The following is a 230,686-nucleotide window of genomic DNA, read 5'->3' as shown; positions in this document are numbered from 1 at the left end:
AGATGCAGTTCTTTTTACCGTACCCGGTGGTCGTATATTGGCTGCGAATCCTTCGGCCTGTAAGATGTTCCAAAGAACATCTGAGGAATTGTCTGGAATAGGGCTTCGGGGAATTATTGAAGAAGAGAATGCCATTTTGAAAGAACTTCTGGAACCCAAAAGTTCAGAAGCCGGTTTTGTGGGGGAAATGATCCTGAAAAGAAAAGATGGCTCTACATTTCCTGCAGATATTTTTTCCGCAGTATCATTTCACGAAATTGAAAATGCCAGGACTTCAATAGTAATTATTCGCGATGTTTCGAGAAGAAAGACAGCAGAGGAAGAGTTACTGCTGTCAAAGAAGAATTATGAACATTTGTTTGAATTCAATCCGCTTCCAAACTGGATATTTGATCTTGAAACTTTAGAGGTTCTTGCTGTTAACGAGGCAGCAGTAAAGCATTATGGTTACTCTAAAGAAGAGTTTTTGCATTTTCATCTCAGTGACCTCAGGCCTGAAGGTGAACTCCCAAGCTTAATAGCCAATTTGAAGAAAATAAAGGATGAACAGGGAGGTATAGATGTAGATAAATTTATCCATAAAAAGAAGGATGGGGATTTAATGACGGTAGAAGTCCATGGATACAGCATCCTGTTCAATGGAAGGCACTGCAGGCTAGTCACTTGTATAGATATTACCGAAAAAGAGAGGATCATTAAAAAGCTTGAAGATAAAAGCAAAAAACTTCTTTGGGCAGAAGAACTGGCTAAATTCGGTTATTGGCAGGTAGGGGTGCAGGGGAATAATTTTTTCTGGAGTGATGAAGTTTACAGGATTTGGGGGTGGAAAAAAGAGGATTACAACTTAGATTTTGAAGGTTTCCTAAAAACCATTCATCCCGATGACTTAGAGACTTTTCTACAGGAGCGTAGCGCCGCACTCTCCGGAAGTAAGGATATGGATTTTGAACACCGAATTATCCTGCCCAACGGTAGTATAAAATGGGTGCATGAGAAAGGGAAACTGGTTAAGGATAGTAGTGGGAAACCTATAAGATTAGAAGGTTCTATACAGGATGTGACAGACTATAAGAATGCGATGCTCAAATTGAAGCAAAGTGAAAGCAGGCAACGCGCTATTCTTAAATCGCAGACGAACTACCTTACCAGGATAGATCTTCAAGGGAAGTACTCTTACGTGAACGACAAATTTATACTTGATTTTAACTGGATCTCTCCCAATAAAATTTTAGTGGGTAGAGAAGCTATTGAGACTGTGATGGAGTATGACCGTCTCAAAGTAAGCAGTACCTTTAAAACATGTTTAGCTAATCCCAATGCAGTTTACCAGGTAGAAATTGATAAGTTACAGGAAGGCGGAAGAGTAAAACCTACCCTGTGGGATTTTATATGCCTCACAGATGCCGAAGGAAAGCCTGTTGAACTGCAGGGAGTGGGAATTGATATAACCGACAGGGTAGAGGCAGAGCGCTCTTTAAAGGAAACCAATGCCCGTTATGAATTGGTGTCTAAAGCGACTTCAGATGCTATTTACGATTGGGATATACAAATTGATCATCTCTTTTGGGGAGAAGCATTCTATGTTTTATTTGGTTATACTCAGCAAGATTTTTCTCTCTCAATTGATTCGTGGGCAAAAAACATACATCCCGACGAAAGGCCATTAATAAATGAAAGCCTTTCTCGCACCTTAGAAGGCAGTGAGAATCATTGGGAAGCAGAATACAGGTTCCAAAATGCAGATGGAAAGTACTCTTTTGTAGTAGAAAGAGGTTTCATTCTTAGAGATGAAAATGGAAAAGCCCTGCGTATGGTTGGTGCTATTCAGGACGTGACAGAAAGAAAGAAACTGGAAGAACTTTTAGATGAAGCTTCCAAGCTTTCGCGTATAGGGAGTTTTGAATTCGATTTTATTCAGGATACCGTGTACTGGTCACCCGTTACCAAAGAGATCCATGAAGTGGAGCCCGATTATAAGCCCGATTACCAGAAGGGAATACTCTTTTGTAAAGAAGGAGAAAGCAGAAACCGGATGGTCAAGGCACTTAAAGATGCGGTTGATTATAACATACCATACGACATTGAAGAGCAAATAGTGACGGCAAAAGGGAATGAATGCTGGGTGCGAAAAATTGGGCGCCCCACCTTTGTTGATGGTAAGTTTGTGAGGATCAACGGTAGCATGCAGGATATTTCCAATATCAAGAATTCAGAATTAAAAGCCTTAAAAGCATCCGAAGAAAAGCAAACCATACTCGAGAGTATTGGAGATGCATTTTTTACGGTTGATAACGACTGGACGGTCACTTACTGGAACCAGCATGCAGAGAAGTTACTTGAAAGTAAAAAAGAGCGTGTGCTGGGAGAGAATTTTTGGAAGGTCTTCCCCGATGCTGTAGGCACTAAGTTCCATACCTGCTATCATAAAGCCTCCAGGGAGCAAATGATAGTAGATTTTGAAGAATATTTTGAGAGGGTAAATAAATGGTTTGATGTTACCGCATACCCTTCTAAAGGAGGATTATCTGTCTATTTCAGGGATGTGACCGAAAGAAAAGAATCAGAGTTAAAAATTGTTGAATTAAACAAGAACCTCAAGGCCTATACCGAAGAACTTGTTTCGGCTAATAAGGGGCTTGAACAGTTTTCGTATATCATTTCTCACAATTTACGCGCTCCGGTGGCAAACATTATGGGATTGGGAGAACTGCTCAAAGAGGATTATCCTTTAGAAGTAAAAACCCAGTTTCAGGATGAGTTGCTTTCTAACGTCGAAAGATTGGACAGTATCATAAAAGACCTGAATAATATCCTTCAGGTTAAGGTAGACATGAGTGAAAAGAAGGAGCCTATTGTACTCAGTGAACTGGTTGAAAGTGTGCAATCGGGTATCGGGCAGGTTATTCAGAAGGAAAATGTTCAAATTATCACGAACTTTTCCGAAGTGCCATATATTAATTCTATCAAGACCTATCTCCATAGCATTTTCTATAACCTGATCTTTAATAGTATCAAGTACCGCCGACCCGAAGTTTCTCCTGTAATTGAAATTACTTCTGAAGAAAAGTTGGGTAATGTATGTATTACTTTTAAGGATAACGGGATGGGGATTGACCTTTCGAAAAAAGGGAATCAAATATTTGGCCTGTATAAACGCTTTCATCATCACGTAGAAGGAAAAGGTATGGGGCTTTTTATGGTGAAGACGCAGGTTGAGCTTTTAGGAGGTGAAATTCAGGTGACCAGTGAAGAAAATAAAGGAACACAATTCACTATTGAATTTAAGCCTGAAAACAGTGTAAACAAGTTAGAAGATGAAGAAGCCGGGGCAGTATATAATAGTTGATGACGACCGCACAAATAACCTAATTTGTGAGTACGCCGTTAAAGGTTATGATCCCGGTGCTAAGGTAATGAGCTTTACTAATCCTGAAGCTGCCCTCATTCATATTAAAAAAGAACTTGAATTAGAAACTCAGATTTCCACAGTGTTGTTTGTTGATGTAAATATGCCTGCTATGTCGGGCTGGGAATTCCTGGAAGAGCTGGAAAAGTTAGATCACGGAATAAAACAAAAATTTACCATCTACATTTTGTCGTCATCAACTGAAGACTTCAATGAGGAGAGAAAACAATTTCCATACGTTGCCGACTTTCTGTCCAAACCCCTTTCTAAAAGCAGCCTTGAACAAATTCAGCTGTAGATACTCAAAAATGACATTTTTGAGAGGCTTTTTTGTTGAGATTAATTACTCTTCTTCAGGTAATCTCCTTACAAAGCTGTCAAAAATAGCTTCTGAAGCTCATATTTTTCTTTATCGAAGAAAACTACTAGACAATAATAGCGGCACCCCCGCCATTCTTTTTTCCTGAAGAATCGAAGTAGAAGTCTATCCTACCAAGGTTGACACCTGCCCATCCCACCTGGTTTATCAATACCTTTTCGCCTATTGCATTGAGTGCTACTGTAGGTTTGGGAAGAAAAGTATGGGTATGTCCTCCTATGATCAAATCGATATCTTTAGTAGCTGCTGCAAGTTTTTGATCACTTACTTTATCGTCCCGGTATTCGTAGCCCAGGTGGGAAAGGCAAATAACCAGTTCGCATTTTTCCTCTTCCCTAAGTTGTTTGACAATAGTTCTTGCAGTGTCAATAGGATCATGATATTCGGTTTCTTTATAGTGCTTTTTTGCGACCAGGCCTTTAAGCTCTATACCTAAACCAAAAACCCCAATTTTTATCCCGTCACGTACAAAAACCTGGTAAGGCTTAATTCGACCTTCCAAAACCGTGTTGTCAAAGTTGTAGTTGGCATTTATAAAAGGAAATTCGGCATGTGGCAGTTGTGCCAGTAAACCATCAATTCCGTTATCAAAATCGTGGTTACCAATGGTTGCTGCATCATACCCCATTTTACTCATCAACTTAAATTCCAGTTCACCGCCGTAGAAGTTAAAGTAGGGGGTACCCTGAAAGATATCTCCGGCATCGAGCAATAGGGTATGTGGATTCTCCTGCCTAATTTGGTTTATAAGAGTGTACCTGCGGGCAGCTCCGCCCATACTTGGGTATTGTGCATGGCCCATATCAAAAGGTTCAATGTGGCTATGCACATCATTGGTGTGTAAAATGGTAATGTGCTTTGGCTTTTTAGCGGCCGTAAACGATAAAAGGCCTAAGCTGCCTATTCCGGCGAAGGCACCTGCAGCAGCTGTGCTTTGTATAAACTTCCGTCTTTCCATTACTCTACTTTGATAAAACGTTGATCTCTCACCGGGTTAAGGGTATCCTTTGCTTTAAAATAATCAATTAGCAAATTCCTGATCTTATAATCCAGGTAGGTTGCTTCTTCAGCCTTTAAAAAGAAGTTCATATTGTCACCTCCTTCAAGGAGATAATCATTTGTGGCAACATAATAGGTGGCCGAATCCTCTAAAGGTTTCCCCTGAATCAAAACTTTCTTTATGCTGTTGTCTTTATCAAGTTGCAATTCAATGCCTGCTACAGGATGAGCAGTACCCGAATCTATAAGGTAGTGGATCATTTCTCTCACGGCTTCTCCTTTTAATGCTGCAACTACCACTTCATTTTCAAAAGGCATTACCTGGAAGGCACTTCTTGTGGTCACATCACCTTTGGCAATAGATGATCTTATTCCGCCATAATTCAGCAGTACAACATCAATGTTCTCTCCTGTACGTTTATTAAAAATGGGATTTGAGAGCTCCATTAAAGCATCTGCCATAAGGTTGCCTATAGCTGTATTGTACCTCCCCTCAGACTTGCTGAGGTTATAGGGGACGTAGGCTAATACTTCTTCCATCTCCTTATTAATATGCTCTTTATATGGAGCAATAAAATTTTCGAGAGAATCGTTAGCCGGTATGTTAGGCGTTATTTCAAGCTGTTTTCCTTCAATGCGGGCCGGGGTGTAATTGTCGTTGAACTTACATGCCCCGGCTGTCAACAGCAAAAAGAGTAGGTATCGCTTCATTTATGTTATGTGAAAAGACAAAAATAAAAGTTTTAGTAAGAGAAAGGTAAATTAAGAGTGTTTTTTGAAAAGAAGTCTTCTGTGCATTTTTTACAAATTGTTTATTTCTTAAACAAAAATGTTCTATTTTTCTGCTCAATTAGCTGAACTGCTAAACATTGGAACTGCAAAGAGTGAAAACAAGTCAAAAAGTATTTTTCTTATTCCTGTTGGTGGGTGTGCTTTTTGTTGTTGGCTCTATTCTTAGGCTTGAAATCCTTACTGTTCCCACAACCTTTCTTTTAATTCCGGTGCTCATACTATTTTACAGGGTTAAGGTGAAGAAATGGTTCCTGCCCATGGTCATTGCATTGCTTTTATTTTACGCTCGGGATTTATTGATGCTCGATGGACTCTCTGAGAACTTAATTCCTATTCTTTGGTGCTTTGGCACTGCCCTGGTCATTCTCTATGTTTTTGCTTTGACGGGTTTTAGATGGGGCAGGATTCATGTGGTGGAATTTATTTCTCTCTTGATCATGTTTGTTTTCCTCGGATTCCTTTATTATACCATAAACCAGCTTTTGCCCCAGGTGCTTCCTTCTCACCGGGTGGAAGCCTCTCTTTTTATTCTGCTGCTCATCACTCTCCTGGCAATATCTTTTACACAGTATATTCTCAAGTCTCATTATGCCTCTTTGTGGCTTATGCTGGCTTCGGCCTGCCTGGTCTTATCTGAGCTGTCCCTGTTCTTTAAATTATTTATTATCTCAGATATTAGCGTGACGATATTCTACCCTTTATTTCATGTTATTGCCTTCTATGCAATGGTGCAACATGCAGTTCATCGGAGAAAAAGCACCTTTCTTCCAGGTTTTTGATGAAGTATTCTCTTCAGAAGGTATTTTTTAATCCGTTTTTCTTAAAATTTATGACAATAAAATTTATTCTTAGCAAAATTCCTATATTGCACACAATTTTCCTGATGAATGAAAAAAAAGGTTATTCTTTCTCTCCTGGCAGTCTCTGCTATTTGCGTTAACCTTACGGGTATTTTTAATGATGACTTTTTTCTCAGAAAGCTGGGAGAAACCCTGTTTTTCTTTCCTTTGATCCTGTACTACCTGCGAAAGATCCCTTTTAAGAATTCTAATTTTCTCGTATTTCTGGGCATGGCAATGGGTGCAACTGTCTTGTCATGGAGAGGTAGCCTGTGGTACTTTGAACATTTAAGGCTGGGAATGTGGTTAATAGGCTATATTTTTCTTGCCCGGGAGGCCATTAAACATACCGAGTACGAACGGGGGAGTAAATTTACAACCCTTTATTTCATTGGGGTAATTGCCATTTATGTGTACCTGCTCTGGGTTCATGTTATTGAGATAGAACGCAATTTGGGTCATGAGCTTGCCTTTTGGATCTATGTGCTCTATTATCTCAATATTCTCTTTATTGCCATCACCGCTCTTGTATATTATTTAAATTCTTTTTCAAAAAAGTCCGTTTTCTTTATCTGTTTTGCTCTCTCCTTTATTTTTTCAGATATTTTGCGCGACATGGAAGTATTTTACTTTCGGGACTTAAGTGTAGAGATAGTAGCATCGCTCATAAAATTTGCGGCGCTCAAGCTGGTTTTTCTCTTTTTTATTACCCCCGAAAAAAAACTTCGGCTTTTGCATCTGGTGTAGCTAAAATGGGTGTTTACTCTTGTGTTTGGTAATAAGATAATCCCTAATTTTGCCCGGTGAAATTCAGTGAAATGAGGCTCGCCCTGGCGCGAAAAAAAATTACGGTCACCGGTAGAAAATACTGTTGCTGAAGCAAGAAATTGCAGACTCGGATTAATTCTTGATGCTGAAGATGAAAAAGCTTTTTTGCCTTTTTTGAAGCTGAAGCAGGATTTGTCCCTGCAGCAGCATGAGGTATGCTTTGTGTTTGGTCGCAAAAAGGGTGTCAAAAATGGCATTTTTGAATACCCTGTGATCTCTAATGCCGACTTTAGCTGGAATGGCAGGATTTCTGAAGGTGCTTCAGCATTTTTGAACACTCAGTATGATGTTTTGATTTCTTTTACTGCTGAAGAAAATAAACTGGCAGATTTTCTCGTTTCGGTTAGCCGGGCACAGTTAAAAGTAGGAAGGAAAAGGAATGATGAAAATGCCATTTTTGACCTGAATATTTCCGCAGAAATTTCAGAAGCTGAAGTATTCATACATGAACTAAAAAAATATCTGAAAATATTAAATACAACAACCTAAATGAATAAATTTATTGGTACGGGTGTTGCCTTAATCACCCCATTTAAAGATGATCTTTCCGTAGATGAGGAAGCGCTAAGAAAGCTGGTGAATTTCCAAATTGATAACGGGATAGATTATATGGTAGTTTTAGGAACTACCGGCGAAAGCGCAACCCTTACCGCCCAGGAAAAACAACTCGTTATTGATACGGTAGTTTCAGAAAACAATGGTCGTATTCCTTTAGTACTGGGAATTGGCGGGAATAATACTGCCAAAGTTTGCGAAGAGGTATCCAGCACCAATCTTTCTGCTTTTGATGCAGTATTATCGGTTTCTCCTTATTACAACAAACCTTCTCAGGAAGGCATTTTTCAGCATTATAAAGCTGTGGCAGCGGCATCGCCAAAACCCATAATCATGTATAATGTGCCGGGTAGAACAAGTTCTAATATGCTGCCCGAGACGATAAAGCGACTGTCGCAGGTTGAGAATATTATTGGGATCAAAGAAGCCGCGGGAGATATTGTGCAGGCTATGAGGATTATTGATGCGGTACCCGACAGTTTCCTGGTGATCTCGGGAGATGATATGGTAACATTGCCTATGGTTCTTGCCGGTGGTCACGGGGTGATCTCGGTCATTGGTCAGGGTCTTCCGGCCGAGTTCTCTAAAATGGTGCGCCTGGGTCTTGAAAGAAAAGTAAATGAAGCTTACCAGTTACATTATAAAGTGGCACCTTCTATCGATCTTATTTTTGCTGAAGGAAATCCTGTGGGGATAAAGGCACTGTTGCAAATGAAAGGAATTGGAAAGAACAAGCTAAGGCTACCTTTGGTTTCTTCAACCGACAATCTGAACGAAAAAATCGAAACCTTTTTAGGTAATTTCTAATTCATAAACCGGCAGAAATCCTTTGGTTTAAGGCGAATTTATGCTGGAACTAAAGTTTTTATAATAAAGCAGAAAAGAGTATTTTTGCCAGATGTTAAAATTCAGGATGAAAAAAGTAATCTTATTATTAAGTGTAATTTTCCTCTTTACCTCTTGTGGTGAGTACCAAAAGGTTTTAAAGAGTAAAGATACCGGTCTAAAATATTCAACTGCAGAGAAACTGTACAACGAAGCCAAGGCAGGCGAGGGAAACTCCCGAAGAAAATACAGGAAAGCACTCAGGCTGTTTGAGCAATTGGTGCCCGAGTTCAGAGGTAAGCCACAGGGTCAGAAAGTGACCTTTATGTTTGCTGATACTTATTACGAACTTAATGATTACTTCCTGGCAGGCTATCAGTTTGAGCGTTTTGTGGAAAGTTATCCTGAAAGTGAAAAGCTGGAAGAAGCTGCTTTTAAAGGAGCAAAAAGTTATTACTTCCTTTCACCGGCATACTATCTTGATCAAACTGAAACCATAAAGGGGATTAGCAAAATGCAGGAGTTCATTAACCGTTTCCCAGAAAGCGAAAGAATGGATGAAGCTAATAAGCTGGCCACAGAGCTTAGGGTAAAACTGGAGCGAAAAGCATATGAGATTGCCAAACAGTATCACCATACAGAAAATTACGTTGCGGCCATGACTGCATTTGATAATTTTATTTCTCAATATCCGGGTTCTCCCTTTAGAGAGAAGGCACTGTATTACAAGTTTGAGTCGGCTTATCTTTACGCTATCAACAGCTACGCTTATGCCATGCCCGAAAGGCTTGCAAAAGCACGGGGATTTTATGAAGACTACCAGAGATATTATCCCGAAGGAGAATATATTGAGATGGCCAATACTGCTTTAAAAGACATTGAAACAAAAGAACAACAATTATAAATCTGAGACGAGAATATGATAGATCTAAAGAGAACGGATGCTCCACTAAACACTACGACGCTTGATAAGAACAAGATCGACTCTACTACTAACAATATTTATGAGGCGATTTCAATTATTTCTAAAAGAGCTACGCAAATAAACGGTGAGATCAAGAAAGAACTTCTTGAAAAGCTTGATGAATTTGCTACTTACAACGACAGCCTTGATGAGATCTTTGAAAACAAGGAGCAAATCGAAGTTTCTAAATTCTATGAAAAACTACCTAAGCCACATGCACTTGCGGTTCAGGAGTGGCTGGAAGAGAAAATCTACTATCGCAACACAAAGAGCGAAGAATAAAAAGCTATGTCTGTAATAAGCGGCAAAAAAATACTTCTCGGCGTTACCGCGGGTATAGCCGCTTATAAAACAGCATTTCTGGTGCGGCTGTTTGTTAAGGCCGGGGCGCAGGTGAAGGTGATCATGACCCCTGCAGCCAAAGAATTTGTTACCCCTCTTACCTTATCCACCCTTTCCAAAAATGGAGTTATCTCTTCTTTCACCAAAGAGGAAGACGATAATGATGAATGGAACAATCACGTGGAAATGGGCCTTTGGGCCGATCTTATGCTTATTGCACCTGCTACTGCCAATACTCTTTCAAAAATGGCACAGGGGCACAGCGATAATTTTTTACTTGCTACTTATCTTTCTGCCCGGTGCCCGGTTTATTTCGCCCCGGCTATGGATCTTGATATGTACAAGCACCCTTCTACTTTAGAAAACTTTGAAAGTCTCAGCTCATTTGGAGATATTATGATTCCGGCTACTTCCGGGGAGCTTGCTAGTGGCTTAACCGGCGAAGGCCGAATGGCCGAGCCCGAAGATATCGTGAAGTTCATTACAAATCATCTTGCTGAAAATCTTCCGCTTTACAACAAAAAAGTGCTAATTACTGCGGGGCCAACATACGAAGCTATTGATCCTGTACGTTTTATAGGAAATCATTCCAGCGGGAAAATGGGCTTTGAACTCGCTGCGGCTGCACATGCTGCCGGAGCTCAAGTCACCTTGATTTCTGGGCCTACACATTTAGAGAACCCTAATGAAGATATAAGGCTGATTAGAGTACAAAGCGCTGTGGAGATGTACAAAGCTGCTACAGATCATTTTTCTGAAGTAGATATTGCTATTGCATCGGCTGCTGTGTCTGACTATCGCCCGAAGATTTCGGCGTCTCAAAAGATCAAGAAATCGGCAGAGACTATGGAGCTTCAGCTGGTAAAGAATCCTGATATATTAGCCTCTCTTGGAGAGGTGAAAAAGCATCAGCTACTGGTTGGGTTTGCTTTGGAAACTGAAAATGAAGAGGAGAATGCAAGTGGGAAGTTAAAGAGAAAGAACCTCGATTTTATTGTTCTCAATTCCCTGAATGATTCGGGTGCAGGCTTTAAGTCTGAAACCAATAAAGTAAAGATCCTGTTCAAGGATGAGAAAGTAAAAGCTTTTCAGCTGAAGTCAAAAAGAGAAGTGGCTCAGGATATCCTGAATGAAATAATCCTGTTATTAGATGAATAGAATAATTCTTTTCTTGTGTGTCTTTTGTTTCAGTCTTGCCGTAGAGGCGCAGGAGCTAAATTGCCAGGTTGTGGTGAATTCTGAACAAACAGGCCAGGCAAATGCATCGGTATTTAAGACCCTGGAAAACGCCATTAGTGAGTTTGTGAATCAAACACGCTGGACAGACAGGGAATTTCTTCCGCAGGAGCGTATCAACTGCAGCATGTTTATCAACATCAGCAGCTATGACGGCAATAAATTTTCAGGAAGCATTCAGGTGCAGTCGTCCCGTCCTGTTTTTGGCTCTACAATGATCACGCCTGTATTGAACTTTAACGATGAACAGCTGGCTTTTAATTATTCCGAATATGAGCCGCTTGAGTTTAGTCCCAATCAATTTGATTCAAACCTGGTTTCGGTAATTGGTTTCTATGTGTATACCATTCTGGGCCTCGATGCCGATACCTTCAGTGAACAGGGTGGAACGCCTTATTTTCAAGTTGCCAATCAGGTTGTAGGTACTGCACAGCAGAGTTCTTACAGTGGCTGGAAAGGAACAGACGGCAATAGGTCTCGTTACCAGCTCAATGCGAATTTGCTGTCAAATACATATTCCGGTTATCGCGAAGCGCTTTACGCCTATCACCGCAATGGATTAGATGTAATGCACATGTCTCCACAAAAGGGTAAGGAAGCCGTGGCCGGGGCAATAATGGATTTGCAGCGAATGAATAGCCGTCGTCCCAACTCACTTTTACTCCGTACCTTTTTTGATGCCAAGGCCGACGAAGTGGAACAAATCTTTAGTGGTGGTCCTCAGGTAAACACCCGGGAGGTGGTAGAAGCCCTCAACAATCTCGCCCCTACTTTTTCTGAAAGATGGTCGAATATTGTGTATTAGAGGGTAAGGCTGACTTAAAATCTACATCGATGTTCAGGTCGAGCCGAGTCGAGGCCTCTATTTTGGATTAAAGGTTCGGCTCGGATTAAAAATCCGCGCCAACATAGCTGCAAAAATTGTCATTTTTGAGAGGATCTTTAAAGTTTAAGCTATAAGCAGAAGTTAGAGTTTTTAAACTGTAGCTTTCGCTATTCGAGTCGTTAGCAATAATCTGTAAAAGAGTGGTTTATCATAACTTTAAAACCAAAATGGATATAATATCGTATTTTTGTATAAATTTAGATTACACCAGTAACAATGTATTTATCAATTGATATAGAACAAATGGCTCGTCCTGTAGTTAAAAACGCAGGTAGAACCTCTCTTATATCAAGATTTTTGCACTTTTTTTTAAACAGAAGTTTAAAGAGCTTTTGTCAGGAATTAGATTCCTTTATTCTCTCTTTAGAAGGTTCTTTAAAACATATAGAGAACCTTGATGAAGATGGAGCTATGAAACTCTTACAATCTACAAAAAAGACGATTTCAAAAATGGATAAAATTGGGGAAGAGCTTCAGAAGGTTAGCTATTTCGAAAATCAGAATGTAAAGGAAAAATATATCTACATGCAAAATATCCTTTACAAAATTGAAGGTCGTTTACATCGGATTACTTTTCAAAACAAGAAAAAATTTTCTTCGGAAGATTCTTTAAAGAGGGGAGTGATTAAAATGAATTCGAAATACACCGAAACACTTCTCGCAAAATAAATGGCATTTTTTAAACGAGGAGACATCATAGAAGTTTTTTTTGATCTTCCTTACAGTAAAGAAACAAAAACCCACCCCGCAATTATTATTTCCAACGAAGATGTATACGACGCTGATGAAATTTATATATGCGTTATGATGACGTCATCATCCGAAGAGGATCTTTTTACTTTTGAAATTAAACAGGAGATGTTGCAACGGCAAAACAATAAAATCTACAGTCAGGCAAGGTGTCATTTAATTACGTATGTTATGGAAAAGCATATCGTGGGTAATTATGCGAAGAACTCATTAAAGCCTGCTGCTGTGAACAGGCTTATTGCCCGGATTAATGAAGTCTCATTAGAAGATTTTTCATGAGGCCAGGTGCAATAATGGCTATCCTAAAATGGCTTTTTTGAGAACTATTTTTTTTTAGTGTTCATTTCTATAAAGAAACAGCCAGTTATACTGATAGTGCATTTTTTAAACGCCACTTTTACTTGATCGCAGATGAGAAAAATATTCATCTTTCTTTTAAGGTATTTTTTTCACAAAGCTTCAGGAGTTTTTTCTCATTAAAATTGCCATTTTTGAGAGGATTGGATTCTTTCAGAAGAAATTCCTTCTGAGTCGGGATGATTTTTTTCTTCGGAAATTAATCTACCAAATTTGGTGCCTGCCATTTGATTCTTTTAAATTTGCTCCCTGTTAATTGCTTACTGCCCATAGAATTTTGCCTTATCTTTAACCAAAATTTTCATTCTCTTGCTTACAAGCCTTTCTATAAAAAATTACGCTCTAATTGAAGACATCCAAATGGATCTTCAAAGTGGTTTTACGATAATTACAGGAGAAACCGGGGCGGGTAAATCTATTATGCTCGGGGCTCTTTCCCTTCTTTTGGGTAAGCGTGCCGACTACAGTGCAATAAGGGACAAAGAAAAGAAATGTGTTATTGAAGGAAGCTTCAACATTTCTTCTTATGATCTAAAAGCCCTTTTTACCGAAGAAGACCTCGATTTCGAAACACAAACTATTATAAGGAGGGAGATTCTTCCTTCCGGCAAGAGCCGGGCATTTATAAACGATACGCCTGCAAATCTTTCTTCTCTCCAGGTGCTTGGGGAAAGACTGCTTGATATTCACAGTCAGCACGAGACTTTGAGCCTGGGTGATAACGATTACCAGTTCCTGGTCATCGATTCCCTGGCGGCAAATGCTTCCAGGCTCAAGCAGTATCAGGCCGAAATGCAGCAGCTCAAGGTGCTTCAAAAGCAGCTACAGCAGTTGCGGGAAGAACAGGTGCAGGCTACCAAAGAATACGATTACAACCTTTTTCTGCTCACCGAACTGCAGCAGGCAAAGTTGGTAACCGGCATGCAAGAAGAACTTGAAGAGCGCTACGAGGAACTCAGCAATGTAGAGCAGCTTACAGATCAACTTGGTAGTGCTGTAAATCACATTCAGCAGGAAGAGATTGGTGCCGCCGCTGCTTTAAGGGAAGCAAAGAACAATCTGCAGCGCATTTCGGGCATTTCAGGTAATTATCAGCAGCTTTTTGAGCGGCTGCAAAGCCTGAATATTGAATTAGATGATATAGCTGCCGAACTCGAATCGGCTTTAGATAAAGTAGAGGCCAATCCGGCAGAGCTGGAGCAGGTGAACGCAAGGCTTCAGGTGTTGTATAACCTTCAGAAGAAGCACGCAGTTGCAACTGTAGATGAACTAAAACAGATCGAGGAAGAACTCGTAAAGAAAGTAGCAGTTTCAGAAAATGCCGAAGAAGAAATAGCACATTCAGAAAAAGCCATTTCAGAAAAGAAAGAAGATCTGCATAAAATAGCAACAGATCTGCACGCTGCCCGAAAAAGTGTGATCCCGAAATTTGTGAAGGAAATCGAGACCATACTTGCCGATCTTGGAATGCCCAACGCTACACTAAAAATTGAGCTGGAGCAGCAAAAGGACTTTTTTCATAACGGGCAGGATAAACTTATCTGGTTGCTGGCAGCCAACAAAGGCGGGAGCTATAATGATATTAAAAAGGCTGCTTCGGGCGGGGAATTGTCGCGAATCATGCTGGCAGTGAAAAGTATACTCGCCACTTACAGCAAGTTGCCTACCATTATATTTGATGAGATAGATACAGGGGTTTCGGGCGATATTGCTCAAAAGATGGCCGGTATCCTTCAAAAAATGGGGAAAAACATGCAGGTTATTGCTATTACACACCTTCCGCAAATTGCCGGAAAAGGGGACAGGCACTTCAAAATTTATAAAGAAGATGCCGTTAACAGCACCATTACCAACATTAAGGAACTCAGGGGAGAAGAGCGGGTTGAGGAGCTGGCCATGATGCTTGGAGGCAAAAACATTAGCGATTCTGCCGTCGCCCATGCGAAAGCGCTTCTGAATTAAAAGATGTTTATTATATTTACCCGCTTAATAAAAACTATAAAACCAAACCATGTCATATAATCTACTTAAAGGAAAGAAAGGGATCATCTTTGGAGCCTTAGACGAAAACTCTATTGCCTGGAAAACCGCTTTGCGTGTACATGAAGAAGGAGGAGAATTTGTACTTACCAACGCGCCTATTGCCATGCGAATGGGGAATATTAAAGATCTTGCCGACAAGACAAATTCGCAAATCATCCCTGCAGATGCTACCAGTGTAGAAGACCTGGACAATCTTGTAGATAAAGCCATGGAAATTCTTGGTGGGAAACTCGACTTTGTACTGCATTCAATTGGAATGTCGGTCAATGTTCGAAAAGGGAACCATTACACCGATATGAATTACGATTTCACCACCAAAGGTTGGGACGTATCGGCTGTATCTTTCCATAAAACCATGCAGAGCCTTTATAAAAAGGACGCCATGAACGAGTGGGGAAGCATTATGGCGCTTTCTTATATCGCTGCTCAAAAAGTATTCCCAGATTATAACGATATGGCCGATAACAAGGCATATCTTGAATCTATAGCCCGTAGTTTTGGATATTTCTTTGGAAAAGAGAAAAAAGTAAGGGTGAACACTATTTCCCAGTCGCCCACGCCTACTACTGCAGGTACCGGCGTGAAAGGTTTTGACGGATTTATCGCTTATGCCGATGAAATGTCGCCGCTTGGAAACGCAACAGGAATGGATTGTGCAAATTATATTGTGACCCTGTTTTCAGACCTTACAAAAAGAGTTACCCTGCAAAATCTTTTCAACGACGGTGGTTTCTCCAATATGGGAGTGAGCCAGCAGGTGATGGAAGCTTTTGTAAAGGGAAAAGGAGAGTAAGCTAGTTCAAATATCGATAGTAAGAGGTCTTAAAAATGTCATTTTTGAGGCCTCTTATTTTTTGGTGCCTGTCCCACTTTCTTTAATACATTTGTGCTATGAAGCTGTCCTTCTCCTTTATTGTTCCCGTTTACAATCGCCCGGCCGAGATCAGGGAGCTGCTGCAAAGCATGTGTGAACTCGACTACGGCAAAGCCTTTGAAGTGGTGATCGTGGAAGACGGTTCTTCAATTTCTTCGGAAGAAGTGGTGCAGGAATATGCAGAATTACTGAAGATCAGCTACTTTAAAAAGCCGAATTCAGGTCCCGGTGATTCCCGGAACTACGGAATGGCCCGTGCTGCCGGAAATTACTTTTTGATCCTGGATTCTGATGTGCTTTTACCGCCTCATTATCTTACTAAAGTTGAAAAAGAGCTGCAGCAGGATTTTGTTCATTGTTTTGGCGGTCCCGACGCTGCCCATGAAGGCTTTAGTGACCTGCAGAAGGCAATAAACTATACCATGACATCTTTTTTGACTACCGGCGGAATTAGAGGGGGAAAGAAGATGCTGGGAAAATTTGAACCCCGCAGCTTTAATATGGGATTGTCAAAAGAAGCGTTTCTTGCCAGTGGTGGCTTCGGAAGGATTCACCCCGGCGAAGATCCCGACCTGGCACTTAGGCTTCAAAAAGGGAATTTTTCAAGCCGATTATTCCCCGAAGCTTTTGTGTACCACAAGCGGCGTATAGACTGGGAGAAGTTTTACCGGCAGGTGAATAAATTTGGAATGGTAAGGCCAATTTTGAATAAGTGGCACCCGGAGTCGGCTAAGATCACGTACTGGTTTCCGACTTTATTTAGTTTTGGGCTTGTGGCAGCTGTGATTTTTGCTTTTTTTGGATGGTTTTTGCCTTTGTGGGTATATGTGGTGTATTTGCTGATTCTGTTTTTCCATTCTTTGGTGCGTAACGCCAGTATTAAAATTGCAGGTTTTTCTATTGTAGCTGCTCTCGTACAATTTCTGGGTTATGGGTTTGGTTTCTGCAAGTCAACCTGCTATCTTAGGATGTTTAACATGGATCCGGAAGAGAGGTTTCCAAAGCTATTTTTTAAACATGCTCAATAGGTTCAAAACGGTTACAAAGGCGCGGTTTAAAAAAACCGACTTCAATTCATTTTTGTTCTTTCTGTTCTTTGCGATCGTGATCTGGATCTTTGTGCAGTTTTCAAAGCAGTACAGTGAAGTGATAGAAATTCCTGTGGAGTATGTGAACGTGCCGCCAGATAAATTGCTGCTCAACAATCCTGAAAGCCTTCAGTTAAGAGTGCAGGAGAACGGTTTTACTGTTGCCTGGTTCTCACTTTTTGCACCCACCATAACTATAGACCTTGCACAGGCCCATGTAGATGACGGTAACCTGGTGTACGACCTTATTGAAAACAGGGCTAACCTTCAGTCTCAACTGGAACTCGATATGGATGATAATGAATTCCTGAAAGAGGTGCTCACCGTGAATTTTGAACAGAAACAGGAAAAAAGGCTGCCGGTGATCTTCCGAAGTAATATAGAGTATGCCGCCGGATATTCGGCTGTAAGTGATCTTCAGTTTACACCCGACTCCATTATGGTGAGCGGCCCAGATAACGTTTTAGACACCCTTTCGAGGCTTCTTACCGAGCCGCTTACACTTTCAAAAGTAAAGAACGATAGAGAAGGTACAGTGTATCTTGATACCACTGCACTACCTAATGTCACTTTTTACAGCAATAACGTGGAGTATAGCCTGGATGTTGAAAAGTTTACTGAAGGAAAGGTGCAGGTACCTATTGAAATTATGAATGTGCCGCGAGGGCTTAATGTGGTGATTTTTCCGAAGGAAGTGGTTTTGTTCTACCAGGTCAACCTGAAGGAGTTTAATAAAGTAACAGCTTCAGATTTTAGGGTGGTGGTAGATTTCAACGAGGTAAGGGGCGAGCAGGATTTTCTTATTCCCCAGGTGATCAAAAAACCCGACTTCACCTCAAACCTTCGGCTTAATGAGAAGAGAATTCAGTTTATTATCAAAAAATGAAAGTAGTAGGACTTACGGGAGGAATTGGAAGTGGAAAAACTACTGTTGCGGGTTTCTTTAAAGAACTTGGTATTCCGGTTTTTATCGCCGATGATGAAGCCAAACAATTAATGGTAATCAACCCTGAGGTAAAATCGGCCGTACAAGCACTTTTTGGAGAACACAGCTATAAAAATGGGCTGCCCGAAAGAAAATATATTGCTTCAAAAGTCTTTGGAGACCGCGAGAAACTTGAGCAATTAAATGCTATTATACACCCTGCTGTGGCCCGGCATTTTGAATCGTGGAAAAAAGAGCAGGTGGCGCCCTATGTGATTTATGAAGCAGCCATTCTGTTTGAATCCGGGGGATATAAAAAGTGCGATTTCAATCTCCTTATCACGGCCCCACTAGATCGAAGGATTGAAAGGCTTAAAAAACGCGACAAATCTACCCTCGAAGAAATCGAAGCCAGAATGAACAACCAGTGGAGTGATGAAGAAAAGGCGAAATTAGCCGACTTTATCATCGAAAATAAGGAGCTCTCCAGCACCCGTAAAGCAGTGCATGAACTACATGAAACCCTCGTCTAGAGCGCGTAAATACTGGATTTCTTTTGTTAACTTTTGGTTAAAGGGTATTTTGGCTAAATGTTAAAATCATACTTTTGAAGATATGAACAAAAAGATATTTTTTCTTTTGGTGGTTCTCATGAGCCTCTCTCTTATAGGAATTATATTTGTTCAGGGATTTTGGATAAAAAATACAGTTGAGAGCAAAGAAGAGCAGTTCTCTTTTAATGCTAAACAGATACTGCGAAGAGTAGCTAATGAAGTAGAGAATAACGAGCTGGAGAACTACTATTTCGCGATGCAGGAATTGGTAGACAGTTTGGGCGCGCAGGCAGACAGCGCTATTATAAACGAAATATTTGAAGAACAGCAAGAATTCTCAGATGATGTTTACCTATCTTCACAGGGAAGTTTAGAGGAAGATTTTAAGCTTTCTACCGCTTTTCTGGATGCATCTGTTGATACCGTTCAGTTTAAAAAATTGATTAACCGGAAGGTGTCAAAGCTGGTGGAGAACGACAGTATGAATGAGAATATGCTTTCTACCACTGGCAGGATCAACCGCATCTTTAGGATGAAAGATGTAGAGAAGGAATTTATCCGTTCCACTGTGAGCGAATATACGAGCAGGAAACCTCTGCATGAGCGGGTTTCCAGGTCATACCTTGAAGATTTGATCCAGACGGAACTAAGCAACAGGGGGATGAATACCTCCTTTGAATACGGAATTTACGGTAATGGTCTGGCTACCAAGGTACAGTCAGATAATTTTGAACTTGATGCCAGGTCCACTTACAGGGTGCCTATTTTTACTTCGGGGAATAGCAGTAACAATTACCAATTGTTCGTAAATTTCACTGAAAAGAAACAGGTTGTATTGTCTTCCATTACTTTGATGGCGGCTTTATCAATTATTTTTACGCTTATTATTGTGATAGCTTATTCCAGTGCGCTCTCTCAGTTGATAAAGCAAAGACAGATATCCGAGATAAAAACGGATTTTATTAATAACATGACGCACGAGTTCAAAACCCCTATTGCGACAATAAATTTGGCGCTTGATGCTATTAAGAATCCGAAGGTGATGAACAATCCCGAAAAGGTGGCGCATTATCACCGCATGATAAGGGATGAGAATAAAAGAATGCATGCCCAGGTAGAGAACGTATTGCGAATTTCCCGGCTCGAAAAGAACGAACTGGACCTTAAAAAAGAAAGACTTGATTTACATGAGTTGATTGAAGAAGCTATAACCCATGTAGAGCTAATTGTAGAAGACAAACAGGGGTATGTGCAAACCCATTTTGGAGCTTTAAGGGCTTCCATTCTGGCAAACCCAACCCATTTTACCAATGTAATAGTGAACCTGCTGGACAATGCAGTAAAATATTCTCCAGATACACCAAAGATTGATATCTATACCGAGAATGTAAAGAACTACATTGTAATGAAGGTACGTGACCAGGGGAGCGGAATGACGAAACCTGTGCAGAAAAAAATATTTGAGAAGTTTTATCGTGAGCATACGGGAGATATCCATAATGTGAAAGGCCACGGCCTGGGTCTTGCCTATGCAAAGCGTATCCTTGATGATCACCACGGACAAATTAGCGTGGAAAGTGAAAAAGGAAAAGGAAGTACATTTATAATTAAACTACCACTAATATCTTAATTTATGGAAACTGAAAATAAGAAGATTTTACTAGTTGAAGACGATCCAAACTTTGGAACGGTATTAAAAGATTACCTGGCCATGAACGATTATGAGGTCACTCATGCCAAAAATGGAATGGAAGGATTTGAAAAGTTTAAAAAAGATGATTTTGATCTTTGCATTCTTGATGTAATGATGCCTTATAAAGATGGTTTCACCCTGGCCAAAGAAATTCGGGAAAAGAACGAAGAAGTGCCAATTATCTTTTTAACTGCGAAAGCAATGAAAGAAGATGTGTTGAAAGGTTACAAAGTAGGGGCAGATGACTACCTCAACAAGCCTTTTGACAGTGAAGTACTGCTTATGAAGATCAAAGCCATTATGCAGCGTAAAGCTACAGATAGTGTGGCCGATAGCAAGCAGTTTGAATTCCAGATTGGAGATTTCCACCTCAATTCAAAGCTCCGCTTCCTTACCTTTAGGGATGAAGAGCCTTCAAAACTTTCTCCAAAAGAAAATGAATTGCTGCGCCTGCTCGCTTTACATGAGAACGATCTTATGCCAAGAGAGCTTGCACTAACAAAGATTTGGAGAGACGACAACTATTTTACATCCCGAAGTATGGATGTTTATATTGCCAAGCTACGTAAATACCTTAAAAAGGATGAGAACGTTGAGATCCTTAACATTCATGGGGAAGGATTCAGGCTTGTTATAAGAAATAAAGAAGAAGCACAGAGTTAACATATTAGATTTCAGTTTCTAAGTATTTGGGCCTTGCTGCAGTAAAGCTGCAGCAACGTCCTTATATTTACATGTTAACATTTTCCTGCCCGGGGGTCTTCGTTTACTTACTTATATTTGCGTGTAACCTGCACTAAATGAGGAGACTTCATGCCATCCAAAAATGTCATTCTACTGCCGTACTCCTGCGGCATTTTTTTGGTTGTGGCCGAAATACAAGAGGGCTAAAAAATGCCGTTTTTGAGAGGTTATTTCTTCTATTTTTTCTTCTGAATTGTGGGACTTTATTACATGCACAGAATGGAGTTGATATTTCCAGTTCTGAAGAACCGGGGCCTACGAGTACCAATCCAATTCCTATTGACATAAAGTTTGAAGGCCCTGTAAATCGTGATTTAGTAGAGGCGGATTTGGAGGTGACTAATGGAGGTATACAAAATATTACGAGAGTAGATCCTAAGTTTCCTTATCAGGGATCTGGGGTGAATTTAGAAAATTTCCAGGTTAAAACAACAGAGGCAGAATTAATTGGCGCATTCTTTTCAAATAACATTGAAAGCTATTTGGCAGAAAAATTGAAGGAAACTGTTGTTAGTGTTGATTTTAATGAAAATAACGAACTTTTTTATTTAACGCTATACGATGGAGTGTTCAAAATAAATCAAAGTGGCATTGGTGTTAATGTTATACCAGGAAATAAATTTAGTACTCCCTTAGATTTAGCAATAAATAGAGACAACGGAAATATTTACATCGCAGATTCAGAGAAAGGGCAGGTTTTGGTGTTTGATTCCAGTTATTCTGCCTTAACACCAATTGGGACAGGAAGTAATGCAAATAGTGATAATCCCAGAGGAGCTACTGGTTTAGCTTTAGACCAGGATGGTAATATATATGTTGCAGATAACTTTACTGGAAATACTCCCGATCAGGACGCCATCAAAATATATTCTCCAAATGGAATTTTGCTAAAAAAAATTCCTACTTATAACGGACAGCAAATACAAGATCCTTATCGTATAGCAGTTGATAAACATAAAAATATTTACGTCAGTGAGTCAGGAGGAAGTCAACGAAATCCCAGGATTATAATTTTTGATAAAGATTACAAACCTGTTGAAGTTATACAGGGAGGTGTACAAGGAAACCCAGGAAGTCTTGTTGTAGATGAATACGGATATTTATATGTCATAGATTACCGAAATGATTTTAATTTAACAGACTTATTTAATGATCCCTTAGAAGTTTTAAGCAACTACGAGACCATTCGAGACAGTAGATATACGGTGAATGTTTTCAATACTAATGAGGAATTTAAGTTTGTAAAACAATTTGATTCATCCAACTTGAATTTGCCTATCGATTTGGCGTTAGATAATTGTGGAGAAATCGCACTTAATAATTTACGATTACAAGGTGCTCCACCCCAGGATTTTTTTAGTTATCCAGCATTAATGGATATCAATTTCGACTTTACTTTAAAATATTTTCAACGCCAGGACAATTTCATAGCCGAAGTTGTACCCGTGGCACCGGGAGAGGTAAAGGTGGTTATAGAAGAATCTGATCTTTTTAAATGTGACCCACAACCTGAAGACGAGTTTTCAATTGAATATGAAGAAGAAGATGAAGTGATCCTCACCCCTCCTGTTTTCTTCGATTGTGAGGATTTAACTGTTTCAACTGATCTGGGACAACCTGGAGCAGTAGTTTATTTTAATCCTACAGCGTCCGATAAAAATGGAGCAGTAGAGGTGAATTTGATTAGTACATTCGGTTCAGGGGATGAATTTCCAATTGGTACTACCACTGTTAGATATGAAGCTGTAAATACAGCGGGAACAAGTACCTGCGAATTTACAGTTACCGTCATGGATGATGAAGATCCCGTCATTACCTGCCCTGGCGACATACCGGTGTTGGTCGACCCAGGAGAATGTGAGGTAAGGGTTACTTTTCCTGATCCTAAAGTCACAGATAATTCAGGAAACTGGAGCTTATCCCATGATGGTCCTGATTCAGGAAGCTTTTTCCCAGTAGGAAAAACTGAAATTGAATTCAAGGCTACAGATCCTTCCGGTAATTTTGCAACTTGTATTTTAACCATTATTGTTGATGATGAGGAAGCCCCTGTTTTCAATGCCTGCCCACCAGATTCCCTTAAAATTGAAGCTGTCGACGATAGGTTTTTTGTTCCTAATCTTTTGAGTCAAGTAAATGCAGTCGATAATTGTGACGACGCGATTATAACATACTCTCAAGTCCCGGAAGCGGGAGAGGAAATATTCTCGAATACAACTCTTAGAATCTATGCTTACGATAATGATGCTTCCGGTGAAGATAACCAGTCTACTCCGTGCCAAGTCGAACTAATTATAGAGAACCTGGACCCATTGGAGATCACCTGCTCCGGGGATCAAACGGAGGATCTCCAGGGAAGTTGCGATTTTAGTATTCCTGATTATACACATTTGGCTTCTTTCAATCCCGGTGCTACCATTACTCAATCCCCTGCAGAGGGAACGGTTGTAGATGACAATATTACCATTCGTTTAACGGCTTCATTAGATGGAGCTACAGAATTTTGTGAATTTGAAGTAAACCTGATAAATCAGGCGGAGTTGATTATTTCCTGTCCGGGAGATCAAACAGAAGATGCCGATTCAGCAGGTCGTTTTTCGCTTCCTGATTATAGGGGTCTTGCTAATGTCACAGGCGACTGTGAGCAATTCTCGTTAACTCAAAATCCTGGAGAAGGGATAGTCATTGAAGAAGATACCACCATCACTCTTACAGTAATAGATGTCGATGGAAAAGAAGATAGTTGTGAGTTTGAAGTTCAGCTTGTATTGCCCGGAGATCCAGATCCTTTAGAGATCACCTGTCCCGGGGATCAAACGGAGGATATCCAGGGAAGCTGCGATTTCAGTATTCCTGATTATACACCTTTGGCTTCTGCCAATCCCGGTGCTACCATTACTCAATCCCCTGCAGAGGGAACGGTTGTGAATGGCAATACTACCATTCGTTTAACGGTTTCATTAGATGGAGCTACAGAATTTTGTGAATTTGAAGTAAACCTGATAAATCAGGCGGAGTTGATTATTTCCTGTCCGGGAGATCAAACAGAAGATGCCGATTCAGCAGGTCGTTTTTCGCTTCCTGATTATAGGGGTCTTGCTAATGTCACAGGCGACTGTGAGCAATTCTCAGTAACTCAAAATCCTGGAGAAGGGATAGTCATTGAAGAAGATACCACGATCACTCTTACAGTAACAGATGTCGATGGAAAAGAAGATAGTTGTGAGTTTGAAGTTCAGCTTGTATTGCCTGGAGATCCAGATCCTTTAGAGATTACCTGTCCCGGAAACCTTACTCCTTCCTTTGAAGAGAATTGTTCTTTTAAATTACCAGATTATAAAAATTTAGCGACTGCGAACTCATCCACAGCCCAAATTACTCAGGATCCTCCTGAAGGTACACTGATTTATGGCAGTACAGAAATCACTTTAACTGCGACTGAAGGAAACCAGATTGCCGATTGTTCCTTTACAGTTGATCCGGTTGATGACGTCAAACCAATCATTAATTGCCGAGATGACCTGGAAATTCACCTGAACGAAGATGGCTTCGGGGTAATTCCGCCCGAAATATTGTTATCCACTATAGAAGACAATTGCGGAATAGACAATATTAGCCTGAGCAAAAGCCGCTTTGAGACTTCAGATGTGGGAGAGAATGATATTTTGGTAACCGTCGAAGACGTGAATGGGAATATAGAAACCTGTGAGGCTACCGTGAACGTGGTGCCTTATGATCCTCTTAAAGATATCCGTTGTACAGAATCAGGTGAATTAGAACTTGATCAGGATGGATATGCAGAACTTACTCTCACCTATACCGGGGAAGAGGAAGACATTCAGCTCGAATTGAGTAAAAAGGATTTTACCTGTGATGATATAGGTCTGCCTCAAATGATCACTGCTACGTATAACGGCCAATACACTGGAAGCTGCGAAGTAGAAGTGACCGTTGTTGATAAATTGGCGCCAAGGGTAAATTGTATTTCCAAAATTGACCTTGTACTGGATGAAAATGGTGAAGGGCAATTATCTGTTGAGGATGTGGACCTCAATTCTACCGATAATTGCAGGATCGAAGATATGTCTTTGAGCAAAAACAATTTTACCACCGAAGATGTGGGTACCCAGACAGTGCGGTTTACAGTAACCGATGCTTCGGGAAACTCCGATTTCTGTGAGGTTGTCGTAAATGTGAGGCCTTTTATGGGCACGGGCGGTGATCTCAATTGTGTAGAGGAAATCGTTCTTCAATTAAACAACGACGGAAATGCCATTTTAAAGGCCGAAGATTTGTTTGACGGTGATCCTTCGGGTATTGATTTCTATGGGGAAACCACTTATACCTGTGAAGATTTGGGTACCAATTATATTACATTTTCCAAAATAGATGACCCCTCTCAAACTTGCAAAATAAGGGTAGAGGTAGAGGATAATATAGATCCTGTTGCCCATTGTAAGGCAGACTATGTGTTGACCCTGGGTGCAAATGGGACTGCAACCCTTTCTCCCGAAGACTTTGGTGCTGGCTCTACAGATAACTGTGGAATTGCCTCCATGAGCCTTAACCGCACCTCCTTTACCACCGCCGATTTAGGGCAGCAGCAGCTGGTGCTTACGGTGACAGATAATTCCGGAAATGTGGATATCTGCGAGACACCTATTCTGGTGCAGCCATATGAAGAAAATCCTTCGGGTATTGAGTGCAAAGCCCTTTTTGTACTTGCGTTAAATGCAAATGGAAGTGCCCAGCTACAGCCGCAAGATCTGTTTACAGGAGGTATGAGTGGCACTTATAATGTGAGCCAATCTATTTTCACCTGTGAAGACCTGGGAGAAAACGAAGTAATACTTTCCTATTCTACAGTGAATGGAAGTGGTACCTGTACAGTAAAGGTGATGGTTGAAGATCCGCAGATTGTTTGTGATTCGTCTCCGGCACCAGAGCGCGATTCTTTGATCATGTATCCCAATCCCGGAGATGGCTTGATAAGCTTTGAACTTTCTCCAGGGCTGCAAATAAACAGGATTGAAATATTCGATTTTAGAGGCCGGTTCCTTCGCGAGCAGCAATATGACAATAGTCAGCCCATTCCAGAGTATCAGCTTGATTTAAGCGCTTACCAGGCAGGAGTATATCCGCTTGTGATCTACACCAATGGCAGAGAGTACTTAAAAAGGGCAATTATAAAGTAATTTTTTTCTGAATAGCAGTGATGATCTCTTTGACCGGGGTTTCGGCATCAAACCAGTTGATCGCTTCATTTTTCCTAAACCAGGTGAGTTGTCGTTTCGCAAACCTTCTGGTGTTCTTTTTTATTTCACTTACCGCAGTGTCAAGATCCCACTGTGCATCGAGGTATTTAAAAATTTCCTTATATCCCACCGTATTCAGGGCGTTGCACTCACGCTTGTCGTTTAGGCCTTTTACCTCTTCCAAAAGACCCTGTTGCATCATGATATCAACCCTGCGGTTAATACGGTCATAAATAAATTCGCGTTCCGCTGAAATTCCCACATATAAGGTGTCAAAAAAGCGATTTTTAGAACTCTTTTTTCTGAAGTCTGAATAAGGTTTCCCGGTGCCCCTGCAAATTTCCAACGCCCTGATCACCCGCTGCGGATTCTGTAGATCTACTTCGGAATAATACTCCGGATCAAGGGTTTTGAGTTCCTCCTGAAGGGTTTCCAGTCCTTTTTGCTCCAATTCCTCCTTCAAATTGAGCCTAATTTGCGGATCTACTTCCGGAAATTCATCAAGACCTTTTACTACCGCATCAATATAAAGTCCGCTGCCGCCAACCATCACCACCACATCGTGCTTCAAAAATAACTCCTGAAGACGTTGAATAGCATCACGTTCAAAATCTCCTACAGAATAATCTTCTTCCACAGAAATATGCTGAATAAAATGATGCCGTGCAGCTTTCAGTTCTGTTTCAGAAGGTACCGCAGTACCTATTTGCATCTCTTTGTAGAACTGCCTTGAATCGGCCGAGATAATTTCAGTATTAAAATGCCGGGCAAGCTCAATACCCAGCGCTGTTTTTCCAATGGCAGTAGGGCCTACAACGGCAATGAGATATTTCTTATTCATTTAGGGGATTTCCGCAGTTATGACAGTATTCTGCCTTATCGAGGTGTTTGGTTTCATTACAATATGGGCAAACCTGCGTGTTTACAGGAATTTCCCTTGCCGAGGCACGGCTGAATTCCGAAGTCACAATTCCGGTGGGAACAGCAATGATACCATAACCGGTAATCATGATCACAGAGGCTATGAACTGCCCCAGGGGAGTCACGGGGTGAATATCGCCAAAGCCCACCGTGGTAAGGGTCACTATACACCAGTAAATGCCTGTAGGGATGCTGGTGTAACCATTTTCGGGCCCTTCTACCAGGTACATCACCGTACCCATAATGACACATAAAATAACCACTGCATACAGAAAAACCAGGATCTTTGCGCGGCTGTTACGCAATGCAAGTAAGAGCCGGTTTGACTCTCCAATATACCTCGTGATTTTTAAAATTCTGAAGATTCGTAACAATCGCAAAGCTCGCACGGCGAATAACAGGTTATGCCCGCCTCCCAGGATCGCCAGATAGGTTGGCAGGGTAGAGAGGAGGTCTACAATGCCGTAAAAGCTAAAAATATAGCGGGTTGGCCGGTTAATTACAATAATCCGCAGCATGTATTCTATAGAAAATATGATGGTGATGATCCATTCGGCCGTATAAAACTGCCAGTAGTATTTGTCACTCATCCCGGGAATGCTCTCCAGCATAACCAATACAATACTCAAGACAATTACCAGGAGCAAACCAATATCAAAAGCTTTTCCCGCAGGGGTATCGGCTTCATAAATAATTTCATGAAGTTTACTTTTCCAGGAAGGTATCTTTGTTTGGGCCACGCAAATTGAATTACAGCCTAAAAATAGAATTTTTCAGGAGAATTTTCGTTTATGTAGGGAGAATGTTTTCTTCGGAAATTACAATATAGAGGTCTCAAAAAGGCCATTTTTGAGAATCTTTTTACTGGCTAAATACGAATAATTCTGAAAAATATGGAGGCTCTAAAAAGCAGAAATTTATGTCTTAATCGAGGTGAATCACTTTTAAACGCCCATTTTTCCTCAAATAATTCTGAATGATTTGCTGGGCATCCCGGTCATTTTTCATGGGTGTAATAATAGATTTGATGATCTCCAGGTTGTTCAACTGATAGTTTAGGTTGAAGTACCCAATCCCTTTAAATTCACCTTCTTCCACCAGCAATGCACTTTTTTCGTCAATATCCCTTCCACGGTCAATTACCAGCATATTTTTCTTTTCATAGCTGTAGGCCTCAAGCACCTTTATTACCCGCTCATTATATTCTGAAGCGCCTTCTTCTCCCGCACAGGCTCCACGGCATTCTTTCATGTTGTAGTTAAAGCAGCTGCCCGTGCCTTCGTAAAGGCCGGTAAAGCTTTGGCACAATTCATACTCCTGAAGGATCTTTTCTAAAGTAGATTTTGCCTGTTGCAGGTTGGTAAAAGCCGTAATATATTTTTTGCGCCCGTCAATTTTACCAATCCTTAAATGAATATAACCTTCATTGTCTTTGGCCTGGTAAAGGGCATGAGAAAAAAGGGAGCGTTTTGTAGATCTATTGTATTTGGGTTTGTTGCGCTTTACTTCTTCATTTTCTTTGAGCAAAGCATTTAATTCATTTCCTGTGGCTTCATAGCTCACAGAAGCAACTTCTTTCTGAATTTCCCGTGATTTCTTGTTATCACTTGTGAAGTGCTGGTTTACCCTTTTCTTGATATTCTTGCTTTTTCCAATAAAGATGATGTCTCCATCTTCATTGTGCAGGTAGTAAACCCCGGTAATTGAAGGTAGTTCGTCCAGCAGCTGTACCAGTTTGGTGTTCATCTTCAGCTTTGGCGCATTGCGAACCGAACTCTTTAAAATCTCTTTTTCTGAATCTTTGGCAAGCAGCATCTTGAAGAGCTTGACCGTGGCCTGGGCATCGCCGGTAGCCCGATGTCTGTCACTTAAGGGAATACCCAACGATCTCACCAGTTTTCCGAGGCTGTATGACGGTAAGCCGGGGATAAGTTTTTGGGAAAGTTCTACAGTACAAAGACTTTGCCTCTCATAATCGAAACCCAACCTGCGGAACTCGGTGCGCAGAATTCGATAATCGAACTTGGCGTTGTGTGCCACCAAAATAGCCCCCTCTGTGATCTCTACAATGCGCTTTGCAACTTCAAAAAATTTAGGAGCATTCCTGAGCATGTCATTATTAATGCCGGTAAGGCCAACAACGAATGGCTGAATGGGTATTTCAGGATTAACTAAGCTAATGAATTGATCAACGATTTGATGACCGTCAAATTTATAGACAGCAATTTCTGTTATTCCCTCTTCATTGTATTTCCCACCGGTAGTCTCTATGTCTAAAACTGCGTACAAATGCTATTTCCTCTTAATTGTAATTTCTTTCGCCAAAAATGGCGCTTCCAACCCTTATCATGCTGCTCCCACAGTCAATGGCGATCTTATAATCGCCGCTCATTCCCATTGATAAAGTATGCAGGAAGTTATACCTTGATTTAAAGGTATCAAAAGTAGTCTTTAAAAAACTAAATTCCTTTTTAATCTTCTCTTCTTTTTCAGTGAGAGTAGCCATTCCCATTAATCCAACCACCTTAACGTGAGTCATATCGCGGTAGGCTTGTGACTGCAGTATTCGGTCTGCTTCATCAACATCTATTCCATATTTGGTGTCTTCTTCGGCAATTTTTATTTGCAGAAGACATTCTATGGTTCGATCGTATTTTTTTGCCTGCTTCTCAATTTCCTTCAGCAATTTCAGGGAATCTACGGCGTGAATAAGGTTCACATATTCTGCCATATATTTTACCTTGTTGCGCTGCACGTGGCCCAGCATGTGCCATTTGATATCTTTAGGCAGGTTTTCCCATTTTTCGGTCATTTCCTGGATCTTGTTTTCACCAAAGATCCTTTGTCCGGCGTTATAGGCTTCTAAAATGTCACTTTCGGGTTTGGTTTTGGAAACAGCAACAAGAGTGACTTCTTCAGGAATTTCTGCTTTAAATGATTTGATGTTCTCTGCAATGTTCATAGCTCTAAAATTCATACACGGTAAGACCGCTTCTTAGTTTTGGCTCAATACAGGTGCTTTTTGGGGGCATGGTTAACCCGGCATCTGCAATTTGCTTTATTTCTTCAATGGTTAATGGCAACATCCCAAAGCCAACGGCAAATTCACCTTCATCTACAGCCTTTTTCACGTCAAAAGTTTCATTTCTTCCGGGAAGATATGATATTCTATTGTCGTTTTTAAGGTCTGTAATATTCAAAATAGGTCTAAGCACCTTTATAAACAGGATGTAAGGATCAAGGCTGCTTAAAGAATCTGTAAACTCATAGTTTGTTCTTCGCAGGTAAAGCGAGTAATATTCTCCATCCAAATACATCGAAAAATGATGTTTTTTGGAAGGTTTATAAAATTGGGTACCCCTGTTTTCTATGCGAAACCACTCGTCTAGCTCAATTAAGAATTCCTCTTTCCCAAGTCCGTTAAGGTCGCGTACCAGTCTGTTGAACTCGTATAGCTGCAGATTGCTTTCGGCTATCATATAGCTCAAAAAGAAATTATAAGGTTCGTCGCCGGTATGATTGGGATTCTTTTCTCGCGACTCTTTTGCCAAAAGCCATGACGAGGCACTGCGGTGGTGGCCATCGGCGATATAAACTGCTTCCATGCGCTCAAATTCCTTTCTAATTTGTTCCGTTTTATCAGGATCATCTACAATCCACATGTAATGTACATCACGGTTCAAAGAAGAAAACTCATATTCGGGCCGCTCCTGCATTACCTGTGAAGTAATTTCGGTTATCACAGGGCTGTCGGGATAGGTGAGCAGTACTGGTTCAGTATTGAAGCCTACCGTCTTCAGGTAATCTTTAAAAAGTTGTTCCCGCTGAGAAATAGTATCCTCGTGCTTTTTGATCACATTATTTTCATAATCCAGCGCACTTGTGGCCGCGATAATTCCGCAGTAAGCCTGGTGCCGGGAAATAGTTTTATAAATATAATATGCAGGCTTTTCATCCTGAATAAAAACTTCTTCTTCTTTAAATTCAAGGTAGCGGTTCTTTACAAGCTGAAACCGCTCACTTCCCGATATTTCCTTCTGAAATTTATATCCCGGATTAATAATATGCAGAAAAGAAAATGGATTGTGCTCCAGCTGAAACCTCACTTCTTCCACCGAATATTCCTGATATGGTCTCGAGGCCACAAGGCCCACCTTATCCCGGGAAGGCCGTACAGCCCTGAAAGGAATTATTTTTGCCAAATGCTGCTGATTAAATAGGTTCTAAAAATGCCATTTTTAAGAGGTAAACTGGCCAGAGACTTTTTCGGCTTTCCTGCTTTCAGAATAGTCATAAAAACCTTCTCCCGATTTCACGCCAAGTTTTCCTGCCTGCACCATATTTACCAGGAGAGGGCAGGGAGCGTATTTTGGATTCTTAAAGCCGCTGTACATCACCTCGAGAATAGAGAGACAAACATCAAGCCCAATAAAATCGGCAAGTTGTAGCGGACCCATAGGATGCGCCATGCCCAGTTTCATCACCGTATCAATTTCCTGAACCCCCGCAACCCCGTTGTAAAGGGTTTCAATAGATTCATTGATCATTGGCATAAGAATGCGATTGGCCACAAACCCCGGATAATCATTTACTTCAACAGGTTCTTTTTTCAGCTTTTTTGAAAGCTCCATGATGTTTGAAGTTACCTCGTCACTGGTGTTGTAGCCACGAATGATCTCCACCAACTTCATCACCGGCACCGGATTCATAAAATGCATTCCAATTACCCTTTCAGGATTTGAAACTACCGACGCAATTTTGGTGATAGAAATTGAAGAAGTGTTTGAAGCAAGTACAGTTTCTGCAGAGCAGGTTTCATCCAGCTGTTTGAATATTTTCAGTTTGAGATCTACATTTTCTGTTGCGGCCTCTACAACAAGATCTACATTTTTCACACCTTCTGAAATTTGGGTAAAAGTGGTGATGTTGTTGAGGGTATTGGTTTTATCTTCTTCAGAGATCTTTTCTTTAGAAACCATGCGGTCAAGATTGCCCGAAATGGTTTTCATCCCTTTCTCCAGGCTTTCTTCTGAAATATCTATAAGATTTGTTTTATAACCAAATTGGGCAAAAGTATGGGCAATTCCGTTCCCCATTGTTCCTGCACCAATAACTGCAATATTTTTCATAAAAGATATTAGTTAAATGAGTTAATAATCTGTTTTGCCACACGCAGTGCCTGTGTTCCCTGTTCAAGGCTCACTATTGGCGTGGTGTTGTTCTCAATGGCGGCGGCAAACGAATTTAGTTCTTCTAAAATGGCATTATTCGGGTTCACTTCCGGATTGTCAAAATAGATCTGTTTTTTTAGACCTTCGGCATTTTGAAGAATCATATCAAAATCTCCGGGAACTTCAGGAGCATCTTTCATTTTCACGACCTCGCATTTCTTCTCGAGAAAATCGACCGAGATGTAAGCGTCACGTTGAAAGAAGCGGGATTTGCGCATGCTTTTCAGGGAGATCCTGCTGGCTGTTAAGTTTGCAACACAACCGTTCTCAAAAAGAATCCGCGCATTGGCAATATCGGGAGTGTCACTAATAACTGAAACTCCACTGGCCTGTATCTCCTTAACTTCAGATTTTACCACGCTTAAAATGGCATCTATGTCATGGATCATAAGGTCGAGTACCACCGGCACATCTGTTCCCCGCGGATTAAATTCCGCCAGGCGATGGGCCTCGATGAACATAGGGTTCTCAAACTTATCTGCAACCGCCTGGAAAGCGGGATTAAATCTTTCTACATGACCTACCTGGCCTTTAACATTGTATTCTTTAGCCAGTTTAACCAGCTGTTCAGCCTCTTCAATCGTGTTGGTAATAGGCTTTTCTATGAATAAATGTTTTCCTGCTTTAATGGTCTTTTGGCCCACTTCAAAGTGAGAAAGGGTAGGAGTGACCACATCAACCACGTCTACGGCGGCTATGAGATCGTCTAAATTGTTGAAATATTTATATCCAAACTCTTCCTGAACCTTGCGGCCACTGTTCTCATCTATGTCGTAAAAGCCCACAAGATCATATTTTTTAGATTCCTGGAGCAAACGCAGATGGATTTTTCCTAAGTGTCCTGCACCCAGGACGCCGGCTTTGAGCATAATAAATGGTTTTCAACAAAAATAACATTTCTTGGACTAAAGCCAATGCCAATTAGGAGTGAATAAAAGCGGCAAATCCCAAATTTTCTTTAACCTGAGGTAATCTTTATGTAATTTTGGCCATCAAAACTTAAAAGGTGCGAAAGGATACGCTCAAACATCAGGGAAAGAGGTTACAATTGGCAAAAGTCGTGGAAGATAAAGGGATCAGGGATGAGAAGGTTCTTGATGCCATTAAAAAAATTCCCCGGCATTTGTTCATGGATAGCAGCTTCGAAGATCATGCGTACCAGGATAAGGCTTTTCCCATTGCTGCCGATCAAACTATTTCCCAGCCTTATACTGTTGCTTTTCAAACTGAAGTACTGCAGGTAAAAAAAGGGGATATGGTGTTGGAAATTGGTACAGGGAGTGGTTACCAAACCGCCGTTCTCTGTGAGTTGGGTGCAAAAGTTTACAGCATTGAGCGACAACTTGAATTGTTTAAGCGCACCAAGCTCTTTCTTTCAAAAATAGGATACCGCCCAAGATACCTGGCCTTTGGTGACGGTTATAAAGGGCTGCCCGATTATGCCCCTTTTGACAGGATCATTGTAACAGCTGGTGCACCTTTTGTACCGAATCCTTTACTGAGTCAGTTAAAAATTGGTGGCCGAATGGTCATTCCCGTGGGGAAAGACACTCAAATAATGACACTTTTGGAAAGAAAATCTGAAACAGAATTTGAAAAAACCGAATTCGGAAATTTCAGGTTTGTACCGTTGCTGGAAGACAGGAATTAGTATTCAGTATTTAGTGATCAGTTGGCAGTATTCAGTTCTTCAGTATGCAGTGTTCGGTTTTAAATTGTGCAGTAACAGGTTTAAAAAATAATTATCATCTTGTATAATTGTAACTTTTAAGTTACCTTTGGTTGTATGCGAAAGGTTAGGGAGGTAATTCAATATAAAAATTATTTTGAGGAATTCTTGCTTTCGCAACCAGAAAGGGTTCAGGACAAGATTTTTAAAGTCCTTGAAATTATCGAAACATATGAAAGAGTTCCTTCAACGTATCTTAGATCAATAAAGGGTGCCAAAGGTCTTTATGAAGCCCGAATAAAATTAGGAACAAATATTTGGAGGGTTTTTTGCTTTTTCGATGAGGGGAAACTTGTAATCCTGCTCAACGGATTCACTAAAAAAACACAGAAAACGCCTCAAAAGGAAATTGACAAGGCTGTTAATTTAATGCAGTCCTATTACGCAGATAAAAACCAGAACAATGGAAACTAAAAGTTGGAAAGATATAAAGGATACCGTCTACGGAGAGAAAGGAACTGAACGTAGAGATGAGCTGGAAAGGGATTTTGAGTCATTTAAAATAGGCCTTTTATTGAGAAAGGCAAGAGAAGAAAAAAACCTAACCCAAGAACAACTCGCAGATTTAGTTGATAAAAAAAGAACATATATTTCCCGGGTTGAGAATAACGGAAGTAATCTCACCTTAAAAACTTTATACGATATAGTTGAAAAAGGACTGGGTGGAAAGGTTAAAATATCAATAGAGATTTGATACTAGTGTTCAGAAAGGAGTGTTCAGTATTAAGTTCTTCAGTATTCAGTAAAAAAAAGTTGAACAATTACGAGTAGGGAGAATTAGTATTGAACAAGAAGCTGTTACCTGTAACAGAACCCGCAACCCGCAACTCGCAACTATTTCAACCCGCAACCCGTAAGAAAACCTACCTGTACTCTTTCTGAATTCTATCCAGTTTACGTTTGCTTTCCCTGTCTTTGATGGTTTCGCGCTTATCGTAAAGTTTTTTACCCTTGGCAAGTGCAATCTGCATTTTTGCGAGTCCGCGGTCATTGATGAAGAGGCGGAGGGGAACAATCGTCAATCCGGAATTTTTCACTTCTTTTTCCAGCTTTCTTAACTCCTTGCGGTTAAGCAGAAGTTTACGGGCGTGTTTGGGATCGTGGTTGAAGTAGGTGGCGTGAGAATACTCCTGCACCGTCATATTAATGACAAATAATTCACTGTTGGAGAACTCACAAAAACTCTCGGCTATAGAGGCTTTTCCCTCTCTTATAGCTTTAATCTCGGTACCTGCCAGTTTTATTCCTGCAATATATTTGTCAAGAATTTCGTATTCAAACTTGGCTTTTCGGTTCTTAATGTTGATGTCGTTCTTCATATCAACAAAAATAACAAGCTTTGGCGAATTACCCGTGTTTTTAGGGAAATCTTAAAAGGCGGAGTTTTAATTTCAGTTTGAGCCCCAGATTCGGTATTTTTGTTTCTTTACAATCCCCCGTCATGAAAAAATATTTGGTATTCCTATTTGTTCTGTCCCTGGCTTCCTGTAATGAACAAGCTCCTCAATCTAAAGCCGATAAGATCATAGCAAAAGCTGTTGAAAACGCCGGAGGGGAGAAGTATGAAAAAGCAAATATTGAATTCCGGTTCCGGAAAAATATCTACACCAGTACCCGCAATAACGGAAAGTTCGAACTCACCCGAAGAATTACCGATTCTACGAACACTACCTATAATGACATCTTGAATAACCAAGGTTTTAGGCGCTTTCAGGGAGAGGAACAGCTCAGTTTATCTGATTCTCTTTCCGAAGCTTATGCCGAAAGTGTCAATGCGGTGCATTATTTCGTACAACTGCCTTTTCGCCTGAATGACGATGCGGTAATTAAAGAACTTGTGGGGCAGGATACCATCAACGGCAAAGTCTACCACGAGATCAAAGTCACTTTTGAGCAGCAGGGTGGAGGAGTAGACCACGAGGATATTTACATGTACTGGATCGAAAAAGATGATTTTACCATAGATTACCTGGCCTATCGCTTCTTTGTGAATGACGGCGGAATTAGATTTAGAAAAGCAGTAAACCCACGAATGGTAAATGGAATCCGGTTTGTGGATTACGAAAATTATAAAACCGATAAGCTATCTACTCCCTTAGAAGAGCTTGATGATATGTTCGAAAAAGGGGAATTAATCAGGGTTTCTAAGATTGAAAATGAAATTCTGAAGGTTGAAATTCAGGATTAATTTTAGATTTTTAGAGATTGTCCCTGAATTTTTTGCAATAATCTTTTGTAGCGGGGCCTGTTGTAACGCTGCACGATAATAGGGTAAAGATTCAGCAGCACATTGAGCACGATGAGCCATAGCGCTTCCCTCCAGGTATTTGCTACTATAAATGTTACCAGCATTACGATAAGAAATATTATCGCGTGTCCGGCTTCAGAACTGCGGGACCCCTGTTCAGCACGCTTTAAAGCTTCTTCCTTTTTTGATGATCTTGAGGTCTTTGCGGCTTATCTTTTCCCAACCCGTCCAGACGAGTAGTTTTCTGTACAGATGTACTCCGAAGAACCTGTAGATGCGTCCTTTTTTCTCAAATTGCAGGGTATTGAAATAAACCGAATCATATTTCCATTTAAAAACAGAATCCAGATAGGTGTACCAGGCCATCAGGACGAAATTTAGCACCCATGCAAAAGTGAAATCCGTAAAACTGGTTAAAATACCTGTGAGGTAACAGAATCCAATAGAGACTGAAGTTGCTAAAAATGCTTTAATTCCGTTTAGCATTCAGAAACAACTTTTAAAAATGCCATTTTTGATACCTTAGTTGATAAAAAGTACCTGGGAAGTCTTTTCGCCACCCGGCGAGACGGTAACAATAAATAAGCTGCCGTATTCTGATTCATCAAGATCCTGATATTTATTTTCTCCCAGCAGCAGGTTTACAAATGCAGGATTGGTATTGCTGTGCCCCACGACGAGTACCATTTTTCCTGTTGTCTTCTTCTGAAATTCGGGATCGTTTAATTTTTTGGGATCGTAAATGTCTACCTGCTTCTGCTGCTTATCGGCCACCGCCCTGGCGGTATTCATAGTGCGATGGTAATTGCTGGAATAGATAAGGTCAAATTCAACTTCTTCAAATACTTCAGCCCATTTAGCTGTCCGTTTTCTCCCGGCTTCAGAGAGCTGCGGATTCCGGTCTTGCGGATCTGTCATTTCCTTTTCGGCATGACGAATGAAATAATATTGCGTGGTAGCTTCCTGCACCGGTGGTGCTATAGGATTTTCAGAAGTTTCTCCTAAAGATAGAATAGAAATCAAAAAGATGAAAAAAGCACGCATAGATTAGCTTTTTGGAACAAATTCCATGAGAATGACCTGGTTGAGTTGCTGCCCCATAGAGTTGAAGTTATTATCAGAAATAAGGATAAGACTTTGATTGCCGTTAGGCAGGGTAGGGCCAAAGGTGATGCCCTCAATGTTATCAATGATCTCCTGGCTCAGGTAATTTTTTGCCCATTTAAAATCGTAAAGCAGGGTTTTCTTTGCAGGGTTATTAAAGGAAACCCTAAGATTATTAATGTCTAAAGTATTTGTAGCCAGGCTGGCATCTACATCAAATATTCGCACGGTATTGCCATTTTGACCATGACCGGCTGCAAAACCTCTTTCCAGGATAAGAAATTTGTTGGGGGCGTACTCTAAAAGGTCGGTAACGCCATTTACTGCAAAATAGAGCCAGGGTATTTTTGCTATTCTTTCTAAACGGTAAGGGAATTGCTTTACAGGTTCTCCGGTTTTTTTGTCGAAATAGGTGATACGCACCGGTGATTTTGTGGGATAAAGCTTAGGTTTTGGTCCATCAGTGACCAAAGGAAGTTCCATGGCCGCCCATATTCCTTTTTGATCAAAGGAAGCGGCAAGTCCTTCAAGCGTTCCGTTATTTCTGGGCTTCTTGATACTTTCAGCTAAAAGATTTTCGGGTACAGCAAAAGAGTCGACATAATTTCCCTTTTTTGACACCCTAAAGAGCATAGGGTCTTTTTTATTATTGATATTTCCTTCGCTGGAAAGCACAAAATTGTCTTCTTCAGCCTGGAAGAGAATACTTTCTAGATCCAGATGTTGCTCCTTAAGGCTTTCATGTTCTTTATTCAGAAGAATTACATCAGAAATAACTATCGTATCGATCTTTTCTTCGGAAATAGCCATGTTAGCCACATAAATCCTCGGCATAGAAGGCTGGTCGCTTACCATATAAAATTTCCCTTCCTGGTAATCGATGCCCGAAAGACCGCCAACCTCTGTACCTTTTACAGTGAGGTTGTCGGTAATATTATAATCGTCTAAAAACTTTACCTGTACGTTTGAAGTACTACCTATTCGGGAACTTTTACAGCTTAGGAAGGCTGTGGCTATAAGAACTAAGAAGAATGCTTTTTTCATGCCGATAAAAATAACAAATTCTTAAGAGCAAAATAGGACTTTTTTAGCGGCAGGGCAGCCCTTGTTTAGCTACTTTCGATAAAACCATTAAAACTTAAGTTATGAATGATGACCAAATTGAAGGAAAGTGGAAACAGATCAAAGGACAGTTTAAGCAAAAGTACGGAGATCTTACCGATGATGATGTAACCTATCATGAAGGTAGATTTGATGAAATGCTTGGACGCCTACAGGAAAAGACCGGCCGTAGCAAGGAAGAATTGAAGAAGGAAATTGACAGGTGGTAGGATTTTCCTGGAATAAAAAAATGGCCCCGATTAATTGGGGCCATTTCTATTATTGGGCGATTTCTTCCTGGTTTCTAAAGACCAGTTCGTCGTCAAAGCAATCGAGCAGCACAATACTATCGGTATGTATTTTACCGCTTAAGATCTCTTTGGAGAGTTTATTAAGGACTTCTTTTTGCAGCGTCCTTTTTACCGGTCTTGCCCCGTATTGAGGATCAAAACCTTTGGTTGCAAGGTTTGCAATGGCTTCTTCGGTTGCATCAAGAGTAATGCCTTGTTTCGCAAGCATTTTGGTTACGCCTTTCATTTGGAGGCCTACAATTTGCTTGATATCCTTCCTGGTAAGCGGTGCAAACATCACTATATCATCAATCCTGTTTATAAATTCTGGCCGCACACTCTGTTTTAGCAGGGCCAGCACTTCAACTTTAGCGCTTTCCATCGCAGTTTCAGTATCTTTTACCGTGTCAAATTTTTCCTGGATAATGTGAGAACCCATATTTGATGTCATAATAATTATGGTGTTCTTAAAATCGGCCAGGCGTCCTTTGTTATCAGTCAGCCTTCCTTCATCAAGCACCTGCAAGAGGATATTAAAAGTATCGGGATGGGCTTTTTCTATCTCATCAAGCAGGATCACCGAATAAGGTTTTCTTCTTACAGCCTCGGTAAGCTGCCCACCTTCATCGTAACCTACATATCCCGGAGGCGCACCAACAAGCCTGCTCACAGCGTGGCGCTCCTGATACTCACTCATATCAATACGGGTCATCGCACTCTCGTCGTTAAAGAGATAATCGGCAAGAGCTTTGGCCAATTCGGTTTTACCAACTCCGGTAGTACCTAAAAACAGGAAGGAGCCTATAGGTTTCTTTTGGTCCTGTAATCCTGCCCGGCTCCTGCGCACGGCATCACTCACGGCCTCTATGGCCTCGTCTTGACCTACCACTCTTTTATGAAGTTCGTCTTCCAGTTTGAGAAGTTTCTCCCGTTCGGTCTGTAACATTTTGGTAACCGGAATGCCTGTCCATTTAGCTACAACTTCAGCAATATCTTCGTTGGTGACTTCTTCTTTGATCAATGATTTTCCCTGCTGATTCTCTTCCAGTTGCTTCTGAAGCTCGGCCAGCCTTTCCTGTTCTTCCTTGATCTTACCATAGCGCAGTTCGGCTACTTTTCCGTAGTTGCCTTCTCTTTCGGCACGCTCGGCTTCAAGCTTATAATTTTCTATGCTCGATTTTGCCGTCTGGATATTGTCTACAACGTCTTTTTCATTCTTCCACTGGGCATGGAGTTCATTGCGTTCATCTTTGTAATTGGCAAGATCGGCTCTCAAAGCTTTAAGCTTATTCTCATCATTCTCCCGTTTAATGGCTTCCATTTCTATCTCAAGCTGCATGATCTTTCTGTCGAGCACATCGAGTTCTTCAGGTTTGGAGTTGATCTCCATTCTTAACCTGGAGGCTGCTTCGTCCATTAGGTCTATGGCCTTATCAGGTAAGAACCTGTTGGTAATGTAACGTTGCGACAACTCAACAGCCGAGATAATTGCCTCATCTTTGATACGTACTTTATGGTGAGTTTCATACTTTTCTTTGATTCCGCGTAAGATAGATATGGCGCTCTCGGTATCTGGCTCATCTACCATTACCTTTTGAAAACGTCTTTCAAGGGCTTTGTCCTTCTCAAAATACTTTTGATACTCATCTAAAGTGGTTGCTCCAATAGCGCGCAATTCCCCTCTTGCCAGGGCAGGTTTTAGAATGTTGGCTGCATCCATGGCACCCTGGCCGCCACCGGCACCCACAAGGGTGTGAATCTCGTCAATGAACAGCACGATGTTCCCTTCGCTGGAAGTTACTTCTTTAATGACGGCCTTTAGTCTTTCTTCAAATTCCCCTTTATATTTTGCACCGGCAATCAAAGCTCCCATATCAAGGGAATAGATTTGTTTATCCTTGAGGTTTTCGGGAATATCACCTGCAACTATACGATGGGCAAGACCTTCGGCAATGGCGGTTTTACCCACACCGGGTTCTCCCACTAACATTGGGTTGTTCTTGGTTCTTCGCGACAGGATTTGCAATACCCTGCGTATTTCTTCATCGCGTCCAATTACAGGATCAAGCTTACCTTCTTCGGCCAGTTTATTAAGGTTGTTGGCGTATTTATTCAGGGAGTTATAGGTTTCTTCGGCACTTTGGGAAGTGACTTTTTCTCCTTTTCTAAGTTCTTCAATTGCAGCTTTTAAACCTTTTTCGGTTGCGCCCTGGTCTTTCATGATCTGGGCCACTTTACTGGAGGATCCAAAAATGGCTAAAATTAAATGCTCTACTGAAACGTATTCATCTCCCATTTTCTTTGCTACGGAAGATGCATCGGTAAGTGTTTTGGATGCTTCACGCGAGAACATAATATCTCCGCCGCTCACCTTCGGAAAATTCTGAAGTGTCTTGTCCAGGATCTGCTGAAAGAGACTCACATTAATATTGAGCTTCTTCAGAAGAAAAGGCGTTACATTCTCATCTACTAAAGTAATTGCTTTGAATATATGTTCGTTCTCTATTTGCTGATGCCCTAACTCCTGCGCCAGTTGCTGGGCCTGCTGAATGGCCTCCTGACTTTTTATTGTAAAATTATTTAAGTTCATAGTTGATCTTTTTATTTAGGTTTAGCAAAGCATGTACCAGTACAATAATGCCGACAAAATGGCTGATATTCTGCAGAATAAAATGACTTTTTGTCTCTTATAGAGATGCTAAAGTTCAGGCCCTGTAACCGAATTATCAGATGATTTTACTATTTTACAGAGTTCAATAAACGTGTAACTAAAGCCTTCAAAAATGGGATTATTTGATAAAGTTTTTAAAAGTGAAAGAGATATTGTGAAGAAAGAGATTGTGGAGGTGCCGTGGCACGCTCTTACTGAAGAGAAGCAACTTGAGGAGATCGAAAAAGAATCTGATTCACAACCTGTAGTGATTTTTAAACATTCTACCCGCTGCGGAATCAGCCGAATGGTATTAAACAATTTTGAGCGAAGTTATGATCTGCCAAAAGATGAAGAAGTGAAACTTTACTTTCTTGATCTCTTAGCAAACCGCGACATTTCTAACGCAGTGGCCAGCCGCTTCAGCGTGAGACATGAAAGTCCGCAGATGATCATCCTTAAGAATAGGGAAGTAGTTCATCATTCTTCACATCAATCTATTGAAGTTCAGAATATAAAAGATCAACTGTAGGTTAATTTTTTCTCAATTATGATCAACACTAAAATCCGGTTAAATATTTTATAATCAATGTTTTAAGAGGTGGTTTCTAAGTATATTTAAAGGTGTTAATATAAGAACCTTAAAAATTGTAATTATGGAAGAGAGAAGAGAAGATCGCAATCGCGATCAAAATGAAGAGCAAAGACGTCACCAACAGGAAGAAGAAAGAAGGAATCCGGCGCAACAGGCCGCAGGTGACCGTGACAAGCAAAAGCAGGAAGATGCCGAGAGAGAAAGAGACATGAACCGCGATAAAAACCGAGAAGATCGCAATAGTAGAGAAGAGCTTATTTAGCATCCTTTTAAAATAAAAAAGAGCCGTAAAATATCAAATTTTACGGCTCTTTTTTATTGGTTGTTCTAGACTTACTTCTTCTTAGGCTCAAAAACAGGAAGCAGCTTGGTGCTTACCTCCCCAAATCCTATCCTGTAGTTATCTTTTTGGCAAAAACCACGCATAATAACAGTATCGTTGTCTTCAATAAAAGTACGGGTACTGCCGTCAGAAAGTTTTACGGGTTTTTCACCTTTCCATGAAAGTTCAAGCATAGATCCGTATGAGTCGGGCGTGGGGCCTGAAATTGTTCCCGATCCCATCATGTCTCCAGAAAGTACAGGGCAACCGTTTACGGTGTGGTGAGCGAGCTGCTGGCTCATATTCCAGTACATGTGTCTAAAATTGGATTTAGAGACGCGGGTTTCTTCAGCATTCTCGGGCTGTATGAATACTTCAAGTTCTATATCAAAACTCTTTTTACCTGTAGATTGAAGGTAAGGCAATAGTTTCTTTTCAGGTTTTGGGCTTTTCACCCTAAAAGGTTCAAGCGCATCTAAAGTAACGATCCACGGTGAAATGGAAGAAGCAAAGTTCTTGGCAAGAAAAGGCCCTAAAGGCACATATTCCCAGGTTTGAATATCACGTGCACTCCAGTCATTAAAAAGTACAAGTCCAAAAATGTAATCTTCGGCTTCGTCTATAGGAATGGGTTCCCCCAGGTGGTTGGCATCGGTAGTGATAAAAGCCATTTCCAGTTCAAAATCTACTCTTTTTGAAGGCCCAAAAACAGGCTCATCTGCATCTTTTGGTTTGGTTTGTCCCTGTGGGCGGTGAATAGGAATGCCACTGGGAACTATAGAAGAACTTCTTCCGTGGTAACCTACCGGAATGTGAAGCCAGTTGGGCAGCAATGCATTATCTGGATCGCGAAACATGGTTCCCACATTGGTAGCATGCTCTTTACTGGAATAAAAATCGGTATAATCGCCTACCTGTACAGGCATTTGCATCTCAATCTCATCCAGGGTAAAGAGAACAACCTGCCGGTGATCTTCATTATCTCGAAGGGTTTCATTGCTGGTATCAAAAATTTCAGCAATACGATTCCTTACAAGTCTCCAGGTTTTTTTTCCGTCAGAAATGAAATCGTTTAGGGTATCCTGTAGAAAAATATCGTCAGTAAGGGGAATACCTTCAAAATAACCCAGCTGGTGCAGGGCACCCAGGTCTATTGCGGTATCTCCTATACGAGTTCCAATGGTGATGATATCATCTCTTGTAAGAAAAACTCCAAAGGGGATGTTTTGTATGGGAAAATCAGAGTTTTCGGGTACTTCCAGCCAGGTTTTTCGTGTAGGGTCGTTAGCTGTAATGGACATAGTAAATGTTGGTATTTTGTTAAAATCAATTCGAACCAAATATATTATTTTCTTACTAAGAACCGAATGTATTTGCTATTTTTGAGTATTATTTAACGTAAAAAATGCATATGCAACGGGATAACGAATTATTTGATTTAATTGACGCAGAAAAGGAGAGGCAACTTAATGGTTTAGAGTTAATTGCTAGTGAAAATTTTGTAAGTGAACAGGTACTCGAAGCTGCCGGTTCTGTACTTACCAATAAATACGCCGAAGGTTACCCAGGTAAAAGATATTACGGTGGGTGTGATGTGGTAGATGAGGTTGAAAATTTGGCGATCGATAGATTAAAAGAACTCTTTAATGCCGAATATGCGAACGTGCAACCGCATTCTGGATCTCAGGCCAATACTGCTGTTTTTCACGCCTGTATGAAACCCGGTGATAAATTCCTTGGTTTCGACCTTTCCCACGGTGGACATTTAACTCACGGTTCTCCCGTAAATTTCTCCGGAAGACTTTATAATCCTGTTTTTTATGGTGTAGATAAAGAAACCGGACTTATAGATTATGACGAAGTTCAAAAAATAGCTGAAAAAGAGAAACCCAAAATGATCATTGCCGGTGCCTCGGCATATTCAAGGGAAATCGACTACAAGCGTTTTAGAGAGATTGCCGACAGTGTGGGCGCCATACTTTTTGCAGATATCGCACACCCGGCAGGTCTTATAGCTAAAGGTTTGCTCAGTGATCCTATTCCTCATTGCCACATCGTTTCCTCAACCACTCATAAGACTTTGCGCGGGCCTCGCGGCGGAATTATTATGATGGGAAAAGATTTTGATAATCCTTTTGGCGAAACTCTTAAGAACGGAAGTCCTAAAAAGATGTCTATGCTGCTTAACAGCGGTGTATTCCCCGGAAATCAGGGTGGGCCTTTAGAGCATATTATTGCAGCCAAGGCTGTGGCTTTTGGTGAAGCCCTTACAGATGAGTTCCTTCATTATACGGTACAGGTGAAGAAAAATGCCAAACGTATGGCCGAAGCTTTCATGAAAAAAGATTACCAGGTAATCTCGGGTGGGACAGACAATCACATGATGTTGATTGACCTGCGCAACAAGAACATCTCTGGTAAAGAGGCCGAAGAAGCTCTTGGAAAATCCGATATTACTGTGAACAAGAACATGGTGCCTTTTGACGATAAATCTCCTTTTGTAACTTCAGGAATACGTATTGGGACGCCGGCGGTCACCACCCGCGGACTCAAAGAAGACGATATGGATACAATTGTTGATCTTATTGATCGGGTGATCACAAATTATCAGGATGAAGATAAACTCAAAGCAGTGAGAGAAGACGTAATTGCCCTGATGCAGGGGAGACCTCTCTTTCAAATGTAAGAGTAAGTTATCAAATTTAATATAACGCTGCCTTAGGTCTCAAAAATGGGATTTTCAGGCAGCGTTTTTTTTCTGAATTATTGTTGTCTTATTAAATAATACACAGAAGCTAAGGCCACGAATACACTAATAAAATTGCCAATTTAAAGGTGTGGAAGGGTGATTTTCAGTTTCTGAATAAATAGTGAACTTAATTTATGAACCAGAATTGAAAATTGCTTTTAATTAATTGGTGGGCAAAGTCCTGGCTCTAGATTCTTGAAGACTGCCTGCCATTAGACGAAGCGGTCCTGACTCTTCCCCCAGACAAAGATGTTTCTGAAGCTATAATATTTCCACGGAATTCCAGTTGGGAATAGTGAAAATCATCTCCTCATTTCCTTCCGAAGTAGTCGTGAAAAGCTGAAATTTGAGTTTTTATTCTCTTTTATGGAAAACGTTACGCAGCTCTTCAGTGATCTTTGTCGGTTTTTTAGAATCGGCGTCCAGCAGGCACCACATAGATTTTGCTGCAACTAAAACGTCACCGTTCTTAGCACTTTTGATGTTGACAAACCTTTCAGAAGTGACAAAAGTGGTCTCTCCCACATAGGTTTCTATAATAAGGTCGTCTCCCAAAAATGCCTGTTTTTTGTAGTCTATTTCGTGGCGAATCACTACCCAAATAAAGTCTTCTTTAAGCTCATCGGTAGCTCTAACTTCCCAGTGCTCTTTTGCGATATCCTGTATCCACTGCACATAACGTACATTGTTTACGTGGTTGAGGTCATCCAAATCTTCTTCGGAAACCGTTCTTTTATGTGTGTATGTTTCTGCAGGTACTACCATTAGTTCTCTATTATTTTTACTTCAAAAAGTGTATCCCAGTCTTTTCCGGTAACGTAAAGTTTCTTGCTCCCGGGGTCGTATGCAATGCCGTTGAGCACATCATTTACCGGGTCAAGATCGGCAGTGTTGCCCAGTTGGTCGCGTAAACCGGAAAAATTAATAACTCCTTCTATAGCGCCATTCTGCGGATTAATAATCGCAACTCCGTCTTTTTGATAGGTGTTGGCATAGATCTTTCCTTCTACCCATTCCAGCTCATTGAGCTGCGTGGCAATGGTGCGATTTGTTACCGTTTGAATATAATCTGTCTCTGGTAGGGAAGGAGAAGTGGGGTCTAAAAACCATATTTTCTCGGTACCATCGCTTTTATACAGCATGCTGCCATCATTTGCCAGCCCCCAGCCTTCTTTACTTTTTTCATATTTAAACTCTCCGGACTTTTCGAAAGTCTCTACGTCATAAATAAAACCGACTCCTTCCTTCCATGTGAGTTGATAGATCTTATTATTAAGTATGGTAATGCCTTCAGCAAAATATTGAGAAGGAATGTCAATTTTTCTTTGAACTTCACCCGTTGTAAGATCTACCAACCTTAGAGAAGAACTCCCATAGTGGCCGGTACTTTCATAGAGTTTATTTTCAAAGAATTCCAGTCCCTGGGTGTAAGCATCGGCCTGGTGCGGATATTTATTGATGATCTCGTAAGTATAGGTAACAGGGGCAGCGTCATTAAAAAGGGTAATTTCCTGTTGTTTTTCAACCACTTCACCATTATTATATATACGAGCGTTAAGCTGCCACTTGCCCAGTTTTTCATCATTAAAAGTATGGCTAAGGGATTCTCCCCCTACAGTTTTTGCTAATCTTTGTTCTCCCAGAAAGTAAATCACAGAATCTTTTTCTCCGTTTACCTGCGCCTGCAGACTTTCGCCAAGCTTAAATTCCTTCTTATTTTCTTCTATTTTTAAAGAATAATTGTTTTCTGATTCATTGGAGTCACTTCCGCAGGAATGCAAAATTACGCCCAATGCCATCAAAAAGAGAGGATTATATACCTTCATGTTTCACAGTAATTTTTATGGAAGCTAATTTAAAGAATTCAGCTTAAAAATTACTTGCAAAAAACATGAAAGGTTGTATATTTGCCCCGGCAAGTCCCACACAACCAGCTCCTGCTGAATCCCCCAGGGCGGGAACGCAGCAAGGGTAAGTGGTCGTAGCGGTGTGATGTGGGTAGCTTGCCATTTTTTGTTTCCAATAGTCTCGATTTATTGCATCTTTGCAACATGACAGAAACAGCTTCAAAAGTGGTGCTCGTAACAGGAGCATCTTCAGGAATTGGTAAAGCCATAGCCAATTTTCTTCAATCAAAGAATTTTATCGTTTTTGGAACCAGCCGTAATCCGTCGGGGCAGGATTCTCCTTTTCCGTTGGTGGCGCTCGATGTTACCAAACCCGAAACCATCACCGCTGCCGTGGCTGAAGTTATTGCTTCCGCAGGAAAAATTGATGTGCTTATCAATAATGCGGGGGTTGGTATTACCGGCCCAATTGAAGAAACGCCCGATGAGGAAATAAAAAAGGCTTTTGATACCAATTATTTTGGGCCCATAAATGTCATTAAGGCCGTACTGCCTCAAATGCGAAAAAATAACAGTGGTCTTATTATAAACGTAACTTCCATCGCCGGATATATGGGATTGCCTTACCGCGGAATTTATTCGGCTTCAAAAGGGGCGCTGGAGATCACTACCGAAGCTTTTAGAATGGAGCTGAAGGATTCAAACATCAAAATGACCAATATTGCCCCGGGAGATTTCGCTACTAACATTGCGGCGGGCAGGTATCACGCGCCGGTAATAGCAGGTTCTCCTTATGAAAAGCCTTACGGGAACACCCTTAAGATCATGAATGAGCATGTTGACCAGGGTAAAGATCCAAATATGATGGCCAAAGTGATCTACAGCATACTTCAGGAAAAAGACCCAAAAATACATTACAAGGTAGGGGAGCCGCTGCAAAAGTTCTCTATTGCTTTAAAGCGCATTCTACCCGATAAATTGTATGAGCGCCTACTCTTAAAACATTATAAGTTGTAGTTTTGCAGAAGGTTGAAAAATGGCATTTTTCAGCAGTATTTAATCATTTATAACAACACACTATGAAATTTTTTATCGACACCGCAAACCTTGACCAAATAAGAGAAGCCCAGGATCTTGGGGTTCTTGACGGGGTGACTACCAACCCTTCTCTTATGGCTAAAGAAGGTATCACCGGGAAAGACAACATCATTGCCCATTACAAGAAAATTTGTGAGATCACTACCGGAGATGTTAGTGCCGAAGTGATTGCGACCGATTTTGAGAATATTGTAAAAGAAGGAGAGGAACTTGCCGCTTTGCACGAACAAATTATCGTGAAAGTGCCTATGATCAAAGACGGTATTAAAGCCATCAAATACTTTAGCGATAAAGGAATAAAAACAAATTGTACTTTGGTATTTTCTGCAGGTCAGGCACTTTTGGCAGCCAAAGCCGGTGCAACTTATGTTTCGCCTTTTATTGGGAGACTTGATGATATCTCAACAGATGGTTTGAACCTTATTATGGAAATCCGCCAAATCTATGATAACTACGGGTTTGAAACTGAAATTCTTGCAGCTTCGGTGAGGCACACCATGCACGTAATTGACTGCGCTAAAATAGGTGCCGATGTAATGACCGGGCCACTTTCGGCAATCACTGGTTTACTAAACCACCCACTTACAGATATTGGTCTTGAGAAATTCCTTGCCGATCATAAGAAGGGGAACTAAGGTTCCAAAAATGACATTTTTTAAAGCCTTTTTTCTTCGGAAGAAAGGCTTTTTAGTTGGAAGAATTTGTGAAGCGACAGGATCAAAATTCTGAACAAGAGAGAGTTCTGTTTTATACTTCTACTTCTGAAGAATCATCTGAAAAGATGCTTTAATGCCTGATTTCTGAAGGATCTTGAGAAATACTGGCTTGTGCGAAAACTTAGTTGTCAAAAATGGCATTTTTGACAACTTTTTCTTCGGAAGTTTTTTAGTTGAGAAACGCCAGAAGCCTCGATTCAAATTCAGGGGATGAGAGGTAAACATCACCTACTTCTACAACCGAAGCATCGTTCACAAATAACATTTTACTCAGGAAAAACTGAAAAACTTCCTTGTGGATCCTGGCCGGCGCCAGCTGAAACTCGGTTGCCGGATCGTAGCCGTTTTGCCGTAAAGCAACTCTCCAGGCAGGTTCTTCTGAAAGATCGAGATTGATGCCTATAAAATCTACTTCGGGATATTTTTTTCGGTAAAGATCTATTACCTGGTGTTCATTCTGGTAACTTTCATCATAAACAGACCAAAGAAATATAACTGTGGGCCTTCTAATGATATCATTTGTAGTGACGAGCTCTCCGTCCATATTGAGCAGGGGGACTTCTGCCAGGGAGGTGCCGGGAAGGTAGGCTAGTTGTACTGTGGCCAGGTTTTTCAGTTTTTCAAGATTTTTATCGGAAAATTTAAGGGCTTCCAATTCGTCGAGAATCGAAGCTATATTCTCCTTGTTTTCGGCAGTAATGATCCCTCTTACGGCAATTTTTTCCAGTAACTGTTCCCTGATCTTTGGCACCCTAATAAGTTCACCGGCTTTGCGAAGGCGGGCATTAACATTGGCAACATCGGTAAGGCTGTAACAATCGGCCCCGTCTAAATCACTGTCGGCACACCAGGCCAGGGAGTAGTTAATAAGATAGTTCTCTAGTAGCCTTTTATATCCCGGGCTGCACTGAATGTCTACGCAGTTAAAATCGATTTCTTCCCTGTAATCGTGAAAATTGGCAGGGAATTGCCGCGAGTAGTCTTTATAATATTTGTTGACCAGGTAGGTATAGCGTTCCCGAAGGTCATAATTTTCATAGTTGATGATCTCCCCTGCAAGGTGGTTAAATTCGTCAGAAAATTTTTTCTTTTTGGAAATTGTAGACAGGTAATTAATTCTGTCCTGCCTAATGGAGTCGGCTTTTTCGAGAAAAACCTGAGGTGTGTATTCGTGAAAGTTGAGCAGGAGTTGAGAATTGTCCTCATCTTTCAGGAACATTTCAGCCAAAAAATTATTCTTCGACTTTCCTTTTCCACTAAAGTGGAGCGATTCATCAAAGGCTAAAGTATTGGCTCTTAGCAGCAGGCTGTCGCCCGGAGTGATATAAATATTCTGAGTTTCGGGTTTGTGCTGAATGATGTATAAGCCTTCTTCTGCATTCTCGATTTTGTAGTTAAATCTATTGTTTTCATCGAGCGTTATAGTATCAAGAATTTGTCCCTGATGTTTAACCACTACATATTCTAAGGTAGGGTTAATAATCTCGCCGCCAATATAAGCATATGAAGGACTGGTAGTTGAATTATTACAGCTGGAAATAAGAAAGCTGAAGCCTAGCAAAACCAGTGCTGGTAAGGCATCATGTAAAATATGTAAACTATTGCTTTTCAAAATTTTTGGGGGACAAATAGCGGATAGCAAATGTAGACCCAGAGCAACAACAGGGATGTTAACTCCTCGTTAAATAGAGAATTATAAAAGTTAATGTTTTAAGGGATAAGGTTAAATGGCTACTTTTGCAAAAATTTAGAAAAGACTATATGTTATCAGTTTCAAATTTATCTGTTCAGTTTGGGAAAAGAGTGTTGTTCGATGAAGTGAACACCACCTTTACCCAGGGTAACTGTTATGGAATTATTGGTGCCAATGGTGCCGGAAAATCTACTTTCTTAAATATCCTTAGCGGGAAGTCAGAACCTACTTCGGGACACGTACACCTGGAGCCGGGAAAAAGAATGTCTGTTCTCGAGCAAAACCATAACCTTTATGACGAATATCCTGTACTGGAAACCGTCATTATGGGGAATAAGCCTCTCTACAATATCAAAAAAGAGATGGACGAGATCTATGCCAAAGAAGATTTTGGCGATGCCGATGGGGAAAGAGTAGGAGTGCTACAGGTTGAATTTGAGGAAATGAATGGCTGGAATGCCGATAGTGAGGCTGCTGCCCTGCTTTCTAACCTTGGTATAAAAGAAGATAGCCACTACACGCTTATGGGCGATCTTGATAACAAGCTTAAGGTTAGGGTGCTTTTGGCACAGGCACTTTTTGGTAACCCTGATGTGTTGATCATGGATGAGCCAACAAACGACCTGGATTATGAAACCATAAACTGGCTTGAAAACTTTCTTGCCAACTATGAAAATACAGTGATAGTGGTATCTCACGACCGTCACTTCCTGGATTCTGTTTGTACTCATGTTTCTGATATTGACTTCGGAAAGATCAACCATTACAGTGGTAACTATACTTTTTGGTATGAATCTTCACAGTTGGCAGCACGCCAGCGGTCTCAGCAGAACAAAAAAGCTGAGGAAAAGAAAAAGGAACTTGAGGAATTTATTCGTCGCTTTAGTGCCAACGTGGCAAAATCTAAGCAGGCTACTTCCAGAAAGAAGATGATCGCAAAACTTAATATTGATGATATTAAGCCTTCAAGCCGAAGGTATCCTGCAATTATTTTTGAAAGGGAAAGAGAAGCCGGGGATCAAATTCTAAATGTAGAAGGCCTTGAGGCATCTATTGAAGGGGAAACTCTTTTTAAAGATGTGAATATCAATCTTGCGAAAGGAGATAAAGTAGTGGTGTATTCAAAAGATTCACGAGCCACTACAGCTTTTTACGAGATACTTAATGAAAAGGAAAAAGCCGTATCGGGTAAATTCAGTTGGGGAATTACTACCAACCAGTCTTACCTGCCCTTAGATAACTCCGAATATTTTGACAATGACCTTACTCTTGTTGACTGGTTGCGCCAATGGGCTAAAACCGAAGAAGAGAGGGAAGAAGTTCATATCCGCGGATTCCTTGGCAAGATGATCTTTAGCGGTGAAGAAGCTTTAAAAACAGCCCGGGTGCTCTCTGGAGGTGAAAAAGTGCGTTGTATGTTAAGCAGAATGATGATGATGAGGGCGAACGTACTTATGCTCGATGAGCCTACCAACCACCTAGACCTGGAATCTATTACGGCATTCAACAACTCCCTTAAGAACTTTAAGGGGACTGTGATGTTTACCACTCACGATCATGAATTTGCACAGACAGTTGCAAACAGGGTAATTGAATTAACCCCTAACGGCGCTATAGATCGTTACCTTACTTTTGATGAGTACATGAGTGATCCTAAGATCAAGGAACAAAGGGATAAAATGTATTCTAAGTAATTAGAAAAGATAAGAGGCTGTCTAAAAGGCTTGACATCTATGTGATGTTATTTTAAAATACCATCACCCTGCTGAATTAAAAAGGGGATAAATGGTGTGAATTTTTAGACAGTCTTTTTTTATGCTTCTTTGTCTTTCCGGAAGAACTTGTAGAGGTCAAAGCCTCCCAGGATTATAAAGCCTATGGCAATGATTATCCTGAAGGTAGTATACTCTGCACCTGTAAGAAAGGTGTATATGCGGTAGCCTCCATAGCCCAGGAAAGCAAGACCCACAACCAGGTTAAAATAATTTTTTCGGGGAGCAGCAGTCATTTAATTAATCACTATCAGGAAAGGTTTCATTTGTGATGCGAAGCGCCTTCTCATAATCCTTTGATTTGGCGAAGAGCAAAACCTGTCCGGGCAAACCGCCGCCAAAGCCGGCTCGTAATCCGGAATCAAAATCATTTCTTACCCGGGTAGCGATTCCTTCTTCTTCAAGTAAATTTTGCAGGTGTTGCACATTTACTTCACTCCCGGTATAAACTCTTCTGTACTCTTGTTGTTCTTCGTCGTTCATATAATGGTAATTTCCTATAAATTTAAGAATAGGGAGATGACTTCAGGAGTATTTAATTTGAGTTTAACATTTCTATCAGGCATTGTAGAATTTGCTGTTCCAGTTTCCCGAGCTAAAATTTTTTCCGAGGCTAATTCCGTAGAAAAATATCAACGCTACCACCGATTTAAAACAGTACATGTAAATAATAAGGAATTCAGAGGTCTCCCTGAACTGAGAGAAGAAAAGTTCCCTGACCCCAAAAGAGAGCAGAAAGCTGGAGAGGAAGCAAAAGATCAACAGGTTTTCCAGATTTTTAAGCGGCCACATCAATAGCTTTCTCAAAGGATGCATATCGGTACCCCATTTGTGGAGAAGGTAGTAGTACCCGTTACCTAATGGCGCAAACAGCATAGGATCATCGGCATTTTCAAGCCTGAAATATTTGGCAGGAGCAACCATTTTAAAACCTTGCAGAGAAATTCCGTGTTTCTTTTCCACTTGCTGAACTGCGTTTACCGCTTCAGCAGGTAGATCTCCTTTAAAAAATTTAGTGTCGAGAAAGCGGAGCCTAAAATCTACACAGATCTTTTTAATCTGGTTTTCATGAAAGATCTTTTCAGGTTCCAGTAGATCGAATACTAATGGGTTTGAAATTGATTCTTCGGTGCTAGCTTCAGCAACTCTGCGCAGAATCTCTTCTTCTGAACTTTCCTCTTTATTCAGGATCTTCTTTACTTCCTCCAGAACTTCCTGTTCTTTCATCTCCTTCCGGCGCAGCAGCTCCATTTCCCTCTGAAGGTTTGTTCTCTCTAGCAGCATTTTCTTTTCCGTTTAGCAGCTAAAAATAGGGAATAACAGCACAACATGCAAAAAATCAGCTTTTTGGCTATGTTTTAAGGAATCCTACTGTTAAATTTAAGAGGTGATGGTTAAATTCATTTTAAACCTGCGGTTCTATTTATCCATTAGTAATAGATGCGCTAAATTGAGGATAACGAACTTTAAAACCCTCGAAAAATGAAAATTTTTAGACACTTTTTAAGCCTGAGTATCCTGGCAGGAATTCTCCTGGTTGGTTGCGGCCCCAAAGTAGATACCAACAAAAGAACGGCTAAGAGCTTAAATAGTTATGAAAGCTACGCGTTCTTACCCGACCAGGATACCATACAAACTTCAGTTTATGACAATGCACAGGTGAATGAAATAGTTATAGACGAAATTCGCCAGAACATGGAGGATCTAAACTACAGGTTAGATCGTAACCAACCCGATCTCCTGGTGTATTATCACTTAATGTTAGACGAAGAAATGGCGGTGAATGCAAATCCCGTCTACACCAACTACAGTTATTACCGTCCCGGATTTTACGTAGGGCCGTACTACAGAAATTATGCTTATAACAACTATTTCACCGTTCCCAGAATTGCAGGAAATAGTGTGCAGCAAGTACCATATAAAGAAGGTACCATAGTGATTGACCTTATAGATCGCCGTACCAATGAGATTGTATGGAGGGGAAAGGCCGAGGATGTTGTTTCTCCCGGCAATCTTAATGAAGAATTAAGAACTTACGTAAATGCCATTTTTGACAGGTTACCAAAGTAAACTTTGGATAAACCTTAATACAGATTGCATTTAAAAAATTGCAAAGAAAAAGGCTGTTCATCGAACAGCCTTTTTCTTTATCTGAGCTTTAAGCTCTGCTTTTATCTAAGCTCTGCACCCAGTTGCTTTTCCAGGTTTTGTTGCAGCTTGCCCATTATTTTATCAATTTGTTTATCGGTAAGGGTTTTTCTTTCATCCTGCAGGATAAAACTCACTGCATAACTCTTCTTTCCTTCCGGAAGGTTAGCCCCTTCGTACACGTCAAAAAGATTTACTTCCTTAAGAAGATCTTTTTCAGTTTTAAAGGCTATGTCGTAGATCTGTTCAAATCGCACAGCGTCATCAAGCAAGAGAGCAAAATCTCTTCTCACTGCCTGAAACTTAGAAATATCTTTGAATTTGTTCTGTTGGTCTTTAGACGTTTCTACCACCATATCCCAGTTGAAATCGGCATAAAGCACTTCCTGGTTAATGTCGAAGTTTTTGAAGATCTTTCTCTTGATCACTCCAAATTCTACCAGTCTCACATTATTTAAGCTGAAAGAAATTCCTTCAGAAAAAATGTCATTTTTGACAGGTGTGGTTTTAAGATCTCTTATACCCAGTCTTTCCAAAACTGAAGTCACTACTCCTTTAAGGTAGAAAAATTCCCCTTTTTGAACAGCATTGGTCCAGGTTTCTCTATTCCTGTTACCCGAAATAAAGATAGAAAGGTGTTTCTTTTCTTCCCGACCACTGTTATAGTTGTGATAGGTCTTTCCGAATTCAAAGAACTTAAGATCGGCTCTTTTGCGGTTCAGGTTGTAGCTCACTGCCTCAAGGCCCGAGAACAATAACGACTGCCGCAGCACAGAAAGATCCTGGCTAAGCGGGTTAAGCATTTGCACTACATGTTCTTCCTTCAACTGCTCACTAAGGCCCAGGTGGGAAGGAGTAGTAAGTGAATTGGCCATGGTTTCAAAAAATCCCTGCCCTACAAGCTGTCCGGCAATTAAATTCTGAAGTTTATAATCTTCAAACCTCGTGGAATTGGCGACAGAGGCATTGATCTTATCTCCAAATTCAATATTGTTGTAACCATAAACCCTTAGGATCTCTTCAATAACATCGGCCTCTCGTTTTACATCTACACGGTATGACGGTATGGTAAGACCCATTCCGGTTTCGGTAACGTTGTTCACTCTTATTTCGAGGGAAGCAAGAATAGATTTGATCGTTTCTTTAGAAAGGTTTTGCCCTACAAGAGAATTGATCTTTTCAAAAGTTAGGAAAACCGGGAAGTCTTCCACCTTTTTTGGGTAGTAATCGTCAATATCACTCGAAACACTTCCTCCAGCCAGCTCTTGAATGAGCAATACTGCACGTTTAAGAGCATATTCTGTTATGTTGGGATCAATACCTCTTTCATATCTAAAAGAAGCATCGGTATTTAAACCATGACGTTTGGCTGTTTTTCGAACAGTTACAGGATTGAAATAGGCGCTCTCAATAAAGAGATTGTTGGTTCCCGATGTTACTCCACTGCTAATTCCGCCAAACACACCGGCTATAGCCAGGGGCTTTTCGGCATCACATATCATAAGGTCTTCTTCATGCAGCTCTCTTTCAACTTCATCTAGCGTCGTGAATTTTGTTCCTGCCTCTAATGTCTGCACAATGATCTCATTCCCTGAGATCCTGTCGGCATCAAAAGCGTGCAGGGGCTGGCCTAGCTCATGCATCACGTAATTGGTCACATCTACAACATTGTTCTTTGGAGCGATTCCAATTGCTTTAAGCCTGTTTTGCAACCATTTTGGGGATTCTGATATTTCTACCCCGGTAATGGTCACTCCGCAATATCGGGGCGCCAGTTCGGGCTTGACAATTTTCACCGGAATCCTTCGGCTGCGGCTGTCTATATGAAAACTACTTACCGAAGGGGTAATTAGCTCTTGGGGTTCTCCCTGTTGCTGTAGTCCCGCTTTAAGATCACGAGCTACTCCCCAGTGGCTCATGGCGTCGGCACGGTTTGGTGTCAAACCTATTTCGAACACAAGGTCGTCTTCAACTTCAAAAAGGCTGGCTGCGGGTGTGCCAACTTCAATACTGGAATCGAGTACCATTATGCCGTCATGGCTCTGTCCCAGACCCAGTTCATCTTCGGCACAAATCATCCCGTGACTGCTTTCGCCTCTTATTTTACTTTTCCTGATTTCCCAGGGAGAACCTTTTTCATCGTAAAGGGTAGTGCCTACTGTTGCTACCGGTACTTTTTGCCCTGCGGCAACATTGGGTGCCCCACAAACAATTTGAACCGGTTCGCCATTGCCTAAATCTACAGTGGTAACTTTAAGCCTGTCGGCGTTGGGATGGGGTTCGCAGGTAAGCACTTCTCCTACCACTATGCCCCTAAGGCTGCCTTTTACACTTTGAAATTCATGAATACCTTCTACTTCAAGGCCGAGATCTGTGAGCAGTTCCCCTGTTTCTTCAGGATTACGATTAACTTTTATGAATTGTCTAAGCCAGTTATATGAAATCTTCATTGAACAAATTTTTCGAGCTGCAAAGATAGTATTACCATTGATTTTGACATAATAAAAAAGGGAAGAGCAGCAATGTCAACTATAAAAGACTAATTTCTGAAAAACAAAGCTGCTTCAGGTTTGCTTTAATGGCCTTAAGTATTCATTTAAAAGAAGATAAATTTATGTTTAACTGATGTAATTCCAGATGTTCTTCTCCTTTATAAGCTGGGAGTAGGTGTAATTAACGATCTTATTTTTTTCAAGCTCCAGGCCTGGATCTTCTTTTAGAAGTTGCAAAGCATAATGCCTGGCAGTTTTCAGGATGTCATTATCCTTTACAATATCTGCAATCTTCAGGTTGAGTACGCCGCTCTGTTGGGTGCCCATTAGGTCACCGGGCCCTCGCAGTTTAAGGTCTACTTCAGCAATCTCAAATCCGTCGGCAGTGCGTACCATGGTTTCAAGGCGTGTTTTACTGTCGTTAGAAAGTTTATGACCGGTCATAAGGATACAAAAACTCTGTTCGGCGCCCCGGCCCACGCGGCCTCTTAGCTGGTGTAGCTGTGAAAGCCCAAAACGTTCCGCACTTTCTATGATCATCACACTGGCATTGGGCACATTCACCCCAACCTCAATTACTGTGGTGGCCACCATGATCTGAGTTTCGCCCTTTACAAACCTGTCCATTTCATGATCTTTATCGGCAGGTTTCATTTGCCCGTGCAAAATGGAGATCTGGAACTCGGGCATGGGAAATTCGCGGGTAATACTTTCATAGCCGTCCATGAGGTCTTTGTAATCCATGGTTTCCGATTCCTGGATGAGCGGATACACAATATAAATTTGTCTTCCTTTTCTAATTTCATCCCGAATAAAAGCAAAGACCTTTAGCCTGTTACTGTCATACCGGTGCACGGTCTTAATTTCTTTCCTTCCCGGGGGCAATTCGTCAATTACAGAAATATCCAGGTCTCCGTAGAGGCTCATCGCGAGCGTTCGGGGTATTGGGGTGGCGGTCATCACCAGCACATGGGGCGGCAGGTGGTTCTTCTTCCAGAGCCTAGCTCTTTGTGCAACACCAAACCTGTGCTGCTCATCAATAATGGCCAGGCCGAGATTCTGAAATTTTACTTTTTCCTCGAGCAGCGCATGGGTGCCTATCAGGAGATGTAATTCTCCACTTTCCAAAGCCGCATGGATTTCTTTTCTTTCTGAAGTTTTTGTTGAGCCGGTGAGTAGTTTAACCTTAATCCCCAAATCAGTAACAAGTTCTGATATTCCATTAAAGTGTTGGGTAGCCAGGATTTCGGTGGGAGCCATTAAGCAGGCTTGAAATCCGTTATCCAGGGCCAGCAACACGCTCATCAAAGCGACAATTGTTTTTCCCGATCCCACATCTCCCTGCAGCAAACGGTTCATTTGGGCACCGCTGCCCAGGTCTTTACGTATCTCTTTGATTACTCTTTTTTGTGCGTTGGTAAGCTCAAAAGGAAGGTGCTTTTCATAAAACTCACTGAAATGTGAACCCACTTCTTCAAAAGGAAATCCTTTGATCTTTTTCTTCCTTATCAGGTTCTTGATCAACAACTGAATTTGTATGTAAAAAAGCTCTTCAAACTTTAAACGGAACTGTGCCTTGGCCAGTAACTCCTGGCTCTTCGGAAAATGCGCGTTAAAAAGTGCCTCGGCTTTGGGAAGCAAATGCAGTTCTTCTAAAATGTCCTGCGGAAGTGGATCAACAAATTTATTGCCGCTCTCCAAAAAGAGTTGCTGTACGCAGCGGCTAAACACCCTGTTGGTAATGCCCGATTTTCCCAGCCTTTCTGTAGAAGGGTACACAGGTTGCATGGCAGTGCGCAGGTTCTTTTTATAATCTTCAACCAGCTCCATCTCGGGGTGTGGCATGCTAAAAAGGCCATTGTACCAGGAAGTTTTACCAAAGATCACATAGGGAGTGTTGAGTTTCAGGTTTTCACGAATCCATTTTTGACCGCGAAACCATACCAGCTCCATCTTTCCGCTGTCATCAACAAAATCGGCTACCAGGCGTTTTCCTTTCTTTTGTTCTACCGTTCGCAGGTGGACTATTTTTCCCACGATCTGCACTTCCGAAGAATTCCTTTCCAGCTGGGCAATTTTGTAAAATCGGGTTTTATCGAGGTAGCGGTTTGGAAAAAAGTTAAGCAGGTCACCATAAGTGTTCACCCCAATCTCCTTCCGCAGAATTTCTGCCCGGTTTGGGCCTATGCCTTTTAGATAGTCAATGGGAGTATGCAGCAGTGGTGGATTCATGGAAACGAAGATAAAAAAAAGCCTTTTAGGAAGGTAAGTTTTTACAGGTTTGAGCAGGTAGTGTATATTTGAACAATGAAAAGCTCCTTTTTTCTTGTTCTGGCGATAGTAATTAGCACTGCGACCTACGCACAGCAGTCGGCGGCCATAGATTTCAAACATCTCAATGCCGAAATAAGTATTTACCCCTCAAAAAAGGCAGTTTCAGGGGATATTCTTTTCAAATTTGACATTTTAGAGGCTGTAGATTCGATCTTTATTGATGCTCGAAAAATGGCATTTTCGGATGTTCTTCTGAATGGTAAGAAAGTTGACTTCGGAAGTGATCAAAAGAAATTCTGGATCACCGGAAATTTTTCTCCGGCACAAGATCAGCAACTTCAGCTGAAGTATTCGGCTACACCCGGTCAAACCTTATATTTTATTCCGAAGAAACCCGAAGGAGCTGGGCAGCAGGATTACCAGGTATGGACGCAGGGCCAGGGAAAATACACTTCTCACTGGCTACCAAGCTTTGATGATACTTCAGAAAAACTGGAATTTGACCTCACGTACATCTATCCTGCAGGGAAGACCCTTATCTCAAATGGAGAATTAGTTGATTCAGAAAAGATCAACGACTCGCTTGTGCGCTGGGAATTCGATATGAAAAACCCGATGAGCAGCTATCTTGTTGCGATGGCAGCGGGAGATTTTAAAAAGGTGAGGCATATTGAAAATGATATTCCCATGATCTTTTATTATCCCGAAGGCATGGAAGAGAGGGTGGAGCCCACTTACAGGCATACCGGCTTTATGATGGATTTTTTTCAGAAGGAAACCGGAGTGGCCTATCCATGGCAGAATTATAAACAGGTTCCTGTCCGTGATTTTTTATACTCCGGAATGGAGAACACTGGCACAACTATTTTTTCGGATATTTTTCTGGTAGATTCTGTAGGCTATCACGACCAGAATTATGTGAATGTGAATGCTCATGAGCTGGCCCATCAATGGTTTGGAAATCTTGTAACGGCGGCTTTCCATGAAGATCACTGGCTGCAGGAAGGTTTTGCGACTTATTACGCTTTACTTGCCGAAAAGGAAATTTTTGGAGAAGACTACTATTACCGAAAACTCTTTAAAACCGCTGAAGAGCTAAAAGAATTAAGTGACAGGGGCAAGGGAGAAGCCGTAGCTGCCAAAAATGGCAGTTCTCTTACATATTACCAGAAAGGGGCGTGGGCTTTGCACATTTTGAACGAGAAAATAGGAAAGACTGCTTTTGACACGGGAGTAAAGAATTTTCTTGAAAAGTATAAATATTCAACCGCCACCACTCAAGATCTCATAGATGAAATGGAAGTTGCCAGTGGGCAGGACCTTTCGGGTTTTGTAAATGACTGGCTGAAGCAATCGGCTTTCCAGGGAACACAGGCGCTGGAATCTTTGAGAAAATCGCCTTTTATTCAGAAGTACCTTGCATTGGCTGCGGTCAAACCATTGCCTGTTTCAGAAAAACGAAATTTGTTACTGCAGGCGCTCAGTTTTCCGGTAAATGATTATCTGGGGCAGGAAGCGGTACTGCAGCTGGCCCTGGAAGATACTGCGCTGGTAAGTGACCTTTATAAAAAGGCATTTTCAAGCGGAAATCTTTACACCAGGCAGGCCATAGCTTTTTCATTACAAAATGTGCCACAGCAACTAAAACCGGAATATGAATCTCTGCTGAATGATGAGTCTTACCTCACCCAGGAAATGGCGCTCTATAACCTGTGGATGTCTTTTCCCGAAGACAGAGCGGCTTACCTGCGAAAAATGGCAAATACAGAAGGTTTTCTTGACAAGAACATCCGAACTCTTTGGCTAACGCTAGCCCTGGCTACTCCCGGATTTGAAATGGCTTCTAAAAACCAGTATATTGAAGAGCTGAGAGGTTACACTGCTCCTCATTCCCGTTTCCAGGTGCGGGAAAGAGCGTTTGGATTCCTGTACCAGTTAAATGCTTTTGATGAGCAGAGTTTAGCCAACCTCCAGGATGCCACCACTCACCCGAACTACAGGTTCAGGGAATTTGCCAAAGAGCTGCTCAAAACTTTGTAGGAAGCAGAAGGTCTGTAGATTATAGACTGTAGTTCGTAGACTGTAGTTCGTAGACTGTAGTTTGTAGACTGTAGTTGGTAGTCTGTAGTTGGTAGTCTGTAGACCTTAAACTTTGAACTTTGAACTTTGAACTTTGAACCTTGAACTAATTCTTTGGCGGAGTGATCATGATATGAGCGCGATGGGTACCGGGATCCATGATCCAGGGCATACCCGGGGCGAATGGTTTTTCGGGTAGTCCTGTAGATTCGGCTGTGGCATAGGGAATATAAATCACATACCTGAAGTGCCCGTCGGTGAGTTCACCGGTTGCAGCATTGTAGTTTTCTTCACTACCGGTAAGTATAGTGGTCATTGCCGGTGAATCGGTTAAAGACAGGGAACCGGCTTCAGCTTCTCTTTTTCTTGTTTCCCGTTTTTCCATTTCCCCTGTTCCCTGGGCAGCAAGTTCTCTGCCGCGGGCCATAAATGGCTCCAGCTTGTTGGAATAACAAGAGACATTAATTCCTTTTTGCGCTGGGTCATCGGCAAGGCATACCAGGTGGTTTGTGCCCTCACGTAAAACGATCATTTCTCCCTGTTCATTAAAGCCATACACCATTGCACCGTCACGAAGTTCTTCGGGGGCTGCAAGCGTTGCAGTTTTTATCTGGATCTCTGCCGGCAGCACATTGGTTTGTGCGGTTAGAATTGATGTAAAAAGCAGCAAAAAAATGACCTGAATTTTTCTCATAACCTAGATATTTAAAGGATGAACAGATTTAAAGATAGAAAAAGAAGCTGAACTTCCCGGTCATCTTTCTCTAAAATAGAATATTGACACAACATTATAGCCTATACTTTAAAAAATGTAGGTCATAAAAAACTTTAAAATATTGAGATCTTTGGAGGGGAAATTTCTCGAGAGAAGAGTAAAAAAATAGGTTAAAGATGCTGTATGCAGGCCGGTTGCCTTAAATCTTTATTCAAAGAAATTCTGGTAATCTCTGGTTTCTGTCTTGAGACTTCTAATTTCTTCAATACTCTTTTTAATCTTCAATCGTTGCTTTCTATTGTTTATCAAAAGGAGAATAAGCAATAGAATAACTACTCCGGCAACACCAGTTAGAAAGTACTCCATAATTTTTCTAAGTTACGGTCGTAAAGTTAACTTAAAAAAAATATAATGCCTTTATGAAAACTCTTAAAATATTGTATTTCAGCCTAATTAGTTCCAGTCCAGCAATCTCTGCTCGCCATCAATTTTTTTAATATCGGTGATGTCCTGAGACATTTCAATAACTCCGCGATATGTTTTCTGAGCATCGCGTACCGCAAAGTACCTGATGTAAATTAGCCTGCCCTTAAAGTTTATCCAGAAGGAGGCTTCATTTTTATTTCCTTTTTTAAACTCTTCCAGAATTTTTAATACTGTACCTACACTTTTGGGAGGGTGGCAGAATTTTACTTCCCTGCCTATAATTCCGGCGCTTCGGGGAAATACACGTTCTTCCCCACGATTATAAAAGATCACCTTATCATTTTCATCAACATAAGTGAGATCAAGAGGCATGGTCTTTAAGAGCAGGTTCACCTGGTCTACGGTCATATAGCCCTCATCATAATGAGAGGCGTTTTCGGTATCAAAAGAAAGTTCCCGTTTAGTATGATCCTGTGAGGGGTGAATATACTCTTCTTCCTCTGTTTCAGGATATTTTGGAGGATGGGAGGGAAGCATCCATCCAATTTCTTCTTCACCTTTCCGCACGTTTTTCCAGTCTTCTTCGGTAAGTAAACTGAGAGCGTTCGGGAAAAGCACATTTTCTTCAACCAGCAGGAGCCTGAAAATACTGCTTACCAGGTACTGTGCATCCCGGGAAACTTCAGCAAATTCCCTGGCTTCAATCTTTTTTCTAAGCAGCCGGAATTGCTCCCGAATGGTATCGTGAAATGACCACATATTTTTTGAAGGGCCTGTCCAGCCTTTTTGCTCAAGTACAGGGAAAAGCTGATTTTCTTTGCGTTCAAAACGACGCTCTATCTGCTGAAGCTGATTAAATATATTGTAGAATTTCTGATCTTCGGCTTCGGAACTTGTGTCCATTAGCTCCTGACCTAACTTCTGTATCAATTCTTTTTCTTCGGAATATATAGTAACGGGATGCCCCTTTGGTAATGCTGAAATTTCTGTGCTTGCGCTCATGATCCATCAATTTTCAGCAAAGAAAACGGATAAAATTGTCCTGATTTATGACCCAGGTCACATGAAGAATTTATTCCGAAAATTTCGTCATGAAGTTCCATGGTTTATGAGCCAGGTAAACATACGAGGTGTCAAAAATGCCATTTTTGACACCTCGTATTTTATGCTCTCACCCTAACTGGTTTAAGATTCAAACCCTAAAAAGCCAAGGCTGAGATTAGAGCAATTTTTTGATGTCTTTTTCCAGGCCCGAGGGTTTTGTGGTGGGCGCAAATCTTTTGACGGGTTTGCCGTCGCGGTCAATCAGGAATTTTGTGAAGTTCCATTTGATCTTGCTGCCTAAAATGCTTCCGAGTTCTTTCTTGAGGTACTTGAAAAGAGGATGTGCATTGTCGCCGTTCACCTCTATTTTAGAGAACATCGGGAAGGTGACCCCGTAATTCACCACACAGCCTTCAGCAATCGATTTTTCGTCACCCGGTTCCTGTTTTCCGAATTGATTGCAGGGAAAGCCAAGAATTTCGAGCCCTTGATCCCGGTAATTCTTATAAAGCGCTTCAAGGCCCTCAAATTGTGGGGTAAGGCCGCATTCTGATGCAGTATTCACTATTAGTACCACTTTTCCTTTGTACTGCTCCATAGGAACATCATTAGCCTGTAAATCTTTTGCGGTGAAATTGTAAAACTGACTCATAAAAATACCTTTTTGTAAAGGTAAGAGATTTAGTTTTAGCTAAAAAAGGCTGTGAAACCACATCACATCAGGACAGGAAACAAGGTATTTTGAAGATCGGGGCTATTAAAAGTGGCGCGTTGTAAAGACTTCAATTTCCGTAGAACCGGCTGTTTGTTGTGTAAATAGATACAAGGAAATAGTTCTCTAAAAGACATTTTTGGAAGTCCTATATTTTACTGAATTTAATTTATTCTATCCATTCCCCTTTGTTTTGGTCTACTCTTATAAAATTTGCATTTTGAGCATTGTAGTATATATCTTCTCTCAAAAATGTGTAATCCTTCTTGTAAGTTTCATTTATAAATTTCCAGACTAGAACATTTTCCTTTGAAAAATATTCCATTGCAATTTTTGTCTTGTCCCTTTTGAAATAACCATCTTTTAAGGCTTTCTTTTTGATTTCAGATAAACTAATTAACTTGACCTTGTCTGTTGTTTTTGGGAACTCAATATCTTTAATAATATTTCCATTTTTATCAAGTTCAATCTTTGATGAATACATTGCGATTCCTGAATCTAAATTTCTGTAAGCAAAGCATAAATAGAAAGCTGTTTTAGGATTAGATTTTGGATTTCGTCTTTTATATTCATCAATTTCAATTATTTGACCTCCAATAAGATTAAAATTGGTATAATTTTGTAATCCCACCCTATTTTTTAGGTAGAGAGATACTTTATCCGCTATATGTTCTGGCAAATCAGCTAAACTTCTTGGTTCTCTCGGGTAATAATTCATAAATGAATATTGGCTACATCCTTGAGATATTATATCATTTGAACTGTGAATGTAGTAGGGATTTTTCTTAACATGAATGGTCAAAGTATCATTTTTGGTAAGATCTATATTTTGCCAAACAGGTTCGTATTGCAGGTAATTAATACTAATTTGATAGGTAGATAATGAATCGAAATTACGGACGCTTAATTTTTTAAAACCATTTTTATTTGTCGCTCCACAATTGGCAAAGGTATTCCCGTTTTTATAGATATATGTATAAAGTTCATCAAGTGGCTTCTCCGTTTCAGAATCAACAAGTCTCAAAGTTGATTGTGAAAAACAATTTAATGAATAAACCAGTATTGTTAAGAAAAAGAAGTTCCTCATAATTATCTACAACTTAAAATCACAAATGATAATGTTCCTTATTGGATGTTGGCTACAAATTAAAAATAATTCTGTTGGGTAGAAAATGAATATAAAAAACGAAACCCGATAGTTTGAACTTCTTCAGGGATAATCGGGAATAAAATAGATTAAACATGATGCATATATTTTGAACAAACAAGTTTATAGTTTCTTCGACAATACTTATTGGTGCTACAGGCAATCAGGTATGCCCGCACAACTGTTTTTTATAAGATATTATTTCTCCCGGAATAAGATGACCAGAATCATATTTTCCTTTCAAAAATGACATTTTCTTTGCCCCTTAATTCTGCCGGGTGGAACAATCTGCTGCGGCTACTATTTATTGGAGAAAGCTCATGAACAAGAATTCAGGAAAAATGGAATTAATGGCACCTGCGGGAAATTTTGAATCCCTTCAGGCTGCTTTAGATAACGGTGCAGATGCTATTTATTTTGGCGTAGATCAGCTCAACATGAGGGCCAGGGCTTCTATAAATTTCACCATGGACGATCTACCCGAGATCGTGAAAAGATGTGAAGAGAAAGGCGTGCGCAGCTACCTTACCTTAAATACCATTGTTTATGATCATGACCTTTCCCTGATTAAAAACCTGCTTTCCGCAGCAAAATCGGCAGGAATTACGGCCGTGATTGCCAGTGACCAGGCAGTGATCTCTTCGGCCCGAAGTATGGGTATTGATGTACATATTTCAACGCAACTCAACATCACTAACATTGAAACTGTTAAGTTTTACAGCCTTTTTGCTGAAACTATGGTGCTTTCGCGGGAACTGAGTTTGAGACAGGTTAAGAAGATCACCGAAGAGATCCAAAAAGAGCAAATTAAAGGCCCTTCGGGGGAACTCGTAAAGGTTGAGATCTTTGGGCACGGTGCACTGTGTATGGCTGTTTCGGGGAAATGTTATTTGAGCCTGCATTCGCATAACTCTTCGGCCAATCGCGGCGCCTGTAAGCAAAACTGCCGGAAGAAATACACGGTTATTGATCAGGAATCTGGTTTTGAAATTGAGATCGATAATGAATATATGATGTCTCCAAAAGACTTGTGTACTATCAACTTTTTGGATGAAGTGAAAGATTCGGGGGTGCAGATTCTTAAGATTGAAGGCAGGGGCCGGGCTCCGGAATATGTGGCTACAGTGACAAAAGCTTATCGTGAAGCCATAGATTCTCTGGATGACAATACTTTTTCCGAAGAAAAGGTGGCAGATTGGATGGAGCGGCTAAGTACCGTGTACAACCGCGGATTTTGGAGCGGGTATTACCTGGGCCAAAAAATGGGGGAATGGAGCAAAACTTCAGGTTCACAGGCTACACAAAAGAAAGTGTATGTGGGCAAGGGAGTACATTATTTTCCAAAAGCCGGAATTGCCGAGTTCAAAATTGAAGCTTACGACATTAAAAAAGGAGATAAAATACTGGTTACGGGACCAAGTACCGGTGCGCAAGAATTTGAGCTGGAAGAAATGTTTGTTAATGACCTGCTTTCAGAAAAAGCCGGAAAAGGCGACAGCTGTACCATTAAAGTTCCATTTAGGGTGAGGCTTTCAGATAAGCTCTATAAAATGGTGGAAGCTTAATGGTTATAGTCACCCTGCAACGGAATAAGTGCATTGGCTGCAATTACTGTGTAGAACTTGCGCCGGGGCAATTCCAGATGTCCAAAAAAGATGGAAAAAGCGTCCTGCTGAAGTCGAATGACCGCAAAGGTTTCCATACCCTGAAATCGGCAGATCATTCTATTCAGGAACCTTGCGAGGCAGCTGCAAAAGCCTGCCCTGTAAAGATCATTTCAGTAAAAGAGAGATAAGAAAAAAGGCTGTCTAAAAAGTCATTTTACGCACCCTTTTATAATTTGGGATGAGGTTCAATAACTTTAGAGACAGCCTTATATGCTTCTTTAGAAGGGAATTACTTCAGAAGAAATCAACCGGTATTTTTCAATCCGCTGGCAAGTGCAGTGGTAATCTGTAACAAATGCGTTACGAGTTTATCATCTTTTGTGCTCCCTTTTGTTTTTCTCCATTCCTCCAGATTCTTTATTTGCAGGCGGTGAAGGGAAATTAAAGCATCATTACGACGGTTAAGGTTATCTAAGAGGCTTTGTCTTCTTTGTTGCCTGCTTCGGTCAAACATGGCTTCAATCTCCTGCAGGCCATTAGAATGTTCAGCCTTAATAGTTTCGGTGAGCTCGGTTCTTACGCGCTCATCTTTTACAAGAGAGGCATAAGCTTCCATCACTTCGGGTTCGGCGTTCATAATGTTAGTTTCTACCTGTATCAATATGTACCTCAGGAAAGGCCACTCCTGTGAAACTTCTCTTAGCTGCCGGTAGTAATCTGGATTATCAGATTTCAATTTTTGTAAAGCATAGCCTATTCCAAACCAGCCGGTAATGTTGAACCTGGACTGGTTCCAGCTAAACACCCACGGGATTGCCCGTAAGTCATTCAGCGTTCTTGTACCGGTACGTCTTGCAGGACGGGAACCAATTTTGCTCAATTCCAGTACATCTATTGGAGTAGCCTCCCCATAGAAATTGAGGAATGCCGGGTGGGCGATAAGCTCCTGATATCTCTCTTTGGAATATTCGGCCAGCTGCCTCAAAGCATCAATTGGATAGTTCTTCTTTTTGGCCGGGTACATCCTGTTGCCTGTTTGCAGCGCAGATCCAGACAACAACATTTCAAGGTTGTAGGTGGCTGTAAGCAAATTGGCGAACTGCTGTGCGATGGTCTCTCCCTGTACAGTAAGTTTCATTTCACCGCTCATACTTCCTGAGGGCATACTTTCAAGGAAACGGTGGTATTTACCGCCCCCCCTGCTTATTGTTCCTCCAATACCATGGAAGAACCGTAGTTCTTTACCAAGCCTGTCTGCTGTTTCGGTGAGGGTTTTCTCGGCACGATAAATATTCCATCGGCTGGCAATGATACCTCCGTCTTTGTTACTGTCACTGTACCCCAGCATTACTTCCTGCGGACTTTCACTATGGTTGGAATAAGCCGGATGGGTGAGGAAGCTTTCCAAAATTTCTCCGGAAGCTTTTAGGTCATCTATGGTCTCAAATAACGGAACCACCTGAAAGGTCTTCCTGTCAATACCAACTTCCCTAAAGAATAGGTAAACTACCAGAAGGTCGCTCAATTGCCGTGTCATACTTACAATAAAGGAGCCCACTCCGTGCGGCCCATATTTATCGGTATGTTTTTTAACCACTTTATAGCTGTCCAGCACCTGGTCTGCTTCAGGTCCAAAAGACCGTCCTGTAATAGCAAACGGCCGCTCATGCTGTAGTTCTTCAGAAATGAATTTTATACGTTCTTCTTCAGTCCAGCTGCGGTAATCGGTAAGATCAGGAAATGCCACTCGCAGTATCTGTTCCATTGCCTTGTCGTGAAATTCGCTGTTTTGTCTTATGTCAAGTCTTGCGAGGTGAAAACCAAAGCATTCTACCATGCGCTGCACGGGGAATAGCAAATCATCAACAATACGTTTTGCACCAATTTCCAGGAGGCTGTCTTTAAGCAGTGCCAGGTCTTCCATAAGGTCTTCGGGGCGCCTGTAGCTGTTTTGAAGGTCATCATCTATCCTGGTGTGCTCCAGCTTGAGGGCAATAAGACTCACAAATTGCCGCCATGGCTCGTGCGGATTTCGTTCAAGTGCTTTGCTGCCTTCTTCAGCCAGGCTTTGAGCCATTTCTTCAATGGCTTGCTGTAAGGGTTTGGAAGCTTTATTGCTAATCCCTGAGAAGCTCATGCCTGCGGCGAGATGCTCCAGTTGCTCGTGCACCAGAAGAAGAGCCGATTTACGGTGTTCTGTCAGGGTAGATTTTGTAACAGAGGCGGTCACATAAGGATGGCCATCACGGTCTCCACCTACCCAGGTTCCAAATTGCAGGCCGGGAAAGCGAAGCGTTTCAGGATTAAAGCCCATGTTGCTCCAGCTTTGCTTAAGCTGAATATCACTCTTTTTTAATACCTGCGGAAAAACTTTGCTGAAGTAGTGCATTACATTACTTCTTTCCATTTCTACAGTGGGCTTTTTAAGGTACACCTCGCCGGTGCGCCACCATCTTTCCAGAAGGGTTTTAATATCCTGGGCTATAATGTTCCTTTCGGTAAAAGAATAGGAGGTGTTTTCCAGCTTAATGAGGTTGAGGTATATTTCCCTGTGCAGCTCAAGAATGGAAATCCTTTTAGTTTCTGTAGGATGTGCCGTAAGAACCGGAATTAATTTCACCTTGGTGATGATCTCCTGCATTTGATGTTCACTAAGGCCCTGGGACTTCCATCGTTGAAAGGTCTCGCTCCAGGAACCACGAATAGATTCCATCCCGTTGCTGTCGGTTAGTTTTCGGCGGTATTGTACTGCAGCATTTTCTTCTACCAGGTTCATGAGTTGGAGATAGATGCTAAGCACCTGGATCTGCTTTTCTTCGAGAGCAAGATTACTTGAAAAAGCATCCTTGAGATCCTCATGCCTCGTCAACAGGCTTGAGAGTTCATGCTCTCCCAGATCCTTGAGGACCTGCTGGAAGCAATCTGTAAGAAATTGCATGTCCTGCTCAATTTTAGTAAATACTTTCGTATTAGGGGTATTGTTCATTTTCATAGGGTTTTTGAGTACTCTATTTGAACTCCCAATTTAGGAAATTGTTAACGATTTTTGGCCTTTTTGCCCGACAAAAATTTCCTTTGCTGCCTTTATTTACAGGCTTTTTCGGAATAATGGCAGTGACCACGATTGCGAAAACGTTATAGGTGATTCCGTAAATTTTGTTACCTTTTAAATAGATAAAAATGACTTTCTATGAAGACCGAAACATATCATTTTAAAGATGACGGGTCAATTCCGAATAATAAACTTCCTGTCATTATATATAGAGGTGTTTTTTCAGCAAGAGGAGATGAAGCGGCACAGTGGCTGGAAAAGAAATTTGCTGAAAACGACTGGGAAAATTCGTGGAGAAATGGAGTTTTCGATTATCACCATTACCACAGTAACACTCATGAAGTCCTGGGAGTGTATTCGGGAGAAGCTTTGCTGCAACTGGGGGGCGAAAAAGGGCAAAAACTGAAGGTGTTTGCCGGAGATGTGATTATAATTCCTGCCGGGGTAGCTCATAAGAATCTTGGTAGCGATGGTTTTGCAGTAGTGGGTGCCTATCCTGAAGGAAGATCGCACGACATGAACGTAGGGAAGCAAGAGGAACGCCCACAGGCAGATGAAAATATTGCAAAAGTGCCAATTCCGAAGTTTGATCCTATAGAAGGAAGGGCAGGTGCATTAATAAAAATTTGGAACGCACCTAAATAACTCTTTTTTATTGATTCTGAGAGGAATATGTCGTGCTTTGAAATTCATTTTGACGCATCACACGAAATAATTACAACTAAAACGATTGAAGCAACAATTTTTTAATACTAATTTAACCTTTTGATATGCTGTAAGTTAGGCTTTTAAAATTACTTTCGTTCAGATCAAATTACGTAAGAATTTAAGAGCGCTATATATGAATAATTTTCTTTTTGTTGCTTCAGAGAATGATGCCATTGCCAACTGTAAAGTAGGAGGGGTAGGTGATGTCATTCGCGACGTTCCAAAACAGATTTCAGAGCGTGGAGACCGGGTGCACGTTGTGGTTCCATCTTATTCCAGGCTCCACGAAAGTGGAACTTTTAAGGCCTCACTTCAGCTAAATTTACGCGGAATATCTTATACCGCACAACTCTATGAGGTGCCGGCCAAAGAAGAAGATAAGAACATTAGCCACTATGTAATTCATCACCCCGAAATAGAAATGGGAAACCTTGGTGGCATTTACCATCATGATCCCTTTGAGCCATTTTATAGTGACGTTATTAAATATACTATCTTTTGTACAGCGGTAGCCGAAGCAATCAAACAAAAATATTTCGGGAAGCTGGACATTGTGCACCTGCACGACTGGCATTCCAGCTTACTGTTGTTCCTTAAAAATTACCATCCGCAGTATTCCTGTCTTAAGAAGAACAGGTTTGTTTACTGTATACACAACCTGGCATTACAGGGAATACGCCCTTTTGAAGACAATTATTCTTCTCTTAAAAATTGGTTCCCAAACCTCGAAATAGATCGTGAAGCTTTGAAAGATCCAAGATATGCCGATTGTTTTAACCTTATGGCCATTGGAATAAGATATGCCGATGCTGTACATACCGTTTCTCCTTCATACAAGCAGGATGTGCTTTTGCCCAGTGCCGCTCCCGAATTTATTGGTGGGGAAGGGCTCGAAAATGATTTGAAACAGGCCGACCGCGAAGGTCGTTTTCACGGCATTCTTAATGGATCAGATTATCGTCCTGAAACTCTGGTGAAAAAGAACCGGTTGTTTCCAAACATTGCTACTGCAATCTTCAAACAACTTCAGAAGGAACAGGACAGGGAAAAAGCAGCTTTTTTGGCACATACAGGGGAGAAGATCGTTCCTTTTCTGAAGAAAAAACCAAACTTTATAAGTGCCAGTGTGGCGAGACTTACTGAACAAAAATTCTATTTCTTTAAGCGTTCTCCCGAAGCGCTGCTGGAAATTCTTGACAGGCTGGAAGAAGTCAATGGTATTTATGTACTTCTTGGTACGGGTGCGGCCGATTATGAGCAGCTGTTGCGGGACATAAGTTATAAAAGAAAGAATTTCATTTTCATCAATGCCCAGTGCGAGCAGGTGGTGAATTCTATCTATAGAGATTCTGACCTTTATTTTATGCCAAGCCTTTTTGAACCTTGCGGGATCAGCCAAATGCTTGCCATGAGAAACGGGCAGCCCTGCCTGGTGCACCATACCGGCGGACTTAAAGATACGGTACAGCATGTGCACACAGGTTTCGCCTTTGATGGCAAAACCTACGATGAGAAAGTCTATAACATGGTTGAAAGTTTTAAAGAAGCTCTTTACTTCTTTGAAAATGATAAGACTGTGTGGAAACAAATTGGCCTCAACGCCCGTAGAATGCGATTCACCTGGAAGAAATCTGTAGATGAATACTATAAACTACTTTACACATTTAATCCGGCAGATGTAAGGGTAGCCTGATCAAATCTTCTGATTTAGTAAATTTCAGACCGGTATTCAATATTTTCCCTGGATGAATTCAGAAAAAAACATCTTGCTTATTCTGAATTCATCCAGTTATTTGTTTCTTATTCTTTTTAGAATACTTCAGGTTAAAAAAGACTTCCGAAAATGCCATTTTTGGAACCTTAGCATCTAAGAGTTTAACCTTAGGTTAATTTAAGATTCGATTTTCAGTTGCTTTTCGCTGAAATACAAACTCATATCCTCTTTTTGAAATTTTTTTCTTCCCCGAAAACCTTATAGGTATTTTAATGCCTCAATCTTTTTCTATTAATTTTTGATAGTACCCGGAAAAGTATATTTTTGCCGCCTCTTATGACTAGCACAAAAAAAATATCCGTTTCACCGGTTACCCCGCCCTGAGATAATTTTTCTTCTCACTTTCCTCCCTTTCTCACATGGGAGTTCCTTTCTATTATTAATTTTTTTACAACATTTAGATGAAAAAGATCTTCAACCTGTTTGATTTTTCACAAAAAGTAGATTACAAAATTGAAATTCTTGCGGGTCTCACTGTAGCACTCGCGCTTATCCCCGAAGCGGTTGCCTTTGCTATGATCGCCGGACTTTCCCCGTTAACCGGACTTTATGCAGCGTTTGTTATGGGGCTGGTAACTTCTATTTTAGGTGGGCGCCCCGGAATGATCTCTGGTGCCACAGGAGCAGTTGCCGTTGTAATTGCTGCTCTGGCCGTATCGCACGGGGTAGAATATGTTTTTGCTACCGTAGTTTTAGCCGGAATTCTGCAAATTCTGGCAGGAGTTCTAAAGCTTGGAAAACTAATCAGGATGGTGCCGCATTCGGTGATATTTGGATTTGTGAATGGTCTGGCCATTATCATCTTCACCTCTCAGTTAGACCAGTTCAAGACAGTTAACGAAGCAGGAGAACTTGTTTGGATGACTGGCCAAAGCCTGTACATCTTATTGGCACTTGTACTGCTTACCATGGTTATCATCTGGGGATTACCCAAACTCACAAAAGTAGTTCCATCTTCGCTTGCCGCTATTCTGGCAATTTTTGGTATTGTGGCGGTTTTAGGAATAGACACCAAAACGGTGGGAGATATGGCGTCTATTCAAGGAGGATTTCCGCCGTTTCACATTCCAATGGTGCCGTTTACATGGGAGGCTATCGTTCTTATTTTTCCTTATGCAGCAATAATGGCTGGGGTTGGACTTATTGAAAGCCTGTTGACTCTTAACATTGTTGATGAGATCACCGAAACCCGCGGCCGTGGAAATAAAGAGTGTGTGGCCCAGGGTACTGCCAATATTTTATCGGGGTTCTTTTCTGGAATGGGAGGTTGCGCCATGATTGGCCAAAGCCTTATCAACGTTTCCTCAGGTGCAAGAGCACGACTATCAGGAATAATTGCAGCAGTAATGCTCCTTATTTTTGTAATGTTTGCGGCAGATGTTATTGAACTTCTTCCTATGGCAGCACTTACCGGAGTAATGATCATGGTTTCTATAGGTACTTTTGAGTGGGCAAGCTTGAGGACTTTCCGAAGAATGCCAAAAAGTGATGTTCTGGTAATGGTGCTCGTGACTTTTGTTACGGTAGTACTTCACAATCTTGCACTGGCAGTGCTGGTGGGAGTAATTATTTCGGCCCTGGTTTTTGCATGGGACAATGCCAAGAGAATCCGTGCCCGTAAATATATGGACGATAAAGGGGTAAAGCATTATGAGATCTACGGCCCTCTTTTCTTCGGAAGTGTGGCTGCTTTCAATGAGAAATTTGATGTATTGGGAGATCCTGAGGAGGTGATCATCGATTTTTCTGAAAGTCGTGTGGTAGATATGTCGGGTATTGAAGCTTTAAACAAGCTCACTGAGCGTTATCTAAAACAGGGTAAGAAACTGCACCTAAGGTATTTGAGTCGCGATTGCCGACAACTTCTTAAAAATGCCGATGAGATCATAGAGGTAAATATTCTTGAAGATCCTACTTATAAAGTGGCTGTAGAAAGGTAAAATATTTTCTGTTTTTTCTATCTTTCTTTCACCACCAATATCGTAGTGGCTTCCATCTTCAAATTCAGAAAGTTACAAAGCGTAATTTTTCATCAATTTAGAGACAGGATGGCACTGCATATACATGCTAATTCCTCTGAGGCTAGCCTCAGAGGAATTGAAATGACAATTTTCAATTTAAAGATCCGTCTAAAAATCAACCTTTTCATCAAACAAAAACTTGATTTCGAGTTTAACTAAAATTGAAATTTAGACTAATGATATAAAGAATTCGCATGAGCAGGGGGTAAATAATTTTAACATGACCTTATTTTTAAGTTCTAAACAGCTTCTTTATTTTGCTTTTAATTGCTCATTTCAGGATTCAGTTTATAGATATAGGACCATCTTTCTTTTACCGTATCAAACCATACATTCCATAACTCACTTGATTTTTCTTCTCCTACCGCATCTGCGTAGATCTTTGCCGGGCTATCCTTCTTAATGTCGATGTCAGCGTATCCCTTATACGGTTCAACAACCATGAAGTTTGGAGTATCGGGTGCCCCTAGTTGAAAATTGAACCAAAGGCCACGGGGAAAACCTTCCTTCTCCTTTATAGCATTGGTCACCTCAGTAATTACTTTTTTAAAAGTACTTTCATTCTGTACTTTGTAGTAGGTCACCCAAATATATTTTATGTCCAGGGGAGTGCTTCTGCTTACCTCTGGTATTGTGCTGGCAACCCTGGTATTTACTTTTTCGATGTGAGGCAGAATATGATTTAATAAGGCGATGTAGCATTCATTATCCACCTCATCTTTTTTTTCCATTTCTGCCCAACTTGAATTTGTGCCAGTCATGATATAAACCCTTCCTTCTCCCTGCTGCCTGAACCACATGCTCCATTTCTCCTTCCCATTATGTTTGAGATAACATTCCTTCCATTTTTTCACACCTTCTATAAACCGGGAATTGTGTCCCTGTTTAACCGTAATTTCTGTGGTATGCAGAATTTCACTTCCTCCATTTTGTGCAAAAAGCACATCCATTCCCAATGTTGCAATAAGAGTTATTGCAATAAAAATTTTAATTGTTCTCATGACTTCGTGTTTAAGGATTAATAATCAGTTTTGATAGGTTCAAGTAACTGATTATTAGTGTATAGAAGAAATGATATAGGACTAAGGCATTAAATTGCTGTCCCAAAAGAGGAAATTAATTAACGAAGAGATTATATGGTCTGTAGCCGCTTAAGCAGCTCCTCTTTTGAAGATTTGCTAATAGGAATAACTTTTCTGCCTATAACGATATGGCTGGTGGCTACTTCTTTTACCTGAGAGATATTGATGATATAGGAACGATGAACCCGCAGGAAATGCTTTGAGGGAAGTTTTTTATCCATTTCCTTTAGGGTCATTACCACTAAATATTCCTTGCTTGTGGTAAAGATGCGGCAGTAGTTGCGTTCGGCCTCAATAAAAAGAATATCCTCAATGCATATCTTAACCATTGAATTTATGTGTCTTACAAATATACAATCGCTCAAAATGAAACTTTCATCTCTTTGATATACTGGATTTTTACTTTCTTCACTTTTGCAAATTGTTTGGCTTATGGTCAATTCAATAGCCCGCTGGAGATCCAGCTTCTTAAATGGTTTTGCAATAAAGCCGTAGGGGTGGGTATCTTTAGCACTGTTAAAGTGGGCATCATCAACGTTGGCTGTGAGGTAGATCACTGGAATATCCTGCTTCTTTTGTATAAGACGTGCAGTTTCTATGCCATCTAACCGGCCTTTTAAATTGATGTCCATTAAAATTATATCGGGCGGGTTATCATTTACATAAATGAGCACTTCCTCTCCACGCGGTATAATCCCCACGACCTCATACCCCAGGTCGCTAAGTTGGAGAGAAATATTTGCGGCGATGACCATTTCATCTTCCACGATCAATAATTTGATTTTTTCGCTCATTATGCACTTTTCTGAATACTAAAATCAAACTCCACACGGGTTCCCAAACCACTATGTTCCTGCATTTTGCCATTTAGTTGCCGGGTAAGTAATTCTATTAATTGTGAGCCAAATCCGGTGCCTTTAGGAGCAACTCCTGCAGTTTTACCAATCCCGTTATCTCTCACTTCCAGTTTTAAATTAAAATTGCTGTCCTTTTCAAGGCTAATATTAATAACCCCCCGTTGATCTTGTGGAAAGGCATATTTGAGTGCGTTGGTAAGCAGCTCATTGACAATTAGGCCAATAGGCACGGCAGTATCAACATCCAGTTCCAGGTTGTCCATTGCACATTCAATTTTGACGCGGTCTTCAGCATTAAAGGAATCAAGAATTCCTTCGCTCAGGTTTATGAAGTAATCTTTCATTTCAATACTACCAAGATTTGTCCCCTGATATAATTTTTGATGAATGATCCCCATAGATTGCACCCGGTTTTGACTGGCAATCATGGCTTCCTTAGTGGCAGGGTCTTCTATTTGAGCGGACTGCAGGGCGATTAGGCTTTTTACCATTTCCAGATTATTCTTGACGCGATGGTGTATTTCTTTTAGCAGTAGCTCGTTCTCTGCGTTATGTTTATCCAACAATACATTTTTATGGGCTAATTCTTCATTTAGTGCTTTTAGCCGCTTATTGCTGCTTTTTTTAAGCTTGAAATTATGGTATAATAGGCCCAGCACCAAAGCCGCAATAAGCAGGACAGTAAGATAAATAGTTTGTTGTTGTTGTTTAGTACTTAGCTGTTCGGCCTGGTCTATAATGTCTTCCTGTAATTCATTCTCACGAAGACTCCTTTCGTTTCTTTCTACTTCAATGATGTCATTAGCCTCAGACCATGCGATGTAGTATTCAAGAGCTTTTTTGTAATCGCCCTTCTGTTCATGGGCACTATATAATTTGTTGAGAAAATATGCGGTATTTGCTTTTGTATTAATTGCTATCGATGAATTTCTGGCTTTTTCATAATAGGCAATTGCTTCATTATAATTGCCTTCAGCCATGTATATGTCTCCTATCCGGGAATGTGCAAATTGGTAAACATCAATGGTAGTGAGATTATATTCTTCTAATAACCGGATGGTCTTGTTTAAATAATCTTTTGCTTCTTCATATTTTTCCCTCCTAATGAGGTTGTTGCCCATTGAATAGTAGTACCAGGTGTGATGAAAGGGATTGCCTACCTCAGGCAAAAGGTTTCCCATTTTCTGTACGTAATAGTCACTTGAATCAAGATTAGTTTCGGAATAATGGTAGGATAAAAGTTTATATGCAACAGCAAGGGCCTCATTTCTTTCAGGATAAATTGAGGTTTGATATCCTATCATGCTCTTCCTTAAATATTGAAAAGCTTTTTCCTGCTCTTCTGGCAAGCCATATTGAGAAAGGAATCTGCCTTTATCTTTCAATATTTTAAGCTGAATTTCAGGTCGTTTATCATTCTCCAGGAGGTTCAATGCTTTCACGAAAAGCTCCAGCCCCTGTTTTGGTTCTCCTCTTATAATTTTTATTAAAGCCCAATTAATTAACAGGTCATATCCCAGCACTTTATCCTTCTTGCTTTCGGGAATATTTTCATAATAAGACCAACCTATAGGTGCCAGAGAATCTACCACATTAAAATTGTGCGACCTATTAGCTCTGTCTGTAATATCACGATATAAATTAGCCAAACGTTCATATTGTAGAGGTTTGCTGTTCTGGAGTAGTTGCGCGGCCTTATCAAAATAAAAAACCGTACTGTCCCGGTTAAAGTGGGGCATTTGTTTAAACCATGATGCCTTGTCCTGGTAAGTTCTACTTAATGCAGCAACTTCATTAGGGGAGAGATTTTGGGAAACTCTTAATTCAGAAATCCTTTTTTCGCCTTTTGTGGTTTGGAGACTTTGGGGAAGGGCACTCATATACAAGAGCAAAGCAGTAAACCATATATAAGATCTAATAATCAAGTTTATCATTGCTTTGCCAGTTAAATTGATTTATCAATATTCTTAAAGGCTTTAATTTAATTGCTTTTGGCAACAAAAACTGAAGCCGTAATGAACCATAATAATTGATATGGTTTATTTTATAAGTAGGCATTGGATAATTTGGGAAAGTAAATTTTAAAGTAACTGGAAATATACAACAATCTTAGATGAAAATAGATGTTTATTTTATGTAAGTTATTGAAATACAGTACTTTTAATTAGTTAGGGCCAGTATTTTGATAATAAAACCGGATTCTTAGAAATTGGTTCCCGATAAAACTAAAGTTCACTTCTTTTGCAGGCATTCCAACTTATAGCCTGGCAAAATCTTAAGAAATTCAGCATCATTTACTTCTATTCTTAAATAAGCTTGTCAAAAATTCACTTTTTACCAGATTTAATTCCTAAATTAAAATCAAAAGTAATTTTTGATATGAAATCCAGAGATGTAGAAGATTTAGAGTTCGATCCTCTTCCCTCGATAATGAATAAAGCGCTGCGCGTAAACCTCAATGAAAATATCTACGGCACCTTTGCCGAAATTGGTGCGGGGCAGGAGACTGTGCGTAATTTTTTTAGAGCAGGAGGAGCATCGGGTACCATTGCGAAGACCATGAGTGCCTATGATAAAGATTTTAGCGACGCAATTTATGGTATTGAATCTGATGCGCGCTATGTGACCGAGGCAAGATTAAAAAGCATGCTTAGATATGAAACCGATCTTCTTGAACAAAGAATTTTGAGGGAGAAACATCCCGATAAACTCTTCTTTAGTTATGCCAATACAGTTGCTACTATAGATTTTGCCAAGAAATATAAAGGCCATGGCTGGTTGGGGATTAGATTTCAGACAAAGCCAGAAGAAGAATTCAGTGAGATCATTATTCATGTTCAGTTTCATGAGAATAATGCCGGGCTGCAGCAAATCACCCTGGGCACCATGGGTACGAATTTGATCTACGGGGCCTTTTATCAGTATGATAACCCCAAAGTGCTTTTGCAACATTTATATGATCATCTCAACAATGACCAGGTAGAGATTGATATGATCAATTTTACAGGGCCCGTTTTTAAAGATGTAGACAATCGCCTAATGAGCCTGCAGCTGGTAAAGAATGGGATGACACAGGCCGTGATGTTCGCTTCAACCGGAAACAACGTACTTCCGGCCAATGAACTTTACAAAAAGAATATCCTCACTCTTAGAGGTAGCTTCAGGCCTGTTACCAAGGTGAATATGAACATGTTTGAGCAATCACTCAAATTGTTTCTGAATGAAAAAAAGGTGAGTGAGGAAAAGACCGAAGTCATTTTTGAAATCACACTTTCTAACCTTAGGTCTGAAGGAGATATCGATGAAAAGGATTTTCTCGATCGAGCCGATCTGCTCGGATCTTTAGGACAAATGGTAATGATCTCAAACTTCCAGGAATACTATAAAGTTGTGGAGTATTTCTCTCAGTACACAGCCGAAAGAATGGGGCTCACCATGGGGATTAATACATTTTTAGCGCTGTTTGACGAAAAATACTACCGGCACCTTAGCGGGGGAATTCTGGAGGCCTTCGGAAAATTGTTCTTCCGGGATCTAAAGATCTACCTGCACCCGTTAAAAGATCCCGAAACAGGTGAGATCATCACCAGTAATAACCTTAAAGTGCATCCACGAATGAAGGAGTTGTTCAAGTTCTTCAAAGATAACGGCAGGGTTGTGGACATTACAGACTACGATCCTGAAATCCTCGATATCTATTCGCGGGAAGTACATCAAATGATCGTAGACGGGGAGCCGGGCTGGGAAGAGATGTTACCGCCAAAGACCACAGAGATGATCAAGGAAAAACGACTCTTTATGGCTCAGAAGTAAATTCATTACCTGTCAAAAATGTCATTTTTGACATCCTTTTCTTTAGAAGTAATTTCAGGAACAGCAGACATAGTTTCACCTGAAAAGTCCTAAAGTTATCTTATAACTTAGTTTATTGTGTCAGCATATTTCAATTTTTTCTTATTTTTTGGAAAAAGCAGCTATGAAAAAACACAATAGATCTATAGAGAGTTATTTTGAGTCAATAGGTGCCGGAGCCAGTGATGTTGGCCTGAGTAAAGAAGACATAAAAAAGGACTTTTTGCATAAACTTTTCTACCATCTTGGAAGAGTACCTGCCTTAACAACTCCTAACGACCTTTATACTGCTATGGCCCTAACCATACGTGACAGGGCGCTGCGGAAATTCGTAAGGTCAACCGAAGAGTTCACACAACAAGATGCGCGCGGAGTTGCTTATCTATCTGCCGAATATCTGCCGGGACCTCACCTGGGAAATAACTTACTCAACCTTCAAATCGTAGAGGAAACAAAAGAGGCTTTAGCCGAACTCGATCTTGATCTTGATGAGATCCTGGATCAGGAAGGCGAACCTGGATTGGGTAATGGCGGCCTGGGCAGGCTTGCATCCTGCTTTATGGATTCCCTGGCAACCCTTGGAATACCTTCTATTGGGTACGGCATTAGGTATGAATTCGGAATTTTTAAGCAGGAGATCAGGGAAGGCTGGCAAATGGAAACTACAGATAAGTGGCTTCATAGCGGCAATCCCTGGGAAATTGTGCGTCCCGAAATTTCGTATGTCGTAAAATTTGGCGGCAGAACAGAGCACCGTACCAATGGGCAGAACCGGTATGAAGTAGACTGGTTACCCGACTCTGAGATCAAAGGTACTGCTTACGATACCCCCATTTTAGGATATCAAAGTAACGGCATTATCATGCGACTCTGGAAAGCCGAGGCAGTGGAATCTTTCGATTTTTCTGTTTACAATATGGGCGATTATTACCGGGCGGTAGAGAAGAAGCTGCGTTCTGAGAATATTACCAAAGTACTTTACCCAAACGATGAAAATCTTTCGGGGAAAGAATTGAGGCTCAAGCAACAATATTTCTTTGTATCCTGTTCTTTGCAGGATATGATAAGACTTCACACCACCCAGGGCAGGGAATTAAAGAACTTTCACGAGAAGTTTGCTATTCAGCTTAATGATACCCACCCCTCAATTGCGGTGGCCGAGCTTATGCGTTTATTGGTAGATGAGCATGAGATGGAATGGGATGAGGCCTGGGACATCACCCGGCAAACCTTTGCTTATACCAATCACACCCTGCTGCCCGAGGCTCTTGAAAAGTGGACGGTTTCCCTCCTCGGAAGAATACTGCCACGGCACCTGGAGATCATTTACGAGATCAACAGTCGCTTTTTAGAAGAATTGAGAAGTAAGGGTTATAGTGGTGATCAAATTGCGCGTATGTCTCTTATAGATGAGCAGGGAGAGCCTTCAGTAAGAATGGCCCACCTCGCAACAGTAGGAAGTTTTAAAGTGAACGGCGTTTCTGAATTGCACTCGCGGCTGTTAAAGTCACAGGTGCTGAATGATTTTGCCGACTTATGGCCTGGGAAGTTTACAAATGTTACCAATGGGGTGGCACATCGCCGGTTTGTGGCAGTGAGCAATCCAGGTTTAGCCAATCTTATTTCAGAAAAAATCGGCTCGGGATGGCTAACGCATCTCAGCAGTCTTAGCGAACTGGAGAAATTTGCTGAAGACGAAAAGTTTCAGCAGCGATGGAGGGATGTAAAACTTCAGAATAAAACGGCTTTAACCCAATTTATTGAAGAGCAAACCGGCGTGAAGGTAGATCCGGCTATGCTATTTGATGTGCAGGTAAAAAGGATCCATGAGTACAAAAGGCAGCACCTTATGGTGTTACACATTATTGATCTCTACCTGCGGATAAAAGATGGAAAAACAGAAAATATAGCTCCTTCTACCTTTATTTTTGCCGGAAAAGCGGCACCCGGCTACTTTCTTGCAAAACTTATAATACGCCTTATCACAGCTGTGGCCGATCTTGTGAATGACGATGAAGAGGTGAACAAGCTTATTAAAGTGGTATTTCTGCCCAATTTCAATGTTAAACAGGCCCAGAGAGTCTATCCCGCTGCCGATCTTTCGGAACAGATCTCGATGGCAGGTAAAGAAGCTTCGGGTACAGGAAATATGAAGTTTTCGCTAAACGGGGCGCTAACAATTGGAACTCTTGATGGTGCAAATGTCGAGATACGGGAAGAAGTGGGAGATGAGAATTTCTTTTTGTTTGGGCAAACTACAGAAGAGATACAGCAAACCAGACGCGAAGGTTACCGGCCTTATCAATATTATGAGGAAAATGAAAAAATAAAAAGGGTGCTGGACTTTTTGGTGTCGGGAGAACTTGCGAATGGCGATAAAGAGCTGTTCAAACCTCTTTATAATAATTTACTACAGCAGGATCCATATCAGCTTTTAAAGGATTTTGATTCGTACTGTAATAAAAAAGAGGAAGTCTTTAAAGTATGGAATGATCAAAAAGAATGGACCAAAAGATCTATTCTGAACGTGGCCAGAATGGGCAAATTTTCTTCAGACCGTTCTATCCAGGATTACTGTGATAGAATATGGCAGGTAAAACCGGTTAAGATCCAGGAATAATTTCAGCAGAAAAAGAAGGGGTTGAACTATTATTCAGTCCATAGTTTTCCCACAAAATAGGTTCGGGCTTTCCCTGCGACTTCAACCCTTTCTTTTTTATCTCTACACAAGAGTTGGCCAGCGCGTTCAGACAATTGCATGGCTGTCATCTCTTTTTTGCCCAGTATTTCACTCCAATAGGGAGTGAGGGAACAATGTGCAGAACCGGTTACAGGATCTTCAAATACCGAAGCTCGCGGGGTGAAGAACCGGGAAACAAAATCACACTGGCTGCCTTTTGCAGTGATAATAACCCCACCGGTACCCAGCTCGAGTTGGTCAAAATAAGAACGATCGATCTTAATATCTTTTATTTCCTGTTCGCTGTTGTAAACTAAAACGTAATCGCGTGCTTTCAGAATTTCCTGTGGCTGTATGTTGAGGGAATCTTTGAGAAGCTGAGGTAATGTGGTGGAAGCAGGTTTCCTGGCCGGGAGGTCGAGCACGTAAAGATCATCGGATACCTGCACCGTAAGGGTGCCGCTAGAGGTTTCAAAAATGATACTTTGCCCCGGATATTTCCTGATTTCTTTGAGTGCATGGGCTGTGGCAAGAGTGGCATGTCCACAAAGATCCATTTCCATTTCGGGTGTAAACCATCTAAGGTGGAAGGTATAGCCTAAATCCACGAAAAATGCCGTTTCGGCCACGGCATTTTCCCTGGCGATTTTCAGAAGGAGATCGTCGGGAAGCCACTCAGATAAGGGTACTACACAGGCCGGATTTCCACTAAAAAGTCCGTTTGTAAAGGCATTGATTTGATAAACGTGTAATTGCATGGTTAAAAATAAGAATTAACCGGCAGGGATGCTGCTTTTTCAAATAGGATTTTCCCTGCTCCACCGCTATACCTTCCAAAAAGGGCAAAAAATCAAAGGGTTTTCATTATTTCCGAAAAGATTTTATACGACTTCAGTCTGTCGTTATGATCAAAAATGTGAGAAGCGACCATCACTTCGTTTACGCCTGTTTCCTTCAGGAATTTCGAGGTTTGTTCCTTCACGGTTTCTTTACTTCCAATAAAGGCATATTTCAGCATTCTCTGGAAAGCGGGATTTGCGGCCAGGTCTCTCAATTCGCTGGTCATTTTCACCGGAGGCTGCATATAATCTATATTTCCCGTCATTACGCCCAGCATCATTTTGATGAGGGTAGTCGAAATATTTTCGGCTTCTTCATCGGTGTCGGCTGCAATCACATTAATGCAGGCAATAGTGTAAGGCTTATCGAGGTATTTTGAAGGCTGAAACTTGTTGTAGTAGATATTGAGCGCCTCAAAAAGTTGTGCCGGGGCAAAATGGCTGGCAAAGGCATAAGGCAGGCCTTTTTCTGCAGCTACGTGCGCACTGTCTGTACTTGAACCCAGTACGTAAATTGGTACATCAACTCCTTCGGCCACTGCAGCCCGCACCTGCGATTTGCCATTTTCTGCTGAAAAATATTGCTGGATCTCGCTTATCTCTTCCGGAAATTTATATACCGCCTGCATACGATCACTCCTTATGGCATGTGCCGTAACCTGATCTGTACCCGGGGCTCTTCCCAGGCCAAGATCAATCCTGTTGGGATAAAGAGATCCAAGCGTTCCAAATTGTTCAGAAACTATAAGAGGTGAGTGGTTTGGCAACATGATTCCGCCGCTGCCCACTCTTATTTTCTTGGTGCCTCCGGCGATATGACCAATAAGCACAGAAGTGGCCGAACTGGCTATACTTACCATGTTGTGGTGTTCTGCCAGCCAAAAACGGGTATAACCCATGTCTTCAGCTTTTTGAGCAAGATCAAGGCTGTCTTTAAAAGTTTGTTCAATAGAGGAACCAGCACCCACACTGGCGAGTTCTAATATAGAATATGGAATAGAGGTGTTATTATGAGACATAGCAAAATTCAATTTTAATCAAAGATCGGGATAATACGAAGAATAAGAGAGAATGAAAAATAGCTTTTTCTGATGCTTCAATCGAGAATACCTTCTTCGGTAAAAATTCAGATACAAGAAGGAGTTCAAAAGCTTTTTCTGAAGTCCTAAAAAGTATTTTTTCGATCTTCTTTACCTGAATTACTTCGGAAAAAATTCAGTTCATAACAAAATGCTCTAATAGCTTTCCTTCCGAAGCACTTCTAACGGCGGACTTTTAATTACGCTTATGCTGTTGGTGAGCCCAATAAATATCACCAGTAGGGTGATCGCCGGAAAGAGGACCAAAAATGGGAAAACTGAAGGTGTAAAAACACTGTCAAATAACAACCATGCGAGCAACTGACTGCTTAACAAGGAAAGCAGGATGCCCGATAATGTTCCCAGTGCTCCCAGATAGAAATATTCCAGGGCAAGAATTTTTAGAATTTGAGAACTCCGGGCGCCAATAGTACGCAGTAAGACACTTTCTCTTATCCGCTGAAACTTGCTGGTGCGAACGGCTCCAAGAAGCACAATGATTCCCGTAAAAATGCTGAAAAAGGCCATGAAATTAATGAGCCATGCAATTTTATTCAGGAGATCTTCTACTACCGAGATGATTTGCCTAAGATCAAGAATAGAGATATTAGGGAATGAACTCACCAGTTGCTGTTGTAAGGCTGCACTGGCATTATCATCGGGAACTTTTGTGGTGATCACCCGGAATTGTGGCGCATCTTCCAATACTCCCCGCGGAAAAACTATCGTGAAATTTGGGTCCATCTGCGTCCAGTCAACCGCTCTCACACTCCTCACTTCTGTATTCATCATTACTCCCTGTACGTTGAAGGAAATTCTATCTCCAATTGCCACCTGTGCATCTTCAGCAAAATTATCACTTATTGAAATAGGGATGAGGTTAGTATCATCAACCTGGCGAATCCATTCTCCGGCGGTAAGGGTTTCAGAATTTTTTAAGGAGTCGGTATAGGTCACCCTGAATTCATGATTAAGCACCCAACGGTTAATCCCCGAGGTAGAATCTTCCCTTATCTCGTTTACGGATCTCCCTTTAATGCTCTGTATGCGCATAGTAACAATGGGAATATCATTAAGTACCGGGCTCCCGCTATTCTTAATAGTTTGTGCCACCGCCTTTGCCTGCTCAGTCTGCACATCAAGCAAGATCATATTTGGGCTGTTCTTTTGTGCATCTAAAGAAGCCTGTGCAAGTAAAACATCTTTGGTAAAATAGAGGGTGCTAATTAAAAAGGTTCCCACTCCAATAGCCAGTACCAGGGTTAAAGTCTGATTTTGCGGCCTAAATAGATTCTGAAGGCTCTGTCTTGCCGGAAAACCCCAGGCGGCAGGGAAATTTCTTCTAATTAGCTTCATAAATAGTGTGGCAATGCCTGCAAGTATTGCGAAGGTCACAACAATTCCCAGCACAAAGGCCAAAGAATATTTCCAATTTTGCAGCAGCCAGTAAGAGAAAAGAAGAATAAAAAGAAAAATGCCTGCCAGTACAGCAAGTTTTGCTTTTCCTTTTTTAGGGTTGCTCTCAGATTGTACTCTTAGGGCCTGTAAAGGGGAGACGTACAGCGTGCCAATAAGCGGAATTAAGGCAAACAAAACTGCCATAAACAGCCCCAGCAGAATTCCTAAAATGATAATTTGAGGTTTAAAAGTAACCTGAATGCTTACCGGTAAAAGACCTTCCAGCAGTAAAGGAAATAGCTGCTGTAAAAGCAAGCCTGCGATAGTGCCTAAAACTCCACCAAGAACGCCCATAGCCGCAATTTGTAGGAGGTATATAATAAAAGACTGCCTTTTTGTTGCTCCCAGGCATTTTAAGATTGCAACCGATTTCAATTTACCTTTAATGTAAATATTTATTGCACTTGCAATCCCTACGCACCCAAGAAGTAAGGCTATAAAGGCTACGAGGTTAAGAAATTTGCCAAAGTTGTCGTAACGCTGGCCCAATCTTTCGCTGGTAGCGGTGTGGGTGTCAAGATCGGCTTCCAGTTTGTCAAGTTGCGGGTCCAGTACTTCGTCCAGCTGTTCAAGATCTGTATTTGCTGCTGCGGTGAAATAATAATCGTAAGAGATACGGCTCCCGGTTTGAATCAGCCCCGTTTCCTCGATAATATGGTGAGGAATAACAACAGGTGGGGCTACAGAGCTAAAGAATGAATTGCTGCCGGGAATTGATGTTAAAGCTCCGGCAATAGGCAGGGTAACTTTTCCTATTTTAATACTGTCGCCGGGGCTTAGGTTGAACTGGCGCATTGCAGTGGCATCAACCAAAGCGCCGCCGTTTTCCTGATAGGTCTTTCCTGCCGTTGCAGGGCGGGTTTCCAGCTCTCCATAAAAAGGGAACCCCCCTTCAATTCCTCTTACCTGCACCAGCCTGGTCGTGCCATTTCCGGGAAAGGCAGCCATCGAGGTAAAACTTATTTCCCTGGCAGGGGCACCTCCTAAAGAATCAATGATAGAAAGTACTTCAGGAGTGGGAGCCTGGTCAAGGTCAATTTTATAATCGGCACCCATCATGGCTTTAGATTGCAGTGCGATATTATCTTTCAGGCTTTCTCCAAAAGATTGTATAGAAACCACGGCAGCAATACCCAAAATAATGGAGCCCATGAATAGACTAAGTTTCCGGCCGCTTGCCTTTCCGTCGCGCCAGGCCATTTTTATAAGCCACTTGAAGGTGCTGCGGGGGTTAGTGCTGCTCATGAGTCTCTACAATTTTTCCACCTTTGAGGTGCAGAATACGCTGTGTCATTTTTGCGAGCTCAAGGTCGTGTGTCACGATGATCAAAGTGGTTCCTGCCTGTTTGTTGAGCTCAAACAACAGTTCAATAATTTTTTCTCCTGTTTCGGCATCGAGATTTCCTGTGGGTTCATCGGCGAAGAGGATGGTAGGCCGGTTTGAAAAAGCCCTGGCTACCGCTACCCGTTGTTGTTCCCCGCCCGAAAGCTGTGAAGGGTAATGATCAAAGCGCCCGCCCAGGCCGACTTTTTCGAGCAGATCTTTTCCAACTTCCGAAGCATTTTTGGCACCCTGTAGCTCAAGCGGAACAGCGACATTTTCTAAAGCCGTTAAAGTGGGAAGTAACTGAAAATCCTGAAAGACAAACCCTACCTTTTGATTGCGGAGTACTGCCCGCTCATCTTCTGAAAGCGTAGTCAACCCGGTGCCGCAGAGTTCAATACTGCCGCTATCGGGCCTGTCAAGCCCTGCACAAAGCCCCAGCAAGGTGGTCTTTCCACTGCCCGAAGGCCCCACAATAGCAAAAGTCTCTTTCTCTTCAACATCAAAGCTTATGTCGTGGAGCACGGTAAGCAACCTCGAGGCGCTGGAAAAGCTTTTCTTCAGGTTGTGCACGTTCAATATTTTTGTCATCTTTAGTTCGCTTTCAAAAAAAGCAAAATAAGAAATGATTTTCACTTCAAGCCTGTAGCCATGAGAAACCTGTTGTTTTTGCCATTTTTGACACTGCTGTTATTTTCTTCCTGTAAACAAACCGAAAAAGAAGCGCATGAGGCTGAGATAAATGTTGCTTCGGAAGTTGAAAATGAAACTGAAGATACTGATGCTCCTGAAGATGCTGGAGACACTGGGACTATTCTGTTTTTTGGAGACAGCCTTACCGCAGCGATGGGTCTTGATCCTGCTGAAGGTTATCCGGCAGAAATTCAGAAGATCATCGATTCCCTGGGGCTTAATTACAGCGTGGTAAATGCCGGACTTAGTGGGGAAACCACTGCAGCCGGAAAGAACAGGATCAATTGGGTGCTCAACCAGGAGGTTGATGTTTTTGTGCTGGCTCTGGGCGCGAACGATGGCCTTCGCGGCATCGCGGTAGAGGAGACCCGGAAGAACCTGCAGGCCATTATTGAGATGGTACGCCAAAAAAATCCCGATGTGGAGATCGTCCTGGCGGGAATGCAGATTCCACCGAATTTAGGAACAGAATACACTGCAGATTTTAAGGAACTCTTCCCTGAACTGGCCCGACAAAACAATGTTCATCTTATTCCTTTTTTACTGGAAGGAGTGGCAGGTGATCCAGAGCTTAACCAGCAGGATGGGATTCACCCCACAGCCGAAGGTTATGATATTGTAGCTATGAACGTGTGGGAAGTTCTTGAGCCGGTAATACAAGAGAAAGATTAGGTGTCAAAAATGGCATTTTTGGAAGGTATTCCGCGATTTGTGCTATTTATTGTTGGCAACAGTTAATTTTCTGGATCACCATATTGTATTTCTTTTATAATATGATAGTCTCGATCGTCCCTCGGAGGGAGTGTTTCAAAAGGGTGGTAACTATATATTCTTTTATCATTTCCTGGTCGAGGTGCGGAGTAAATTACCTTTAATTTGTTCAATTCATTATAAATGGCATTTTTCAATTCGGAAATGCTTCTGCCCTCATAATCTTTTAGATCTAATTCAATTTTTGAGTTTTTCATTGTATTAAATTATCTACCTCGTTTTGGAGGATTTGTTCTTGGAGGATTTGTTCTTGGAGGATTTGTTCTTGGAGGTGGCGGCGGCGGCGGAGTCGGCCGATTTCCTTCTTTTATAAATCTCGGTGGTGGCGGTGGTGGTGGTGTCGGCTTTTTGCTCATTGATCTTAGTTAAAGTTAATATTGCTAGGATTTCTTCTAAGTTTGAGATTTCAATTTTATTAATTTTTTCAGTGTTATTGTGCTTTTGATAATTATAACTAAATGGGAAACAACTTAATAATACTAAAATAAAACACCATATTAAATACTTTTTTGCTGTAAACAAAAAAGAGGCTTTTAAGTCGTTATTGTTGATGTTTACATTTAGATACCCCGACAACATATCTTGAAATTGATCTTTATACAAGGTTTCTGGTGTAGTGTTCTCATCGAGTTCATCCTTGTTCTCTTCGCAGAATAATTCTAAATCTGCATAATGCTTTTCCAATATCGTCGGATATGGAAGTGCTTGATATGTATAGCCTTTAAAAAAGTTATTGTAAGAACCGAATAAATTGTAGACAACAACTATCCAAGCAACTATAGCTAAAAACAGGAAGATATAGAAGATGATATTTAGAGTCAAACTGAAATCCTTCTCCAGCTTAAATTCCTTAAATAAGAAAAAGAAAAGAATAAACAACCCTGTTAATATACCAATCGGAATATTTAAAGAATTGTTTAGAGAATCTTTTCTCTCATTTTCTTTATGATACCAGTCGATTAAGAAATCTGCATTTTTCATATTAATTGTTGGCAACCTCCGAATAAAAGTAAAAAAACTGTAAAGAATAATTAAGATTGATGTGACTCAGGATGTTGGCCTTTGTCTATTTTTTCTTCGGCCCATTCCTTTTCTTCATCATCGGGTTCTTCGGTTTCGCCATTGCCATTTTTCTCTACGTTTTCAGGTTGATAGACAAGTTTAATGAACATAGGGAAGTGGTCTGATCCCATTTTTTCCAGTCTTTTTAAGCTTAGCAGCAGAAAATCGCTGCTGTGGAAAACGTGGTCTAAAGGCCACCTGAAAACGGGGTATTGTGCATGAAAAGTATTGTAAAAGCCACGACCAATACGCGGATCAAGAAGTCCGCTTAAACGAAGGAAAAGTTTCGTGGTTCTTGACCAAGCCACATCATTAAGATCTCCAAAGACGAGGGTAGAATTTTTACCATCTATTTCTCTTCCTACCAGCAGTAGCTCTGCATCGCGGTTTGTGGAAGTATCATCTTCAGAAGGGCTTGGAGGCTTGGGGTGAAGACAGTGAATATTTACCTTTTCTCCCGATCTTAGTTTTACCTTTCCGTGAATTGAAGGAATTTCTTCTGAAATGATATATTTAACATCAATATCCTCCAGCTCAAGTTTTGAGTAGAGGTGCATTCCGTAGAGATTTTCAAGCGGAATTTTCACCGTATAAGGATATTCTTCTTCTATACGACTTAGCTCTTTTTCCCATATTTCATCACTTTCCAGGGTAAGAACAAGATCGGGGTTCTCCCGAATTATGAGTTTAACGAGCTTATCGTATTTAGTATTGGTTGTAAGTACATTGCTAACAAGGATTGACACCTGTCTTTCTACCTCCTTTCCCCGGTATACTTTTACCTGTTTTGAAGCCAGGTAAGTGTAGGGATAGATCTTTATGGCCTGGTAAATAAAGCTTAATCCTACCACCACGGTTATGATCGTCTCCCATACCGAACTAAAGTCGAAAGCTACGGCATTGTAGATTATCACCGCAAGGATAAGAACACTTATCTGCAATCTGGGAAAATCGAAATCTCTAATCCACCACTGGTCAAATCGGCTTATTGAGGCCGCTGTGGGAAACAGGATTATAAAACTGAGGATGTAAGCAGTTACTTCTGCAATATTCATATTCTTGGTTAAGATAGCTGCTTCAAATATACTGTTTTGTGTTTATTTGAAAACCTGCACAGTTCTTTTCTTGCTGAATTCTTTTAAACTCAAGCTGCTAAGGGTGCAGCAGCGGGAAATATTGAAATAAAAAATCTCAAACGTTTTCGTTTTTTTTAGTGAATTACGGTTTTCCGTAATAGAACCTGAATTGTTTGTCTTAATTTTGGGGCAAAGAAAGTCATTAAAGTGGGTTTACCTGTTCAAAGAGCGATGTTTCAGAAGGTACTTGTAGCAGAAGATATTGACAGTATTAACCTGGCAGTGGCCGGATTACTGAATGATCTTGGAATATGCACGGTAGAACATGCCCAATATTGCGATGAAGCCTGGTTGCTTTTTAAAAAGGCAAAAAGGGAAGGGAGTCCATTTGATCTTCTTATTTGTGACCTATCTTTCAGGCCCGATTATCGTCCTGAGAAATTAAGGTCAGGTAAAGAATTGATTTCAGCGGTTAAAGAAGAAGACCCCGATTTAAAGGTGTTGGTAAACACTATTGAAGATAATCCACAAACTGTTCGTACCCTTTGGGAATCGGGAAATATTGATGGATATGTGTCTAAAGACCGGCATGGCATGCGCGACCTCAGGGAGGCAATTCAGGCGGTCAACAAAGGTGATAAGTACAATTCTTTGCGCATTGAAAGACTTTTGAGAGACGACACTATTTTAATTCTGGGAGACTGGGAGATGGAACTTTTAAAGTCTATTGCTACAGGTTATACGCAGGATGAAATAGAGGGGGATTTTAAAACAAGGGGAATCACACCAAACAGCAGGAGTTCTATAGAAAAAAGACTAAAAGAGCTTCGCGAAGATTTTGGAGCCAATACAACTCCACATTTAGTGGGTATATTGAAAGATCTTAAATTGATCTAACTAGATAAAGAAAGGCCGTCATTTTCTGCCATGCTTCCGGGAATGTAGGGTAACCGGAATGCTCGTAGAGAAGGCGGCTTCTTTTTTGGCTTTTACTTTCTTATCGAGATATCTTCATGGATATGATTTCGTATAGAAAACAGGAATACTTCACAATTACTGCAGCCAATCTTTAAAATCTTTCACCCGTTCCCGGCTTACTATGATCTGCTCCCCATTGTAATTCTTCAGTTTTACTTCAAGCCGCATATTTGAATAGGTGAGTATGTCTTCAATAGCCTCCAATGCGATAATGAATTTTCTACTTACCCTAAAGAATCTTTCAGGATCTAATTCAGACTCCAGCTTGTCCAGGCTACCATCCAGCAGGTAACTTCTGTTTCCGGAAGTATGAAGGTAGGTGGCCTTATTTTCGGAATAAAAGCAAACAACTTCTGAAACATCTATGAGCTTTAAATGCTGGCCCACCTGTATGGAGAAACGCTTTTTAAAACCTGAACCGGGGATGTTTAGCAGAGATTTCAGCTCATTAAAGCTTACATTAACATCCCTTTTTTGATGGTTGTTTTGAAACTTTTTAACAGCGGCTGCCAGCTCTTCGTCATCTATAGGCTTCAGGAGGTAATCTATACTATTTAGCTTGAAAGCCTGCAGTGCATATTCGTCATAGGCAGTGGTGAATATAATCGGACTTTTAATCTCAATATCTTCAAAGATTTCGAAGGAAAGCCCATCGCTCAACTGGATGTCTAAAAAGATTAAATGGGGGTGCTCATTTTCTAAAAACCAATCGCGGGCTTCCTCAACAGAATGAAGGATGGTTCTTACTTTTACTCCCAGGCTCTCCAACATGCGCTGCAACCTTCGCGCAGATGGTTTTTCGTCTTCAACAATAACTGCTTGTATCATCTATAAAAATTTATTCCCAGGTCTTTCTCTGTTCCTTATCGATAAGCTCCCTGATTTTTCGCTCTTCCCAGTTCTTTCCGAAGAAAACATCGGGACCAAAAACATTCCACCAATGAAAAAATAGTCCAATTCCCCAAAAGAAGGCAGTGAAGTAATTACCCAGATCCTGCATGCCTTCAATTAAGCCTCTTCCTCTTGTATTCACTGCAATAATGGCAATATTAATAAACAGGTACACCAGCATGTGGACATAAAATCCTTTAATTTTTTTCACCCTTTTTTTAGCGAGTTGATACTGAAAGGATTTATCATTTGTTTCCATTAGTTCCAGGTTTTTGTGCATTGTTTTTCTTTTTCCATCAATTCCTGTATTTTTCGTTCTTCCCAGTTGGCACCGTAACCAAAGACCGAGAAGCCATGAATTACAAGTCCAAGACCCCAGCCTGCCATTGGAAACCAGAACCACTGGAAGTCCCAATAAGTATAGTAGTTAACTAAAACGAGCCCAGGGATCACAAGACAGTAAGAGATTAAATTCCCGTAGAATTCCTTAATCTCTTTTACTCGTCGCTTAGCTTTAAAATATGCATTGTTTTCTGATATATTTTCTGTTTTCATGATGTTGATTTGTTTGGTGAGTATCGGAATTTTTACTGAAAAGTTCTTTGATTCTTTAATAATCTGGACTTCCCGTCGGGTTACAAGACCATACCGGCTAACAATGTTTTGTAGCCCTACTCCCGCACGTTTTTGTAAAACTTCTTTTTCCTGAAGGTTATTCTCCAGCACCAGGTAACCGTCTTCTTCAAATATTTTAATGCGCAGAGGTTTGTTTTCACTCACTACGTTGTGTTTTATAGTATTTTCCAGCAAGAGTTGTAAAGATAAAGGAACAACTTTGGCTTCGGGGGTAGACAGTTGCCCGGGAACCTCAAAATAAATGCTGTTTTCAAACCTCATTTTTAAAAGGTTTATATAGGTCACCGCAAATTTAATTTCCTCCTCAAGGTCTACCAGCTCCTTGTTTTTTTGCTCCAGTACATACCTGTAAATCTTGGAAAGACCGGTAGTGAATTTTTGGGCCTGCTCTGGATTTTCTTCAATAAGGGAAGTAAGTACGTTAAGACTATTGAATAAAAAATGCGGATCAATTTGATTCTTAAGGCTCTCAAATTTAGCTGAAGCATTACCTGCAATGATTTTTTGTTCTGTAACTCTTTTATCCTGGAGTGCTTTATAAAAATACACCAGATGAAAAATAAGCGATATAAAGGCGGTTAAGAATAAGGGAAAAAGATAATAGCTCAGCTTTTCATTGGCTAAGAAATGCTGTACCGTGAAGCCCTGGAAAAGCGTCTCATCTATAAGCCTGCAAAGAAAAAAGCCTATCATTGTAAGCACAATAGAACCCACAGCTGCCAAAATAATCCTCATTAAATTCGCTCCCTGCCATCCAATCTTCCTGGCAAAAAGGTTGAAGTATGTGGAGTTTAGGGCGGTGAGAACGAAAGAATAAAAAAAGTATGTTCCCCATACACTCCAGTCCATTATGTTTTCCCAACGGTGTGCACCAAAAAGGCTATTTATGAGAACGAGTCCTGCACAAATAATAATTGAGATCTTTATGATTTTGAGGATTTCTTTCACTTTTTTAGTATTTGAGATGAGCTAATTTCGGTTTCTTTTCCGGTTTTTTAAATATATATTTTTTTGGGGTACTGTTAAAGACTACTTGTTGTTACATGTCTGTTCAATGAGCTTTTTCATTCTTTCTTCCCCCCATGCGGGAGCCACTGTGGGAGCGTGATCTTCTTCTGCAAAGAGCTCAAGCCCTGCTTCTAAAGTAGGACAATATTTAGTGGGGTCTTCACCATAGTAGGCTGCAGTGCCCATATCCCATTCAGTTTTTGAGAGAAATAACCGGGGGTTGTCTGGGTCTAGTTTAGAAGCTTCAGAATAAATTCCTGAAATCACAGGCGCCAGTTTCATCCCGTAGGTTGAAGGGTCTATGGTGAGCCTTGAGGTGTGTAACATGGCCTGAAGGATCATGATCTCTACTTTATCGGCATTGCGGTTTTTTGCTTTATCCAGTAAATTCTGAGCTTCTTTAAGCATTTTTTCTTTTTGGGCTCTGTTGGTCACAGGGAAGCTTTCCACGATCTTAATTTGTGATGCATAGTAATACGGAAGCCAATTTTCTGCTTCGGCGCCGGCAATACGTTCAAAAAGATTGGCTGCCTCTTCGGGTTTTTGATCTTCCCATAACTCCAGGGCTCTGGTCATTTCCTGCTCATATTGTGTCTGGGCGTTTAAACCAATAGCAGTGAAAAGGGAGAGGGCGACAGTGATGATAAATGCTTGCATAATGGTGTGGTTATACGGTTAATATTAAAATCTATTTCGAAATTGCAGTTTTTTTGTTCAAGCCTGAATTCATTTTTACTGAACTGTAATATTTTAATGACGAACTGAAACCTTTAGAGATTATCCAGTTGATTTTTGCTTTTATTACTGCTGATGGTCCAGAAGAACCCGACAAAGAAGAACCTGTCGGCTGCCGGGGTAATTGCCTGCCTCTCAAAAATGCCATTTTCATCAGCCTTTTTTGCGTAATCATAATTAAAAACATTCTTGCTACCCAAAACATTGGAGACAGAGAAATAAATGATCTTTTGCTGACTAAGTAGATATGCCCAGTTAAAGCTGAGGCTATTGTAGTTTTTCGTTTTCCTATTCATAAATCCTGAAGTATTGGGGTCTTCATAAGGCCTTCCCGAAGCGAAGGTATAGGTGAAACCCGCCTGACTCTTTAATTCCTCAATCCAATATTTTGTCACCAGGCTTGCTGTGTGGTTGGCGACAAATTGTGGAGTGGTCTTTATCGGGAAATTTCTAAAATCCCGTTGTGAGTCAATGAAACTGTAAGAGATCCAATACTGCAGGTTTTCGAAACTTTTATCATCCCTAAAAAAGAAATCAGCACCACGGGCGTAACCGTATCCTTCATTGGTATAAGCACTATTATAGCCGGGTTCGGGCGTATTGAACTTAACGAGATCATTGTATTCTTTGTGATATGCTTCTGCCCGTAAAATGTAACCGGGGCGCGTCCATTGATAATTTAGAATGTAATGCGTAGCGGTTTCAGGCTCCAGGGTTTGATCAAATTTTCGTAAATCAGTTTCAGGCTGTTGCAGGTATTGTCCGTAGGCCAGGGAAAGCTGTCCGTCATTTCCGGTTTTCATAGCCATTGAAAGTCGGGGTAACCAGTAAAACTGTTTTTTTAAGTCCAGATAAGTACTGCGGAAACCCATTTTGAGCGCAAATTTTTTACTGAATATAAAATCGGCTTCAGCAAATCCTGCTGAAACTTCGGGTTTAATCTGAAGCTCTTCAGTATTTTCAGAAGCAATAAAATCTTCAGAAAAAGTTTTATAGATATACTCTCCTCCGAAGTGAAGTTTTATGCGATTGTTGAACCTTTTGCTCATTTTCAGTTTTAAATTGGCAGCCAATTCCCGATTTTCAATTTGGGTGAGGTCTATATCAAATTTGTTGCGGCTATATGAGGCGCTTACTCCGGGGTTAAAACTCCAGCCATTCCCAAGAGCCGACTTGTAGGAAAGGTTGGTGTAGAGGTTTTCATTTTTCAGGCTAAAGTTTACCGGCTGGGGTTGGTCAATATCGGGTTGTAGTACTTCGAGGTTGGTAAGCTCATAAGCTGTATACCACTTAAAAATGCCATTTTTGCTGTGCTTTCTGTAAACACTTTCACTGCTAAAACTCTGGTATGGTTTTTTAAATTTTGCCTGCTCATTATTGGGCACCAATTTAAGATAGGGGGAAAGGTTGATGTAACCTGTATTTAAAGAGAGGGAAGATTTTTGCCATTTTTGAGTGTGCCCCAGCCCGCCACCCACACTCATGAGCGAAATATTGGTTTCAGTTTGGTCTGGTTCGGCAATAGTATTCAGGAGTAAAACCCCTGAGAGTGCCTGTCCATATTCGGCTGAATAGCCACCTGTAGAAAAAGTTATTCCGTCGAAAAGAAAAGGGGAGTATCTCCCGCGACTGGGTAGGTTATTAGCAGAAGAAGTATAGGGTCGGAACACCCTGAGCCCATCAATAAATACAGAAGTTTCTCCGGCTGTACCTCCTCTCACAAAAAGGCGGCCATCTTCTCCTACCGGCTGCGTGCCGGGAAGGGTTTGCAAAGCGGCCATAAGATCTCCTGCCACCCCTGCCGTGGTAACTACATCAAGAGGTTTTAGCACAGTGACTTTAGAGTTATCTCCCGCAGAAAATGTGCCGGCGCTAAGAGTTACAGCATCAAGAGCCGTAACATCTTCCCTGAGCTTTATAGACAGGTGCTGCGCAGTGTTTACCTGTATCTTTTTGCGTGCGGTTTCAAAAGAAATGTAGGAGATCACGAGGGTTTGTTCCCCCCGGTTTTTGGTAGAAAAAGAGAATTCTCCAAAAGAGTTTGTAGTGGCACCATCATAGGTCCCTTCCAGGTAAACGTTGGCACCGGCAATTGGCTGCTCGTTCCGGTCGGTTACTTTTCCGGAAATTTGATTCTGGGCCTGCAACGATAATGTAAGGAACAATCCCAACAATGTAAATACCGACTTCATCTTATAAATTTTTGTAAAGATGAACAGCTTACAATGTTTGTAGAACTAAATTCTACTGAATTGTAGGATCTTAAAGATGAAGTGCGTTTTCAGAGGAAAGTAGTTTTTCTGGTTAGAGTTAGAGCAAAAACCAGAAGATGAAAATTATAGTTCCAAGACTAATAATTCCGGTGAAGATCAATTGACCTTTTAGAAATAGCCAATCCCAGTTAATTTGCGCAAGATATGCCTCAAGGAAAACTTTTTTGTATAATCGTTTTTCTCTTAATCTCATAATTGTGGTATTTGGTCATAGCTATAGAAGCAATACCAATTCCATTTTGAAGAAGTAAGAAGAATAAATACTACGAAATATTTAGTGCTAGATGTGGTGAAGAGGGCGTAACGCTTTATTTACCATGGGTTACGGTTTGTGTAAGTGGTTTCATACAACCCTGTCGATATGTAAATTTCTCCATATAATAATGGCTGAATATGGGGATTTAGCCAATAGATTAACAAAAAATGATGAATTTTTCCACAGAAAGGTGTAGACTAGATAAGAACTAAATTTCTTTGTGTTATTCTCTCAGTGGCTTGCTCACAAAAAAAAGAGGCTCCTTTCGAAGCCTCTTTAGTGTCAATCTCTAATTGGATTAGAGAGATTTGAGTTCTTTTAATTCTGGTTATTTTCTTTTGATAAGTGCAGGCACTTTATCAAGGTACATTCTCTGGTAGTAAGGTTCAAACATTTCTCCGTCTCCTACAATTTTCAGGGTGCTTTCTGATCTTTTTTGTTGGGCAGAAGCTGCGGCGGCTGGTGAGATTCCCTGTATATGGTTTAAAGCTGCCTGTAAAAATGGTTCATCGGGACTTCCCAGTGTTCCAAGATTATTAATGTCTTCCCTCATTTCAACATCTGGTTTCAAGCCGTTAAAGTAATCGGATTTTCCATTGGCGTTAGCCGATTTTAGTACAAGCGGCTGTAGGGCATAGGTATGGTTCTTATTTACTTCTGTATCTTTTGAAAAGTCTTCACTGTCATACAAGGTTACCGAAGCCTGAAATTTACCAGTTGTTGTTTCGCCTATCTGTACTACCTCAATGTAAGGTTCAAGTCCGTTGATGATAAGTTCGCTGGCCGAAGCTGTACTGGCTGTAGTTAAAACATACACTTTTGAAAGGTTAAGGCTGTTTATGGTCTCACCGGTTCTTATTTTGCTGTCAAATAGATTCAGCAGTCTTTCGGGAGCATTTTCCTCAAAATATGTCTGGTAAGTCTCATTCCACATTTCCTGCATAAATACCTTTCCTTCAAATTGACCTGTGATCATGCTGGCAAGATCTACGGCAGATTCTACATCTCCACCGCCATTGTACCTAAGATCAAGAATGAGTTCATCAACACCCTGGCTTCTAAGCTCGCCAAAGGCCTGGTTCAATTCGTCATCAAAGTTTCCAATAAAGCTGTTATACATAAGGTATCCTACCTGTATACCGTCTACTTCAAGGGTTTTCACCAGTTGGACCGGGTTTGCAGTGTACGAGGAATGATCAAGAGTGACAGTTTCGTCTGTAAGTACCAGCGTGTTATTTTCCACTTTTCCAATGTTAATGGTAAGGGAGTTGGAGTCGAGTAGAGACTCGAGGTTGTTTAAAGTGATTTTTTGTCCGTTTATTTCTGTGAAAACAGTTCCGCGGGTAAGACCGGCTTCGGCGGCAGGAGTATTAGGAATAACATACTGAAGAAATCCAAAAAGGTAATTGGTACCGGTAATTCCACCCAGGCCAAAATCCATTCCGGCTGTGCTGCTGCTTACGCCGTTAAATTGATCTTCAAGCGCTTTATAATCATCTGTAATAAAGCTGAATTGGTCGCTGGAAGACTTAAGGCTCTCAAAAAGGGATTCCGGAGTGCTGAAGCCGGCGAGATAATCGAGTTTTCCATCTTCAGAATTAAAATAATTATCGGCCAGAACATCGACATCTGCTTTATAAAGGTATATCTCGTTCATTCCGGTATAGATGAAGTCTTCAACTTCCAGCTCCTGTGTCACCACATTTTCATCGGGATTCTTCGATGTAGGTTCTTTTTCAAGGACTTCGTCATCTTTAGAACAGGAGGTGAAAATGAAGGCAAACGCGGCAAATAATAAGGTGAAGTTTTTAATCTTCATATAGATGTGAGTTTTAGTAGTTAAGTAGATACTTAAAAAGCTTTGTGGTAACTTTAAAGCAGCAACCGTGCCAGAATAAGTTAAATGATGCAGGCTAAGATCATTACGGGCTTGAAAGGGCAAATACTTCTGAAATATTCAGGAGTAATACCTTACAAATTTACCTAAACCAGGTAAATTCTTCTTCCCGAATTTAAAATAATTTCTTCCGAAGTAACCAGTGAAAAATTATGTTTCAAAAATGCCTTTTTTGAGAGGTGATTTCAGAAATACTCAGTTTAAATCATTCTTTTTTTGCTCTTCCCGTTCTCTTTTGTGCACCTGCTTTCTAAGCTTGATCACAGTGTACACAGCAACAGCAATTAAAACTACTCCTGAAATAATGGCAAAACCCCATGCGGTATTGGACATAATTCTTTTTCTTCTAAAATAGTAAAATCATTTTATATACTATTTCTCACATAAAAATAAACCAGGCCTGTAATTATTGACAGGGAGAAGCTTAGCAGGGTACCAATAAGTACGTATTCAGTAAGTTTCCTGTCTTTAGCACGGGTAAGGTCGCTAAAGCGTAAGATGGATTTGGCTGCAATGAGCCAGCCAATTGCTGGCCATTGCTGGATGACGATAAATGCAAAGACCAGCAGGCGTTCAAGCATTCCAATATATTTACCGGCCTGGGGCAGGGATTCATTTTCTTTGTCTTCAGGCAAAACCCAACGGTTCATTAACAGCCTCATTATAATTGCAGCCACGGGACCAAGAAATACTATGCAGGTAATGAAAAGCAGCACTACAGGCTGAAGAAATTCCCCCACTTCTATGGTAAATGCGTGGTAGCTGTAGGTTACTGCAGCAATAACCAATATATGTGCTACCTGATCAAAAATGAACAGTTTTCCTTTGTGATAACGCTCCTCAAGATGTAGCTTAAGCAAGTCTATGAAATAGTGAGTGATCACAATTATAAGCATCCCCAGCCAATAAGTAAAGTTGAAGCCCAGCAGCGCCAGCATTACAATAAAATGTATGGCAATATGGGCGTAGAGGAGAGGAGAGCGATGTTTTTTTTGCCTTTTTTGGGCCACCCAGCTGTCGGGTTGTAACAGGAAGTCACCCAGGAGGTGAGCCAAAAGCAATTTTAAAGCAAGTGCTGTCATGGGCGATCAATTTTTTTACGATAAAAATTTTCAAGCTGCATTATTTCGTCAAACCCACCCCGTTTCAATGCTTCACTTAAACTACTTTGGGATTTGTTTAATTGTTGAGCCAATTCCGTCTGACTCTTTTCCGGGAATTTAAGAAAAACAGTAATGGTTTTGGCTACAGTAGCACTCCAGTTGTTCATAGTGAGCAGGGCCAGGGAAAAGAGAAGGTTGAAAGTTTCGTCTTTTTCCTGATCTCCTGTACGGATTCCCAAATGTTGCTTTTTTAGATTTTCAAAGCATTCTCCCGAACGAATAAATGCTGAGCCGTTTGATTCACTAATTTTCCTGGCCCTATACTCCTGCTCTCCAATTCCAATCGCCATTCTTACATCGAGTCCCGAAAGTTGCTTTATCCCCGCTTTGATCTGGAAAGCAGCATGAAGGGCTGCTTCAGGATCTAAAATAAGCTGGAAACTGTCGCCCCGGGTAATTTCCCATTCCTGAGGTTCCTGGCCGTACTGTTCAAGTACTTCCTTAAGAACAGGAAGCCAGTGCGCTGCCGGCTCGGCTCTTGAATTTACAATATCTCCGGTGATTACTGCTTTCATATTTTAAATATCGGGTTAATATCCGATATATGCAAATATAGGCTTATAACCCGATAATTAATATTATCGTCATTTAATCCGATAATGATACTGAGAGTTGGAGGCTCAAGAAAAGCTATAGTTTTAAAGATCCGGTTATATAGCTTTTGCCAAATTACTTCTTCAGAAAGAAAATAAGAGTATTCAAACTCCCTGATAGACGCCCGGCAATAGTCGGGCTTTTTATGCACAATTCTATCAATCTATAGCAGGTTTGCCGGGGCTGTATGACAAATATCATTCTTTAAGCCTCAAAGAGTGAGTATCTTTAATGTGCTGGTTAGTAAATGTTTTAAGCTGAAAATGACGGAAACCAGACACAGCTCTCTTTATAAAGACCTGGAAGAGTAAAAAGAATTCCAGAGCCTTTATAATAGCAAATCGGGAGCCTTCCAATTGCAAGTTCCGGAGGTTTAATCCTCTTGATATAAAGCTTTAGTAGTTAATTTCTAAATCTACTGTTATGCAAATCAAAAAGAACCCAAAAGCAGATCTTGGAAGAAGGAGCATGATATTTTTCCAGGTGGGACTTATAATAATGCTCGGCATCACTTATTACGGTCTGGAATGGAGATCTTATGGCAGCGAAGATGTTGACCTTCAGGAAGTGCAGGTGACCGATTTTGACCAGGAAGATATACCAATTACACAACTCAACACCCCTCCACCGCCTCCGCCACCTCCACCCCCGCCAATGCCCGAAGTAATAGAAGTTGTTGAAGATAAAATGGAGGTTGAGGAAACAAAAATAAGGTCTACAGAAAGTAGCCAGGATGAAAAGATAGAGGAGATCATTGAGGTAGAAGAAGTGGCCTATGAAGAGGAGGAAGAAGAGATTGAAAAAGTGCCTTTTATGGTAGTTCAACAGATACCAACTTACCCGGGTTGTGAAGGTATTAAGAACAAGGATGAGCAAAAAAAGTGTATGTCTCAAAAGATCGATGCCCATGTAAGGAAACACTTCAATGTTCGGATTAGTGAAGAACTGGGGCTCACCGGCATGAACAGGATATATGTTGTCTTTAAGATCAATGAAAAAGGAGATGTTGCCGATATTAGGGCACGAGGACCCAATAAGAGGCTGGAAGAGGAAGCAGCACGTGTTGTGAGGCTGTTACCTAAAATGATTCCAGGCAGGCAAAGGGAAAAGCCGGTATCAGTAGAATACTCCCTGCCAATAATGTACGAAGTACGGGACCAAATTTAAATCTAAATAATATGACGAAAAAACCCCTTCAAAGTTTTCACTTTGAAGGGGTTTTTATATTAACAGCAATGATTACAGCTAGTTTTGCTGAACATCAACGCGAGATTAACATCTGCTAAATTGCTGCGTCCTTTTCTTCTTTTTTATAGGCATCTGAATGAACATTGGCAACAGCTCTTCCCGATGGATCGTTCATATTCCTGAATGATTCATCCCACTCTAAAGCTGTAGGCGTACTACAGGCTACCGATGGTACAGATGGTACCGATAGGGCAGCGGCATCACTTGGGAAATGTTCAGTGAAAATTGAGCGGTAAAAGAACTCTTCCTTGCTCTTTGGCGGTTGAACCGGGAACCTGAAATGGGCATTCTTAAGTTGCTCATCGCTTACCTGGGTATTCACCATCTCCTTAAGCGTGTCTATCCAGCTGTACCCAACTCCGTCAGAGAATTGTTCTTTTTGCCTCCAGGCCACACTTTCGGGAAGATAATCTTCAAAAGCTTTTCGCAGCACCCATTTTTCCATGCGTTCACCATTGATCATTTTGTCCTGAGGGTTGATGCGCATGGCAACATCCATAAATTCTTTATCCAGGAAGGGCACTCTTCCTTCAATACCCCAGGCACAAAGCGATTTATTGGCTCTAAGACAATCGTACTGGTGTAGCTTATCCAGTTTTCTCACGGTTTCTTCATGAAACTCTTTGGCATTGGGAGCCTTGTGAAAATACAGGTAACCTCCAAAAATTTCGTCTGCACCTTCTCCCGAAAGTACCATCTTAATCCCCATGGCCTTGATAGCCCTGGCCATTAGATACATGGGCGTGGAAGCCCTTATCGTGGTAACATCATAAGTTTCCAGTTGATAAACCACGTCCTTAATGGCATCAATACCTTCCTGAATGGTAAATTCTATTTCGTGGTGAACCGTATCCAGATGCTCTGCCACTTTTTTGGCCGCAGCAAGATCGGGTGAACCTTCAAGACCAATGGCGAAGGAGTGAAGTCGTGGCCACCAGGCAGCATCGGCATCGTCACTCTCTATTCGTTTATCTGAATATTTTTTTGCTAAAGCTGAAGTGATTGATGAATCAAGCCCCCCAGAAAGAAGCACCCCGTAAGGAACATCGCTCATCAATTGCCGGTGTACAGCAGCTTCAAGTGCCTTCCGCAGTTCAGTGATACTGGTTTCGTTGTTCTTTACGTTCTCATAATCCATCCAGTCTCTTTGATACCAGCGTTGAAAACCTTCTTCTTCACTTGATAAATAATGTCCCGGAGGAAATAATTCGATCTTGGTACAGTGGCCTTCCAGCGCCTTTAGTTCTGAAGCCACGTAAAAGGTTCCGTTGGCATCCCAACCTATATATAAAGGGATAATCCCCATATGATCACGGGCAATTAAATATTCGTCTCTCTCGGCATCATAAATTGCAAAGCCGAAGATCCCATTCATTTCGTCAAGGAATTTTGGCCCTTTCTCCCGGTAAAGCGGAAGGATCACTTCACAATCAGATTCGGTCTGGAAATTATAAGTTCCTTCAAACTGCTTACGCAGCTCCCGGTGATTATAAATTTCACCATTGGCAGCAAGCACCAGATTTTGGTCTTCACTTAATAAAGGTTGTTTTCCAGAAGTAGGATCAACTATCGCCAGTCTTTCATGGGCCAAAATAGCTTTTTCGTTACTGTAGATCCCGCTCCAATCGGGCCCACGGTGACGCAGGCATTTCGCCATACTTAAAAGACGGGGCCTTAAAGATTCAGATGATTCTTTTAATTCGAAAGCACATACAATTCCACACACAATAATCTAATTTTAAATTTGTATACGATGAGTCACAAATATCTAATAAAAATTTAGTAAGACTAATAGTTATGCCGATAATTTTCTTTGAATTAGTTAAAATTATTACGGAAAAAATAAATTGTTGCTGAAGAATAAAACTCTAAAATGGCATTTTTGAGGGGTTTAACCTGAAGGAAGTATGAGAATTAAAATCAGGATTAAATTTGATTGCTCCGGAAGTTGGAATCTCAAAAACAAATTCTGAAAATGCGGAAAAACATTCATTGTATTGATGTTCAGATGCTAATGAAATAATTTTTCATTTTGTGAATATCTATTGCTGAATTCTTTTAGGAACACCTGTCTAAAATGATATTTTTGGCACCCTAAAAAAATGAACTATGAGCGTTATTTGGTATGAATGTAAGGTGAAATACAGAAAAACACATGAGACGGGAGAGCAGAAGGTGACAACCGATACTTACCTGCTTGATGCGGTATCTTATACAGAGGCCGAATCTCGAATCACAGAGGAGATGAAAACCTTTACCAACGAAGACTTCAGGATCATGAACATCAAAGTGGCGAATTTTTCGGAAGTTCATCCTTTTGAAAATTCCGACAGATGGTTCAAATCAAAAGTTTCCCTGATAGCACTTGATGAAGAGAGCGGAAAGGAAAGAAAAACGAATATTTACCTGCTTGTCCAGGCCAACGACATCAAAGAGGCTTTTGAGAACACAACAACAGCAATGGCCGATACTATGGGAGATTATACCATTCCCGCAATTACCGAATCTCCAATCTTAGATGTTTTCCCATATTTTACAGGAGAAGAAGAGCAGTTAGAAAAATTTGGTGTTGTGGAGACGTCCAATACTTCGGAAGACGATGTTGCCGAAGAAGTTACAGAAGAAGTTTCAGAAGAAGTTTCAGAAGAAGTTTCAGAAGAAGTTTCAGAAGAAGTTTCAGAAGAAGTTTCAGAAGAAGTTTCAGAAGCGGTTTAACTTCAGTCATAACAGGCTTTCAAAAATGGTAAAAAAACTTCCCTTTTCAGGAGGTTTTTTTATTTCAGAAGTAATGTAGCTAAGGGTTAGGTTTTTCAGAAGAAAGAGAAAATGGTGTATGCAATGGGATTTTTTCCATTCTTATGGATTTTTTCCTACAACTTTAAAAATAATTGCTACTTTTACCTTTTTTGAAGCCCATGAAAGAGCAGCTATTTGCCGTTATTGATGTCGAAACAACCGGAGGCGGGATTAATGGAAACCGCCTTACTGAAATTTGTGTGGTGCTGCTTCGCGGTTCTAAAATTCTCGACAAGTTTACCAGCCTTATCAATCCCGAAAAAGACATTCCGCGGCACATCACCGGTTTAACCGGAATAGACAATGCTATGGTTGCCGATGCTCCAAAATTTCATGAAGTAGCTAAAAAGATTGAAGAGATTACCCGCGATGCCATTTTTGTAGCGCACAATGTGAACTTCGATTATAATGTGCTTCGGAATGAATTTAAGGAGCTGGGATTTGATTACACCCGTAGAAAGCTCTGTACTGTTCGCCTTGCACGCAAACTTATGCCGGGTTTATTTTCTTACAGCCTGGGGAGGTTGTGTGATTCTATTAATATTCCTATTTCTAACCGCCACAGGGCCGAAGGGGATACCGATGCCACAGTGATTCTTTTTCAACGCCTGCTGTCGTTAGATGATGATTATAAGGTGATCAATTCTTTTTTGCATGTACGTTCGCGACAGGCCACTTTACCGCCACACCTTGATGCCGAAGAAATTCACAGCCTGCCCGAAAGTCCGGGGATCTATTTATTTAAAGACAGGCAGCAAAAAGTGATATATGCCGGGAAAGCCATTGACATTAAGAAAAGGGTGATCTCCCATTTCTACGATCGTATGAGCAAGGAATATGAACTGGGGCAGGAAACTTATTCTATAGATTACGAAACCACCGGAAATGAGCTGATGGCTTTGCTGTTGGAAGCAGAATGCATTAGAAAGTATTATCCCAAATTCAACCGGGCGCAAAAAAGGCCGGGGCCGGTATTTCAAATCGTAAGCTATACTAACCAACGCGGTATTTTGCAGCTGGCTATAGAAAAGACGAGCAAGCGTAGAGAATCAATAGGTACTTTTTATAGCCGCAGCCTGGCGCAGGAAAAACTGGAATATTTATGCCGCGAGTTTAAACTCTGCCCAAAGTACTGCAGCCTTCAGGCTAATGTGGAGCAGTGTAGCCACTATGAAATTGTGAGCTGTGAAGGGATATGCACCGGGGAAGAGCAGATCGAATCGTACAATAATAAGGTAACGGCAGCTATTGGTTCCCTTACAGAAGAATCTTCCACATTTGTAATAAGGGAGAAAGGAAGACACTATGAAGAGGAGGCCTTTATTTTGGTAAAGGCTGGGAAATATTCGGGATACGGCTTTATAGATGCTGACACGGCGATAAGTGGGCCCGATGATCTTGAGCCTTTTTTGAAACCACAACCGGCTACGTATCACACTAACAAGATCCTGAGTAACTACATGCGGAAGCAGGGAAAGCCCAACGTGGTATTTTTTAAGACTTCTGAAGAACCTTCAGAATTTAAACCGGAAGTAAGAACCAGAAAAAATGCGAGGATCATGGCTACCCACGGCACACTTTCACTTTTTGAATAATGAAAAAATCAGTTGAAAATTTGCCATTTTTGACAGCCCTGTTGAAAATATGTCCTTTCCGAAGAGTGTATAAAAAACTAAAAGTTACCGAATTGCTTCAGTAACTTTTAGAACAGGAGGGTTAGATCTTGAATTAAATTATTTAAGCGGCTTGTTTCTTCACCGGTAGTTCACGTGTTAACCAGCCTCTTCTATTAGCTGTTGCCATTGCATAAGGGGTGATCCAGAACAATCCGAAAGTATAAAAGATACTGTACGAATATGCCCAAAAAGCTTCGGCAATATTGTATTTCTTCGCATAAAAGAAAGCCGGCAGACTTGAGAAAATTAAGATACTCAAGAGGGTGGAACTAATGAACAACACCGGGTGCAGCACCAGCAAAACGATCATGATAAGGAATAATGGATAGGCGGTCAACATGTGCATCCATTGGTTTAGAAGTAAAAGTCGGGTGCCCAGTTTTGATCCATTCCGGAAAGGTTTAAAAGCAAACTTGGTCATCATAAGGTTTTCCCGCACGTTGCTTCGTTCCCATCGGGTAAACATCTTGTGCAGACTGCTGAATTTTTCAGGAATGTTGGTAAGAACATAAGCGTTTCGCTGGAACAGAACGTGATAACCCTGCTTAAGGATCATGTTTGTCATGGCCCTGTCTTCACCAATATCTGTATGTTGTCCCATGAACTTTTGGTTGATCCATTCGGGAAGGCAGTTCATTACTGCTTTGCTTCTATAGGCTGCAAGAGCACCGGGAGTACATAGAACCGATCCCAAAACACTTTGTGCCGAACGTATAAATTCAAAACTGAAAACAAAACTTACGTTCAGCATTCGGGGAATGATGGCTTTTTGATTGTTGAGCACGCGAACATTTCCTGCAACTGCCCCGCAGTCTTTATTGGTAACGAAAGGGGAGACCAGGTTGCGAAGCGTATCTTTTTCAACTATAGAATCACTGTCTACCGTGACAAACACCTCACCTGTGGCAAGATTAAATCCGCGGTAAAGCGCATGTCTTTTTCCCTGGTTGGTAGGTTGTTGATAGATATCAACTCTCTCTCCCAGTAATTCTTTTGCTTTCTTCATCCATTCCCAGGTGTCATCTTTACTTCCGTCATCAATTGCGATTAGCTGTAATTTTTCTTCGGGATAAAGGCTATTGGTCAAACTCACCAGGGTGTCATACACCTGTCTACCTTCATTATAAGCGGGTACAATAACAGTACAGGCCGGCAATTCTTCATCGGTCACCGAATCAACCGGTTTATACCGGAAGAATAAACTCCCCACGTAAGCGAGGAAACCCATCCTGAAAAGTAACAGGAAACCTGATACAAATAGGAGGATCATGCCGCCAATGGTATTCATTCTTCCCAGGTTCATTTGCTCAAACTGCGGCTGTAGCAGATATACGGACAGGGCTCCTCCAAGTAATAACAGGAATGTACCCGCTAAAGTGAACAGGTGCCTTTTGGTAAAAGATGCCTTTTGGTAATTTTCCGGGACCTGTTGGCTTGCGGTAGCATCTTGCTGCGTAGCTTTAGTTACATCAGGTTTTCTAAAAGAAGCGGATGAAGTTAATTTTAAGTCTCTTGAAATCATATAGAATTATGTACTTATTTCTGTTTAAACTTTCTTGTAAGAGATGGTTTTCTCCGGGAAAGGGAGTACCAATTCATATACCAAATCTAAACAGGTGATAATGAAGGGGGATTTTGTAGTAACTGGGGAAAATATGTGGGAGCAGGTGAGAAAGTTGTGGATTAAATCCACAATAATCTGTTTCAAACCCGCAAAAAAGGGCAGAGGTGTCAACAATAAATCTGGGAACAGTTGGAAATGGGGTTTATTATGAACACAATTTGTATTGCTATAAAACAAGAAAAAAACCCTCAACAATTTTGCTAAGGGTTTTTTCTCAATTCTTGTTACGGGTAAAACTGGTAGAACTAAACAAATGTTTTTTCCCCCCAGAATAACATTTGACAAGCCGAAGTTAATCAACTCTTTCACCTCCCAATCTTAACTCCTTAGAATTTCTGATGAAGCTAAGATAAAGAGGAATGATCTCTTCTAAAATACCTATTTGTAGGTATTTTTTGACACACTTCTTCAGAAGAGGTTGAATGCCTAGTTTTCTAGAGCTTCAAATTTCAGAAAGTACTTACTAAAAATGCTTTTTATCAAGGCTGACGGTTTCAAAAAATTCACCTCCAAAAATGCCATTTTTGACACCTCATTTTTTTTTAGTGAAAACATCTTCGGAAGGAATTCAGATGTGAGAAATCTTCCTGAAAAGTCATGGAAAATAAAATATTCAAAGATCAACATTAGACAAACGGTTCAATTTCAGTAGAATAAACTAGGAAACTTTTTTTGTTTTTTAGTTTATTTTGGCGTTATCTTTGTACCAACTTTAGAGATTAAAGAAATTAAAACAAGAGTCGAAATGAAAAATTTACTATTAGGCTTGCTTTTTACTACCGGCTTCGCCTTTGCGCAAGATCCTGTAGACCTGAATCTTAATGATGCAGTGAGCTACGCCCTTGAGCACAAAGCTGAAGCTGAAAAGGCACGGTTAGACATAAAAAGTGCCGATGCTAAAATTGCCGAGGTGAGAGCCAGTGCGTTGCCAAATCTTTCAGCGAGTGCAAACACTACTTATAATCCACTTTTACAGGAGAACGTTTTGCCGGGAGATGTTCTGGGGAAACCAGGCGAGGATCTTGTCGTAGCTTTTGGAAAGGAATGGACTTCAAATGCCACTGCACAGTTAACGCAAACACTTTTTAACCAGCAGGTGTTTACCGGCTTAAAGGCGGCAAAATCTACCAAAGAGTTTTATCAGCTTAATGCCCAGCTCACTAATGACGAGATCATCGAGCGGGTAGCAAATGCTTATTACCAGGTATATCAGGCACAGCAAATGCTGGAAAATTTACAAAGTAACCTGGAGCTTACAGAACAGACAGTAGAAATTGTACAGGGTTTATTTGAAAATGGCTTGGCAAAGAAAATTGATTATGACCGTACTAAAGTGGCACTAAATAACCTGATTGCCAACAGGCAACAGGTGCTCAACTCTGTAGCCCTTAGCGAGAATGCTTTGAAGTTCATGATAGGTATGCCTATTGGGCAGGAAATTAGACTTCCCGAGCGGACTTTTGATCCGGTTATTTTACCCGAAATCAATCCTCAAATGGTGGAACGTACCGAAGTACAGCTTTTAAATAAGCAACTTGAACTACTTAACTGGCAGAAGAAAGCCAGTATTGCTGAGTATTATCCTTCTCTGGCATTAGTGGCCAATTACGGATGGCTGGGACAGGGAGATGTTATTCCTGTTGGAAATGGTGAGGATAAAGGCGTCTACTGGTCCGATATTTCGGCTGTAGGGGTTAACCTGAGCATTCCCATCTTTAATGGGGGAGCAACCAAAGCAAGAGTAAAACAAAATCAGTTTGAGATTGAAAAAGCCCGTGAAGACCTTGAAGATACCAAACTTGCGATGGAGCTTGCTCATGCCAACGCGGTAGCTCAATTAGAGAACAATTTACTTACTATTCAAACTCAGGAAGAGAACGTTGAGCTGGCCCGGGAGGTATTTGAAGATACGCAAAACAACTACGGTCTTGGTCTTGCCAGTCTTAATGACATGCTTGATGCCGAAAGAGATTTAGCCGAAGCGAAGAATAACCTTACCAACGCCCGACTTGATTATAAACTTGCCGAAGTGCAGTTATTGAGATCACAGGGACAACTAGAAACACTTACCAATAATACATTATAAAATGAAAAAGAAAACTATCATAACAATAGTAGCGCTTGTAGGAGTTGCTGTAGCTTTCTATCTAATTCTTCAGAATAACAAAAGCAAAAACGAGGCAGAATTAGAGATTGTAGCTCAAAAGAATACTGAAGTTTCAGTAAGAACTGCAATTGTAACAAGCGAAAATATAAGCGGACAGTTCACCGTAAACGGAACTTTTGAGCCTGAAACCCGGGCGAATATTTCCGCAGAAATGGGTGGTCAAATTGTTGAGATCTACGTTGAAGAGGGAAGTGAAGTGAAAAAAGGGCAGGTTGTTGCCAGGCTTTCGGGAGATAAGATCAATGTAAACGTCAATAATGCAAAAGCAAATCTTGACAATGCAGAATCTACTTTGGGTAGATATGAAGCAGCTTTTCAAACGGGAGGTGTGACCGCAGTACAGCTTGATCAGGCACGTTTACAGGTGCAAAATGCAAAAGCCCAGTACAAATCGGCACAACTTAGCTCGGGCGATACTAATGTTCGTTCCAAAATAAGCGGTATTGTAAACAAGAAGATGGTAGAAGAGGGGATGGTAGTAGGTGCCGGTACTCCAATAGTTGAAGTGGTAAATATTTCTTCTCTTGAACTAAGGGTAGAAGTAGATGAAGCTTTGGTAAGCCGTATCCAAAAGGGTGACACCGTGAATGTGGTGCCAAGTGTGACCAAAGATACTATTAAAGGGAAGATCAGTTTTGTAGCTCCTGCTTCAAATGGAGCGCTTAAATTTCCTGTAGAGATCACAGTTGATAATGAGAGCAAACAAAGAAAAGCTGGGATGTATGCAACTGCCGTTTTCAACGAGCTTGGCAGTGATAACGTACTTACTATCCCGAGAGAGGCTTTTGTGGGGAGCGTAAGTGATAATAAGGTATTTGTGGTGGAAGATGGAATTGCGAAACTTAAAAAGATCCAGACCGGTATCAATTATGGAGACAAAGTACAGGTAACTGCAGGACTTAATGAAGGAGATGTTGTGATTACCAGTGGACAAATTAACCTTACCGACGATACTGCGGTAAATATTCTAAAATAAGAGAAAATGAAATTAGCAGAAGTTTCTATAAAAAGGCCCAGCCTTGTGATCGTAATGCTTGCATTACTCATCATAGGAGGACTTTTTAGCTATAGCCAGCTCAACTATGAGCTGATACCGAAATTTGAAGTAAAGGTGGTTACTGTGATGACCATCTATCCAGGTGCATCGCCTGCCGAAGTTGAGAACACAGTTTCCCGAAAGATTGAAGACGCAGTTTCTTCCCTGGAGAACATTAAGAAGATCCAGACCAAATCTTTCGAAAGTTTATCTGTGGTAACCATTCAGTTTAACAATAATGCCGATGTAGATTTCTTGTTGAATGAAGCTCAGCGTAAAATTAACTCAATCAGGTCTGACCTGCCTGAGGATATCGAGGAGCCTTCGCTTTCTCAGTTCTCACTTTCAGACTTACCTGTTGTAAGCCTTGGTGTAACCGGGAACCTTTCAGAAAATGAGCTTTATGAATTGATAGATCAAAAGATCCAACCGGCTTTTTCCAGACTTCCTGGTGTAGCTCAGGTAAACATAGTTGGTGGCCAGGAGAGAGAAATAAGGGTAAATATTGACCCTGATAAACTTGAAGGTTACGGTCTTACTGTACCACAGGTACAACAAATCATTACAGCTTCAAACCTTGACTTTCCTACAGGAAACCTTACTACCCGTGAGAATACCACGCTTATTAGGCTTTCAGGAAAAATCCAGTCGGTTGATGAGCTAAGAAATCTGGTAATTGCATCTCAGGATGGGCAAAATATTCGGTTAACAGATGTTGCTGAAGTTCAGGATACTCAAAAGGAAACTGAGAAAATTGCCAGGATCAATCGTCAGAGTACTATTTTGTTACAGGTTCAGAAGCAAACTGATGCAAACGCAGTAACTGTAAGTGAACTTGTTCAGGAAAAAATGGCCGAGTTAGAACAGCAGTATGCAGAGCAGGAGGTAAAGCTTACCATGGCAAATGATACTTCTACATTTACGCTTGCAGCGGCCGATTCGGTAATCAAAGACCTTTTGATCGCGGTAGGGCTTGTGGCATTTGTGATGCTTTTCTTCCTGCACAGTTACAGGAACGCGCTTATCGTGATGGTTGCCATTCCTACTTCGCTTATCGCGACATTTATAGGAATGTTACTTTTAGGTTACAGTTTGAACCTGATGAGTTTACTTGCCCTTTCATTGGTGGTAGGTATCCTGGTAGATGACGCGATTGTGGTGATTGAGAACATTCACCGCCACATGGAAATGGGTAAAAACAAAGTAAGGGCCGCTTATGATGGTTCTAAGGAAATTGGATTTACAGTAACGGCTATTACACTTGTAATTGTAGTGGTGTTCCTTCCTATCGCACTTAGTTCGGGTCTTGTTGCCAACATCATTGCACAATTTTGTGTAACAGTGATCATTGCTACCTTACTCTCATTATTGGTTTCCTTTACCGTGGTGCCATGGCTTTTCTCCAGATATGGAAAGCTGGAACTTATTAGTGGAGATTCTTTCTTCGGAAAAATTATTTACAAGTTTGAGAAGGGTCTTACCTGGTTTACTGAAGCAGTTACAGGTATCCTGAACTGGTCATTAGACAACAAGATCAAAACTTTTCTTGTGGTTTTTGTACTGTTTGTGAGTTCTATTGCTTTAGTGGGGATGGGATACATTGGATCTGACTTCTTCCCAAGAACAGATAGAGGAGAATTTTTGGTGCAACTTGAGATAGATAAAGATGCTTCTATAGAGGAAACAAACTTTATTACCCAAAAGACTGAAAATTATCTTGCACAGTTGCCCGAAGTTGAGCGTATGATCACGACTGTAGGACAATCAAGTAGTGGAGGAATGGGGGGAGCCCAGGCTAGTAATTACAAGTCTGAGATAACCGTTACCCTCGTAGACAAATCGGAAAGAGATGAAAAAACAAACGTGTTCGCAGCCAGGCTTACCCGTGCTCTAGAGCAGGAATTGGTGGGCGCGAAGGTGACTACCGTACCTGTGGGCATAGTTGGAGCTGAAGAAGCACCATTGCAAATGACCATTACCGGAAACACCTTTGAAGATGCCATTACTTATGCCGAAGCTGCCGAAGAGGTGCTTAGAGGCATTGATGGTGCAACCGAAATTGAACTTAGTGTCGAGGAAGGAAATCCTGAAATTTCGGTCAATGTAGACCGCGATAAAATGGCATCATTAGGTCTTAATGTTGCTGTGGTGGGGCAAACCTTGCGTACTGCCTTTAGTGGAAATACAGATAATAAGTTCCGTACCGGAAGCAACGAGTATGATATTAACATCATCTTTGATGAAGCTTCCAGAAATAACATTGAAGACGTACAGAACATCCAGTTTATAAATAACCAGGGGCAAAGAATTAACCTGGCCCAGTTTGCAGACATTAGTTATGAATCTGGTCCTTCTTTGCTGGAGCGTTATGACCGTTCACCTTCTGTGACCGTTAAGGCACAGACTGTAGGTAAAACTACCGGTGCTGTAGCGCAGGAATGGGAAGAGAAACTGGCCAGTGTAGAACAGCCTAAAGGAGTTGACTGGACCTGGGGAGGAAATATGGAAAACCAGAGTGAAGGTTTTGGAACACTGGGAATTGCACTTTTAGCTGCAATTATGTTGGTATACATGATCATGGTAGTACTCTATGATGACTTTGTGAAACCGTTTATCGTATTGTTCTCCATTCCGCTTTCGTTCATCGGGGCACTATGGGCACTTGCGTTAACCAATAACAGTTTGAACATCTTTACCATCCTGGGTATTATAATGCTCATAGGACTGGTAGCCAAAAATGCCATTCTGTTAGTAGATTTTGCCAACCACAGGCTGGCACACGGTGAGAAAATTCGTGAGGCTTTGATCCAGGCAAACCACGCCCGTTTACGTCCCATTTTGATGACTACCATTGCGATGGTGTTCGGGATGTTGCCAATTGCATTGGCATCGGGTGCAGCGGCCGAGATGAGTAACGGTCTTGCTATTGTGATCATTGGGGGGCTTTTATCCTCTCTTTTCCTCACGCTGGTTATTGTGCCGGTGGTGTTCATGATCTTTGTGAGACTGGAAGAGAAGTTCACTAAGAGCGAAAAGAATAATTATGAAGAATTGATGGTGGCCGATTATGATCACGTCGATCCTAAACATGAACTGGAGTTCTAAAAATGGCAAAAACTGACCGCATTTTTTTGCGGGCAGTTTTTCTTTTTTCCTTTTACTTCAAATGGAAAATTTCAGGAGAACGGACTCGTATAAAATGAAAAACAGAAAATAATGGAAAAGGATATTGAATTTTTAGAGAAGGTTTCAGAGCTTTTTCTGGAAAATGGTGCGAAATCCCTCACCATGGACGATATAGCCCGGGAACTTAAGATCTCGAAGAAGACGCTGTATCAAATGTATAAGAACAAAGAAAGCCTTCTTGAAGAAGTATTGGCTTATAACCTGGAAATAGTCATTTCGAAAATGAGGAATCTCGATGAAACCATTGAAAATGCCGTAGAAAGGATGTTGGCAAGAGATAAGGGTATGGTAAGGGCTTCAGAAACCAATAATTCTCTCATGTTGCGGCAGCTTATTAAGTACTACCCGCAAATCTTTAACAAGCACATGTTGTATTTTTCTGAAAAGCTTTCAGAAATTTTAATTCATAATATTGAAAGGGGCCGAAAACAAGGACTTTACAGGGAAGATTTTGATGCCCATTTATACTCAAAGCTCTTTTTTCAATTGACTATGACTTATGATAATTCCCCTTTTTTAGATACAACAAATATTTCCAGAACACAGTACCATCAGGAAAGTTTGAACCTTTATATGAATGCCATTACATCTGAAGCAGGTAAAGAAGTAATGAAGAAAATCAAACAGAATAAATCTTAAGTTCCTAAAGAACCACAGTATGCAAAAATTTATAATTAGCCGGCTTCAAATTGTATTTGTGGTCTTTTTCTTTTTCTTTTTCTCCTTTGATAGTATGGCTCAGGCACAGCGGGTTACAAGAGAGCAGTTAAAAGACACGGTTTTACCTTCTTTTTCGGCTTATCGCGATAACTATTTTATTACGGGAGCACCCTTGCAAAACGAGATTTCAAAAACTACTGCAGATGCGAAGTATCAAATAAGCTTTAAGCAGTTAATTACCCGGCATGTACTTCCGTTCCAAACCCAGTTGTTTTTGACCTATACCCAAAAATCTTTCTGGAATATTTATGAATTCTCCAGTCCTTTTCAGGATGTGAATTTTAATCCGGGGATTGGTTTGGCTTCAGGTATTTATAACAGAAACGATGAGTTGATGGGAATTGCCGAATTTAAACTGGAACACGAATCTAACGGCCGGGAAGGTGAAGCTTCCAGAAGCTGGAATAGCCTCAACCTGGTTTATAACGCCCGCCTTAATAATAGAACTGTTTTGAGCGTGAGAGGATGGCTTCCCTTTAGCTACAGTGATAATCGGGACCTCATGGATTATATAGGTTATGGGGAACTCAATTTATCTTATGACCTGGCTCCAAAATGGAACCTGGAAGTTGCAGCCCGTAAAGGCGCCCAATGGGACTGGAAAGGTAATCTGCGCTCGAGGTTGTTCTACAGGATCTCGAAAAGCACTAATCAACACCTCATGCTGGAATGGTATGTAGGTAATGCCGAAAGTTTGATTGACTACCATGAGTATGAGAATATGATTAGGATTGGATATGCCATAAAATCTCCCGATCTAAACTTGCTGAGAGGCAAGAAGAACAAACCGATTTCTGATTAATACTGAAGCCGGGCGACAAAATAACTTTTTTAGCACTTTTTTCTTCTGAAAGAAGCAGCATCAACCCCCGAATAAAAATAATATGAATTCATTCCCTGAACTGATCCAATACCAGGAAGTTTTTTCAATCTGGGCTGGATCTAAAGTTAAAACAAACGAAGATTTTGAAAGCTACTGTGACTGCGATTTCGATTTTATTGAAATCCTTCTTCTTTTTGAAAGCAGGTTTTCATTGAACCTTTTGGAAAGTGCTGTTGCACGTCACGATTTTCAAACGGTCAGTAATTTTTTGGTATGGTTAACACGGCAGCCAGGAGCTGCTGGATCATATATTCCTTTTCAAACCCATGAGCCTGAAATATGGCATGTCTCCGAAGTTTTGGAGTAGGGGAGAACTGAATAAGTTCTGCAGGATCTGAAATATATATAATGTTTATCTGAGGAGATATATTTTAGAGAAAACATTGGAGAAAGCCCGGGATCAATTTCCGGGCTTTTTATATTAGTAATGATTTCTGAAGGTGTTGATTTAGCATAGAAGCAGCTAAACTTGATAACATTAGCCATGCAAATTGAGATTAAATTACTACTAAGACAAAAAAGCGTGTAATTTTGTTTTTGTGCGCAATGTTGGCAATTTGTAGGCCATATAAAGATCATCACAGTTCCAAATTATAGCTTAGCCCGTAACAGGTGCAGGCACTTTAGATCTCCATTTTAAAACTACTTCAAGATAGGCTAATGAAGCAATTTTCTTTAATCCTGATACTCCTTTTTCTTAGTGTGACAGCTTCTTCACAGGAAGTAACTGATCGTTACGGTGCGTTAGTTCGTTCGGGTGTTAGTGAAGCCAATATTTATTTAATATTTACAGGACATGAGCATTATGAGGGCTTTGAACATGTGCTGGAGGTACTTAAAAAGCAGGAAATAGAGGCTTCCTTTTTTCTCACTGGCGATTTTATAAGACAGCACCGCGAGCTGGTAAAAGAGATTGCCGCAGCAGGTCATTTTGTGGGGGCGCACTCCGACAGGCATCTTCTATATAACGATTGGACCAAGAGGGACAGCTTGCTTTATTCACCTGCTACAATTAAAAAAGACATTATCGATAATCTGAAAGAACTCGAAGCCATAGATATTTATCCTGAAGCTTTTATGCCTCCTTACGAGTGGTACAACCAAAAAGTGGTGGAAATAGCTACGGAAGCAGGCCAGCGCACTATAAATTTTAGCCCCGGAATACGAACCAATGCCGATTATACAAGTCCCGATATGGCCAACTATCTCTCCAGCGAAGAGATTTTGAAGAACCTGTACCATTACGAACAGGAAAATGGCTTAAAAGGATTTCATATCCTCATTCATCCCGGCACCACCCCGCTTAGAAAAGATAAACTCTACCTGTATCTCGATTCAATTATCAATGAATTAAAAGAAAGAGGTTATCATTTTCTTAGGTTTAGGTAAGGCTGCAAAAGATGCTTTAAACTATATCCTTTTGTGTATTAAACGGAAAGACAGTTCTGTAAATTCCTTACTTTCCCTAAAATTATACTGCTTTGCGACTGGGTAGAGTCAGAATCTTTCCGAAGAAACAGCTGGAAAAAAATTTAGTTCAAAAATACCATTTTTGAAAGGAAAGTTCCACTGTGCTTTCTGAAAAATCAGTTTTTTAAAAATTGTAGTTAATAGCCTGGATTGTACATACACTCCCAAACATCATTTCTTTAGGGTATATTTTATGAATCTGCTCCCTTTCTTTTAACAGTCCTTTTATCAAATTGTAGATAGCTTATTTTAATTTCAGAATTAAAACTAATCAATTTAATTTATGAAAGATAGTAACAAAGAGACTTCAAAAAAAATTGAAGACTTAAAGAAAAACACTTCCAATCCTAAGGGAAAAACCATGACCACCAATCAGGGGCTAAAGGTAAATGACACCAACAACTCCCTTAAAGCAGGAGAACGTGGTGCCTCTTTATTAGAGGATTTTATTTTAAGAGAGAAAATTACTCATTTTGATCATGAGCGTATTCCGGAGCGGATTGTGCATGCTCGCGGAAGTGGTGCGCACGGAGTTTTCGAACTTTATGAAAGTCAGGAGAAATATACAAAAGCAGGAATATTTACAGATACATCAAGAAAGACGCCGGTATTTGTTAGGTTTTCTACTGTGGCTGGTTCTAAAGGATCGGCCGATCTTGCCCGCGATGTAAGAGGTTTTGCTACCAAGTTTTATACCGATGAAGGAGTGTTTGACCTGGTAGGGAACAACATGCCCATCTTTTTTATTCAGGATGCCATGAAGTTTCCAGATTTGATCCATTCGGTGAAACCCGAGCCCGACAGGGAAATTCCGCAGGCAGCTTCAGCACATGACACTTTTTATGATTTCGTTTCCCATACTCCCGAAACCCTTCACAATCAAATCTGGTTGATGAGCGACAGGGCAATTCCCAGAAGTTTCAGAATGATGGAAGGTTTTGGGATTCATACCTTCAGGTTAATAAATGCTGAAGGAAAAGCCCATTTTGTGAAGTTCCACTGGAAACCATTACTCGGTGTTAAATCGGTGACCTGGGATGAAGCAGTGAAAATTCACGGTGCCGACTCAGATTTTCACAGGAGAGACCTGTGGGATGCCATAGAAGCCGGCCAGTATCCGGAGTGGGAATTAGGGTTTCAAATAGTTCCCGAAGAAGACGAGCATAAATTTGATTTTGACCTTTTAGACCCTACAAAACTGATTCCGGAGGAAATGGTGCCGGTACAGCGCATTGGGAAAATGACACTTAACCGCAATCCCGATAACTTCTTTGCTGAAACTGAACAGGTGGCATTTCACCCGGGGCATGTAGTGCCGGGAATTGATTTCACGAACGATCCGTTGCTGCAGGGAAGGTTATTTTCTTACACCGATACCCAACTTTCAAGGCTGGGTAGCCCAAATTTTAATGAAATTCCAATAAATCGTCCTGTAAACGAAATTCATAACAATCAGCGGGATGCGCATATGCGTATGACGGTGAATAAGGGTAAGACAGCTTATTTCCCAAATTCAATTGGCGGCGGTTGCCCTCACCTGGCAAAAATAGCCGAAGGTGGGTTTAGCCATTATGAGGAGCGAATTGATGCCAAAAAAGTAAGGGAACGTAATGAGAGCTTCAATGACCATTTTTCGCAGCCTGCGCTGTTTTACCGCAGTTTAACACAGCACGAGCAGGAGCATGTGGTACAGGCTTATTCTTTTGAACTCGGCAAATGTACTTATGATCATATTAAGGAGCGAATGCTGTACATCCTGGCACAAATTGATGAAACACTGGCATCAAAGGTGGCTTCAAATCTTGGAATGGAAATTCCTTTGGAAATTGACCGGCCGCTAAATCAGGCTATAGGAGCCGATGCAGATGTTGAAAAGCAACAGCCAGGGCCTAAAAAGAACTATCTCGATAGATCTGAAGCTTTAAGTCAGGAGTTTTTACCTTCCGAAGGAATAGCTACGCGAAAAATAGCAGTTTTGGCAGGCGATGGGTTTAGTGAAAGTGATTACAACAAGATGAAAAAACCACTGGAAGAAGCTGGAGCCATGGTGCAGATTGTGGGTACTCACGGAGGCAGCATAACGTGTGATAAAGGTGATTCACACAAGGTTGCTCATGCACTCATGACTACAGAAAGTGTGGTGTTTGATGCGCTTTACATTCCCGGTGGCAAAAAGAGTATTGATGCCCTCATGAAACAGGCAAAAGCCAAAAAGTTCATCAATGAAACCTTGAAACACTGTAAGGCTATCGCTTTAGATTCTGAAGCTGAAGAGCTATTTGATGCAACCTATGGTAAAGATTTCAAAGATGATGATGCGGTGAATATAAATGAAAATCCGAAGAAATTCATCGATGCTATTAGCAAACATCGTAACTGGAAGAGAGAAAAAGCAGCCATGGAAATTCCTGCTTAAAGTCCTGAACATTTAAATGACAAAAAGGGTTTAATTTGAATAGATTAAACCCTTTTTTAATTACGGAAAAAGCTATAGTCGAAAATTATTTCCTTTTTCTATTCAGGTATTTTCTTAGTGGGATATCATATGCCACCATGACCACGTAAGCCACACCAATCAATATAATTGTACCTAAAGAGATGATTATAAAGGTATGGGTTTCTCCCGGCTGGTAATTGGTGTAATAGTTCCCAAACATCCAGATGACTGCGTAATGCGTCATGTATAGCGGGTAAGAAATATCTCCCGAAAATTTGCAGAAGCCTTTTAATCTTTTAGACAGGCTGGAACCTGCACCAAGCGAAATTAGTAACGGGAAATAGAAAAGCACGATTGCCGTTTCTATCATCCAGTTCATTTCAAAATAAGGCATTACAAAAGCCAGGGATAGTAGTAAAGCGAGGAAAATAAAACCAATCTGATTTTTTATCACCCAGTTGTAACGGAAGATTAAAAGCCCCATAGAAAAAGAGTAAGAGATACGAGCACAGCCATCCCAAAAATTCTCTCCTGTCCATCCTCCTAATAAGTTGCCTGCGCTATAGCTCACATAACCGAGAGCTACGGCTGCCAGCAGGGTTACTACAAGTAAATAGCGGCGGCTAAATTTATAAAGAACCAGAACGTAAACAATATTAGCCACATATTCCCAGAACAAAGACCAGGAAGGGGCATTTAGCCCAAAAAGGTTGAACGCTCTGTCTTCCATGACCGGAAGAGGAATAAGAAAAATAGAACATAGAAAGATAAGAATAAGCCTTCCGGTTCCATAACCTTGTGCATCAAGGGCAAAGGGATCGAAAAGAAGCGCCAACAAGCCCAATACCGAACCCAGGATGATTAGAGGGTGCAGGCGTATTAATCTGGATTTGAAAAATTCCCAGATCCCAATTTTTTGAATTCGGTCGTCATAGGCATATCCAATTACAAATCCCGATAAACAAAAAAAAAATCAACCGCCAGGAAGCCATGACCAATAAAATTTTTACTGAAATCTGGATACACCCATTCCATAAAATGAAATATCACAACTGCCAGTGCAGCTACACCTCTTAACCCGTCGAGGATTAAAAAGTGCTTTTTAGAATTAAGGGTTTTAGGCGCTGGTGAGGGGAGAGGAGGGGACGAAATTTTAAACATTACTAAGCAGGAAGGTTTGAGAGAATACTTTAGAAAGTAAATAAACCGGAAAGTTATAATAAATTATTTAAATTTTAACTTTACTTAAGTAAATAATTCACGGAAGTGTTGAGGGATAAGATAAAGTTAGTTCAAAGAAATATATCAATGCTCAGCCATAAGTTGTGGGACTTTTGGGCGAAATTAATCATGTTACAATGTAAATTTTATTGTGGCTAACACCTGCGATGGTCGTAACCGATAACTACTTTCTACGTAATAATACTGATTATTATAAGCATTAATAAATTCATCAATATTCAAAACATTTCGCCAACTAATATTCAAATCCATTTTGGATTTTGGAAAAGTAAACTGATAGTCCAGGTTCACGAAATAATTGTCACCCTTTTCAGATAATGAATTGCCATAATATTCGCCACTAACACTTATATATTGATTATCCTTAGGATAAAAATATAGATCGAGCATATGTTGATGGTTTTCTATTTGTTGGAAATTGATAGCCTCAAAACCCGAAGTGTGCGTTGAAAAATTACCTGAATAACTCGCAATTAGCCAACTCGAAATTTCGGCTTCCACACTCCCTCGTAGGTTAAAACTTTGCATATTCACCTCGGCCAGCGTGTTATTTAAAAGCTGTTGCCGCTTTGATAAATTATATGAAGCATTCAACTTAAGTGTTGTTTCTAGTTTTCTAAAGTATTTACTTCCGCCGGCTCTAAAGCTATGATTATCGAAACTATTATTGCGAGCCACAGCTTCTAAAATTATCGTTCCGTTTTCCCCGATATTAGAACTGTATAACAAGTTATTTTCAAAATACGCATACGAGTAAGAAGCATTTAAAAACAATTGCTTTAAGGGATTTCGATAGTCAAGGCCTCCGCTATAATTTTGCTGAGTTTCTTCGGAAATTGTGGCGTTGTACCGATTTAAATTTCGATAGCCATTCAGTAAAAAACCATAATATAATTGCTGAAGTTCTCCAAAATTATAACGCAATCCTGCTGAAGCATTTGCCTCCCAAAAGGCTGAGATTTTCTTGTTTACAAAAAAATTAGGTTCAAAAACCAAACGATCCAGATTTCTGCTATCCTCAAAATTATCATCTTCAAGATTAAAACTTTTAAATTCAAGCGGTGTACTCAAACGCAAATTCCAGGTTTCATCCTTACTTTTAAATCTGAAAGAGTTTTTAAAATACACCGAAGATTGTACAAATTCGGTTCTGTTTTTAAAATCGGCTTCTAAAACCTCTTCTCCTTCCATCAAAATATCGGTATCTAATTGCTGATTCTGGATCGAAAATCCAAATTTTGGCGATATGGTAAGTTTGCCAAGCGCTTTTGTGAAGCCAGCCGAATTATCGGTATATATTTCCCTTGAAGAAACCAATTGCTGAATTTCCCCGTATGAATCACCATCATTAAAAATAGCTTCAAATTGTCCTGGCTGCACCAGTAGATCCTGATTATTTTCGGTAAATCCTGTATTCGAATTAAAAGTAATTAGTTGTTTTCCTAAAGTCCGAAGCAGGCGTAGATCGTTTTTAATTCCGAAGAAAGGATTATCCAGCTGCTGCTTTATTTGTGTATTGGAACGATCTATCAAACCGCGATTAGCATTCCAGGATCCCTTAAATTCTAATTGATTTTTCAGGTAATTTTTATTGGCATTGTTCTCTAAGGTGAGTAGTCCCTCTAACTTGCTTAAAAAAATATCATTATTGGTGTTTTCGATTACATCAATCGTATCTGTAGGTGTAAAATATCGGGTTTGCGTAACTCCATCCTGCTGTTGGTAATCATTGAGATAAGAAATATTCAGCTTTAGATCGATATCTTCCTTAATACGATGTAAAATGTTTGCTGAACCTAAATGTACATTATTATCCAGCCAGCGTTCCGTAGAAAATGGAGGCGCTGAAACATTCTGGATCGAAAGCCAATCCTTTTTATCAATATCAAAGTTTTCCCCGGCATATTTGATCGAAAAATTGCGAATTTCGCCCGAGACGTCGCTCCCGGTATTATTACTTTGATAGGTAACGATCGCCTGTTGTTTTTTGGTGAAGATCATGGGCGTTACCTTTGTTTGCCACAGCAAAGGCGCTGCACCAATGCCCGCGGTGGCTGTTCCGCTAAAAGTAACATCTTTTTTAAGCTTGATATTAATCGAAGCCCGCTCTGAAAACTCCAAGCTATCCAACACTTTAACCGGCTGATGATTTTCCAGGATCTCGACTCTGGAAACCGCCTCGGCAGAAAGCTTATTATTCGCCACATTATAACGCCCTTCTAAGAGATCTAAACCTTCAATATAATATTTCTGGATAGGCTCATCCTGATAAAAGATCTGTCCGTTTGGCCGAATATCGATACCCGGTAATTTTCTCAAAACATCAGCGATTACCCGGTCGTTTTTACCTTTATAGGCAGCTACTGAAAAACTAAGCGTATCGCCATGTTGCCGCAAAATTTCAGATTTCACGATCACCTCTTTTAAAGATTCTGAAGAAGGCGAAAGCTTAACTTCAAGTGTCTGGGCTTTATTCTGAATCCTTTTTGTAAACGTACTAAAACCCATGTATGAAACCTTTAAAAACAGGGAGTCACTCTCATTTTTGACAGCTATTTTGAATTTTCCATTCGCATCTGAAATGCCATAAGCTAAGATCGAAGAAACAGAATCTTTACTGACCATCACCGTGGCCCCACTAAGTTTTTCATATTGATCGTCAAAAACCTGTCCCGAAATTTCCTTTTGAGAATAGCCTATAGAAATGGTGAATACCGATATCAGGAAAAGGAAAACCTGTCTAAAATGATCCAATTATTAATTTTTGGTATTGATGATGATTTATTAGGGCTGAAGCTCGATTGGATTATTCCGCTTTTTATATTTTTCGCTTAGTGCTTTCCTTGTTTTAGCTTCATCCTCTTTGTTTCTAAAACCGAATCTGACTCCTGCATTTTTGTATGCGGCAAGTGGGTCACGGTTATGATCATCTCGAAATTGATCTAGTTCTTCTTGAGATAGAACTTTATAACTATTCAGATCCAATAGTTCATCTACCGGATTTGCCAATTCCTCAAACCCCGTTAAGCTAAAATGATAATGATTTTCCAGGTCTGAAATCTCTAAAATTAGTCCCGGCAAACCGCTGAATTTATAGGGCCCGTCTGAAAATGGTAATTTCGGCGCAAACCATGCGACGTAATTTCTACCGGCAAAAGAGCCTGTAGCCTTTTGAGTGCTAAAGCCTAAAATGTCTTTATTCTCTGGCTGAATTTCCCAATCGATCGTGTTTAGGTCCTGTATATATTTATATCTCCATTTATCTACCGTTATAATTTCAGCTAAAATAAGTTCATTATCCTGAAAATTTTTAAAGATCTTGTAGTGAAATTCCGTTTCTGGAGCTTGGTTTAAAATTTCAAAGGACTCGGACTTACTTATATTCGAAGCTTCTACATATGCTTCTAAAGAATCTTTTACTGCCTTACCGAGGCTGGAATATCGCGAGTGGCCTTTTCCCAAATAAAGCACCCCTGTTTCAGATTTTATGGAATTTGTATCGGTAGAATCTTCCTGATATTCTAAACGGTAAGTAGCTTTATAATTATATTTTTCTTTAAAAATTTCCTGTGCTGAAATTTTTAAAGAAAAGAATATCAATAATAAAAATAACTTTAACTTCATGTTGGTTCTATTGAGAATGTTTATTTAATCCTGCAGCTCGATTGGATTATTGCACTTTTTATATTTATCGCTTAGTTCTTTCCTTGTTTTAGCTTCATCTTCTTCGCTCCAACCAAATTTGACGCCTGCCTTTTGCATTGTACCAATAGGATCACGATCGTAATCATCTCGAAATTGATCTAGTTCCTCTTGAGATACAACTTTATAATTATTCAAATTCAATAGGTTATCTACCGGATTTGCTAATTCCTGAAATGCCGTTAAACTAAAATGATAATGATTTTTTAGGTCTGATATCTCTAAAATGAGTCCCGGCAAACCACTAAATTTATAAGGCCCGTCTAAAAATGGTAATTCAGGAGTAAACCAGGCGACATAATTTCTACCGGCAAAAGATCCTGTAGCCTTTTGAACGTTAAAACCTAAAATTTCTTTATTCTCTGGCTGAATTTCCCAATCGATCGTGTTTAGATCCTGTTTATATTTCAATTTATATTCAAACACCTTCTCGGCTAAAATAAGTTCGTTTTCTTTATAATTTTTAAAGATCTTGTACTTAAAGTCGGTCATTTGTTGGTACTCATCCATCCTCATAAAAACAGGGTTGGTTATATTCTCTAAAGAATCCTTAACCGCTTTACCCAAACTTGAATATCGCGAGTGGCCTTTACCTAAATAAAGTACACCTATTTCAGAATTTATGGAATTTTCATTTGTCGAATCCACCTGAAATTCTAATTGATAAGTAGCTTTAAAGGAATATGGATTCTGTGCCTGCAAATTTCCTAAACTAAAGAAAAGTACTACTATTATAGGACTTCTCATTTTTGTAGTTCTATAGGATTATATTTTTTCCAATTTTGCTCTATGTTTTCTTAAATAATTTAAGATCAATATTATGAAGTTATTAACAATATAAAATATTTTATCCTAAAAATCATGCAGAAGCACAAAAAACTACTCAATAGGTTTTAAACGATGTGGTGTAGGTTTTATTAAAGCTTGTAGGGATAGAAATTATCAGTTGTTTTGGCTTTCAATATCAGGGAAAATATAAAGTACAATTTACTTGTAGCCATTTAATGTAAAGAATGTATTCACCGAATCATTCACTAAACAGGGTGAATTCATTTGATATTAATAAAAACAAAAAAAAACACTGAAAATCAATAGATTAAAAGTGTTTTATATCTGCTTTTTATGTTCGTCGTGGATGGCACTCCTATAGGTATCGGGGGACCCTGCGGTGATTCCATAAAAAAACCCAGCACTTTCGTGCAGGGTTTTTTTAACTAAGTCGGGGTGGCAGGATTCGAACCTGCGGCCTCCTGCTCCCAAAGCAGGCGCGATAACCGGGCTACGCTACACCCCGAAAAATTCAATTTTCAATTAAGAATCTTGAATTCTTACAGCGGAGAGTGTGAGATTCGAACTCACGCGACAATTGCTCGTCGACAGTTTAGCAAACTGCTCCATTAACCACTCTGGCAACTCTCCTAATTTTGTATATGAACTTGCAAATATTTTGCGGTTGCAAATGTATGTTTTCAGATACTTGTGTGCAAACCTTTTTTAACTTTTTTACTCGCTTTAAAAAGGAAATTTCTTAATTGATTTTCTGCCAGCCAGTTGTGATCCCATAAAAATTCACCCTCTTCAACATTTTTTCAAATCTTTCCACCATCTTACTCACACAGGGGGCTGTCACAGTTAAAATATTATAAAAGCCTCCTTAAGCGATTTTTAATATCCTATTTTTAGGAAGAATTAAATTAATCACCATAGTTTTTGTAATTAATTCGCTTTTATGTCTATTCTCCCCGAAAATCTAGAGCGGTATCAAAAGTTTTTGAGCTTCATGTTGAAGTATTGGAACAGCGATCTTTTAAATGAGACTGCTTCAAACGCAATGGAAGAAGAAACGGCCCGCACTTTTAAAGATTATGAGCAATCTCCCGAAGAGCTGGTCGAGGATCTTAAACAAATGGGACCTACCTACGTTAAGTTGGGGCAGTTGCTCTCTACACGTCCCGATCTTTTGCCCGACAGGTATTTAAAAGCTCTTGCTTCCCTCCAGGAGGATCTTCCCACTATTCCTTTTGAAGAGGTTAGAGAAATTGTAGAAGGGGAGTTGGGTAACAAGATTTCAAAAGCCTTTAATTTTTTCGAGGAAGAGCCGCTGGCAAGCGCATCCATAGGTCAGGTGCACCGGGCCGAACTCAGGTCGGGTAAAACCGTCGCTGTGAAAGTCCAGAGGCCCGGGATCAGGAAAAAGTTCATGGAAGACCTCAATACGCTCGAAGAAATGGCAGGTTTGGCTGTAAAGCATACCGAGGTGGGCAAAAAATACGGTTTTAGTGATGTGCTGGGAGAATTGAGACGTATCATGCTGCATGAACTCGATTATTTGAGAGAAGCAAACAACCTGGTTACCCTTGGCATAAATCTCAAAGAGTACAGAAGGTTAATAGTACCTCAGCCTATTCCCGATTATACCACCTCTCGTGTTCTCACAATGGAGTACGTAAAAGGGAAGAAGATCACCAGCATTTCTCCCCTTAAAAAAACTGAAAACGATTATACGGCCCTGGTCGACGAATTTATTGAAGCTTACCTAAAGCAAATAGTGTCAGACGGGTTTGTACATGCAGATCCTCACCCCGGCAATGTGCATCTTTTGGAAAATGAAAAGATCGCACTTATAGATCTGGGCATGGTGGCGCAGTTCACCAAGAAGATGAAAGATTACCTGCTTCGCTTGTTGTTAGGGTTAAGCAAGAATGACGGCGAAGAGATTGCCGATAATCTCCTCAACATGAGTGAAATTACCGAGCATGCCACACAAAAAGAATTCAGGAGGCACATAAGCATCATGGTGCAGGAAAGTAGTCATAGCACTGCACAGGATATGCAAACCGGGAAATTGTTGATCCAAATGAACCGAAGCGCTGCCATGAATGGCATTCATCTTCCGGTAGAGGTCAATATCCTCGGAAAGATCCTCCTCAACATGGACCAGATTATTGCATTTTTGGCACCCGAATATGACCTGAGGGAGGCCGTAAGGCGTTATATGAATAAGCTGCTTCAGGATAAAATGCTCAACGAGCTTAAGCCTGAAGAAATCTTTTCGGTCTTGCTCGATTCTAAAAAGCTGGTAGAAAATCTGCCCGATCGTTTTGATAAGATTACTGATAACCTGGCCAAAAATGAGTTCCGCCTTAAGATCGATGCGATTGATGAAAAGCGACTGACCGATGGCTTCCAAAAAGTGGCAAATAGGATCACTCTGGGGCTTATTATTGCAGCAATGATTGTAGGCGCCGCAATGTTAATGCAGGTTCCGTCATCTTTTATGATCTTCGGGTATCCGGGATTTGCCATCCTGTTCTTCCTGCTGGCCGCAATTGTGGGAATCTATCTCAGCTATACCATTCTGTTCAAAGATGAGTGAGTGCTGCTAATAATTGCTTATAAAGCTTCAACTTCAGCTGTTTTATAAATTACTGAAGCTGTTTCCGTATAATTAATGCTGAAATAAGATTAAACTGCAGGTCTCTGCCTGAAATTTTTCGGTTTAAGATATTTCACGGCAGCAGCCGAAGGAAATATTACCTCTCAAAAATGCCATTTTTGAAGGGGGATTGAAGGTTGCCGAAGTTTTTAGGGAAGACTATTTTCAATGCAGGAAAACCCGTAGGTTTTGTTATTTTTGCCCTCCCTGTAAAATACAGCCCTGAAGTTTTTTAAATTTGTAACAAACTCATTTTTTGATCAATCCGCCTTTATACCAATCCAGATTTGATACGCTTCAGTGTTGCGTGCTCATACCCACGTACAACAACCACAAAACCCTGCAAAGGGTAATTGATGACGTGCATACGTACACCAATAATATCATCGTGATCAATGATGGCTCTACCGATGGTACTTCTCAAATCCTGGAGAGTTTTCCTTTTCTCAGGGTAGTTCAGGTCCCGGTGAATAAAGGCAAGGGGAACGCCCTTAAACAGGGTTTTAAAGAGGCTTCCCGGCTTGGCTTTGAATACGCTATTTCTATGGATTCAGATGGGCAGCACTTTCCAAATGATCTTCATGTTTTTCTTGATGCCCTGGAGGAGCACCTCCCTAAAAATCCGGAGCTGCTGATTATTGGTTCCCGTAAGATGGACGATCCCTCGGTGCCCGATAAAAGCAGCATTGGTAACCGTTTTTCCAGCTTTTGGTATTGGGTTGAGACGGGTATAAAATTGACAGATACACAGTGCGGTTACAGGTTGTATCCTCTTAAAGCCGTCAACGCCCTCAGCCTTTACACCTCCCGTTTTGAACTGGAAATAGAAGTCATTGTAAAAGCTGCCTGGGATGGCGTGAAGGTGATCAACCTGCCAGTAAAAGTGCTTTATGATCCTAATGAGCGTGTGACTCACTTTAGGCCATGGCAGGACGTGGCACGAATAACCCTCTTAAATATTGGTTTCGTGTTTATGAAGGTTTTTTATATTGCCCCGCGCAATTTTCTACGGAAGTTGAAATCAAAAAAAGTACAGAGTTCTAAAGGAGCAGTTTCCAACAAGATGCCCCTGGAATAGCTGAAATTTTCAGCTTTTTTGACACACCAGCACTACCTTTTCTTCGTTTTGCAGCGTGGTAAAGAACAAATAAGTATCTCCACCTTCTTTTATTTTTAAGATCTTCCGAAGGTCTGCAACACTTTCAGGAAAATTACGGGTGGTGATATTCGCTTTTTTTAACTGAAGCTCTTTTTTCAACTGTTTCTTCCTGAAAGGCAGTATTTGTGTAATCTTAAATCGTCTTCCGGGGAAATCTACAGGTTCTTTAGAAGTGTAGAGTTGGGTGTTGGGATGAAGTTTTTCGAGCCCTAGCACATTTCCCAGGGCTCCAAAAAGGCCACTTTTCATGATCGCTGCATTGGGTTCATAAAGATAAGCTTCGGGCAGGCTGTAAACTTCAGGAAGATCATTGTCAAACGTACTGGTAAATACCTGTTTCTCTTTCTTCTGAAAATTCACAGTTTTGATCGTAATGCTTTCCGAAGTATCCTGCTTCAGGATCCAGAGCAGCTCTTTTACATCATTCTCTACCGCTACAATATGAATTTCCTGGACATTTTGGAGTTCATTGAGTCCCGCCTGCAAATCGAGCAGGGGAGAGGTCTTAATGAGTATACTTCCGGCTCTTTCCTGAAGTAATTCGAAGTTTTCGGGCACATTTGGTAAACAATCTGACAGAAAAAATACTCTTCCGCCAGCCTCATCCCGCCGGGAAGGATCAATGTAGAGCCAGTCGAATTTTTCCGAAGTATTTTTCAGGAAATCCAGAGAATCACGGGCTTCAGAAATGATTTTTTTGGCACCTAATATTTCAAAGTTATGTGCAGCGATTTTCTGAAGTTCAGGATTCAGCTCAAAATGCCGCACTTTATCTATTTTTTCTGAAAAATAATAACTGTCTATCCCAAAACCGCCGGTAAGATCGGCCATACTCGTTCCTGCCACCAGGGAAGCTTTATAATGTGCTGTAACTTCGGAAGATGTCTGCTCTAAATTGAGATTTGGAGGGTAAATAATGCCGCGGGTTTTGAACCACAGCGGTAATTTTTTCTCAGCTCTTTTCTTGCCCGAAAGTTGTACCAGCAGCTCCTTAGTGGAAATGTCTTCAAAAGGACTGCCCCGAAATGCCATTTTTGACACCTCAGTCTTGTATTGCTCTTCAAGAAACTCCTGAACCTCGCTATTTAGAAGCGCCCGATTCAATTAAAGATCTCGCGTTAGCCGTTTTACGATCTTGTACTCGCTTAAAGATTCTTTGGCAATAACCTTGATAGCGGTGTAAAATGGTACTGCGACCACCATTCCCAGAATCCCGGAAGTAAGCCCCGCAATGAGGATCACCAAAAATATTTCAAGAGGATGGGAACGCACGCTGGCACCAAATATAAGCGGCTGATTGATAAAATTGTCTATTAACTGGCACACCATATAACCCGACATCACGTAAATGAGCTGTGGCAGGATGATGGTTTGAAAATCGGCTCCCAGGTTGCTTGAAATCACAAATAATGAAACTAAAATTCCGGCAATAATGGGCCCCAGGTAAGGTACTATATTTAAAAAAGCACAAATGAATGCTATGGCGATTGGGTTGTTGATCTCAAACAGTGAGAGCAGGATGCTGTATAAAATAAACAGCACGGTAATTTGCATGGTGAGCCCAACAAAATAGCGGGATAATAATACTTTGATCTTGTTAAAAACCCTTTGAAACTTATCTTCATGCCCTCTGTTGGCAAACACCAGGATACTGTTGAGCATAAGCCGACTGTCTTTCAGGAAAAAAAAGGATATAAAAATGATGGAAAAGACAGCAATAATACCGGCTCCCAATATTCCGAAGAAACTATTGAGATAACGCGGAATGGTAGCCAGGTCAAAATTCCTTACAAATTCTGTTTGTTTGATACCTTCAATGATATTGATCTCTTCTACACCAAAATATTTATTGATCTGGTTGTTGAGTTCGTTCAAATCACGGGTAAAGGCATCCATATCTATTTGCCCCAGGTTCTTACTTTGCTCTACCACGATAGGAATAAAGATGGTGATCAAGCCAATAAAACTCAGGAGCACCAAAAGTAGAACAATGACCACGGCGAGCTTGTTGGGCAGCTTAAGATGGTTTTTAAGGAATAGTACCACCGGCCGTCCTACAAGCGAGATGACACCCGCAATGGCGATGTATACCAGTACCGATTGTATGAGGTACAGGAAATAAAGCAGAAAAGCCACTCCCAAAATAATGGCAATGGCACGAAGTATACCGTAGGAAAGCTCTTTTTCGTTCACGTGGTAAATATATTATTTCTCATGGAACTGGCTGCAGCCTTTTTGTGATTTCAAAAAGTGCAATGGCACCGGCATGGGTCACGTTCATGCTGCTGTTTTCGCCAAACATGTCAATATGTAAGATACTATCGGCAAAATCAAGTATCTCTTTTCTAACTCCCAAACGTTCATTTCCCAGCACCAGTGCAATTTTATCTTCGGCTTCAAAATGGCATTTTTGGAGGGCAATACTTTCTGAAGTTACTTCAATAGCCACAATTTTATATCCTGCTTCTTTTAATTGTTTGCAAGCTGCTTCAGAATCTTCCTGTTCCTCGAAATTCACATTTTTAACTGTGGCTCTTGCGGTTCTTTTCAACCTGTTGCTTTGAAGGTCTACCGTGCTCTCGCAAATGAGAAGTTTCTCAATACCAAAAGCGTCGCCTAACCTGAAAAAGCTGCCTATGTTCGCCGGACTTGATATTGCGTCCAGCACAAGGATCACCGGAAACTGCGTTTTCTTAAAAGGAGTGGAGTGGTGGGTTGCCTGCATTAATTTGAAAAAGCGAATTTAACAATATTGGCGCCCATTTGGAGTGCCTTTAGCCGCACTTCCTGCGGATCGTTATGTACTTGTTGATCTTCCCAGCCATCGCCCAGGTCGCTTTCAAAGGTAAAAATGCACAGTAGCCTGTCATTTTCAAAAATTCCGAAAGCCTGTGGGCGGAGTCCGTCGTGTTCATGGATCTTTGGCAAGCCGTTGGGGAAGTCGAATGCTGTAGAAAATATAGGATGAGAAGCCGGGAGTTCTTCCAGTTCTTTGTCGGGAAATACCTTTTTAAGCTCCCTGCGAACAAATTCATTCATGCCGTAGTTGTCGTCAATGTGCAAAAATCCTCCCCCAAGGAGATATTTTCGGAGATTCTGGGCATCTTCGGGCGTAAAGTACACATTGCCATGCCCTGTCATATGAATAAATGGATACTGAAAGATATCTGTACTGCCGGGTTCTACGGGCTGTGGTGCAGGCTCAAGGGATGTATTGATGTTTTGATTGCAAAACTCAATGAGATTGGGAAGCGCTGTGGGATTGCCGTACCAGTCACCTCCGCCGCCGTACTTTAACACCGCCACCTGTTGGGCCTGCAGCACAAGGCCGGTGGTAAAAAGCAGAAAAAATAACAGCAGTTTCTTCATGTCTCTAAAATAGCAAAAAAGAAGCTTATTCTTCTTCGTTGATCAAAGCGGCGGTGTGGCAGGCAACTACTGCGGCAGTTTCGGTTCTCAACCTGCTGTTGCCAAGGCTTACAGGCTGCCACCCGGACTTTAATGCGCTGCTGATCTCTTCTTCTGAAAAATCTCCTTCGGGCCCGATAAGAACAGTGGCTGAAATGCCATTTTTGAGACTTTTAGAAAGTAACTTTCTGGGTTGGGAGTCTTCGCAATGTGCTATGAACTTTGCGCCTGAATGTTCTTTTTCTAAAAACTCTTTGAAGCTTACGGGTTCATGCAGCACAGGAAACCTGGTGTGTAAAGATTGTTTTAAAGCACTCTGAATTACTCTTTGAAAGCGTTCATGTTTTACAACCTTTCGTTCACTGTGGTCACAAATTACAGGAGTGATCTCCTGGATGCCAATTTCTGTAGCCTTTTCTAAAAACCACTCGTATCTATCGTTCATCTTGGTAGGGGCAACGGCAAGGTGTAAATGATAGGCAGGCGGGGCTTCTTTTTCACTTTGTAAAATGCGGGCAGAACAATTGTTTGCTTCTGCGAGTGTAATTTCGGTTTCAAAGATCCACCCTTTGCCATTGGTGAGGTGCAGGCGATCTCCTTCACGCTTTCGCAGCACCTTCACAATATGCCGGCTCTCCTCCTTGGAAAAGCGAACTTCCTTATCATTTTCTGAAACTTCAGGCTGAAAAAATAGCTGCATGATTTACATTTTTATTCTTGCTTTAGCGGTAATCCCCATGTCGGCAAAATCTTCAGAAATAAATTTATAATGCCCTGCAATGGCGATCATCGCTGCATTGTCTGTAGTATATTCAAACTTCGGAATATAAGTTTTCCACCCATATTTTGCCTGCGCCTCATGAAGGGTTTTTCTTATGCCGCTGTTGGCTGAAACCCCTCCGGCAATGGCGATTTCTGTTATTCCTGTTTGTTTTACGGCTTTCTTGAGCTTGCCCATTAAAATCCCGATGATGGTATGCTGAATGGAAGCACAAATATCTTCAAGGTTTTTCTCAATGAACTGTGGATCTTCTTTCAGTTGTTTCTGAATAAAATACAGGATAGATGTTTTTAAACCGCTGAAGCTGAAGTTTAATCCATCAACTTTTGGTTTAGGAAAGGGGAAAGCTTTAGGGTTACCCGTTTGTGCCTTTTTATCTACCAATGGCCCGCCGGGATAGGGGAGCCCTAGGATCTTAGCGCTCTTGTCAAAGGCTTCACCCACAGCATCGTCTAAAGTTTCTCCAATTACTTCCATTTCAAAATAATCGCTCACCTTCACAATTTGAGTATGGCCTCCACTTATAGTCAAGGCCAGAAAAGGAAACTGTGGCTTTTGGAATTCTTCCTCATCAATAAAATGGGCAAGAATGTGCGCCTGCATATGGTTAACATCAAGAAGTGGAATGCCCAGCCCCAGTGATAAGGACTTTGCAAAGGAGGTGCCCACAAGGAGGGAACCCATCAAACCGGGACCACGGGTAAAGGCAACAGCCGATAGGTCTTCTTTGGTAACACCGGCCCTCGAAAGGGCTTCGTGAATAACCGGAACAATGTTTTGCTGGTGGGCACGTGAAGCAAGTTCTGGCACCACGCCGCCGTATTTTTGATGAACTTCCTGGGTGGCTACAACATTGGAAAGGATTTTTCCGTTGTGTAATACGGCCGCAGCAGTGTCGTCACAGGAAGATTCAATGCCGAGTATATAAATATTTTGTGTTGTCATCCTTAGCATTTAGGCCCGAAAATTATTAATATTGCTCGCAAAGTTATAACTAAAAATCCTATCAGAAAATTCTGGAAAATACTGGGTAAAACGCTGCTCTCGCTGCTGCTGCTTTTCATCATTTTGTTGATCGTATTTTCTATTCCCTCGGTACAAACTTTTGTTGCCCGTAAGATCACAACTTCCCTCAAGGAGTCTAAAGATGTGGATATTAGCATAGGTCGGGTGGGGATTACCTACAGCGGTAAGCTTAAGTTGCAGGATGTGCTTATTCTTGACCATCACCAGGACACGCTCATTTATTCTGAAAAAATTAAAACTTCGGCAACCAGCCTAAGAAGTATTTACAATAACAATCCTACTCTGGGAGCAACCATGGCTAATGAGCTGGTGATGGATATGAAAGTCTATGAAGGGGAAGAGCGGGATAACCTTAATATTTTTCTGAAAAAGCTTAAAAGTCAGAAAAAGAAAAAAAGCTCTCCTTTTGTACTGGCAATCAATCAGCTTGAAGTTGTCGACGGAAAATTCAGCTACATCAATGAAAATCTGAATTATCCTGAAGTAATAGAAATTGATCAACTAAATATTTTAGCCAGCGATCTCCTGGTTGAAAATTCTGATGTTTATGTAGATATCGAAAGGCTTTCAGGAATGGAAAACCGTGGAATTCGCATTGATCATTTAAGCACAAACTTCAGCTATACTTCCGAAGAAATGGCCCTTGAGGCCTTGCATATAGAGACTCCGTATTCAGAAATTGATTCAGAGATTCGTTTTGATATTACCAATGGTTTTGCCGGTTTTATAAATAAGGTTCCGGTTAAGGCTGTGTTTAGACCGTCAACAATATCTACAAATGACCTTCAGCCTTTTTATGACAAATTCGGCAGCGATCAAAAAATCAATTTCTCCACCGTCCTTGAAGGTATTCTAAACGATTTTATCCTCTCAGATCTTATAATGACCGGACTCGACCGAACCAGGCTTGAGGGAGAACTGGAAATAAGAAATTCATTATCGACAAAAGAAAATGAATTTTCCCTTGATGGTGAGTTGACAAATCTTTCAACAAATTATTATGATCTTATTCATCTTTTGCCGGGTTTATTGCAGGATAAATTGCCTGTAGCACTACGGGAATTAGGCAATGTACAATTGGAGGGAGATATATTTGTTTCGGAGAATGCATTAATGACAAAAGCAAATTTGTTCTCACAGTTAGGTACAGCTGTTGTAGATCTTGAAATGAGTGGTTTTCAGGACCCGGGCCTTACTTCTTATGAGGGGCAGCTTATTGCTAAGAGATTTGATGTTGGGCGCCTAGCCAATTTAAGAGACATGGGAACCACCTCTCTAAATGTCACTTTTGACGGGCGGGGTTTTACCACCGAAACACTTAACACGCAGATTCAGGGCAGTATATCCCGACTGGTCTATAAGGGTTATACCTATAAAGACCTCAAGTTAAGAGGTACCTTAAAAGCACCGCTGTTTAACGGAAATCTCATCTCGCGAGATCCCAATCTCCTAATGGAGTTCAATGGGCTGGCAGATTTCTCGGCCGGGACTAACGTCTATGATTTTGAAGCTTCTGTTGGTTATGCCAATCTTGCAGCCATGAATCTGGTGAAGAGAGACAGTATTTCAGTTTTTAAAGGGGATGTGATCATGAACATGGAAGGAACTAACCTTAATGATTTTGAGGGGGAGATCTATCTTCTTAATACTTCCTACCGAAATGAGAATGACACGTATATGTTTAAAGATTTAAACATTGCCTCGAGTTTTGATGGGCCGGTAAGAACGATTGAAATACATTCTCCCGATGTTATTAACGGAACCATAGAAGGTATTTTTGATGTCACCGAAGTTCCGGCAATGGTAGAGAATGCGGTGGGTAGCCTTTATACCAATTATCGCCCTAACAAGATCACCACCAATCAATATCTCAACTTCGACTTTGATATTTATAACAAGATAGTAGAGGTTTTTTATCCTGAAATTACTTTAGCTCCCAATACATTCATCCGTGGAAGTGTGGAGTCTGATGAATCTGAATTTCGATTAGCGTTTCGCTCTCCCAGGATTGAAGCTTTTGATAACCTTTTTGACAAGGTGAATGTGCAGGTTGACAATTCCAACCCGCTTTTCAATACGTTTATTGAGGTTGATAGCGTAGCCACCAGTTTTTACAACATCAAGGATTTTAACCTTATTAATGTTACGCTGAATGATACGCTGTATATGCGATCTGAATTTAAAGGTGGGCCAAGGAGCAATGATGAGTTTAATATCAACCTGTATCACACCATCAATGAGAATAATAATTCGGTAGTTGGGCTGCAGCGCTCTGATGTTAAGTTCAAGGAAAGCGTGTGGCATCTCAACGAAGAGGGAAATAAATCTAACAGGGTCATCTTTTCTAACGGTTTAAATAATGTGAGGATAGATTCTTTGGTACTAAGCCATGAAAATGAAGAAATTCGACTTTCAGGTCAGATGCGGGATACTACGTACAAAGATTTTCAGCTGGAGTTTGATCAGGTAGATCTCCATAAGATCACCCCCGAAATCAAGAATCTGGAAATGGGAGGTATCGTGAACGGTTCTTTGAACGTACTGCAGCAGGATGGAGCGTATTATCCTAATACTTCCCTTACCATTAAAGACCTTTCTGTAAATGATCAAATGCTGGGCGTGCTCAATCTTGATGTTATGGGGAACAGGGATTTAAGTTTTTACAACATCAATACCACGCTACGTAACGAGGGGCTGGAATCATTATCGGCTATTGGCGAGATTGTAGTAGAAGGAGATTCCCCTGAAATTGATCTGGAGGTAGATCTAAAGAATTTCGACCTGTCGGCTTTTAGTCCTTTAGGGAAAGATGTGATAAGTAATATTAGAGGTAAGGTGTCGGGAGATGCCGATGTGACCGGGAGTTATAAGAATCCGGATATTGATGGTCGGTTATATCTCAATCAGGCCGGGCTGTCAATTCCTTACCTGGAGGTAGATTATGCTTTTGAAGAAGGTGCTGTTGTAAACCTGAGCGAGCAACAATTCAATTTTGATGAGATAACCATTACCGATACCAGGTTTGATACCAAAGGTGTTCTTGACGGTACCATCTCTCATACCAATTTTAGCAACTGGATCTTGGGGCTGAATATTTCTACAGACCGTCTTTTGGTGCTCGATACCGAATATGATGAAGAAGCACTTTATTACGGTACAGGATTCATTGGTGGCAACGCATCTATTTACGGCCCAACTTCAGAGCTAACCATTGATGTGGTAGGGGCTACACGTAGAGGAACCATTTTTAAAATCCCTATAAGTGATTCAGAAAGTACTGGCGACAATTCTTTTATACACTTTTTAAGTCCCGAAGAAAAAGCAGCAAGATTAGCAGGGGAAGAGCTCGAATTCCAGGAAGTGAAAGGACTGGAGCTCAATTTTGATCTCGATGTTACCAATGATGCCCTGGTAGAACTGGATATCGACGGAAGTATCTTGCGTGGAAGAGGAGCCGGAACCTTGCTGATAGAGATCAATACCCTCGGAAAATTCAATATGTGGGGTGACTTTATTGCCAATACGGGAGAATATATCTTTAATTACGGGGCGCTTCAGAAAAGATTCCAGGTGCGGCCGGGGGGAAGTATAAACTGGAACGGCAACCCTGCCCTGGCCGATCTCAATATTAGTGCAGTCTATGAAGCCCACGCCAACCCCGCCATTGTTCTGGATAATCCCGGTATTAGCCGAAAGATTCCTGTAGATGTGGTGATCAATCTTGAAGGGGAACTGTTACAACCAGACATCTCCTTTGATCTCGAATATCCAAACGTGGCTTCGGCTGTGAGATCTGAGCTTGAATATAAAATCGAAGCCAGTACCAATACTGAAATTCAGGCGTTTTCACTAATCACGCTCGGGCAGTTTTATACTGAAAATGTTCTTGCTGGAAGTCCGGGAAGCCTGTGGGCAGGAAACCTTTTTGAGAGCGCTTCCGGTTTCTTCAATAATTTGCTTTCTGATGAATCAGGAACTTTTCAGGTAGGCCTTAACTACGAGCAGGGCGTTCGCACCCCCGAACAATCTATGGCCGACAGGTTTGGGGTGACACTTTCTACCCAGATCAGCGAAAGGGTGCTAATCAACGGGCAGGTTGGGGTTCCCGTAGGCGGAGTTACAGAGACTGTAATTGTTGGGAACCTGGAGATTGAATTCCTTTTAAATGAAGAAGGAAACCTGCGGGCGAAGATCTTTAACAGGGAGAACAACATTCAATACCTGGGAGAAGAACTTGGTTTTACCCAGGGAGTAGGGCTGTCTTACCAGGTAGATTTTGATACTTTTAAAGAGCTGCTGCGCAAGATTGTGGATAAGGAAGTATCTACTTCGGCAGTACGGGAAGAAGAGGTGGAAGGGCCGGTAGAGGAACAAAAAAGTCTGGCGCCCGATTACATCAAATTCCCGGGAGCCGATGACCTCTAAAAAAAAACAGGCGTCAAAAATGTCATTTTTGACGCCTGTTTTTTGAGTTGTTGCAACTGTTGTTCTACTTTGTTGCGATCATACTAATTTCTACATTTACAAACTTCGGAAGGTTCGCAACCTCTACAGTTTCTCGGGCCGGGGCTGTTTCTTCATTAAAATATTTGGAGTAAACGGCATTGATGCGGCCAAAGTTATTCATGTCACTTATAAAGATTGAGCTCTTTACTACATTCTCAAAATCCATTTCGGCTGCAGTAAGAATGGCTTTAAGGTTGCGCATTACCTGTTCTGTTTCCTCTTCAATACTCTCCTGCTGTAGTTCACCGTTTACAGGGTTTATTGCAATTTGGCCCGAAATGTACAGCGTATTTCCGCTTAGTACGGCCTGGTTGTAAGCTCCAATGGGTGCGGGAGCATCCTGGGTTTTAATTATTTCTTTCATAAGTTAAAGGTACAAATTATAAACTTCTGTCCCTTTCCCTTCTCTTTTCGTACTTGATATCTCTCAACAGAGAAGATTTGATTCCGATGAAAAAGTTCCACTGCTTGTAGACCCCGAAAGGTGTCCAGCTAAAGGTCATTCTCCAGCTCTCCAGGTCCCTCGCAAATCTCAATTGCGTATGGGTGAAGCCTGTGTTCACGAAATCATAACCCGATGAAGCTCCTACCGTCCATTTTGGTGAAAGTTCGACATCTCCCGAAAACATGAGGGAATGAGAGGAAATATCACTTTGCCTGGCATTGTTACTGTAATTGAGGGTATATGCAAGGCGCAGATCCCAGGGAATATTGAAGTTGTACCAGCTGTTCTCACTTTCTTCTTCCTCTTCTTCTTCGGCCATATCGGCTTCATGTTCGTCGTAAAAAGAACCATCTATGTCCATATCCTTTCCAAAAAGGTCATCTGGACGCCCGCCATTTCTGAAAGTCTGATTTTCGAGTCGGTTCACGTTCTCTTTTCCTCCTGAAAAATCGCGGCTGGAGAAGGAATATCCGAAGCTCATATTAGCATTGGTAAGCCTAAAGAGACTTCCGCCGTTTTGAATATTCAGCTTATCAATACGCCGGTTCTCATTATTCAGCGCATAAACATCCAGGTTAGCCCCAAAGTTAATGTCCAGTTTGTTTTGTATCACCGGAAGACTTCCGCGTACGCTAATAGGAGAGAGTTTAAGTGAATCCCCGGCTAAATTATATGAAGTACTTATGTTCAGGTTGTTAAGTAATTTGATCTTTCTGGGTTCGGCATCGGCTGAATCTTTTACCTTCGCCTCGAAAGTGTTGCTTAAAGAGAAGCCAATAGAGCTGGAAAATAGTTTTCCGGGAGGGCCGTATAAAGAACCCTGAAACCTCGAATACTCTACCAATCGTTCTTCACGACCTTCAGACTCCGGAATAATATAGGAGTCGTAATAATGGTCAAAACCCGGATTGATATTGTAGCTTATCGAAGGGCGCATTACGTGCCGAATTGCCTGATATTTTCCCTTTCCGCTAAAATTCTTTGTTCCGTAGATGGTTGTACCTATACTGGTATTAAAGTTATAGGTGCGAAATGAATCAAAGCCCCGCACGGTGTCAATGATCTCTCTTCTGGCTTCTTCATCATATGACCTGTCATATGTTCTGAAAACCCATGATTCGGTATAATTTGTTCCGGCGCTAACACTTAAATAATTGAATAATTTAAAGTTTGTGGTAAGCGGAATGGAATGCTGGGCCCCTAAAATGGCATCTTCGAACATCTCTGGTTTGAAGAAAAGAGAATCGGTGGTTTGAAACCTGTTTTCTCCTCTAAAGTTATACTGAAAATTTATGTTCTCAATAATACCTTTTTTGGCACCTACCTTTGGCTCGAAAGGGTAGACCCGGGCCATGCTCGCCTGCACTGTTGGCAGGGTCATGTTTATCTTTTCTGTATTGGTGTTCTGACTGTGAGTGGCAGCAATACTCAGGTTTATTTGTGGCTGAATATTAAAGGTCTTTGAGTAGGAGACCGAAGAACTCAGGGTATTCGTTAGCCTGTTTCCCGTGTTCATTTGATTGGTAGAAGCCTGGTAGTAATCGCTACTTCCAAGGTTTACAGATGCCGAGAATCTGGAAGATGGATTTGCCTTTGAATCCTGTGAATGATTCCACCGAAGGTTGTAAATGGTTGATTCAGAAAAATCGGGGAATCCTCTCTCACTGTTTATCAGTTTTTCATATCTAAAGCTAAGGTTTCCTCTAAACCTGTATCGCACGGCATAAGAAGATTCCATTCTTAATCCGTAACTCCCGTTGGTATAGTAATCACCCAACACGGTTAGATCGACGTAATCGCTTATGGCAAAGTAATACCCACCGTTTTGCAGGTAAAATCCGCGGTTGTTATCGTCCCCAAAAGATGGAATTATAAATCCGGAAGTTTGCTCGTCGGTCATAGGGAAATACCCGAAAGGTAAACCCAGGGGAGTGGGTACATCGGCGATGTACATGTTCACAAGGCCCGAAACGATTTTTTTATCAGGAACTAACTTGATCCTTCTGGCATAGAAATAATAATCGGGATTTTCTTCATTTGGGGAGGTGGTAAATTTTACATTTTTCATGTAGTACACCGAGTCATTCTCCCGTTTTGTGATCTCTCCCAGCACTTTAAATTCCCCTTGTTCGGTTCGGGAATTAAAGACAAGTGCTTTTTCCGAATCAAAGTTGAACCTGATAGAATCTGGTCGCACTACGCTCTGTGCTTGGGTAAATACCGGTTTTTGCGTGTAAACTCCTGCGGTATCAATAATTCCGTAGGCATAGACCTCGTTGGTCTCATTGTCGAGTACAATCCTTCCGGCGGTTATATTGATGTCGCCATAAGTTATTTCGGCATTATTATATAGGTATATCCTGTTTTCCCTCGGGCTAAGGCGCATGTAATCTTCGGCAGTATAAGTCACTCTGTCTGCCAGGATTTCTTTTTTAGGTTTAATGCTGTCCTTAGAGGTAAGCGTGATGACGGGAATAGGAGCTTCAATGCTTAAAGAGTCCATCATAGGCTGCACAGGCTCACGTTCAGCGGGAATGCGGATACCTTCATTCGTCTTGATTTCCTGCGCTGCAGATTTCGTGGCTAAAGAAAGCGTAAAAATACAGCAGGAAAGTATGTAAAGTATCTTTGTTCGCAATGGTACTTATGCTATTTTTGTATGGTGTGGCTCGTTTTTTGAAGTCTCAAAATTACATATATTTTTTAAGGTACCTTTTGAGTTATCGAAAAATAATAACCACCCCAATGAACCGTTATTTCCATATGAAAACGAATTTCTTTATCATTTTAATATTTTTTAGTGTCATTAATCCTGTTTTAGCTGCTTCGGAAGAAGTTGTTCCTCCGCGGGAAAAATTTGTGGTGGTCATAGATGCAGGCCATGGTGGTCATGATCCCGGCAACTCCTGGAATGGCTTCAGAGAAAAAGGAATTGCTTTGAATATAGCCCTTAAAGTGGGTGCCGAACTTGAAAAAATTCCGGATATCAAAGTAATCTACACCCGAAAGTCGGATGTTTTTGTAACTCTTGCCGGAAGGGCACAGATAGCAAATAAAGCTGAAGCTGACCTTTTTATCTCTATACATATGAATGGTCACAAATCTCAGGCCCAGGGCACCGAGACTTTTGTGCTTGGGCTTCACCGTAACCAGGATAACCTGGAAGTGGCCATGAGAGAGAACCAGGTAATCTTCCTGGAAGAAGATTACGAAATGACCTATGATGGCTTCAATCCTAATTCACCCGAATCGTACATTGGCCTTACTTTAATGCAGGAAGAATATCTGGACCAAAGTATTCTCCTGGCCGATTTGGTACAAAAGAATTTCACCAACATTAATAAGAGAGTGAACAGAGGTGTGAAACAGGCAGGTTTTCTTGTGTTAAGAGAGACATATATGCCAAGCGTTCTTATTGAAGCAGGTTTCCTGAGTAATAAAAGTGAGGGAACTTATCTAAATAGCGCTTCGGGCCAGGCAGCTATTGCTGAATCTATTGTGCGTGCGGTAAAAGATTATAAGAGCTCTATGAATCTCGAAATGCTGGACCATCTGGAAGCTAATCCTCCCGTAGAACTCACCCAGGAACCCGAAAAAGCGCCCTCAGATGTTTATGATGGTATTACCTTTCGCGTACAACTGGCAGCTACCGGTAAAAAGCTGGATCCCAGCCCCAGAAACTTCAAAGGTTTGGTGGAAATATCGAGAAACAAAGAAGGGAAATTGTTTAAATACTACTATGGAGGCACGTCAAGTTATTCACAGGTACAGGACCTGCATGCGAAGGCAAAACGCACGGGATATCCAGATAGTTATATAGTTGCCTTTCGGGGAGATGAAAAGATCAGCGTTAATGAGGCGTTAAAAACAAAAATGAAATAGACCTTCTTTACTATATAAATTTTATATTTGTCTCTCATCAAATAGGACAATCTTTGTGAAATATACTAAAGAGGTAAAAACCGCTCTTTTGGCTATTGTAGCCATTCTTCTATTCATTTTTGGGTATAGTTTTTTAAAAGGCAAAAACTGGTTTGATTCCAGCAGGACTTTTTATGCTGTTTACAACGACGTGGAGGGACTTTCGCCCTCATCTCCTGTAACCATCAATGGGCTTAAAGTAGGAAATGTAACCAATATTGGTTTCCTGGATACTTCAGGTAAACTTGTAGTTACTTTTCTGGTAGATAATTCTTTTCCTTTTTCTGAAAACAGTGTAGCCGAAATTTATGGGGGAGGACTCATAGGAGGCAAGTCTCTGGCTATTATCCCAAAATACGAAGAAGGTGAAATGGCGCAATCTGGTGACACGTTGCAAAGTGCGATAGAAGAAGGTTTACTGGAATTGGTAAATGAAAGGCTCACACCGCTTCAGGAAAAGATTGAAAAGGTAATTGTGAGCACAGATTCTTTAGTGAATTCTTTTAATGAAGTCATGAATCCCACAACCCGGGAAAATCTCAAGAACAGTATTGCAAACCTTAATGCTACTATTGCTTCGCTTAATAATTCGGCCCAGAGTGTAGAAGGTATCTTAAATACCAACTCTCCCAAGTTAAATCGCACCTTCACGAATTTAGACCATATGTCTACAAACCTGAGTAATTTTTCTGATACTCTTGTGGCATTTGACTTTAATAAAGTAACAGATGATATTGAATCAGCCGTGAGCAATTTCGAAACTGTTACCCATAAATTGAATTCGGGTGAAGGTACTGCCGGGAAGTTAATTAATGATCCTGCGGTCTTTAATAATCTTGAAAGAGCGACCAACCAATTAGATGAATTGATACAAGACGTGAAATTGAATCCTAAACGTTACGTACATTTTTCTATCTTTGGTAAAAACCCCGGTCCTTATTCGCCGCCGGAAGACTCATTAAAATAACTAACCATGCAGATCCTTGCACAAGTCGCTTTTATCCTTGCTCTGGCAATTGGGATAGGTGTTTTTATTCGCAATATCCGGAGGATGATCCGGAATATCAAAGTAGGTCGGGAGATCGACAGAACAGATAAACCTTCCAAAAGATGGGGAAAAATGGCCAAAATTGCCCTGGGGCAATACAAAATGGTGCGCAGGCCGGTTTCTGGGATCGTTCACGTGATCGTGTATGTAGGTTTTATTATTATCAATATTGAAGTCCTTGAAATTATCATTGACGGGATCTTTGGAACCCACAGGATCTTTTCCTTTGCCGGTACGCCGTACAGGTTTCTTATAGGAGCTTTTGAAATTCTTGCCTTGCTGGTACTGGTAGGGGTGATTATTTTCTGGATAAGAAGAAATGTTCTGAATATCTACAGGTTCAAAGCAAGGGAGCTTACCGAATGGCCAAAGAATGACGCTAACTACATTCTCTATTTTGAGATGGTACTCATGTCGCTCTTTCTAATCATGAATGCGGCTGATTATCAATTGCAGTTAAACCTGGCGCCTCATTACGCTATGGCAAACGGGGAGATCGCAGGAGCATTTCCCGTTAGTAGCTTTTTACTGCCACTCCTTGATGGTTTTAGTGATTCCACCCTTGTTTTGATCGAGAGAACAGCCTGGTGGTTGCACATACTTGGTATTCTTTTCTTCCTTAATTACTTATACTACTCTAAGCACCTTCATATTTTATTGGCCTTTCCAAACGTCTACTATTCTAAAATTAAGCCTAAAGCTGAATTTGATAATATAGATGCGGTTACTAAAGAAGTGCAGCTTATGATGGATCCTGATGCAGATCCTTTTGCGACTCCAGCCGAACCGGAAGGAGAAGAAGCAGGAGAACCCGAAAAATTTGGAGCATCAGATGTTTTTGACCTTAACAGGGTACAATTGCTGAACGCTTATACCTGTACCGAATGCGGCCGATGTACAGATCAATGTCCCGCTAATAATACTGGGAAATTGCTTTCTCCAAGAAAGATTATGATGGATACCCGCGATCGTTTGGAAGCAGTAGGGGAGAACATCAATAAGAATGGAAAATTTGTAGATGACGGTAAACAGCTTCTTGACGACCATATTCAAAGGGAAGAGATTTGGGCCTGTACTACGTGCCAAATGTGTATAGAAGCCTGTCCGGTAGGGATTGATCCACTTTCTATCATTGTTGAAATGAGAAGGTATCTTATGATGGAACAGAGTGCCGGACCTGCAGATTTAAATAATGCCCTTGGAAATATTGAAAATAACGGAGCGCCCTGGCCTTACAACCAAATGGACCGTTTAAACTGGGCAACAGAAAATTAAGTAATAAAATGGCCTTTTTGAGGCTGTAACAAAAAATATAATGGCAGAAAATATCAAAGTGCCAACCATGGCAGAGTATATGGCCGAAGGAAAACAACCCGAAGTCCTTTTTTGGGTAGGTTGCTCCGGAAGCTTTGACGACCGGGCTAAGAAAATCACCAAAGCTTTTGTAAGACTTCTGAACAGGGCAAATGTAGATTTTGCTGTTTTAGGAACTGAAGAAAGTTGTACTGGAGACCCTGCGAAACGTGCCGGAAATGAATTCCTTTACCAAATGCAGGCTGCCGGAAATATTGAAGTTTTGAACGGGTATGAGATTAAGAAGATCGTAACCACCTGTCCGCACTGCTTCAATATTATCAAAAACGAATATCCCGGCCTTGGCGGTAATTATGAAGTAATGCACCATACCACCTTTTTAAAGTCTTTGCTTGAAGAAGGCAGATTGACGGTTGAAGGCGGAAAATTTAAAGGTAAAAGAATCACTTTTCACGACCCGTGTTACCTGGGGCGTGGAAATGACATCTACGAAGCCCCGAGAGACTTGTTGAGAAAGCTTGAGGTTGAGCTGGTAGAGATGAAAAGATGTAAAAAAGACGCCATGTGCTGTGGTGCCGGCGGTGCACAAATGTTCAAGGAGCCCGAACCCGGTAAGGAAGATGTGAATGTTGCCCGTACCGAGCAGGCCATAGATGTAAAACCCGAAGTTATTGCTGCAGGATGTCCTTTCTGTAACACAATGATGACCGATGGGGTTAAGGCTAAGAATAGGGAGGATAATATCGCCGTTATGGACATTGCTGAAATGATTGCCTCTGCCGAAGACCTGTAGGGCAACGAAGTCTCAAAAATAAGGTGTTAAAAATGTCATTTTTAGCACCTTATTTTTTTATATATCTTTTTCCAGTCGCAACTGTATTTCCTCCGGATGCATGTTCTTCACTAAAACGAGAATGTCATCTTCCGTTAATCCTTCTTCAATATAATCACCCTGTTTGCCCTGTAAATAAGCGTATTTTTCAAGATTAGTCCGGTATTTAGGGGCAGGAAGTTGCTTGTCCTTGTCGCCGTAGCCTTTTAGATAAGCAATCACCGCCTCGTCGTCAGGTACTTTGACATCTCTTTGAAGATTGTATTGGTGCAAAATAGAAACAGCCTCGGTGAGCCCTCTAAAAAGCATTTCGTCGTATGTTTTTCCTCCCGATGCATAAATCGGCTGCGTATAATAGATTTCTATAGGTGCAGTAATGGTAAAGACATAAGATTCAACACAGTTGGTAAGTTCATCCCAAATGGCACCAACTTCCACATGTATTTGCTTTTCTTCTCGAAACCAGGCTGCCAGGTCGTGGAGCTGATAAGCTTCCGAAGAAAATCCCAGGTTTCTGGCTATTGTAAAAAGTTCCTTTTCCCTTTTTTTCATCTTGCAAAATTAGGTGAGTACACGTGGAGAAATTATGATTAAAATCAGCTCACAACCTTAGTGTTAGTTCGTTGTGAAATGATTTCTTTAAATACCTGGGAATAGGAGAATTTTAACCTTCTCAAATTGGATTCCCGACTCCAAATCTCTTATTTTTGTTTCTCTAAAAATTTCCAAATAATGTTTGTCCCATTTGATACCCTACCTGAAAGTTCCCGAGTTTGGATCTATCAGGCAAATCGCTCTTTTACAGAGGAAGAGCAAGCTGAAATTAAAGAAAAGCTTCAACAGTTTATAGAGCAGTGGACCGCCCACGGTGCCAACTTGCAAGCTTCTTTTGAAATGCGCTACAGGCGATTCATCATCCTGGGGCTCGATCAAAAAATGAATGCAGCTACCGGATGTTCCATAGATGATTCTGTACGGTTCATTCAGCAGCTGGAGAAAGACTACAATGTAGACCTTCTCGATAAGATGAATGTCTCTTATAAGCAGGGAGAGTTCGTGGCTTATAAAACCCTGACCGATTTCAGAAAAATGGCAAAAGACAAAGCTGTTTCTCCAAAAACGATCGTTTTTAATAACCTGGTAAATAACAAAGCCGAATATCTTTCAGATTGGGAAGTGCCTGCATCTGAGAGCTGGCACAAGCGCTTTCTTAATTAATGAGTTTTTGCAAGCCCAAACTTTCAGGCCTGTTTTTGGCCTTTATCCTTATTACCCAAATTTCCTATTCCCAAAGCCGGCCTTTAATTGCTGAAGATGTAGAGCAGCAGCGGCAATGGGTAGATAGCATTTATGATGCTATGTCGCTACAGGAAAAAGTGGGGCAGCTTTTCATGATCGATGTTTTTTCTTCAGACCCTGCATCAAAAATTGAAAAGGCAAAAGAACTGGTGGCCCAGCAGCATGTGGGTGGGGTCATCTTTTCAAAAGGAGGTCCAAAAAGGCAGGTAAAGGTTCAAAATGAACTTCAGGAGCTTTCCAAAATTCCGCTGCTTATAGGTATGGACGCCGAGTGGGGTCTGGCAATGCGTCTTGATTCTACCTATGCCTTTCCGTGGAATATGACTTTGGGTGCAATAAGAGATGAAAGTTTAATTACCGAAGTGGGTGCGAGTATTGCAAAACATTCTAAAAAACTGGGCGTTCATATGAATTTTGCCCCGGTAGTGGATATTAATACCAACCCCAAAAATCCTATTATTGGCAACAGGTCTTTTGGTGAGAATAAAAATAATGTTGCCAGTAAATCCATCGCTTTCATAAAAGGTATGCAAAGGGAAGGAGTGCTTGGTAGCGCCAAACATTTCCCCGGGCATGGAGATACAGAACGGGACTCCCATAAAACTTTACCCACCGTCGATTTTTCCCGCGACAGGATATTCAGGGAGGAACTGTTTCCTTATAGAAAGTTGATTTCTGAAGGACTTGGAAGTATCATGGTAGCTCATCTTAATGTTCCCAGCCTCGAGGAACGCTCTCAATTTCCTTCCAGTTTATCGCACAAAATAGTCACAGGAGTTCTAAAGGAAGAACTGGATTTTAACGGACTCATTATTACTGATGCGCTCAATATGAAAGGAGTGGCCGATTTTGATGAACCCGGTGAGATAGAACTGGCGGCTTTTTTAGCAGGAAACGATATTTTACTTTTTTCTGAAGATGTACCCAAAGCTTCAGAAATGATCATAGAAGCTTTTAATAAAGGATTAATTACCGAAGAGCGCCTGAAGCATTCGGTAAGGAAGATCCTTTTTGCCAAATACAAAGTTGGCCTTGATCACTATGAACCTGTAGATCCCACTTATATAGTTGAAGAGCTTAACAGTATTCGGAACGAGGTGCTTGCGCATAAGCTTTACGAAAATGCAATGACGGTTATCAAAAATGACCGGTCTCTCATCCCGCTACAAGATCTCGAAACCAGCAAAATTGCCTATGTTCATTTTGGAGAAGACCCCGGAAATGCCTTTTTTGAGCAGTTAAATCGTTACGCACAAGTAGATTCAGTTTCCGCAGAAAATCTGAACGAACTGCTAGACAAGCTGGAGTCGTATAATCAGGTGATTATTGGATATCATCAGTCTTCGGCTTCACCCTGGAGCGGATTTAAAATGAACGAGAAGCAGCAAACCTGGTTGTATGAAGTTGCGAGAAAGAACCGGGTGATCCTCAATGTTTTTACAAGTCCGTATGCTCTGCTTGATTTGCAAACCACGGGTAATTTTGAAGCCATACAGGTGGCTTATCAAAATACGGAACTCGCTCAACAAAAAGCAGCACAGGTGATCTTTGGAGCTATAGATGCTAAAGGGAAACTGCCGGTGAGTGCCGGAAACAATTTCCCTGTTGGCACCGGCTATAGAACAGGTACTCTTAATCGTCTTTCTTACGGCCTGCCCGAGCAGGTAGGAATGAATTCATATAAACTAAGAAAGATTGATGAACTTATAGAAAAGGCCATAGATGAAAAAATGACCCCCGGCTTACAGGTGCTTGTGGCGAGAAAGGGAAAAGTCATCTATGAAAGAAATGCAGGATACCACACATACGATAAGGAAATCCCGGTAAAAGCTTCAGACGTTTACGATCTTGCTTCCCTTACCAAGATACTTGCTACGCTTCCGCTTCTCATGGAACTTGTAGACAAGGACGAAATTGATCTCAATACAACTCTGGGGGAAATGTTGCCATACTTCCGCGGAAGCAATAAACAAGACATCACCATTCTCGACATGTTATCGCATTTTGCCAGGCTCAAGAGCTGGATTCCTTTTCATCGAATGACCATAGATGAAAAGACGAAACGACCCGATGTAAAATTTATTCGCACTGAGCAGGATAGGGGCTTCGGCATACAAATAGCCGAAAACATGTACGTGAGGAATGACATTAGAGATTCGGTTCTTAAAACTATCAAAGATAGCCCGCTCGAGAGACGAAAGGCTTATAAATACAGTGATCTTCCTTTTTATTTGCTGAAGTTTTATATGGAAGATATCTATGGTACCTCATTGGAATATCTTACTCAAGATCATTTTTACAGGTCTCTGGGAGCTCATAACACTACCTATTTACCCCTTCAAAAACTTCCAAAAGAACAAATTGTACCCACCGAAAATGACGGTTCGTGGAGAAATCAGCTCTTGCAGGGATACGTTCATGATGAAGGCGCTGCACTTTTGGGCGGAATTGGAGGACAGGCAGGACTGTATTCCAATGCTAATGATGTTGCCAAGATCATGCAGATGTACCTTAACGGTGGCCAGTATGGAGGGATAAATTACTTTGACCAAAAAACTGTAGATAAGTTCAATACGTGTTATTACTGTGACGACGATGTGCGAAGAGGAGTTGGTTTTGACAAACCCCAGTTAGGCGATTATGGCCCTACTTGTGGCTGTGTTTCAATGACCAGCTTTGGGCATAGCGGATTTACAGGAACTTTTACATGGGCAGACCCCGATGAAGAAATAGTTTACGTATTTTTAGCAAATCGAATTCATCCCTCTGTCCAGAACAATAAGTTGACAAGGGAGAGTATAAGGTCAAATATCCAGGAACTTATTTACGAAGCCATAGATCGTTAATACATGAAAATAGCCATTGTTTGTTACCCCACTTTTGGGGGAAGTGGTGTGGTAGCTACCGAATTGGGGATGGCGCTCTCCCGCAGAGGGCACGAGATCCATTTTATTACTTATAAGCAGCCGGTAAGGCTTGAACAGCTTTCTCATAATATACATTTTCATGAAGTTAATGTACCCGAATATCCTCTGTTTCACTATCAGCCTTACGAGCTTGCCTTAAGCAGCAAGTTGGTAGATATGGTGAAATTGCATAAAATTGAGGTGCTGCACGTACATTATGCCATACCTCATGCCTATGCAGGTTACATGGCAAAAAAGATGCTCGAGGAAGAAGGGATCTACCTGCCAATGGTCACCACCCTTCATGGAACCGATATTACGCTGGTGGGCAACCACCCTTTCTATAAACCGGCAGTTACGTTTAGTATTAATAGCAGCGATGTTGTTACTTCGGTATCTCAAAGCCTTAAGGCAGATACCCTGCGTCTTTTTAACGTAAAGCGCGAGATAGATGTAGTGCCAAATTTTATAGATACCACAAAATACACCCAGTCTATTAGTAACTGCCAGAGAAGTATGTTGGCTCAAAGTGATGAGAGGATCATTACCCACGTAAGTAACCTTAGAAAGGTAAAGCGGGTAAGGGATGTGATTATGATCTTTTATGAAATTCAGAAAAACCTTAAATCGAAGCTTATCATGGTAGGGCAGGGGCCAGAAAGAGAAATGGCTGAAGAACTGGTGCAGGATTTAGCACTGGAAGATAAGGTGTTATTCCTGGGAGAATCTCATGAGATTGACCAGGTATTGAGCTATTCCGATCTTTTTCTTTTGCCTTCAGAAAAAGAAAGCTTTGGGCTTGCCGCCCTTGAGGCTATGGTGAATGGGGTGCCGGTGATCTCCACCAATACCGGAGGTCTGCCCGAAGTTAACAAGCAGGGTTTTTCGGGGTATTTAAGTGATGTGGGAGAGATCTCAGAGATGGCAGCCAATGCTATTCACATACTTCAAGATGATGCCACCCTTAAAATGTTCAAGGAAAATGCACGTAAACAGGCATTTATTTTCGATGTGTATTCGGTTGTTCCTCTCTATGAAAACCTTTATCAAAAAGCTTTAGATATTACTCAAAAAGAAAAGGCTCCCAAAAATTAATTTTGGGAGCCTTTTGTAAATCCGAAAGGATTATTAGAACTGATATCTGATACCCAAAGCTATATCAAACCCAAGGTCATCACCATAATAATTGACTAAACCAACTTCTGGTCTAAAGTCAAGAGATAACAGGAGTGGAAAGTCAAAATCGTATTCAACTCCAATGTTTCCTGCTGCAGTAACAAAAAGACCGTCATCATCATCATGATCGTGGTCATTAACATCAACAGAACCAACACCTGCTCCAACACCGGCATACCAGTTAAATCCTCCTTCGATATTCCAAAGCCATTGATATATTCCCGTAAGGCGAAAAGCATCGTATTCTCCACGGCTGCTCCAACCAAGATCCAGTTCAAGTCGGTTGTTTTCTGACAATCCGTGCTGGTACGAAATTTCAGTTCCAACTCCATTGTTGTCTCCTAAACGTAAACCCAAAGCATGATCTGCAATATTTTGTGCTTGTGAAGAAAGGCTAAAACCAAAAATACATAAGGTTAGTAAAACGATTTTTTTCATATCTTTTCATTTAATTTGTTCCTACAAAATTAGACTATCTGATATATCGATTACCCCTCACTTCCGCTAATTAAATGTTAATGTTAATAAAGGCCTGTTAATCAGTCTGCCATAACCTGTTACTGCTCCCCTATGAATCAAAAACTACAAAAACTTGACCAAGACCTGCAAGGTGAACTCTTCTATGATGCCCTGTGGCGAAGAATTTTTGCAACAGATGCTTCTGTTTATCGCACCATTCCTCTCGCTGTAGCCTATCCAAAAAATCTGGAAGACATAAAGCAGCTTATTTCTTTTGCGAATGAAAACAATACGTCGCTCATTCCGCGTACAGCCGGTACTTCCCTTGCCGGGCAGTGTGTAGGGGAAGGTATTGTAGTTGATGTCTCGAAATATTTCACTTCCATTCTTGAACTTGATACAGATAAGAAAACTGTTAAAGTTCAGCCGGGAGTCATTCGAGATGACCTTAACAGGTACCTGCAGGCTCACAAGCTGTTTTTCGGCCCAAATACTTCTACTTCAAACCGTTGTATGATAGGTGGAATGGTTGGTAATAATTCCAGCGGAACCACTTCGATCAAATATGGAACCACTCGCGAAAAGGTTGTGGAAATGAAAGTGCTGCTCAGCGATGGCTCAGAAGCTTTTTTTTCTGAAATTTCTTCGGAAGAATTCCGCAATAAAATGGAGTTGGATTCCATGGAAGGCGAAATCTACCGGAAACTTTATGAAGAGCTTAAGCCTGAAGCTGTGCGTGAACAAATTATAGCAGGCTTTCCAAAACCAGAGATCCATCGCCGTAACACTGGTTATGCAGTAGATGAGCTTCTGACAGCTGAAGTTTTGGGAGGAAGTGAAGATAAGATCAATATTTGTAAGCTATTGAGCGGCAGTGAAGGTACTTTGGCTTTTACTACTGAAATTACTCTGCAGCTCGATGCACTGCCACCGGTAAATGCTGTAATGATCGCTGCACATTTTGAGTCATTGGAAAAGTGCCTGCAGGCGGTTGTTCCGGCAATGCAGCATTCGCTGTTCACCTGTGAGATGATGGATAAGGTGATCCTGGACTGTACCAAAAACAGTCTTAAATATCGGGAAAATCGTTTTTTTATAGAAGGTGACCCTGCAGCTATCCTCATGCTCGAAATAAGATCATCTTCAGAAGAAGAATTAACAAACCGTACTGCCGAACTCCTAAAAACCCTCACAGATTCCGGACTTGCCTATGCACTTCCGGTACTTCGGAATGAAACCATAGATCTTGCGCTGGAATTGAGGAAAGCAGGACTGGGGCTTCTCGGAAATATTGTAGGCGACCGTAAAGCCGTGGCTTGTATAGAAGATACAGCTGTGGCGGTAGAAGATCTCGCTGCATATATTTCAGAATTTTCCCAATTAATGCTCAACTACGGGCAGGATGCGGTGTACTATGCTCATGCCGGCGCAGGGGAACTGCACTTAAGACCTATCCTTAACCTTAAAAAGGAAGATGATGTGGTGCTCTTTAGAAAAATTACTGAAGAAGTGGCTGCCCTTGTTAAAAAATACGGGGGTTCTATGAGTGGGGAACACGGTGATGGCAGGGTACGGGCCGAGTTTATACAGCTCATGATAGGAGAAGAGAATTACAACCTCTTAAAAAGGGTAAAAAATATCTTCGATCCAAATAACATATTTAATCCGGGGAAAATTATTGACGCTCCTCCAATGGACGAGAGCCTAAGGTACGTGCCGGGTAGAAAAGAGCCCGAAATCGAAACAATTATGGATTTCTCCGATTCTCTCGGAATTCTAAGAGGGGCCGAAAATTGTAACGGGAGTGGCGACTGCCGCAAACCTGCCGAAGCAGGAGGCGTAATGTGCCCCAGTTACCGTGCCACCCGCAATGAAAAAGATACCACCAGGGCCCGTGCCAATGCTTTGAGGGAATTTTTGACAAATTCTGATAAACAAAATAAGTTTGATCATGAAGAGTTAAAGGAAGTTCTTGACCTGTGCATTAGCTGTAAAGGCTGTAAAAGTGAATGTCCTTCTAATGTTGATATGGCCGCTTATAAGGCAGAGTTTCAGTATCAATACAACAGTACCAACGGCAGTTCGCTCCGTTCAAAAGCTTTTGCATTCAACGCTGCCCTCAACAAAAAGACCTGGCGATTTTCCCCTTTTTCGAACCTTATGTTTTCAAATGCGCTTACAGGGGGTCTTATAAAGAAATCAATGGGTATTGCGCCACACCGACGTTTGCCTGCTCTTTCCCAGCAAACCCTTTCTTCTTATTATAAAAAGAATGAGAGAAAGCTTACCACGCCTATTAAAACCGTTTATCTCTTTAACGATGAATTTACCAATTATCTTGATTCTGAAGTTGGTGTGGCTGCAATAAAGCTGCTTGAAGGGCTCAACTATGAGGTGAAAATTGTAAAACATCCTGAAAGTGGACGTGGATTTATTTCAAAAGGCTTTTTAAAGGAAGCTAAAGAAGTAGCCAATAAAAACGTTTCAATTTTCAAGGATATTATTTCTGAAGAGCGTCCGTTGCTCGGGCTGGAACCTTCAGCAATATTGAGCTTTAGGGATGAATATTTGAGGCTGGCCGATGATAAGGAGGCTGCCATGAAAGTATCCAAAAATGCCTTTTTACTCGAAGAGTTTTTTAAGAAAGAAGTTATCGCTGGAAATATTACTGCCGATTCCTTTTCTTCGGAAAAGAAACGGATCAAGTTACATGGGCATTGCCACCAGAAAGCTTTGGCGGGTGTAGAGAATACTTTTGTGATGCTCAACCTTCCGAAGAATTTTGAAGTAACCGTGATCCCTTCAGGTTGTTGTGGTATGGCAGGTTCTTTTGGTTATGAAAAAGAGCATTATGAGGTAAGTATGCAGATTGGTGAACAAACGCTGTTCCCTGCAGTGCGAAAAGCTTCCGCAGAGACAGTTATTGCTGCTCCGGGAACCAGCTGCCGACATCAAATCTACGACGGAACCGGCAAAAAAGCCCTTCATCCTGTAGTGATTATGGCCGCGGCTCTTAAATAACATTTTTAAATCTTGGCTTAAAAAATTACATTTGCTCAAAATCACCTTCAATGGCCGGAAATTCCTTTGGAAATCTATTTAAACTTGTCACTTTTGGGGAATCACATGGCCAGGCTATCGGCGGAGTGATTGACGGTTGTCCCGCCGGTCTCCCTATTGACACCGAACAGGTACAGCAGGAGTTGGCCAGGCGTAGACCCGGGCAATCTTCTATCGTAACCCAGCGCAAAGAACCCGATACGGTAAAATTCCTCTCGGGGATTTTTGAGGGGAATACAACGGGTACGCCTATTGGCTTTATCATCGAAAATGCCAACCAGAAGTCAAATGACTATTCGCATATTAAAGATGTGTATCGTCCTTCTCATGCCGATTATACTTACGATCAAAAATACGGCAACAGGGATTACAGGGGTGGTGGAAGATCATCGGCCCGCGAGACTGCCTGTAGGGTAGCGGCCGGAGCGATTGCAAAACAATTGATGAAAGACGTTACCTTCACCGCTTATACTTCTGCGGTAGGAGATATTAAGCTTCAGAAGAAATTTGAGGAGCTGGATCTTTCCGAAATAGAAAAGAATCCGGTGCGATGTCCCGATCCTGCAACTGCCGAAGAAATGGAAACTTTCATTAAGCAAATTCGGTCGCAGGGAGACACTGTGGGTGGAGTAGTGGAATGCGTGATTTCTAATGTTCCCGTTGGGCTTGGAGAACCTGTCTTTGATAAACTTCATGCCGCTTTGGGTGGAGCTATGCTTTCCATAAATGCCGTTAAAGGATTTGAATATGGAAGCGGCTTTGCAGGTGCGTCTATGAAAGGCAGTGAGCACAACGATCATTTTCGAACCGATGGCTCTACGATTACCAACTATAGCGGAGGAATCCAGGGAGGTATTTCTAACGGTATGGATATAACTTTTCGGGTTGCCTTTAAACCCGTAGCTACCCTTATGCAAAAGCAAAAGACCATAAATGCTGAAGGGCAGGAGGTAGAAATGCAGGGCAAGGGCAGGCATGACCCATGTGTGGTGCCGCGGGCAATTCCTATTGTAGAGGCAATGGCGGCTCTGGTTCTCGCCGATTTTTATTTGTTGAACAAAACGTCAAAAATATAATTTCAGAGATACTTTAGTATGAAAAAATTAGCGCTGCACTGGCAGATCTTACTGGGAATGGCCGCCGGGGTGATTTTCGCCCTTCTAATGACCAATTTTTCCTGGGGAGCCGAATTTATTAGTGACTGGATCAAACCTTTCGGAAATATTTTCATCAATGCCTTAAAATTAATTGCAGTGCCTCTTATTTTGGCGTCCCTTATTAAAGGGATCTCCGATTTAAAAGATATCTCGAAGTTGTCGAAAATGGGAACCCGTACTATTCTCATTTATGTAGCAACTACGGTGATTGCAGTAACAATAGGTCTGGTGATGGTCAACGTCATTCAGCCCGGTGCAGCAATTGCCGAAAGTACCCGAAATGACCTCATTACGAGTTATGAAGGTGATGCCAATGTGCGCATTGCCGATGCCCAAAGACAAAAGGATGCGGGGCCTTTACAGGCACTTGAAGATCTTGTTCCCGGGAATATATTTGCTGCAGCCAGTGACAACGGGAATATGTTACAGGTTATCTTTTTTGCGATCTTCTTTGGAATTGGTCTCATCTTAATACCCGAAGAAACAGCGAAGCCCGTAAAAGCCTTTTTTGACGGGTTTAATGAAGTAATTCTCAAATTAATTGACCTTATCATGCTGGCTGCGCCGTATGGAGTTTTTGCTCTTCTGGCTGCTCTGGTGGTAGAGTCACCCAGTTCCGATCTTTTTGCAGCGCTGGCCATGTATGCCATTACAGTGCTGGTAGGGCTTGCTTTAATGATTGGGGTTTATATGATGTTGGTCTGGATCTTTACCGGGCGTACCCCGTCTTTCTTTGAAAACGGGATTGCCCCGGCACAGCTTTTAGCTTTTTCTACAAGTTCAAGTGCGGCGACCCTCCCTGTAACTATGGAGAGGACCGAAGAACACCTGGGCGTGCACGAAGAGGTGACAAGTTTTGTGCTACCAATTGGAGCTACAATAAACATGGATGGAACCAGTTTATACCAGGCCGTGGCGGCAGTTTTTATTGCCCAGGCTTTTGGTATGGATCTTTCTATTGGTGCGCAACTGGGAATTATTGCCACTGCCACCCTGGCGTCCATTGGTTCGGCGGCAGTACCGGGTGCGGGAATGGTGATGCTGGTTATTGTACTTGCCCAGGCCGGGATCCCCGAAGCGGGTCTTGCTCTCATTTTTGCTGTAGACAGGCCTTTAGATATGTGCCGTACTATGGTGAATGTTACAGGAGATGCTGCTGTTTCTATGATGGTAGCAAAATCTGTAGATAAACTGGGAGAACCGCATGAAAGAAAGTGGGATGATAACCTTCCAAAAAAGGAAAAGATCTCCAAAGAAAAATAGGGATTTTTTATCCTGTAGTTCGTCATTTTTTCACACATAAAGCTTGCGAGGCTTACAGGAATTTCTTGTATTTGCGCGGGATTAATTTTTAACCTGAATTTGTTCAGTAATGACCGATAAAACCCGCAGCTACTACAAAACGCTTCTGCAAATTGACCAGAATCTCGACCGCCTTGTTCGGGAGATAGACGTACTCAATTATTTGAATCCGCTGAATATTGAGCAGGAAAAAAAGCGCTTTTTTGGTTCCAAATTTTCAGAAGATCCGGTTTTCAAATACAGGAAACTCAAGTTTGATCCCTATACGCTACAACGGCAATTATTCAGCCAAAGGCTGGAAGACATTCCCGATGAAGATATTTACAAACTTTACTACGATGCCGTTTATGAATATTCTGGTTTGGTGCAGTGTGTTGCTACCGTGGGTAAAGAAAAAAAGTTCTTTTACAATTCGCTGCGGGTATTTGGAACCCCCACAGAGAAGGATGTCAAAAATGCGAAATTCATCCTTCATTTTCACAAAGAGGAAGACGCCGAAGAAATGGTGCCCCGTTATAATGCCGATCAGGCACAGGCTTATTTTCAGGCTTTTGGGGAAAGATATCCTTTTAAATTCCGGATAAGACAGAGTAATAGCATCACGGGAGCAGCCATGGCATTAAATTCGGGTGAACTTGTGGTCAAGAAGAACAGGAAATTCAGTGACAATGACCTGAAAGTTCTTTCAAATCACGAGATCTCTGTAAACATGCTCACTACCTTTAACGGATTAGACCAAACCCTGAGGATCTTTTCACACGGCTTCGCCAATAATCATCCTACCCAGGCCGGACTCGGAATTTTTAGCGAATATATGAGCGACAGCCTAAGTCTAAAAAGGGTAAAGGAACTGGCTTACCGGGTACTTGCTGCCGATAGCCTCATAAAAGGCTACAGCTTTAGTGATACCTTTGATCTCTTGTACAGCCAGTACAAGCTTGACCGCGAAACTTCCTGGTTGATTTCCCTAAGAGCACACCGCGGTGGCGGATTTACCAAAGATTATCAATACCTGCCCGGCCTTAAAAAGGTCTATGACTATTATGCTTCTGAAAAGGACATGGGGCTACTGCTTACCGGTAAGGTGGCTCTTGAAGATGCCGAACTCATCGAAAAGCTTCAGCAAAAAGAACTGGCTAAAAAGAACACCCACTTTCCTCATTCTTTTCAGGAGAACAGGAACACCAATGACAAGCTCAAATTCCTACTAAGCAACCTTAAATAAGTGATCACTGGTCAGTACTCGGTGATCAGTTGACTTGCCTGAATATGGTTACATTTTTCAGGCTAATGATCATTTCCGGATTTTGTACTGCAATAAATTATAGTACTCAACGCTTCGGCCCAAGTCCATTATTCAGCTTTGAACGTGGAACTTTACCTTGAATCTTTAAAGTCTATTTCAGGAATAAAGCCTGTAGCTCTGGGGTGGGCACCATACAAGTGTCCTTCTTTCCAAACCAGCTGTACCTGTTATTGGCAACAAAGCTATATACGCCATCTCTAAGACCTTCGGGTAGAGACTTAAAATACTTTAGCCAGGAATATCCTTTTAAATGTCGGGCGATCTCGATTGCGGCGGTCGATTTGTGATAATATGCCACACCGGGTTCGATAAGGATCACCGAATCCAGGTTTTCTGTATCTATTCCTTTTTCATTAATGATTTGACGGCCCACATCACTTTGGAGGGGTGCAAATCGAAATACGTGATTTACATCATTCTTAATGATCGTTTGTACCGTTTTGTTGCAAAGATTACAAACACCATCAAAAAGGATGATCTTCTTGTTTTCAGGGAAATTTACCATAATTTTTCTTTTTCTATTTTTTTCGTTGCACAAGCTCCAACTGGTCTACAGAAACCGAAGTAGTGAAAATGCCATAGTTCACTTTAGCATTTCCTTTTTCAATACTGTCAATGCTTCCAACGGCTTTTCCGTCTTGCATACGCACTCTGTCACCTACTTTTAAAACCGGTTTTGGCTTTGCAATTTCTTCTTTAATATCTTTTTCCTGCTTTTCTTTTTTCTTTTTTCTAATTTCTTCGACCTTCTTTTCAGCTTCCTGCATCACCTTCTTTTCTTTCGCTTTTTCCACCTTTTTTTCTTTAGGTGAAACTTTTTTTCGCTTGGAATTTTCCACTTCTATGATCTTCAGAAATTCAGCAATAAGCTCTTTTTTCTTTTTATTCTGAAAATACTTTTCGCCCAGTTCATTGATCTTGTTACCTAAATAAATTAAACGCTGATTGCTGTCGTACAACTCCTGAAAATTCTCCAGTTTCTGTTGAATTCGGGCGTTAGTTTCTTCCAGCTTTTTCTTTTCAGATTCTGTTTTTTGTTCTTTGGTCTTTAAGGCTGTAGTTGTCTTCGAAAGTTTTGATCGTTCCTTCTGAAGGTCGGCAATACTTTTATCAAACCTAATTTTTCCCCGTTCTACCTTCTTTTTTGACCGGTTGATAAGGCTGTAGGGAATTCCGTTCTTCTGGGCTACCTCAAAGGTGAAGGAGCTTCCAGCTTCCCCCATGTGCAGCTTGTAAAGCGGTTCTAGTGTTCTCGCATCAAACAGCATGTTTGCATTAATAACATGCGGCAGCTCATTGGCCAGCATCTTTAAGTTGGCATAGTGGGTAGTGAGAATTCCAAAAGCTTCTTTCTCATAGAAAACCTCCAGGAAAGTTTCAGCCAAAGCCCCTCCCAGTTCCGGGTCACTTCCTGTACCAAATTCATCTATCAGGAAAAGCGTCTTATCATCTACTTTCTTCAGAAAGTAATTCATGTTCTTTAAGCGGTAGCTATAGGTGCTCAGGTGGTTTTCAATACTTTGATTGTCACCAATATCTGTCAGTATTCTGTCGAAAAAGCACATCCTGCTGTATTCGTGTACCGGAATAAGCAAACCACTTTGCACCATGAGCTGTAAAAGCCCCATGGTTTTGAGCGTGATACTTTTTCCACCGGCATTGGGACCGGAAATTACGATGATGCGTTTATCACTGCTTAACTCAATGGTCTGAGGATAGGTCTTTTTATTCTGCTTCCTGTTGGTGAGCAAAAGCAGCGGGTGATAAGCATCTATCAATTCTATTTCACGATCCCGGGAGATCTTGGGCATTACGGCATTCATATCCATCCCGTATTTCGCCTTGGCAGCAATGACATCTATATTGCTGAGAAATTCCTGGTAGTCTATCAGTAAACTGCGATAAGGTCTTACAAAGCCTGTCAGCTCCTTCAGGATCTTCTTTATTTCTTCCTTTTCTTCATACTCCAGGTTGTTCAGCTCTCGGGTGTAGTTATAGGTAGTTTCGGGCTGGATGTATACAATACTACCGGTTTTAGAATTCCCTAAAATTCCGCCTTTAACCTTTCGCCTGTGCATGGCAGAAACTGCAAGCACTCTTATATTATCTACTACGGTCTCGCGTATGTCATCAAGATAACCCAGGTTGTTGTAGTGGGTAAGAGCACTCCCAAAGCTGGAGTTAATTTGCCCTTTTACATGCCCAATCTTTCTGCGTGTTTCCTGAAGCAGGGGAGAAGCGTCATCTTTTACCTCTCCAAAACGATCAATCACCTGATTGATTCTTTCAATGATGAGCGGAGTATACTCTACTTCTGAAGCAGTCTCATGAAGACAGGGGTACAGCTGCTCAAATTTCTTAAAAAACCGAATGAGAGTATTTGAGGTTTCTGAAATTGATCCTATCTTCCTGAAACTCGATGCTTCCAGGCGGGTCTCTTCAATGCCCAGGAATTTTATTTCCTGGTCTATAGCATCAAAGCCATGATTGGGAATACGACTTTCCTGCTGGTACGAAGACACATATTCATTTGTTTTTCGAAGTGCAAAAATGGTTTCTTTGTAACTTGAAAAAGGAGCTATTTCGAGAGCTTTATTCTTACCGGGACCTGTGACCGTATACCTACTAACCTGCTGGCAAATTGTTGGAAATTCAAGGTCCTGAAGAGTCTTGGCTGTAATTTTAATCATAGAAAATTTCCCTATTTTTGGGAAGCTGCAATTTAACCAATAATATGACCTTTGACATCACACCAGATTGGAAAAAAAAGTTAAATCACGAGCTTGAAAAACCTTATTTTAAGGAACTGCTTGAATTTGTATCTGCCGAATATGAGGCGAATGACTGTTTTCCTCATCCCGATAACATATTCAAGGCCTTTGAACTTTCCTCTTTTGAGGAAACCAAAGTGGTAATTATAGGGCAAGATCCATACCACGGTTACGGGCAGGCTCATGGTTTGTGTTTTTCTGTTCAGCCAGAAACCAAAGTTCCACCTTCTTTAGTAAATATTTTTAAAGAAATTAGCGATGATTTAGGGACACCTTTGCCCGGACATGGAAACCTAAAGCACTGGGCAGAGCAGGGGGTATTAATGCTAAATGCCACGTTAACTGTGCGGGCAGGGCAGGCAGGTTCTCACCAGGGAAAAGGTTGGGAAAAATTCACAGATGCAGTCATTTCAACTTTGTCAGATGAGCGGGAAAATCTTGTATTTCTCCTGTGGGGTGGCCCGGCACAAAAGAAAGGCCGTAAAATTGATTCTAATAAACATTTGGTGCTTACCAGCGGGCATCCTTCTCCATTAGCCGCGAATAGAGGCTATTGGTTTGGAAACAAGCATTTTAGTAAGACAAATGAATTCCTTCGTTCAATTGGAAAAGAACCCATTGCGTGGTAACTAGAACCTGTAGCCTACGTTAACCGTGGGAAGCAGGACGATATCGGGAGAATTTTTGTCAAACAGGTTTCTGCCTATTCCAAAAGATAGATCAACAAGAAAGCCCTGTTTGGCAACAAATTTTCCGCCTACACCTATTCCAATAGCGATATCGGTATATTCAATAAATACTTCCTTTTCTTCTAACTCTCCTGTTTCGGAATTTGGAAATTTTCTTTTCACTTCATTATCTCCGTTGGAAAACATCCCAAAAGCTTCAGCATAATAACCCCAGGCGGTGTTTTCTTCCTGTAGGAAATATTTAAATTTTCCGGTAATAGAGAAATCCTTGGTGTAAATTTTTGAAAGATCTACGTCCTCTCCTTCGTTCTTATTAAAGACCTTGGAGAAAATTTCTACCCCGGCTGAGGCGTGATCGTTAATTATTCGCTCGTATCCAACATCAAGGGCACCAAATACCAATAAGTTGAGTACGTTTAAATGCACTTCGCTATAGGTAGTATCTCTCTTGAAAATGTTTTCCTCCTGAATTGCAGAATCTATTTCAATATCGCCTGATGCTTGTGAAAACGCTCCTTGCTGGGCAACAACAGGTGTAGCCAAAAGCAGGAGTGTCAAAAATGTCAAAATATTTGTCTTTTTCATATCGTTTAATGGGGTAAAAAGTAGTGACTGTCTTGAGCTTCTGGGATAAGATCTAGCTCCAGGAGCTGCTCCTGTACCTTCTGGATCTCAAACACAGAGATTTGTTTTTGGCTCCAGGTGGTGATCTTTAGCCACTGCTCAATATCTTCCACCTTTTGCTCATATTTATTGGCCAGTGCCAGTTCTACTTTTGGAATTTGCTTGAATTTTTTAGTGACCTCATTTAGCGTCTTGAGCATGGTGAGAATTCCGGCCTGATCATTCTCTAACACATCTTTTCTAACAGCAATTACAAAGCAGGACCAGGGGGTGGGACAATCTCCTATTCTGCGGAAAATGCCTTCATCTACCAGAGGTTTTGTGGTAAAATGCTCCCACATAAAGTAACCGGCGCTGCCATACTGTAAAGCTTTAATAGCTCCGTTAATATCTCCCACTACTTCAAATTGAAGTTTTGAGGTATCCCAACCCAAATTCCGGGCGTTTACATAGGCCATCAAGTGAGAACCCGATCCATACCGGCTAATGGCTACTTTTTGATCCTTTAATTGCTCAATGGAATCAAAATTAGATTCTGCTGCCACGTGGATCCCCCAGATAAGGGGAGAAGCGATATATTCCTGTACAATCACGGCTTCATTACCATTGAGTATATCTTTGATAATACCTTCAGTAAGAATAACGGCAACATCAATCTCTTTATTTCTTAAAGCCTTGCACATAGCCCCGGTACCGTCGGGAAAATCGCGCCAGCTAAGATTGAGACCGTTGTTATTAAAAGTTCCATCATCAATACAAAGGTGCCATGGCAGGTTGAAATGTTCTGGCACTCCTCCAACTTTTATATTTCTCATGAGGCATGTTTTTCTTTGAGGTACTTGTATATTTCGTACTGTGATCTTATTTCTTTTTCTCCCGGTTTGGGCGCTACAAAATTATTCTTTTCTGTGGGATCCTGAATTCTCGCTTTTACATTATCCTTGAATTGTATTTCGAGAATATCTTTAAATTCCTTTGCGATATCTTCATCATAGATTGGGGCGATCACTTCAATCCTGCGATCCAGGTTTCGTGTCATCCAGTCTGCACTACCAAAAAAGAGTTCTTCTTTTCCATCATTTTCGAAGATGTAAATGCGGCCGTGTTCTAAAAAGCGGTCAATTATGCTGGTCATATAGATGTTGCCGCTAAGGTTCTCAACTCCGGGCACCAGGCATGTAAAGCCCCTAACCAGCAGTCTTATATCCACACCTGCCTCACTGGCGTCATATAAAAGGTCGATGATCTCCTTATCTTCAAGACTGTTCATCTTAGCCTTGATCCCGGCTTTTTTGCCAAGTTTTTTATTCTGAATTTCCCGATTGATCATGTCCGCAAAAGACTTCCTGGTCGAAAAAGGCGAAATAAGAAGATGTTTTGCACGTGGGATAATTAGTTCCCCTTCAAGTACCATGAAAACCCGTGAGAGCTCGCTCGTTAGCTTCTCATGTGCGGTAAATATTGCATGGTCACAGTAAATTTTTGAGGTCTTGCTGTTAAAATTACCTGTACCAATATATGCGTAGTCTTTTAATTCTCCATTCTCTTCCCTGGAAACCAGCAGGATCTTGGAGTGTACTTTAATTTTGGGATAACTATAGATAACTTTAGCTCCTTCTTCTTCAAACTTCCTGCCCCAGTCGATATTATTCTTCTCGTCAAACCTGGCTTTAGCCTCAATAAAGACAGTGAGTTTTTTGCCATTTTTGAGTGCCGAGAGAAGGGCAGAAGTAACTACAGATTCATCGGCAATCCTGTAAATGGAAATTTTTATTTCCTTTACCTGTGGGTCATGAGCGGCTTGCTGTATGAAGCGTTCAACATATTCAAAAGACATGTAAGGAAAATGAACCGACTGGTCTTTTTTGGCAATAACCTCAAAATAATTTTCTGCAGTTTCCAGCACCGAATGTTTCACAGTGGGCCATTCTTCAAAATGTAAGGCCGGATTATTCGTGGGATCCGGGAAAGAAAAATAGTCGCTGAAATTGTGATATCTGCCACCCGGCATCATGTCAATTTTCCCAAGCTTAAGCCGCTTCCGAAGTATTTTTTGATCTTCTTCCGGCATATGGGAGTCGTAAAGCAGTCTGGTGGGTTGGCCATCGGTGCGTTGTTGGAGAGATTCGTAGATCTTCTCGGCCAGCAGTCCGTCTATTTCATCATCGATATACAACTCGGCATCCCGGGAAAGCTTGATCTCGTAAATTCCGGTAATTTCTTTATCAGGAAATAGCTTCGGTACATTTACTTTTACAATATCATCTAAAAAAGATATTTTGTACTCCTCTGTTTCCGAAGAAAAAGTGATAAACCTTTCACATTCATCTGTCGGAATATTTACAACTCCAAACTCAGATTTATCCCCAAAACACACCATGAAGTAGAGACTGTTATTCTCCAGGAAAAGCTCTTCACCACCATAAGAATTTGTTGTAGTTGAATTGATGCACTTTCGTATTTTCTTAAAATACCTGTGTGCAAATTCTTCCTGGTGCTCATTGTAGTCTTCCCTGTGAACCAGGTGTATACCTGCGGTCTCCAACTCGGGGATGATCTCTTCTCTATAGATCTTGCCAAACTTTTCCTGTTGCTCCCTTACTTCTTTAAGGATTTCCTTTACCGTCTTATTAGGTTTTAAGGCGAGCTTTTTCCTGATGCTTTTCTCCACACGTTTCATTTGCCTAAGCTGGGAAACGCGGACCCGAAAATATTCATCAAGGTTCATCGAGAAAATAGCCAGGAACTTTAGTCGCTCATAAAGAGGTGTAGTTTTATCCTGTGCTTCCTGTAGCACTCTTTCATTAAAACTTAACCAATTTAAATCGCGGTGCCTTTTAATTTTCTCTTCAGGCTTTAACATACGGAGGGGTTTCCTCAAAAATACAAATATGAGGTACGATGGCTTTTAATATTCTGTTAAATGAAATTAGGCTGATACTATCCTGTCCAGAGCATATTTTATGGTGTTCTCTACTGCCTGTGCACCATCTTTGGTAAAGTTTCCGGTTGCACGGTTCGCGATGATGGCATTAAGAGATAAAGCTTTATGACCTAACATTGCTGAAAGTCCGAAAATAGCCGAAGTTTCCATCTCCAGGTTAGTGATCTTTTTTCCTTTAAAGCTAAATGTTGCCAGTTTATCTTTCATGTTGTCATCTCTCAAAGGAAGTCGGAGAACACGACCCTGCGGTGCATAAAACCCGGAATTTGAACCGGTAAAACCTGCAAATACCTGTTCGCTCATAAATTGCTCTACCAGTGAAGCATTGGCCGGCACTACATAAGGTTTACTGTTTCTTTCATAAGTGCCAAGATGCTCTTCTATGGCCTCATTGAAATCCTGAAGTTGTACTTCATCACTTTGGTAAAAGTGGAGAAGGTTATCAAAACCAACGGCCATCTCGCTCACTACTATAGAATCTACAGGAATGTCTTTTTGAATAGAACCCGAAGTTCCAATTCGAATGATATTGAGGCTGGTTTTTTCGGCTTTCATGTCGCGGGTCTCAAAGTCAATATTAACGAGTGCATCAAGTTCATTGAGTACAATATCAATATTGTCTGTACCAATTCCTGTGGAGATCACCGATATTCTTTTACCCTTATAAATTCCGGTTTGGGTGTGGAACTCTCTTTTTTTGACGGCTACTTCTACCTTATCAAAGTGCTTAGTAATTTTATCTACCCGGTTTTGGTCTCCTACCAAAATAACGGTATCGGCAAGATGTTCGGGTTTTAAATTGAGGTGATATATGCTGTTGTCTTTGTTCAGAATTAATTCTGATGCTGCTAAATGATTCATGTTATAATTTTAGTAGATCGTGTGAAACCGGGTCGTAAAGGAAGTCGTACTTTCTTACGCCGCCGTAGTATTCGTCATCTTTTAGATTCTGGTAATAATTTTTGGTTCCTTTTAATGCTTTAAGGCCATCTTCATTCAGTTTTAATTTTTCTGCTGAAGTTTCATAGAAAGGGCTAAGCTTCTCAAGGATCCGCTGCATCTGTACATCTACATAGCCGTAATAACCCTGATATTGAAGGGCATAGCCTAAAAGATGATGCTGCGATTTTATGTCGTGTTCTTCTATGAGTTTTAGAACGTTGATTTCCAGGGTGTTCAATCCCGTATTTATATTAGGAAAGCGCTCAATATGGGCTCTTATAGAACTTGACAGATATTCAAAGTTTGTGGTCTTCTTGATTTCTGACATAAGCCGTTTTGGGTTTTTACTGCAGTACAGTTCCCAAATTAATTGTGCGGTTTGAATATCGGCCTTTTCAAGTGGAATTCTATGTTTATAATGTTCGTTGAGATTTTTGTCTGAAAGTTGCGAAAGGGCAGTCATTTCTACCTCGCCTTTCAGTTTACGGCTGCAAACTAAGGAGAAAGGTCCATTTTTCTTATTCTGAAGCAGGAAGCTAATGAGGGCAAGCATGTTCATGTGTGAAAAGAGGTCGAATTCAAACCACAGCACTATTTCATCATAACTATTGATGGCAGCCAGTTTTGCCAGTTCGCTCAGGAATTCCTCCTGGTACCGCTCTTCAGAAATATTGTACTTCTCAAGAAGAAAGGTCTTTCTGCGCAAAACAAACTCTTCGTCTCCCACATCAAACGTTGTAGGGCCTTCACATAACATTTCCCTCCAGGTGATCACATCTCCGGGAATTGCAAGATTGGTAATTTGTTCCGAAAGGTCGTCCCCGTTGGTAATATGTAGTATTTTCTTTTCCTCCATAAAATATCTTTAACCTCCAATGCGCTTTACTTTGTAACCAAGCTCTCTAAGGTAAGACATTACTTTATCTCTAACATCTCCCTGAATTATAATTTCACCATCTTTAACAGAGCCTCCCACACCGCATTTCTTTTTCAGGTCTTTACCCAGGGCATCGAGATCTTCTTGCGGGCCAACATACCCCTTTACCACGGTCACTTTCTTTCCTGCCCGCCCCTTAGAGCTATAATGGGCTTCGAGAAGTTGATCTTGTGGCGCTAAACTTTCTTCCTGCTCTTCATTGTGGCTTTCAGGAGTAAAATCTTTATCTGTAGAGAAAACAAATCCTCCCAGGTCTTCCAGCCCCATCTTTTTCTTAGCCATAAAAACTATTTTTTGAGTCCTATTTCTACCAGCCGTTGATGAAGGAATTCTCCGGCAGTAATATGGGGGTAAGCTTTTGGGTGTTCATCATCTATACACTCTTCAAGACAATTTAATGGCATTTCACTACGAGGGTGCATAAAGAATGGAATGGAATACCGCGGATTGCTCCATTGCTCTTTTGGCGGATTCACCACCCGGTGTATCGTACTTCTCAGTTTGTTATTGGTGTGCCGCTCCAGCATATCTCCCACGTTAATGACCAGCTCATCTTCCTGCGGAATAGCGTCTATCCATTCCCCGTCTTTTCTTAACACCTGAAGCCCTCCGGTAGAAGCCCCCATTAAAAGTGTGATAAGGTTGATGTCTCCATGAGCTCCGGCTCTTACTGCGCCTTTAGGCTCTTCGGTGATAGGAGGGTAGTGAATGGGTCTCAAAATGCTGTTCCCGTTGCTGGCCCAGTGGTCAAAATAAAATTCGTCGAGGCCAATGTATAATGCTAGAGCCCGTAACACGTAGATCCCCGTTTTTTCCAGCATTCTGTATGCTTCCATTCCGGTGTGGTTAAAATCGGGCAGCTCTTCTACCTGCACGTTTTCAGGATATTCTTCAGTAAGATCTGCATCTTTTGAAGGCTCCTGTCCAAAATGCCAGAATTCTTTAAGATCTCCCTCTTTCTTCCCTTTTGCGTGCTCTTTTCCGAAGGAAATATATCCACGCTGGCCGGCAAGCCCCTCAATTTCATACTTCTGTTTGGTTTCAAGCGGAAGGGCAAAGAAATTCTTCACTTCTTTATATAGCTCATCCACAAGATTGTCACTCAAAAAATGGTTTTTTAAAGCAACAAAACCTATTTCTTCGTAAGCTTTACCAATCTCATTTACAAATTTTTGCTTTCTCTTTGGGTCATCAGACAGGAAGTCGGCCAGATTAACGCTGGGAATATTATTCATCTCCATAGGATCATTTTTTAGATACCACACAAAGTTAAATAAAATCCCAAGAGTGTCGTGGGCTTTAAATTTTTCTTAATAACAACGAATCCTATTTTAAGTACATTTGAGGAACCAATGCTTAATTATGAAAATTAAAGAAACTTCATTTCAACCTGATATAGAATTCGACAGAACAAATTTTAATGACGAGCAGCTCCTCACTTTTTACAGGGAATTGCTTAAGCCCAGGCTCATCGAAGAGAAAATGCTGGTGCTTTTACGCCAGGGTAAAATATCAAAATGGTTTAGCGGGATAGGCCAGGAGGCTATCTCTATTGGAGTCACGCTTTCTCTTCAAAAAGACGAATACATCCTGCCCATGCATCGCAACCTTGGGGTTTTTACGGCCAGAGAAATTCCGTTGTACAGGTTATTTGGCCAGTGGCAGGGAAAAGCTTCGGGTTTTACCAAAGGACGCGATCGCAGTTTTCACTTTGGTACGCAGGAATATAAAATTGTGGGTATGATCTCACATTTGGGGCCTCAGTTGGGGGTTGCCGATGGCATCGCTCTTGCACATAGGCTTCAAAAAGAGCAAAAAATCACTGCAGTTTTTACAGGCGAAGGTGGTACGAGTGAAGGAGATTTTCACGAAGCGCTAAATATTGCTTCGGTATGGCAGCTGCCGGTGATGTTTTGTGTAGAAAATAACGGCTATGGGCTTTCAACTCCCACTTCGCAGCAGTATAATTGCGAGAATATTGCCGATCGTGCTGTGGGTTATGGTATGGAATCACATATTATTGACGGAAACAACATTTTAGAGGTCTACGGAAAGGTTTCCCGGTTGGCTGAAAGTATGCGGAAAGATCCGCGCCCCGTATTATTGGAGTTCAAGACCTTTAGAATGAGGGGGCATGAGGAAGCCAGCGGAACAAAATATGTTCCCAATGACCTGATGGAGCAGTGGGCAATAAAAGATCCTGTAGATAACTTCCGGGAATTTTTGTTAGCTGAAAAAATTCTTTCTGAAGATCTTGACAACCAATACAAAGCGGAAATCAAGCAGGAAATTGATGAAGATCTAAAAAAGGCAAATGCCGAAGCTGGTATAGATTTCAATGAAACTGAAGAGTTAAATGATGTGCGCCAAAAGTTTGATTATGAAGAATTTACACCTTCCGAAGAAACAGAGGAGCTTAGGTTTATAGATGCTGTTTCTCAGGGATTAAGGCAATCAATGCAGCGGCATGAAAACCTCGTGCTCATGGGGCAGGATATAGCTGAATATGGAGGTGTCTTTAAAATAACCGAAAATTTCTTCGAAGAATTTGGGACCGAACGGGTGCGTAACACTCCTATTTGTGAGTCGGGGATAGTAGAATCCGCAATGGGTCTTTCTATAAAAGGAATGAAAGCGATGGTGGAGATGCAGTTCGCCGATTTTGTGAGTTCCGGGTTCAATCCTGTAGTAAATTACCTGGCAAAAGTGCATTACCGCTGGAACCAGCAGGCCGATGTGGTGATTAGAATGCCTTGTGGTGCAGGTGTAGGAGCCGGCCCATTCCACAGTCAGACGAATGAGGCCTGGTTCACCAAGACTCCTGGGTTAAAAGTGGTGTATCCGGCGTTCCCTTATGATGCAAAAGGATTACTTAACACAGCTTTTAATGATCCCAATCCGGTACTTTTCTTTGAACACAAGGCGCTATATCGCAGCATAAGACAGCAAGTACCTAAAGATTACTATACCTTACCCTTTGGAAAAGCAGCTTTACTGCGCGAGGGCCGGGATGTAACAGTGATAAGCTTTGGCGCGGCGGTGCATTGGGCGCTGGAGACTCTCGACGCTCACCCCGATATAGATGCCGATCTTCTGGATTTAAGAAGCCTGCAGCCGCTGGATACTGAAGCCATATTTTCTTCGGTAAAGAAAACAGGGAAAGTAATTATCCTTCAGGAAGATAGTGTCTTCGGAGGAATAGGTTCTGATATTGCAGCCATGATAGCCCAGGAGTGTTTTGAAGCTCTCGATGCGCCGGTAATGCGGGTAGGAAGCCTTGAAACCCCAATACCATTCTCAAAAGCTCTCGAAGAAGGCTACCTTCCAAAAAAAAGATTTGAGGAGAAAATTCTGGAGTTATTGAAGTATTAAGAAAGAATTGGCGGGAACCTGGATTTGTTAGGATTTCTTTACAAAAAACTTGTTAAATAAGTAATAATCTTTTGTCTGCCGCAAGGTCTCAACGTAATTTAGAGTAACTAATCACTAAAACTTTAAATTATGATACGATTAATCGTTATCTTTTTAATCATTGCAATTATTGCTGCCATCTTTGGTTTTGGAGGGATTGCAGAAGGAGCTGCCGATATTGCGCAGATCATCTTCTACATCTTCCTTGTACTACTTGTGATCGCGTTGATAAGTAGACTTTTTAGAAGGTAATTGTAGACAGTATTATCCAATGTCTTCCAGGTTTTAGAACCGGGGCATTGGATTTTTTTTCACTCAGTAAAAACAGAAGAATGAGAAAGATTGTTTTTTTTATTTTAAGTGTGGCTTTTCTTGTCTCTTGCGGTTCAGGTAAGGTGGCAAACGAGGCCAGGGCAACTATTGGAGGAGACTGGCAATTAACCAGCATCACATATCCTGGGAATGAGCAAGATTTACAGGTTTCCCTTTTAAACGATATTCCTTCTAGATGTCTTGAAGGTAGTACATGGAACTTTATTTCGAATAACAATACCGGTTCTTACGTAGTATCCGGGCTTAATTGTCCTTCGGAAACAGAATTCTTTATCTGGTCTGTAGATGGATCGAATGCCCAAATGGGTAATTACGACCTCATGTTTAAACCTACAAATTCCGATCATAAATCAGAGACCGGTAACCGTGGGTACAGGATCAACCTAACACATCTTTCCGGCAATCAAATGACCTGGGAACAAACAGTGTCTTTTGAAGGCAAACCGTTTACAATTAAAATGAACTTTAATAAATAATTGAGAATACTATGAAAATGAGACAAAACAGATTATTTGCTTTTTTATTTGCTGCCCTTATCATGTTCGTGGGTTGTGATGCTACAAGAAATGCCAATAACAAACAAAAAGGAACCGTTATAGGTGCCACAGGTGGTGCCGTGCTTGGCGGGGTTGTGGGTAATAATGTAGGAGACGGTAATACTGCACTGGGCGCCATTATTGGTGGTGTTGTAGGTGGTGCTGCCGGAGCTTATATTGGTAACCGAATGGATAAACAAGCTCAGGAAATTGAACAGGAGATCCCCGGAGCTGAAGTTGAAAGAGTTGGTGAAGGTATTAACGTGACCTTTGATGAAACCAGCGGTATTTACTTTGCTACAGAAAAATATGCTATTGAAGGACAGTCTCGTGAGGCACTTCAAAAGCTTGCCAACATTCTGCAGGAATACCCCGATACAAATATTTTAGTTGAAGGGCACACAGACAGTACCGGTAGCGATGCTTACAACCTTACGCTTTCTAAGAACAGGGCACAGGCTGTAACAAACTTCCTTACCAGCCAGGGAATTTCTGGCGGAAGGATCGACACCAAATGGTATGGTGAGTCTCAACCTAAGTACGACAATTCTACTGTAGAAGGACGTTCAAAGAACCGTAGAGTTGAGCTTGCAATCGTTGCCAACGAAGAGCTTAAAGAAGAAGCAAGAAGACAGGCCGGTAATTAAGAGTCCGGTTCAAAGTAAAAAAACCCGGTTTTTCCGGGTTTTTTTATATCAAATATTATCTGAAAAATGAGCAACCGAATCATCATCGCAGGGGGCGGACTCGCAGGTTTAACTGCCACCATTCACCTGGCTCAAAAAGGGCAAAAAATCACTCTTTTTGAGAAAGATACTTTTCCGCGCCATAAAGTGTGTGGGGAATATCTGTCCCGCGAGGTGATTCCTTATTTTGATGAGCTAAAAATCCCGTGGAGGGATCTAAATCCGAAAAAAATAGACAGGTTGCGTTACAGCACGCCTTCCGGAAAGGCTATGGACGTTGATTTACCTATGGGTGCGCTTGGCGTGAGCCGCTACGCCCTTGATAACCTGCTTTTTGAAACAGCTAAAGCCAACGGCGTGGAAGTTCTCCAGGAAAAGGTGCTGGAAATGACATTTTTGGAAGGTAAGTTTCGGGTAGTTTCTTCAAAAGCTGAATATACTGCAGATTATGTTTTTGGCAGCTTCGGAAAAAGATCGCTGCTTGATAAGAACCTGGAACGGAATTTTTTTAAAGAATCCGCACCTTGGGTCGCAGTCAAAAATCACTATCGGCTGAAGGATTTTCCTGATGACCTGGTAGGTTTGCACAACTTTAAAGGCGGTTACTGCGGACTCTCCCGAACCGAGAATGGAAATATCAATATGTGTTATCTCGCCACCTATGAGAGCTTTAAAAATTACAAAGATCCGGATAAATTCAATGAAAAAGTACTTCGGAAAAACCCCTTTTTAGATAGGTTTTTAGCCGAAGCTGTTCCGGTATTTGAGAAACCGCTCACTATCGCACAGATCTCCTTCAGCAAAAAAGAAGCAGTGAAAGATCACGTACTTATGCTGGGAGATGCCGCAGGGCTTATACATCCATTATGCGGTAATGGAATGGCCATAGCGATCCACAGCGCCAAAATAGCTTCCGAAGAATTTATAAAACATATTGATACTCGAAGCCATCGGCAGGAAATGGAAACTGCTTACAAACAGCGGTGGGAAAAAATATTCAGCAGGAGATTTAAAACCGCATCGCTGCTTCAAAAGGTGCTGTTAAGAGAAAACCTGGCAGAAATTTCTCAGGCTTTAATTTCTAGAGCTCCGTTCCTTTTGCCCAAAATCATAAAACAAACACATGGAGAACCTATAGCGTAATGGTGAACACCAAAGAAAGATCCAGCCAAAAAGAGATCATGGATGATCTTGAGATGCAGGGGGAAGAACTGGAAAAGACCCTGCAAGACCTCGACACTGTGAACCAGTGGTTAGGCGGCAATAAAATTACGGTAAAAGGGGTGGAGAAACTTCTTAAGAGTTGCTCTTACACAAAACCGGTAAAGATCATTGATGTGGGCTGTGGTAACGGCAGCATTCTTAAAGAAGTAGCAAAGTATGGGCGAAAGACCGGGCAAAAATTTGAACTGCTGGGAATTGATGCGAACAAGAACGCTATGGAGATTGCAGAGAAAAATTTAGCTGCTTATCCTGAAGTCTCTTTTAAAGGAATGGATGCTTTTTCGGAAGAATTTGCGCGGCAGGAAGCAGACATAATTTTGTGTACCTTGACACTGCATCATTTTTCAAATGATGAAATAAGGGAATTAATGAAGGTTTTTACTCAAAAAGCCGGGCTGGGAATAGTTATTAATGATCTTAAAAGAAGCAGAAAAGCATACTACCTTTTTCAGGCGTTTTGTAAGGCTTTTGGAATAAGGGAGATCAACCGCAAAGATGGGCTCACCTCTATTTTGAGAAGTTTCAAAAAAGAAGAGCTGCAGGCATTTGCAAAAGACCTGGCGGTGAGTAGGCAGGAGATCAACGAAAAATGGGCTTTTAGATATCAATGGATCATATATAAATCATCATAAAGAATGAGTGTTAGAATAGCGACAGTAGCAAAACAACTTCCACCTTACTCGCGTGAGACCACAGAGGTAATTCCTTTTGTGGAGACCTGGCTTGATGGGCAGGAGGAAAGATACAGGAGAAAAGTGATCAAGATCTTTGAAGGTGCTGCTGTAGACAAGCGATATTCAATAATGGAACCGTCGGAGGTTTTTACGGCGACTTCTTTTGAAGATAAGAACCGTATTTACAGCAGGGAGGTAAAAAAGCTGGGATCTGCTGTGCTAAAAAAGGGGCTGAAACAAGCCGGTTGGGAAGCCAATTCTGTCGACTTTATCATCACCGTGAGTTGTACCGGGATCATGATCCCTTCTTTAGACGCTTTTCTTATCAATGAACTGCAAATGAAGCAGGACATTACAAGATTACCGGTGACCGAAATGGGGTGTGCCGCCGGGATTTCGGGAATGATCTACGCTAACAATTTTTTGAAAGCCAACCCGGGGAAAAGAGCTGCAGTGATTGCAGTTGAAAGCCCTACGGCTACTTTTCAGCTTGAAGATTTTTCGATGGCCAATATGGTGAGTGCTGCGATCTTTGGTGACGGCGCTGCCTGCGTGTTAATGTCTTCGGAAGAAGATACGAAAGGTCCCAGGATAGTAGGGGAAGACATGTACCATTTCTTTGATGCTACTCACCTGATGGGTTTTGACCTCACCGACCCCGGACTCAAGATGGTGCTCGACCCGGCTGTGCCTCAAACCATCGCCGATCATTTTCCTGAGATCATTCATCCTTTTCTTGAAAAGCACAATTCTTCTATTGAAAAAATAGATCACCTGATTTTTCATCCCGGCGGAAAAAAAATTGTGCAGACGGTTGAAGAACTTTTTGGTAAATTAGGTAAGAATATAGACGATACCAAGGAAGTGTTGCGGCTATACGGCAATATGAGCAGCGCAACTGTTTTATATGTCCTGGAAAGATTTTTAAACCGGCCGACAGAAAAAGGGGAGCAGGGGCTTATGCTAAGCTTTGGCCCCGGATTTTCGGCTCAAAAAATACTTTTAGAATGGTAAAGGAATTTGAAGGAAAGAATTATTGGGCACTCGTACTTGGTGGAAGCAGCGGCCTTGGCTTTGCTTCGGCAAAAAAACTGTCCCGGCACGGTATGAACATTCTGGTGGTGCACCGGGATAGAAAGGACGACCTGCCCGAGATAAAATCGGCTTTTGATGAGATTCGGGAGCTCGGGGTGCAGCTGCATTCCTTTAACCGCGATGCCACCCGTAAAGACAGGCGGGAGGAGATAAAGCAGGAAATGCAGGAAATTCTTGGGGAATCGGGGAAGGTGCGCACCATGTTGCACAGCATTTCTAAAGGAAACCTGAAGTCAATGTTGGGCGACGAACCCACGCTAAAGAACGACGATTTTCAACAGACCATAGACGCCATGGCCATTAGCCTGTATGACTGGACGAGGCTTATTTATGATGCCGGTTTGTTTGCAAAAGATGCAAGAATACTATCTTTTACCAGCGAAGGGAACATCAAGGCCTGGAAAGACTATGCGGCAGTGTCGGCGGCTAAAGTGGCTTTGGAGGCTATAACCCGAAGCATCGCCCTCGAATTTGCACCGGAAGGTATTCGCGCAAACTGTATACAGGCGGGCGTAACGGTCACGCGTTCCCTGGAGTTAATTCCCGGTTATGAAACGCTGCGGCAACATGCACTAAAAAGAAATCCCTTCAAACGGCTTACCACTCCGGGAGACGTGGCAAATGCAGTTTATTTGTTGAGTAAAGATGAAGCCAGCTGGATCACCGGGACCGTGATTCCGGTAAACGGTGGGGAACACCTTAAGTAAGTTGGCAGTGATCAGTGGTCAGTTGCAGTTTTTAACCTTGAACTTTGAATTTTGAACTTTGAATATCTTATAAATTTACTTCCTTATTCTGAACCTTTTCTATTTGTTGATGAACTAAAAGAAGTGTCTGAAAATGGCATTTTAGGCACCTATACTTTTAAGGAAAAAGCTGATTTTTACCGGGGACATTTTAAAGATAATCCGGTGACGCCCGGAGTAATTCTCACAGAATGTATGGCGCAAATTGGCGTGGTTTGCCTCGGAATTTTTCTGCTGAAGAATGAAGATTTGGAAAATTTTGGTGTGGCTTTATCAAATGCATCAATAGATTATTTTTTACCGGTGCTGCCCGGGGAAAAAGTGGCTGTAGTTTCAGAAAAAATTTACTTCAGGTTTAATAAGTTGAAGTGTAAAGTACAAATGTTTAATGCTGAAGAAAAGCTCGTATGCAGAGGGGAAATTTCAGGAATGATTAAAGCTGAATGAACAGAAGAGTCGTAATTACAGGTATGGGCGTGGCTGCACCAAATGGTGTGGGCTTAGCCGCATTTTCTGAAGCGCTTAAAAATGGTCAAAGCGGAATTCGTTTTCAGCCTGAACTCGAAAGGTTGAAGTTCAGGTGCCAGATCGCAGGAAAACCTGAAATTCCTGAGGAAATACTGAAGCAGTATTTTACCGATCTGGAACTCCGCGGACTCAACAGTAGCGGAATTGTATACGGTGTGATCTCAGGGGTCGATGCCTGGAAAGACGCCGGCTTGCCGGTAGGTCCCGATGTAGAAACAGACTGGGACAACGGGATCATTTTTGGAACCGGGATCCTTGGAGTAGACAAATTTCGTGAAGCTATCCATCTCATAGACGACAAAAATACCCGCCGCCTTGGAAGCACAAGTGTAATTCAAACCATGGCCAGCGGGATTAGCGCTTACCTTAACAGCAAACTGGCCTGTGGTAACCAGGTAACTACAAACTCTTCGGCCTGTACCACGGGAACCGAAGCCATTTTAATGGCGGCTGAAAGAATTAGGACGGGGAAAGCAAAGAAAATTTTGGCGGGAAGTTGTGGAGACAGCGGTCCATATATTTGGGGCGGTTTTGATGCCATGAGGATCCTGCCGCACAAATACAATGACAATCCCGAAGCGGGTTCGCGACCTATGAGTGAGTCGGCGGCGGGCTTTGTACCCGGAAGTGGGGCGGGAGCTTTGGTGGTGGAAGATCTTGAATCTGCAATTGAAAGAGGGGCGAAAATCTACGCCGAGATCCTTGGGGGACACATTAACAGTGGCGGACAAAGGAATAAAGGTTCTATGACGGCCCCAAATTCTGAAGGTGTAAAAAGATGTATTAAAAATGCCATTTTTGACTCGGGAGTTCGGCCAGATGAGATCGATGTAATTAACGGTCATCTCACCGCAACCTCCATGGATCCCACAGAAATTTCCAACTGGAAAGAAGCCCTGGAGCTGAAAGCAAAAGATTTCCCGTATATCAATAGTTTAAAAAGCCTGACAGGACATTGCCTTAGCGCTGCCGGAAGTGTAGAAAGTGTAGCGAGTATTCTCCAGATCTCTGAAGATTTTATCTTCGGAAATCAAAACTCTGAAGACCTGCATCCGGAAATCGAAGAGATCGCCAGCCGGGAAAAAGTTCCGGAAAAATCCTTTTTTAGAGAGGTAAATCTCGTGGCGAAGGCAAGTTTCGGGTTTGGAGATGTGAATGCCGTGGCAATTTTTAGTAAATTCAGATGAAAATCGTGATTTAAAGACCTCACAGGTTTCCAAAACCTGTGAGGTCTAAAGTGAACAAAAACCTTGAACCATATAAAATGGAAACAAAAGAAATAATTTACTGTCTTAAAAAGATTGTGAAACCTTATGTACAGAATGATTTGGCGTTTCAGGATTTTGGGCGGGATACAGATTTTATTAAAGACCTGGAGATCAATTCGGCTAATCTTGTAGATATAGTGCTTGATGTGGAAGATGAATTCAATATCGCCATTGACAATGATTCTATGGACAATATGCTCACAGTGAATGATGCTGTAGAGATCATCAAAACCAAACAGCGGGAACAGTGATAGGGAATGATGTGGTAGACCTGGAACTGGCGCCGCGGCAAAGTAACTGGCGCCGGAAAGGGTTTTTGAACAAGGCCTTTTCAGCAGCAGAGCAGGAGCTTATTCACACCTCAGTAAATCCCGATACAATGGTGTGGCTTTTATGGAGCATGAAAGAAGCGGCGTATAAAGCTCATCAACGGGAGCATGATTTACCGCGCCGCCTTAACTGGCTGGCCCAAAAATGTAAAGTTAGTGTCCTCACTTTAGAAACTGCTTCAGGCGAAGTGGAAATTGAAAACCATACTTACCACACTACTTCAGAAATAACTTCAGATTACATCCTAACTTCCGCAGAAAAAAATAGAGGTTCAGGTGTCAAAGATGGCATTTTTGAGGCCTCTTCTTCCGAAGTAAAAGAGCAGCTTAAAAAAAGAATTTCAGAAGAGTTTGCCCTCCAAAATTGGGAAATTCAGCTAGAAAAAGACCGCTTTGGAATGCCTTTTTTGACAGGTAATGACGGTTTCTTCTTTAACCGTTTTTCATTGAGCGGGCACGGCAGATTCTACGCTTACAGCCTGTCGTTAATTAACTGTGAAACCACAGTTAAACACTCTTAAGGGCTTTGGACGATTTTGGGTGCAGTTGTATCTTTAATTGAATACAAAAACCAGAACTAAATGAAGAGTGTAGATAAGAAGGAAGTTATTAGCAGCCAGTCGGCCGAATTTATTCAACAAGCTGAAGCGGGAAAATTTCATAAAATGATTCCCGACACTTTTATTATTAAAATGGAAAATGGTGCCCAGGGGTACGCTATAAGGCATTTGAACAGGCAGGATATGCTCCTTATAGATACTACGGCGCAGGGAGCCAAAGAAGGGATCAAACACCTGGTAGAAGAAGGTTATAAGATCAAAGGGATCCTTGTGACCCATAAAGATGCGCTGCAAAAAACTTATGCGCCGCTTAAAGAAATTTCTGAAGATGCAGGGGGTGCACCTATTTTTAGCCATCCGGTTAATAATGCAAACCTGGATTTCAATGTGCGCGATATCAACTCCAAAAATGATATTTTTAAGCACTTCTCGATAAAACTTACAGATTTCCCTTCAAAAACCGGGGAAACAGCGGTGATCTATTCTGAAATTAATGAAGGAATGATCTTCGCCGGAAATACTGTTGAAGCTACTCCTTATGACGCCGAAGGTGATGATATTAAGAGAGCCGATACAGGTAGTGAGAACAAGAATCGTGGCATGGGCGAGACCTGGAGGACTTACATGAAAGAATTCAGATACTTCTTTCCTTACAAAGGAAAACCAAAATTCAATCTTTCTGAAGGGCAGCAAAAAGACCTGATCGTGAAATTGGGAAATACCGGGGAAGGCGGAAATAATCCAAACCTCTAGGAAACAGCACATAATAATATAGTTGCCGCCACGGGTCTTTTGCAAAAGCCTTGTGGCGGTTTTTGATTGCAGGACGGGACTATTCCCTGAAGTATTTTCGCGTTGGCTTCAATTTTTAGGATCTAATGAGCCTTAAAAGTTCCGGCAAACGTATATGGAAGATGCTTTTCGGGTAGTCCTTTTCTATTCTAAAATAAAAGTTAAGAACCTGAACTATAAGATATTGTTAAACCACCCAGCATTCCGTAGGAAATTTGATAATTTAAAAGGAATAAAATCTTCGAAAAATGTCTAAGCTTAACGTTACCCAAAAACTAATTAAAGAACATCTTCTGAAGGGCGAAATGTCGCCGGGTAAGGAGATAGGAATCAAAATAGACCAGGCTTTGCTGCAGGATGCCACAGGAACCCTGGTGCAACTGGAACTGGAGGCCATGGGGCTGGATCGCGCAAAGACTGAAGTCGCCGTGCAGTACGTGGATCACAACCTGTTACAAACCGACTTTAAAAATGCCGATGATCACGCTTTCTTGCTATCGGCGTCTCAAAAATTCGGTATCTGGTACAGCAGGCCGGGAAATGGAGTGAGCCACCCTGTACATATGGAACGTTTTGGAAAACCCGGAAAGACCATGGTAGGATCAGATTCTCATACTCCGGCAGCCGGGTCTCTGGGAATGCTTGCCATTGGAACAGGCGGACTTGACGTGGCTGCAGCAATTGCGGGCCAACCTTATTTTGTGAAAATGCCACAGGTTATGGGAGTAAAGCTCACCGGAAAGATGCCCGACTGGGTGAGTGCAAAGGATGTGATCCTGGAGATGCTGCGCCGATATGATGTAAAAGGCGGAGTAGGGAAGGTGATCGAATATTATGGTCCCGGACTTGCAGAGTTGAGCGCCATGGACAGGCATGTAATTGCTAATATGGGTGCCGAATTGGGCGCTACTACCACTGTGTTCCCGAGCGATGAAATGACACGAAAATTTCTTAAAAGTCAGGGCAGGGAAGAAGACTGGATCGAACTGGTAGCCGATGAAGGTTGTAGTTATGATTTGGAAGATGAAATTATACTTGATGATCTCGTGCCACTTATTGCCAAGCCTACAAGCCCCGGGAATGTGGTAACGGTAAGAGAAGTAGAAGGTATGGAAATTGGACAGGTGGTGATAGGATCATCGGCAAATCCGGGAGTTCGGGATTTTTGGGTGGCAGGAGCCATTGTAGATGGTAAAGCCACCAGGGAAGAAGTATCTTTTGATGTTAATCCCACTTCAAGGCAGGTAATACAAAATTTAATTGCCAATAAAGGTTTTGAAAAGCTCATTGCAGCAGGAGCGAGATTCCATCAATCGGGTTGTATGGGATGTATAGGTATGGGACAGGCACCGGCGTCAGATACCATTAGTTTACGAACAATGCCCCGAAACTTTCCGAGCCGCTCGGGAACGGAAGATGACCAGGTATATTTATGTAGCCCCGAGACTGCAGCGGCTTCAGCTTTAACCGGAAAGATCACAGATCCGCGTGACCTTGAGAAGCTTTACGATATGAAATACCCGAAGTATGAATATCCCGAAAAAGAACTCATCAATACCATGATGCTGGTTGCACCGGCAGAAGATGGATCGCAGGTAGAACTTAAAAAAGGACCCAACATTAAGTCTTTACCATATATTGAGCCGTTAAGAGAGGCCTGTGATGTACCTGTTTTGCTGAAAATGGGCGATAACATCTCCACCGATGAGATCTTAAGAGCAGGGGCAGAAGTACTTCCTTTTAGAAGTAATCTACCCGAAATAAGCAAATTCTCGTATTCGGTAATTGATGACACCTTTTATGACAGGGCGCAAAAAGCAAAAGAAAGTCATGGCGGACATATAGTGGTTGCCAAGGACAATTATGCACAGGGGTCGAGCCGGGAACATGCAGCGCTTGCACCAAAATATCTTGGGCAAATCGCGGTGATCGCTAATTCTTATGCCCGAATTGCCTGGCAGAACCTGGTTAACTTCGGAATATTGCCATTAGAATTCATTGATATTGCCGACTACGACAAGTTTGAGCAGGGAGATGAAGTTAGCCTTTTAAATTTACGTGAAGACGTGAAGAACAGGAACAATATTCGGGTGGTGATCAACAAGAAGGATGGCGAGAATGTTGAAATTGAGACCAGGCACAGTATGAGTGACAGGCAAATTCAGGTGCTGCTTAAAGGTGGAATCATCAATGAGTTTAAGGAACAACTCAAAAACCGGGAAGTGAATGCTGTAAAAGAGAATACTGTTACCGATAATCCCAGAAAGCAGGTAAAATAGAAAAAGAAATTACTAAGTAAATTTCTCCGGGGCAAGCCCACGGAGCATTTTAGTGGAACACGTTTTCAAACTTTACAACATTTACTAACGAGGCAAGCCTCGGGGTATTTACCCCCCTATGAATAAAAAAGCCCGGTTTTATCCGGGCTATACTATCAATAAAAAGCCGCAAGTAATTAACACTGGCGGCTTTCCTTTTTTAGGTTCTTTTAGATATCTTCGGAATCATCTTCTTCAGCATCCATATCATCCATGTCTTCTTCCACATCGTCATTCTTTTCTGGAAGGTCTACAATAGGTTCATTGAAATCTGAATCATCGTAGTCTTCTTCATCATAGTTCGCCATGGAATTTTCAAGACGGGTACTAACTTTGACAAGGTAAATACTGTCTTCGGTTCTTACCTCTACAGCTTCAACTGTTTCGTTTTTTGCATTCTTAAAAGAGATGATTTGATCATCATCATACCCGTCAGGATATTTCTCAACCAATAATCCCAAAATTTCGGGAGTAAGCTTTTTGTAATCAACAATGATTCTTTTCATAAGTAAGTTTTAAGGCCTCCTTCTAAGCGAAAATAATGATTCATAATTCCGCCACCGTTAAAATAAATAAAAAATTTAAACTCTATTCTTTACTCTGATTGTGCATCTTCCTGAGGAGTAAGGTAATACCTGAAAGCCTCATGGATTAATGTATTCGGTACTTCCCGGTCAATTACCGGTTCTCCAATTTGTCGCAAAAGAACAAAATTTATTTTTCCTCCCTCATTTTTTTTATCAAATTTCAACAGGTCGATGATCTTTTTTTGATCTTCCTCCGTAAAATCGGTTTTTCCATAAATGGAGTGGATGACAAGGTTGATCTCATCTCTTTTTTCTTTCGGGAAACCTTCAAGCTCTGTCGATAAATAGGCAGCCAAAACCATTCCTGCTGCAACGGCTTCCCCATGCAATAATTTTTGTTTTGCAGGACTTTCAAGAAAGTAAGATTCGATTGCGTGGCCCAGGGTGTGCCCAAAATTCAGACTTTTACGTAAGCCTTTTTCTAAAGGATCCTGTGCTACTACCTGTTCTTTGATCACTATAGATTCCTTAACCAGGCCTTCAAGGTCTGTAAGGTCAAGATCTTTTAGAGATTTTAGACGGTTCCAGTAATCTTCATCAGCAATTAATCCGTGTTTCAGCATTTCGGCGAGCCCACTGCGCATTTCACTAGATGCCAAGGTTTCCAAAAATGACATATCTATAACCACCATTTCCGGTTTTCTAATAATGCCAACCTGGTTCTTCAATGCACCAAGGTTCACTCCGTTCTTTCCGCCTAAAGCTGCATCAACCATAGAGAGCAGAGTAGTAGGGAAGTGAACGCAGGCAATACCTCTTTTAAAGGCTGCCGCAACAAAACCACCAAGATCTGTCACCACACCTCCGCCAAGATTGACCAAAAGGCTCTTGCGATCTCCTCCAAGGTCTGATAATGCTTCCCATAAAGAACTACAGGTTTCTATAGTTTTGATTTCCTCACCAACTTCAATTTCCAAAACTTCAACTTCAAGCTGGGTTTCGAGTTTTTGAAGAAAGGAAGAAAGGCAGTGAACATGGGTGTTGGAATCTACCAGAATAAAGATTTTGGTAAAGTTTTCCTGCCCTAAAAATTCATGAAAATGGTCATATCCTTTTTGGTTAAAAAGTACGGGAGATTCTGTAGAGGTTTTAGTCATGGATCCTTTTAATAAATACACGTTAAAGGCTTCGAAAATAAGGAGAAAAATCCTAACTATCTCCATCCAATAATTATCTTTGTAAACCCAATTTTAAGAAATGATCACACAGAAGATATTTAATGATACTGAGACAGCTTTTAAACTAAAAACTGATTCAGAATTAAACCGTGCAATCTTTCTCTTTGAGATGATTGACCGGCCACTATTGGTCAAAACAGGTACTGCAATGACCAACCTTGCTCTTAAAGCACATTTGCCGGTAGAGGGGCTTATTAAAAAGACCATTTTTAATCAATTCTGTGGAGGGGTAACCGAAAAAGATTGCCTTCCTACCATAGAAAAAATGTACAGCAAAAACCTTCATAGCATTCTCGATTATTCCGTAGAAGGAAAGGAGAAAGAGAGTGAATTCGAAAAGGCTATTGAACGTAAGACCAATATCGTGAAATTCATTTCTAAACGAGACGAGCTTCCGTTTGCTGTTTTTAAGCCTACGGGAATTGGACGTTTTGAACTTTGGCAAAAAGTCTCTGCCAACGCAAACCTTTCTCTTGAAGAGGAAGAAGAGTGGCAGAGGGTGAAAAACAGGGTTAACAAGATTTGTGAAGAGGCATACCAGCAGGGGGTAAGCCTTCTTGCCGATGCCGAAGAGAGCTGGATGCAGGATGCTGCCGATGTACTTATGGAAGAAATGATGTTCAAGTACAACCGTGAACGCGCAATAATTTTCAACACATTACAGTGCTACCGCTGGGACAGGATGCAATATCTCAAAGACCTGCACAGCCGCGCTAAAGAACAGGGCTTTATTGTGGGAGCCAAGGTAGTTCGCGGGGCATATCTTGAAAAGGAAAATGAAAGGGCTTCAAAAATGGGATATTTGTCACCTATTTGTGAGAACAAAGAAGCTACCGATGTAAATTATAATGGGGTGCTTACTTACTGTTTGGCTCATCTAGAAGATATTTCGGTGTTTATTGGTACCCACAACGAGATGAGTAACTACCTGGCCTTGCAGGTTATGGAAGATAAGGGCATTGAAAAAGATAATGAGCGGGTGTGGTTCTCACAGCTTTTTGGTATGAGTGAACACATTAGCTATAACCTTGCAGAAGCCGGTTATAATGTGGCAAAGCTGGTACCTTTTGGGCCTGTTAAGGAAGTTGTCCCTTACCTAATACGAAGAGCCGAAGAAAATACCTCGGTAAAAGGTCAAACCGGAAGGGAATTGGGCCTACTTTACGAAGAGAGAAAAAGAAGGGCAGGAGAGATCACCAAGAGCAATAGGGAGAGTGAACTGGCTGGCTAAATTTATATACTTTAAGATCATGGGTTGGAAATTCTACGGAAGCTGGCCCGCCAATCTCAAAAAAGCAGTGGTTATTGTGGTGCCGCACACCAGTTGGCACGACTTTTATCTGGGGCTCCTGGTGCGACGGATTCTGGGTGTAGACATTAAATTTGTAGCCAAAAAAGAATTATTTAAGCCTCCATTTGGGTGGTACTTCAAATGGATGGGCGGTACCGCTTTAGACAGAACTCCGGGACAGAAGAAAGTTGAAGCTATTGCAAGCCTTTTCGATGAGAGGGAAGAATTTAGTCTGGCAATTGCTCCCGAAGGGACCAGAAAAAAAGTAGGGGAGTGGAAAACCGGATTTTACTATATCGCTAAAAAAGCCGAAGTGCCTATCATTATGGTGGCGTTCGACTTTGGCAGTAAAAGTGTAAAAGTTTCGGGCCCCTTGTATCCCTCAGGTGATAAGGAGCAGGATTTTATTAAGATCAAAGATTTCTACAAAGAAGTTACCGGCAAAATTGCCCACTACACATAAATACAAAGCTGCCTTAAAAGCCATTATTGCCAATCTAAACCTGTTTTAGGTTATTTACTTCTGAAGATTAAATCATATGATTTTTAAATTCTTCAGAAAGTTTGGCGGAAGCTTTTAAGGCAGCTTTTTTAATCAGAAAGTTTGCTGAAGATCGATACTAGTATCGGTAAACAGCGTTTACTTTAGAATCCTTGTTCGGCATAAACTCTTTTTCTATGAGATAAGCTTTTCCGTTTTGCTGAAGTACTTTTACAGCAGCAAGGTTCATCAATGAAACACTGCCGTTTCTTTTCTCATCATGAACATCTACCGAAGCCATTTTCTCATTGTAATCTCCCCAAATGTCTTCGCGGTTCTGAAGGAACAACGTATCGACCTTTCCTTCAAAAATAGCCGGAATGATCTCTGAAACCTGGGTTGATGTTCGGGAAGGGTTCAAGTCATTGAACTGCTTCATTTTATCTTCTCTATCTTTCCTGAAGTGTGGCTCAAGAGTTTCCAGTGCCGCTGCATGCAGACTAAAAATACTGTTGTGATCGGCTTCAGGGTTTCCGGGTACGGGTTTTGGATATAGATTTTTATATCGGCTGGCTTCCTGGTAAATTGAAAAATAAGAATCCTGGCAGGCAACTATAAGCGGAACACTCTCGTTGTGCAGAATTTCATAAATTCCCTTATCTACTGCCCTAAAGAAGCGTAAAATCTCATTTTTGCGATCCCTGCTTGCGGCTTCATAACCATGTTGGGTAGAAGTGCCCTGTGGGTTTGCGCCCACACTATTTCTTTGGGTTTTGTGCTTGCTGTTCTTTTCTTCGTAATCATACCCAACCCGGTCTTCGAGTTGATTGGGAGTAAGATCATCGATCTTAACCTCTCCTATAGAATATTGAGTGGCCTCATACAGTTTTACCTCATCCAGCTGTAAGTGGAGCAAGTAAAATCTTCCATCTCCATTAAACATAGGCACCAGCGGCTTTAAATAAAAATGGTCGGCCACATAAGTGAAGGCTTCAAAATAGATGGGTAAGGTGTACTGTTTTGAAAATCCGTCAGCAAGGAACAGTGCGAGTCCGTCGCTTTGATGTCGCCAAAAATCACTGTCGTCCATCAGGTCGTTCACCGGCTTCCCCATCTTTTCTATCTTATCCTGGGGGTATCCCATTGCTTTAAGTTCCTCAACGGCCTTTTTCCATTGACTTTTTAAATTGATCTTGTCCTTTTCTTCGAGAACGTCTTTTCCGGCCCTTACTGTAGGGATAAAAATTGAGACGCAAGGATTGCTGTCAAATTTTGCTAAGTCCTCAAATTGTTCTTTTGTCAAAATTGGCATGATCTGTCGGTTTTTACGGAAAAACTCCTCTAGAATCGGGTTTTTTCCTTGATTTATAATTGCGTACTTAAGATACTAAGATGCCAAAAAAGCCATAGGGCTGTCGGTCATAATTTTTCCTTAATGAGCTTAGGTTTAGCCGTTAATTTTCTGCTAAGAAATTACCACCACACCACAAACAGCCTTTGGTAGCTGCCGTTAGGAGTCTTCATCCAGAGTAGAGGAGAGAATTTATCGGTAAGAAGGGGAGCGATTTGCGTTGCAATGTATTCAAAAGAATACCAGGTGTTGTTGTGCTCCGGAAGTACCGGCCAGAACTTCTTCTTCGGACTAAAAAAGGTATTTTCTCCATAGTCTTCAAAAGTGAATTCTGAAGCTCTTATCCAGAAACCGGCAATGCAATCTGGATTGATATCTTTTAAAGCTGAAGGCTCCAATTTCTTCGGAAGAAAAACGGAAGCTTTAAAACACATTTTTTGAACCACCTGCTGCAGATCTACTTCATAAGCCTGAAGCATATTTTTTGTAGCTTCCTTAAACAGCAACGGGAATTGCCTTTTTTGAAGCCTTTCCAGCTTTCGGTTAAGGCTGTCGCGCTTATTAGGACCTATTAAATGGTCTTTTTCTGAAAACCAGTGTCGAGATCGTAGAGGTAGAATTTAAAGATCAATTCTACATGAGAAATTTGTCCTGTAGTTGCTTCTTTCAGCAGAAAATCGAGCTCTCCCAGGGTTTCTTTATTCTGAATGATCTGCTGATTTTGAAGTACAACTTCTTCCGAAGTAAAATGAGAAATATAACAGGCAAAAAAGTGCTCCATCCGCTTTCCCAGTACTGTTGCCGTGGGTGCAGAGACAGCAGGAAGATTTTTACCCGCAGTAAAACCGGTGGTGCGGTAGAGCGGGTAGTCAAAAATGGCATTTTCAGTAAAGATTTCAGAAGTACTTAAAAATCCTTCAAATTGTTGGGCTGTAGTGAATTCCATTTAATCTTTATCATCGTCTTTACTCAGCAGGAAACCAAAAGGTTTTAGAGGAGAAATACTACTAAACACATTAATGATAGCGAGGATAGGTATAGATAACACCATACCCGGAATGCCCCACACCATACTGCCAATAATTACTGCCAGTATCACAAAGAAAGGGTGAAGATCTACCTGGTCGCCTACCACATAGGGCTCCAAAATGTAACTTTCTACAAATTGCGCCACTGCAAAAGTGATCATAATCCCAATAAGAACGCCAGTTTCTCCAGATACAAGATATCCAAAGATCAAGGCCAACCCAAACCCTACAATGTTACCAATGTAAGGAAGAAGACTAAGTACAGCCGCCAGGATACTGATTAAAATGAAATTATTAACGCCCGAAATTCCGAGGCCTACGGCGTATAAAACTGCTAAAAATCCGATGAGAATTAATTTACCTACGAGATATTTTCGGGTGACTTTAGCCGAATTTTCAATAATATCTTTTACTTCATGCCTTCGGGAGTCGGGGAAGAGTAGTAACAAAAAACGCTTAAACCGGTGCCTGTAGTTTAGCAGAAAGAAGATATATATAAAGGTGATAAGATAGTCACCAAAAAAACTGATGGCATTATTGAGAAAAGAAGCAGCTTTTTTGCCTGCATTTGAAGTTTCGCTCATAAAAGGAACGTCGCTGCCTTTTTCAGAACTTTCAATATCCTGCTGCTCCAGCGGGGTGTGCTCCAGTAAAAAAGCCTTCACCTGTTCGATTTTCGGGGCCATTGTTTCCTTGATCTTTGGCCAGTCGTCTACCACCGTTTTCACCTGCATTGATATAATGGCGAAAAAACCTATGGAAGCCAGGAAAATAATGAAAGTGCTTACCAGGGAAGAGGACATCCGATTCATAAATGATTTTTCCATCTTCCTGCAAAGTGGTATCATGAGAAGAGAGAGAATCACGGCTGTGGTCAACGGAATGAGAAAGCCACTTGCATCTGCCAGCCCCTGAAACAGGAAGTACAAAGCGAGTATGGTTAATGTTCCATAAAGAAGTATTTGTTTCCCCTTAGAGTTGCGTAATTGTTCCATAAAAGTGAAGGTACAAAATCAGCAGCCCAATCTATTCTAACTAAAAGTTAAAGACTTTTTGAACAAAGCTTTTGTTCATGGGGCTCATGAGGAGTTTTTGCTTTAAATTCGTACAAACTGAAATTGTGAAGCAACAGCGTTACTACTACCTAATTAAGATACAGTATTTGGGGTACAGGCTGCATGGATGGCAAAGACAACCGGGCTTAAAAACTGTGGAAGGCCTCGTGAAAAAGACCCTCAAATTTGTTTTAGGGGAGCTCCACTTCAAAGTCCTGGGTTCCAGCAGAACCGATGCCATGGTCTCTGCACATGAGTCGGCTTTTGAATTATTCATAGATCACGAACCTTTGGAGAATATGGCCGATTTCCTGGTGCTGTTCAACCAGAATCTGCCTCCAGATATCCGCGCACTAAGCATTAAAGAAGTTGATGCTGCTTTCAATATTATTCAACACCCAAAGAAAAAGGAGTACCTGTACCTGTTTTCCTTCGGAAGAAAGAGTCATCCTTTTGCAGCACCTCTTATGGCCACATTTCCTGAAAATCTAGATGTTGACCTCATGATGCAGGGCGCCCATATTTTTGAAGGGAAACATTCCTTTCATAATTACTGCACCAAACCCACACCGCATACTGTAGTAGAACGTGAGATTGATACCTGCGAAATTTTGCTGAATACAAAGATCACCGCAAGTTTTTTTCCCGATAAATCTTACCTGCTAAAAGTTACCGGAACGGGATTTTTGCGCAACCAGATAAGGTTAATAATGGGAGCCATGGTACAATTGGGAAGAGGCGAATTTTCTATTGCCGACATAGAAAGAAGCCTGGCACCGGACGTAAAGATGCCCATGAACTATATCGCCCCCGGCAGCGGACTCATCTTAAACAAAGTGGATTTTGAGTGAAGGGACGGGTTGCGGGTTGCGAGTTGCGAAATTGGGTTGCAGGTTGCGAGTTGCGGGTTGCGCGGTCTAATTTCGGACTTCACACTTCTAAGTTCGTACTTCTAAGTTCGTACTTCTAACTTCAGTTTTCTTTATTCAATATCGTTAGTGCTACCCGAATGGTTCCGTAGTCCATTTCTTCTTTAAAATGTTCGAAGTAGGATTTTAGAGTATCAGGATTATCAAGTTCTTTTTGTGCCTTGCGGACTGCTTCGAGATCTCCTTCTGAAATATATTTTTTCAATTCCACATCTTCGCCGCTTTCATAAAGTTTAGAAAGGTGGGAAAAAATGGTGGTGACAGCCAGGTTTCTTGCCTGCGCCATTTCTTCAATACTCATTCCTTCCCGATACAACCTGAGGGTTTCTTTGTAAGTATTGCCTTTTTTACGGGTTTTCTTCTCCCGCTTTTCTTTGCTGTGGGCAATAATCTCCTTGATGAACCGGTACCCGTAATTCTGCATTTTTTGACGTCCAACCCCACTTATCTGCATAAAATCTTCATCGGTCATTGGGCGTTCTTTCTCCATTTCCTTGAGGGTGGCATCATTAAAAATAAGGTATGCCGGGATGTCCTCTTCCCTGGATAGTTCGAGCCTCAGCTTTCTTAACCTCTCAAAAAGGGTATTTTCTGAAGCCTTTTCGGCAACGACAGGTTGTTTCTTGAGTTCGGCCTGGGTGACATCGGCCAGGGAAACTTTTTCCTGCTCAAAAAGCACATTTTTGGCAAGGCTTGTGAGCCTGATCTTGTTCTGGTCGTGAAATGCGATCTCCAGGCATCCCTGATTGATCAACTGGATAATATATTGCTGCCAGTCTCTCCAGGACACATCGCTGGCAATGCCATAAGTTGAGAGGGCTTGATAGCCTTTTTCGAGCACCTGTGCGTTTTGGGCTCCCCGCAGCACATCTATGACCATAGAAATTGGTTCCTGTTCCTTGAGCCGGTAAACCGTAGAAAGGGCTTTTTGGGCAAGTATGGTACCGTCAAAGAATTCAGGCGGATTCTTACACACGTCGCAGTTGCCACAATCTTCCGAAATAATTTCTCCAAAGTAGCTTAGCAAAATCCTTCGGCGGCAACTAAGAGCTTCAGAATATTGTTTCATGCGTTCCAGTTTCGCCAGCTGGATCTCGGCGTTCCCCGAACCTTCAGCAAACTTCTGTAGCTGTACCACATCGGCATAACTGTGGAAGAGCAGGGTAGAAGAAGGTAATCCGTCACGCCCGGCACGGCCAATCTCCTGATAGTAACCTTCAAGGTTCTTTGGCATATTATAATGTATCACCCAACGCACATTAGATTTGTCTATACCCATCCCAAAAGCAATAGTAGCACAGATAATGTCATTATTGTCATTGATGAAATCCTCCTGAATCTGGTTCCTTTCATTATGTGATAATCTGGCGTGATAAGCTTCGGCCTTGTAGCCTTTCTCCCTGAGTTTGGTTGCGAGTTCTTCAGTGTTTTTCCGGCTTAAGCAGTAAATGATACCACTCTCAGACTTTCTACCTTTCAAAAATGCCAGAATCTGCTCAAATTTTTTGGTGCCGGGACGTACTTCCAGGCTCAGGTTTTTTCTATCAAAAGAAGAGAGGTGATGAGTGGCGTGCGGAATATTGAGTTGATCGCAAATATCCTGGCGCGTGGCTTTATCGGCTGTGGCAGTGAGAGCGATCACAGGAGTTTCAGGATGCCGGTTTTTAAGATATCCCAGCTGAGTATATGCCGGCCTGAAATCGTGCCCCCAACTGGAGATACAGTGAGCTTCATCAATAGCAATTAGGCTGATATTGCCCGCAGAAAATACAGCGTCTACATACTGAAGACTTTCGGGCGCTACATAAAGAAGTTTGATCTCATTTTTCTCAATCTTTCTGAAGATCTCCTGCTGCTCCTGTTCTTTCTGACTGCTATTGAGGAATGCTGCGGAAATTCCATTAGCGGTAAGACCATCTACCTGATCTTTCATAAGGGCGATAAGCGGAGAGATCACAATAGTAATACCCGGAAGCAAAATGGCAGGAAGCTGAAAACAAATAGATTTTCCGCCACCTGTTGGCATGATCACCAGGTTATCACGACCTTCAAAAACAGCCTCGATTATTTCCCGTTGCTGTGGCCTGAAACTGTCATAACCAAAATATTCCTTTAATGTGCCTACTAATTTTGCCTCTTCAACCATTATGCAAATAAAATGAAAGCAAGCCAATGCCCAATGCCCGGAACTTGTTAAATACAACATTTTTTCACAGTCTACAGGTACGCGGAAATTCTTACATTTAAAAAAATATTCTTCTATGGTTAAAAGAACCCGCTACCTTTCTAAAAGGCCCAGATCAAACCAGGCACTTCACCAGGCCCCCGGAACCGTTACTTATGTGGGGCGTAAAGAGCAGGTAGAAACGTTACTCGAAGTGATAGATTACAATGCCGACAATTATGAAAGGTTTACTTCAAAAAACCCCGAAGATGCTTTTCAATTTGAGGAAGAAGATCGTACTACCTGGATCAATATCGACGGACTCAGCAATACAAAAGAGATTGAAAAGATTGGAAAGTATTACGACCTACATCCTTTGATCATTGAAGATATTGTGAATACTAACCAGCGCCCTAAAATAGATGAATACAAAGATTACTTCTTTATAGTAGCAAAAATGCTATACTTTCGGGAAGATGGGCGGCTGGAAAACGAACATATAAGCATGGTTCTGGGCAAGAATTATGTGCTCACCTTCCAGGAGGCCGGGGGAGATGTCTTTAATGGGGTGCGGGAGAGACTTTCTCAGGCGAAAGGCCGCATAAGAAGCAGGGGTGCAGACTATCTTGTTTTTGCCCTTTTAGATGCTATTGTAGACCACTATTTTATAGTTGTAGACGATATGAGCGATAAAATAGAAGCCATGGAAGAACGGCTTTTTGATGCACAACCTAAAGATGACACCATACTTGAGATCCAGGAATTAAAACGCACTATGTTAAGAATAAGGCGCGCTGTAAATCCTTTGCGGGAGGTGGTAAGCCGTATCGAAAAAGTAGATCATGACCTTATACAGGAGCAAACCCTCAATTACATACGCGATCTATATGATCACATGCTGCAGGTCTCAGAAAATATTGAGATCTACAGGGAAATGACCTGGGGCCTAATGGATATGTACATGACCACGATAAGCAATAAAATGAACGAAGTCATGAAAGTTCTTACCATTATGGCTTCTATCTTTATTCCGCTAACTTTTCTTGCCGGGATCTATGGGATGAACTTCGAATACATGCCCGAACTCCAATACAAGTACAGTTATCCTGTTTTATTGGTTGCGATGTTCTTTTTAATTATAGGGATGCTATTTTATTTTAGACGAAAGCGGTGGCTTTAAGCTTTTAAGGTTTACTGCCAGAACTTATCGCTCCAGTCATCGGGATCGGGGGTGATGATTTCTTCCTCTTTATTTGCTATTTTCTGAAGCTTCTCTTCTGTAACGGTTTCCTGCAACTCCCTGAATAGCTCCCGCTCTTCAAACCTGATGTGCCGGTTCAGTTCTTTTTCTATGGAATGGAATGTCTCTTCACTGGCTTCCTCTTTAAATAAAAATTCCAGCCGGGAGTGTTCATTAATGGCTCTTGTGCTCATGGAATGTCTACCTCCTAAAAGAGGAAATATTTCGGATTCTTCAAACCTGAAATGTGGCCTTAGTTGAGAAGTAAAGAAAAAGTCAGTATACTTTTTTATCCGGTCTAATTCGATCTTTCTTTTTAATCCTTCTCTAATCTTCCAGCACAATAATAATCCGTGGTGATGATCTCTGCTAAGTGGCTTCAAAGCTTCGTGCCTCTTAATTGGTATAGGTTTGTCCATGATCTTTGTGATTAGGATGCAAAGCTAACCTTATGATACCCGGAAGAGTATGACCATAGTCATGTTCTTTAGATGATGTTAATGAAAGATGACAATTTATCTTTTTTTTAATAACTAAAATCCTGTTTATCCTGTAAACCTTTATAATTTAGGAGAAAGCAGTAATTCTTTTTTAAATAAACCCTGATTTTATGAAAATTGGTTTTCACGCTTCCCACGAACAATTTACACCCCGACACTTACTCAAGCTCGTACAAAAAGCTGAAGATGCAGGCTTTAAAGCAGTATTGTCTTCAGATCATTTTCATCCGTGGAGTGACACCCAGGGCGAAAGCGGCTTTGCCTGGAGCTGGCTGGGAGCGGCCATGCAGGCTACCAATCTTGAATTTGGAATTGTAAATGCTCCCGGCCAAAGATACCATCCCGCTATTATTGCCCAGGCCGTGGCAACCCTCGATCAAATGTTTCCGGGTAGGTTCTTTCTGTGCTCGGGGAGCGGGCAGTTGCTCAATGAGAATATTACGGGTGAAAAATGGCCTGCAAAAAGAGACAGGAACCAAAGGCTTCGTGAATCGGTAGAGGTTATGCAGCGCCTGTGGCAGGAGAATGATTACCTCAATCACAAAGGTATGTTCACGCTTGAACGGGCAAAATTATTTACCAAACCTACTCAAATTCCCACAGTTTTTGGTGCCGCCATAACCGAGAAGACTGCCGCCTGGCTTTCTTCGTGGGCAGATGGTATGATTACTATTTCTAAACCTAAAAAGGAACTTGAAAAAATGATAGCAGCTTTTAGAGGCACAGGAGGTGAAAATAAACCTATGGCTTTAAAGGTGCAGATCTCTTATGCCGCCACTCGCCAGGAAGCACTTGATGGTGCCTGGGAACAATGGAAGAACAATATTTATCCCAGCAAGGTCATTGCCGATATAGACAGTCCCGAAAAATTTGATGCCATGGGGCAGAATACGAGAAAAGAAGATGTGGAGAAGCATGTGATTGTAGGGAATGATGCAGATACTTTTATCGAAAAGATCAGGGAGTATGAAGCACTGGGGTTCGAAAAGATCGTGATTCACAACGTCAATACCCAACAAGAAGATTATATCGACTTTTTCAAGAAAGAAGTACTTCCTAATTTTCAACAGCAATAGTCTTAACTATGAATAAATTCTGGTATAAAAATGCGGTGATTTATTCTTTGGATGTTGAAACATTTAAAGATTCTAATGGTGATGGGACCGGAGATTTTGAAGGCTTAAAAAATGCCCTTCCCTATCTGTCAAGTCTTGGGGTGACCTGCCTTTGGCTCCTGCCAATTTTTGATACACCAAACCGCGACAATGGTTATGATGTCAAAGATTACTACAAGATAGATCCCCGACTGGGTGACCTGGGGCATTTTGCTCAGTTGATTGATGCCGCCGAAGAAGTTGGCATTAGGGTATTGATAGATCTGGCTGTAAACCACACTTCAAGTGAGCATTTCTGGTTTCAGGAATCCCGTAAAAGTAAAAGTTCAAAATACCGGGACTACTACATTTGGGTAGATGAAAAGCCCGAAGATCCTGCGCCCAATATGATGGCCGAAGAGGGTGAAAAGAGCACGAGCTGGAAGTACGACCGCACTGCAAAAGCATATTATTTCCATTCCTTCTATCCGCATCAGCCAGACCTCAATATTGCTAATCCGCAGGTACAAAAAGAGATTTTCAGGATCATGCACTTCTGGTTAAAAATGGGAGTTTCGGGCTTCAGGATTGACGCTGCACCTCACATGTTCAAGGAAAAGGGCAGGATGGATTTTGAAGGAGATCCGCACGAGATCTTCCGTAACTTCAGGGAATTTGTAGAAACCCAGAAACCTGATGCCATTTTACTGGCTGAAGTTGACCTTGATCCAAACCAGTACAATAAATATCTGGGGAACGAAGACCAGATGCATATGCTCTTCAATTTTTATGTCAACAACTTCACGTACCTGGCTTTTGCCCGGGAAGAGGCAACACCGCTTGCCAGGGCCTTACAACGCATGCCGAAGGAAATTACAGAAAAAGAGCAGCTGGCCACTTTTCTTCGGAATCATGATGAACTCAATCTTGACAAGCTAAGCAAGAACGAAAGAGAAGAAGTATTTAAAGCTTTTGCGCCCCAGGAGAACATGCGGATCTTTGGCCGCGGAATTAGAAGGAGATTAGCTCCAATATTGGATAACAATCGTCAAAAAATGGAGCTGGCGCACAGCCTTCTCTTCACATTACCCGGCACTCCGGTATTGCGATATGGCGAAGAGATAGGAATGGGAGAGGACCTTTCTATGGAAGGCCGCTCAAGCGTTCGCACTGTAATGCAGTGGGCCAACGAGCAAAACGGCGGGTTCTCTAATGCACCTACAGAAAACCTTATTAGAAATGTCATTTCTGGAGGGGAATTCGGGTACGAAAAAGTTAATGTTAGTGATCAATTAAGAGATCCCGATTCCTTTCTTACCTGGATCTCTAAAGCTATAGATTATCGGAAGGAATTTCCTGAATTTGGTTGGGGTCGCAGTCATATTATTGATACCGGAGATCCTCACGTGCTGGGATATTATTCAAAGTCTGATAAAGGAATGGGGATAGCATTTCATAATTTTTCAGGAAAAGAAATAACAATAAAACTTGAGGTAGACGAAGAAGAATTTAAAAATGTTGTTGATGTCTTCGGAAATATTAGATATGAAAAATTTGATCCAAAAAATCAGAAGGTGAAGTTAACACCTTACGGGTACAGATGGATGCACAAGAAACATAACTACTTATGAAATACAACGATTATTTGTGGTGGCATAAAGGAGTAATTTATCAGGTATATCCGCGATCTTATAAAGATAGCGACCAGGATGGGGTAGGAGACCTGCGCGGAATCATAGAGAAGCTCGATTACCTGAAAGAGCTTGGAGTTGATGCGGTATGGGTTTCTCCTATTTATCCTTCTCCCATGGCCGATTTTGGTTATGATGTAAGCGATTACACCGGGATTCACCCGCTCTTCGGAAATATGGGAGATTTTGATGATCTTTTAAAGGAAGTCCATGAACGGGAAATGAAACTTATCCTTGACCTGGTTCCCAATCATTCCTCCAATGAACATCCATGGTTCAGGGAATCCAGAAGTTCAAAAGATAACCCGAAACGGGACTGGTATATCTGGAAAGACCCCGCTCCCGACGGTGGCCCTCCCAATAACTGGCTGAGTGTTTTTGGCGGCCCGGGCTGGGAATATGATGAAGCTACGGGGCAATACTACTACCACGCCTTTTTAAAGGAACAGCCCGATCTTAACTGGCGCAATCCTGAAGTACAAAAAGCCATGCTAGACGTGATGAGATTTTGGTTGGAAAAAGGTGTAGATGGTTTTAGAGTAGATGTGATGTGGCATATGGTAAAAGATGATCAGTTTAGAGATGATCCTCCTAACCCCGATTATAATGATAAGATGAACTCCTACAGCAGGAAAATTCCGGCTTTTTCAACAGATCAGGACGAGGTTCATGACATTGTACATAAGATGCGCAGGGTAATAGATGATTATGATGAAAGATTGCTAATTGGAGAAATTTACCTGCCCATTAGTAAGCTGGTTCGTTACTATGGCGAAGATAATCGCGGGGCACATTTGCCTTTCAATTTTCAGCTTTTGCAGTTGCCGTGGGATGCTGCAAAAATTGAAGCTGCGATAAGTGAATACGAAGGTGCGCTGCCCGAACATGGTTGGCCCAACTGGGTGTTGGGAAATCATGACAATTCCCGAATTGCAAGCCGGGTAGGGAAGGAGCAGGCGAGGGTTGCAGCCATGCTTTTATTGAGCCTTCGGGGAACGCCTACCATTTACTACGGAGATGAATTGGGAATGGAAGATGTTGAAATTCCGAAGGAAAAGATACAGGACCCGCAGGCACTTAATGAACCCGGAGTGGGACGCAGCCGTGATCCGGAACGCACGCCTATGCAGTGGGATGATTCTAAAAATGCAGGCTTTACAACAGGAGAGCCATGGCTTCCGCTTATGGAAAATTACCGGGAGCTAAATGTAGAAAAACAATGGAGCAAAGAGGGTTCTATGCTGCAGCTTCACAGGAAACTTCTTGAGCTGAGGGCAAAGGAACCGGCACTACACATCGGGAAATATAATCCGGTGCCTTCAAATGGAAATCTTTTGGCGTACCTCAGGGAATACGAACAGGAAAAATTTCTCATTGTGCTGAACCTTGGAGCTTCCGAAGAAATATTTGAGCCTGAGTTTCAATGGCAGGGCACAGTAAAGATTGCCACGCATACAGAACTTGAAGGAGAAAAACTGAATCAAAAAATAACCATAGCCGCAAACCAGGGGCTTTTAATAAAATTAGATTAAGATGAGAACACTGGGAAAAAAGACGTGGGTTATTGCCGAAGGTTATATCCCCGAATATGGCACAGGTAAGGAACCGGAATTCATTAGCCATGAAACAGCCTGTATCTTAAATACTTCTAATGAAACTGCAGAGGTTGAGCTCACTATTTTCTTTGCTGATAAAGATCCTGTAGGGCCTTATAAAGTGACTGTAGAAGCTCAGCGCACCAAACATTTACGGTTTAATGATCTCAAAGAACCTGAACCCGTACCCCTGGGGACAGATTATGCTTGTGTGATCGAATCTTCAATTCCTGTTGTGGTACAGCACACAAGGCTCGATTCAAGACAAGCCGAAAATGCTCTTTTGACGACTATAGCCTATTCAGAATAAATGGAAATCTTTAAGAACTGGAGTGGAAGTATGGTTTTTAGCCCAGGAGAAATTGTTACTCCCGAGAGCGAAGAACAGGTTTGCACCCTGGTCAAAAAAGCCACTTCGGAAGGTAAAAAAGTGAGGGTTGTAGGTGCCGGCCACTCTTCATCACCCCTGGTGCAGACAGAAGATTACCTGCTTTCGCTGAAACACTTTAGAGGCGTTGAAGACCCCGATATGAAAACCCACCGGGCTACTGTACCGGCCGGTATGACGGTAAAGGAGGCCGGTAAAGACCTTTTTCGATACGGGCTGGCCATGCACAATACCGGGGATGTAGATGTGCAAACCCTTGCCGGGGCTATAGGCACTGGCACTCACGGCACAGGGAAAGAACTTCCCAACCTTTCGGCAATGCTTTACGGTGTGAGAATGGTTAATGGCGAGGGAGAGATTGTGGAAGTAAATCGCGATACCGATGCCGGGACCATGCGGGCACTGCAGGTTTCAATGGGGTCCTGCGGAATATTCCTTAAAATGAGACTTCAGCTGGAGCCCGCTTACCAGCTTTACAGGAAAGAATATTGTGTCTCTTTTAAAGATTGCATGAACAATTTTGAGGAGCTCAAAAAAAACAGGAATTTCGACTTTTACTGGTACCCCAGAACAGATCTCTGTAAAATCAGGATCATGAATACCGAAAAAGAGAAGATGCCCGAAATCTCCTATGGCAGCCTGGAACTGGAGAGAGAAGGGCCCAGCCATGAGATCCTGCCACGGGCGCGCCACCTCAAATTCGATGAAATGGAATATGTACTTCCGCAAGAAAAAGCGATGGAGTGTTTTATTGAAGTGAGAAAGCAGGTAAAGGAAAAATGGAGGCGTACTGTTGCCTGGAGGCTCCTTATTCGCACCATAAAAAAGGATGACGCACTTATAAGCCCCATGAGTGAGAGGGAATCTGTTACTATTTCGCTTCATCACAATGCCGGCCTCAGGTTTTGGGAATATTTTCAGGCTATAGAACCTATCTTTCTGAAGTACGGCGGGCGCCCGCATTGGGGCAAAAAGCACACTTTAAAGGCAGAGCAGCTTAAGGAACTTTATCCTCACTGGAATCGATTTCAGGAGACCAGGAAAAAATTTGATCCTAAAAGCACCTTTTTGACACCTTATATGAATGAACTCTTTAACTTTGAATAATGAGGAAAATCGGGAAACTTAACTGGGCTTTTTCCGGCGGAAGAATTCCGTTTGATTCTACGGGAGAAGAACCTGTGTTCAACAGCCACGATAAAATTTCGGTACTTAATACTTCCGAAGAAGAAGCAAATATCGAGATCTTCATATTTTACAGGAATCAGGCGCCTGTGGGCACTTATGAAGTAAAAATAAAGCCGCAACGCCTCCGAAAGATCAGGATCAACGACCTTATAGACCCCGAAGCAGTTGCGCTGGAGAGAAATTATGGCTGCTATGTTCGATCAAACATCCCTGTGGTAGTGCAATTCAGCAGAATGGACACCGGCCAAAACGCAAATGCGATCATGGGAACTATGGCTTTCCCGGCCGACAAAAAATGACAGCATGCTAGGATTTTTACTGGCTTTTGGAACCGCTATTTCTGAAGCTTTAAAGGATATTACCAGTAAGCACAACCTTCATCACATAGATGAATACACGGCGGCTTTTTCTATGCACCTGGTACAAAGCCTTCTTTTGATCCCGGTGGTTTTCTACTTCGGGTTTGAATCTATTTCCACACGCTATTTGTGGGCGCTACTTGGCTGTTCTTTGCTGCAGCTAATGGTGATTTTACTGTATTTTAAAGCTATCAAGAGGTCCGAAATTTCGGTGACGCTTCCGCTTATTACTTTGACGCCGCTGTTTATGCTCATCACTTCTCCCATAATGGTGGGCGAATTTCCTAATGCATTGGGGTTGATAGGGATTGTACTTATTGTGGTGGGGACTTATATTTCCAATTTGAGTGAGGATCCAAAAAAGGTATTTTCGCCCTTCGTTTCCCTGCTGAAGAATCAGGGAGCAAGATATATGTTTGGCGTGGCTTTCATCTGGAGTATCACCGCCAACCTTGACAAAATAGGAGTGGAGGAGACTTCACCTGTTTTCTGGGCGTTCACTAAAGATTTTACGATCCTGATGTACCTCGTTCCTATTTTGCTGTGGAAGTCAAAGAAACCCTGGCTACAAATCAGGAACCGCAAAGGCCCGCTGTTCATGGTTGGTTTTTTCAGGACCACCAGTGTGCTGGCCCACATGTTTGCGCTTCAGCTTATCCTGGTGCCTTACGTGGTCACGATTAAAAGGTCGAGCGCTGTTTTTATTATTCTCTATGCCTTTTTTTTTCTGAATGAAAAGAAGAACTTCAGGAACAGGATAATAGGGATTAGCATTATTCTTACCGGTCTTTTCATTATTGCCATTTCCTAAATAATTCCGAAGATTCTCATAAAAAGTTTTACTTTTAAACAAACCTTATTATGAGAATTTCAACCATCAAATTTCTGGCAGCTGGCCTTGTTGCTAGCCTTGCCTCCTGCAACCAGGGGAAAAACCAATCCCAAAATGATGTTACTCCCAATGATCCAAAAGCTGAAACTATGAATACAATTTTTGTGGGTTCATACACTAAAAAAGAGGGCCATGTAGACGGGAAGGCCAAAGGTATTTATACGCTTTACCAAAACAGCCAGACGGGCGAACTCAAGGAGGGCAAAACGGTTGCTGAAGTGACTAATCCTTCGTTTGTAAAGGCTTCAAAAGATGGGAAGCTGCTATTTGCAGTGAGCGAATTAGGCCCCGGAGATGCTGAATCGGGGTTTATTTATTCTTACAAGATCAATGAAAATGACTCTTTAGAAGAACTCTCCAGACTTTCTACGGAAAGCTTTGCGCCGGCTCACGTGACGACCGATGAATCTGGTAAATATGTTTTTGTAGCGAATTATTCTGGCGGAGTAGTAATGCTGTTCAAAGTAGATGAAAATGGCATTCTGAAGAAACAGCAGAGAATAGATCTTGAAAATCCGGAAGGATCTCATGCTCATTCGGTCACTGTTTCGGCTGATAATAAGCACGCATACGTTGCCGATTTGGGCAATAATAAAATCTGGATCTATGATTTTGATGAAAACGAAGGCAAGTTAGTTCCGGGAGAGCAGGCTTTTGCAGCCCTGGATGAAGGTGCCGGCCCCAGGCATTTTACACTTTCCAAAAATGGCAGTTTTGCTTATTCAATTAATGAACTCAACAGCAGTGTAAGCGCTTTTAAGGTGCGGGAAAATGGGGGACTTGAACTTATTCAGAATATTTCTTCCCTTCCCGAAGATTTTTCAGAAAATAATTCGGGTGCTGATATTCATTTGCATCCTTCAGGGAAATTCCTTTACGCTTCCAATCGGGGGCACAACAGCATTGTCTCTTATGAGATAGATGCTGCTTCAGGAGCACTGAGCAATCCAAATTTCACTTCTACCCTCGGTAAAACCCCCCGAAATTTTGCCATTTCCCCCGATGGAGCCTTTTTATATGCCGCCAATCAGGATTCAGGAGATATTTCAGTATTTAAAATAGGTGAAGATGGAACATTGGAACAAAAAGGAGAGCCTGTAGCTTCAAAAACCCCGGTTTCATTAGAATTTTTGACCCGCTAAAGGCTCTTATTCCTTAAAAATTTAATCTTTTTAATTCCCTGTCAAAAATGCCATTTTTGACAGGGGATTTTTTTATACTTCTTCAATAATAAAGAATCCGTCGTTGCCCTGAGATTGATACAGGGGCATAAAGATGTAGGCGTCCCACTCGCTCTTTATCTCGCCGCCATTACTTGTGGCAAGCAATTGCCCTTTCTTAATCTTCTGAAAATTCTTGAATCCGGGTTCCATCTTAAAACTGTCGCCTTTCTTGATCTCGTGCCGGTATACAATTTCAAAGGTTTTTTGCGAAGGAGCATTATTTTCGTTGAATCGTTCTACACATTCGGGATAGCATGAAACTTTCTCCACGTCAAGATTATTAGCTTCTTGTAATGCAAGCCAGATCATCCCCTCATGATTTTCTACGGAAGCTTCACTCGTGTGCTGCCCGGCTTCGAAAACAAAGCCAGTCAAGCCGGTGCGGCTCATGTAATGATCTATAGCGCCATACACGATATCACTGAAACCTTTCACTATGTAAGTTGGAAACCTGTGAGACCACTTAACATTGTCGTGAACATCCTGTACCGAAATGTAGGGCAGGCTGTCTGAAGACGTAGTGTGACAGTCAAGGAAGTAGCGTTTGGAGTACTGACTTTTGGGGTGACCCTCCAAAACGTTGATGATCTCGTGCATTTCCCGCTGTTCCTGCGTTTCGGGATCCTGGTTCTTCACATTGTCTTCGGTCCAGGTGCGGTTGAGATCTTCATCGATGTATCGCTGGTCTTTTTCAAGCGCTGCTTTATTCCCCATGACCCCAACAATAGTTCCGTCAATTTCGGGTTTTGTTTTTTCAAGTTCAGAAAAGACCTTTTTTAGTGCTTTGACCCCACTGGGTTCATTGCCGTGAACCCCGGCAGTTACAAAGAGCAAAGGCCCTTTTTTGTTACTGGTATATTCTCCTATGATTCGGGTTTTCTCTTTCATTTTCTCTTTTTTGTTACGCCATTGTAGCCAGAACCTGGTTGGAGATCTGACCCTTATACATTTTTTTGTATTCCACTTTCTTTTCGATGGCATCTATGACCACATCGGAAAAATCGGGAAGACCAATTTCTTCAAAGTGATCCATTCCGCCGGGACTAAGCACATTGATCTCGATGAGCTTATCTTTAACGATATCAAGGCCTACAAAGAATAATCCGTCCCTTATCAATTTAGGAGCAGTGATCTCAATGATGCGCTTCATCTCGTCTGTAAGCGGACTTTTATCACCTGTACCACCCTGATTAAAGTTACTTCGGAATTCTCCTTCGCCAGTGACCCTTTTGATGATTCCGTATTTTCCATCTTTTTCCATGACCCTACCATTCAGAAGTAAAACTCTCACGTCACCTTCTTTTGCTGCGGGCAGGTATTCCTGTGCGATGATGTAGCCCTGATTAGAGAGGTTTTCTATGATTTGATTCAGGTTCTTTTCGTTCTTATCGATCAAATACACATCTCTTCCTCCCGAGCCTTCTAAAGGTTTGAGCACCATTTTTTTCTTGTGGTTCTCAAAGAACTCCAGTACATCTTCTTTTTTCCTGGTGATGATAGAGTAGGGTTTGATGCTTGCCGGTAGCTCCTCAAAATATAATTTATCAATAAAAGCATTAGACAGGGCATAGGCATCATTGAGTACCAGTACGCCTTCCTGTTGTACCATGCGGCCAAAAGCAACCCCGGCCTGTTCGGCCCATTGACGGGAAGAACCTTCTTCGGTAGGATTGTTCCTTATAAAAAGCACATCAAGATCTGTAGCTGTGATTCTCTCTTTTTTGGCTTTATCGCTTTGCAACAGTTCGAGGTATTCTTTAGGAGTTTTTGCTTCTATCTTTTTAGGCAGGTAAGTAGATTCTATGCAAAGTTCTTTGCCCTGTTCGAAGAAAAAATCTCCCACGCCCATGGCATAAACATCATGCTTACGCTTTCGAGCCTCCTGCATAAGGTACACTGTGGTACCACAGGTCTCAGTCTCAACACTATTGATTACAAAACATATTTTCATTAATGATTTCTTTTAGGGGATCACTCCCGGTTAAATTGATAAAATTTTAAAATATTCTATTCCATTGTTGCAAGTTCGCGGTTGGAAATTCCGGTGCCATAATGCTTCTTATATTCAATTTTTCTCTCGATGGACTCAATGATGACATCCGAGAAATTTTCAACCCCAATTTTGTAAAGACCGTCCAGGCCTCCCGGACTCAATACATTGATCTCGATAAGCTTGTTTTTCACGACATCGAGACCAACAAAGAAATGTCCGTCTCTTTTTAGTTTGGGGGATACAATGTCTATGATCTTCTTAATATCTTTGGTGAATTCGCTGGTTTCGGGTATTGCGCCCTGTGAAATATTACTCCGGAATTCCCCTTCGCCACTCACACGTTTAATAATGCCGTATTTGCCATTCTTTTGCAGGATCTTTCCGTTAAGCAAAAGCACACGCACATCACCTTCTTTGGCTGCTGGTAAATATTGCTGCGCGATGATATAGCCCTGGGCAGAGAGGTTTTCGATAATCTGGTTAAGGTTTTTTTCGTTCTTGTCTATAAGATAAACTCCGCGCCCGCCTGAACCTTCAAGGGGCTTTAATATCATCTTCTTCTTATGAGCTTCAAAAAACTCCAGGATTTCGTTTTTGTCGCGGGTAATTAATGATGCCGGCTTGATATGAGCAGGCAACTCTTCAAAATAGAGCTTGTCAATAAAAGCATTGGAGAGGGCAAAAGCATCGTTGAGCACAAGCACTCCTTCCTGTTGTACCATGCGGCCAAATGCCACCCCGGCAGCTTCGGCCCAGTGCCTGCCCTGATCTTCTTCAGTAGGATTATTGCGTATAAATAGTACATCCAACTGTTTTGCTTCCAGTTTTTTAATCGATGCTTTTTCTCCCTGCAGCATTTCGAGATGTTCTTCGGGGCTTTCGGGTTTAAAGCTCTTTGGCAGGGAAGTGCTGATTATGCTAAGCGCCTCATTTTGGGTAAAACTAAAATCACCCACTCCCATTAAGTATACGTCATGATTCCTTTTCCAGGCTTCATGCATCATGTAAACAGTGGTGCCGGCACCTTCAGATTCCACGCTATTTACTACAAAACATATTTTCATGCGTTTATCAATTGTGAAAGAGGAATCCCCTTTCTTATTTGCTGAAGTTTCTCTTTAGTCTCTTCTGAATGTAAATAGCGAGGAGTGAGCTTTTGAGGGGAAAGTACCCTTCTATCCTGTAATTCTTTGATTATCTGCATGTGCTCAAGTGAAAACTTTCCGGTAAGAAGAGGACTTAATTCCCCACCTTCTTCCAGGTGTTTTTTGAGCTGTACCAGACCCTTGAGATAAGAAATGTCTTTTGTAAAGCCACCTCCCTGCATAATACGGGATGTGATATTAAATGCTCTTTGAGTTGTAAAATTATAATCGTTATAAAGCAGACGAAATATCTCCTGGAAATCGGCCCCGTGCATTCTTGCCGAAGCAGCTACAACCCGGCCAGCTAAAGTTCTCATCCTGTTACCTGTAAGTCCGCCTACTAGGTACTCAGATAACACTGCCAGACCTTCCTGAAGCGTGTCATAATCAGTAAGGCCAATAGAAAGTAGTCTTAGGGGCTGTTTATTTCCGTTGTAGTAAGTGAGGACATGTGTGCCTATTTCGTGCTGGATCAAAGCTTTAGTTTCATTCGCGTTGAGCTTGTAATCACTTGGTAAATAGAGTTCTCCACGAGAGACCATAAGAATATTGACATCATCGCGCACGTGTACTTTACTGGAGAAATTTTCATCCTGACCACGGAAGTACTCGAACTCCTTGTGGGCAAGAACCTCAAAATCTTCAGCTTTAAGTATACTCTCAAAATCCTGCTGTTCCTGTTCGGGAACTTCTTTTAAAATTGTCTCAGCCTCCCTTTGAAGCTCACGGCTAATTTTTCCGTAGAGCATCATACTGTTATAGAAAAAACTATCAAGACCTCTTTCGGTGAGCATGCTTATCTGGAGATCGAGTTCTTCTCGTTTCTCCCTAAAAATGTAAGAAAGTGCAGGATCATCTACTTCCTCGATCTTTAAGTTATAAAGTTTTCTTTTGAGAACATCGGGGTCAAATGGTAACAGCCTGTAGTGATAGTTAAGAACCTTTTCATAGTTGCTTTTGAAAAAAGTTTCTTTTATGGTTCGAATATTGGCAGGGGAAACCAACCATAAAAATTGGTAAGAAGATTCTATTTCGGCCAACTCCCGGTCAATTTCCAATACCTTTTCCTGAAGGTTCTTTTGCCCCAGGGCTCTGTAACTCTTCACTCCGCTGGAAGTTTGTATCCTTATAAAGTCGTAAATCGTCTTATGCAGGGCAACCACAAAATTATCTTTGAAGCTTCTAAAGAAAACGGGATATTCTTCTCCATCCTGGCTGCGGTAAACGGGTGGTACCTGAAGACCAATGAGTAGACATCCGGCGTCTTTTAATTGTTCCAGGCTTAAAAGAGGTGGCTGTCCCGGGGGTTGACGTTCCAGGGAATCCTCTATTTCGGTATCAGTAAAATTTAAGGCGCGGTAGCCGGCATTCATCTCATCCAGTTCCTCCTTAAACACTTTAATTGTAGTAGAGAGCTTTTGTGCAGGACCCTTGATCTTAAATCCGCGGCTGCCTGACTCTCCTGCAAAAACTTCGAGCAGAAGAAATGATTTAAATTTTGAGGACATAGCTTCACTCAGACTGAACATAAGCCGCTGGTAGCCTTCAAAATCTTTATCTCCAATAATTAGAAAAGAGGCTTCACTTAAAATAAGACGTACAGTTGCCCGGTCTTTTTCCTCATCCTCCTTATCTTTAAGATCTCTGTAGATTACTAAATAAGGAAGTTCATCGCTCATATGCAGATAGCCACCTCCCGGCAAGTGCTTCTCTATTTCACACTTTTCCTGAAGTTCCTCTATAATTTTTTGGATGGAGTTTTCATCAAATGGTTGTGATTCTTTAGATGTGCTTACTTCCATAATATGTTTTTGCGTTTTTTGGGAGGATTCGAATTAGTTTTAGCTTGTGCTCCCAGTAAAAATGCCTTACAGGTAAATTTAACCGATTCGTAAGTCTTTGAAGAAAAAACACCCCTGTATTAGCTGAAGTTTAGCAAAGATTTAGTAGTACTTTTAGATATTCAAAGAAGGAGCTACACGGCTAAAACAGATACTTTCAAAAGGGTATAGAGGCTGAATTACTGAAGAAATAAAAAATACCTGCATGAATAAGGTGCTGAAGATCTTTCACTTAAATAAAAAGAAGGAATTAAATAATATTTTTGCTTGTGTTTTTTAAAAAGCTCATTATATTTGCACCGCTTTAATGGTCGCGTAGCTCAGTTGGATAGAGCATCTGCCTTCTAAGCAGACGGTCAGAGGTTCGAATCCTCTCGCGATCACAGAAACCCCTCAATCGAGGGGTTTTTTGTTTTTAGTACTTATATAAATTTCTTCCCCATCATGACCAGAACCTGGGTCTCTAATATTTTCTGAAGTCCTTAATATTTTTCAGTTTGTTTAATAAACTGAAATAAAAGAGTAGTCTAATAATTCTTTTCAGGTGAGAGCTGTGTTTTGAAAACTTCCGATTTTTCTAATATGGATATTCTGAAATTAGTTCTTGCTAAAATCCTATTATGAAAGGTTTAACTGCTACCTTGCTGCTCCTGCTGCTCGATTTTTTAAATTAGTAGTATGAAAAAGTCTTTGTTTGTGTTATGTATCTTTCTCAGCACATGTACGTTTCCTAAAGATCCTGAAAACTCATATGAGGAAGCAAAACAATCGGCTCTCCAGGTGGGGCTGGTTGAAAATCCGCCATACGTTATCACCCAAGAGGAGCAGCCATCAGGTAGCGAAGTGGAAATGATACGCAAATTTGCAACCAAAGCAGGTTTGCAGGTAAAGTTCACTAAGGGATCTGAAAGTGAACTCATCAACAAGCTGCACAAATTTAAACTGCACATTGTGGCCGGCGGTTTCGACAAGAAGACCGTTTGGAGAAAAAAAGCGGGACTTACCACCACCTATGATAAGCAGCATGTTTTTCTAATCCCTAAAGGTGAGAATCGGCTTTTGAAGAATCTTGAAGAATACATTTTAAGTAAAAAGAAAAAGGGATGAACAGTATTAGAGATTTTGAGCTTCCCAAACATCTTAGAGAAACTCTTAAAAAGGCCAACAAATTAGAGTGGATCACGTTATTTTATTTGATCTCTGTAACTATAGTGATGTATCTCGTGCTGGGGTCCAGCCAGGCCATGAAAGCTGCGTGGCTTGAAGATGTGCTCAGCCTTGTGCCTTCGGCAGGATTTTTAATAGCCAATAAAATAAACAGTAAACGACCGAATAATAAATTCCCTTATGGTTATCACAGAGTCTTTTCTATTGCTTTTCTTGTAGGAGCCGTCGCCCTGCTGGGAATGGGCTTGTTCCTGATTTTCGATTCCTCAATGTCTCTTATTAAAGCGGAACATCCCACTATTGGTACAATGCAAATTTGGGGTTACAACGTATGGATGGGCTGGCTAATGATAGTTGTTTTGATCTATAGCGCTGCCCCGGCTATGTGGCTGGGCGCAAAGAAGATTCCCATGGCTAAGAAGCTTCACAACAAGCTTTTATATACCGATTCAAGTGCTCAAAAAGCCGATTATCTTACCGCTCTTGCTGCCATTTTAGGAATACTCGGAGTGGGGTTGGGGATCTGGTGGGCAGATGCCGCAGCAGCAATTTTCATTTCGGGTTCTATTCTTAAGGATGGATTTCAACATACCAAAACTGCAGCTATGGATCTTATGGACCGATATCCGGAACGTCTATTAGCAGATGTTGAAGATGAGATTATTATTGATGTAGTTCAAAAAGTACGCTCCTGGCCATGGGTAAAAGATACCAAAGTACGCTTTAGAGAAGCAGGACAGGTCTATTTCGGACAAATTGCAGTAGTACCCCATGGTGAACCCAAACTCCAGGAAATCGAAGCAGGATATAACGAGATACGTAATATTCACTGGAAGCTTCATGACTTTACAATCGATCCCGTTAGAGAACTTCCAAACTGGTAACCTAACTAAAAGTTGGTAAAGAAATATTAAAAAATAAGAGTACGTACTGACCTCTAAGGTCAGCGAATCACTTTATATAAGCTACAATATATTAGTAAATCATTGGTAGCAGTGATTTTTACTAAAGTCTACAAGTTTTAAACTAACAACCAGGCAAGCCTTTTAAACAGTGGCAGGGAATGTAAGCAGTGGAGAAGGGCTGCAAGATTGCATCCTTTTAATCCTGTCCCTTACAATTCCTCTTTTGAAGAGGTTCATATTCCTTTTTTCTGGCATTAGAACAATATCGGGCTCTTCTTTTTCTATGGCTTTACGAAGAGTCTCAAAAACTTCCGAAGAATAGAGTGTTCTGTATGAAATTTTAGGATAAGGAATTTCCTGTTCCACTTTTTCCTGGAAATCCTGAAGCTTTTGAAGTGCCTCATCTTCCTTGCGGTGGGTAATGTGAACAACTTCAATACTGGCCTCTAAAGATTGGGCCATAGGGATCAATTCCTTGAGATAAATAAGTTCCTGATCGTCTAAAGTACTGGCAAAAAGGATCTTTTGAGGCTGTTTAAAACGGTATTGTGGCGGTACAGCCAACACAGGCAAAGAAGATTTTCCAATCATTTCACTAGTCGTGGTGCCCACGAGTTTATCCTTTAGTTTACTGGCGCCACAAGCACCCATAACGATCACCCTAACCTGAAGGTCTTTGGTGAATTTCAGGATCTCTTCGGCTATACTGGAGCCAGAAACCACCGCGGGAGAGATGGTTTGGGGCTCAAAATTTTCTTTTAGATGTAGCTTGCAAAAATCCTGAAGCTCTTTTTGATGGTCTTTTAAAAAATCCCCTTTAGGTCTATCTACTTCATAAGAAGGATAAACATGAAGAGCAATAAGGTCGTCTCCCATGATTCGGGCGAGTTCAGCTGCATATTTTAGCGCTGCCACAGAGTTGCTCGAAAAATCGGTTGCATAGATTATCTTTTTCATGATTTTGATTTTACCTGTTTAAAGTTAAGACCACAATTCGCGAAAAAGTATGATTTTTATCAGTTTATGGAATTATGTTTATTGTTATTACAAAAAATACAAAAAGGAGCCCGCAAAACTCCTTTTTAAAGGCTGTTCACAAAATGCTGTTTCTAAAAGATTAATTTTCAGCTTAGAAAGTGCCGATTTAAAGAAATTACACCGTTAGCTCTTTAGAGACAGTTGTAATTTCTGACAATTCCCTTGGGGTGAGATTTTCCCAGCTGTTTAGGTATTCTTCTTTGTCAACAGGTGTGTCTAGTTCAAGATTTTCGTCCATCACTGAAAATGTCTTCACTAATTCGTGAAATGGGCGGTACCCTGTAATTTGATAAGTTTTTTCTTTATAAGTGATCAAAAGAGTAGGGAAGCGGGTAATACCCATAGCCCGGGTTCTATCCAGATCCTGTTTAAAAAGTTCACTTATTTTATCTGAAAAAAAATCTTCTTCAAATTTGCCCTTTTTGAGAACTCTGTTCTGTTCCAGTTCATCGGCTATTTCCAGTATTACCTCAACATCCCCAATGTTCTTTTTGTTCATCATCACCGCCTCCCTCAACTTTCGCAGCATGGCTTCTTCAGCAACTTTAGACTGAAGACCGGCTGCTTTTACCGCCATACAAGCTAAATAAGAAGTATCTATGGGGTTAGAGATCCAGATATTCTCATCAATGGGTTGGCCAGAAAGTACTCTTGCCTGCATCCAGAGAGGACCAAATTGTGCAGGGCGGGCAATGTCATTCATTTTATCATTAAAGCTCTGCCAATCTCCTAAAAGACCGCCCATCACATAGGTAAGCTGTAGGCGGTCCTTTAAAAGATATCTCAATTTTCGGAATTGTGGCTCAAAAGCCCAGCTCCAGCAACAAAGAGGATCTGTATAATACGCTATTTTAAATATTTCCATATTTTATTCTCAATATTTGCTCCACTGTGCCTCTCCTTTAGGCATTGCTTTTTTGATCTCTTCAAACTTCTTTTTACTCAACTCCTTATTCATTTTCTCAACTTCTTTTGGGTCTCGGGATGTCTTTTTATGCCCTTCAGTCATACCTTTTGTTTTTCTTACGTGCTCGATAGGGTCTGAAATATACTCCCAGGTTTCTCCCAATTCGGGGCTTTTTCCTTCGTTCCATGGTCCTCTCACATCTTCACCGTTAGAAAGATTGAAGTACTTGTTACTGTATTTAGGATCGCTTTGCAATACTCCCGGAGGGAAGTTGGGTTCTATTGTCTCAAGGGCAGCCTGGAACATCTGGAAATGGGCCACTTCACGGGTCATTAAGAACCGCAGAGTATCCTTCACATGAGGATCATTGGTATGTTGCAATAGGTATTCATAAACAATTTTAGCTCTTGATTCGGCTGCGATATTCGACCTTAGATCAACCGAAAGATCGCCGTTTGCTGTCACGTAAGCCGAAGTCCATGGGTTTCCGTTACTGTCGCTAAGGGTAGGGCCTCCTCCCGAAAGATTGAAGAACTGCGGATTCACCATGGCATTATGAATAAAACCTTCTTTAGATGCTTTTCCTTTAAGTAATTCCATAATTTCTGATTCTTCTGCGGCGTTTTTAAGATCTCCATGAACGCCTTTTAGAAGCATTTGAATAGTGGCACCCACTATTTCAAGATGACTAAATTCTTCCGTGGCAATATCCATGAGCAAATCATACTTGTCTGGATGTACCTGTTTAGCGGCAAAGGCCTGTGTGAAATATTGTAACGCAGCTTTTAATTCCCCGTTGGCACCTCCAAATTGTTCAAGAAGTAAGGTGGCGAAGGCAGGATCGGGTTTTGACACCCTCGCGTTGAATTGTAATTCTTTTACGTGGTAAAACATAATTAGTGAATTAGTGGTTAATGAAAGGTTCTTTTTCACCTATTAAATTATTAACTTTCTACTGCTGAAGAGGTTAAATAACTTGTAAAGTTATGTTATTCTTTATGTTACGAATAATCTTACAGGATTTACCTGCTGAAGTATTTCTGCTGAAAAAGCTGTAAGAACCGGTAAATTCTCTTTTAATATTGCTGCTTTTTTTAAAAACTGAAAACTCCTTCATACAAATTAACGCTCTACATTCTGCGTTACCTGAAAGTTCCCTTATTTTTGCCTTTTTTCAATAATAAAGTATATGGATTATTCAAAGATAAAGCTCGTGGTAAGCGACATGGATGGAACATTGTTGAACAGCAAGCACGAGGTGAGTCCGCAGTTTTTAAAGATATTCAAAGCCCTGCAGGAGCAGGACATCAAATTTGCAGTGGCCAGTGGCAGGCAGTATTACAGTCTTAGGGAGCGAATGGACGAGATCAAGGATGAGCTTATTTACATAGCCGAAAATGGAGCTATTGTAATGCAGCATGAGCAGGAATTACACGTTGTACCCATGCAAACAGAGGTAGTGCATGAACTTATACAGGAAGTTCGAAAACTTGAAAATAAGTATCTAATTCTCTGCGGAAGGGAACAGGCCTACATTGAAAGTACAGCTTCCGAATTTATGGAGCCGTTTCTCAATCATTATGAGAAATACAAGGTGGTAGATGACCTGATGGAAGTAAAGGACGACCTTTTTCTAAAATTCACTATTTGTGATCTTTCAGGAGCCGAGAAAAATTCCCTGCCTTACCTAAAGCATTTTGAAGATCGCCTGCAGGTAAAACTTTCCGGGGAAATATGGATAGATTTTAACCATAAGGAAGCTCAAAAAGGAAATGCGCTCATTGCCGTACAGGAGCAGATGAACATTAAGAAAGAAGAAACGGTTGCTTTTGGAGATTATCTAAACGACCTGGAATTATTTGAACATTCGGGCTACAGCTATGCTATGCAAAACGCACATAAAGAAGTGAAAGCCGTGGCTACGCACCACGCCGGCAGCAATGACGAACTGGGAGTAGAAAAGGTCCTGGAGGAGCTGCTTGATGGTTTAAAAGCTGCGAAGGAGCAGTCTATATAAGTACTTGCAGAGCACATCACCAGTAGATTAAGATTTCTGAAAACAAAAAGTCGCCTCAAAAGCTGTAATTAACACCTGAAACTATTTCAGAGTGTCAAAAATGGCATTTCAGGCGACCTTTTCAGTTTAATACGACCTGCTAGTAAGTTGCAGGTGTACCTGGTTGTGGTAATGATCTCTGGATAAATTCCCTCACGTCATCATTGGCCTTTTTAAGATCCTCATTCCGAAGATACATCATATGCCCGCTGCGATATCCTTTAAAGCTTAACCTGTCGCGCATCTTTCCGCTGGGATCCAGCTGCCACATGGTATATTTCGCATCAAAATATGTGGTTGCCCCATCAAAATACCCACTCTGAATAAGCACATCAAGGTTAGGATTCTGAGCCATGGCCTGACGCAGGTTTTCCCCGGTATTGTCGCGGCTTCGGTCCCATGGATGCACGGGCCCAAACATATAATAGGTAAGATCTGTTTTAAAATTAAGGTCATTCCTAAGATAATGATTGATTGCCGGAGTAAAAGAATGCAGCCAGGAGGTAAGTTCAGCATTATAATCGGGGGAATCTCCGGCTTCTTTGCGGTCTAAGCCTACATAGCGGGAATCAAGTCTTCCTACGGTCATACCTTTTTGATCTCTCAGTAAATCTTTCCAGAAGTAACTGTATGGTACTTCTAAATTATGCTGAAGAATTTCCTTCTCAGAAATCCCGGAATAGCGGGCCATTGTTGAAGCCACTTTTTCTTTCTTGTCCTGCTCAAGGAATCCTCCTTTGGCAAGAGCAGGAAGTAATTCATTTATTGCGTATTGTTCAACTTCGGGAAGCAACTCTTCCAAATCCCTTTTTTGAAGATCTTGCGGAAGCAGGTTGTGGTACCAGGCGGCGGCAGTAAAGTAAGGGAGGCGGTTTGCAACTTCTACAGGGCCTTCACGGTCTATTCCAATATCTGTAGGAGAAACCAGGATTACCCCGTTTAAATACATCCACTGTGAATTCTGAAGTTCGAGGGCCAAACCTGAAACACGGGTAGTTCCATAGCTTTCGCCAATCAAATATTTTGGAGACAGCCAGCGGTCGTACCTGGTCACAGAGGTGTTGATCCATTTTGCGAGATAGCTAACATCGGCATTCACCCCAAAGAACTGATCCCGATTCTGTTTTTTCTCACCTTTTGGCTCAATGATCCTTGAAAACCCGGTATTTACAGGGTTCACATAAACAATATCGGCAATATCAAGAATTGAATACGGATTCTCTTTGGTGCCGTAAGGCTGAATAGGGAAACCTTCGGGATCTATCTCCAAAACTCGCGGGCCAGTATAGGCAATATGCATCCAGACAGATGCAGAACCAGGCCCACCATTAAAGGAAATTACCAATGGCCGGTTCTTTAATTCATTAATACCACTGCGTTTGTAATAGGTATAGAAGAGACTGGCAATGGTTTCACCATCTTCATTCCAAACAGGTTGCATACCCGTGGTTGCCGTGTAGTCAATTCTCTGCCCGTTTATGTTCACCCTGTGGGACGTAACCACCGTAGTGTCAATAGGGATCTGGACGTCCTGCGCCCGGACTTCGGCATGTAAAACAGCAAATAAGATTGCGAGGAAAGTAATTTTTTTCATTTCAGGTTCTTGGTTAAAAAACCTAAAAATAGAAAAAATCAGAAGAACCTGCGCCGTTTTTTAGAAGCTGTAACTAAAGGACAGCCCTTGGAATTCATTTCCTCTTATATCGACTCCCATAGCCGGAGATACCTGAAAATTCTGTTCATCCCTCTTGTGAAGCTCCGGAATAAGAATTCCGCTGGCTGCACCCACAGCATATCCCACTATGTTATCGGTGAGAAAGTGTTTCCCGGCTTCGGCCCTTAGGTAAGCGACCCAGGCAGGAACAATCGCTGCTGCAGTCCACACATACGGTTTCGCAGCTGAATCTGGATAGAAATCATTATAGATCTTGGCGGCAAAAAAGGTAGCTGAGGCCGTAGCTGCAGTATGTCCTGCAAAAAAGGATCTTTGCGCCCCACTTTCTCTACGATCTTCTTCGGGAACAGAGGTATTATATGCTAAAGGTCGTGCCCTGTCTACCAAACCTGCGGTAATGGTATAAAGAGCCCCTGTTGTGGCCATACTTTCTACGAACATTACTGAAATTTGTCCGGCGTTTGAACGCATATTGCCATCTGCCACCATCATAATTACAGGAACGGCAAAAGACCCATAAAAGGGATAGTAACTTACCTTATCGGCCCTGTCACTGTTATTCCCAGCTAAAAATCGGTCTATACCCGGCACGTCGTCTTTTGACAAAGCATTAAATTCGTCAATAGTGAGATCATCTTTGTCCTGAATCAATTTAAACCCCAACACGTTCAAACCTAATCCCACACCAACCCAGGGAGCATCAAGCTTCCAGCTGATCTTGTATGGGGATTTTGAGGTATCGCTATTAGTGGTGGAAAAAGATTGAGAGTAAGTGGAAAAAGTAAAGCAAAAAAGTAAAACTATTACACAAATTGGTTTCTTCATCTTTTGGGAGTTTTAATCAAAGCTCGGTTTTTTACCTGTCACAACCTGAGGCATTAACGCAATTATAAGAGTGATAGCAAGGGTTTTCAGAAAATTTTCAGAAAACCGACCTTGTCCCTGAGGGCTTAAATCCATAAGTAAAGGAAACTTTTTGTTTAAGTTTATTTAAAAATATTAAAACAAAACTTACCTTTGAAAAAAGATTGCTATGAAAATATATCAGTTGCATACTGTTCAGAAATTACCGATTTCTTTGGAGGAGGCGTGGAAATTTTTTTCCAGTCCTGCAAATCTCAAAGTGATCACACCATCTTATATGGGTTTTGATATTATTTCGGGAGGGGATAGGCCAATGTTCGCCGGACAAATAATTCAATATATCGTTACTCCTGTAGCCGGAATTAAAACAAAATGGGTGACCGAAATCACTCATGTCAAAGAACCTTATTATTTTGTAGATGAACAGAGGTTTGGACCTTATTCTCTTTGGCACCATAAACATTTTCTTAGGGAAATAGATGGTGGCGTAGAGATGGAAGATATTATAGATTATAAAATTCCCTTTGGAATAATAGGGCAGGCAGTACATCCTTTGATGGTCAAACCCAAACTGGAGGAAATCTTCAACTTCAGAAGAAAAAAGCTTGTAGAATTGTTTGGGAGCTATAAAAAAGAGGCCGTTTAAATTACCCTTTTTAGCACCTCTCTTAAAGAAGTATCAGAGCAATTTAAACGGCCTGTTTCAGATCTTATTTAAAATCTTATTCCTGCGAGTTTAGATCTTTTGAGCTGACTTTTGTTTGTAGTGACTAAACAGATCGTGCTCTTTGATCATCGCTGTGGTTTTTTCGGGCAACATTTCTTCCCATCCACCTTTACCTTCAGCAATTAATTGTAGTACTTCCCTGGAGAAAATATCTAAAATAGCCGGATCGTAATTTGTAATATCCACAACCTTTCCGTTGTATTTGAAGAACTTGTAAAGTTCCTTCATTCTTGGATGTACTTTCAGGGTATCACTGGTTGTGATCTCGCCGGTCTCACGATCTTTGAACGGATATAAATAGACCTTAAGATCTTTGAAGAACAACTTACCGAACGCCTCAAGGATCCCTCCACTCAGGTGCCTGTAGTATTTCTCATCAAAGATGTCTACCAGGTTGTTTACACCCATTGCCAGCCCCATGCGTTCTTTGGTGTAGCGGGAGAAATATTCTACAACCTTATAGTACTCCTGGAAGTTTGAGATCATCACGGTTTGACCTAGGGAACAAAGTAATTCTGCCCTGTCCATAAAATCCCGTTCATCAATTTCTCCTTCCGCCCTAAGGTTTGAAAGGGTGATCTCAAAGATCACTTCCGTATTTTCTTCAGAAACCCTGTTCTCATTGAGGAAAAGTTCCAAAGAGCGTTTGTACATGTCCATGTTCACCTTGGTAACCGGTCTAAAGCTACCGCGCAAGGCCAGAATGTTCTTTTTGTAAAGGATCTTAGCTGGTAAAACGTTATTCCCGTCGGGGGCGAACATTACCGCCTCTGTCATTCCGTTTTTAACCAGTTGTAAACTCATCAATCGGTTATCGACTTTTTCAAATCGAGGGCCCGAAAAGTTGATGGTATCAATCTCTATCTGGTCTTTATCTATGTGGTCATAAAGATAACGGAGTAATTTCTTCGGGTTATCGTACTTATAATAAGCTCCATAGATCAAATTCACTCCTAAGATCCCAAGTGTATTTTGCTGTAAACGCGCATCATTTTCATGGAAGCGCACGTGGAGACTGATCTCGTTGTAGTCTTCTTCAGGATGCACCTGGTATTTAATTCCTACCCAGCCATGACCTTTATATTTCTTGGCAAAATCAATGGTGGCCACTGTATTGGCGTAGGTGAAAAATAATTTGTTGGGGTGTTTTTCGCGGGATATCCTTTGCTCAATGAGATTGGTCTCATGCGTGAGCATTTTTTTTAAACGTTCTTCGGTGACATATCTTCTGTCGTCTTCGATGCCGTAAATTGCATCACTAAAGTCTTTATCATAGGCGCTCATGGCCTTTGCAATAGTCCCTGAAGCGCCACCGGCTCTAAAGAAATTACGTACAGTTTCCTGCCCGGCACCTATTTCAGAAAAAGTTCCGTAGATATTTTCGTTCAGGTTGATGCGTAAAGCTTTACTCTTGATCGACGGGACATTTTCAAATTCCCGGTCACCCATTATAGTTATTGGCATAGCTATTTTTTTTGTACAAACTGGTTCCTTTGTAGGAACGGCTTAGTTCGTAGTCAAAGGTACTAAAATGGAGGGCTAAACAAAAAATAATACTTAGTTTTGTGGTAAAATTAAGAGCATTGAAAGTTACGTTTTTAGGTACAGGAACATCACAAGGAATACCCGTTATAGGTAGTGACCACCCGGTTTGTAAAAGCGAGGACCCCAAAGATAAAAGGTTGCGGGTTTCGGCTCTTGTTGAAGTAGACGAACATAATATCCTCATTGACTGCGGACCGGATTTCAGGCAACAAATGCTGACAAATAACGTGCAGCGAATAGATGCAATTCTGTACACCCATGAACACAGTGACCATACTATTGGGTTGGATGATATAAGGCCTTATTTCTTCAGGCAGGGAGATATTCCGGTGTATGCTCATGAAAGGGTAATGGCTTCTTTACAAAAGCGGTTTGAATACATTTTTGCTTCAGAAAATAAATATCCCGGTGCACCCAGTGTACAGGAACATATCATTGAAAATAAGGCGTTCCCCGTAAAGGGAATAAATATTCTTCCCATAAATGTGATGCATAACCGGGTACAGGTTTTTGGTTTCAGAATTAGAGACTTTGCCTATATCACAGATGCAAAGACCATAGAAGAAGAAGAGGCTGAAAAGCTAAAAGGGGTAGATGTTCTGGTTGTTAATGCGCTGCGGAAAGAACCTCACCATTCCCACTTTAATCTACAAGAAGCCTTAGAGTTTATAGAAAAAATAGGGCCAAATAAAGCCTATCTCACTCACATAAGTCAACATATGGGTTTTCATGAAGCGGTACAGACCGAACTTCCCAAAAATGTGTTTTTGGCCTATGATAACCTTCAAATTGAAATCTAATGCGCAAGAGTTTTTTAATGTACCTGTTTGTTTTTACTGCTTTACTGGCGGTAGTCATTTACATGAATGGATCTAAAGTGCTGGCATCTAAAGAAAAAGAAATAGAATATCTTAAAAAAGAACTTGAAGAGCAAAGAGCAAATGCTCAACCTGTCGCAGAAAATGCTTCACAGGAAAAATCCTTTTCATTAGCCTCAATTGAGGAATCGCTTACATACCTTGAAGACAGGGGATTTGATCCTGCCGAAGTAATGAACAAGGTAGAGGAAGCTCTTGTAAGCAGAAACGCGGTAGATGCCGATAACGACCTTATTCCTTATGAAGGCATGAATGGCCCTTTCAGAATTAATAAGGTGAAACTGCTAAACCACAAATGGGCTATAGCAAGTTTCACCGACGGTCTTTATTGGGGTGACCTCTTTGTTAGTTTTGAAATTGACGACAGTGGCACAGTAGAGGTTTTTTCTGAAAAAGCCCTGTTGTATCCCCGCAATTAAAGGTGCTCCTTAAGCCATTGTTTGATCTCCATAAGATTTTGTGGCGCAACACCATGACCTACAGGAAATTCTGAATAAGTATTGTCAATATTTAAGGAATCCAGGAAAGGTGCTGTTTTTCGGGCCCATTCCACAGGGATTACCTGATCTACCGTACCGTGGGAACTGTAAACTGAAAGTCTTGAAAAATCATTGTTTTCATATCCTTTTTTCAGGATTTCCTTATTGATATACCCACTTAGGCCAACCACATTTTTGATCTTTTCGGGATAGGAGAGTGCCACACTAAAACTGAGGATACATCCCTGGCTGAAGCCAAGTAAAGTAACATTATTGGCATCTACGGGATAATTTTCGGTTACTTCGTCTATAAATTGCACGATCTTTTCCCTCGAAATCACTGCCTGATCATCATCACTGAATTTACCGTCGCTGCTGCCATCCCAGTGAATCGCATACCATGCATTTCCATAAGGAGGCAGGGGATAAGGTGCCCTTACAGAAATAATAAATAGTTCATCGGGCAACTCGTCTGCAAAAGAAAAAAGATCTTCTTCATTGCTTCCGTAGCCATGTAGCATGATGAGTAAAGGGGCCTTTTCTACAGTTTTTTTGGGTTTTCTGACTAAATGATATAGGGTGAATGTTTCTGCTTCCATTAACTTATTGTACTAAACCAATTTTGAAATTGTTTTCCTAAAATGGGAACTTCGTTCCTTTCTCCCTGTATGGCAGCAAGTAAGCCGTATCCCAACAACACGATTATAAACAGATAAAAAGGTGCCGAAATGAGCCAGGTATTAAACCACGAAACTATTATTCCCAACAGGTAAAATGTGATGTGGATTCCCAGCGCCTGCCGAATGTGAAAAGAAGCAAACGGGTTCTTTGAATCGTTGTTGAGAAAGTAAGCAATAATAGTTCCTATAATAGTAATATAGGCCCAAATTGCTGCAGCTTTCCCCTGGTTGGCTACACTGTCCATAAGAGATAATTTAGGCGCAAATTTACGTAATTCTGCGCTTCCTTACCGGTCTTAAGAAGCTAAATATTCTTCCCCTACCAGAATACCGTGTACTTTACCCTTTAATTTCTTTCCAAGGAAGAGGCTATTTTTTGAAGCACTCAAAATATGCTCTTTTTGAAAGGTATATTCTCCTTCAGGATTAAAAAAACTGAAGTTGGCAGGAAGTCCTTCGTCAATGACTCCTTCGCCAAGCCCAAACCTCCATTTTCCCGAAGTAAGCAATTTCACTGTAGTCTTGATAGAAAACAACTGCAGTAAAGCGCCCAAAGCTGATTCCAGCCCCAGGGTTCCAAAAAGGGCATTATCGAACTCCACTTTTTTATGTTCAGAATCCATAGGGATGTGGTCGCAGGTTATCATATCTATGGTTTCATCTTTTACTCCAGCAATAAGAGCCTTGATATCGCTTTTGGTTCTTAAAGGGGGAAGCACTTTAGCATTGGTGTCAAACTCATGCAGCATTTCATCTGTGAAGAAGAGGTTGTGAATAGCCACACTGCAAGATACATCAAGCCCTCTTTCTTTAGCATCACGTATGAGTTCTACAGATTTTGCGGTTGAAATGGTAGGGATGTGAAGTTTACCTCCCGTATATTCCAGGATATAAAGATCTCTGATGATTTGTAATTCTTCAGCCAGGGCCGGGATTCCTTTAAGACCAAGTTGGGTGCTGTTCTCATGCTCATTGACCTGCCCTTGAAGCGCTATCCTGTCTTCCTGCGGAAATGACATCACCAGTCCGTCAAAATTCTGGGAGTACTGCAGGGCAAGCTTCAAAAGATTAGGATTGGAAACAGGTTTTTTAAAGTCTCCAAAAGCCACCGCGCCGGCCTGTTGCATATCGTAAAGTTCGGCCATATCACGACCTTCGCTTTTCCGGGTAAGGGCCCCGATTGGCAGCAAAGTTACCGGCTGCTTTTCAGCTTTGTTTTTAAGGTAAGTTACCGCGCCTGTATTATCGGTCACCGGGTCATTTCCGGGGTTTAGGGCAATGGCTGTGAATCCGCTTTTAGCTGCTGTTTTTAGTCCGTTTTTCAAGGTCTCCCTTTCTTCAAATCCCGGTTCTCCGAAAGAAACACTACTGTCAAACCATCCCTGTGAAATATGAAGATTTTCAAATTTTATCTCAAGATCGGCTTTTTTGACCTTGATTTCTGGTGCTATTTCTGCAATGAGACCATTCTCTACCAGGATGTCCATGACCTTATTGTTGTACGGACTTTCGTTATCAACTATCCGGGCAGATTTGACGAGTATTTTCATTTGAGGAATTTTAGAATTAGTATTTCAGCAAGTAGGAAAACAAGAGTAAAAATAACAAACCATTTCCAAAAGCTATCGACTTCATTCGCCGATTTTATAAAAGAAATAGCTTCGGAAATATTGCCGTGCACAAGAAGATCTTCCTGCCCCTGCAACCTGTTGAGTACAGGATCACTTTCACTGCGAGGCACATTAAAACTGAAGGTTCTCAGCAGCTTTTCGTCCTGTAACACTTTGTAGTGGCCGGGGGTTTTCGGTAAGCCATCCAGGGTAAGCTCTACTTTATTCCTGAAGCTTTGCTGCTGCGGAATAAAAGTGCTTTCAGAAGAAGATAATTTTAGGATCTCATCCTTCTGAAGTTCAGCCTGAAGCGATATCTTTTGTGGTTTGCCCAGTACATTGTAAAGATTTGGTCTTGAAATAGCCGAATTACCAATGTTATAGAACGTGGGAACAATAAGCGGAGAGTTCTTAAAGTTGGAATTTTCCCGGTTCAATGCTGCCGTAAACACAAAGACATTGTCTTGTTGAAAAAGAAATGGTGCTCCATTTTGATACTCTAAAATACCCGGAACACTCCTGTTTAACAGATATGAGCTTTGAACACCGGGATATTCAAAGTTTGTAACTTTTTCATTAAAAACACTGCTGTAAAGCGGATGCTCAAAACTGATATCTGTAATTAATTTATCCTGAACATTTAAGGTTTCAATAAGAGGCAAACTCAGGTTGCGTAGTAATACATTGTAGTCTTCTGTTTTTCCCTGTGTCGGCGGAACAATAACAACCACCGCACGATCTTCAATTAACTGCTGAAGGCTGCTTATCAAAGAAAAAGGGATTTGATTCAGTTCATTCAGAATTACCAGGTTGGCCCGGGAGAGGGCATTGTAGTCTACATTATTTTCAGGAAGTATGGTGAGTTCAAACTCCTGGGGAGCATAGATCCTTTGCAGGTAATCTACTTCGTGGTCTCCAATTGCCACGACCTTCACCGGCGGAATTTCGTTGATACTAAAGTATAGTCGGTTGTCAAATTGCAATCCGTTATCTTCAATCTCGATTCTTCCGTCAGGAATTACATCTGTATCCAGGTTAAATGTGGTATTTCCTTCAGTTCCCTCTTGAAGTTTAACGGTTTTGCGGGCGAGCATCCGGTCACCGTCATAAATTCCTACTGCAATTTCTTCCTGCCTGTCTCCAACTGCCGAAAATGAAATTTGGATTGCAGCCTGGTTTAGACCTGCATTTATAATCCATGCCGAATCGATTATTACATTGTCAACCCGCTCGGGGATCAACTGGACCAGGTGCGTAAAAATGCCATTTTTGAGAGGAATAACAGAATCCTGTAAGTGTTGAAAATCAGAAATTGCTATAAAATTCTTCTGAAGGTTTCCCGAAGCACCAATAAGATTGTTTGCCTTGAGAGCCACAGTTCCCCAGGAAAGTTCTTCCGGAGCAAACCCAATCTCCTGAAGCCTTTCGCGAAGTGTATTTCCCGAGATATTCCTGTATTCTTCGCTGTTGGTGAACAAAGTTACCTCTTCGTCTTCAGGAATATTTTCAAGTAAATCCTGCACACTGCGTTTTAAAAGAATCCCATTTTTACCCCGCGCCTGCATGCTGTAAGAATTATCGAGATATATCACTGTTTTGGTCTCCTCAACTGTCCCTGAAGTAGGTGGGAAGTAGGGTTGTGCGAAAGCCAGCACAAGGCATGTAAGCATGAGAAGCCTGGTGCAAAGGACCAATAATTTCTTTAAGCGCGAACTCTGGCGAGTTTGTAAAACAGCTTTTTTCAGGAACCTCACGTTCGTGAATGGCGTTGTCTTAAACTTTCTTAACTGAAACAAATGCACCAGGATTGGAATCACCAGCACAACAAGGGCGTAAAGCAGTTCAGGATGTTTAAAGTACATGCGCAGGCATTCTTTTGTCAAATATAGAAAAAGGCTTTAGCAAGAGCTTTTTATTTAATCTTTAAAACTTCGGAAGTGAACAATATTTCAGTGTTAACTGTCTACTTCAGCTTAATAGTTCTCAAAAACCCCAAGCCCGAACAATGCAAAATCATATTTTACAGGATCTTGCGGGTCTAACTTCCGAAGATTATTATCCAGCTCCAGCAAAGCTTTGGTGTCATTCTGTTTTCTTTTTAAGAGCCCCAGTTTCCTGGCAACGTTTCCCGAATGTACATCAAGCGGACAACTGAGTTGCGCCGGAGAAATGCTGTTCCAAATGCCAAGATCAACATTTCTGCTGTCATTTCTTACCATCCATCGTAGGAACATATTGATCCTTTTGGCAGCGGAATTCTTCAGCGGATCGCTAACGTGTTTTTCTGTCCTTCTCTCGTGAGGCAGTTCAAAAAATATTTTCTTAAACTCATGGATTGCAGGCTGTAAACTGTCTTTACCTGAATGTTTACTAAAGATGTTCTCCATACCATTATGCTCCCTGTAAATATGCTGAAACGCCTTGATGAAATAAATGAGATCGCCGCCATTGAAAGTGCGATGCACGAAGTTCTCAAGCTTTTCCAGTTCTGCTTCGGAATGATTCTGCACAAAATCATAAGGTGCAAATTCCAGCAGCTCCATCAAATAATTGGCATTTTTCAGAATACTTTTACGGTTGCCCCAGGAAATTGTAGCGGTCAAAAATCCCGAAATTTCCATGTCTTCCTTCCGACTGAACAAATGCGGAATTTGCACAGGATCTGTTTCAATAAATTCTGAAGTATTGTATTGGTCAACCTTAAAATCGAGGAATTCTTTAAGTTCTGTTGAATTCATTTACCAGGTTTTGGATGCGAGATGTGAGACATTAGACATTAGACGTGAGATGTTAGACGTGAGATTTGAGACGTTAGACGTTAGATTTAAGGATATTGAACCTAAACTTTTAACCTTAAATTATCTTGCCGTCTACCATAGTCAGTTTTTTGTCGGCCATATTGGCCAGCTCCTCGTTATGGGTCACGATCACAAAGGTTTGCCCAAATTCTTCCCGAAGATCAAAAAAGAGTCTGTGCAGGTTTTCAGCCGACTCAGAGTCCAGGTTTCCTGAGGGTTCGTCGGCAAAGATCACTCCGGGATTGTTTATAAGCGACCGCGCCACAGCGACACGTTGCTGCTCACCGCCGCTCATTTCGGCCGGTTTGTGATCGCCACGCTTTGAAAGCCCAAGGAATCCAAGTAATTCTTTAGCTCTTTTTTCTGTCTGGGTTTTATCTTTATTCCCGATATAGGCCGGGATGCATATATTCTCAAGAGCTGTAAATTCAGGCAACAGCTGGTGAAACTGAAATATAAATCCGATATTTTCATTTCTGAATTTCGCCAACTCCTTTGAAGAAAGGGAATAGACATCTACGTCATTTACCTTGAGGACACTATTGGTATTGCGATCGGGTTTTTCAAGAGTTCCAAGAATTTGAAGCAGGGTAGTCTTCCCGGCCCCCGAAGCTCCTACAATAGAGACAATTTCGCCTTTAGGGATGTGCAGGTCTACACCTTTTAAAACGTGAAGGTCATTGTAACTTTTATGGATGTTATGTGCTTCTATCATGGTATGTTGTTACAATATTAAGTTTAAATTATACTGTTTATGCTGCTGTAATCCAGATAATATACAATTCTTAGCGAAAGATTGTGCCTCGCCGGTTGTTTAAAAAGATTTTCTACACTTTCAAAATAAGCCAGTTCACTTTGCTTGTCTACATTGAAAATAGAATTGCGATAAAGCAGGATCATCTCACTGCCGGGAGCAAAACGCCACTGGTAGCTTAGATCGAGATTCCACACATTAAAATTTGCATCGGGATTATTTGCTTCATCAACCTCGTAGTTATAGGAAACCAGCTCGCCGTTGTCCCGTAGACGACTAAAACTGTCATCGGCGAAATTTGCTGAAGACCAGAAGTTCCTGAAACTTAAATTAAGGGCCTGCCGATTGGTAAAGTTGTAGCTGCCCTGCAGGGAATTTTCAATGCTCTTCATATCACGGGTGCCAAAAATGACATTTTTGGGCAGCAATGCTACAAAACTTTCCCGCTCATTTTCCTCCATAAATTCAAAGGAATAAATAAGCATAAACCTGTTGCTAACCCTAAAACGGGGGCTAAAGCTAAAGTTGAGTTCCCCGTGCGGGCTTCCCAGGTACTTGTTGTACCCAAGGCGCGAATCTATCGCAATTCTTTTGCGATAATCTGAAGAGATCCAGGCTTCAGCTGCAGCATTTTCAGGATATTCGATGAAGGAATTATTCCGGCGGGGCTCAAAAAAGTCCTTGAAAGGTGTACTGTAATTAACATTACCTCCAAAAGCGAACCTTTCGCGGGTCATTCCGAAGAAACTCGACCCAAAGTTATTGGTAAGTGCAATATCGGGATCATAGCGCCGCTGATGGTCGCCGTAGAACTGAATATTGTACTCATTGAAAATTCCGTGGGGCTCAAATATGCGATAGGAGGTTTGCCAGTTGAAGTTACTGTAGTTATTGATGAAATTAAGCCCCAGGTCATTGATGTCATAGGTCTTATTGGCAAATTCATGGGAGATCCCATACCTGAATTTTCCCTTGGTTCTCGCAAAAGCCAGCTGTGAAGCAAATCCTGTCTTGTTACTTTCGGCATAATTTATTCGGCTCATCTTTGCTTCCCCCGAAAAATTAAAGGAACTGCCACGGTTATAAACGTCAAACAAAAAACCGGAAACATTAGCATCCCTGAACTTTCCTTCCCTAATCACATTGGTATTGATGAGAGAAACAGACGATTTTTGATCAAACTGCTGGTCGAGTACAAAAATATTGTAATTCGCCAGCGGCTCGGTAATAAGCTCTCTTTGTTCACCTGTCGTTTTGTTGTAGTACCGTGCCTTTTGCCGTTCGGTAATAGCATTAAAAAATCCTATCCCAAGTCCGCTTTTGGTTCTTCCGGAGATCTTTAGCGCGTTGAGAAGGTTGGTGGTTTCGGGATTTTCTACTATTTCCTCGTTTTCGAGCCGGGCGTCCTGCGCGTTGTTAAAACCTAAAGGGGTATCACCTATACGCCGGGAATAGAACAGGTTTCCTTTGGTAAATAGCTCGGTTCCTTCAGTAAAAAATGCCCTGTTCTCCCCAAAAGTCTGTTCAAAAGGCCCAAGATTCAGTTCCACTTCATCATAGGCGGTTTGACCAAAATCGGGGATTAGCGTGGCATCAAGGGTAAAGGCATCGCTAATGCCGTATTTGAGATCCATACCTGCATTGAATGCCGTGGTGGTTTCACCGTCAATATAATCAACTTCCCCCGAAACGTACGGATAAAAACTCAGTCGTACCGGAGCGTCAATATTTTCTATCCCCTCTAAAATGCCATTATAATGGGTGCTTTCCCCAATAGATTTGTCGATGTAATTCCAAACGTAGGTTTCATTGAGGTGGCTAATGTGCCTTCCCAGCTGCATGCTCCACAGCTGCTCTTCACCGCCCGGAAAACGCAGGGCAGAGTAGGGGATCTCCATTTCTACGAACCAGCCCTCTTCATTTAAAGAAACCCTTGCTTCCCATACCACATTAAAAGCAAAATCTTCATTGTCCCTCTTCATTTTGGCATCGGCGAGCGTACCCGCGGCGGTGACGTAAAACCTCGTCTGGTTCTCGCCATCGTTGTAGGTATTGAGATCAAAAAAGAAAAAATCGGCAGTAGGCAGGTTATCGCGCTGCGCAAATTCGCGCCTTATTTTAGAGGGTTTGTTATCGTAAAGATAGGCGGCCACGTAGATAGCTTCATCGGTATAGGCTATTTTTACCTGGCTGGGATGTGTACTGCGGGAAGGTTTACCATCGCCGGGCTCGTACATTACAAAATTTCCGGCTTCGGGAAAATCTTTCCAAATTTCATCATCCAGGATTCCGTCAATCTGTGGTTTATCTTCAATTCTGGTAGCTGTGTAGATCTTTTTCTGCGGAAGTTCATTTTGTTGACCAAACAGGAACCCTGTTATTAAAAGAAAAAAAGGTAACAGCAGATATTTACAGAGCATAGGGTGTTATTAAAGGCGAATTTATCCCGTAATGCAATGTTACGAAATCCTGAAATTTTATAATTGGAAGGTTCGTTGTTTTTGCCTATTTTTTGGAAAAACTAAATATGGAAGAAAAACAAATGGAAATGGCAACTTTGGCCGGAGGATGTTTTTGGTGTACCGAAGCGGTCTTTCAACGTATAGAAGGTGTGAAGAAGGTGACTTCGGGCTTTACCGGAGGGCATATTAAAAATCCGCCTTACCGTGAAGTGGTTACCGGAAGAACCGGGCATGCAGAATCTATAGAGATAAAATTTGATCCCGAAATTGTCACTTTTGAAGAGTTACTGTACATGTTCTTTGCCACGCATGACCCTACAACGCTTAACCGGCAACAGAATGATATAGGAACGCATTATAGGAGTGCCATATTCTATCATTCTGAAGCTCAAAAAGAAACCGCCGAAAATGTTGTAAGAAAGCTGGAAGAAGAAAAGACATTTAAAGATCCTATAGTTACTGAAATCGCCCCTGCGGGTGAGTTTTATGTAGCCGAACAGGAACATCACGATTATTACAACCAAAACAGGAATCAGCCATATTGCCGGGTGATCATTGATCCCAAAGTTCAGAAACTGAAGCATACGTTTTCAAAGAAGGTAAAAGCTGAATCATAAAAAGTGGCACTTTTCTTGTATTAGTAATGAAAAATAAAATAGATGGAAACCAATAAAAAGAAGTTATTGATCAAAGGCCTGGTCTACGATGCTATTGGTATGGCAAGTGGAGCAGTTCCGTTAGTTGGAGGATTCCTTGATCTTTTGTGGGCTCCTTATGCCGCCAGGAAAATGTCGGCTATGTATCCCGGCAAAAAGGGGAAATTAGCCTCTGTTCTGGTATTTATTGAAGAGATTTTGCCATTTAGTGATATAATTCCAACATTTACTTTAATGTGGTTATACACCTTTGTATGGCAAAGAGAAGATGATTTTGGAGAGCTGCGGCCTATTGAAGTTAGAGTGAAGTAGTTGAATTGATATAAAATGAAAA

198 protein-coding genes, 3 tRNA genes, 1 other RNA gene and 3 pseudogenes (1 of these 205 cut by a window edge) are annotated in these 230,686 nt (G+C 41.3%); 105 read left to right on the top strand and 100 right to left on the bottom strand.

The features are described 5' to 3' along the window. Both ACQ93I_RS08415 and ACQ93I_RS08410 read left to right on the top strand, forming a co-directional pair. On the top strand, nucleotides 1–3,346 hold the 3' portion of the coding sequence (locus tag ACQ93I_RS08415; protein WP_431698096.1) for a PAS domain S-box protein. It extends 422 nt beyond the left edge of the window; only the last 3,346 of its 3,768 coding nucleotides appear in the window; its start codon lies off the left edge, out of view; it ends in the stop codon at nucleotides 3,344–3,346. Beyond that, nucleotides 3,315–3,704 (top strand): response regulator, encoded by a 390-nt coding sequence (locus ACQ93I_RS08410; protein WP_431698095.1) that lies wholly within the window; start codon nucleotides 3,315–3,317, stop codon nucleotides 3,702–3,704. The genes ACQ93I_RS08415 and ACQ93I_RS08410 overlap by 32 nt, the downstream gene beginning before the upstream one ends. A gap of 127 nt (nucleotides 3,705–3,831) precedes the next feature. Here the strand turns inward: ACQ93I_RS08410 and ACQ93I_RS08405 are convergent, their stop codons facing one another. Beyond that, nucleotides 3,832–4,743, bottom strand: a complete 912-nt coding sequence (locus tag ACQ93I_RS08405; protein ID WP_431698094.1) for a bifunctional metallophosphatase/5'-nucleotidase — start codon at nucleotides 4,741–4,743, stop codon at nucleotides 3,832–3,834. After that, nucleotides 4,743–5,495 (bottom strand): 5'-nucleotidase C-terminal domain-containing protein, encoded by a 753-nt coding sequence (locus tag ACQ93I_RS08400; protein ID WP_431698093.1) that lies wholly within the window; start codon nucleotides 5,493–5,495, stop codon nucleotides 4,743–4,745. The genes ACQ93I_RS08405 and ACQ93I_RS08400 overlap by 1 nt, the downstream gene beginning before the upstream one ends. Nucleotides 5,496–5,668: 173 nt before the next feature. Between ACQ93I_RS08400 and ACQ93I_RS08395 the strand changes: the two genes are divergently transcribed. The 18 genes and pseudogenes from ACQ93I_RS08395 (at nucleotide 5,669) to ACQ93I_RS08310 (ending at nucleotide 26,274) form a co-directional block, all read left to right on the top strand. After that, nucleotides 5,669–6,355 carry a hypothetical protein gene (locus ACQ93I_RS08395; RefSeq protein ID WP_431698092.1) on the top strand — a complete coding sequence of 229 codons (687 nt, stop codon included), beginning with the start codon at nucleotides 5,669–5,671 and terminating at the stop codon, nucleotides 6,353–6,355. Between the two features lie 108 nt (nucleotides 6,356–6,463). Further along, on the top strand, nucleotides 6,464–7,162 hold the full coding sequence (locus tag ACQ93I_RS08390; RefSeq protein ID WP_431698091.1) for a hypothetical protein: 699 nt from the start codon (nucleotides 6,464–6,466) through the stop codon (nucleotides 7,160–7,162). A 105-nt stretch (nucleotides 7,163–7,267) separates the two neighbouring features. Continuing rightward, a pseudogene (locus ACQ93I_RS08385) lies at nucleotides 7,268–7,732 on the top strand (DUF6913 domain-containing protein); the annotation flags it as partial. Beyond that, a complete protein-coding gene (gene dapA / locus ACQ93I_RS08380; protein WP_431698090.1) occupies nucleotides 7,733–8,605 on the top strand; it encodes a 4-hydroxy-tetrahydrodipicolinate synthase in 873 nt (290 codons plus the stop codon). Nucleotides 8,606–8,711: 106 nt separating this feature from the next. Continuing rightward, the gene (locus ACQ93I_RS08375; RefSeq protein ID WP_431698089.1) at nucleotides 8,712–9,527 is read left to right on the top strand and encodes an outer membrane protein assembly factor BamD; all 816 of its coding nucleotides are present in this window, start codon (nucleotides 8,712–8,714) and stop codon (nucleotides 9,525–9,527) included. 15 nt (nucleotides 9,528–9,542) lie between these two features. Continuing rightward, entirely contained in the window at nucleotides 9,543–9,869 is a 327-nt protein-coding gene (locus ACQ93I_RS08370; RefSeq protein WP_274704439.1) for a DNA-directed RNA polymerase subunit omega, read from the top strand. Between the two features lie 6 nt (nucleotides 9,870–9,875). Then, nucleotides 9,876–11,087, top strand: a complete 1,212-nt coding sequence (gene coaBC, locus ACQ93I_RS08365; RefSeq protein WP_431698088.1) for a bifunctional phosphopantothenoylcysteine decarboxylase/phosphopantothenate--cysteine ligase CoaBC — start codon at nucleotides 9,876–9,878, stop codon at nucleotides 11,085–11,087. Continuing rightward, nucleotides 11,080–11,970: a DUF4835 family protein gene (locus ACQ93I_RS08360; protein ID WP_431698087.1), complete on the top strand. Its 891-nt coding sequence runs from the start codon at nucleotides 11,080–11,082 to the stop codon at nucleotides 11,968–11,970. Before coaBC ends, ACQ93I_RS08360 begins: the two co-directional genes overlap by 8 nt. A 492-nt stretch (nucleotides 11,971–12,462) precedes the next feature. Beyond that, nucleotides 12,463–12,720, top strand: a complete 258-nt coding sequence (locus tag ACQ93I_RS08355; protein ID WP_431698086.1) for a hypothetical protein — start codon at nucleotides 12,463–12,465, stop codon at nucleotides 12,718–12,720. Continuing rightward, nucleotides 12,721–13,080, top strand: coding sequence for a type II toxin-antitoxin system PemK/MazF family toxin (locus ACQ93I_RS08350; RefSeq protein WP_431698085.1), 360 nt, complete (start codon nucleotides 12,721–12,723; stop codon nucleotides 13,078–13,080). 387 nt (nucleotides 13,081–13,467) lie between these two features. Further along, entirely contained in the window at nucleotides 13,468–15,120 is a 1,653-nt protein-coding gene (gene recN, locus ACQ93I_RS08345) for a DNA repair protein RecN (RefSeq protein ID WP_431698084.1), read from the top strand. 49 nt (nucleotides 15,121–15,169) lie between these two features. Further along, nucleotides 15,170–15,994 (top strand): enoyl-ACP reductase FabI, encoded by an 825-nt coding sequence (locus ACQ93I_RS08340; protein WP_345598737.1) that lies wholly within the window; start codon nucleotides 15,170–15,172, stop codon nucleotides 15,992–15,994. A 98-nt stretch (nucleotides 15,995–16,092) separates the two neighbouring features. Beyond that, entirely contained in the window at nucleotides 16,093–17,103 is a 1,011-nt protein-coding gene (locus ACQ93I_RS08335; protein ID WP_431698083.1) for a glycosyltransferase, read from the top strand. Next, entirely contained in the window at nucleotides 17,093–18,049 is a 957-nt protein-coding gene (locus ACQ93I_RS08330) for a CdaR family protein (protein WP_431698082.1), read from the top strand. The genes ACQ93I_RS08335 and ACQ93I_RS08330 overlap by 11 nt, the downstream gene beginning before the upstream one ends. Further along, on the top strand, nucleotides 18,046–18,621 hold the full coding sequence (gene coaE, locus ACQ93I_RS08325) for a dephospho-CoA kinase (RefSeq protein ID WP_431698081.1): 576 nt from the start codon (nucleotides 18,046–18,048) through the stop codon (nucleotides 18,619–18,621). The genes ACQ93I_RS08330 and coaE overlap by 4 nt, the downstream gene beginning before the upstream one ends. 82 nt (nucleotides 18,622–18,703) lie before the next feature. Then, nucleotides 18,704–20,272: a sensor histidine kinase gene (locus tag ACQ93I_RS08320; protein ID WP_431698080.1), complete on the top strand. Its 1,569-nt coding sequence runs from the start codon at nucleotides 18,704–18,706 to the stop codon at nucleotides 20,270–20,272. A 3-nt stretch (nucleotides 20,273–20,275) separates the two neighbouring features. Further along, nucleotides 20,276–20,998, top strand: a complete 723-nt coding sequence (locus tag ACQ93I_RS08315; RefSeq protein WP_266068874.1) for a response regulator transcription factor — start codon at nucleotides 20,276–20,278, stop codon at nucleotides 20,996–20,998. A gap of 137 nt (nucleotides 20,999–21,135) precedes the next feature. Beyond that, the gene (locus tag ACQ93I_RS08310) at nucleotides 21,136–26,274 is read left to right on the top strand and encodes an HYR domain-containing protein (RefSeq protein ID WP_431698079.1); all 5,139 of its coding nucleotides are present in this window, start codon (nucleotides 21,136–21,138) and stop codon (nucleotides 26,272–26,274) included. Here ACQ93I_RS08310 and miaA read toward each other — a convergent pair. The 7 genes from miaA to ACQ93I_RS08275 form a co-directional block, all read right to left on the bottom strand. Further along, nucleotides 26,264–27,175, bottom strand: a complete 912-nt coding sequence (gene miaA, locus ACQ93I_RS08305; protein WP_431698078.1) for a tRNA (adenosine(37)-N6)-dimethylallyltransferase MiaA — start codon at nucleotides 27,173–27,175, stop codon at nucleotides 26,264–26,266. The two genes, ACQ93I_RS08310 and miaA, sit on opposite strands and share 11 nt — an antisense overlap. Then, a complete protein-coding gene (locus ACQ93I_RS08300) occupies nucleotides 27,168–27,995 on the bottom strand; it encodes an ion transporter (RefSeq protein ID WP_431698077.1) in 828 nt (275 codons plus the stop codon). Before ACQ93I_RS08300 ends, miaA begins: the two co-directional genes overlap by 8 nt. Nucleotides 27,996–28,179: 184 nt before the next feature. After that, nucleotides 28,180–29,544, bottom strand: a complete 1,365-nt coding sequence (locus ACQ93I_RS08295) for an exonuclease domain-containing protein (protein WP_431698076.1) — start codon at nucleotides 29,542–29,544, stop codon at nucleotides 28,180–28,182. Nucleotides 29,545–29,557: 13 nt separating this feature from the next. After that, nucleotides 29,558–30,217, bottom strand: coding sequence for a YggS family pyridoxal phosphate-dependent enzyme (locus ACQ93I_RS08290; RefSeq protein WP_431698075.1), 660 nt, complete (start codon nucleotides 30,215–30,217; stop codon nucleotides 29,558–29,560). Between the two features lie 4 nt (nucleotides 30,218–30,221). Then, on the bottom strand, nucleotides 30,222–31,457 hold the full coding sequence (locus ACQ93I_RS08285) for a DUF1015 domain-containing protein (protein ID WP_431698074.1): 1,236 nt from the start codon (nucleotides 31,455–31,457) through the stop codon (nucleotides 30,222–30,224). A 36-nt stretch (nucleotides 31,458–31,493) separates the two neighbouring features. Then, nucleotides 31,494–32,384 carry a 3-hydroxybutyryl-CoA dehydrogenase gene (locus ACQ93I_RS08280; protein WP_431698073.1) on the bottom strand — a complete coding sequence of 297 codons (891 nt, stop codon included), beginning with the start codon at nucleotides 32,382–32,384 and terminating at the stop codon, nucleotides 31,494–31,496. A gap of 8 nt (nucleotides 32,385–32,392) precedes the next feature. After that, nucleotides 32,393–33,355 (bottom strand): Gfo/Idh/MocA family protein, encoded by a 963-nt coding sequence (locus tag ACQ93I_RS08275; RefSeq protein WP_431698072.1) that lies wholly within the window; start codon nucleotides 33,353–33,355, stop codon nucleotides 32,393–32,395. A 137-nt stretch (nucleotides 33,356–33,492) separates the two neighbouring features. On the opposite strand from ACQ93I_RS08275, the gene ACQ93I_RS08270 reads away from it, so the two are divergent. The 3 genes from ACQ93I_RS08270 to ACQ93I_RS08260 all read left to right on the top strand — a co-directional run bounded on the left by ACQ93I_RS08270 (nucleotide 33,493) and on the right by ACQ93I_RS08260 (nucleotide 34,909). Then, nucleotides 33,493–34,137, top strand: coding sequence for a protein-L-isoaspartate(D-aspartate) O-methyltransferase (locus ACQ93I_RS08270; protein WP_266068885.1), 645 nt, complete (start codon nucleotides 33,493–33,495; stop codon nucleotides 34,135–34,137). 135 nt (nucleotides 34,138–34,272) lie between these two features. Then, nucleotides 34,273–34,629, top strand: a complete 357-nt coding sequence (locus ACQ93I_RS08265) for a type II toxin-antitoxin system RelE/ParE family toxin (RefSeq protein ID WP_431698071.1) — start codon at nucleotides 34,273–34,275, stop codon at nucleotides 34,627–34,629. Next, nucleotides 34,619–34,909, top strand: a complete 291-nt coding sequence (locus ACQ93I_RS08260) for a helix-turn-helix domain-containing protein (RefSeq protein ID WP_431698070.1) — start codon at nucleotides 34,619–34,621, stop codon at nucleotides 34,907–34,909. The genes ACQ93I_RS08265 and ACQ93I_RS08260 overlap by 11 nt, the downstream gene beginning before the upstream one ends. A gap of 169 nt (nucleotides 34,910–35,078) precedes the next feature. Here the strand turns inward: ACQ93I_RS08260 and smpB are convergent, their stop codons facing one another. Then, a complete protein-coding gene (gene smpB, locus ACQ93I_RS08255; protein WP_423819112.1) occupies nucleotides 35,079–35,534 on the bottom strand; it encodes an SsrA-binding protein SmpB in 456 nt (151 codons plus the stop codon). Nucleotides 35,535–35,656: 122 nt separating this feature from the next. On the opposite strand from smpB, the gene ACQ93I_RS08250 reads away from it, so the two are divergent. Beyond that, nucleotides 35,657–36,403 (top strand): DUF6503 family protein, encoded by a 747-nt coding sequence (locus tag ACQ93I_RS08250; RefSeq protein ID WP_431698069.1) that lies wholly within the window; start codon nucleotides 35,657–35,659, stop codon nucleotides 36,401–36,403. A 2-nt stretch (nucleotides 36,404–36,405) separates the two neighbouring features. On the opposite strand, the pseudogene ACQ93I_RS08245 reads toward ACQ93I_RS08250, so the two are convergent. The 4 genes and pseudogenes from ACQ93I_RS08245 to ACQ93I_RS08230 all read right to left on the bottom strand — a co-directional run. After that, nucleotides 36,406–36,594, bottom strand: a pseudogene (locus ACQ93I_RS08245) (hypothetical protein); the annotation flags it as partial. 25 nt (nucleotides 36,595–36,619) lie between these two features. Further along, a complete protein-coding gene (locus ACQ93I_RS08240) occupies nucleotides 36,620–36,949 on the bottom strand; it encodes a hypothetical protein (RefSeq protein WP_431698068.1) in 330 nt (109 codons plus the stop codon). 36 nt (nucleotides 36,950–36,985) lie between these two features. After that, nucleotides 36,986–37,507 carry a SixA phosphatase family protein gene (locus ACQ93I_RS08235; protein ID WP_431698067.1) on the bottom strand — a complete coding sequence of 174 codons (522 nt, stop codon included), beginning with the start codon at nucleotides 37,505–37,507 and terminating at the stop codon, nucleotides 36,986–36,988. A 3-nt stretch (nucleotides 37,508–37,510) separates the two neighbouring features. Then, nucleotides 37,511–38,611 (bottom strand): esterase-like activity of phytase family protein, encoded by a 1,101-nt coding sequence (locus tag ACQ93I_RS08230; RefSeq protein ID WP_431698066.1) that lies wholly within the window; start codon nucleotides 38,609–38,611, stop codon nucleotides 37,511–37,513. 101 nt (nucleotides 38,612–38,712) lie between these two features. Here ACQ93I_RS08230 and ACQ93I_RS08225 point away from each other — a divergent pair, with 101 nt between their 5' ends. Next, nucleotides 38,713–38,898, top strand: coding sequence for a CsbD family protein (locus tag ACQ93I_RS08225; protein ID WP_431698065.1), 186 nt, complete (start codon nucleotides 38,713–38,715; stop codon nucleotides 38,896–38,898). Between the two features lie 49 nt (nucleotides 38,899–38,947). On the opposite strand, the gene clpB is transcribed toward ACQ93I_RS08225, so the two are convergent. Then, nucleotides 38,948–41,548: an ATP-dependent chaperone ClpB gene (gene clpB, locus ACQ93I_RS08220; RefSeq protein WP_431698064.1), complete on the bottom strand. Its 2,601-nt coding sequence runs from the start codon at nucleotides 41,546–41,548 to the stop codon at nucleotides 38,948–38,950. Between the two features lie 193 nt (nucleotides 41,549–41,741). Here clpB and ytxJ point away from each other — a divergent pair, with 193 nt between their 5' ends. Both ytxJ and ACQ93I_RS08210 read left to right on the top strand, forming a co-directional pair. Next, entirely contained in the window at nucleotides 41,742–42,140 is a 399-nt protein-coding gene (gene ytxJ, locus ACQ93I_RS08215; RefSeq protein ID WP_431698063.1) for a bacillithiol system redox-active protein YtxJ, read from the top strand. Between the two features lie 124 nt (nucleotides 42,141–42,264). Then, nucleotides 42,265–42,465 (top strand): hypothetical protein, encoded by a 201-nt coding sequence (locus ACQ93I_RS08210; RefSeq protein ID WP_431698062.1) that lies wholly within the window; start codon nucleotides 42,265–42,267, stop codon nucleotides 42,463–42,465. A gap of 71 nt (nucleotides 42,466–42,536) precedes the next feature. Here the strand turns inward: ACQ93I_RS08210 and fahA are convergent, their stop codons facing one another. After that, nucleotides 42,537–43,826 (bottom strand): fumarylacetoacetase, encoded by a 1,290-nt coding sequence (gene fahA / locus ACQ93I_RS08205; RefSeq protein WP_431698061.1) that lies wholly within the window; start codon nucleotides 43,824–43,826, stop codon nucleotides 42,537–42,539. Nucleotides 43,827–43,936: 110 nt separating this feature from the next. Between fahA and glyA the strand changes: the two genes are divergently transcribed. Further along, nucleotides 43,937–45,211 (top strand): serine hydroxymethyltransferase, encoded by a 1,275-nt coding sequence (glyA, locus tag ACQ93I_RS08200; RefSeq protein WP_431698060.1) that lies wholly within the window; start codon nucleotides 43,937–43,939, stop codon nucleotides 45,209–45,211. Nucleotides 45,212–45,628: 417 nt separating this feature from the next. Here glyA and ACQ93I_RS08195 read toward each other — a convergent pair whose 3' ends face one another. Then, the gene (locus ACQ93I_RS08195; RefSeq protein WP_431698059.1) at nucleotides 45,629–46,039 is read right to left on the bottom strand and encodes an acyl-CoA thioesterase; all 411 of its coding nucleotides are present in this window, start codon (nucleotides 46,037–46,039) and stop codon (nucleotides 45,629–45,631) included. After that, a complete protein-coding gene (locus tag ACQ93I_RS08190) occupies nucleotides 46,039–47,100 on the bottom strand; it encodes a glutaminyl-peptide cyclotransferase (protein WP_431698058.1) in 1,062 nt (353 codons plus the stop codon). The genes ACQ93I_RS08195 and ACQ93I_RS08190 overlap by 1 nt, the downstream gene beginning before the upstream one ends. Nucleotides 47,101–47,187: 87 nt before the next feature. On the opposite strand from ACQ93I_RS08190, the gene ffs reads away from it, so the two are divergent. From ffs to fsa, 3 genes are all read left to right on the top strand, one after another. Continuing rightward, nucleotides 47,188–47,286: signal recognition particle sRNA small type (gene ffs, locus ACQ93I_RS08185), an RNA gene on the top strand. A 39-nt stretch (nucleotides 47,287–47,325) separates the two neighbouring features. Then, the gene (locus ACQ93I_RS08180) at nucleotides 47,326–48,138 is read left to right on the top strand and encodes an SDR family oxidoreductase (protein WP_431698057.1); all 813 of its coding nucleotides are present in this window, start codon (nucleotides 47,326–47,328) and stop codon (nucleotides 48,136–48,138) included. Between the two features lie 62 nt (nucleotides 48,139–48,200). After that, nucleotides 48,201–48,854 (top strand): fructose-6-phosphate aldolase, encoded by a 654-nt coding sequence (gene fsa, locus ACQ93I_RS08175; protein WP_431698056.1) that lies wholly within the window; start codon nucleotides 48,201–48,203, stop codon nucleotides 48,852–48,854. A gap of 250 nt (nucleotides 48,855–49,104) precedes the next feature. Here fsa and ACQ93I_RS08170 read toward each other — a convergent pair whose 3' ends face one another. Next, the gene (locus tag ACQ93I_RS08170; protein WP_431698055.1) at nucleotides 49,105–50,547 is read right to left on the bottom strand and encodes a TlpA family protein disulfide reductase; all 1,443 of its coding nucleotides are present in this window, start codon (nucleotides 50,545–50,547) and stop codon (nucleotides 49,105–49,107) included. 149 nt (nucleotides 50,548–50,696) lie between these two features. On the opposite strand from ACQ93I_RS08170, the gene ACQ93I_RS08165 reads away from it, so the two are divergent. Next, on the top strand, nucleotides 50,697–52,322 hold the full coding sequence (locus ACQ93I_RS08165) for an ABC-F family ATP-binding cassette domain-containing protein (RefSeq protein ID WP_266068944.1): 1,626 nt from the start codon (nucleotides 50,697–50,699) through the stop codon (nucleotides 52,320–52,322). A 119-nt stretch (nucleotides 52,323–52,441) separates the two neighbouring features. Here the strand turns inward: ACQ93I_RS08165 and ACQ93I_RS08160 are convergent, their stop codons facing one another. The 3 genes from ACQ93I_RS08160 to ACQ93I_RS08150 form a co-directional block, all read right to left on the bottom strand. Continuing rightward, nucleotides 52,442–52,636 (bottom strand): hypothetical protein, encoded by a 195-nt coding sequence (locus ACQ93I_RS08160; protein ID WP_431698054.1) that lies wholly within the window; start codon nucleotides 52,634–52,636, stop codon nucleotides 52,442–52,444. A 4-nt stretch (nucleotides 52,637–52,640) separates the two neighbouring features. Further along, nucleotides 52,641–52,883, bottom strand: a complete 243-nt coding sequence (locus tag ACQ93I_RS08155) for a DUF2007 domain-containing protein (protein WP_431698053.1) — start codon at nucleotides 52,881–52,883, stop codon at nucleotides 52,641–52,643. A 75-nt stretch (nucleotides 52,884–52,958) separates the two neighbouring features. After that, nucleotides 52,959–53,684: a hypothetical protein gene (locus tag ACQ93I_RS08150; RefSeq protein ID WP_431698052.1), complete on the bottom strand. Its 726-nt coding sequence runs from the start codon at nucleotides 53,682–53,684 to the stop codon at nucleotides 52,959–52,961. 198 nt (nucleotides 53,685–53,882) lie between these two features. Here ACQ93I_RS08150 and ACQ93I_RS08145 point away from each other — a divergent pair, with 198 nt between their 5' ends. Then, nucleotides 53,883–54,470 carry a DUF4136 domain-containing protein gene (locus ACQ93I_RS08145; protein ID WP_431698051.1) on the top strand — a complete coding sequence of 196 codons (588 nt, stop codon included), beginning with the start codon at nucleotides 53,883–53,885 and terminating at the stop codon, nucleotides 54,468–54,470. Between the two features lie 101 nt (nucleotides 54,471–54,571). Here the strand turns inward: ACQ93I_RS08145 and pheT are convergent, their stop codons facing one another. Both pheT and recG read right to left on the bottom strand, forming a co-directional pair. After that, a complete protein-coding gene (pheT, locus tag ACQ93I_RS08140; protein WP_431698050.1) occupies nucleotides 54,572–56,998 on the bottom strand; it encodes a phenylalanine--tRNA ligase subunit beta in 2,427 nt (808 codons plus the stop codon). A 168-nt stretch (nucleotides 56,999–57,166) separates the two neighbouring features. Then, complete coding sequence (recG, locus tag ACQ93I_RS08135) at nucleotides 57,167–59,272, bottom strand: ATP-dependent DNA helicase RecG (protein WP_431698049.1); 2,106 nt, start codon at nucleotides 59,270–59,272, stop codon at nucleotides 57,167–57,169. Between the two features lie 75 nt (nucleotides 59,273–59,347). Between recG and ACQ93I_RS08130 the strand changes: the two genes are divergently transcribed. Beyond that, entirely contained in the window at nucleotides 59,348–61,354 is a 2,007-nt protein-coding gene (locus ACQ93I_RS08130) for a M1 family metallopeptidase (protein ID WP_431698048.1), read from the top strand. 145 nt (nucleotides 61,355–61,499) lie between these two features. Here the strand turns inward: ACQ93I_RS08130 and ACQ93I_RS08125 are convergent, their stop codons facing one another. The 5 genes from ACQ93I_RS08125 to ACQ93I_RS08105 form a co-directional block, all read right to left on the bottom strand. After that, nucleotides 61,500–62,087: a hypothetical protein gene (locus ACQ93I_RS08125; protein ID WP_431698047.1), complete on the bottom strand. Its 588-nt coding sequence runs from the start codon at nucleotides 62,085–62,087 to the stop codon at nucleotides 61,500–61,502. A 228-nt stretch (nucleotides 62,088–62,315) separates the two neighbouring features. Further along, complete coding sequence (locus ACQ93I_RS08120; RefSeq protein ID WP_431698046.1) at nucleotides 62,316–62,474, bottom strand: hypothetical protein; 159 nt, start codon at nucleotides 62,472–62,474, stop codon at nucleotides 62,316–62,318. Nucleotides 62,475–62,561: 87 nt separating this feature from the next. Then, on the bottom strand, nucleotides 62,562–63,536 hold the full coding sequence (locus ACQ93I_RS08115) for a DUF438 domain-containing protein (protein WP_345598706.1): 975 nt from the start codon (nucleotides 63,534–63,536) through the stop codon (nucleotides 62,562–62,564). Between the two features lie 217 nt (nucleotides 63,537–63,753). Continuing rightward, nucleotides 63,754–64,230: a glutathione peroxidase gene (locus ACQ93I_RS08110; RefSeq protein WP_431698045.1), complete on the bottom strand. Its 477-nt coding sequence runs from the start codon at nucleotides 64,228–64,230 to the stop codon at nucleotides 63,754–63,756. A gap of 229 nt (nucleotides 64,231–64,459) precedes the next feature. Beyond that, nucleotides 64,460–65,377, bottom strand: a complete 918-nt coding sequence (locus ACQ93I_RS08105) for a hypothetical protein (RefSeq protein ID WP_431698044.1) — start codon at nucleotides 65,375–65,377, stop codon at nucleotides 64,460–64,462. Between the two features lie 380 nt (nucleotides 65,378–65,757). Here ACQ93I_RS08105 and ACQ93I_RS08100 point away from each other — a divergent pair, with 380 nt between their 5' ends. Together ACQ93I_RS08100 and ACQ93I_RS08095 are read left to right on the top strand one after the other, a co-directional pair. After that, nucleotides 65,758–67,002, top strand: a complete 1,245-nt coding sequence (locus ACQ93I_RS08100; RefSeq protein ID WP_431698122.1) for a peptidase U32 family protein — start codon at nucleotides 65,758–65,760, stop codon at nucleotides 67,000–67,002. Continuing rightward, nucleotides 67,002–67,232, top strand: coding sequence for a ferredoxin (locus tag ACQ93I_RS08095; protein WP_266068912.1), 231 nt, complete (start codon nucleotides 67,002–67,004; stop codon nucleotides 67,230–67,232). The genes ACQ93I_RS08100 and ACQ93I_RS08095 overlap by 1 nt, the downstream gene beginning before the upstream one ends. A 116-nt stretch (nucleotides 67,233–67,348) precedes the next feature. Here ACQ93I_RS08095 and ACQ93I_RS08090 read toward each other — a convergent pair whose 3' ends face one another. Next, the gene (locus ACQ93I_RS08090; RefSeq protein ID WP_431698043.1) at nucleotides 67,349–70,030 is read right to left on the bottom strand and encodes a phosphoenolpyruvate carboxylase; all 2,682 of its coding nucleotides are present in this window, start codon (nucleotides 70,028–70,030) and stop codon (nucleotides 67,349–67,351) included. Nucleotides 70,031–70,234: 204 nt separating this feature from the next. Between ACQ93I_RS08090 and ACQ93I_RS08085 the strand changes: the two genes are divergently transcribed. The 3 genes from ACQ93I_RS08085 to ACQ93I_RS08075 all read left to right on the top strand — a co-directional run bounded on the left by ACQ93I_RS08085 (nucleotide 70,235) and on the right by ACQ93I_RS08075 (nucleotide 74,518). Next, nucleotides 70,235–70,741 (top strand): cupin domain-containing protein, encoded by a 507-nt coding sequence (locus tag ACQ93I_RS08085; protein ID WP_431698042.1) that lies wholly within the window; start codon nucleotides 70,235–70,237, stop codon nucleotides 70,739–70,741. 196 nt (nucleotides 70,742–70,937) lie between these two features. Continuing rightward, nucleotides 70,938–72,497, top strand: coding sequence for a glycogen synthase (locus ACQ93I_RS08080; RefSeq protein WP_431698041.1), 1,560 nt, complete (start codon nucleotides 70,938–70,940; stop codon nucleotides 72,495–72,497). 482 nt (nucleotides 72,498–72,979) lie between these two features. Beyond that, nucleotides 72,980–74,518 carry a SulP family inorganic anion transporter gene (locus ACQ93I_RS08075; protein ID WP_431698040.1) on the top strand — a complete coding sequence of 513 codons (1,539 nt, stop codon included), beginning with the start codon at nucleotides 72,980–72,982 and terminating at the stop codon, nucleotides 74,516–74,518. A gap of 344 nt (nucleotides 74,519–74,862) precedes the next feature. Here the strand turns inward: ACQ93I_RS08075 and ACQ93I_RS08070 are convergent, their stop codons facing one another. From ACQ93I_RS08070 to ACQ93I_RS08060, 3 genes are all read right to left on the bottom strand, one after another. After that, complete coding sequence (locus ACQ93I_RS08070; RefSeq protein WP_431698039.1) at nucleotides 74,863–75,600, bottom strand: hypothetical protein; 738 nt, start codon at nucleotides 75,598–75,600, stop codon at nucleotides 74,863–74,865. A gap of 131 nt (nucleotides 75,601–75,731) precedes the next feature. After that, on the bottom strand, nucleotides 75,732–76,475 hold the full coding sequence (locus tag ACQ93I_RS08065) for a LytR/AlgR family response regulator transcription factor (protein WP_431698038.1): 744 nt from the start codon (nucleotides 76,473–76,475) through the stop codon (nucleotides 75,732–75,734). Further along, nucleotides 76,475–78,472, bottom strand: coding sequence for a tetratricopeptide repeat-containing sensor histidine kinase (locus ACQ93I_RS08060; RefSeq protein ID WP_431698037.1), 1,998 nt, complete (start codon nucleotides 78,470–78,472; stop codon nucleotides 76,475–76,477). Before ACQ93I_RS08060 ends, ACQ93I_RS08065 begins: the two co-directional genes overlap by 1 nt. Before the next feature lie 445 nt (nucleotides 78,473–78,917). On the opposite strand from ACQ93I_RS08060, the gene ACQ93I_RS08055 reads away from it, so the two are divergent. Beyond that, entirely contained in the window at nucleotides 78,918–80,351 is a 1,434-nt protein-coding gene (locus ACQ93I_RS08055) for a TonB-dependent receptor (protein WP_431698036.1), read from the top strand. Between the two features lie 163 nt (nucleotides 80,352–80,514). Next, nucleotides 80,515–83,010 carry a glycogen/starch/alpha-glucan phosphorylase gene (locus ACQ93I_RS08050; RefSeq protein WP_431698035.1) on the top strand — a complete coding sequence of 832 codons (2,496 nt, stop codon included), beginning with the start codon at nucleotides 80,515–80,517 and terminating at the stop codon, nucleotides 83,008–83,010. Between the two features lie 29 nt (nucleotides 83,011–83,039). Here ACQ93I_RS08050 and ACQ93I_RS08045 read toward each other — a convergent pair whose 3' ends face one another. The 4 genes from ACQ93I_RS08045 to ACQ93I_RS08030 all read right to left on the bottom strand — a co-directional run bounded on the left by ACQ93I_RS08045 (nucleotide 83,040) and on the right by ACQ93I_RS08030 (nucleotide 88,361). Then, complete coding sequence (locus ACQ93I_RS08045) at nucleotides 83,040–83,828, bottom strand: PhzF family phenazine biosynthesis protein (protein ID WP_431698034.1); 789 nt, start codon at nucleotides 83,826–83,828, stop codon at nucleotides 83,040–83,042. A gap of 92 nt (nucleotides 83,829–83,920) precedes the next feature. Continuing rightward, a complete protein-coding gene (locus ACQ93I_RS08040) occupies nucleotides 83,921–84,928 on the bottom strand; it encodes an LLM class flavin-dependent oxidoreductase (protein ID WP_431698033.1) in 1,008 nt (335 codons plus the stop codon). A gap of 216 nt (nucleotides 84,929–85,144) precedes the next feature. Continuing rightward, nucleotides 85,145–87,691 (bottom strand): ABC transporter permease, encoded by a 2,547-nt coding sequence (locus tag ACQ93I_RS08035; protein WP_431698032.1) that lies wholly within the window; start codon nucleotides 87,689–87,691, stop codon nucleotides 85,145–85,147. Further along, on the bottom strand, nucleotides 87,678–88,361 hold the full coding sequence (locus tag ACQ93I_RS08030) for an ABC transporter ATP-binding protein (RefSeq protein WP_431698031.1): 684 nt from the start codon (nucleotides 88,359–88,361) through the stop codon (nucleotides 87,678–87,680). Before ACQ93I_RS08030 ends, ACQ93I_RS08035 begins: the two co-directional genes overlap by 14 nt. Before the next feature lie 60 nt (nucleotides 88,362–88,421). Here ACQ93I_RS08030 and ACQ93I_RS08025 point away from each other — a divergent pair, with 60 nt between their 5' ends. After that, nucleotides 88,422–89,135 (top strand): arylesterase, encoded by a 714-nt coding sequence (locus tag ACQ93I_RS08025; protein WP_431698029.1) that lies wholly within the window; start codon nucleotides 88,422–88,424, stop codon nucleotides 89,133–89,135. Between the two features lie 62 nt (nucleotides 89,136–89,197). On the opposite strand, the gene ACQ93I_RS08020 is transcribed toward ACQ93I_RS08025, so the two are convergent. The 3 genes from ACQ93I_RS08020 to ACQ93I_RS08010 are packed head-to-tail and all read right to left on the bottom strand — an operon-like array spanning nucleotide 89,198 to nucleotide 91,351. Then, the gene (locus ACQ93I_RS08020) at nucleotides 89,198–89,431 is read right to left on the bottom strand and encodes a hypothetical protein (RefSeq protein ID WP_431698028.1); all 234 of its coding nucleotides are present in this window, start codon (nucleotides 89,429–89,431) and stop codon (nucleotides 89,198–89,200) included. Nucleotides 89,432–89,444: 13 nt separating this feature from the next. Further along, entirely contained in the window at nucleotides 89,445–90,215 is a 771-nt protein-coding gene (locus ACQ93I_RS08015; RefSeq protein ID WP_431698026.1) for a hypothetical protein, read from the bottom strand. A gap of 50 nt (nucleotides 90,216–90,265) precedes the next feature. Then, a complete protein-coding gene (locus tag ACQ93I_RS08010; RefSeq protein WP_431698024.1) occupies nucleotides 90,266–91,351 on the bottom strand; it encodes an endonuclease/exonuclease/phosphatase family protein in 1,086 nt (361 codons plus the stop codon). Between the two features lie 252 nt (nucleotides 91,352–91,603). Here ACQ93I_RS08010 and ACQ93I_RS08005 point away from each other — a divergent pair, with 252 nt between their 5' ends. Then, nucleotides 91,604–92,269 (top strand): response regulator, encoded by a 666-nt coding sequence (locus ACQ93I_RS08005; protein ID WP_431698022.1) that lies wholly within the window; start codon nucleotides 91,604–91,606, stop codon nucleotides 92,267–92,269. A 156-nt stretch (nucleotides 92,270–92,425) separates the two neighbouring features. On the opposite strand, the gene ACQ93I_RS08000 is transcribed toward ACQ93I_RS08005, so the two are convergent. The 9 genes from ACQ93I_RS08000 to ACQ93I_RS07960 all read right to left on the bottom strand — a co-directional run bounded on the left by ACQ93I_RS08000 (nucleotide 92,426) and on the right by ACQ93I_RS07960 (nucleotide 101,724). Then, nucleotides 92,426–93,175, bottom strand: a complete 750-nt coding sequence (locus ACQ93I_RS08000) for a LytR/AlgR family response regulator transcription factor (protein WP_431698121.1) — start codon at nucleotides 93,173–93,175, stop codon at nucleotides 92,426–92,428. Between the two features lie 13 nt (nucleotides 93,176–93,188). Then, nucleotides 93,189–93,500, bottom strand: a complete 312-nt coding sequence (locus ACQ93I_RS07995; RefSeq protein WP_431698020.1) for a 2TM domain-containing protein — start codon at nucleotides 93,498–93,500, stop codon at nucleotides 93,189–93,191. Beyond that, nucleotides 93,500–94,825 (bottom strand): 2TM domain-containing protein, encoded by a 1,326-nt coding sequence (locus ACQ93I_RS07990; protein ID WP_431698018.1) that lies wholly within the window; start codon nucleotides 94,823–94,825, stop codon nucleotides 93,500–93,502. The genes ACQ93I_RS07995 and ACQ93I_RS07990 overlap by 1 nt, the downstream gene beginning before the upstream one ends. 81 nt (nucleotides 94,826–94,906) lie before the next feature. Continuing rightward, nucleotides 94,907–95,542 carry a hypothetical protein gene (locus ACQ93I_RS07985; protein ID WP_431698016.1) on the bottom strand — a complete coding sequence of 212 codons (636 nt, stop codon included), beginning with the start codon at nucleotides 95,540–95,542 and terminating at the stop codon, nucleotides 94,907–94,909. 113 nt (nucleotides 95,543–95,655) lie between these two features. After that, entirely contained in the window at nucleotides 95,656–97,812 is a 2,157-nt protein-coding gene (locus ACQ93I_RS07980; protein ID WP_431698015.1) for a TonB-dependent receptor, read from the bottom strand. A gap of 665 nt (nucleotides 97,813–98,477) precedes the next feature. After that, nucleotides 98,478–99,968 carry a S41 family peptidase gene (locus ACQ93I_RS07975; RefSeq protein WP_431698013.1) on the bottom strand — a complete coding sequence of 497 codons (1,491 nt, stop codon included), beginning with the start codon at nucleotides 99,966–99,968 and terminating at the stop codon, nucleotides 98,478–98,480. A gap of 273 nt (nucleotides 99,969–100,241) precedes the next feature. Next, nucleotides 100,242–100,379, bottom strand: a complete 138-nt coding sequence (locus tag ACQ93I_RS07970) for a hypothetical protein (protein WP_431698011.1) — start codon at nucleotides 100,377–100,379, stop codon at nucleotides 100,242–100,244. Between the two features lie 32 nt (nucleotides 100,380–100,411). Then, the gene (locus ACQ93I_RS07965; protein ID WP_431698009.1) at nucleotides 100,412–101,128 is read right to left on the bottom strand and encodes a DUF3307 domain-containing protein; all 717 of its coding nucleotides are present in this window, start codon (nucleotides 101,126–101,128) and stop codon (nucleotides 100,412–100,414) included. Continuing rightward, nucleotides 101,125–101,724 carry a SatD family protein gene (locus ACQ93I_RS07960; protein WP_431698008.1) on the bottom strand — a complete coding sequence of 200 codons (600 nt, stop codon included), beginning with the start codon at nucleotides 101,722–101,724 and terminating at the stop codon, nucleotides 101,125–101,127. Before ACQ93I_RS07960 ends, ACQ93I_RS07965 begins: the two co-directional genes overlap by 4 nt. Before the next feature lie 502 nt (nucleotides 101,725–102,226). Between ACQ93I_RS07960 and ACQ93I_RS07955 the strand changes: the two genes are divergently transcribed. Beyond that, nucleotides 102,227–102,970 carry an energy transducer TonB gene (locus ACQ93I_RS07955; RefSeq protein ID WP_431698007.1) on the top strand — a complete coding sequence of 248 codons (744 nt, stop codon included), beginning with the start codon at nucleotides 102,227–102,229 and terminating at the stop codon, nucleotides 102,968–102,970. A 115-nt stretch (nucleotides 102,971–103,085) separates the two neighbouring features. On the opposite strand, the gene asnB is transcribed toward ACQ93I_RS07955, so the two are convergent. Then, on the bottom strand, nucleotides 103,086–104,777 hold the full coding sequence (asnB, locus tag ACQ93I_RS07950) for an asparagine synthase B (protein ID WP_431698005.1): 1,692 nt from the start codon (nucleotides 104,775–104,777) through the stop codon (nucleotides 103,086–103,088). A 383-nt stretch (nucleotides 104,778–105,160) separates the two neighbouring features. Here asnB and ACQ93I_RS07945 point away from each other — a divergent pair, with 383 nt between their 5' ends. Together ACQ93I_RS07945 and ACQ93I_RS07940 are read left to right on the top strand one after the other, a co-directional pair. Beyond that, entirely contained in the window at nucleotides 105,161–105,766 is a 606-nt protein-coding gene (locus tag ACQ93I_RS07945; protein WP_431698003.1) for a DUF4494 domain-containing protein, read from the top strand. A 200-nt stretch (nucleotides 105,767–105,966) separates the two neighbouring features. Next, entirely contained in the window at nucleotides 105,967–107,442 is a 1,476-nt protein-coding gene (locus ACQ93I_RS07940; protein WP_431698001.1) for an exonuclease domain-containing protein, read from the top strand. Nucleotides 107,443–107,584: 142 nt separating this feature from the next. Here the strand turns inward: ACQ93I_RS07940 and ACQ93I_RS07935 are convergent, their stop codons facing one another. Next, entirely contained in the window at nucleotides 107,585–109,045 is a 1,461-nt protein-coding gene (locus ACQ93I_RS07935) for a glycosyltransferase (RefSeq protein ID WP_431697999.1), read from the bottom strand. A gap of 571 nt (nucleotides 109,046–109,616) precedes the next feature. On the opposite strand from ACQ93I_RS07935, the gene ACQ93I_RS07930 reads away from it, so the two are divergent. The 9 genes from ACQ93I_RS07930 to ACQ93I_RS07890 all read left to right on the top strand — a co-directional run bounded on the left by ACQ93I_RS07930 (nucleotide 109,617) and on the right by ACQ93I_RS07890 (nucleotide 121,025). Next, nucleotides 109,617–109,799 (top strand): hypothetical protein, encoded by a 183-nt coding sequence (locus ACQ93I_RS07930; protein WP_431697998.1) that lies wholly within the window; start codon nucleotides 109,617–109,619, stop codon nucleotides 109,797–109,799. 93 nt (nucleotides 109,800–109,892) lie between these two features. After that, nucleotides 109,893–111,233 carry a TolC family protein gene (locus ACQ93I_RS07925; RefSeq protein ID WP_431697996.1) on the top strand — a complete coding sequence of 447 codons (1,341 nt, stop codon included), beginning with the start codon at nucleotides 109,893–109,895 and terminating at the stop codon, nucleotides 111,231–111,233. A gap of 1 nt (nucleotide 111,234) precedes the next feature. Further along, a complete protein-coding gene (locus ACQ93I_RS07920) occupies nucleotides 111,235–112,290 on the top strand; it encodes an efflux RND transporter periplasmic adaptor subunit (RefSeq protein WP_431697995.1) in 1,056 nt (351 codons plus the stop codon). A 6-nt stretch (nucleotides 112,291–112,296) separates the two neighbouring features. After that, on the top strand, nucleotides 112,297–115,455 hold the full coding sequence (locus ACQ93I_RS07915) for an efflux RND transporter permease subunit (RefSeq protein ID WP_431697994.1): 3,159 nt from the start codon (nucleotides 112,297–112,299) through the stop codon (nucleotides 115,453–115,455). A gap of 111 nt (nucleotides 115,456–115,566) precedes the next feature. Further along, nucleotides 115,567–116,175 (top strand): TetR/AcrR family transcriptional regulator, encoded by a 609-nt coding sequence (locus ACQ93I_RS07910; protein ID WP_431697992.1) that lies wholly within the window; start codon nucleotides 115,567–115,569, stop codon nucleotides 116,173–116,175. A 19-nt stretch (nucleotides 116,176–116,194) separates the two neighbouring features. Further along, a complete protein-coding gene (locus ACQ93I_RS07905; protein WP_431697991.1) occupies nucleotides 116,195–117,058 on the top strand; it encodes a phospholipase A in 864 nt (287 codons plus the stop codon). Nucleotides 117,059–117,140: 82 nt separating this feature from the next. Continuing rightward, on the top strand, nucleotides 117,141–117,446 hold the full coding sequence (locus ACQ93I_RS07900; protein WP_431697990.1) for a hypothetical protein: 306 nt from the start codon (nucleotides 117,141–117,143) through the stop codon (nucleotides 117,444–117,446). 353 nt (nucleotides 117,447–117,799) lie between these two features. Further along, complete coding sequence (locus ACQ93I_RS07895) at nucleotides 117,800–118,528, top strand: polysaccharide deacetylase family protein (protein WP_431697989.1); 729 nt, start codon at nucleotides 117,800–117,802, stop codon at nucleotides 118,526–118,528. A 364-nt stretch (nucleotides 118,529–118,892) separates the two neighbouring features. Further along, nucleotides 118,893–121,025, top strand: a complete 2,133-nt coding sequence (locus ACQ93I_RS07890; protein WP_431697987.1) for a catalase — start codon at nucleotides 118,893–118,895, stop codon at nucleotides 121,023–121,025. Nucleotides 121,026–121,110: 85 nt separating this feature from the next. Here ACQ93I_RS07890 and ACQ93I_RS07885 read toward each other — a convergent pair whose 3' ends face one another. The 6 genes from ACQ93I_RS07885 to ACQ93I_RS07860 form a co-directional block, all read right to left on the bottom strand. Beyond that, on the bottom strand, nucleotides 121,111–121,959 hold the full coding sequence (locus ACQ93I_RS07885) for an acyltransferase family protein (protein ID WP_431698120.1): 849 nt from the start codon (nucleotides 121,957–121,959) through the stop codon (nucleotides 121,111–121,113). A gap of 440 nt (nucleotides 121,960–122,399) precedes the next feature. After that, the gene (locus tag ACQ93I_RS07880) at nucleotides 122,400–125,042 is read right to left on the bottom strand and encodes a carboxypeptidase-like regulatory domain-containing protein (protein ID WP_431697986.1); all 2,643 of its coding nucleotides are present in this window, start codon (nucleotides 125,040–125,042) and stop codon (nucleotides 122,400–122,402) included. A gap of 30 nt (nucleotides 125,043–125,072) precedes the next feature. Then, nucleotides 125,073–125,912 carry a GLPGLI family protein gene (locus tag ACQ93I_RS07875; protein WP_431697984.1) on the bottom strand — a complete coding sequence of 280 codons (840 nt, stop codon included), beginning with the start codon at nucleotides 125,910–125,912 and terminating at the stop codon, nucleotides 125,073–125,075. Nucleotides 125,913–125,936: 24 nt separating this feature from the next. Then, nucleotides 125,937–126,737, bottom strand: coding sequence for a GLPGLI family protein (locus ACQ93I_RS07870; protein ID WP_431697982.1), 801 nt, complete (start codon nucleotides 126,735–126,737; stop codon nucleotides 125,937–125,939). Nucleotides 126,738–127,209: 472 nt separating this feature from the next. Continuing rightward, a tRNA-Pro gene (locus ACQ93I_RS07865) sits at nucleotides 127,210–127,284 on the bottom strand. A 40-nt stretch (nucleotides 127,285–127,324) separates the two neighbouring features. Beyond that, a tRNA-Ser gene (locus tag ACQ93I_RS07860) sits at nucleotides 127,325–127,409 on the bottom strand. A 310-nt stretch (nucleotides 127,410–127,719) separates the two neighbouring features. On the opposite strand from ACQ93I_RS07860, the gene ACQ93I_RS07855 reads away from it, so the two are divergent. Beyond that, on the top strand, nucleotides 127,720–129,366 hold the full coding sequence (locus tag ACQ93I_RS07855; protein ID WP_431697980.1) for an ABC1 kinase family protein: 1,647 nt from the start codon (nucleotides 127,720–127,722) through the stop codon (nucleotides 129,364–129,366). A 316-nt stretch (nucleotides 129,367–129,682) separates the two neighbouring features. Beyond that, nucleotides 129,683–130,504, top strand: coding sequence for a glycosyltransferase family 2 protein (locus tag ACQ93I_RS07850; RefSeq protein WP_431697978.1), 822 nt, complete (start codon nucleotides 129,683–129,685; stop codon nucleotides 130,502–130,504). Between the two features lie 9 nt (nucleotides 130,505–130,513). Here ACQ93I_RS07850 and ACQ93I_RS07845 read toward each other — a convergent pair whose 3' ends face one another. From ACQ93I_RS07845 to tsaD, 6 genes are read right to left on the bottom strand one after another with little or no spacing between them, the layout of a single operon-like run. After that, nucleotides 130,514–131,689, bottom strand: coding sequence for a THUMP-like domain-containing protein (locus ACQ93I_RS07845; RefSeq protein ID WP_431697977.1), 1,176 nt, complete (start codon nucleotides 131,687–131,689; stop codon nucleotides 130,514–130,516). Next, on the bottom strand, nucleotides 131,690–132,778 hold the full coding sequence (locus tag ACQ93I_RS07840; RefSeq protein WP_431697975.1) for an AI-2E family transporter: 1,089 nt from the start codon (nucleotides 132,776–132,778) through the stop codon (nucleotides 131,690–131,692). Nucleotides 132,779–132,797: 19 nt separating this feature from the next. After that, entirely contained in the window at nucleotides 132,798–133,310 is a 513-nt protein-coding gene (locus ACQ93I_RS07835) for a TrmH family RNA methyltransferase (RefSeq protein ID WP_431697973.1), read from the bottom strand. Beyond that, complete coding sequence (locus ACQ93I_RS07830) at nucleotides 133,310–133,954, bottom strand: DUF4159 domain-containing protein (RefSeq protein ID WP_431697972.1); 645 nt, start codon at nucleotides 133,952–133,954, stop codon at nucleotides 133,310–133,312. Before ACQ93I_RS07830 ends, ACQ93I_RS07835 begins: the two co-directional genes overlap by 1 nt. A gap of 25 nt (nucleotides 133,955–133,979) precedes the next feature. Then, entirely contained in the window at nucleotides 133,980–134,693 is a 714-nt protein-coding gene (locus ACQ93I_RS07825) for a 16S rRNA (uracil(1498)-N(3))-methyltransferase (RefSeq protein WP_431697970.1), read from the bottom strand. Between the two features lie 3 nt (nucleotides 134,694–134,696). Then, nucleotides 134,697–135,719, bottom strand: coding sequence for a tRNA (adenosine(37)-N6)-threonylcarbamoyltransferase complex transferase subunit TsaD (tsaD, locus tag ACQ93I_RS07820; protein WP_431697969.1), 1,023 nt, complete (start codon nucleotides 135,717–135,719; stop codon nucleotides 134,697–134,699). Nucleotides 135,720–135,842: 123 nt separating this feature from the next. On the opposite strand from tsaD, the gene ACQ93I_RS07815 reads away from it, so the two are divergent. Further along, nucleotides 135,843–140,225, top strand: coding sequence for a translocation/assembly module TamB domain-containing protein (locus tag ACQ93I_RS07815; protein WP_431697967.1), 4,383 nt, complete (start codon nucleotides 135,843–135,845; stop codon nucleotides 140,223–140,225). A gap of 64 nt (nucleotides 140,226–140,289) precedes the next feature. On the opposite strand, the gene ACQ93I_RS07810 is transcribed toward ACQ93I_RS07815, so the two are convergent. Both ACQ93I_RS07810 and ACQ93I_RS07805 read right to left on the bottom strand, forming a co-directional pair. Beyond that, nucleotides 140,290–140,670, bottom strand: a complete 381-nt coding sequence (locus ACQ93I_RS07810) for a Rid family detoxifying hydrolase (protein ID WP_431697965.1) — start codon at nucleotides 140,668–140,670, stop codon at nucleotides 140,290–140,292. A gap of 16 nt (nucleotides 140,671–140,686) precedes the next feature. Further along, nucleotides 140,687–143,389, bottom strand: coding sequence for a putative LPS assembly protein LptD (locus ACQ93I_RS07805; RefSeq protein WP_431697964.1), 2,703 nt, complete (start codon nucleotides 143,387–143,389; stop codon nucleotides 140,687–140,689). Nucleotides 143,390–143,514: 125 nt separating this feature from the next. Here ACQ93I_RS07805 and ACQ93I_RS07800 point away from each other — a divergent pair, with 125 nt between their 5' ends. Genes ACQ93I_RS07800 through ACQ93I_RS07785 form a run of 4 tightly spaced genes read left to right on the top strand, consistent with a single transcriptional unit; the run spans nucleotide 143,515 to nucleotide 147,827 of the window. Further along, the gene (locus ACQ93I_RS07800; RefSeq protein ID WP_431697963.1) at nucleotides 143,515–144,633 is read left to right on the top strand and encodes an N-acetylmuramoyl-L-alanine amidase family protein; all 1,119 of its coding nucleotides are present in this window, start codon (nucleotides 143,515–143,517) and stop codon (nucleotides 144,631–144,633) included. Nucleotides 144,634–144,688: 55 nt separating this feature from the next. Then, nucleotides 144,689–145,639, top strand: a complete 951-nt coding sequence (locus ACQ93I_RS07795; protein ID WP_431697961.1) for an MlaD family protein — start codon at nucleotides 144,689–144,691, stop codon at nucleotides 145,637–145,639. Between the two features lie 6 nt (nucleotides 145,640–145,645). Continuing rightward, on the top strand, nucleotides 145,646–146,995 hold the full coding sequence (locus tag ACQ93I_RS07790; protein ID WP_431697960.1) for a 4Fe-4S dicluster domain-containing protein: 1,350 nt from the start codon (nucleotides 145,646–145,648) through the stop codon (nucleotides 146,993–146,995). A 40-nt stretch (nucleotides 146,996–147,035) separates the two neighbouring features. After that, nucleotides 147,036–147,827 carry a (Fe-S)-binding protein gene (locus ACQ93I_RS07785; protein WP_431697959.1) on the top strand — a complete coding sequence of 264 codons (792 nt, stop codon included), beginning with the start codon at nucleotides 147,036–147,038 and terminating at the stop codon, nucleotides 147,825–147,827. 57 nt (nucleotides 147,828–147,884) lie between these two features. Here ACQ93I_RS07785 and ACQ93I_RS07780 read toward each other — a convergent pair whose 3' ends face one another. Then, on the bottom strand, nucleotides 147,885–148,418 hold the full coding sequence (locus tag ACQ93I_RS07780; protein WP_431697957.1) for a hypothetical protein: 534 nt from the start codon (nucleotides 148,416–148,418) through the stop codon (nucleotides 147,885–147,887). Nucleotides 148,419–148,598: 180 nt separating this feature from the next. Here ACQ93I_RS07780 and ACQ93I_RS07775 point away from each other — a divergent pair, with 180 nt between their 5' ends. Genes ACQ93I_RS07775 through bshA form a run of 3 tightly spaced genes read left to right on the top strand, consistent with a single transcriptional unit; the run spans nucleotide 148,599 to nucleotide 153,166 of the window. Further along, on the top strand, nucleotides 148,599–149,084 hold the full coding sequence (locus tag ACQ93I_RS07775) for an ABC transporter ATPase (protein WP_431697956.1): 486 nt from the start codon (nucleotides 148,599–148,601) through the stop codon (nucleotides 149,082–149,084). Then, complete coding sequence (locus ACQ93I_RS07770) at nucleotides 149,084–152,011, top strand: glycoside hydrolase family 3 N-terminal domain-containing protein (RefSeq protein ID WP_431697955.1); 2,928 nt, start codon at nucleotides 149,084–149,086, stop codon at nucleotides 152,009–152,011. Before ACQ93I_RS07775 ends, ACQ93I_RS07770 begins: the two co-directional genes overlap by 1 nt. Before the next feature lie 3 nt (nucleotides 152,012–152,014). Next, nucleotides 152,015–153,166, top strand: a complete 1,152-nt coding sequence (gene bshA / locus ACQ93I_RS07765; RefSeq protein ID WP_431697954.1) for an N-acetyl-alpha-D-glucosaminyl L-malate synthase BshA — start codon at nucleotides 152,015–152,017, stop codon at nucleotides 153,164–153,166. A gap of 33 nt (nucleotides 153,167–153,199) precedes the next feature. On the opposite strand, the gene ACQ93I_RS07760 is transcribed toward bshA, so the two are convergent. Next, the gene (locus ACQ93I_RS07760) at nucleotides 153,200–153,685 is read right to left on the bottom strand and encodes a hypothetical protein (RefSeq protein WP_431697953.1); all 486 of its coding nucleotides are present in this window, start codon (nucleotides 153,683–153,685) and stop codon (nucleotides 153,200–153,202) included. Nucleotides 153,686–153,817: 132 nt separating this feature from the next. Between ACQ93I_RS07760 and ACQ93I_RS07755 the strand changes: the two genes are divergently transcribed. From ACQ93I_RS07755 to ACQ93I_RS07740, 4 genes are all read left to right on the top strand, one after another. Further along, on the top strand, nucleotides 153,818–156,727 hold the full coding sequence (locus tag ACQ93I_RS07755) for an FAD-binding and (Fe-S)-binding domain-containing protein (protein WP_431697952.1): 2,910 nt from the start codon (nucleotides 153,818–153,820) through the stop codon (nucleotides 156,725–156,727). A gap of 50 nt (nucleotides 156,728–156,777) precedes the next feature. Further along, nucleotides 156,778–157,842 (top strand): chorismate synthase, encoded by a 1,065-nt coding sequence (aroC, locus tag ACQ93I_RS07750; RefSeq protein ID WP_431697951.1) that lies wholly within the window; start codon nucleotides 156,778–156,780, stop codon nucleotides 157,840–157,842. An 18-nt stretch (nucleotides 157,843–157,860) separates the two neighbouring features. Beyond that, the gene (locus ACQ93I_RS07745) at nucleotides 157,861–159,186 is read left to right on the top strand and encodes a dicarboxylate/amino acid:cation symporter (protein WP_431697949.1); all 1,326 of its coding nucleotides are present in this window, start codon (nucleotides 157,861–157,863) and stop codon (nucleotides 159,184–159,186) included. 109 nt (nucleotides 159,187–159,295) lie between these two features. Continuing rightward, nucleotides 159,296–160,450 carry a flavohemoglobin expression-modulating QEGLA motif protein gene (locus ACQ93I_RS07740; RefSeq protein ID WP_431697948.1) on the top strand — a complete coding sequence of 385 codons (1,155 nt, stop codon included), beginning with the start codon at nucleotides 159,296–159,298 and terminating at the stop codon, nucleotides 160,448–160,450. A gap of 172 nt (nucleotides 160,451–160,622) precedes the next feature. On the opposite strand, the gene ACQ93I_RS07735 is transcribed toward ACQ93I_RS07740, so the two are convergent. Both ACQ93I_RS07735 and ACQ93I_RS07730 read right to left on the bottom strand, forming a co-directional pair. Next, nucleotides 160,623–161,036, bottom strand: a complete 414-nt coding sequence (locus ACQ93I_RS07735; protein ID WP_431697946.1) for a thiol-disulfide oxidoreductase DCC family protein — start codon at nucleotides 161,034–161,036, stop codon at nucleotides 160,623–160,625. 13 nt (nucleotides 161,037–161,049) lie between these two features. After that, a complete protein-coding gene (locus ACQ93I_RS07730) occupies nucleotides 161,050–163,221 on the bottom strand; it encodes an endonuclease MutS2 (protein WP_431697945.1) in 2,172 nt (723 codons plus the stop codon). A gap of 44 nt (nucleotides 163,222–163,265) precedes the next feature. On the opposite strand from ACQ93I_RS07730, the gene ACQ93I_RS07725 reads away from it, so the two are divergent. Next, nucleotides 163,266–163,931 (top strand): uracil-DNA glycosylase, encoded by a 666-nt coding sequence (locus ACQ93I_RS07725; protein WP_266068271.1) that lies wholly within the window; start codon nucleotides 163,266–163,268, stop codon nucleotides 163,929–163,931. On the opposite strand, the gene ACQ93I_RS07720 is transcribed toward ACQ93I_RS07725, so the two are convergent. The 7 genes from ACQ93I_RS07720 to ACQ93I_RS07690 all read right to left on the bottom strand — a co-directional run bounded on the left by ACQ93I_RS07720 (nucleotide 163,932) and on the right by ACQ93I_RS07690 (nucleotide 170,673). Next, nucleotides 163,932–164,576, bottom strand: coding sequence for a hypothetical protein (locus ACQ93I_RS07720; RefSeq protein WP_431697943.1), 645 nt, complete (start codon nucleotides 164,574–164,576; stop codon nucleotides 163,932–163,934). It lies immediately after the preceding gene. 5 nt (nucleotides 164,577–164,581) lie between these two features. Continuing rightward, a complete protein-coding gene (locus tag ACQ93I_RS07715) occupies nucleotides 164,582–165,430 on the bottom strand; it encodes a substrate-binding domain-containing protein (RefSeq protein ID WP_431697942.1) in 849 nt (282 codons plus the stop codon). After that, on the bottom strand, nucleotides 165,427–167,478 hold the full coding sequence (gene ppk1, locus ACQ93I_RS07710) for a polyphosphate kinase 1 (protein ID WP_431697941.1): 2,052 nt from the start codon (nucleotides 167,476–167,478) through the stop codon (nucleotides 165,427–165,429). The genes ACQ93I_RS07715 and ppk1 overlap by 4 nt, the downstream gene beginning before the upstream one ends. A 66-nt stretch (nucleotides 167,479–167,544) precedes the next feature. Then, a complete protein-coding gene (locus ACQ93I_RS07705; protein WP_431697940.1) occupies nucleotides 167,545–168,420 on the bottom strand; it encodes a nucleoside phosphorylase in 876 nt (291 codons plus the stop codon). Nucleotide 168,421: 1 nt separating this feature from the next. Further along, nucleotides 168,422–169,357, bottom strand: coding sequence for a DUF1835 domain-containing protein (locus ACQ93I_RS07700; RefSeq protein ID WP_431697938.1), 936 nt, complete (start codon nucleotides 169,355–169,357; stop codon nucleotides 168,422–168,424). 9 nt (nucleotides 169,358–169,366) lie between these two features. Beyond that, nucleotides 169,367–169,720, bottom strand: coding sequence for a translation initiation factor (locus ACQ93I_RS07695; RefSeq protein ID WP_266068265.1), 354 nt, complete (start codon nucleotides 169,718–169,720; stop codon nucleotides 169,367–169,369). Nucleotides 169,721–169,725: 5 nt separating this feature from the next. Further along, nucleotides 169,726–170,673 carry an isopenicillin N synthase family dioxygenase gene (locus tag ACQ93I_RS07690; protein ID WP_431698119.1) on the bottom strand — a complete coding sequence of 316 codons (948 nt, stop codon included), beginning with the start codon at nucleotides 170,671–170,673 and terminating at the stop codon, nucleotides 169,726–169,728. Nucleotides 170,674–170,800: 127 nt separating this feature from the next. On the opposite strand from ACQ93I_RS07690, the gene ACQ93I_RS07685 reads away from it, so the two are divergent. The 14 genes from ACQ93I_RS07685 to ACQ93I_RS07620 all read left to right on the top strand — a co-directional run bounded on the left by ACQ93I_RS07685 (nucleotide 170,801) and on the right by ACQ93I_RS07620 (nucleotide 183,899). After that, a complete protein-coding gene (locus ACQ93I_RS07685) occupies nucleotides 170,801–172,810 on the top strand; it encodes an alpha-ketoacid dehydrogenase subunit alpha/beta (RefSeq protein ID WP_431697936.1) in 2,010 nt (669 codons plus the stop codon). A gap of 129 nt (nucleotides 172,811–172,939) precedes the next feature. Further along, a complete protein-coding gene (locus ACQ93I_RS07680) occupies nucleotides 172,940–173,101 on the top strand; it encodes a DUF1328 family protein (RefSeq protein ID WP_029033028.1) in 162 nt (53 codons plus the stop codon). A gap of 80 nt (nucleotides 173,102–173,181) precedes the next feature. Continuing rightward, nucleotides 173,182–173,658, top strand: coding sequence for a lipocalin family protein (locus ACQ93I_RS07675; protein WP_431697935.1), 477 nt, complete (start codon nucleotides 173,182–173,184; stop codon nucleotides 173,656–173,658). 11 nt (nucleotides 173,659–173,669) lie between these two features. Then, entirely contained in the window at nucleotides 173,670–174,365 is a 696-nt protein-coding gene (locus ACQ93I_RS07670; protein ID WP_266068261.1) for an OmpA family protein, read from the top strand. A gap of 66 nt (nucleotides 174,366–174,431) precedes the next feature. Continuing rightward, nucleotides 174,432–175,547: an NAD(P)/FAD-dependent oxidoreductase gene (locus ACQ93I_RS07665; RefSeq protein WP_345598608.1), complete on the top strand. Its 1,116-nt coding sequence runs from the start codon at nucleotides 174,432–174,434 to the stop codon at nucleotides 175,545–175,547. Continuing rightward, nucleotides 175,547–176,260 carry a methyltransferase domain-containing protein gene (locus tag ACQ93I_RS07660; RefSeq protein ID WP_431697933.1) on the top strand — a complete coding sequence of 238 codons (714 nt, stop codon included), beginning with the start codon at nucleotides 175,547–175,549 and terminating at the stop codon, nucleotides 176,258–176,260. The genes ACQ93I_RS07665 and ACQ93I_RS07660 overlap by 1 nt, the downstream gene beginning before the upstream one ends. A 3-nt stretch (nucleotides 176,261–176,263) precedes the next feature. After that, nucleotides 176,264–177,316: a type III polyketide synthase gene (locus ACQ93I_RS07655; protein ID WP_431697932.1), complete on the top strand. Its 1,053-nt coding sequence runs from the start codon at nucleotides 176,264–176,266 to the stop codon at nucleotides 177,314–177,316. Next, nucleotides 177,310–178,104, top strand: a complete 795-nt coding sequence (locus tag ACQ93I_RS07650) for an enoyl-ACP reductase FabI (protein WP_431697931.1) — start codon at nucleotides 177,310–177,312, stop codon at nucleotides 178,102–178,104. Before ACQ93I_RS07655 ends, ACQ93I_RS07650 begins: the two co-directional genes overlap by 7 nt. Nucleotides 178,105–178,155: 51 nt before the next feature. After that, nucleotides 178,156–178,590, top strand: a complete 435-nt coding sequence (locus ACQ93I_RS07645; RefSeq protein WP_431697930.1) for a 3-hydroxyacyl-ACP dehydratase FabZ family protein — start codon at nucleotides 178,156–178,158, stop codon at nucleotides 178,588–178,590. Then, complete coding sequence (locus ACQ93I_RS07640) at nucleotides 178,587–179,858, top strand: beta-ketoacyl-[acyl-carrier-protein] synthase family protein (RefSeq protein ID WP_431697929.1); 1,272 nt, start codon at nucleotides 178,587–178,589, stop codon at nucleotides 179,856–179,858. Before ACQ93I_RS07645 ends, ACQ93I_RS07640 begins: the two co-directional genes overlap by 4 nt. Before the next feature lie 77 nt (nucleotides 179,859–179,935). After that, nucleotides 179,936–180,190: an acyl carrier protein gene (locus ACQ93I_RS07635; RefSeq protein WP_266068254.1), complete on the top strand. Its 255-nt coding sequence runs from the start codon at nucleotides 179,936–179,938 to the stop codon at nucleotides 180,188–180,190. Further along, nucleotides 180,187–180,789: a 4'-phosphopantetheinyl transferase family protein gene (locus ACQ93I_RS07630; protein WP_431697928.1), complete on the top strand. Its 603-nt coding sequence runs from the start codon at nucleotides 180,187–180,189 to the stop codon at nucleotides 180,787–180,789. The genes ACQ93I_RS07635 and ACQ93I_RS07630 overlap by 4 nt, the downstream gene beginning before the upstream one ends. 60 nt (nucleotides 180,790–180,849) lie before the next feature. Further along, a complete protein-coding gene (locus tag ACQ93I_RS07625; protein WP_431697927.1) occupies nucleotides 180,850–181,581 on the top strand; it encodes a hypothetical protein in 732 nt (243 codons plus the stop codon). Nucleotides 181,582–181,868: 287 nt separating this feature from the next. Next, nucleotides 181,869–183,899 carry an aconitate hydratase gene (locus tag ACQ93I_RS07620; protein ID WP_431697926.1) on the top strand — a complete coding sequence of 677 codons (2,031 nt, stop codon included), beginning with the start codon at nucleotides 181,869–181,871 and terminating at the stop codon, nucleotides 183,897–183,899. A gap of 209 nt (nucleotides 183,900–184,108) precedes the next feature. Here ACQ93I_RS07620 and ACQ93I_RS07615 read toward each other — a convergent pair whose 3' ends face one another. Beyond that, on the bottom strand, nucleotides 184,109–184,444 hold the full coding sequence (locus ACQ93I_RS07615) for a hypothetical protein (protein WP_431697925.1): 336 nt from the start codon (nucleotides 184,442–184,444) through the stop codon (nucleotides 184,109–184,111). Nucleotides 184,445–184,533: 89 nt separating this feature from the next. Continuing rightward, nucleotides 184,534–185,622 (bottom strand): 3-dehydroquinate synthase, encoded by a 1,089-nt coding sequence (aroB, locus tag ACQ93I_RS07610; protein ID WP_431697923.1) that lies wholly within the window; start codon nucleotides 185,620–185,622, stop codon nucleotides 184,534–184,536. 100 nt (nucleotides 185,623–185,722) lie between these two features. On the opposite strand from aroB, the gene ACQ93I_RS07605 reads away from it, so the two are divergent. Together ACQ93I_RS07605 and ACQ93I_RS07600 are read left to right on the top strand one after the other, a co-directional pair. Then, nucleotides 185,723–186,934, top strand: coding sequence for a proline dehydrogenase family protein (locus tag ACQ93I_RS07605; RefSeq protein WP_431697922.1), 1,212 nt, complete (start codon nucleotides 185,723–185,725; stop codon nucleotides 186,932–186,934). Nucleotides 186,935–186,953: 19 nt separating this feature from the next. After that, nucleotides 186,954–187,457 carry a 1-acyl-sn-glycerol-3-phosphate acyltransferase gene (locus ACQ93I_RS07600; protein WP_431697921.1) on the top strand — a complete coding sequence of 168 codons (504 nt, stop codon included), beginning with the start codon at nucleotides 186,954–186,956 and terminating at the stop codon, nucleotides 187,455–187,457. Nucleotides 187,458–187,614: 157 nt separating this feature from the next. Here the strand turns inward: ACQ93I_RS07600 and ACQ93I_RS07595 are convergent, their stop codons facing one another. The 3 genes and pseudogenes from ACQ93I_RS07595 to ACQ93I_RS07585 all read right to left on the bottom strand — a co-directional run bounded on the left by ACQ93I_RS07595 (nucleotide 187,615) and on the right by ACQ93I_RS07585 (nucleotide 190,849). Beyond that, nucleotides 187,615–188,787 (bottom strand): hypothetical protein, encoded by a 1,173-nt coding sequence (locus tag ACQ93I_RS07595; protein WP_431697919.1) that lies wholly within the window; start codon nucleotides 188,785–188,787, stop codon nucleotides 187,615–187,617. 161 nt (nucleotides 188,788–188,948) lie between these two features. Further along, a pseudogene (locus ACQ93I_RS07590) lies at nucleotides 188,949–189,607 on the bottom strand (DUF1853 family protein). 165 nt (nucleotides 189,608–189,772) lie between these two features. Continuing rightward, nucleotides 189,773–190,849 (bottom strand): AI-2E family transporter, encoded by a 1,077-nt coding sequence (locus ACQ93I_RS07585; RefSeq protein ID WP_431697918.1) that lies wholly within the window; start codon nucleotides 190,847–190,849, stop codon nucleotides 189,773–189,775. Between the two features lie 125 nt (nucleotides 190,850–190,974). Here ACQ93I_RS07585 and ACQ93I_RS07580 point away from each other — a divergent pair, with 125 nt between their 5' ends. Continuing rightward, nucleotides 190,975–191,760, top strand: coding sequence for a tRNA pseudouridine synthase A (locus ACQ93I_RS07580; protein WP_431697917.1), 786 nt, complete (start codon nucleotides 190,975–190,977; stop codon nucleotides 191,758–191,760). 121 nt (nucleotides 191,761–191,881) lie between these two features. Here ACQ93I_RS07580 and recQ read toward each other — a convergent pair whose 3' ends face one another. Beyond that, nucleotides 191,882–193,984, bottom strand: coding sequence for a DNA helicase RecQ (gene recQ, locus ACQ93I_RS07575; protein ID WP_431698118.1), 2,103 nt, complete (start codon nucleotides 193,982–193,984; stop codon nucleotides 191,882–191,884). A gap of 115 nt (nucleotides 193,985–194,099) precedes the next feature. On the opposite strand from recQ, the gene corA reads away from it, so the two are divergent. After that, nucleotides 194,100–195,182, top strand: a complete 1,083-nt coding sequence (corA, locus tag ACQ93I_RS07570) for a magnesium/cobalt transporter CorA (RefSeq protein WP_431697915.1) — start codon at nucleotides 194,100–194,102, stop codon at nucleotides 195,180–195,182. Between the two features lie 11 nt (nucleotides 195,183–195,193). Here the strand turns inward: corA and ACQ93I_RS07565 are convergent, their stop codons facing one another. After that, nucleotides 195,194–195,661, bottom strand: a complete 468-nt coding sequence (locus tag ACQ93I_RS07565; protein WP_431697914.1) for a hemerythrin domain-containing protein — start codon at nucleotides 195,659–195,661, stop codon at nucleotides 195,194–195,196. Nucleotides 195,662–195,852: 191 nt separating this feature from the next. On the opposite strand from ACQ93I_RS07565, the gene ACQ93I_RS07560 reads away from it, so the two are divergent. Genes ACQ93I_RS07560 through ACQ93I_RS07525 form a run of 8 tightly spaced genes read left to right on the top strand, consistent with a single transcriptional unit; the run spans nucleotide 195,853 to nucleotide 204,091 of the window. After that, nucleotides 195,853–196,818: a TIGR03885 family FMN-dependent LLM class oxidoreductase gene (locus ACQ93I_RS07560; protein WP_431697913.1), complete on the top strand. Its 966-nt coding sequence runs from the start codon at nucleotides 195,853–195,855 to the stop codon at nucleotides 196,816–196,818. An 8-nt stretch (nucleotides 196,819–196,826) separates the two neighbouring features. Next, entirely contained in the window at nucleotides 196,827–198,467 is a 1,641-nt protein-coding gene (locus ACQ93I_RS07555) for an alpha-amylase family protein (RefSeq protein WP_431697912.1), read from the top strand. Then, nucleotides 198,464–200,059 carry an alpha-amylase family glycosyl hydrolase gene (locus ACQ93I_RS07550; protein ID WP_431697911.1) on the top strand — a complete coding sequence of 532 codons (1,596 nt, stop codon included), beginning with the start codon at nucleotides 198,464–198,466 and terminating at the stop codon, nucleotides 200,057–200,059. Before ACQ93I_RS07555 ends, ACQ93I_RS07550 begins: the two co-directional genes overlap by 4 nt. 1 nt (nucleotide 200,060) lies before the next feature. Beyond that, nucleotides 200,061–200,432, top strand: a complete 372-nt coding sequence (locus tag ACQ93I_RS07545; protein ID WP_431697910.1) for a sensory rhodopsin transducer — start codon at nucleotides 200,061–200,063, stop codon at nucleotides 200,430–200,432. Beyond that, nucleotides 200,433–201,617 carry a D-arabinono-1,4-lactone oxidase gene (locus ACQ93I_RS07540; protein WP_431697909.1) on the top strand — a complete coding sequence of 395 codons (1,185 nt, stop codon included), beginning with the start codon at nucleotides 200,433–200,435 and terminating at the stop codon, nucleotides 201,615–201,617. It begins immediately after the preceding gene. Then, nucleotides 201,617–201,997: a sensory rhodopsin transducer gene (locus tag ACQ93I_RS07535; RefSeq protein WP_431697908.1), complete on the top strand. Its 381-nt coding sequence runs from the start codon at nucleotides 201,617–201,619 to the stop codon at nucleotides 201,995–201,997. The genes ACQ93I_RS07540 and ACQ93I_RS07535 overlap by 1 nt, the downstream gene beginning before the upstream one ends. Nucleotides 201,998–202,001: 4 nt before the next feature. Next, nucleotides 202,002–202,868 (top strand): EamA family transporter, encoded by an 867-nt coding sequence (locus ACQ93I_RS07530; protein ID WP_431697907.1) that lies wholly within the window; start codon nucleotides 202,002–202,004, stop codon nucleotides 202,866–202,868. 50 nt (nucleotides 202,869–202,918) lie between these two features. Continuing rightward, nucleotides 202,919–204,091, top strand: a complete 1,173-nt coding sequence (locus tag ACQ93I_RS07525; protein ID WP_431697906.1) for a lactonase family protein — start codon at nucleotides 202,919–202,921, stop codon at nucleotides 204,089–204,091. A gap of 72 nt (nucleotides 204,092–204,163) precedes the next feature. On the opposite strand, the gene ACQ93I_RS07520 is transcribed toward ACQ93I_RS07525, so the two are convergent. Genes ACQ93I_RS07520 through ACQ93I_RS07505 form a run of 4 tightly spaced genes read right to left on the bottom strand, consistent with a single transcriptional unit; the run spans nucleotide 204,164 to nucleotide 209,112 of the window. Beyond that, nucleotides 204,164–205,060 carry a succinylglutamate desuccinylase gene (locus ACQ93I_RS07520; RefSeq protein ID WP_431697905.1) on the bottom strand — a complete coding sequence of 299 codons (897 nt, stop codon included), beginning with the start codon at nucleotides 205,058–205,060 and terminating at the stop codon, nucleotides 204,164–204,166. Nucleotides 205,061–205,073: 13 nt separating this feature from the next. Next, a complete protein-coding gene (locus tag ACQ93I_RS07515; RefSeq protein ID WP_423818959.1) occupies nucleotides 205,074–206,123 on the bottom strand; it encodes a glutathione synthetase in 1,050 nt (349 codons plus the stop codon). Nucleotides 206,124–206,179: 56 nt separating this feature from the next. After that, complete coding sequence (locus tag ACQ93I_RS07510) at nucleotides 206,180–207,229, bottom strand: glutathione synthetase (protein WP_431697904.1); 1,050 nt, start codon at nucleotides 207,227–207,229, stop codon at nucleotides 206,180–206,182. Further along, on the bottom strand, nucleotides 207,226–209,112 hold the full coding sequence (locus ACQ93I_RS07505) for a flavohemoglobin expression-modulating QEGLA motif protein (protein WP_431697903.1): 1,887 nt from the start codon (nucleotides 209,110–209,112) through the stop codon (nucleotides 207,226–207,228). The genes ACQ93I_RS07510 and ACQ93I_RS07505 overlap by 4 nt, the downstream gene beginning before the upstream one ends. Nucleotides 209,113–209,460: 348 nt before the next feature. Between ACQ93I_RS07505 and ACQ93I_RS07500 the strand changes: the two genes are divergently transcribed. From ACQ93I_RS07500 to ACQ93I_RS07490, 3 genes are all read left to right on the top strand, one after another. After that, nucleotides 209,461–209,534, top strand: a tRNA-Arg gene (locus tag ACQ93I_RS07500). A 295-nt stretch (nucleotides 209,535–209,829) separates the two neighbouring features. After that, the gene (locus ACQ93I_RS07495) at nucleotides 209,830–210,258 is read left to right on the top strand and encodes a transporter substrate-binding domain-containing protein (RefSeq protein ID WP_431697902.1); all 429 of its coding nucleotides are present in this window, start codon (nucleotides 209,830–209,832) and stop codon (nucleotides 210,256–210,258) included. Then, nucleotides 210,255–211,202: a cation diffusion facilitator family transporter gene (locus tag ACQ93I_RS07490; protein WP_431697900.1), complete on the top strand. Its 948-nt coding sequence runs from the start codon at nucleotides 210,255–210,257 to the stop codon at nucleotides 211,200–211,202. Before ACQ93I_RS07495 ends, ACQ93I_RS07490 begins: the two co-directional genes overlap by 4 nt. A gap of 162 nt (nucleotides 211,203–211,364) precedes the next feature. Here the strand turns inward: ACQ93I_RS07490 and ACQ93I_RS07485 are convergent, their stop codons facing one another. From ACQ93I_RS07485 to ACQ93I_RS07475, 3 genes are all read right to left on the bottom strand, one after another. Next, nucleotides 211,365–212,180, bottom strand: a complete 816-nt coding sequence (locus ACQ93I_RS07485) for a universal stress protein (protein ID WP_431697898.1) — start codon at nucleotides 212,178–212,180, stop codon at nucleotides 211,365–211,367. A gap of 196 nt (nucleotides 212,181–212,376) precedes the next feature. Further along, nucleotides 212,377–213,126 carry a DsbA family protein gene (locus ACQ93I_RS07480; RefSeq protein WP_431697897.1) on the bottom strand — a complete coding sequence of 250 codons (750 nt, stop codon included), beginning with the start codon at nucleotides 213,124–213,126 and terminating at the stop codon, nucleotides 212,377–212,379. Between the two features lie 9 nt (nucleotides 213,127–213,135). After that, nucleotides 213,136–214,062 (bottom strand): manganese catalase family protein, encoded by a 927-nt coding sequence (locus tag ACQ93I_RS07475; RefSeq protein ID WP_431697896.1) that lies wholly within the window; start codon nucleotides 214,060–214,062, stop codon nucleotides 213,136–213,138. A 295-nt stretch (nucleotides 214,063–214,357) separates the two neighbouring features. On the opposite strand from ACQ93I_RS07475, the gene ACQ93I_RS07470 reads away from it, so the two are divergent. Continuing rightward, nucleotides 214,358–215,185 carry an HAD family hydrolase gene (locus ACQ93I_RS07470; RefSeq protein WP_431697894.1) on the top strand — a complete coding sequence of 276 codons (828 nt, stop codon included), beginning with the start codon at nucleotides 214,358–214,360 and terminating at the stop codon, nucleotides 215,183–215,185. Nucleotides 215,186–215,324: 139 nt separating this feature from the next. Here ACQ93I_RS07470 and ACQ93I_RS07465 read toward each other — a convergent pair whose 3' ends face one another. Both ACQ93I_RS07465 and ACQ93I_RS07460 read right to left on the bottom strand, forming a co-directional pair. Further along, the gene (locus ACQ93I_RS07465) at nucleotides 215,325–216,818 is read right to left on the bottom strand and encodes a S10 family peptidase (protein WP_431697893.1); all 1,494 of its coding nucleotides are present in this window, start codon (nucleotides 216,816–216,818) and stop codon (nucleotides 215,325–215,327) included. Nucleotides 216,819–216,878: 60 nt separating this feature from the next. Then, nucleotides 216,879–217,724 carry a phosphatase PAP2 family protein gene (locus ACQ93I_RS07460; RefSeq protein ID WP_431697892.1) on the bottom strand — a complete coding sequence of 282 codons (846 nt, stop codon included), beginning with the start codon at nucleotides 217,722–217,724 and terminating at the stop codon, nucleotides 216,879–216,881. 208 nt (nucleotides 217,725–217,932) lie between these two features. Between ACQ93I_RS07460 and ACQ93I_RS07455 the strand changes: the two genes are divergently transcribed. Then, a complete protein-coding gene (locus ACQ93I_RS07455; RefSeq protein WP_431697891.1) occupies nucleotides 217,933–218,409 on the top strand; it encodes an SRPBCC family protein in 477 nt (158 codons plus the stop codon). A gap of 90 nt (nucleotides 218,410–218,499) precedes the next feature. Here ACQ93I_RS07455 and ACQ93I_RS07450 read toward each other — a convergent pair whose 3' ends face one another. Next, the gene (locus tag ACQ93I_RS07450) at nucleotides 218,500–219,954 is read right to left on the bottom strand and encodes a TonB-dependent receptor (RefSeq protein ID WP_431697890.1); all 1,455 of its coding nucleotides are present in this window, start codon (nucleotides 219,952–219,954) and stop codon (nucleotides 218,500–218,502) included. A 119-nt stretch (nucleotides 219,955–220,073) separates the two neighbouring features. On the opposite strand from ACQ93I_RS07450, the gene ACQ93I_RS07445 reads away from it, so the two are divergent. Further along, complete coding sequence (locus ACQ93I_RS07445; RefSeq protein WP_431697889.1) at nucleotides 220,074–220,835, top strand: MBL fold metallo-hydrolase; 762 nt, start codon at nucleotides 220,074–220,076, stop codon at nucleotides 220,833–220,835. Continuing rightward, nucleotides 220,835–221,332: a hypothetical protein gene (locus tag ACQ93I_RS07440; protein WP_431697888.1), complete on the top strand. Its 498-nt coding sequence runs from the start codon at nucleotides 220,835–220,837 to the stop codon at nucleotides 221,330–221,332. Before ACQ93I_RS07445 ends, ACQ93I_RS07440 begins: the two co-directional genes overlap by 1 nt. Here the strand turns inward: ACQ93I_RS07440 and ACQ93I_RS07435 are convergent. From ACQ93I_RS07435 to ACQ93I_RS07405, 7 genes are all read right to left on the bottom strand, one after another. Continuing rightward, complete coding sequence (locus ACQ93I_RS07435; protein WP_431697887.1) at nucleotides 221,329–221,991, bottom strand: alpha/beta hydrolase; 663 nt, start codon at nucleotides 221,989–221,991, stop codon at nucleotides 221,329–221,331. The genes ACQ93I_RS07440 and ACQ93I_RS07435 overlap by 4 nt on opposite strands. Next, on the bottom strand, nucleotides 221,991–222,317 hold the full coding sequence (locus ACQ93I_RS07430; protein ID WP_431697886.1) for a hypothetical protein: 327 nt from the start codon (nucleotides 222,315–222,317) through the stop codon (nucleotides 221,991–221,993). The genes ACQ93I_RS07435 and ACQ93I_RS07430 overlap by 1 nt, the downstream gene beginning before the upstream one ends. A gap of 51 nt (nucleotides 222,318–222,368) precedes the next feature. Beyond that, nucleotides 222,369–223,622: a dihydroorotase gene (locus ACQ93I_RS07425; protein ID WP_431697885.1), complete on the bottom strand. Its 1,254-nt coding sequence runs from the start codon at nucleotides 223,620–223,622 to the stop codon at nucleotides 222,369–222,371. Beyond that, nucleotides 223,619–225,544 (bottom strand): BatA domain-containing protein, encoded by a 1,926-nt coding sequence (locus ACQ93I_RS07420; RefSeq protein WP_431697884.1) that lies wholly within the window; start codon nucleotides 225,542–225,544, stop codon nucleotides 223,619–223,621. The genes ACQ93I_RS07425 and ACQ93I_RS07420 overlap by 4 nt, the downstream gene beginning before the upstream one ends. 111 nt (nucleotides 225,545–225,655) lie before the next feature. Further along, nucleotides 225,656–226,420: a TIGR02757 family protein gene (locus tag ACQ93I_RS07415; RefSeq protein ID WP_431697883.1), complete on the bottom strand. Its 765-nt coding sequence runs from the start codon at nucleotides 226,418–226,420 to the stop codon at nucleotides 225,656–225,658. Nucleotides 226,421–226,535: 115 nt separating this feature from the next. Further along, the gene (locus tag ACQ93I_RS07410) at nucleotides 226,536–227,195 is read right to left on the bottom strand and encodes an ABC transporter ATP-binding protein (protein ID WP_431697882.1); all 660 of its coding nucleotides are present in this window, start codon (nucleotides 227,193–227,195) and stop codon (nucleotides 226,536–226,538) included. Between the two features lie 23 nt (nucleotides 227,196–227,218). Then, entirely contained in the window at nucleotides 227,219–229,654 is a 2,436-nt protein-coding gene (locus ACQ93I_RS07405) for a DUF5916 domain-containing protein (protein WP_431697881.1), read from the bottom strand. A 107-nt stretch (nucleotides 229,655–229,761) separates the two neighbouring features. On the opposite strand from ACQ93I_RS07405, the gene msrA reads away from it, so the two are divergent. Both msrA and ACQ93I_RS07395 read left to right on the top strand, forming a co-directional pair. Beyond that, nucleotides 229,762–230,313: a peptide-methionine (S)-S-oxide reductase MsrA gene (gene msrA, locus ACQ93I_RS07400; RefSeq protein ID WP_431697880.1), complete on the top strand. Its 552-nt coding sequence runs from the start codon at nucleotides 229,762–229,764 to the stop codon at nucleotides 230,311–230,313. 42 nt (nucleotides 230,314–230,355) lie between these two features. Further along, nucleotides 230,356–230,664 carry a hypothetical protein gene (locus ACQ93I_RS07395; protein WP_266068206.1) on the top strand — a complete coding sequence of 103 codons (309 nt, stop codon included), beginning with the start codon at nucleotides 230,356–230,358 and terminating at the stop codon, nucleotides 230,662–230,664. Nucleotides 230,665–230,686 lie beyond the last annotated feature (22 nt).

Source organism: Salinimicrobium sp. WS361 (assembly GCF_050750585.1).
Taxonomy (GTDB): Bacteria; Bacteroidota; Bacteroidia; order Flavobacteriales; family Flavobacteriaceae; genus Salinimicrobium.
Note: the sequence above shows the minus strand (reverse complement) of the source record. Positions and strands in the feature narration are given on the sequence as shown.

Coding starts and splice junctions, on each gene's coding strand:
- ACQ93I_RS08410 (WP_431698095.1), top strand. CDS start 3,315: ATGAAGAAGCCGGGGCAGTATATAATAGTTGATGACGACCGCACAAAT.
- ACQ93I_RS08405 (WP_431698094.1), bottom strand. CDS start 4,743: ATGGAAAGACGGAAGTTTATACAAAGCACAGCTGCTGCAGGTGCCTTC.
- ACQ93I_RS08400 (WP_431698093.1), bottom strand. CDS start 5,495: ATGAAGCGATACCTACTCTTTTTGCTGTTGACAGCCGGGGCATGTAAG.
- ACQ93I_RS08390 (WP_431698091.1), top strand. CDS start 6,464: ATGAAAAAAAAGGTTATTCTTTCTCTCCTGGCAGTCTCTGCTATTTGC.
- dapA (WP_431698090.1), top strand. CDS start 7,733: ATGAATAAATTTATTGGTACGGGTGTTGCCTTAATCACCCCATTTAAA.
- ACQ93I_RS08375 (WP_431698089.1), top strand. CDS start 8,712: ATGAAAAAAGTAATCTTATTATTAAGTGTAATTTTCCTCTTTACCTCT.
- ACQ93I_RS08370 (WP_274704439.1), top strand. CDS start 9,543: ATGATAGATCTAAAGAGAACGGATGCTCCACTAAACACTACGACGCTT.
- coaBC (WP_431698088.1), top strand. CDS start 9,876: ATGTCTGTAATAAGCGGCAAAAAAATACTTCTCGGCGTTACCGCGGGT.
- ACQ93I_RS08360 (WP_431698087.1), top strand. CDS start 11,080: ATGAATAGAATAATTCTTTTCTTGTGTGTCTTTTGTTTCAGTCTTGCC.
- ACQ93I_RS08355 (WP_431698086.1), top strand. CDS start 12,463: ATGAAACTCTTACAATCTACAAAAAAGACGATTTCAAAAATGGATAAA.
- ACQ93I_RS08350 (WP_431698085.1), top strand. CDS start 12,721: ATGGCATTTTTTAAACGAGGAGACATCATAGAAGTTTTTTTTGATCTT.
- ACQ93I_RS08340 (WP_345598737.1), top strand. CDS start 15,170: ATGTCATATAATCTACTTAAAGGAAAGAAAGGGATCATCTTTGGAGCC.
- ACQ93I_RS08335 (WP_431698083.1), top strand. CDS start 16,093: ATGAAGCTGTCCTTCTCCTTTATTGTTCCCGTTTACAATCGCCCGGCC.
- ACQ93I_RS08330 (WP_431698082.1), top strand. CDS start 17,093: ATGCTCAATAGGTTCAAAACGGTTACAAAGGCGCGGTTTAAAAAAACC.
- coaE (WP_431698081.1), top strand. CDS start 18,046: ATGAAAGTAGTAGGACTTACGGGAGGAATTGGAAGTGGAAAAACTACT.
- ACQ93I_RS08320 (WP_431698080.1), top strand. CDS start 18,704: ATGAACAAAAAGATATTTTTTCTTTTGGTGGTTCTCATGAGCCTCTCT.
- ACQ93I_RS08315 (WP_266068874.1), top strand. CDS start 20,276: ATGGAAACTGAAAATAAGAAGATTTTACTAGTTGAAGACGATCCAAAC.
- ACQ93I_RS08310 (WP_431698079.1), top strand. CDS start 21,136: ATGAGGAGACTTCATGCCATCCAAAAATGTCATTCTACTGCCGTACTC.
- miaA (WP_431698078.1), bottom strand. CDS start 27,175: ATGAATAAGAAATATCTCATTGCCGTTGTAGGCCCTACTGCCATTGGA.
- ACQ93I_RS08290 (WP_431698075.1), bottom strand. CDS start 30,217: ATGAACATTGCAGAGAACATCAAATCATTTAAAGCAGAAATTCCTGAA.
- ACQ93I_RS08280 (WP_431698073.1), bottom strand. CDS start 32,384: ATGAAAAATATTGCAGTTATTGGTGCAGGAACAATGGGGAACGGAATT.
- ACQ93I_RS08275 (WP_431698072.1), bottom strand. CDS start 33,355: ATGCTCAAAGCCGGCGTCCTGGGTGCAGGACACTTAGGAAAAATCCAT.
- ACQ93I_RS08265 (WP_431698071.1), top strand. CDS start 34,273: ATGCGAAAGGTTAGGGAGGTAATTCAATATAAAAATTATTTTGAGGAA.
- ACQ93I_RS08260 (WP_431698070.1), top strand. CDS start 34,619: ATGGAAACTAAAAGTTGGAAAGATATAAAGGATACCGTCTACGGAGAG.
- smpB (WP_423819112.1), bottom strand. CDS start 35,534: ATGAAGAACGACATCAACATTAAGAACCGAAAAGCCAAGTTTGAATAC.
- ACQ93I_RS08250 (WP_431698069.1), top strand. CDS start 35,657: ATGAAAAAATATTTGGTATTCCTATTTGTTCTGTCCCTGGCTTCCTGT.
- ACQ93I_RS08240 (WP_431698068.1), bottom strand. CDS start 36,949: ATGCTAAACGGAATTAAAGCATTTTTAGCAACTTCAGTCTCTATTGGA.
- ACQ93I_RS08235 (WP_431698067.1), bottom strand. CDS start 37,507: ATGCGTGCTTTTTTCATCTTTTTGATTTCTATTCTATCTTTAGGAGAA.
- ACQ93I_RS08230 (WP_431698066.1), bottom strand. CDS start 38,611: ATGAAAAAAGCATTCTTCTTAGTTCTTATAGCCACAGCCTTCCTAAGC.
- ACQ93I_RS08225 (WP_431698065.1), top strand. CDS start 38,713: ATGAATGATGACCAAATTGAAGGAAAGTGGAAACAGATCAAAGGACAG.
- clpB (WP_431698064.1), bottom strand. CDS start 41,548: ATGAACTTAAATAATTTTACAATAAAAAGTCAGGAGGCCATTCAGCAG.
- ytxJ (WP_431698063.1), top strand. CDS start 41,742: ATGGGATTATTTGATAAAGTTTTTAAAAGTGAAAGAGATATTGTGAAG.
- ACQ93I_RS08210 (WP_431698062.1), top strand. CDS start 42,265: ATGGAAGAGAGAAGAGAAGATCGCAATCGCGATCAAAATGAAGAGCAA.
- fahA (WP_431698061.1), bottom strand. CDS start 43,826: ATGTCCATTACAGCTAACGACCCTACACGAAAAACCTGGCTGGAAGTA.
- glyA (WP_431698060.1), top strand. CDS start 43,937: ATGCAACGGGATAACGAATTATTTGATTTAATTGACGCAGAAAAGGAG.
- ACQ93I_RS08195 (WP_431698059.1), bottom strand. CDS start 46,039: ATGGTAGTACCTGCAGAAACATACACACATAAAAGAACGGTTTCCGAA.
- ACQ93I_RS08190 (WP_431698058.1), bottom strand. CDS start 47,100: ATGAAGGTATATAATCCTCTCTTTTTGATGGCATTGGGCGTAATTTTG.
- ACQ93I_RS08180 (WP_431698057.1), top strand. CDS start 47,326: ATGACAGAAACAGCTTCAAAAGTGGTGCTCGTAACAGGAGCATCTTCA.
- fsa (WP_431698056.1), top strand. CDS start 48,201: ATGAAATTTTTTATCGACACCGCAAACCTTGACCAAATAAGAGAAGCC.
- ACQ93I_RS08165 (WP_266068944.1), top strand. CDS start 50,697: ATGTTATCAGTTTCAAATTTATCTGTTCAGTTTGGGAAAAGAGTGTTG.
- ACQ93I_RS08160 (WP_431698054.1), bottom strand. CDS start 52,636: ATGACTGCTGCTCCCCGAAAAAATTATTTTAACCTGGTTGTGGGTCTT.
- ACQ93I_RS08155 (WP_431698053.1), bottom strand. CDS start 52,883: ATGAACGACGAAGAACAACAAGAGTACAGAAGAGTTTATACCGGGAGT.
- ACQ93I_RS08150 (WP_431698052.1), bottom strand. CDS start 53,684: ATGCTGCTAGAGAGAACAAACCTTCAGAGGGAAATGGAGCTGCTGCGC.
- ACQ93I_RS08145 (WP_431698051.1), top strand. CDS start 53,883: ATGAAAATTTTTAGACACTTTTTAAGCCTGAGTATCCTGGCAGGAATT.
- pheT (WP_431698050.1), bottom strand. CDS start 56,998: ATGAAGATTTCATATAACTGGCTTAGACAATTCATAAAAGTTAATCGT.
- recG (WP_431698049.1), bottom strand. CDS start 59,272: ATGAATCCACCACTGCTGCATACTCCCATTGACTATCTAAAAGGCATA.
- ACQ93I_RS08130 (WP_431698048.1), top strand. CDS start 59,348: ATGAAAAGCTCCTTTTTTCTTGTTCTGGCGATAGTAATTAGCACTGCG.
- ACQ93I_RS08125 (WP_431698047.1), bottom strand. CDS start 62,087: ATGAGAAAAATTCAGGTCATTTTTTTGCTGCTTTTTACATCAATTCTA.
- ACQ93I_RS08120 (WP_431698046.1), bottom strand. CDS start 62,474: ATGGAGTACTTTCTAACTGGTGTTGCCGGAGTAGTTATTCTATTGCTT.
- ACQ93I_RS08115 (WP_345598706.1), bottom strand. CDS start 63,536: ATGAGCGCAAGCACAGAAATTTCAGCATTACCAAAGGGGCATCCCGTT.
- ACQ93I_RS08110 (WP_431698045.1), bottom strand. CDS start 64,230: ATGAGTCAGTTTTACAATTTCACCGCAAAAGATTTACAGGCTAATGAT.
- ACQ93I_RS08105 (WP_431698044.1), bottom strand. CDS start 65,377: ATGAGGAACTTCTTTTTCTTAACAATACTGGTTTATTCATTAAATTGT.
- ACQ93I_RS08100 (WP_431698122.1), top strand. CDS start 65,758: ATGAACAAGAATTCAGGAAAAATGGAATTAATGGCACCTGCGGGAAAT.
- ACQ93I_RS08095 (WP_266068912.1), top strand. CDS start 67,002: ATGGTTATAGTCACCCTGCAACGGAATAAGTGCATTGGCTGCAATTAC.
- ACQ93I_RS08090 (WP_431698043.1), bottom strand. CDS start 70,030: ATGAACAATACCCCTAATACGAAAGTATTTACTAAAATTGAGCAGGAC.
- ACQ93I_RS08085 (WP_431698042.1), top strand. CDS start 70,235: ATGAAGACCGAAACATATCATTTTAAAGATGACGGGTCAATTCCGAAT.
- ACQ93I_RS08080 (WP_431698041.1), top strand. CDS start 70,938: ATGAATAATTTTCTTTTTGTTGCTTCAGAGAATGATGCCATTGCCAAC.
- ACQ93I_RS08075 (WP_431698040.1), top strand. CDS start 72,980: ATGAAAAAGATCTTCAACCTGTTTGATTTTTCACAAAAAGTAGATTAC.
- ACQ93I_RS08070 (WP_431698039.1), bottom strand. CDS start 75,600: ATGAGAACAATTAAAATTTTTATTGCAATAACTCTTATTGCAACATTG.
- ACQ93I_RS08065 (WP_431698038.1), bottom strand. CDS start 76,475: ATGAGCGAAAAAATCAAATTATTGATCGTGGAAGATGAAATGGTCATC.
- ACQ93I_RS08060 (WP_431698037.1), bottom strand. CDS start 78,472: ATGATAAACTTGATTATTAGATCTTATATATGGTTTACTGCTTTGCTC.
- ACQ93I_RS08055 (WP_431698036.1), top strand. CDS start 78,918: ATGAAATCCAGAGATGTAGAAGATTTAGAGTTCGATCCTCTTCCCTCG.
- ACQ93I_RS08050 (WP_431698035.1), top strand. CDS start 80,515: ATGAAAAAACACAATAGATCTATAGAGAGTTATTTTGAGTCAATAGGT.
- ACQ93I_RS08045 (WP_431698034.1), bottom strand. CDS start 83,828: ATGCAATTACACGTTTATCAAATCAATGCCTTTACAAACGGACTTTTT.
- ACQ93I_RS08040 (WP_431698033.1), bottom strand. CDS start 84,928: ATGTCTCATAATAACACCTCTATTCCATATTCTATATTAGAACTCGCC.
- ACQ93I_RS08035 (WP_431698032.1), bottom strand. CDS start 87,691: ATGAGCAGCACTAACCCCCGCAGCACCTTCAAGTGGCTTATAAAAATG.
- ACQ93I_RS08030 (WP_431698031.1), bottom strand. CDS start 88,361: ATGACAAAAATATTGAACGTGCACAACCTGAAGAAAAGCTTTTCCAGC.
- ACQ93I_RS08025 (WP_431698029.1), top strand. CDS start 88,422: ATGAGAAACCTGTTGTTTTTGCCATTTTTGACACTGCTGTTATTTTCT.
- ACQ93I_RS08020 (WP_431698028.1), bottom strand. CDS start 89,431: ATGAAAAACTCAAAAATTGAATTAGATCTAAAAGATTATGAGGGCAGA.
- ACQ93I_RS08015 (WP_431698026.1), bottom strand. CDS start 90,215: ATGAAAAATGCAGATTTCTTAATCGACTGGTATCATAAAGAAAATGAG.
- ACQ93I_RS08010 (WP_431698024.1), bottom strand. CDS start 91,351: ATGAATATTGCAGAAGTAACTGCTTACATCCTCAGTTTTATAATCCTG.
- ACQ93I_RS08005 (WP_431698022.1), top strand. CDS start 91,604: ATGTTTCAGAAGGTACTTGTAGCAGAAGATATTGACAGTATTAACCTG.
- ACQ93I_RS07995 (WP_431698020.1), bottom strand. CDS start 93,500: ATGGAAACAAATGATAAATCCTTTCAGTATCAACTCGCTAAAAAAAGG.
- ACQ93I_RS07985 (WP_431698016.1), bottom strand. CDS start 95,542: ATGCAAGCATTTATCATCACTGTCGCCCTCTCCCTTTTCACTGCTATT.
- ACQ93I_RS07980 (WP_431698015.1), bottom strand. CDS start 97,812: ATGAAGTCGGTATTTACATTGTTGGGATTGTTCCTTACATTATCGTTG.
- ACQ93I_RS07975 (WP_431698013.1), bottom strand. CDS start 99,968: ATGAAGATTAAAAACTTCACCTTATTATTTGCCGCGTTTGCCTTCATT.
- ACQ93I_RS07970 (WP_431698011.1), bottom strand. CDS start 100,379: ATGTCCAATACCGCATGGGGTTTTGCCATTATTTCAGGAGTAGTTTTA.
- ACQ93I_RS07965 (WP_431698009.1), bottom strand. CDS start 101,128: ATGACAGCACTTGCTTTAAAATTGCTTTTGGCTCACCTCCTGGGTGAC.
- ACQ93I_RS07960 (WP_431698008.1), bottom strand. CDS start 101,724: ATGAAAGCAGTAATCACCGGAGATATTGTAAATTCAAGAGCCGAGCCG.
- ACQ93I_RS07955 (WP_431698007.1), top strand. CDS start 102,227: ATGCAAATCAAAAAGAACCCAAAAGCAGATCTTGGAAGAAGGAGCATG.
- ACQ93I_RS07945 (WP_431698003.1), top strand. CDS start 105,161: ATGAGCGTTATTTGGTATGAATGTAAGGTGAAATACAGAAAAACACAT.
- ACQ93I_RS07940 (WP_431698001.1), top strand. CDS start 105,967: ATGAAAGAGCAGCTATTTGCCGTTATTGATGTCGAAACAACCGGAGGC.
- ACQ93I_RS07935 (WP_431697999.1), bottom strand. CDS start 109,045: ATGATTTCAAGAGACTTAAAATTAACTTCATCCGCTTCTTTTAGAAAA.
- ACQ93I_RS07930 (WP_431697998.1), top strand. CDS start 109,617: ATGCTTTTTATCAAGGCTGACGGTTTCAAAAAATTCACCTCCAAAAAT.
- ACQ93I_RS07925 (WP_431697996.1), top strand. CDS start 109,893: ATGAAAAATTTACTATTAGGCTTGCTTTTTACTACCGGCTTCGCCTTT.
- ACQ93I_RS07920 (WP_431697995.1), top strand. CDS start 111,235: ATGAAAAAGAAAACTATCATAACAATAGTAGCGCTTGTAGGAGTTGCT.
- ACQ93I_RS07915 (WP_431697994.1), top strand. CDS start 112,297: ATGAAATTAGCAGAAGTTTCTATAAAAAGGCCCAGCCTTGTGATCGTA.
- ACQ93I_RS07910 (WP_431697992.1), top strand. CDS start 115,567: ATGGAAAAGGATATTGAATTTTTAGAGAAGGTTTCAGAGCTTTTTCTG.
- ACQ93I_RS07905 (WP_431697991.1), top strand. CDS start 116,195: ATGCAAAAATTTATAATTAGCCGGCTTCAAATTGTATTTGTGGTCTTT.
- ACQ93I_RS07900 (WP_431697990.1), top strand. CDS start 117,141: ATGAATTCATTCCCTGAACTGATCCAATACCAGGAAGTTTTTTCAATC.
- ACQ93I_RS07895 (WP_431697989.1), top strand. CDS start 117,800: ATGAAGCAATTTTCTTTAATCCTGATACTCCTTTTTCTTAGTGTGACA.
- ACQ93I_RS07890 (WP_431697987.1), top strand. CDS start 118,893: ATGAAAGATAGTAACAAAGAGACTTCAAAAAAAATTGAAGACTTAAAG.
- ACQ93I_RS07875 (WP_431697984.1), bottom strand. CDS start 125,912: ATGAAGTTAAAGTTATTTTTATTATTGATATTCTTTTCTTTAAAAATT.
- ACQ93I_RS07870 (WP_431697982.1), bottom strand. CDS start 126,737: ATGAGAAGTCCTATAATAGTAGTACTTTTCTTTAGTTTAGGAAATTTG.
- ACQ93I_RS07855 (WP_431697980.1), top strand. CDS start 127,720: ATGTCTATTCTCCCCGAAAATCTAGAGCGGTATCAAAAGTTTTTGAGC.
- ACQ93I_RS07835 (WP_431697973.1), bottom strand. CDS start 133,310: ATGCAGGCAACCCACCACTCCACTCCTTTTAAGAAAACGCAGTTTCCG.
- ACQ93I_RS07830 (WP_431697972.1), bottom strand. CDS start 133,954: ATGAAGAAACTGCTGTTATTTTTTCTGCTTTTTACCACCGGCCTTGTG.
- ACQ93I_RS07825 (WP_431697970.1), bottom strand. CDS start 134,693: ATGCAGCTATTTTTTCAGCCTGAAGTTTCAGAAAATGATAAGGAAGTT.
- tsaD (WP_431697969.1), bottom strand. CDS start 135,719: ATGACAACACAAAATATTTATATACTCGGCATTGAATCTTCCTGTGAC.
- ACQ93I_RS07810 (WP_431697965.1), bottom strand. CDS start 140,670: ATGAAAGAAATAATTAAAACCCAGGATGCTCCCGCACCCATTGGAGCT.
- ACQ93I_RS07800 (WP_431697963.1), top strand. CDS start 143,515: ATGAAAACGAATTTCTTTATCATTTTAATATTTTTTAGTGTCATTAAT.
- ACQ93I_RS07790 (WP_431697960.1), top strand. CDS start 145,646: ATGCAGATCCTTGCACAAGTCGCTTTTATCCTTGCTCTGGCAATTGGG.
- ACQ93I_RS07785 (WP_431697959.1), top strand. CDS start 147,036: ATGGCAGAAAATATCAAAGTGCCAACCATGGCAGAGTATATGGCCGAA.
- ACQ93I_RS07780 (WP_431697957.1), bottom strand. CDS start 148,418: ATGAAAAAAAGGGAAAAGGAACTTTTTACAATAGCCAGAAACCTGGGA.
- ACQ93I_RS07775 (WP_431697956.1), top strand. CDS start 148,599: ATGTTTGTCCCATTTGATACCCTACCTGAAAGTTCCCGAGTTTGGATC.
- ACQ93I_RS07770 (WP_431697955.1), top strand. CDS start 149,084: ATGAGTTTTTGCAAGCCCAAACTTTCAGGCCTGTTTTTGGCCTTTATC.
- bshA (WP_431697954.1), top strand. CDS start 152,015: ATGAAAATAGCCATTGTTTGTTACCCCACTTTTGGGGGAAGTGGTGTG.
- ACQ93I_RS07760 (WP_431697953.1), bottom strand. CDS start 153,685: ATGAAAAAAATCGTTTTACTAACCTTATGTATTTTTGGTTTTAGCCTT.
- ACQ93I_RS07755 (WP_431697952.1), top strand. CDS start 153,818: ATGAATCAAAAACTACAAAAACTTGACCAAGACCTGCAAGGTGAACTC.
- aroC (WP_431697951.1), top strand. CDS start 156,778: ATGGCCGGAAATTCCTTTGGAAATCTATTTAAACTTGTCACTTTTGGG.
- ACQ93I_RS07745 (WP_431697949.1), top strand. CDS start 157,861: ATGAAAAAATTAGCGCTGCACTGGCAGATCTTACTGGGAATGGCCGCC.
- ACQ93I_RS07740 (WP_431697948.1), top strand. CDS start 159,296: ATGACCGATAAAACCCGCAGCTACTACAAAACGCTTCTGCAAATTGAC.
- ACQ93I_RS07735 (WP_431697946.1), bottom strand. CDS start 161,036: ATGGTAAATTTCCCTGAAAACAAGAAGATCATCCTTTTTGATGGTGTT.
- ACQ93I_RS07730 (WP_431697945.1), bottom strand. CDS start 163,221: ATGATTAAAATTACAGCCAAGACTCTTCAGGACCTTGAATTTCCAACA.
- ACQ93I_RS07725 (WP_266068271.1), top strand. CDS start 163,266: ATGACCTTTGACATCACACCAGATTGGAAAAAAAAGTTAAATCACGAG.
- ACQ93I_RS07720 (WP_431697943.1), bottom strand. CDS start 164,576: ATGAAAAAGACAAATATTTTGACATTTTTGACACTCCTGCTTTTGGCT.
- ACQ93I_RS07715 (WP_431697942.1), bottom strand. CDS start 165,430: ATGAGAAATATAAAAGTTGGAGGAGTGCCAGAACATTTCAACCTGCCA.
- ppk1 (WP_431697941.1), bottom strand. CDS start 167,478: ATGTTAAAGCCTGAAGAGAAAATTAAAAGGCACCGCGATTTAAATTGG.
- ACQ93I_RS07705 (WP_431697940.1), bottom strand. CDS start 168,420: ATGAATCATTTAGCAGCATCAGAATTAATTCTGAACAAAGACAACAGC.
- ACQ93I_RS07700 (WP_431697938.1), bottom strand. CDS start 169,357: ATGGAGGAAAAGAAAATACTACATATTACCAACGGGGACGACCTTTCG.
- ACQ93I_RS07695 (WP_266068265.1), bottom strand. CDS start 169,720: ATGGCTAAGAAAAAGATGGGGCTGGAAGACCTGGGAGGATTTGTTTTC.
- ACQ93I_RS07690 (WP_431698119.1), bottom strand. CDS start 170,673: ATGAATAATATTCCCAGCGTTAATCTGGCCGACTTCCTGTCTGATGAC.
- ACQ93I_RS07685 (WP_431697936.1), top strand. CDS start 170,801: ATGAAAATTAAAGAAACTTCATTTCAACCTGATATAGAATTCGACAGA.
- ACQ93I_RS07680 (WP_029033028.1), top strand. CDS start 172,940: ATGATACGATTAATCGTTATCTTTTTAATCATTGCAATTATTGCTGCC.
- ACQ93I_RS07675 (WP_431697935.1), top strand. CDS start 173,182: ATGAGAAAGATTGTTTTTTTTATTTTAAGTGTGGCTTTTCTTGTCTCT.
- ACQ93I_RS07670 (WP_266068261.1), top strand. CDS start 173,670: ATGAAAATGAGACAAAACAGATTATTTGCTTTTTTATTTGCTGCCCTT.
- ACQ93I_RS07665 (WP_345598608.1), top strand. CDS start 174,432: ATGAGCAACCGAATCATCATCGCAGGGGGCGGACTCGCAGGTTTAACT.
- ACQ93I_RS07660 (WP_431697933.1), top strand. CDS start 175,547: ATGGTGAACACCAAAGAAAGATCCAGCCAAAAAGAGATCATGGATGAT.
- ACQ93I_RS07655 (WP_431697932.1), top strand. CDS start 176,264: ATGAGTGTTAGAATAGCGACAGTAGCAAAACAACTTCCACCTTACTCG.
- ACQ93I_RS07650 (WP_431697931.1), top strand. CDS start 177,310: ATGGTAAAGGAATTTGAAGGAAAGAATTATTGGGCACTCGTACTTGGT.
- ACQ93I_RS07640 (WP_431697929.1), top strand. CDS start 178,587: ATGAACAGAAGAGTCGTAATTACAGGTATGGGCGTGGCTGCACCAAAT.
- ACQ93I_RS07635 (WP_266068254.1), top strand. CDS start 179,936: ATGGAAACAAAAGAAATAATTTACTGTCTTAAAAAGATTGTGAAACCT.
- ACQ93I_RS07625 (WP_431697927.1), top strand. CDS start 180,850: ATGAAGAGTGTAGATAAGAAGGAAGTTATTAGCAGCCAGTCGGCCGAA.
- ACQ93I_RS07620 (WP_431697926.1), top strand. CDS start 181,869: ATGTCTAAGCTTAACGTTACCCAAAAACTAATTAAAGAACATCTTCTG.
- ACQ93I_RS07615 (WP_431697925.1), bottom strand. CDS start 184,444: ATGAAAAGAATCATTGTTGATTACAAAAAGCTTACTCCCGAAATTTTG.
- aroB (WP_431697923.1), bottom strand. CDS start 185,622: ATGACTAAAACCTCTACAGAATCTCCCGTACTTTTTAACCAAAAAGGA.
- ACQ93I_RS07605 (WP_431697922.1), top strand. CDS start 185,723: ATGATCACACAGAAGATATTTAATGATACTGAGACAGCTTTTAAACTA.
- ACQ93I_RS07600 (WP_431697921.1), top strand. CDS start 186,954: ATGGGTTGGAAATTCTACGGAAGCTGGCCCGCCAATCTCAAAAAAGCA.
- ACQ93I_RS07595 (WP_431697919.1), bottom strand. CDS start 188,787: ATGCCAATTTTGACAAAAGAACAATTTGAGGACTTAGCAAAATTTGAC.
- ACQ93I_RS07585 (WP_431697918.1), bottom strand. CDS start 190,849: ATGGAACAATTACGCAACTCTAAGGGGAAACAAATACTTCTTTATGGA.
- recQ (WP_431698118.1), bottom strand. CDS start 193,984: ATGGTTGAAGAGGCAAAATTAGTAGGCACATTAAAGGAATATTTTGGT.
- corA (WP_431697915.1), top strand. CDS start 194,100: ATGGTTAAAAGAACCCGCTACCTTTCTAAAAGGCCCAGATCAAACCAG.
- ACQ93I_RS07565 (WP_431697914.1), bottom strand. CDS start 195,661: ATGGACAAACCTATACCAATTAAGAGGCACGAAGCTTTGAAGCCACTT.
- ACQ93I_RS07560 (WP_431697913.1), top strand. CDS start 195,853: ATGAAAATTGGTTTTCACGCTTCCCACGAACAATTTACACCCCGACAC.
- ACQ93I_RS07555 (WP_431697912.1), top strand. CDS start 196,827: ATGAATAAATTCTGGTATAAAAATGCGGTGATTTATTCTTTGGATGTT.
- ACQ93I_RS07550 (WP_431697911.1), top strand. CDS start 198,464: ATGAAATACAACGATTATTTGTGGTGGCATAAAGGAGTAATTTATCAG.
- ACQ93I_RS07545 (WP_431697910.1), top strand. CDS start 200,061: ATGAGAACACTGGGAAAAAAGACGTGGGTTATTGCCGAAGGTTATATC.
- ACQ93I_RS07540 (WP_431697909.1), top strand. CDS start 200,433: ATGGAAATCTTTAAGAACTGGAGTGGAAGTATGGTTTTTAGCCCAGGA.
- ACQ93I_RS07535 (WP_431697908.1), top strand. CDS start 201,617: ATGAGGAAAATCGGGAAACTTAACTGGGCTTTTTCCGGCGGAAGAATT.
- ACQ93I_RS07530 (WP_431697907.1), top strand. CDS start 202,002: ATGCTAGGATTTTTACTGGCTTTTGGAACCGCTATTTCTGAAGCTTTA.
- ACQ93I_RS07525 (WP_431697906.1), top strand. CDS start 202,919: ATGAGAATTTCAACCATCAAATTTCTGGCAGCTGGCCTTGTTGCTAGC.
- ACQ93I_RS07520 (WP_431697905.1), bottom strand. CDS start 205,060: ATGAAAGAGAAAACCCGAATCATAGGAGAATATACCAGTAACAAAAAA.
- ACQ93I_RS07515 (WP_423818959.1), bottom strand. CDS start 206,123: ATGAAAATATGTTTTGTAATCAATAGTGTTGAGACTGAGACCTGTGGT.
- ACQ93I_RS07510 (WP_431697904.1), bottom strand. CDS start 207,229: ATGAAAATATGTTTTGTAGTAAATAGCGTGGAATCTGAAGGTGCCGGC.
- ACQ93I_RS07505 (WP_431697903.1), bottom strand. CDS start 209,112: ATGGAAGTAAGCACATCTAAAGAATCACAACCATTTGATGAAAACTCC.
- ACQ93I_RS07495 (WP_431697902.1), top strand. CDS start 209,830: ATGAAAAAGTCTTTGTTTGTGTTATGTATCTTTCTCAGCACATGTACG.
- ACQ93I_RS07490 (WP_431697900.1), top strand. CDS start 210,255: ATGAACAGTATTAGAGATTTTGAGCTTCCCAAACATCTTAGAGAAACT.
- ACQ93I_RS07485 (WP_431697898.1), bottom strand. CDS start 212,180: ATGAAAAAGATAATCTATGCAACCGATTTTTCGAGCAACTCTGTGGCA.
- ACQ93I_RS07480 (WP_431697897.1), bottom strand. CDS start 213,126: ATGGAAATATTTAAAATAGCGTATTATACAGATCCTCTTTGTTGCTGG.
- ACQ93I_RS07475 (WP_431697896.1), bottom strand. CDS start 214,062: ATGTTTTACCACGTAAAAGAATTACAATTCAACGCGAGGGTGTCAAAA.
- ACQ93I_RS07470 (WP_431697894.1), top strand. CDS start 214,358: ATGGATTATTCAAAGATAAAGCTCGTGGTAAGCGACATGGATGGAACA.
- ACQ93I_RS07465 (WP_431697893.1), bottom strand. CDS start 216,818: ATGAAAAAAATTACTTTCCTCGCAATCTTATTTGCTGTTTTACATGCC.
- ACQ93I_RS07460 (WP_431697892.1), bottom strand. CDS start 217,724: ATGAAGAAACCAATTTGTGTAATAGTTTTACTTTTTTGCTTTACTTTT.
- ACQ93I_RS07455 (WP_431697891.1), top strand. CDS start 217,933: ATGAAAATATATCAGTTGCATACTGTTCAGAAATTACCGATTTCTTTG.
- ACQ93I_RS07450 (WP_431697890.1), bottom strand. CDS start 219,954: ATGCCAATAACTATAATGGGTGACCGGGAATTTGAAAATGTCCCGTCG.
- ACQ93I_RS07440 (WP_431697888.1), top strand. CDS start 220,835: ATGCGCAAGAGTTTTTTAATGTACCTGTTTGTTTTTACTGCTTTACTG.
- ACQ93I_RS07435 (WP_431697887.1), bottom strand. CDS start 221,991: ATGGAAGCAGAAACATTCACCCTATATCATTTAGTCAGAAAACCCAAA.
- ACQ93I_RS07430 (WP_431697886.1), bottom strand. CDS start 222,317: ATGGACAGTGTAGCCAACCAGGGGAAAGCTGCAGCAATTTGGGCCTAT.
- ACQ93I_RS07425 (WP_431697885.1), bottom strand. CDS start 223,622: ATGAAAATACTCGTCAAATCTGCCCGGATAGTTGATAACGAAAGTCCG.
- ACQ93I_RS07420 (WP_431697884.1), bottom strand. CDS start 225,544: ATGTACTTTAAACATCCTGAACTGCTTTACGCCCTTGTTGTGCTGGTG.
- ACQ93I_RS07415 (WP_431697883.1), bottom strand. CDS start 226,420: ATGAATTCAACAGAACTTAAAGAATTCCTCGATTTTAAGGTTGACCAA.
- ACQ93I_RS07410 (WP_431697882.1), bottom strand. CDS start 227,195: ATGATAGAAGCACATAACATCCATAAAAGTTACAATGACCTTCACGTT.
- ACQ93I_RS07405 (WP_431697881.1), bottom strand. CDS start 229,654: ATGCTCTGTAAATATCTGCTGTTACCTTTTTTTCTTTTAATAACAGGG.
- msrA (WP_431697880.1), top strand. CDS start 229,762: ATGGAAGAAAAACAAATGGAAATGGCAACTTTGGCCGGAGGATGTTTT.
- ACQ93I_RS07395 (WP_266068206.1), top strand. CDS start 230,356: ATGGAAACCAATAAAAAGAAGTTATTGATCAAAGGCCTGGTCTACGAT.